The following is a 230,686-nucleotide window of genomic DNA, read 5'->3' on the forward strand; positions in this document are numbered from 1 at the left end:
TTAAAAAATAGTGATGAGACAATTTTGCAACTTTTTGGGATGATTTTGATAATCAAAATGTAATAAAAAAATGACTTTTGATATGACCAAACCTAATTTTAGCAACGAATCTATTTTTAACGAATTATTACTTAATCTGCTTTTTTTACACATTCTCAACATTTGCAAAACAGTAGTTTCAAACGAGCAATTGACTCTTAATTAAAACATGAAATTTTGATGTTTACAGCATAATAAACTTCATAAGAGAAATTAAAATCAATTGACCATTTTTAAACGAAAATTTTTTGAATAAAATGAAATGTGAAAAAAAAAAAAAAAAAATCACAAAAAAAATGTGACGTAATCGCACTGCCGGTGTCTTAATAGAAGAGATGGTTTCCTTTAAGAATTAATATGTATTTGGGGGTACTCTATGATTTTTTATAATCATCTCAGTAAATTTGGAAGAACGGTGCCTTGGAATAATAATCCAGGGCATCTTTTTTAAAATTGTTAACGATTACAATTAAGTGCATAATACTTTTAAAAATAATTTTATTGCTTATAAGGTTTTTAATTGTTTTAAATATTGACAAATATGCCAATTGATAAAAAAATATTGAAAATCTCTGATGAAGAGCTTGTTTTACAGATAGCGGAAAGCAATAATTCTGACCTATTTGAAATTATATACGATAGATATGCCAATCTGGTATATCATAAATGCCTGAGTTTTGTTAAATCAAAATCTGAAGCACAGGATTTAGCGCATGATATTTTCGTTAAACTATTTGTTAGTTTAAAAACGTTTAATGGGAATTCAAAATTCTCTACTTGGCTTTATTCTATTACGTACAATTATTGTACAAACTATGTAACTAGAGACAAACAAAGCAAAAATATCCAAAGAGATGCCGATTTTGAAATGTTGGTAGATACCATCGATGATGATATTCTAGATGAAGACATTTTAAGCATGAATGCAAATAAACTAAATGTTGCACTTGATAAAATCGACGTAAAAGAAAAAATGATTCTCCTTATGAAATACCAAGACGAACTATCTATAAAAGAAATAATGAAAGTTCTTTCGCTTGGTGAGAGTGCGGTAAAAATGAGAATTCAAAGAGCTAAATTCAGTTTAATTGAAGCTTATCGAAACTAATTTTATTGACTTGAATAAATTCTGAAAAACAAAAAGCTTTAAGAAATTTTCTTAAAGCTTTTGTTGAATTAATAACAACTATTGTTTTTTGTATAAGCTGATTGTTTTACAGAGAAGATGAAGTTTTTAGCACATAAAATTGCTTGTCTAACATTTCTCGTAAGCACCTTTTTTTTACTTACTTAAATTTTGATCAAGATTTACTTTTGAAGAATCAATTTCTTTGTTATCCACAATATCAGAAAAAATATCAGGATACTTTACAAGAAGCAAATCAGTAATATCAGTGGAATTCTTAAGACGGGCAATATCTGCCATAACCCTTTTTTTTATTTCATCGGGTAATTTTTCATCATTTAGTATTTCCTTGAAAGGATTATTCATATGCACAACAATAATAATATTTAAACATCTTAAAATTTAAGACATCTTGTTAAATCTATGGGCTAATATACTGTAGACCAAAATAATGTTTTTCTGTCTTGAATAAAAATATACTAGACGTATTGATAAAAAAATCAGGTCAAATACACTTTGATCTAATTATCAAAACTAATTTTCTCACAATTAAATTGAAGCTAGTTAAATTTAGACACAAAAAAATGTATTAGGTCACAATTAAATATCATTTTTTTTTCTAAACTAAAGGAGAATTTTTAAAATAGGAATAAGAAAGATTCCTTCTGGGTTTCTAGAAGCTGTAAAATTTTATAAAAAAATACAAGGTATTTACTGCTTCTTAAAGATTTCTACATCTTTAACAGCAAGTCTAACAGCAAGCCAATCTTTAAATTTCTTTTGATCACTTTCGTTAAAAGCTCCTTTTCCATCATAGATTACAGCAGTAATTGTATATGTGCTGTCACTTTCAGTAACAAAATCTGTTTTTGTGACAGATAACGAAGAAATAGTAGGAAACAAAGTTTTAGTCTCCTTTAAGATTTGTTGATTATCAAATTTATTTTTGGCAAGTTCCTTTTCAAGATGCAAAACTTTTAAATCTTTCGCATCCATTTCATTTTCACTGCTTTTAATTTTATTCAGAAGATCATTTTTTAAAGGATCTTGTTTATCATCGATGTCCTGTCTGATAAGAAGTTCAGTTCCCTTTAAGTATTTGTTTCTGTTAAGTTTAGTTTTGAGTTCCTTTATTTCTTGCGGATCAAATTTTTTAGAAAGAAAAGCCAATTCAATTTTTTTCTTCTGCGGATTAAATTCCGTTTTCTTATACACCACTGTATATCCCTTACTGCTAAATTCATCATCAAGAAAAAGATCTACATTTTTTTTAAACTGCTGTTCTACATATAATGAAAATGCAAGATAACTGCTTGGTATTAACATACTCGTAGTAACCACAACTATAATAAGTTTTACTCTTTTTTGCTGTTTTTCATCAATTTGTTTTACCGGCGGATAATTCAAGTATTTTATAATCAAGAAAGTAGCAATACCAATAAAAACGCAGTTTATGATATACAAATAAAAAGCTCCCAGAAAAAATGTCCACTGCCCAGTTGCCAATCCATAACCCGCGGTACACAAAGGAGGCATTAATGCTGTTGCGATTGCAACTCCTGGAACAGGATTTCCTTTTTCAGTTCTTGTAATTGCAATAACTCCCACAATACCGCCAAAAAAAGCAATAAGAATATCATAAATATTAGGAGAAGTTCGCGCTAACAATTCAGATTGAACATCTTTGAAAGGACTTAAGTAAAAATAAAGGGTTGAAACTGCTAAACTTACAAAAGTTGCATTTAGAAGATTTCGTAATGATTTTTTTAAAAGTGCAAAATCATAAATACCCAATGCAAAACCAGCTCCAACAATAGGTCCCATTAACGGAGAAATAAGCATGGCACCAATAATTACTGCGGTCGAATTTACATTTAACCCAACCGAAGCGACCATAATTGCACAAGCCAAAATCCATAAATTTGCCCCTTTAAATTCAATGTCTTTTTTTACATGTTCAAGAGTTAAAGCTCTGTCGTTTTCACCTTCACGTAAATTTAAAATGTCTATAATCTGCTTCATACTTTCCCCGAGATTTAATTGAACCTAAAGTCACTTTATTTACTAATTTAAAACAATTTAAGGGATATAGCACTAGAAAAAGTGTTATTTATTCTCGATTCTCTTTTTAATATTAAACAGTAAAGACACTAAAAACAATCTCAAATAAATCATAAAATTTCGTATTTATTTTTATTTATGTATTTAACTACGTAGTTTCGCATAATAAAATTTATACTATATGAAACTTGTTATTAAACCTGTCGATAATCAATATTCGAACGACATTGTAGATTTGATATTAAACATTCAGCAAAATGAGTTTAATGTTGCAATTACAATTGAAGATCAGCCTGATTTGCTAAACATAACTAATTTTTATCATGCAGGAGGCGGAAGCTTTTGGGGTTGTTTTATTAATGATGAATTAGTAGGAACCATTGCTTTAATTAAGTTTGAATCGAATACAGGAGCCATTAGAAAAATGTTTGTTAAGAAAGAATTTAGAGGAAAAGAATTTTCAATTGCTCAAAAATTATTAGAAACTTTAATTGAATATTGCCAGCAGAATAAAATTGATGATCTATATTTAGGAACTGTTTCGATATTAGAAGCTGCATTACGTTTTTATGAAAAGAATGATTTTGTACGAATCGAAAAAGGAGAGCTTCCAGAAACATTTCCATTAATGGCTCCAGACAATGTTTTCTGCCATTTAAATTTAAAGAAATAAAAGATGAATATTATAGACGAATCAGGGATTTTGGCTCTTTCAACACGATTGCAGCGGCTTAGCGAGCAATTGCGAAAAGACGGTGCATTGTTTTATAAAGCATATGGTATTGATTTTGAACCAAAATGGTTTCCAGTAATTTATACTTTATACCATAAAGGAGTTCTTAGTGTAGTGGAAGTGGCAAATGAAATTGGTTATACACATCCTTCAACTATAAGTTTGCTTAAAGAACTGGAAAAACAAAAACTGATTCGCTCTAAAAAAGATAAAATCGATGAGCGTAAAAGACTTATTCAGCTCACTTCAAAAGGGCAGGAGCTGATCGAGCAGATGAAACCTGTTTGGGAAATTATGAAAAACGTGCTTACAGAGATTGCAGATAATCAGAATAATTTATTTGAGGCGATTAATGAAGCTGAAAATAAGATATTGCACCAAAGTTTTATTCAAAGAGCGCTGCAGTTAAAAAGTGAAGGAGAAAAGTAATAAAAAAGCGATCTAAATAAAGATCGCTTTTTTGTTTAAAGTATTTAATTTGATAAACGATAATTTAAGAATGATAAAGCCAACATGCTCCAAAAACTACTTCATTTGAATTTACAGCATCCTCAAATGTCGTCTTTTAAATGTACGATAAAAATTACATATTGGTTTTTTGTTTTGTCATAAAATTTTGTAAAATTTTGCTTCTTAATAGCTTTTTAATCTTATCGAACAAAAAATCTTTACCGCTTACTAAAACACTTCTGTTATAAGAGCAAAAGCTAAAAAAAAGCTTCAGAATTACTGAAGCTTTTAAAGGTTTTATACTTTTAAGATTAACGCATTGCGATTCTTAATTTTAGACCATATGAAACTAAATTTACTTTATTGGTAAAACCAGAATCAAATACACTGTTGTATCGCAAAACTACCGGCTGTTCTGGACTATATTGAACAAGGTTTTTGTCACCTTTATGATCAAAAATGTTATTTAAACCATAATCAAAGTAAACGCCTAAGTACAAAGAGTTTCTTTTTCCTATTTGTTGTTTTAAACCCGTTTCAAAGGTTGCTGAATAAGAAACATCGGCATCAAGATCTTGTTTGTTTGAAGAAACATTATCTGTATCAACAAAACCCGCAAATGCCGGGCCAAATAATTCTAAGTTGTATTGTGGATAGTAACCACTTGTAGTAAGATTACTCATAGATGTTTTGTAAGCACCATTTGTTGCAAATCCTATTTTAGCACCTGCTGCAAGATACAAACTTGAAGTTCCTGGTGTTTCAAACTGAATATTAACGGGAATATTGATGTAAGATAGATTTTGTTCTTCTCTTAAATTGGATACTTTATATCTAAATTGAAAAGGTTCATTTTCGTCATCTTTTGCGGAATACTGCCCACTAACCGATGAAAGTTTTGAGTCTGAATTGTAGGTTTGATATTCAACTCCAATCCCAACGCTTAAACCTTCATTTAAATAGTAGGAATAACGAAGACCAGCATTAACGCCATTTCCACTAACAGTCAGCCCAGAAGAATTTAAAAATGAAAACGGTCCTCCCAATGAAATCGAAAATTCCTGTTTCTTGTTTTGACTATAACCGTTCGAATGCACTATTAAAAATGCTGTAATTAGGAAAAAGGATTTTATATAACTGTTTATATATTTTTTCATCTTAAGATACATTATGCCCGTACCGTTTGTAAACAGCACGGGCAGATTTTATTATTTTACAATTACTTTGAAAGATTTTTTGATATTAGCACCTTCAAGTAAAACCAGATACATATTGCCTTCCGTTGTAGGAGGTAATTGTATTTCTGTTTTAACTGAAGATGATTTTACAGTTTTAATTAATTGACCTGTTACAGAGAAGAGACTAATCTGCATATCTTTTAAATCTTTTTCAGGAAAATCAGCTTCAATGGTAATCATTTTTCCTGTTTCAATTGGATTAGGATAAAGTTTAGCCTGAAGTGAATTTGTAAATGTAATTTTTGCACCGCAAGTCTGCAGTACTTTTCCATCTTTTGTAGTCATTTTTACACTGTATTCTGCATTAGGATCTAAAGCTGAATTTAAATCATTTCCTGCTGAATAATATTGACCAGTTCCTATTAATTGTCCATTTTTGAACCATTGATAAGAAACAAACTCATAACCGCCGTTAGTTTGAGGATTGTTGTTTACAAGAAGTACATTATTAAATTTCTGGTGAACAATATCATAAAAACTAAAAGGTTTTTCAACTGTAATAGTATACGTTTCTGAAGCACTTCCATCTTCAGAAGTGATTTTCACATTTTGACTATAAATTCCAGGTTTTGGCGTTTGAATCGTAAAATTCGCTGAAGGACTTATAACAGCATTTGTTTCATTTACAATAGAAACATTTGGATTATTATCACCACAAGCCATAACATGGTTAATTGCTTTTACAGGATTTTCAAAAACCTTACCTCCTAAAGTAATTCGTTTAATATCAATGTTGTTATTTAAAATTACCAGTAATTGTGAAACATCTGATGCAGGAAGGTAATTGTCATTTCCAGTTTGGTGAGCTGTGATTAATACTTCACCAGATCTTATTAGATTAACAACACCAGTTTCTGAAACTGCTGCAGGAGGCAGCGCGGTATCATATGTAAAAGAGTAACTTATAGGTAACTTCGAATTAGAAGCTGCAGTTAAACTAAAACTGTTATTTGCTCCAAGTGTTTTTTCTGAGAGTGCACTAAATGTAATCTGCTGCGCTGCTTTTTTAATTATAAGGTTTGCAGTAAGAATTACAGGAGTACAATTTGGACTGCTCGCAGATGGAGTTATTGTTGCTTTAACAGAATAAGTTCCAGCATTTACAGCGCCATTGTCAGCAGAATAGGTAACAGTAGCTCCGGCTGGAACATTTAAAGCTTTAACACTATGAGCATTTCCATCATATGTAAATTCTGCATCATTAAATGTTATCTGATCAAGAGGTGAAGCAAGTACTTTTAGTGTTTGCAATTGTGTTGTACTATTACCATTTCCATCATCATATTTCCATGTAATTGTATAAGTACCAACTGTAGAATAGCTCAAAGGATCTAAAGTTGTTGCTTTTAAAATACCTGCGCAGTTATCTTGAGCAGTTGGAATACTAATATCTGATGATAAAATAGAACAATAGCCTACAATATCTGGCAGATTTGCAAGAGCAGGTTTTGGTGCCGTTACATCTTTTGTAAGACCTATAATTACTGTTTTAGTCAATGTACAGGCATTTGTATCTGTAATAGTTACGGTATAAGTATTTGGACTTAATCCTGATACGGCAGCTGTAGTTTTATTAGAAGGCGACCATACATAAGTATATGTTTCTGTTCCTCCTGTTACCACTGCCGAAGCGGTTCCATCATTAGCGCCATTACAAGAAACATCAGTTTGAGATATTACTGCAGAAAGAACAGTTGGTTCAGTTATTTTAACGCTTGCTGTAGTTTGACATGAATTAGCATCTGTAACTGTAACTGTATATGTTCCAGGAGCAAGGTTGGAAGCTTTCGCATCATTTCCGCCAGAAGGCAGCCATGAATAGGTATAAGCTCCAGTTCCTCCAATCACGTCTACTGTTGCTGTACCATTATTTGCGCCATTACAAGAAACATTGCTTTGAGATACAGCCGCAACAAGTTCTTCAGGTTCTTTTATTGTAAAAATTTGAGTTTCAACACATGATTTACCATCCTTAACTGTTACTGTATATGTTCCAGCGCTCAATCCTGCTGCGGCAGCCGAACTGCCTCCATAAGGAGCCCAATCATAAGTATAAGATCCAGAACCACCAGTAGCAGTTACCGCAGCCGATCCGTTTGTTCCGCCTTTACAGCTTACATTATTTTGTCCCGCAGGAGATACTTTAAGAGCAGAAGGCTCAGTAATTGTAAAATTCTTCACAGTAGAACATCCGTTAGAAGATGTGATTGTAACAGAATAATTACCCGCAGTTAAGTTATTTGCTGTATCAGAAGATCCACCGCTAGGAGACCAAACATAAGTGAAAGGTCCTGGCGCACCATTAGGCACTACAGCAGCAGATCCTGTTGCAGATCCGTTACACGATACATTAACTTGCGATGTAACTGCATTAAGTGTATTAATAGTAGTTATATTAAAAGTTTTAGTCAACGTACAGCCATTTTGATCTGTAATTAAAACCTCATGTGTTCCCTCGCTTAAGCCAGCAGCAGTGGCAGTAACAGCTCCAGAAGGAGACCAGTTATAAGTGTATACTCCAAAACCTCCGCTAACAGCCACTGAAGCTTCTCCAAGAGTAGTACAAGTGGCGTTTATTTGACTTTGGATAGCTATTAACTCATTAGGTTCTTCAATAGTAAATACTTTAGTTAATGTACAACCTCTGGCATCAGTAATTAAACAAGTATAATTTCCTGCGGCAAGATTAGAAGCTGTAGCGCCAGTACCTCCAGATGGAGACCATAAATAGGTATAGTTTGATGTTCCGCCAGTTACAACAACAGATGCTGATCCAGTTGAACTGCCCTTACAAAGGATATTTACTCTCGATTGTGCAGCTTCTAAAACAGCTGGCTCTACAATTGGAACAGTTACTGTACCAGTACATCCATTAGCATCTGTAATAGTTACAATATAATTTCCTGGTGCTAACCCTGAAACCTTAGCTGTTGTTAAACCAGAAGGAGACCATGAATAAGTATATGCTCCAGTTCCTCCAGAAGGCGTTATTTCAGCAGTACCATTACTATTTCCATTGCAAGAAACATCTGTTTTTGTAAACGTTCCAGATATTGCATTTGGAGTTTCAATTTCAACACTTACCAACGTGGTACAGCCTTTTGAATCAGTAACAGTACATTTATAAGTTCCGGCCGGTCTGTTAGATATTGAAGATCCAGTACCTCCCAAAGGCGTCCAAGAATAGCTGTAAGCTGGTGAACCGCCAAGAACAGTTACGCTTGCGCTTCCATTAGAAGCTCCAAAACAACTTACTTTTGTTGAAGTTCCTGTTGCAGTAAGAGCAGCTGCGGGTTGCGTTATAGTAAAAGTTTCACTGGTTGTACAAGATTTTTGATCGGTTATTGTAACAGTGTATGTTCCAGCCGCTAAACCTGATGCTGTAGCGGAAACTCCGCCAGACGGTGCCCATGAATAACTATAGCTACCTGTTCCTCCAGTTACGTTTACAGTTGCAGATCCAGAAGCTTCACCATGACAGTTTACATTTACAGTTGTTCCTTTAGAAGCTGTTAAAGCAAGAGGTTCAGTTATAATGAATTCTTTTTGAATTGAACAGTTTTTAGCGTCAGTAGCCGTAACAGTATAAGTTCCTGCAGTAAGGTTGGAAGCACTTGCACCAGATGTTCCTACTGGCGGGTTCCATGAATACGAATATGCGCCAGTTCCTCCGGTAACAACTATACTTGCAGATCCTGTGGCATAACCGTTACATACTATGTCAGTTTGAGAAGCTGTCAGAGAAAGTGCGTCTGGTTCCGTGATAGAAAAATTTTGTATAGCTTCACATAATTTGCTATCCGTTACAGTAACACTATAGTTTCCTTTTGTTAAACCAGTTACGTTTTGTGAAGTCGCACCGTTTGACCACAAATAAGTATAAGGAGAAGTTCCGCCTGCTGCATTTACAGCGGCAGTTCCATTTGAACCTCCATTGCAGCTAACATTATTAACCACTCCTTTTGATGTTGTTAAAACAGGAGGCTCTGTTATAGAGAAAATTTGTGTTTTAGTACAAGAACTTGCGTCTGTGACAGTAACAGTGTAATTTCCTCTTGCCAGATTGTTTATTGCAGCGGTAGTTTTTCCATTAGACCAAGAATAGGAGTAAGGAGAAGCACCGCTCGAAGCAACAACCGTTAAAGAGCCATTTGAACCTCCATTACAGCTTACATTAATTTGAGAACTGGCAGTTAGTTCTATATCGCATACATTAATTACATTTACAATGAACACTTTTTCTAAAAATGCCCCCGCCTGATCTGTTGTTCTAATACGTATCGAATAGAAATTCTTTGCTTCAAAATCAGGACTGAGCCTTATTAGTAAAGTATTGCCAAAAATAGAAAAATAAGCATTGTCAACATCTCCAGTTCCAGATACTAACGAATAGTTAAATGTATTTCCTACATCTGGATCTGTGCTGGTTAAAACGCCTACGATGCTGTTGGCAGGTACGTTTTCGTTTACGGATGGCATTGTTAATACGAGATCAGTTGGAGCACTATTTGGCGGCGTAACGACTACACTTCCTGTACAATCTAATAGTGATGCAATTTCATCAAATCGTGAATAAGTTGCACTGGGAGCTGTTGCTGCTGTCGAAATGGCATAGAAATAAGGCTGCCCACCTAAAAGAATTACCCATCTGTCTTCAGGTGTTCCTAGTTCTTCTTTTAATAAAAATGCCAAATATCCTTGTGCCTTTTCGGCACTGCCCTGAATATCTACATTTGCATTGTAATAAACTGGTTTTCCATTAAGAGTTGGAATACTTGAATCTCCACCCAAAACAAAAGTTTGTGTTCCTGCAAAACAAGAACCAGTTATGGTAATGTCTTGTGCATTTGCAAAATAAGTAAAGAGAAAGAACAGAAAAAACAGTATTAATTTATTATTATATTTTTTCATTTGTATAAAATTTTATATTAGTTATTGCCAGCCATATATAGGCTGTATCAACAAAATTTTAACTATTGTTTGTTTACACAGACAGCAGTTAAAAGAAACATTTTTAAACAAATAAGGCGTTTAAGGACGTGCTGGCCAAACGCCATTAAGGGATATAATATAATTAATACCTATGTAAGGCTGCACAATAGAAATAGGTACACCAGAACCAGTAACGCCAACTGCTGTAGGATGCATAGTTGTATTAGTAGTGTCAATATATTCTTTATCAAGAGAAGATGTATTTGCAAGATATTTACCTGTTGGGACACTGGTATTTCCAGCTAAAGTGCTCGCATTTAATGAGTGTGTATGAGGAGGTAAATTAGAAACTAGTACGTAAGTATTTTCAACACCACCCTTTTCTCCTACAATTCTAGTAGTCAATCCAGGTCCTTGACCTTGTCCTACAGGAACTCTGCTTCTTAAATCGGGTAACCCAAAAGTGTTTACTCCATCGCCGCCATAAGTAGTCCCTAAAATTGCAAATAAAGCTTGGTTTTGTTGAATTGAGATTTCTTGTCCGTTACAAAGAGCCCAACCTTGTGGTGCATAATTACCTCCGAACATTATAATTTGTCCAAGGAACACTTCTATCTGCTGTGCTGAAGCTTTATTTGTGCTAAAAAACGCAGTAAATACAAATAATAAAATAAAGTAATTTTTTTTCATAAGTGATTGATTTAATTAAAATTGTTTTTGGAAATATTGTTTGGTTTATTTATTTAAAAATGTGCAATCATAGACTAATTGATAAACAAAAAATGATAGAAAAGTACTCTTGAGCTATATTTTCTATTAAATGTGTTTATGTTAATTGTATGACTTCTAGAAAATGGTTTGTATCTATTTACGATCAAATTCATTATCACTACTGGTTTGTGTAAATGATTATATAATAGCTTTTTACAATCGATTTGTATAACAAGATGATTCTTATAAAATTATAAAAATCAAATGAAATAACAACCTAAGTAAAGTTATTAATGCATTAAGAATTCCAGTGTTTTAATTTCAGACTAAATTATATGCAAGTTTAGTAATAAATAAACTAGTAATAGAGCGTATTTATACGTCTTTTTAGAACAAATTGAATTAAAGTGTGATATTTAATTGTATCGATTTAGCGGCGGTTTATTTTCTAAATTTACTACATTTTTATACTTACAATAATAGTATCGGCTATCAGAAAAATACTAGAATTTTTACTAACTTTAGACTTAGTAAATATTGATAAAAATAATCGTACAATTTATATTATGCATATAAAACTATTTTCGAAACAAACTAGAATAATTGAGAACCAATTTCCTTCTGTTATACTTAAAGGTATTGGGCAGATTATGCTTCAAGAATCGGTATATACTGGATTACTTTTTTTGATAGGGATATTTTATGGTTCATTAGAAATGGGAATTGCTGTTTTGCTTGCTTCTTGCTGCGGCACAATCACAGCAAGAGTTTTAAAATATGATAAAATAGAAATTGCCCAAGGAATTTATGGTTTTAACGCAGCTTTAGTCGGGGCTGGATTAGCTTTTTATTTCAAACCAGTTTTAGTATTATGGCTTGCGGTTGTAATTGGGAGTATACTGGCAGTTGTTATACAGCATTGGTTTAATCGTAAACGTATTCCCGTTTATACATTACCATTTATTGTGGTCTGCTGGTTTTTTATCTATATTCTTGAAAATGTTTTTTTAGCACCCAGAACAGTATCTTTAAATACCGTTATAGACAGTAAACCATATGCAGTATTTGCACTGCGGGGATTTGGACAGGTGATATTTCAGGAAAGTCTTTTTGCAGGAGTGGTGTTTTTTATTGGAGTTTTTGTAAGTTCTCCAATTCGTGCCGTTTACGGATTATTTGGAGGTCTTGCCGCAGGTTTTATAGCAGCATTCTACAATGCTTCAACGCAAGAAATTATGATGGGATTATTCAGTTACAACGCCGTTTTGTGCGCTATTGTTTTCGCAGGAAATCGGGTGATAAACATTGTTTGGACTTTTATTGCAGTTGTTTTATCTGTTTTTATAGGTTTTACTATGAATAACTATCAGTTTATACCACTTACTTTTCCTTTTGTTGCAGCAACCTGTATTGTTTTAATAATGCAAAAACTGCTTAGTAAATACTTCAGCTTTAAGACTTATCCATAAAACTATAAAAACATAAAATCTTAAGCATTTAATTTTTAGAAAAAAGTTGAGATGTAAAGAAAACAATTACGAGTTGATTTTTATAGATTTGTATAATCTGATTATTCCTAAGAAATCAATTGGAAAACAATTACAAAATCTAAAAATGATAAAATCGGTTACTTCAATATATTTATTTTTAACATTAGTATGCTCAAATGTTTACTCTCAATTGAGTTCAGATAAAATATTCGAAAGTTTTAAACAAGGTGAACGTACCAATTGTTCCTCAATTGCATTTATCAAAGCTTCTTTAAATGTTTATGGATTAGATAATCTTTTTGTTAGCGAAAAGATAAACGACAGTTTATATAAAATCACTTTAAAGAATAATGCATCGTTTAATTTGAATAGTGACGAAATTAACAAAGCCAAAATTTCTGCGGGTTTTGTCTATATAAAAGACAATTGCGAAAGTGAAAAAATCACAGATTATGCTATACTTACTTATGCTGTAATGGCAAAATACAAACAAATCATCGACAAAGATGCTGTATTTGATAAGGCATTAGAGGATTTAGAAGACGGTACCATTTATACTCCAACGATTTATAAGTATTTAGGATTTACGGTTGGCAAACAAATACAAAAATTAAAGCGACAATCTGGAAGCGAATTTTGCGGAGTTGTTGCATGGTCAAAAGCGCATGCCGTTTTTGTTTGTGAAGAGTTTATGGACTATTATGGCACTAGAAAAAGCATTTGGATAAAGTATCCAGGACGTTTTAGAATAATCAAAACGTAGAAGTAATGAAATTCTAAACATAAAAAAGAAATTAATAAGTTGTAATTTAAGTTAATTTATATATTTTTGTTTTTAAGAACAACACCCAAATCCTATTATTAAAATGAAGAGTAAGATTATTTTACTAAGTTTCCTTTTCTTCTTGACAACCGGCGCTGTATCAGCTCAGGCAAAAAACGCTCCAAGAAGTATTATCAGTACAACAGCTATCATCCGTAAATACCACGATCAAAAAGAATTGAGCGGTATGCAAAAAGGAGAACTTTTAGAATTGTACATTGAGCGTATTAAAGTTTTAGTAAAAACGCTTCCTTATATTGCTTTGGTAACTAAACCAGGTGTTACAATGGCAGATTTAGGTATTCCAGACGATGGAGATCATAAAAAAATACTTGATGGTCAAGCAGTAGGAACTACAAACTTCTTAGACACTACAGTAGAGTTTCAAAGAAAAATGATGCCATACTCAGATAAAGGAAATCTTATCGCGGCAATCTTGTTTTATGAAGGCACATTAAAATCATTACATGAGTTCAATGATTTGAACTAAATGTAATTCATTAAATAAAATTTAAAAGCTCCAAAGTCATTTGACTTTGGAGCTTTTTTTTATAAAAAAACAAATAAGCTCTTGTAAACTTGAGCGATAATAGTGATTCTGTTGTTGCGATTACTTTAATTGTTTTTTGCAATGCTGTCATTTACGTTTTCAAGCCAAGTAGTTAGTAATTTCTTTTGCGTGGAATCCAGTATCGCATCTCTATGAATTAAAGTATAAGAACTTAAAGGCATTTTATTATCCTTTACTTGCTTGATCATTCGGTTCAATTTAGTTTCTTGTTTTCTTTTCGAATAATTTCCCCATTCACTAAAATTTAAATCATCTTTTCCTTCAGAAATGTGACCGTCCATAAAAAAACGCATGGGCTGTATGTTTGAATACCAAGGATAACGTGTGTTATTACTATGGCAGTCGTAACAGGAAGTTTGTAAAATTGCTTTGACATTTTGAGGAACAGGATAGACTTTAGAAAAATGAATGGGTAAAACCTGCCCGTAATCGGAATTACGAGCAGGCTGATAAAATTGAATAAGTACAAGAACAATTGCACCAACGAAAATTATCTTTTTAATAAAAGGTTTCATTTTTTACAGCGTTTTCTTAATCGATCCGCAGCTGCTCATTTTTGAACCGTAATAGGGATTTTTTATTTCTTTAGTTTCACTAATCCATATTGCGCCTTTACCATCGTTTGTCATTGGACAAAAATCTTGATACAACTTTTGATCTGTACCAAATTCCTCTATTAAATCGTTTACATCTTTACTTAGTAACACAAAATGCTCTCTTTGGTGTTCTATATTTCCGTCATTATCACCAATATGTTCAGCATGTTCTTTGGCAACATCAGCAATATCATTATACTTGATTTTTAATTTCTCATCGATCGCTGCTGAATTGATATTATTAAATGCAGTAAGTAATTCTTTCCCTGCATTGGCGGCATTTTTTGAGTCGTCATTAACTAATGCATTTTTCAGATGCAGATAATTAGTTGTAATCTCATTTATAGAAAAATTAGATTTACCTGCAGCTTCCTTTGCATTTGATTGATTTTGATTTTCTTTTAGATCTGGCGTTACAGCTTCTTTGTTTTTTTGATTACATGAAACCATTACAAATGCTGTTGCTATAGTTGATAGAATTAGATTTTTCATTTTTTCTAAGTTTTAGGTTGTTATTTTACTATTTAACTTTACCTCAATACTTTAGATTAGTATTAAGGAGATTTAGTTTTATTCTCTTGGTTTGGCTTGCTTTATTTTTCAACTTGCGTAATAATGCTGCTAATAAAAGTATTATCGTCTTTCTTTTTTAAGAATAGATTTTGTGCATTTTTTTAAACAAGAACAAAATAGAATACTGTAGAAATACAATATTTTTGTAATTGATTAGGTTGAAAATAAATAGCAGTAAGCAGTTATGCTTTAGAATTGACACACTTATGGCTGTCAATAAAGAATTTAGCTTATTTTAGGTATAAGCCAAAGAGAGTGGAAACCAGCGGAAGTGAAGGTTTCTGAATTATAAAATTTTTCTTTTTCCGAATTAAAACGGAAAAAATTAGTGTCGAATTGTGATTCATTAAAAAAAGTAATCCCTCCATTACAAGCAAAAGTACAGCTACACATCGAGTGTTTGCATTTTCCGCTGCAGCCGTCATCATTTTTATCTTTCGAATGACTCATTTTAGCACAACAGTTTTTCTTCTCAGTTTTAGAAGTATTTTTTGTACAAGAATGAGTTACAGATGGTTTTTTACATGCAAAAGTTACCGTTGGCACTAAGAATAGGCCAAGAACAGCGATCAATATGATGTAAAATTTAGTCACAATAGATTTATAATAATTTTAAAGTTAAAGATATTATTTTATTTTTAAAAGAATAAATCTAAAAAACCGCTTTTATCTAAATAAACAGAAAGAGATATAAAGAATAGAAATGAAAAAGTGACATTTTGTTTTTTTATAAAATAAAGCAGTGTTTCTCTTAGTTCTATTTCTTATTGAATTAAGTTATAGATTATTTTCCTTTCAATAAATTAATACTCACCGTTGCGATATCTGCTTCTGGAAATCGCTTAAAAGTAGATTGGTCGGGAAACAATCCAGCTTCTGCTGCAATAGCATTAAAAACATCGATCTCAACAATATATTGATCCGAAAATCCATGCGTAGCATCATAAGCTGTGGCAGGAGTTTTTCCTAAATTGGCCGCTGCAAGTTCTGGATTTATAGTATGTAATTCAATTAAAAGTAAACCAAACTTGCGAACATATGGTGACCATTTTTGTAAATGTTCCAAGAGATTGTCTTCTACCAAATTGTTGCTGATTCTTTTTCCTCTAAAAGCAAATGCTCCAGTTGAAGTGCTGACTCTGTCTTTATTAATATGTTTCGGATCTTTCCAGATTCGGTTATGGTCCAGAAAAGTTCTCACATTCAATAAATCTTTTAAGTCAATATTATAATTTTCTCTTAAATCATCCGAAAGTAAATCAGGTCGTCCAATATCTCCCCAAATTACTTTTGCCCAAATATCGGCCTTTATCAAATTTGCTCTGGTAACTTTCAAAGCAGCTTGATTATAATCTGCTCCAACCAGAAATAAAGGATATTCATCCAGCATTTTTCCTCGTAAAGTCTGTCTTTCAATTACTTCAAAAATGTGTTGTAAAAAAGCACCGTTGCCGCAGCCCATATCCAAAATCCCTTTTGGCTGCTCATTAATCGGCAGATTAAAAAGGTTAATAATAATCTCATCAACAACTTTAAAATACGTATCGTGCGCACCGCCGCTTCCCCAAACATTCATTACGCGATCAACATGAATTTCATTTTCTCCATCGGCAGCCATTCGTAAAACATCAGGATTACCAAAAATTAATTCTTCAATTTTAGCAAACGTTGGCAAATATGAAACCGTAACGCCATAAGCACTGGCTCTTTTGGCAAAAAACAAACCTTCTTCAGTAAATTGATAATTGCCGTTTTTTTCTAAAAACCATCCAAGATGGACAAAGAAATCTAGTATTTTTTTGAAGTTTTCAGGCGATTTATGAAATTCTTCTGGTTTGAAGGAAGTTTCCATAAAATATTTATGAAACATCCCGTTCATTGCCAAACGAACTATTGTAGGACCAATCAAATGCCCTTCAATGTGTTTTAAAATCTGATCCTGAATGCTGTTTGTCAAGGAATCCTCAGACGGTTTAATTCCGTATTTTGTTTTATACTTTTCAAAAATAGTATTGAGTTTCTCAAACGGAACATCTTCAAAAAGACGAGGATGAAACTGAACAGACAACTGAAGTAAATCGACAACATCTTGATAGAGATAAAACAATGAAAAAGCTATTTCTGTTTTTTCGTTTACAGAAATTGTAATTTCCTGCTTATGATTATCAACCCCATAATTCAGAAATCCTTGAGAAGCCAAAATTCTCAAACCTACATTCAGATAGCCTTCATTTGCTTTAAAAACAGCAGCAAGCTCTGATAATTGAACTTGTTTTTTGTTTAAGATAAATTCTAAAACAGCATTGTTTTTAAGCGCTATTGCTACTGGAGCAACAGCTAAACCATCTAGATGTCTAAAGATAGAACTGCGAAGCTGTGATTTATCAGTCATAATAAAAGAATGAAAGTTTACTAAAAATAGTGATTTTTTTTAACTTAAACGTATATCAGCTTTACAGTTTCTAAAGACAGATATTTATCTTTAAAAACTGTATTTGCTGCATAAGAAGATAGTTTGTAAGATTAAAAAGTTACTTTACTTCTTCTATATCGGTCATTTTCCATGATTTATCAAAGAAAGCTTTATCTGGGCCATACAATCTGAAAAATACAAACCATCGACCATCTTTTCCTGTAGCAACCCAATTATTTTCCTGTCCTTTTGGAGCATTTGGTGAAAAGTAAATATCAACCGAACCGTCTTGATTTTTCTTTGTTTTGTTATTATAAGAATCTAAACTAATAACTGGAGCTTCTTTGATAAAACAAGCATTACTATAATCATAAACTGTAACTGACCAGTATTGTTTAGCAGGAACATTTGCAGGAACATGCAGTTTATAGGTTTTTCCGCCAGCAAGAGGAGCACCAGATTTATCGTTGTAAGATAAAATGTAAATAGTTGGAGCACTTTTGTCAGCCTTTTTTGGAGGTGCCCAAGCAACAAAGTTTGCCAAAGCTCGAGCATCATAATCTAACATGTTTGTATCCTGAAATGAAAATTCAGTTTTGAAATTAGTAGAAGTAGGTATTGACCAATGTGTATTTTCCCAAAAGTAAGGAACTAAAGTTTCGTCAAGCAGTATATTAATATAATCATTGGTTTCTTTAATAGCCGATTTAAAGATGGCAGTTGTTGCTTCATCAGGTTTAAACTCTTTTCCTTTTTCGATGCCAATAGAGCGAAGAATATTCATCATCGCCATATCGCGTGGAATTATCGTTTCTTCATTGACCATCTTAGCAAGTATAGTGTAAAAAGTTTCATCCATTTTTGGATAACCTTCCCATAATTTACCCGATACATCAATAAAACGCTGTTCTGGTGGACTTACAGTTTTTGATAACGGATATAAGCGGATTTTTTTAAGCAGTGCTATTGCAAGATCCTGATCTGCTTTTGAGTTGCTTTTTGGGATAGTTCGCAGTAACCAAAAACCTCCATAAGTATTTTGACGTACAGGAAAATATCCAGCCGGAATAGTACCGGTATAGTCTGGCGGAAGAATTAAGTATTTACCGCCTTTACCTTTGTCATCGCCGCCTCCGCCAACAATTGCCAAAGGTACATCCCACATATCACAAAGCTGTCCATAGATTCCTGCATCAACAGCTGCGGGAACTTCAAGTACAATTGGACCGTCTTTTTTTGTGCTGTAAGCACTATAAATATAATGTGTAGATGCATTTGGCGTGGTAGTTTGAAATTTCCAGTCTGCCGGTTTTGAGAAATATACGATATCATTATATTGAGCACCTAAATTAAGATAGCCTTGTCTAATCGCATCACTAGCCACGATTGGCATTCCCCAAAGTGCAGCTTCAACAGCACGAGAATGTTTCAGCTTTTCTTTTAAGTTACTTGGGTTTGAAGATTCTGAAGATTTGTTTTCTAGGTTATCAGCTGTTTTATCTGCGGAGTTTTGATTGCAGGAAAAAAGTGTAATAATCAGGATAGCACCAATAATAATTTTATTCATAATGTTATACTTTATTAGAAAGGGTTTTACATTAGTTTAAATATTTCTTGATTTTGCCAATAAATAGGTTTTTGGTAACACTAATATAAGAAAAACGCTAAACATAAAATATTAATTTATTAAAAATAAGATAGATACAAATTATTGGAATTAATGTGAAAATTTGAGTATAAGATTTATTTAATGCTGAGTTTTGATTTGAAATAAACATTTGATTATCAGTAAAAAGTGAAGTTTTACCATTCTTTTACAATGAAATAAATCCGTCAAAGCCAACTAAAACCTTGATTTAATAATTTTTCAAAAGAGCATTTAGAAGCCTAAAAAACCTTGTTTCATATTATAACTTGAAACAAGGTTTCAGGTTTTATTGCGGCTATTAAGTTTAATTTAGTGAATGTGAATTAAAGTATAAATTAGAATAGATGAAAATCTGATTTTTAATTGTAAATGAGGATGAAATCTTTATTCAGTTTGTATTAAGATGTACATTATTTCATTCCTAAAATTTAATACATAGATCTTATGAAAAAAAATCTTCTATTATTGTTTTCTATACTAGTCTTGTTTACTGCGTGTAAAAAACAAGATGGTTCAACGAGTTCTGAATCATCAGATTCTGCAACAGCTATTGCAGATAGTTCTGCAGCAAAAAAACTGCCTGCAGCACCAGTTCCTAATACTATTATGACCGAAGCTTTTGTGAAAAATCTTGCGGCCAATATTTACGGCTGGGGCTGGCCAATGGTTAATATTCATAATAGAGTAGAAACATTTAGATCATTACCAGGTGCAATTTATGCTGGAGGAGTACTTCCTTTAGCGCCGCCGAATCATTTGTGTATGCTGAATGATTATGTAGAGCCGCAAGAAAGAGCTGTGGCTTGTCCAAATCAAGATGTAGTTTACGGCTTGTCACCACTAGATCTTTCATTAGGACCAGTTGTAGTACAGGTGCCAGATTTTGGTGATCGTTTTTGGGTATATCAGGTTTGTGATCAACGTACTGATGGTTTTGCAAGTTTTGGTAAAATGTATGGTACAAAACCTGGTTTTTATCTTCTTGCTCACAAAGATTGGAACGGAAAAGTACCTGACGGAATTACGGCTGTTTTTAAATCTTCAACAAGTCGCGGGATTGTAATTCCTCGTGTATTTCAAACAGATGATCCAGCTGATAAAAAAGCAATTCAGCCGTTAATTAACCAAATTGCCATATATCCTCTCGAAGATTTTGATGGAAAAATGAAAATTACAGACTGGAAAAAAACAAAAGTAACTCCGCCAGATGCAGGTGGAGAAAAGGGGGAAACCAAATGGGTAAAACCAGAAACTTTCTTTGATCAATTGGCTGATATTTTAAAAGAAGTTCCACCAATGCCGGGAGAAGAAGCTTTTTATGCTCAGGCACACGCACTTTTAGATGCATTAAATAAAAATCCGAAACTGAAAGAAGCAGCAATAAATGCAGCAATCGATGCTGATAAAAATCTGGTTACACCATTATTTCAGTTTGCAAATGTTGGTTATCCAGTAAAATACAATTGGACAACACAGCGTAACGGAGCGCAATTTGGATATGATTATTTGACTCGACTTTCTTGTGCTAAAGCCAATATTTTTGTAAATAAACCAAATGAGACCAGATATTTTTATCAAGATCGTGATGAAAACGGAACACGATTAAGCGGTTCAAACAAATACACCGTAACATTTGCAAGTGGAGAACTTCCGCCTGTAAAAGGATTTTGGTCACTTACACTGTACAACGCTGAACATTTTTTTGCACCAAATGATCTTAAGAGATATTCATTGGGAACAAAAAATAAAAACCTGAAAAAGAATGCTGACGGTTCATTAACTATTTATGTTCAAAATACGCCGCCATCTGAAGACAAAATCAGCAATTGGCTTCCTGCACCAAAAGAAGTTTTCTCTTTGTATGTAAGATGTTATTGGCCTGAAGAAAAGGTTTTAAACGATAGTTGGAATCCGCCTGCAGTGGTTAAAGTGAAATAAATATAGAGATAAACCAAAATTTAATTAACTATGAAAAGAATAATTGTAACAGCAATCTTGTCAGTTTTATTTCTCATTGCTTGTAAAGAATCTTCAAAAGATAGTGCGGTAAACAGCAGTAATTCATCTGATAAAGCAGATGGAGAGATTGTTGGAGGTTATCCAACAGCTGAATCTTCTGAAAAGTTAAATGATGATTTATATTTTCAAAGAGCTACTCAAGTTTATTTATGGGCATTACCTGCTGTGAATATGTATGCGATGAAAGAAGGTTTAGGCAAAATATCCGGCGAAGGATATAATGTGATTTCTGTTTTTGAAAAAAGACTGAAACCAAAAACCGTAATTACAACACCAAATTCTGATGTAATTTATGCCTTAGGATTTGCTGATCTTAGTAAAACAGGACCTTTAGTTTTAGAAGTTCCACCAATGCTTCAGGGAATATTAGATGATTATTGGCACAGACCGCTTGCAGGTCCTGCAAAACCAGACGGAACTACTTATTTAGGTGATATTGGTCTTCCTGGACCTGATAAAGGAAAAGGAGGGAAGTATTTAGTAATTCCATCAGATTATAAAGGTGCTGTTGACGAAAAAAACTATTTCGTTTTTAGATGTAAAACAAATGGACTTTTTATTTTTCAACGTGGTTTCTTTAAATCTGTAGATGATCTGTCGCCGGGAGTAAAATCTGTTGAAGGAATAAAAATTTATCCTCTCAGCGGAGAACGAAAGCCGATGAATTTTAAACACGTTTCTGATATTGCTTCAAATGCGTTATTTGCGCACGATTTTAGTTATTTTGAAATGCTGGACAGATTTATACAAAGTGATAAAGTAGATGATATAGATCCTTATATGCACGGTATGCTTGAAGCTATCGGAATCAAAAAAGGGGAAGAGTTTAAACCTACAGAAAAACAAAAAGAATTGCTTGGTAAAGCTGCACAAACAGCATGGAAAATGGCTAAAAATGTTGCAGGAAATTATGATAAAGAAAAAGATGCACTTTGGTGGGCTGACAGAAAATGGATTGCTCATGCTAAAACCAAACAAGATGATTTTATGCGCACTTTACTGGACGAAGAATATCGTAACAGAATAACAAAACATACAGATGTAAATGCAAAAATACAAATGTATATTAACCATTATTCTATCAGTACTGGAATGATGTCTTCTATTCCTGGTTTAGGAGCGAAATATGGAAATGCTTATAAAGATAAAGACGGTAATTTTTTGATGGGAGATAATACCTATAAAATTACTTTCCCAGCAAATCCGCCGGCAGGTTTATTCTGGTCGTTGACTTTATATGATGCAGAAACTGCTTCTGGAGTTGATGCAAAAGATCAAGTATATCCGTCATTAAACTCTATGAACAAGCTTATTTACAATGCAGATAAATCGGTAACTTTTATTGTAGGACCTGATAAACCTTCTGGCGAAGCAAACTGGTTGAAAACAGTTCCAGGTAAAGGATGGTTTGCTTTATTCCGTTTTTACGGACCAAAACAAGAATTTTTTGATCGAAAATATAAACCGGGTGATTTTGAAAAAGTAAAATAAAAGCGCTTTTTGATAAATATTAAAAGTAAACACAAATACTATGAATTTTAAATCCAGTGCTTTAAGTATTTTATTTTTCTGTATTTGTTTTCCGATTTTCGGTCAGTCAAATGAGAGTGAAAAGACTTCTATTGAAGAAATGAGCAAAAAAAGACAAGATCCTGTAAGTGGTCTGCGCAGTGTTTTTTTGCAGGAAGTTTTACTGCCAATTGCTGATGGTACAGGAAGTTCTTTTTCGATACAACCTGTCTATCCTTTTAAATTGGCAAATAATCTAAAACTGATAACCTATACTATTATTCCTTTTCAAACTGTACCACCGCTTTTTGACGGTGGTACACATGAAGGGGGAATGGGAAATATTCTATTTAATGGATATTTTTCAAGCATTCAAAAAAAAGGTAAACTGAGTTGGGGTATTGGACCGGCATTGCAGATTCCAACAAGAACAAATCCAGCATTAGGAAGTAATCGCCTAAGTTTAGGACCAACAGCTTTATTATATATTGCTGGAGATAAGTTTTCGGGCGGAATCGTATTGCAAAATTATTGGTCTCTTGGCGGCGATGATGTAAATAAAGTAAATTCAGGAAGCATTCAGTATATTGCTTATTACAATTTTCCAAAAGGATGGTTTGTTGAAAGTAACGCTACAATAGTAGTTAATTGGCTGGCCTTAAGTGGTAATCAATGGTTGGTTCCTATTGGCGGCGGACCAGGAAAAACATTTAAAATAGGGGAGAAAAGTAAACTTTTTTACTCCGCTGCTGCTCAGGGTTTTTATAATGTAGAAAGACCAGATTTAATTGGAAATTGGCAGGCGATACTTCAGTTTCAGGTTATTTTTTAATTCAAACAGCACTTAGAATACTTTATATAATAGAATTAAAAAGAGACAATTATAATTTTTAATTGTTCGTAAAAACGCAGAGCCTCCAAAATCATTTGACTTTGGAGGCTCTATTTGTTTTTAGAAAAATCTGTAAAAATCTATTTATGGAGATTTTTACTAGTTATGTTACTAGAAAGCTTGTGTAAAACTAACCGTCAAACGTGTGCCATTTTCTTTTACATAATTCATATTGTTTGACTGCCATTGAGAGATAACAGAGTAATAATCTTTATTGAATAGGTTTTCAACACCTAAACGAATAGTACTTTTTTCTCTGAAAGTATAACTTGAAGAAAGATTAAAAGCGGTGAAAGATTTAATAGGCCCAGTTCCATAAGTATAAGCGCCATTTACAGGTTCAAAACGATCTCTTCCCGGTGTATTTATCATTTGTAAATAGATTGACCAAGCTTCTAAAGGTCTGATAACAGTAAATGCAGTAATTTTTGGCGGATTTATACGATCGCCTCCTAAATATACTTTTTTGTCTGTAAGCTCTCTTTTTCCTTCAGTAAATGAATAATTGGCTCCAATATCAACTTTAGAGTGCAGACGATATTTTGCTGACAACTCAAAACCATAAATTTTTTCAGGTGAGCGCGAAATCTGCGGATTACCATCAATGTATACGTATGAAGCTCCTAATTTTGAAGTACTGTAATACACCGCAGCATCATAAGAAAGATTAGCCCAAGCTCCTGAGAAACCAAATTCGTAATTGTTTGCCGTAACCGCTTTTATCGAAGTATTGTTTACGGTATTCTCTTTGGCAGCGCGTAATACTAAACCTAAATCTGCAACACTAAAACTTTGAGAGAAACTTACAAAAGGCTTAAATAACCTCCATTTGGTATAACGAAGTCCCGCATTAAACATAAGTGCATTAAAATCTAATTCACCGCCATTTACAGCAATTCCGCCGCCTACATAAGTACCGTTTACATAATTACGAATACCGATAGTAGTATAATCCGGTACATCGATATTTACATTTTCAAGTCTTAGACCTGTTTTTAAAACCAAGTTTGGTCCAAACATATTTTTAAGCTGGAAATAAGGAGCTATGTTATTCATCTTCATTTCTGGAATTACCAATCGCCCATCAGTAAGATGAGTATCAGTTATATCAGATAGAATATCTAAACCATAAGTTAAATTACCCGATATAAGAGAACTGAATTCATAAGGTGTATTTAGATTTAAACGAAAACCGAGTTTTTTACTTTGAGTAGCAGGCTGTCCGTTGTTTTCAAAAAAATCACTGTAATTAATTAACGTAAGATAATCTTGAAAATAAAGAGAAGCATTAACATCCGTTTTTCCAATGAAGTTTTTTCCAATATAACTTAAACTGGCATTATGGTTATACGGAGTTCCTTCAGGCTCTCCCGGGCGTTGTCCTTTTACACCAGTTGTAGGCGAATCAAAATTGCCATAAACACCAGCTTTAGCAACATAATCAGTATGCTGTGTACTCTCAAAGTAATTATACATTAATTCTAAACGATTGTTTGCATTAAAATCATAGCCGACTTTCGCAAAAGCATTCCAATTTTTAAGATCATTCATTCCGTATTCAGGTGAAAGTACACGTCCTTTTGAATCACGATAAAGACCAGTTTCCTCATAACGTCCGCTCACCACATAATCGAACTTTTTTATTTTTCCAGTAAATAACTGTGACACAAAGAAACCAGCAGTTTCAGCAGGTTTAACCAAAGAAAAAGCCGTTCCAACTTCTGTTGATCCGCTTATTGCTTTGTCTGGATTTGATTTTTTGGTAATATAATTTATCAAACCACCATCGGCACCATTACCATAAATAGCAGTTGCACCTTTGATAACTTCTACGCGATCTAGAACTGTAGGATCCAGAGATCGCATATCTTTCGCGCCATCTCTAAGCGGCGTAGATTGCGGAATTCCATCAATCATTACCAAAACACGTCGGCCGCGTAAAGTCTGACCCAAATTTTGAGTTCTATTAGTCGAAAAACCCAAACCTGGAACTGTTGCACCTAATATGTCGCTTAGATTTGAGCTTATACTTAATTGTTGTTGAATTTGTTTTTTAGATAACAATGTTACCGATGAAGGAACCTCATCCAGAATTTCAGCCTTTCTAGACGCAGAAACTACAATTTCTTGCAATTCATTATCAGCTTTCGACTTATCGTTTAAGATACTGTCTTGACTTTTAGTGGTTTTGTCTTTTTGGTTGTTTGTATTTGTTTTAGAAACTTGTTGTGCAGAAAGTGTACTGATCGAAAAGAACACTAGGAGTAGAGTAGAAAATTTTATCATTATTTATTTAGACTTAATTAAAACAAGTACAAATATATGAAATGTAATAAAATATAAGGCTTAATATCAGTACTGTTTCTTAGTAAATTAGTGTGATTGACAGAAAAACTTTTGAAAAACTACTTATTAGACAGATCTAATTTTATTACGGTATAGACTGTTTTTATTTTTTCTAAAACCTGCTCTCTTTTCTAAACGTTTTATTTAAGATATTTTCTAAGTTGGGGTTTTAATGTTAATATGTTAGTAAATAATGATTTATATCTGTTTTTTTAACAGAACAAAAAATAAAAATTTTCTACATTTGATAGGAATTGAATCTTTATTAATTTAAAAATATTTACGATGGAAAAAGCTATAAAACTAAAAGTCCGCAAGGAGTTGAATAGTCAACAACAGTTGAATAGAATTAAATTAAAAGGAAGTTTAATTACTAAGGGCTACACAGAAATTATACATATTCTGGATCAAGATGATGAGTTTCATATCAACTCTTTTGAAACTCCTGTTGAAACAAATATGGAGGTGCAGGAATTTATTAATGCATTTATAATTAAAGAGAATCTTGCAGATACAATATCACTTTTTAGATAAAGGATATTGATATAGAATGCATAAAAAAATCTCTAAATAGTTACTTGAAAAAGAAACCTATTTAGAGATCAAATTATAAAATACACTACAATCTAGAATTTGTAACTATATCCAAAACGTATTACTTGTGTTTCGTAATAATCTTTACTGCTATAGCTGAAACCTTCGCCTTTTATTTCTTTTTGTATATTTAATGTATTAAAAATATCTGTGGCATTCAAGAATACTTCGCCTTTACCTTTCTGAACCGTTTTTTTAATTCCTAGATCGACAGAGAATCTTGAACCAATTTTTCCCTGCGGAATAATATCGGGTGCGAGATAAACAGCAGAAACCTGACCTTTTAAGGTTTTGTTGAATTGTAAGGTATTATTCCATTTTAAATTTCCTGAAACCATTTGCTGACGTTCGCCGTTATAAATACTTGGAACTGGATATAAATTTGTAACTGTAAAAGCATCTATGGTATTTTGATACAGGTTTCCGTTGATATTAAACGAATACCAAGATGAAATTTCTTTCGAGTAAACGGCTTCAATTCCTACCGAACTGCTTTTATCTGCGTTTTGAAACACATTATAAATCAAATTACTTCCAGGAACAGTAGTTGCAATACGTGCAATCGTTCCGTTTATGATTCGATAATAAACAGCTGAAGTAAAATACCCTTTTTCCATTGTGTTTTTATATCCCACTTCAAAGGCGCTGGTAAATTGCGGACGCAAGGCAGGATTTCCAACTTTTATTATTTCGGCATCATCGTATTTTGGAAAAATACGAATATCGACCTCAGCGGGTCTGTCTACTCTTCGGTTATAGAAAGCTGTGATCTTGTTTTTATCATTGATTTTATATCCAAAACGTACATTCGGAAAAGGTTCTGTATAATTATATCCGTCACTTTTATAAGTTGGATGATCTGGATTAACATCATATTGCAGTTTTACATATTCCAGACGCAGTCCAAGTTCAGCTTCAATTTTATCTGTTTCAAAAATATAATTAGAATAAAGAGCAGGAATAATTTCTTTATAATTTGCCCATCCTCCCGCATTGGCGTCAATAGGTGAGTTCTGTCCGGGAAAGAACTGCATATTGGTTGGAATTTCGCGGTTTCTGAATTTAAAACCCGTTTCAAATCGGCCGTATTTTAAGGGTTTGATGTAATCAAGATTAATATCAATTACTTTTTCATCAGATAAAAGTTTAAAAGAATCTTGTCCGGTAAAATCAGGCATTGTATTGGTGAAAAAGTATTTTTCGTCTTCACGATGATACGTGTAATTTATCCCCGCATTTAATTTATGTCCGGGCTGACTGAACTTATGTTCGTAAGAAGCACTTGCCATAACAGTTGTTTTAAGTTCATCTTCTAGAAATGACCAAAGTCGAAGCCTTTGAGAATAATCCTGATTAAAAAATGGTTCATCTCCGTTGTCTATAATTTTTTCACTTCCAAAAAGACCAGAAAAAGAAAAACTATTGTGTTCATTATAGTTCCAATCTATTCCTGATTTAAGAGTTGTAAAATGAGTATCGCGATTTCTCACCGTTTGTTGGTTGATAATTGTACCATCGTCATAAGTTCGTGTTACAAATTCATTTTTATTAAGTGTTTCAGTATAGAGATAATCTGCCTGAATGTAGGCGTTTATTTTCTCTTTGTGATAATTCAAGGAAAGAGAGGGATTTATTTTTGGCGTCACTTGATACTGCGGACGAACAGTCGGCAAATTGGCTTTACGTTCCCAAAGTGCTCCATATCCCGAACTTATTCCTACTTTACCATTAAATCCTTCCTGTTTGTTTTTTTTATAAATGATATTGATAATACCTGCATTTCCATTGGCATCAAATTTTGCAGAAGGATTGTTTATAATCTCAATTCTTTCAATGGCTGATGCAGGAATATTATCAAGTCCGGACTGGTTTCCAAAACCTGTTAGAGCAGTTTGTTTTCCATCAATAAGCACCATTACTTTATCATTACCGCGCAATTGTACTTTTCCGTCATGTAATGTTACGCCGGGAAGGCTTTGCATAGATTGCAGGACAGAACCTCCGCTTTGCGTAATATTATCGGCTACAGCGAATACTTTTTTATCCATTTTACTGCTTATCTCAGAAGGTTTTGAGGTTACAATTACTTCAGATAAAGCATTGATATCTTCTTCGATATCGATCGTATTGAGATCTAGAAAATCAGATAGTGTGCCTACGAAAACTTTCTGAGATTTAATTTTGTAACCTACAGTAGTAATTTCGAGTATATAATTTCCTGTTGGTACTGCGGGAATATTAAAACGGCCTTCTTCATTTGTAACTGTACCTGCGATCATTTTTTGGTCTTTTGCAGTTTTTAAAACTACATTCACATAAGGAAGCGCCGTCTTTGATGTTTTATCTTTAATTAATCCTGAGATTGTAGCTGAGTTGTTTTGTGCCGTTACAGTGCAAATTTTCATTACAAGAAACGATAATATCAATATAAACTTTAATTTCATTTGTATGGTTTTAATCTGCTATGCTTTTAATATAAGTTCCTTGCTTGTCAAAAATCAAGTCAATAGAAGTCACTTGAGCCTCAAAAGTCACAGTGCCGTGAGCATCCGTAATAATAGCTGCTTCTTTGATCTCTTTATTTTTGTAGTTCTTTTGAATGTAAGCCACGGCTTTGGCAGGCAGTTTTTTTATGCTGATTTCTTCTTCAGTTTCTATTATACTGCCATTAGAATCTAAAAGCATGGCGTGCGCAGTTTTTTCAATAGTAAAATTGGCTTCGTAATTCCCTTTTTCCTTTTCCCATTTTACATTTGTTTGGTTGGGATAAGATTTAAAAAAGGACGTTTTTACAATGTTAGGAATATCTTTTTCTTTCATTTTTTGCGCTGTGGCAAAAAAAGAAAAAAGCAGTACTAAACAGGTTAGCATTGAGTTTTTCATATGTACTTTCTTTTAATTGATTAAAATGATAGTACAAAGATCAAATGCGAATCTGTAGGAAGTCTGAATTTTTAGAATTTGACGCTGAAAATATGCAGATTATTATTAAAAGTATAGTTTATTTTCCAGCCATTAAGTGTGGTGATTTTTTTGATAATCGCTAAACCAAGACCATTTCCTTGAGATGAAGGATTGCTTTTTGAAAAACGATTAAAAAGTTTTTCGTTTTTTAGAGCGCTGCTCTGACCAGTATTTGAAAATAGTAACTCATTCTCTAAAGTTCTAATGATAATTTGACCGTCTTTTTTATTGTGACGTATGGCATTTAGAAATAGATTATTAATTAATACTTCTGTAAGTGCAGGATTTCCGCTTATAGTTAAAGTAGAAGTAAACTCGGTTATAATGCTCAGGTTTTTAGCATTAGCCTGTTCTGTAAAAAAGTCTAGATGTTTTTTAATATAGTCATTAAGGATGATGGTATTTTTTTCGAGATAACTTTCGTTGTCTATTTTAGAGAGCAGTAATAAATTTTTATTAAGTCTGTTAAGTCTTGCTACATCTGTATTTAAAGATGAAACTAGTTTAGATTGTTCTTTATCAAGATTGAGCTGCGCAAGCGTATCAATTTTAGTTTGAAATAAAGCTAAAGGAGTTTGAAGCTCATGAGCGGCATTTTCAATAAATTCTCTCTGACTTTTATAAATGGCTGTGTTTTTTTCGATAAGTCGATCTAAACTTTTATTAAGACGATCAAATTCATCGATATCAGTAGGGATAAAATGCGGTGGTTTATTTTTATCTATTTCAAAACTCTCAATCTGATTTAATGTATTATAAAAAGGATGCCAAATTTTTGCGGCTGTCATTTTTGAAATCCATATAATACCGCACAAAAGCATAATAATGATAAAAAGGAATATCAGAGCAATACTAAAAAACATTTCTTCCATTTCCAGGACATTCATTCTCTCTGTGTAGGTGTACTTTTTTCCATTTATAGTAACGGGAGCATAGAGCACTCGAAAAGGTTCTTTCTCCTTTGCTACAGAATCATACAGCATTTTTCCAACTATAGAATCCTTTTTTACCCCCATATCAGGTACAATCATAACTTCATGATTGTATTTGTTCCATAAATCAATATCGTTTTGAGTAAAATCTTCATGGATTTCGTTTATAAACGCACCTTTATGAAAATGCAGCACCTCATCGGTTTCATAAATATAAAGATATTGGCTTATGAAATAAAATAAGGGAGCAGCTATCAATAAAATGACGATAGAGTAGGCTAGAAAGCTGTTAGTTGTTTTGTTAAGTAGTTTTTTATTATTCATTTTCCCATTTATATCCAAGACCATAAACTGTTTTAATGTAATCGCCGCTTCCTGCTTGAGAGAGTTTTTTCTTTAGGTTTTTGATGTGTGCATAAATAAAATCATGATTATCCAGCATATCAGCCATGTCTCCAGAAAGATGTTCTGCAATAGCCGATTTGGATAATACTTTATTTTCATTCCCAATTAAAAAAAGAAGTAAATCCAGTTCTTTCTTGGTCAGATCTAATTTTGTGTTATTTACAGCTACAGATTTAGACAATATATCAATAACAATCTCATTGAAAGTTATACTATTATTTCCTTTAAAGTTTTTACGGCGTATAAGAGCCTGCATTCGAACAAGAAGTTCTGATAAATGAAAAGGTTTTGTTAGAAAATCATCTGCGCCAAGATTAAAACCTTCCAAACGTGTTTCAAGGGTTTCTTTGGCCGAAATTACAATTACACCATCAGTTTTGTTTTTGCGTTTTAATTCCCTTAATATGTCAAATCCGTCACCATCTGGAAGCATTAAATCTAGAAGTATGCAGTCGTAATCGTAAGAATCAATTTTGTTAAGCGCCAAATCATAGTTTTCGGCCATTTCGCATTGAATACCGTTGGTTTTAAAATAATTCTTGATGCTTTGAGCAATTTCCAGCTCATCTTCTATAATTAAAATTTTCATGCGACAAGTTTATGCTTAAATTTTGAAGAAAAGTTGAATATTATAAGAATCGGTGTTGTTTTTATGAAAATCTAAGGTAATGTTTTTAGATTAAATAGAAGCAAAAACCTAGTCTGTCAATCCGTTTCATGTAATTACAGGAAGTTTTTTTTTAAATTTTTATAAGCTGAAAATATAGAAATTTGGAAGAGGATAAATACTAAAAAATAGTATTCTGTTTGGATTATGTGATTTGTGATTTGCTGTATTTGTTTAATTAATAAAATAATTAGTGATAACTTGATTATCTTTTACTTAGCATTTACTAGCTTAGCTGTTACATTAGATAAAATTAGTACGCTTTATGTTTAAAAATAACTTAAGAATAACTCATTTTGTTTTACTGATGAGTTTTTTGAACTTTCTTTTTTTTCATTTACCATTTTATGTTTATGTCTTTAATAACGTTGATTATAAAAGCATGAATGGTATTATCATGATTGCAAGTTTAATAGTTTTAATGTTGGTTTTAAATGCGTTTGTTTTTTTCTTGCTATTTTCTATTTCGCATTATATTGGAAAATTTTTATCGGTTTTATTCTTCTTAATTAATTCTACAGCACTTTATTTTATTAATACTTATAATGTTATCATAGATGAAAGTATGATTGGTAATGTTCTCAATTCCAATTATGAAGAATCGAGCAGTTTTTTTTCGATTAAACTAGTTTTATACATTGTTTTCCTTGGGATAATTCCCAGTATTTGTATCATTAAAGTGAAAATAATAAATGAAACGTGGAAGAGATTTTTAACCATTTCTTCTCTTACGTTATTGTTTATTACTGTTTTAATATTTGCAAATGCAGGTAATTGGTTGTGGATTGATAAAAACTCGAAACAATTAGGAGGTCTTGCAATGCCTTGGTCATATTCTGTAAATACGTCACTTTTCTATATTCATAAATACAAAAAGAATCAAAAGGAAATTTTACTGCCAAATGCTGTAATAAAAGACAATCAGAAAGCGATTGTTGTTTTAGTAATAGGAGAATCAGCAAGAAGTGAGAATTTCTCTTTATATGGTTATGAGAAAAACACAAATCCGCTGCTTTCTAAAACACAGAATGTATCTCATTTTAATGCTCTTTCTTGTGCAACTTATACAACTGCTGGCGTAAAATGTATTTTGGAGCATACCAATAGTGATGATCTTTATGAGATATTGCCCAATTATTTATTCAGAAATAATGTTGAGGTTATCTGGAGAACTACCAATTGGGGAGAACCACCAGTACATATTGAAAAATATCAAAATAGAGATGTTTTAAGAAAGGATTGTATAGGAGCAGAGTGTAATTATGATGAGGTTCTTTTAACTGGATTAAAAGAACAGATATCGGCTATTAAGAAAAATAAAATTCTTATCGTATTACACACAAGTACAAGTCACGGACCTGCTTACAGCAAAAAATATCCGTCTCAATTTGAGGTTTTTAAACCAGTTTGTAATAGTGTAGAATTAGGAAAATGTTCTCAGAAGGAACTTATCAACGCTTATGACAATACTATAGTTTACACGGATTACATTTTACATCGTGTAATTGAAGATTTAAAACAATTGAAGGAATATAAAAGCACGATGATTTTTGTTTCGGATCATGGAGAATCTTTAGGAGAAAAAAATCTGTACATGCATGGAGTTCCTATAAGTTTTGCTCCTAAAGAGCAATATGAAATACCTTTTATTGTATGGGTTTCTGATAATTCACGAGAACTGAAGACGAATAAAACACTGACTCAAAACCATGTTTTTCACAGTGTTTTAAACTTTTTAAGTATTGAAAGTCCTGTTTATAATGAAGAAATGAATATTTATAAACGCAAGTAAAACTTTTAATTAGTAAAGTTTCAGTTTGTTTTGATTATAGCGCTTTTATAAAAAAGTAATTCCAAAACTTCCGCAAATATCCAAGACTTTCTTCATATCCGGCGGTCCGGCAGGCAGGAGATTTAGCTGCGTAAACATTTCTTCAATTCCCGAAGGTATTATTGTAACTATCGCTTTGGCATTTTGTTCTCCCACGACTTTAAAAGAATGTGGTATTTGCCTTGGCAGAAAAATAGTATCACCCGCTTTTAATACGCTTGTGCTGCCTTCTACAATAAATTCCATTTCTCCTTCAAGTATTCTAAAGACTTCATCTTCATTTGCATGAACGTGCAGTGGTATTCCAACTCCAGGCGGATTATCATTTTCAAATATGGTGAATCTGCCCGCAGTGTCTTTTCCCGAAAGCTTTATCTTTTGAATATCTCCCAAAATATTTTGATGTAAACCTTGTTGGGCAGTTATGATTTTTGCAGCTGTTGGGGCATTTTCGTCAATAAGATTATCTTTTGCCATGAGTTTTTTTTAGATTAATTTATAAAATTAATGTTGGATTATTTTTTCACAATTTCAGGTAAAGGCATTTTCCAAATGTTGTTAAGCACATCAGCTTCGGGGCCGTAAATTCTCATAACAAACATGAAGTTTTCATCTTTAGGAGTAGGGAGCCAGTTGCTTTCTTTGTCTTTTCCAGGTGTTGTGTTTTGCAAATAAATAATCAAATCTCCATTAGCTTCATACTTTAATCCTTTAGTTTTGTTACCAATCGAATACCTTTTGATTGAGTTTGGAACAAGAAAACGTTTTGGCAGATTATACATAGTTATACTCCAAAAGTATTTTGCTTTTGGAAGTTGATCCTTGCTGAATTTTATTATGTAATTATTTTTCCCTGTAAGCGGTTGATTGTTTTTATCATTAATGCTTCCAGTGTAAACCGCTTCTTCTTTTGTGTTTCCATAAATTCCTGCGGCGGCGGCAACTGCTCTGGTTAAGTAATTGTTTTTAAGTGCTGCACGAGTACCAAAAAGATTTGCAAAATCGGTAGCATTATTTAAGCTGGATTCCAGTTCTTGTTTTGCTTCTGCAATTCCTTTTTCTATTGCTTTAATAGTTTCTGGCGGATATTTAGAGCTGTCAAAAGGAGTTCCCGGAACAATTCCAATTTTTGCAAAACGGGCTCTAAGTTCTTTTTCACTGTTGTCTTCGCTTGTATATTGTAATAATGAATTTAATACACTGATAAACTGCGGAGAACTATAATCGCTTTCTTTCCAAACAGGAAGTGGTAAATTGTATTTTTTTACTTTTGGAGCTGCACTTTGCGTGAATTCATGAAGTGGAATTAACTTATATTGTGCTTGTATTTTTTTAAGATTAGATACATCCGATGGATCATGAAGCTGAGTGCGTCCAACAAGAAAAATTAAATTTGTTTCAGAGCGTAAAACCTTATTAATACCTTTTGGAGTTTCGCCTTTCCAATCTGGTCCAGCGATTAGATATTTTCCAGGATTATTTCCTGTAGTTCTTGATCCAATATATTCATAATTAAAAGTATATAAATCTACAAACTGCATTACATAATATCTGTCGTTTTCTATTTTTGGAACTTCCATAACAACAGGTTCATCTGAAACATTAATGGCAGCCATAGAATAAGGAGTGTCATTGTTTATCGTTATTACCAAAGTATCTGCAGGAGTTGCACTCATGGCAAAACTTTTAAATTTATTAAAACCTGCATATTCTTTCGCTTCTTTATTTATAGCGCTTGCATAAATAGTTTTATAGTTGTAAAAAATAGGATATCCATAAATCCATGCTTCTTTTGCAATAGCGGTTATAGAATCAGCAGATATTGCTGTATCAGTGCTTTCTTTTTGATCGCTTGATGAGTTTTTTTTACAAGCAGTAAATACTAAAAGTGAAATGATTAAAAAAGAAGTTAGATTTTTCATAATCAGGGAATTTGTTTGTAAATAGAATTATTTCCTGATTTTAAAAGTAGAATTTAAAAGAAAAACTTTAATTCTTTTATATACAAATATGGTTGCAACTTATAAGTTGCAACCATATTTGTAGTTTCTAGGATTGTTTTTATTAGACGGATTTAAAAAGACTGCATTTTTTAATACATAAATCTATAAATCAGTTATTTATGTTTTGAGCCCATTTAGTTAGGGTATCTTAGTTTGTAATTAACTTAAAAATTTAGTCCCAACAGTATTTAAAATATTGTTTATTACTTGTTTAGTCAGCAAATACAAGGCTGCAATTAGAATAGATCGAATGATGAGTTTATACTTTTTTAAATCAAAGACCGAAAAATATTGATAATAGAAAAATGCTATATACAAAAAGGTTAGTACAGACAATAAAATATTTACTCCAAGAAGAAACTCCTTGTTATCACTAAGAATCATACTAATTGGAAAAATAAGACTGATTGTCAATACTCCGCATAACAAATACAAATTCAGTACTAAGTTCTCTGTATAATTTTGTTTGCTTTTTTTGAAGAATAAGTAACTGACAAAAGCAATAATAGGAATGTGCAAAAAAGCGGTAATTTTTGAGTAGTCTTTTAGAACTTTAAAAAGTCCAGAGACTGCAGTTTTATTAAACAAAGTTGATATGTCAATTTTTGTCCATTTTTTCAGAAAATAATTGATTGTCAGTAAAAGAATTATTGTGGCAAAATAATTAAAGTGTTTTACCCTTTTTCCCTGTACATATTCTCTAATGCTGTGTCCTGGTCTTGAAAACAGTTCTTTTATCGTGTAGAAAAAACCTTTGTCAAAATGAAAGATTCCGTGTATAAAATCATGCTTAATAACGTGAGATAAAGAAAATCTGTGTGTTGATGTTGCTTGACTGCAATTGCTGCAAAATTTCGCTGTAATTTTTTCATTACAATTTAAACAGTTATTTGTCATTGGTTCGTTCTGGTGTTTTTGTCAATTAATGGTTGTTCTTTTATTACGCGTTTCTGGTGGTATTATTGCGAAGATTGTATTTTACGAAACAGCTCACTTTTATACTTCGTGAAAAGCCATTTAGGCTTATTTTGTAAAACTTATTCGCGAATTTAATTAAATTTTAATATTTGATAAATAAAATATTCATGAATAGCGAAATAAATTTAAAGGAATCTTATCTGTGATAATTTTGATCAAGTCAGCCTAAGAATTAATAAAAACTTATCTTGTAATACCTCTAAAACTACAGATCTGAAATAATAGAAAAACGCTTTGTTTTGCACGATTCCTTTTTTAACTTATCTTCGCGGTTTATACATTTGTGAGTACATTTAGCTCATTTAAAAATTTGGTTTGTGAAAAAACAACATGAAGACGTACAAGACAATCAGCTTAAACGCGGGCTGACTAATCGCCACATTCAATTAATTGCCTTAGGCGGATCAATAGGAACAGGTCTTTTTTTAGGTATTGGTCCAGCGGCCGTATTAGCAGGTCCATCTGTTATTTTAGGATATGCTGTTGCCGGAATTATCGCTTTTTTTATTATGAGACAACTTGGTGAAATGGTTGTTGAAGAGCCTGTATCAGGAAGCTTCAGTCACTTTGCTTATAAGTATTGTGGTTCTTTTGCGGGTTTTGCATCAGGTTGGAATTATTGGATTTTGTATATTTTAGTCAGCATGGCTGAACTTACAGCCATTGGTGTTTATGTGCAGTTTTGGTGGCCCGAAATTCCGCTGTGGGCATCCAGTTTATTTTTCTTCTTGGTTATTAATGCTTTGAATTTTGCTTCTGTAAAAGTTTACGGTGAAACGGAGTTTTGGTTTTCAATCATAAAAGTTGTCGCAATTATTGCAATGATTCTTTTTGGTACTTACTTGCTTATAAGCGGTACAGGAGGAGAAAACGCTTCAATTCATAATTTATATAACGATGGCGGCTTTTTTCCAAAAGGTTTCTTTGAAAAAAATACTGATGGGAGTTTTCAAGGTTTATTAGCTGCAATGGCTTTAATTATGTTCTCTTTTGGAGGTTTAGAACTAATTGGAATTACCGCTGCTGAAGCCGAAAATCCAGAAAAAAACATTCCAAAAGCTACCAATCAAGTTATTTATAGAATCCTGATATTTTATGTTGGTGCATTGGTTATTTTATTTGCTTTGTCACCGTGGAGACAAATTACAACAGACAGCAGTCCGTTTGTAATGGTTTTTCAAAACTTAAACGGAATGGAATTTGAGCTGTTTGGCAATAAAATATATTTTACAAAACTTATAGCCAATGTGCTTAATTTGATTGTATTAACCGCCGCTTTATCAGTATATAACAGCAGTGTATACAGTAATTCAAGAATGTTATTTGGTTTAGCAGATCAGGGCAGTGCACCTAAATTTTTAAAGAAGCTAAACAAACAATCGGTTCCAGTTAATGCCATTTTAATTTCTTCATGCTTTGCTGCAATCTGTATTTTAATAAACAAAATAATTCCAGAAGAAGCTTTTAGTATTTTAATGTCTTTAGTGGTTTCTTGCTTAGTTATTAACTGGGTTATGATTTCGTATACGCATTTGCAATTTAGACTTGCGAAAGACAAGGAGAAAACAAAAACTAAGTTTCCGTCAATATTTTATCCAGTAAGTAATTACATCTGTTTCGTGTTTTTATTGGGAATTTTATCCATCATGTGGATGACAAATATGAAATTGTCTGTAGAATTAATTCCTATTTGGCTGGGTATTCTTTTTGTATTCTACAAAGTTTTTAAAACAAAAAAATAAAGCAGCTTTTACTGCATTATTATAATGTATAGCAATATTATTTAAACACATAGAAACATGGAAAAAACGGTCAAATTGACCACGCTTTTTCAGCATAAAGTGACCACCGCTTTCGGATCAAACTGACCACCACTTTTCAATTTAAACTGACCACATAGTTTCGGTTCAAATTGACCACTAAAAACTACTTCTTTTTCATGTTGTTAAACCATGGATCTGTATAAAAAGTACAGGCTATGGCAAATAACAAACTAGACATGAATAAAATTAGAAAAGTTATTAAATTACATTGTAACGGCAAAAGCAAGCTGTTTATAAGCAAGTATTTATCGCTTTCCAGAAACACAGTAAAAAAATACATCTCTTTATTTGAAGTGCTTGGATTAAGCCTTGAGTCTGTCAACAAGAAAACCGATACTGAATTAGATGAACTGTTTTCCCCAGGCCCCGCAGAAGTTCTTTCCTCAAGAATCGAGGATCTCTATGCTTATTTTCCACAGATGGAACGGGAATTAAAAAAAACCGGCATTACCATACAAATCATGTGGGAGAGATATATCGCTTTAAATCCCGATGGCTTGAGAATTACCCAATTCAGAAACCGTTACAGGGACTGGGGTAATAAAGTAAATCCTGTGATGCATATGAACCACAAGGCTGGTGATAAAATGTATGTAGATTATGCTGGAAAGACACTCTCAATTTTAGACAAAAGCACATCAGAGATCAGAGAAGTGCAGTTTTTTGTAGCTATACTCGGAGCAAGCCAATATACTTATGCGGAAGCTTCCATGAGCCAGCAAAAGGAAGATTTTGTAGCTTCGGTAGAGAATGCAATGCGCTTTTTTGAAGGAACACCTGCTGCAATAGTACCAGACAATTTAAAATCTGCCGTAATCCGAACCAGCCGCTTCGAACCTACCATTAATGAAACTCTGGCAGATTTAGCAGAACATTATGAGACTACTATTCTCCCAGCAAGAGCATATAGACCAAGAGATAAATCTTTGGTCGAAGGTGCGGTTAAAATACTTTACAGAAGAATTTATGCAAACTTAAAAGACACTAAATACTTCAGTATAGACGAACTAAATCAGGAAATCTGGGCCCTGCTGGATGCTCATAACAATAAGAAGCTTACTGGAAGACCCTACTCTCGTTTTGAACTCTTCATTGAAGATGAAAGACATGAACTGCAGCCGCTTCCTCTGGAACGCTTTGAGATTAAATACCAGTCCCTGGCAACAGTTATGCAGAATGGACATGTTCAGTTAAGCCAGGATAAAAATTATTACAGTGTACCCTATCAATAGTTAAAGAAAAAAGTAAAACTGCTATACACAAACTCTACAGTAGAAATCTACTTCAAATACAATCGTATAGCTACTCACATCAGAAATCCCAAGCCTTACATCTACTCTACAAATCCTGAACATCTGGCAAGCACACATCAATTTGTATCCCAATGGAATGCCCTAAGATTTATTGATTGGGCCAACAGTATTGATCCGGCAGTAGGAGAATACATTATGCAGATAATCGAAAGCAGAAACCACCCGGAGCAGGCCTATAAAAGCTGTTTAGGGATATTATCTTTTGAAAAGAAAGTAGGTACAGAAAGATTAGTAAATGCCTGTAAACGCGCTCTGGACTTTAAGATTTATAATTTTAAAACTATACAGAACATCTTAGATAACAGTCTGGATAAAATATCTATTGAACACGAAATGGAACAGGAACAGGATCTTCCCGAACACAATAATATTAGAGGAAAAAATTATTATAACTAAAATCAATATACAATGAATGAATCTACCGTAACAAAAATGAAGCAGATGAAGCTTCATGGAATGCACAATGCCTTCATGACAGCTATCGAAAGTGGCAAAACTGATCATTATACCCTTGATCAGTTTATATCAATGATAATAGATGCCGAATGGGATGAAAGACACAACAGACGTATAGAACGGAGTATTGCCAATGCACGATTCCACTACAAATCAAATATTGAAAGCATCAATTTTGACCAGTCCCGAAACATCGACAGAAATCTTATACTCAGGCTTGCAGAGTGCAGTTTTGTAGAAAAGAATGAGAATATCTTAATTACAGGAAGCACGGGTGTTGGCAAAAGCTTTTTAGGAACAGCACTTGGCTATCAGGCCTGCATAGAAGGTTATAAGGTAAGTTATTTTAACTCCGCAAAATTGTTTGCAAAGCTCAAAATGGCAAAAGCAGACGGCACTTATCTAAGAGAACTCACGAAAATACAAAGACAGGATGTTATAATACTCGATGACTTTGGCCTGCAGTCTCTGGACAGTCACAACAGAATTGCACTTTTAGAGATCATTGAGGACAGACATAACAACGGCTCAATTATCGTAACCTCGCAAATCCCGGTTCAGGGATGGTATGATATAATTGGCGAGAAAACTATAGCAGATGCAATCTTAGACAGACTAATACATCAATCACATAGAGTTGAACTGCATGGGGAATCAATGAGGAAGAAAAAAAGCATAAACAAGGGATAATTATTTATCTATCTTTGAAATAATAACTAACACACGAAAAAAAGTAGTTTTTTGAAATAAATCCAGGTGCTCACTTTGCACCGGAATTAGATGGTCACTTTAAACCAAAACAAGGTGGTCACTTTAAATTGTAATCAGGTGGTCAATATCACTGAGTTTTACATGATGCGACAGAACCCTTTTCTGTACTTCAAATCTGTTCGTTTTTACAGGATGTTATTTGAATTTTTCTTAATCTAGTTTATTGGTACCTGTCTGATATCGCCTTAACTTAGCCTCACAGTAGTATTTCTTATTATTCAGGGCATTTTTAGATGCTTATTTAAAAAAACATTGTGATAACATTTGAAAAAAAGTTTGATCTGAGACCTTACAAGAAACAATAACATGGAAAAAGACAATATTACGGCCATAAAAAAAGTTCTTCTGGAAACTGCCGAATCTTTATTCTCAGATAGAGGTTACAGCGATACCTCCATTAGGGACATAGCAAAGGCAGCAGGTGTGAACCTGGCTTTGGTCAACTATCATTTTGGCTCGAAGGAGAATTTGTATCTTACTATTTTTAAGAGAAGGTTTTCGGCCTATGAACTGGCACTCACAAAAATGGACAACAGCAAACCTGCAGATAAAAAATTAGATGCTTTCCTCGAAATTTATGGCAGCTATATTGACAGCCATCACAGCTTCCATCGCCTGCTTAGCCGGGAGATAACCCTTTTACATCACGATTCGATTAAAGAAGTAATTACGCAGGCTACCCGCAAAAACTATGAACTGATTAAAACTATAATCCTTGAGGGTATGGCAGAGGGTCTTTTTAAAACGGTAAATGTCGATGTTGTAACACTCAATATAATAGCCTTTGTACCCAGGATTTTTTCGGGAAGCCCATTTATCACGGATCTGCTTGACTGGCAGGAATCAGAACTCCGCGATAAGCAGACAGTATATACAGAATTAAAGGACTATTTTTATACTATTCTGCGCAACGGATAATTATGAAAACTTTTGTGCGGCGTTTTTATCAGTCAGGAACAAAAGTTTTCCATCTACAGGTTTAATTAACTGCATTGGATATTTCTGCGGATTATATTCTCCGTGTAAAACCTCGTACAGTGCCTGTGATTTACTCTCCCCGAAAGTGAGTACCACAATCTCTCTGGCTTTATTAATTAAATGAGCTGTCAGGGTAATACGATTCATATTTTGAGATTTTAGATAATAGGCAGATACCCATTTCGTATTTTCTTTCAAAACCTCCTGATCTGGAAAAAGTGAAGCCGTATGTCCGTCGTCGCCCATTCCTAAAAATATAAAATCAAATTTTCCGTCCTCTCCCAAAACATTTCTAATGAATTGTTCGTATTGAAAGGCATAATCTTCAGCTGTCACACCAGAGCTGTACATTGGAAATATATTTGCTTTGGGTATGCTTACATGATTTAAAAGGTAATCAGAAGACATTTTTGCGTTGCTCATCTCATTATCCAGCGGCACCCATCGCTCGTCACCCCAAAATACAAAGACCTTATTCCAGTCTATTTTTTCCTTGTAGGATTTTGTCGCCAAAAGTTTGTAAATGGCTGCAGGAGATGTGCCGCCTGTAAGGGCAGTTACAAATCGGCCGCGCTGCTGTATTGAATTTTGTGCCGCAGCGATAAAAATTTCAGCTGCAGGTATCGTCATCTCTTCCTTATTGTTAAAAATACTGATCATCTGTTACTTTTTCTTTGACTTCATTACAGGTATTTGATATCCAGGCATGTCCCTGACGTGCAAGCAAAGCATCTGCCTGCTGCGGACCCCAGCTTCCGGCCTCATACTTATGCAGGTTTAAGAACTTATCATTTTCCCATGCTTGTTGAATTGTTGTCACTACGTCCCAAGCTTCTTCGACCTGATCTGAGCGCATAAATAAAGTAGGGTCTCCAAGCAGCGCATCAAGTATCAGCGTTTCATAAGCTTCCGGGGCTTTGGCCGAGCATGAGAAGTAGTCGAAGACCATCTCAGCCGGTTTAAGCGATAAGGAAAGCCCTGGCTTTTTAGTCATAAACTGCAGTCTTATATCCATTGCGGGCTGAATGTTTATAATTAAGCGGTTTGGCATTAATCCTTCTTTTCCAAAAGAAAAGGTAGAATGGGGAACAGGCCTGAACTGAATTACGACAGAGGATTGTTTTTCCTTCATTCTTTTACCGGTACGAACATAAAAAGGCACACCCTGCCATCTCCAGTTATCCAGGTAAAATTTCATGGCCACAAAAGTTTCGGTGGCAGAATTGTGCGCAACACCGTTTTCCTGAAGGTACCCCTTTACAGACTTTCCTTTAATAGCACCATTATCGTACTGGCCTCTGACAGTATAATGTTCGACTTCCTGAGGTGTAATCCGGCGGATCGATTTTAAAACATCAGCTTTACGGTTTCGTATTTCATCTGCCTGCAGTGATGTAGGGGCTTCCATGGCCACCATAGTCAAAATCTGCATCAGGTGGTTTTGTATCATATCTTTTAATGCACCGGCATCCTCATAAAAGCCGCCTCGATCTTCAACCCCGACTTCTTCTCCAACGGTGATTTGAACAGAATCAATGAAGTTGCGGTTCCACAGAGGCTCAAACATGGAATTGCCAAAGCGGAAAGCCAGGATATTCTGGACTGTTTCCTTACCCAGATAATGATCTATGCGGTATATCTGTTCTTCCTTGAAGGTCTGCGACAATAGCTTGTTTAACTGCACGGCTGAACTTTTATTGTAACCGAAAGGTTTTTCAACAATAATGCGGTCCTGGTCAGCATTGGAAGCCAGGTCTAATTTCTTGATGTTATTTGATATCGCCGCGATAAAAGATGGCGCAATGGACAGGTAAAAAAGCCTGTTGGCGCGCTTGCCAAATGCCTTGTCTGTCTGATCTATGTCTTGCTTTAAGGCCTGATAAGATTCCTGCTGATTAATATCATTCTGGAGATAGGTGATATGGGAAGCGAATTGCTGATAATTTTCCGGGGAATCTATTTTATTTCTGGAAAACGCTGTCAGGTTTTCATTGACATAGGCGCGGAACTGCTCATCGGAGCTTTCGGCCCTTCCCAATGCAATGATCTTAAATTCTTCCGGCATACGGCCATCAAGGTAAAGGTTGTAAAAAGCCGGGAAAAGCTTTCTTTTAGCCAGATCACCGGTTGCTCCAAAAACAATTATGATGGCTGGCTTTATAGTATTGACGTTATTCATTTTGCTGCGTTTAAAATTTAGTCATTCCACTGCGTGTGGAATATACCCGGACGATCAGTACGTTCGTACGTATGTGCCCCAAAGTAGTCGCGTTGTCCCTGTATAAGGTTTGTAGGCAGATACTCTGATCTGTAAGCATCGAAATAGGCCAATGAGTTCATGAGCCCGGCAATAGGAATGCCTTTTTGAACTGCTGATTGTATGGTATTTCGGATGCTGATCTGATTATCATTCAGTGATGAGGCTATATTGTCATCAAGGAGTATATTTTGAAGCTCCGGATTTCTCAAATAGGCCAGTCTGAAATCTTCCAGAACTGCGGCACGGATTATGCAGCCGCCACGCCAGATTTTTGTAACTGTTTCAAGGTTCAGCCCGTACTTGTATTCTTGTGAGGCCGTGGTCAGCAATGCCAGTCCCTGCGCATAGGTAATTAATATGGAAAAATGCAAAGCTCCCTTAAGTTCTTCAATCAACAAAGGCAGATCTGTAGTGCTTTTCGGTGTATTCCAAACCAATTTCTGGGCAGCAAGAATTCTTTCGGGTTTGTTTTTGGACATATCACGCATGGCCACGGCAGCATCTACCGTAGGCAGGGGCACCTGCAGGTCCATCGCATTTTGTGAGGTCCATTTTCCGGTTCCTTTAGATTTAGCCCAATCAGATATTACATTGATAAGCTTCTTTCCGTTGGTATCTGTTTTTTTAAGAATATCTGCTGTGATCTCAATAAGGTAGGATTGAAGTTCAGTGCCATTCCAGTCTTCAAATGTTTTTTGGATGGTATCGTCGTCCATGTTGCAGCCGCGTTTCATAAGATCGTATATCTCTGAAATAAGCTGCATGATGCCGTATTCAATACCATTATGAGCCATTTTTACATAGTTGCCTGCCGATCCGTTACCCAGATAAGCTACACATGGCTCGCCATCAACTTTTGCTGCTATGGCTTCAAAAACAGGACGAAGTCTTTCATAAGCCTTTCTGTCACCGCCGGGCATAAGGCTTGGACCAAATCGTGCCCCTTTTTCACCTCCTGAAATTCCCATCCCGAAAAAATGAATGCCTTTGGATGATAATTCTGTGAACCTGCGGTCCGTATCGGTGAAGTAAGTATTTCCCCCGTCGATAAGGATGTCGCCTTTATCAAGGTAGGGCAGCAGGTTTTCAATCGCATTATCTACAGGTTTTCCTGCGGGTACCAGCAGCATGATTGCCCTGGGCTGCTTGATGAGTGAAACAAATTCCTGCACTTCTGTTGTGGCTTTAATGAGCTGTTGTGCGTCTGCCTGTTTAGTAAGGGACAACACTTTTTCTGTATCTAAATCCAGGCCTGCAACAGCAAATTTCTGATCGGCCATATTTAGCAGCAGATTGCGGCCCATTACACCTAAGCCAACAATGCCAAAATCGAATGTATTGTTCATAATGGTTATAGTAATCTAAATTTATTATTGAAAAATTAAGGCTGGAAGCTATAGATATAGTCCAGCCTTAAAGGATAAAGTATTATACCGTTACACTGTTTATAGCATCTTTTAATGCTTTTGCGGCAGCAGCCGGGTCTTTAGCGCAATAAATTGCACCACCTGCTACAGCTACATCTGCACCTGCGGCTACAACATCTTTTATTGTATCGATGTTTACACCACCAGCAACAGAAAATGGAACTTTTGCTTCTCTTCCTTCACTGATCAGTGTTTGTACAGAGTACCCAGGCAGTGCCTGCTCGTCAAGACCTGCGTGTAATTCAACAAAAGCTACTCCAAAAGCAGTAACTTCTTTTGCTCTCTGCACTCTGTCTTTAACCCCGATCGTATCAACGACTACTTTTCTGCCGTATTTTTTTGCTGCTTCTACAGCTCCTTTGATGGTTGCATCATCGACAGCCCCCATAACTGTTACAAGGTCAGCCCCAGCTTTGAATGCCATTTCTGCTTCCAATGCACCGGTATCGGCAGTTTTCATGTCAGCAAAAACCAATTTGTCCGGAAATGCTGCTTTCATCGCTGTTACAACACTAAGGCCTTCAGCTTTAATAAGGGGAGTACCCAATTCGATAATATCTACGTAAGGTGCTACTTTTGCTGCTAGTTCTAATGCTGCTTCTGTAGTAAGTAAATCAATTGCGACTTGTAATTTTGTCATGTCTAAAAATGTTTAAAAAAATTAATTGTAAAAAAAAGTTATTCAAGGTTAGCGTGTTTCGGCCACAGGTCTTCTTTGGTTAAACCAGATTCCTGCCAAAGGGTCATAAAAACGCTTTCGAGTATAAATAATGTAAATTGTTCAAAAAGGCTTCCTGCATACTGGTTAGAAACCGATACGCCAAAGTCTGTTTTTGTGGCAGCATTAATCAGCAGAATATTTGTTGCTAATTTGGCCAGGGTGCTGTCTGCATCGGCGGTAATGGCTACAACGCCGGCTTTTTGTTTTACTGCTTTTTCTACCGCGGATAAAACTGTTGAAGTCGTACCGGATCCTGATGCTACAAGCAGCAGGTCCCCTTCAAGGATAGCAGGGGTAACAGTTTCACCAACTACATATACACTATAGCCTAAGTGCATAAAACGCATTGCAGCCATTTTTAAGGCAAGTCCGCTTCTGCCGGCTGCCATTACAAAGATTCGGTTGGCTGATTTAATATTGCTCACCAATGCATCAATCTGCTGAGGGTCGAGCTGGTCTGCTAATTTTAAGTTTTCCTCTAAAATTTTGTGCAGGTTTTCTTTTATCAAACTATTGAAATTCATATTTTATTATTTAAAAATAAGCGTATAAATGCCTGCTATCATTCAAATAGCTTACCCTTTGGAAAGGTTAGATGAATGATACTAGTGCGATTTTCTGATTATGGATACTGCCAGTTTTACAGGCAGGTTTGAATTATAATTTTAATTCCTGATCAGTAGAATTAAAGAAAATAATTAAGCTGCAGTGCCTGTAAGGCAATAAGAATTTGTACATCTTTGAAACAGTAGTATTTACTGATGCAAAGATAGGACAGGAGAAAAGGATGGATGTTATACAAACAGGACTATGCGGTATAAATTTGCGCCAGTTCGTTTTGAAGATCTGTTGGAGTTTCTTTTAGTTTTGCCTTTACAAATTTATTTAGGGCAGAGGGGGAGCTGAATCCCAGGTCAAATGCAATTTCTTTGTGTGAGAGGTGAGAAAATAGTAACTGTCTTTTGATTTCAGTAAGAATTCTGTTATGGATGGCGTTTATGGCAGTTTCACCGCAGTGCTTTTTGGTTATTGCATTGAGTTTTTTGGCGCTGACTGCAAGCTCCAGTGCATAATACTGAACGGTGCGCTGGGTTTTATACTTCTGGTTCAGTAATTTTTTGAAAGCGATATAAAGATGCTGGTTTGTCAAAGCAGACTCCTGATTGAGTACAGGGTGCTGGCCATGAACGGATTCAATAAGACCCAGAAGGAAAATTTTAATGTAAAAACGTGCCTGTTCTTTCCTGACAAGGCTTGGAATATTATATATATCGTGGATGTTCTGAACAATGGGAAGCACCTGTTCGAATTCGGGCTTTGAAAGTGCAGTGCAGTTAAGGTGTGCCGATAGGTTAACGTTGTAAGCGCTTAGTTCATTTTTAAGTATGTCCGAACAAAATAATACTTCTTCAAACAAAATGATCTTACCTGTAATATCATTGCTGTAATTGGAAAGAAAGTGTATCTGTTCAGGAAATGCAATTGAGATTTTCCCCGAGTTTAATGCATAAATTTTGTCTTCAATATGTATGCTGATATCTCCGGATTCGACTAAAATAATACAGAAATGATCCTTTTTATGGGGCTGCAGATATTGTTCAATATTGGCTTGGGTCAAGTCAAAAACCCGGAATGACAAATTTGTATCTTCCAATTTTTGAATATTTTTCTTAATTTCTAACCGCATTAAATCCATATGATATTTTTGTGTTATTGAACTGGCAACCCTCAAGGGGGTAAATCAAATTGTTACTTTTTAAAAATTAGGTTTGGCCATACTAATGAAGCATTGCTAATTCAATTAAAAAAAGCAAAGGACAAAAGTACGCTTTTCTGATTTTTACAGGAATGATCCAGTTTAAGAATTTATCTTAAACTACATTAAGAATATTTAAAAGACTGGCTTTGCGCAGACAGGCATAAAAATTAAAACCCGAAACAGAATTATTTCAGGTTTTAATTTCATTTGTTAAAATTGAGATATGGAAAATATCCTATTTTATAAAAGGAATCTATTCTGATCAGCCCTTAAAATTCTTCAACCGCGTCCAATTCAATATTCCAGAATTTTCCTGTCTGGGTGTTTTCAGTAATTGCTTTGTAGATGCCATTTACCGATTTCTCAAGAGTTACCGGAGCTGTATCGCCCCCCATTCTGGTTTGTACCCATCCTGGATGCAGCGGGGTAACACGTATATTTTTATCTGCAAGCCTTTGGCTTAACATAACTGCATAAATGTTTATTGCAGCTTTGGACATTCGGTAAGCAGGAGCATTTGGAGCCAGATTACGAAGAAGTGCCATTGCTGTTGATAAAAATACAATCTGGCCGCCATCTTGTATAAACTCTATAAATGCTTCAGTAAACAGCACAGTTCCGGTTGTATTTGTAGCAAATGTTGCATTCATTAGTTCCTCAGTAGGAATTTCATCTCCTAAATCCAGGCCAACTCCTGCATTGTTTACCACACAGTCCAATTTGATCCCAAGTTCTTTAACCTTTTCTGCCGCTTTTTTAATGCTTTGTTCAGAACTGATATCAGCTTTAATGACAGTCAGCTTTGGATGCGAAAAATCGGTAATTTCCCCTGAACGAGTAACAGCAATCACTGCTGCACCTTCCTGTAATAATTTTTTGGTAAGAGCAAGACCTATACCATTGCTTGCACCGGTAACCAGTACATTTGTAATCGGATTATTCATATGTAGTGTTTTTGTAGTTCCGCTGTAATATTTCAGAACGTATATTAATGTCTTCCATAAAAAAATGGAATATGGTTCAAATATATTTATTTTTCGAACTTTTAATGAAGTATAAAGGATAAAATGTACATTTGTTCGTTATACGCGAACTTATGAACCAATCGGTAAAAAAAACGTTTCAGATTTTAGAATATATAGCGTCAAACGGGAATTTTGTAAGGCTGAATGATGTCGCACAGGCATTAGCCCTAAAGAAGAATACTGCCCATGGTTTTTTGGACAGTCTTAAAGAGTTAGGGTATTTAGTGGAAAAAACGGTCAAATTGACCACGCTTTTTCAGCATAAAGTGACCACCGCTTTCGGATCAAACTGACCACCACTTTTCAATTTAAACTGACCACATAGTTTCGGTTCAAATTGACCACTAAAAACTACTTCTTTTTCATGTTGTTAAACCATGGATCTGTATAAAAAGTACAGGCTATGGCAAATAACAAACTAGACATGAATAAAATTAGAAAAGTTATTAAATTACATTGTAACGGCAAAAGCAAGCTGTTTATAAGCAAGTATTTATCGCTTTCCAGAAACACAGTAAAAAAATACATCTCTTTATTTGAAGTGCTTGGATTAAGCCTTGAGTCTGTCAACAAGAAAACCGATACTGAATTAGATGAACTGTTTTCCCCAGGCCCCGCAGAAGTTCTTTCCTCAAGAATCGAGGATCTCTATGCTTATTTTCCACAGATGGAACGGGAATTAAAAAAAACCGGCATTACCATACAAATCATGTGGGAGAGATATATCGCTTTAAATCCCGATGGCTTGAGAATTACCCAATTCAGAAACCGTTACAGGGACTGGGGTAATAAAGTAAATCCTGTGATGCATATGAACCACAAGGCTGGTGATAAAATGTATGTAGATTATGCTGGAAAGACACTCTCAATTTTAGACAAAAGCACATCAGAGATCAGAGAAGTGCAGTTTTTTGTAGCTATACTCGGAGCAAGCCAATATACTTATGCGGAAGCTTCCATGAGCCAGCAAAAGGAAGATTTTGTAGCTTCGGTAGAGAATGCAATGCGCTTTTTTGAAGGAACACCTGCTGCAATAGTACCAGACAATTTAAAATCTGCCGTAATCCGAACCAGCCGCTTCGAACCTACCATTAATGAAACTCTGGCAGATTTAGCAGAACATTATGAGACTACTATTCTCCCAGCAAGAGCATATAGACCAAGAGATAAATCTTTGGTCGAAGGTGCGGTTAAAATACTTTACAGAAGAATTTATGCAAACTTAAAAGACACTAAATACTTCAGTATAGACGAACTAAATCAGGAAATCTGGGCCCTGCTGGATGCTCATAACAATAAGAAGCTTACTGGAAGACCCTACTCTCGTTTTGAACTCTTCATTGAAGATGAAAGACATGAACTGCAGCCGCTTCCTCTGGAACGCTTTGAGATTAAATACCAGTCCCTGGCAACAGTTATGCAGAATGGACATGTTCAGTTAAGCCAGGATAAAAATTATTACAGTGTACCCTATCAATATTTAAAGAAAAAAGTAAAACTGCTATACACAAACTCTACAGTAGAAATCTACTTCAAATACAATCGTATAGCTACTCACATCAGAAATCCCAAGCCTTACATCTACTCTACAAATCCTGAACATCTGGCAAGCACACATCAATTTGTATCCCAATGGAATGCCCTAAGATTTATTGATTGGGCCAACAGTATTGATCCGGCAGTAGGAGAATACATTATGCAGATAATCGAAAGCAGAAACCACCCGGAGCAGGCCTATAAAAGCTGTTTAGGGATATTATCTTTTGAAAAGAAAGTAGGTACAGAAAGATTAGTAAATGCCTGTAAACGCGCTCTGGACTTTAAGATTTATAATTTTAAAACTATACAGAACATCTTAGATAACAGTCTGGATAAAATATCTATTGAACACGAAATGGAACAGGAACAGGATCTTCCCGAACACAATAATATTAGAGGAAAAAATTATTATAACTAAAATCAATATACAATGAATGAATCTACCGTAACAAAAATGAAGCAGATGAAGCTTCATGGAATGCACAATGCCTTCATGACAGCTATCGAAAGTGGCAAAACTGATCATTATACCCTTGATCAGTTTATATCAATGATAATAGATGCCGAATGGGATGAAAGACACAACAGACGTATAGAACGGAGTATTGCCAATGCACGATTCCACTACAAATCAAATATTGAAAGCATCAATTTTGACCAGTCCCGAAACATCGACAGAAATCTTATACTCCGGCTTGCAGAGTGCAGTTTTGTAGAAAAGAATGAGAATATCTTAATTACAGGAAGCACGGGTGTCGGCAAAAGCTTTTTAGGAACAGCACTTGGCTATCAGGCCTGCATAGAAGGTTATAAGGTAAGTTATTTTAACTCCGCAAAATTGTTTGCAAAGCTCAAAATGGCAAAAGCAGACGGCACTTATCTAAGAGAACTCACGAAAATACAAAGACAGGATGTTATCATACTCGATGACTTTGGCCTGCAGTCTCTTGACAGTCACAACAGAATTGCACTTTTAGAGATCATTGAGGACAGACATAACAACGGCTCAATTATCGTAACCTCGCAAATCCCGGTTCAGGGATGGTATGATATAATTGGCGAGAAAACTATAGCAGATGCAATCTTAGACAGACTAATACATCAATCACATAGAGTTGAACTGCATGGGGAATCAATGAGGAAGAAAAAAAGCATAAACAAAGGATAATTATTTATCTATCTTTGAAATAATAACTAACACACGAAAAAAAGTAGTTTTTTGAAATAAATCGAGGTGCTCACTTTGCACCGGAATTAGATGGTCACTTTAAACCAAAACAAGGTGGTCACTTTAAATTGTAATCAGGTGGTCAATATCACTGAGTTTTACAAGGGTGATTAAAATCGGAAATAATAAGTATTTTAACTTTTTCATCTTATTGTTTTTTCTTAACAAATCCCTGAGTAATTCGGTCCAGAATAATAGCTAAAATCACAACGGATAAGCCACTTTCAAATCCTAATCCGATATCTAGATTATTAATTCCTTCTAATACTTTTTCACCTAAACCGCCTGCAGCAATCATTCCTGCAATAACAACCATGGATAATGATAATAGTATCGTTTGATTGATCCCTGCCAAAATAGTTTTCATGGCTAAAGGAAGTTCTACTTTAAATAAAATCTGGCGATTGGTAGCTCCAAAAGCGCGGGCTGCCTCTACGATATCTTTCGGAACAGCCTCAATTCCCAACGTGGTCAATCGTACTGCGGGTGGCATCGCAAAAATAATAGTTGCAAAGGCACCGGGTACTTTACCGATACTGAAAAATAATACAGCAGGAATCAGGTATACAAATGCAGGCATTGTTTGCATTAAATCCAATAAAGGACGGATGATTTTTGCAGCCAATTTGCTTTTAGCAGCCCAAATTCCCAAGGGAACAGAAATAACAAGCGCAGTAATGGTTGAAACAAAAATAAGCGCCAGTGTTTCCATGGTTTCTATCCATAATCCCATTAAAAATATTAAAGTAAGCCCCCCTACGGTCATAATAGCGATGCCTTTTCCTGCTTTCCACCATGCTAATAACGTAAAAAGGAGAATGATAACATAAAACGGAGTGTTTACCAGAGTCCATTCAATCCCCATAATAGAGGAGTTTCCTATATATTTTATGACATCAAATAAAGGTTTTCCGTTTTCTGTAAGCCAATTAATTGCAGTTTCTACATATTGACCGATATCTATAGTTTTATTCATCTTATTGATTGTTTGCGATTTCTTTTAATTCAATGATTTCTTCTTCGTTAAACTTTGTAGCTTCTATAATGAGAGATAACTGGGTAACAAGACCTAAAAATTTGTTGTTTTGATCTATCACAGCAATAGCTGATTTGCTTCCGGAAATTAATGGTAACATTTCTTCGACCGTAGCCTCTTGATAGACTGAAGGGACGTTGCTGTCGATAACCGATTCTACTGTCGGTTCATTTTTCTTTGCAATTTGTACAATGCTATTGAGTGTTACAAAGCCGAGAAATTTATTTTGAAAATCTACCACAGGTAAGGTTTCTAAACCTGTTGCTCTCATTTTTCTTAGAGCACCTTCAGGACCGTCTTTCCTGAAACGCACCACGGTAGCTTTGTCGAACATCAAAGATTTGGCAGTGATAATTGTTTTGCGGTCTACTTTTTCTACAAAAGCTTTTACATAGTCGCTGGCAGGATTGGTTAAAATATCTTCAGCGGTTCCTATTTGTTCTATTACACCGTCTTTCATAATAACAATACGATCTCCAATTTTAATAGCTTCGTCCAAATCATGTGTAATGAAAACAATGGTTTTTTGTAGCGTATCTTGCAACTCAAGCAGCTGATCCTGCATCTCAGATTTGATTAAAGGATCGAGGGCGGAGAAAGCCTCGTCCATAAGTAATACCTCAGGATCGTTAGCCAAAGCTCGTGCTAATCCTACTCTCTGTTGCATTCCTCCTGAAAGTTGAGAAGGAAACTGATTCTCAAAACCATTCAATCCTACAATATCTAATGCTTTCTGTGCTTTTTCATCACGAGAAGCTTTCGTTTCTCCTCTTATTTCTAGTCCGAAACCTGCATTGTCTAAAACATTATGATGGGGTAGTAGTCCAAATTTTTGAAATACCATACTCATCTCCGTTCTTCTTACTTCCAGAAGTTCTTTGTTGTTTTTATCAGTAATATTATCGTCGTTGATGTATACTTTTCCTGAAGTTGGTTCATTTAGTCGGTTAAGGCAACGCAGTAAAGTAGATTTTCCACTTCCTGATAATCCCATGATCACAAAAAATTCACCCTCATAGATTTCAAAACTAGCTTTGTTGATTCCTACAGTACAGCCCGTTTTTTCGAGAATTTCCTTTTTGGAAAAGCCTTTATCTAAAAGTTCCTGTGCTTTTTCTTTATTTTTGCCAAAAATAATAGTCAGATCTTCAACTTTAAGTTTTACTTTTCTACCGTTTTCAATTTTTTCCATATTAGATTTTTTCAGTTAATATATAACATAAGAAATTGTACACATGTTAACGGTTAAACGTTTAACCAAAATTATTCTGCTGATGACCATAGTACAAAATACTATTTAAAAGTCTTTAATGATAAAAACTTTTTACAATAAAATAAGCGCATAAAAACTTATAGTCTTATGTTTATATTTTAAATATCTCAATAGATTATACTCTAGAAACAGAGTGTAGCAGATTCAAAAAAAAAATATTCTTTTGAAAATAGATTTAAAAATTAAATTACTGATGAAGTAATTAAGTATTTGTACTGAACAACTGGAATTTCTACATTTCATCAAAATGTAGATCAGCATAAAAAAGCTGTGCATCAATTTCTTATGATGGTGCAAATATACAACTTTTATATTAAATGGGTTTTATGAGGGTTAAGTGATTGGTTTTCAGTGTAAATATGAAGTAGGGGCATTCACACGCATATTGCTTTGGTAATAAAAGAAAAATGATCTTTAAGTAAATAAATTAAGTTTTATGACAAAACTATTATTTCTGAAATGTCAATATCATTGCAATTAAACTGTCGTTACATTTTGTCCTAAATGACCTCTTTAAATTAACCATTTTTAATTCCATTTTTTTCAGTGCAGAAGAATCATTAATCTTTAAGGGGAAATAATAGCAATTAAGCTTTGATTGCGGGCTTCAATATATTTGAACCGAAAGAGCTTAGAGAACTATTTTGCTGCGTTTTCGTTGCTATCAATACTTGTGTGCCACTATTTTATCACAAAACTAATAATGTCGAAAATGGAAATAATAAGCAGCTTGACTGCCTTAACTTTTTGCGGTAAAAAAGTCGCCCCTTTTATTAGATTTTGACCACATTAGTGTTTTATTTTTAATGTTAGCAGATTTAGTTACGATATCTTCCGCCACAAGATCAATACGCCTTCGCAGGCAATATATTCTAATTTAAAACTGTCTGGAATTTCTTCCCCGTTACTCCAATAGGTAACTAATCGCGTACCGATTGGTGTCTGCTCAAGTTGTTCTTTTACATATTTTGAGTAGGAATAAAAGAGTTCTCTCTCAGGAAGTATTGCTTTATCAATTGAGCAGGAAGAATCTATATTTTCATAAAAAGAGTTGTAAAAATAGAAGGCCTCATAGTCAGAGAATGAAATTTCATTGATGTTGGAATGAATAAATTCTACATTAGCCAGATCATATTTGTCAACAATTTTTTTTGATAGCTTAACAAGTGAAGCTCTTTGCTCCACCCCATAAAACATACCTGTTGTAGAAGCTGCTCCTACCAGACAAAATTTCCCTGCTCCAGAACCAATATCCAATACTTTCTTGTAAGGCTTATCTACTAAATACTCAGCTGCAAATTTGGCTACTGCAACTGGAGTCCAATGACGGGCTGCGAGTCTTTTTATTCTACTTGGATATAACTCATTGAAGGTGGTGTCCTCAACAGTTAAATTTAATTTAAGAGATTTAAAAATCATAGAATGAGTTCAATATATTCTTCACTACTTAAGAATGCACTAGGTGAGATAACCATTTCGACTGAGACTCTCAAAAGCCAATTCAGATAGGGATTATTATTAATACTTGAGGGGCTTTTATCCAAGGTAATATTAGTTGACATAATTTTACATTCAAAAGGAGAAACGAGAGTAAAAGTCTCATTATATCCGTAAATAGTACCCCATAATATTTCTTTTTTCATACAGTCGTCTTCTAATTTGAGCTCAATTAGGTTAATTCTACCTATTTCTTTCTGAGCAAAATCAGTGAGGCCAATAAAATAATCGTATACTCCAATTTTTCTTAACCATAAGTGATTTCTGGTATACTGCAGTCCTTTGGGAATAAACATGTTTTCAAAGTTTTAAACTGGATTAAAATTGTTCAGCCTGTTCCTAATTTTACGATCTATTTCGTAATTGGCGTAAAGTTACGTTAACTAGAAATACATTGGAATGATTATTATTGCAATTAAATTTGATTTAAATCAAGTATGGAAAGTGAAGCAGAAAAATAGTGTAACTTTGTTTTTGACTATGATTTCAAAATTTATCTTTAATAATCACTATCTTTTAAATGAGCTTCCGCAGTGTGATAAGGACTTGCTCGAAAAAGTAATGCAAAGTAAAAATTACCGTAAAAATGAGGCTGTTTTCACGGAAGGGAGCTCGCCCACTGGCATTTTTTTTGTACAATTTGGCAAAGTAAAAAAATATAAGGTTGATAATGATGGGAGAGAGCAGATTATATATATCTATAATTCAGGTGAGTTTTTTGGATATTCTGCTATTTTAAGTAATGAATCTTATGGAGATACAACACTGACTCTTGAGAATTCAATTATTTCTTTTATTTCAAATGAGGATTTTTTCAATATTCTTGATCGATCTGCAGTATTTTCCCGTTTACTTTTAAAATCTCTTAGTCATGAGTTTAGTGTTATGGCCAATTTGATGGCTGTCTTATCACAAAGAACAGTCAGGGAACGCGTAGCTCTTAGTTTACTTATTTTGCACGATAAATATAAAACAAGTGATAATGAAAAAGATGTTTTTATTACGCTTTCTCGTGCAGATTTAGCAAACATGGCGGGAACAGCAAATGAGACCCTGGCAAGGGTACTGCATGATTTTAAGGAAGAAAACCTGATTTGGATGGAAGGACGTAAAATACAGCTGATCAATTTGCAGCGCTTGGTTCATGTGGCAAATTTTTAAAACAAAACTAAAAAATCTAGTTAAGAAGAAATTTTAACAAAGAGAGGGTGTAAACTTAAATCAATATAATGTTCAAACATCAGGGCAATAAAAGAAATTTAAGACATAATCTTAAAATTGCTTCTTTATTATCGTTTGTAGCAGGGATGGTAAATGTGGCTGGCTTTTTAGCAGTTCAGAAGTTAACTACTAATGTAACGGGGCATTTTGCTTTTTTTGTAGATGAAATTTTCAAACTTAATTTCAAACAAGGAATTAGTTATTTTTTATACATTTTTTTCTTTTTTCTGGGGTCTTTTTTTTCTAGTTTGTTGGTAGAATTTTTTTTACACAAAAATGAAAAATATGTGTATGTTATTCCAACAGCTATTGAAAGTTTGATTCTTTTAGCAATAGGGATTTTTGGAGTGAATTTAAGATTAGAAACCCCAGATTTAATTGCCTATTGCCTTCTTTTTGCAATGGGATTACAAAATTCGCTGGTAACAAGAATCTCCAATGCAACCGTAAGAACTACTCATCTTACAGGACTTTTTACTGATCTTGGAATTGAACTGTCTCAGCTCTTTTTTTATCGTGAATCGATGGTTAGAAAAAAGTTGTTAGTTTCCATAAAATTACGAGCCACAATTATCGGATTTTTTTTTACCGGAGGTATTGTCGGAGGCATTTTTTACTCCAAGATCGGATTGCACGTTCTATTGATAGGAGTTATGGTTTTACTATTGGGTTTGATTTATGATAGCGCAAGGTTTAAGATGGTTATGATCAAGCGGAAGTACAGGCGGATTATATAATAAAAAGTATGGACCAATTTTCGTTTAAACATGATATTGATATAATTCCGGGTAGTTGTGGTAATATAAAAAAAGTTTTTATGTACTTTAAAATATCTTTTATCGATCTTGATTATCTTCTGCCTCTTGGACAAGGTGATATTAGTATTTCTTGTGCAAGTATAATTTTATTTTTGTTGTATTTTAGGTGTATATAAAAATGACATTGCCTCTTAAGAGGTAATGTCATTTTTTATTATTTATCTGCAGTTCGATTATTTACCCATTTAAATGAGCTCTTAGCATCCAAGCCATTTTTTCATGTATTTCAATGAAACCTGTAAGGTAATCGCTAGTACCTGGATCTTTGTATTTATCATCAATAGTATTTATACCGCCTCTGATAAATTCTACAATACTTTGGTGGTCTGCCAAAAGATCTTTGATAAAACCTTGACTATTATTTTTTCTCTCACTATACTCACTAAGATGAGTTAGTTCCAAAAATTCTTTCAATGTTCCTGGCGCATAATGACCTATGGTACGGATACGTTCAGCAACACCATCCATTAATTCTGCTAATTGATTATATTGAGCTTCAAAGAAAAGGTGCATAGAATGAAAATCGGGTCCCTCGACGTTCCAATGGGCGTTTCTTGTTTTGGTATACAATATAAATTCATCTGCCAATAACTTGGACAAGATTTCAGCTACAGCTAATCTATTTTCGTTTTTAATTCCAATATGAGTATCCATTTTTATATATTTTGTAATTAATTATTCTTGTATTTATTTGGGTTTACATAGTCATTCCACCATCAACAGCAATAGCCTGTCCGGTGATGTGTGGAGCTGAAGCGATGAACAAGACAGCAGCAGCGATATCTCCCGCACTTTGATCTACACCTTGCGGTATTAGCGTTTTTTTGTTTCTTTCCCATGATTGGGCTTCTGTTTCATTGGATTGTTTCCAACGATCTGCAATACCACCTTTCCCACGCCACATTCCTGTACCTATAATACCCGGACAAATTGCATTTACAGTTATACCGGTTTGGGCTACTTCTTTTGCAATGCTGTTTGTAAAACCGATTACGGCAAATTTGGAAGCAACATAATGTGACAGATGAGCCATTCCCATTTTACCAGCTATTGAGGCTGTATTGATTATCGCTCCACTGTTTTGGGGTTTCATTACCTCTAAAACGGCCTTAGTGCATATAAATACACCTTTTGCATTTACAGAAAGTACTCTATCCCATTCCTGCTCGTCTATTTCTTCTATACTTCCAATTCCAACCACACCTGCATTGTTTACCGCTACATCTAAAGTTCCGAAAGTACTTATAGTCTCACTTACGGCATTGCTGACTGACTGGTAATTTGTAACATCAACTTCTAATACCAGTGCTTTGCTCCCTAGTAAACGTAGTTCTTTAGCCACCGGTTCTATATAATCTTTTTTAACGTCCAGTAGAGCAATATTTGCTCCTTGTTCAGCAAATGCAAATGCTATGGCTTTTCCAATCCCACCACCAGCGCCGGTTATAAAGACAGTTTTGTTTCTGAATTTTTCCATTTTATTTAATTTTTAAAATATTATTGCTCAGTTTCTTTACAGTAAAATTACATCAAATCTATGGGGGCAATTTGTACAACGATGTCAAATAGATGTATAAAAAGTTTAAGTTTTTAGTGTATAAATCATTTCAACTTTTAATACATCTACCATAATATTCCAAAATTTGATCACTGGAAATCCGTGCAAAATTTTAATTTCAATAATCAGGTTGGTACATCCGGTATTTAGTTTAAAGGGTATACTCCATCAAGGCACTATCGAACTTTAGATAAATTTATAGGTTGTATATTGTCTTTAACTGCCAATTATAAGAGAAGTAAAAAGGCTGTTGATAGATACCCAAAAGGATAAAAAGCGAACATTTTTTTAAAGAACTAAAGTTGTAGGATCTTTGTTGTGAAGGAAGTTTTTTTTGATTGCGTACATAATATTTTTTTTCATAAAAAGATAAGTATCTCCCGGGTGCAAATAATTGCAATGCACAAATCCTAATTTATTAAAGGAAGTCAGGATGGGGGAAAAAAAACTAGTATTGATGACAAATTTACTTAAGATCTAAGCTATGTTTTTTGCATAAGGACAACTTTGATTTGTATATTTGTGGCATTTTAATCTTAACTAAACCCAGTTATGAGGCTAAAGATTTTTAAAGATAATCTCGATTCCAGTATTGTCATTAAAGCCATGCTACTTACAATTGTCATTTTTATTTCCTACTTTTTTGGTTTAGGCATCAATAAGCTCCTCAGACTTTCAGATGATTATCTCAGTGGGATATGGTGTGCGGTATCGGCAATTGTAGTATTTGATGATTTGCCAAAAAATGCCAGGAGTTTAATAAAAGATAGATTACTCGGTACCTTTGTTGGGGTTTTGTTGACCACCATAATTATCTATTTTACTAGTAACCTTTTTTTATCTCTTGGAATTTCTGTATTCTTTACCTGTATTTTGATTTCGTTATTTAAATGGACAGGTGCTTTAAAGATTGGATGTATCACTGTGATTATTGTAGGTTTAAGTACCCATGACAAGACATTTGATATTGTTTGGCATTCCGGATTAATGCGCTTTTTAGAATCCATTGCCGGGGGTGCGATATCTCTTATCGCAACTATGATTATTGAAAGCATAAAAAATAGAAATATCGAAAATACTTAGAAATGATTTCTAAAAAAACATGGTTAAACTAAAGCAATTTTACGCTCTGGAAATTTTGGACTTTGAAGAAAATGATTTTCACCTGAGCTCACACAGTCAGAATTATTATGAGATCGTATATATTTATTGCGGCAAAGGGGTACATCATGTAAACCAGAATGAGTTTTCTTATGCATCGGGAGATCTGTTTGTTATTTCACCAGAAGACCAACACAACTTTACAATGGAGAGTAGAACTCGGGTAATATGTATCAAGTTTACCGATGACTATTTTAGCAGTAAAGAACTTTGGAAGCTCCAGGACTATATGGCCAGCAGTCCTGAAAGCATTATGAATAATAAAGTACTGAAAGAAGTTAAATTGGAATTTGTTTTAGAGGTTAAAACGATTTTACGCCATACAATCGATAACATACTGCTTTATAATACATTTCAAAATGCCGCAACCTCACCTATAGTTTTTTATCAGATATTAGCCTTATTTGGTATTATAAAAGAGACAATAAGTAATATGTCTCTCAATGGCGAAGATCATTTACCCCAGAAAGAGCAACTCATCTCTTATATTCATCAGTATATATACAAACCAGATAAACTTAAAATAAAATCGATTGCCTTTCATTTTAATATTGCTCCGACGTATTTTAGCGTTTATTTCAAACGAAACTTTCAAATGGGGTATAGAGAATATATGAATCAATATAGAATAGCACTCATTGATAAAAGATTAGAGTCAGGGCAATTTACATTAAAGCAGATTGCCGATGAATTTGGATTTAATGATGAAAGTCATTTTTCACATTTCTATAAGAATAATATGGGGGTAAGCCCATCATTTTATTCTAACTTAAAGATGAAAGACTAACAAATGATTTAGAGAACTTTAAAAAGAGCATGATTCTATTGACAATATCTTGTCTTTATTCCTAAAAAAAAGTTTCAAGCGCCACGGATTTAGTGTTGGAAATCAAAATTTAATTCTATTTGAACTTAAGACTTGATGTCATTTTGATACTCCGTTTTATTAAAATCCTATTAAACACAAGAATACTATAAAATCAACTTTTGTATATTTGAGTTTTATATAAAAAAAAATAGAATATGGTGAATAAAAAAATAAATTCAGCTGGTTATTTAAATACAATAAATAACCAATTCTTTATCAAGAAAATTTATGAAAAAAATGAAAAAAAATGAAAAAAAAATAGTTGTTGTATTGATACTGCTTTTAGTACAAATGATTCATGCTCAAAAAGGCTTTAAACCACTTTTTGATGGAAAAACTACAAAAGGCTGGCATTGTTATGGTAAAAAATCCGTTGGAGCGGGATGGAAGGCAGAAAATGGTGTATTGCATTTTGATCCTGAAGCTGCTAAAGATGGACAAGGAGGAGATTTAGTCACTAATGCTGAATTTGACAATTTTCATTTAAAATTAGATTGGAAAATAGCTCCAAATGGCAACAGTGGTATTCTTTTTTATGTTAATGAAAATAAGGTAAAATATCAAAATACCTTTAGTACGGGGTTTGAAATGCAGGTTTTAGATAATGATGGTCATCCGGACGGTGAAATCACCAAACATCGTGCGGGAGATTTATATGATTTAGTTCAAAGCAAATCCGAAGCCGTAAAATCTGTTGGAGAATGGAATACAGCTGAAATTATAAGTAAAAGCGGAAAATTAACCTTGATTTTGAATGGAGTTGTCACAGTTGAAACGACACTTTGGGATGGCAATTTTAAAAAAATTATAGCCGGAAGTAAATTTGCGACCTGGGCAGATTTTGGAACATTTAAAAAAGGAAAAATAGCATTGCAAGACCACGGAAACAATGTATGGTTTCGCAACATTATGATAAAAGAGTAAAATGGAATTATGAAAATCAGTAGGTAAGGATCTTTATCAAATAAGATTATTATAGTGAGTTGACCAGATAACCATTTGTGTTGTTTGTATAAAAAGCTATATATCATAGATATGCATTGTCAACTCACTCGAATGTGGATTTATTGAGTTTTTGAAATAAAATTAGATGCTAAAAGGAAAAAATATTTTAATTAAACCAAAACTAGAATGTACCATGATTCAATATTTTTTCACGAAAAAATCTTTTCTATATTTTAGAGAGAGGATTTTCTTAAATACTATTTTGCCCTTCTTTTTTTTAATATGTTGGTCAAATATTTTTTATGCACAAGAAAATATCTTGCTTAAGAGATTAAACCAGGTTATTGATTCATCATCTCTTTACGATAGTAATAAAACAAGAATAATCAAAGGCCTAAAAAATGAGCTAAGGCAGATCAAAGATGATAGGTATAAAGAATTGGATTTAAATCAACAGCTTTTTGACCAATATGTAGTTTTTAAAAGAGATTCAGCATTTAACTACGCTTTGAAAATTAAAGCTTTATCAGAGCGGATTAATGATAAATCTTATTTAATGAAAGCTAACATTAATTTAGCCAATATCAGTGTTTCAGCTGGAATGTATAAAGAAGGTCTGGATTATTTAGATTTGATTAAGCCCGAGGAAATAAATAATGAAAATGGATCAATTTATTATGGATTATTAGGTCGGTGTTATGGCGATATGGCAGAATACAGCAGTATTCCGTTTTTTAATAAAAAGTACAATAAGCTCGCTAAAGAGTGTAGGATTAAGGCACTTAATTTAACAACGCCCGGTACATTTTTTAATTCATTTTTAAAGTTTTATAACGAGTACAAAGATGGCAATTTACTTACTGCAGAGAAGGGATTTAAATCGATGTTCAATTCTACTATAAGTAATCGCGATGAAGCATTGTTAAATTATATGCTAGGGGAGATTTGTAGAGAATCTGGTAAAGCAAATCAGGCAATTGATTATTACAGTAAAGCGACCATTGCAGATATACAAATATCCACTAAAGAATCTTTGGCTTTGATTAAGCTTTCGGAGCTGCTATTTAGGAAAAAGAATCTGCAGAGCGCTTCGGCACTGGTGAAAAAAGCGTATGATGATGCTTTATTTTACGGGGCGCAGCAGAGAAAATTGCAAGTTGGAGCAATTTTACCTCTTATTGAAGAAGAAATAATGCAGAATATTGAAAGAGAAAAAAAACGGCTTTATATCCAATATATTGGAGCTATTGTTTTTTCTGTAATTGTAATTTGCTTTTTAATCTTAACTTTTATTCAATTTAGAAAAATTCAAAAGGCAAAAAAAATTATTGCAAATGCCCATGGTGATCTGCAGAAAGTAAATAAACAGCTTGTGATTGTTAATGAAGAAATAAACGCTCGTAATAGCCAAATCGAATCAATTAATGATCGCCTCTTTGAAGCGAACAAAATTAATGAAGAATATATTGGTTTCTTTTTTACCGAATATGATGATATCTTTGAAAAGTTTAATGAATTCACCTCTTATATAGAAAAAGATATTGATTCTGGTGATTATGCTAAAGCCAAATATCGGTTATCGAGATATGATTTGAAGAAAGAAAAAGATAAGCTACTCAATAATTTTGATACTGCCTTTATTAATTTGTTTCCAAGTTTTATTGATGAATTTAATTCGTTAATGAAACCAGGGGAGCAAATCAAGATTAAGGACAATCAAATTCTTACTAAAGAATTAAGAATTTTTGCTTTGATTCGTTTAGGTATTAAACACAATGAGAAAATTGCTCAGATTCTAGGCTATTCTGTGAATTCTATTTACGCCTACAAAACAAAAGTCAGAAACAAATCAATAATCGAAAATGATGGTTTTGATAAAAAGCTAATGAAAATGACTTCAATTAAAAATTAATTCTATCTGCTGCATTTATTTAAAAAATCCTGCTATAATTTTTTAGTGGGATTTTTATTTGGATATAACTCTAATTTTAACGCGACTCAAAGGTGAGAATAATTGATTTTTTACAGTATAATATTATATAATATGTTTTTTTTAGCATAAATTATTGTCGTTTTAGGATTAAAAATCTATATAATTAATTGATCTGTTTTTTGTTTAAATCGCTGTAATGTAATTGTTTATGTTTTTTTTTAACGCTCTGTAAGTCTTGTTTTTTCTATACGATTTTAAGATCAACATTTTTCAGATATGATTTTTTGTTTCTTTGCTTTGATCCATATTTGAGTATTTTGGATTTCCAAGTTTTTAAAGGCCTTTAAAACGCGGGCGAGGTATTAATTTTAATATTATAAGATAAAAGTATTATCTGAGGAATTGTCCTCACTTCAAAAATAATAACTAACTAAATCACTAACCAAACAAAAAAGTAAATGAGATCATATCATGAAATCGATATTCAAAGGGCATATATAAAAGATTTTGTCCTGGTTCTTTTTATGCTTGTTTCACTATCTTATAGCAGTAATAGCTTTGCTATTGTTAAACAACAAGATGGAGCTGTATTAAAAAGTACCCAAAAGATTATTACAGGAACGGTTTATAATGAAAAGCATGAACCTTTGCCTGGAGCAACGGTAATAGTAAAAGGAGCATCAACCAGCACCACTACAGACTTTGATGGTAAGTTTTCTATTAAAGTAAACACTACCGATGCGACGCTGGTTGTATCCTATGTCGGATATGCTAATAAAGAAATTTCTGCAACAAGCTCAAATTTAGAAATTCAGTTGGCACCCGAAGCTGTCACACTAACAGATATTGTAGTCATTGGATATGGAAAAGCCAAAGCCAGAGATTTAACCGGATCTGTTTCCTTAATCGATATCGCTAAAACAAAAAATCAACCTGTTGCCAATATTGGAGAGGCTATGCAGGGAAGAGCAGCCGGAGTACAGGTTATTTCAAGTGGAGAACCAGGATCAAACGTTACTTTTAGAGTTAGAGGTACGGGAACCATTGCTAATAATAACCCTCTTATCGTAGTGGACGGAATGCCTTTAAATGGAGGGCTTAATCAGGTAAACATGAATGATGTAGAGTCGATCAGTGTACTCAAAGATGCCTCTTCTACGGCTATTTATGGTTCCAGAGGAGCAAATGGGGTTGTGATTGTAACGACCAAGAGAGGTGGAACAAAAGAAGGGTCTACTTTAACTTTTGACACTTTTACGGGAGTACAAAATGCTTCTAATATGGTAAGTGTTTTGAATGCTTCTCAATATGCTTCATTAAATAATGATATGCTCACTAACGGCGGACTTACTCCTAATCCGTTATGGTCAAATCCAGCATCATTAGGAACCGGAACTGATTGGGTAGGTACACTGTTTAATCCTGCATTAATGTCTAGTTATACTTTGTCTTATGGAAATAAAACAAAGAAATCAAATATCTATGTTTCGGCTAATTATTTCAAACAGAAAGGGATTGTTTTAAATACAGATTATGAAAGATTTATCGTTCAGTTTAATTCTGATACTAAAATTACCAGCAAAGTTAAGTTTGGTAATAGTATAAAAATTGCGCACGATATAAAAGAGAGTGGAGCATATGATATCCGTAGTACGTTACTCGCAAATCCTACTCAGCCTATTTATGATGCAAAAGGTAATTTTACGGGACCTACCGGAAATCCTCTTTACTCTGGAGATATTGAAAACCCAATTGGAAAAGCGACAACCATCGAAAGATCAACAAAAGGATATAATCTTCAAGGAAATCTTTTTACAGAAATTAATTTATTGAAAAATTTAGTTTTTAAATCTTTAGGAGGTGTGGAGGCCAACTTTTGGTTTGATAGAACCTGGTCACCAAAGCACTCATGGGGATCTAATGTACAACCCAATTCTTATCTTTCACAAGGAACCAATAGAAGTATTACAATTCTTTGGGATAATACACTAACCTATGATGCTCATTTTGGTGCTCACAATCTTAATGCGGTTGTGGGAAGCAGTTCTCAGTCTAATAAATATGATTTTTTAAATGGTTCTATTCAAAAATTTGCAAGCGATGGAACCCAACAGATTGATAATGGTACGCTGCAACCAACCGTTGGAGGTAACGCTTCTGAGTGGGCTATTATGTCTTATTTGGCAAGGGTGAATTATGACTATGATGGTAAGTACTATGTAACGGGAACAATAAGAAGAGATGGATCTTCTCGTTTTGGACAAGGCAATAAATGGGGATGGTTTCCATCAGGGGCTTTATCATGGAGAATTTCATCCGAGGAATTTATGAAAAAAGTAACCGCTATTAATGATTTAAAATTAAGAGTTGGTTACGGAATTACAGGTAATCAGGATATCGGTAACTACGCTTTTTCTTCTTCTTATAATACTGTTTTGTATAATTTCAACAACAGCTTTGTAAGCGCGGTTGTTCCAACTGTATTGCCAAATACAAATGTAAAATGGGAAGGACAGGAACAGTTTAATGCAGGTATAGATGCATCATTTTTTGACAGCAGAATTAATTTAACTTTTGATGCTTACGTGAAAAATACTAACGATATGTTAGTTCCAATGTCAGTGCCGGTAACCTCTGGTTATTCGGATATTTATGTTCCATCAATAAATGCCGGAAAAATTCAAAATAAAGGTATTGAATTGTCATTGTCAACAAAAAACTTGGTTCACGATTTTAAATGGTCTACAGATTTTGTTTTCTCTTATAATAAAAACAAAGTAGAGAGTATAAATGGAGATACTCCAATAATTACAGGAAGCACGGGGCTCAATAGCAGTATTTCACTTATTCAGGCTGGTTACCCGGTAAATGTTTTTTATGGGTATGCAACCGATGGTGTTTTTCAAACACAGGCAGATGTGAACAATCATGCCTTACAAATGGTTGGGGCAAATAGTGCCACTAGTACTGCCCCAGGAGATATAAGATTTAAGGATCTTAACAATGACGGAATTATCAATGATAAAGACAGAACTTTTTTAGGTAACCCAAATCCAAAATTTACGTACTCACTTAACAATACTTTTTCGTATAAGAATTTTGATCTAACGGTTTATTTTCAGGGAGTTTATGGAAATGATATTTATAATGCCAACCGCATGTACACAGAGTCTATGTCCGTTGCCAATAATCAAAGTACGGCAACTTTAGGCAGATGGACAGGCGTAGGAACCAGCAATAGTATGCCAAGAGCAGTTTATGGAGATCCTAACAATAATGCCAGGGTTTCTGACAGATTTATTGAAGACGGTTCATACTTGAGATTAAAAAATGTCAGTTTGAGCTATAATTTTCCTGAGAATGCCTTTAAGAATGTGTTTTCATCGGTTCGATTATATTTCTCAGCGCAGAATGTTTTGACTTTTACCAATTACAAAGGATTTGATCCTGAGGTTTCAGTAAATGGTATCGATAACAGTGTATATCCTGTTACAACAAATTACTCTATTGGACTTAATCTTGGATTTTAAAATTATGAAAATGAAATACATAAAAATAAGCTTAATGTTACTGTTGTCACTTGTAATGGTTCAGTGCAGCAATGATTTTTTAGACAAAACGCAGCCCGACACCATAAATACAGGAAACTATCCTACCAATGCAGAGGAATTAATTACCATGGTGAATGGTGCTTACCAACCACTACAATGGCCAAAACTGTATAATTTCAGAATGTGGACCACTGATATTTTTGCAGGTAACAGTATTGTTGGTGCAGGAGGTGGAGAAGACGGAATTGAAACTACTAACTTGTCTAATTTTGTAACGACATCTTCCAATGAAGGGGTATTGGATTTATGGCGTGGACCATGGCCGGGTATCTTAAGGTCAAATATAGTATTGTCTGTTGCACCGGGTCTAAGTATTGATCAGACTATTAAAAATAGATGTATGGGAGAGGCTTATTTTTTAAGAGCTCAGTATTATTTTATTTTAGTTCGTTTTTTTGGTGATGTTCCTTTGATTACTGAGCCACAAAATTCAAACAGTGATCTTTACCCATCACGTACCTCCAAAGATAAAGTGTATGCTCAAATAGTAAGCGATCTGTAAAATGCAGTTACATTACTTCCTACTAAGCAGGAAATGTCAGAGGGAGATAAAGGACGTGCCAGTAAGGGATCTGCAATGGGGCTTTTAGCCAAAGTAAATTTGACATTGGGTAAATGGCAGGAAGTTGTGAACCTTACAACAAAATTAGAAACAATGGGCTATAGTTTAAATATTGATTACAGTGATAACTTCAAGACTGAAACTGAAAACTCCAATGAATCTCTATTTGAAGTTCAATATGCAGCTAATGCAGGTAATGATTTTTGGAGCAATGAAAATCAAGCTTCATGGGCAAGTGCGTTTACCGGACCAAGAAGTTCAAATATGGTAGCCGGAGCATTTGGCTGGAGCCAGCCGACTCAGGAGTTTTTTAACAGTTATGAGAATGGGGATCTTCGTCGCGATAAAACCGTCTTGTATCAAGGATGTCCTGATTTTAGTGGAATCCCATATAGCGCTTCGTATTCGTTGACGGGATATAATTTACGAAAATTTTTGGTACCGCTTAGTATTTCAGCTTCTTATGATAATAGCCCTCTAAATTTTCCAGTATTGCGTTACGCTGATGTTCTTCTAATGAAAGCAGAAGCTCAAAATGAATTAGGAAATACTTCTTTGGCAGAAACCCCACTTAATTTGGTACGTAAACGTGCAGGCTTGGCCAATATCACAACAGGACTTGGTAAGATTGACTTTAGAGAAGCTGTTCTGCATGAAAGAAGAATGGAATTAGCATTTGAAGGACAAAGATGGTTTGATCTTATAAGAGTAGATAATGGTCAATACGCACTTAATTTTTTCCACTCTATAGGAAAATCAAATGCTGATCAGCATCATTTGCTATTACCTATACCGCAAATTGAGCGTGACAGAAATCCTAATTTATCTCAAAATCCAGGTTATTAAAATTGTAGTGATATGAAAAAAAATAAAAGTTATATCGTATGGACTAGATCCTTAATTGTCTTTTTATTGGTTTTTACTGCAGCTTTATCGAGCTGCAGTACTGATGATTTGAAGGCTAAATATTTTAGCGCTGATGAGTTAAAGCTGACTCTGAGCAGTACCGACATGGTTTTGGATCAAAGTATGTTTCAGCAAAAGTTTGCCTTTAAATGGACTACAGGCGATAACAAGGGAACAGGAGCTTCAATTTCTTATAAACTGGAAATTGACAAAAAAGAAAATAAGTTCGCCAATGCAATCGAATATGATTTTGGGAAAAATAAATTTGATTTTGATATTAATATAGCAACATTAAATTCGTTATTGCTTAGTACTTTTAATGGTGAACCCGGTAAAGCCATTGCTTTGCAGGCAAGAATTACAGCAACTTTTGCAGATAAAAGTGTAGCGCCTCAAACGGCAGTAGTTGACTTTAAATTAACGCCTTACAAGCCCTTATCAACTGAATTGTTTATGGTAGGTGACGCCACGCCAAATGGATGGGATATAACAAAGGCTTCGGCCTTGACTGCACAGGCAGCTAATCCTGTGGTTTTTGTGTACTCAGGTCAATTAAGCAAGGGTAAATTTAAGTTTGCAGTAAATACAGATTCTTGTTTTTGTCAGGACTTTTATACAAAAGATGCAGCAGATTCCGGGAAGATAATTCATAATACTGGCGGAAGCGGTTCTGATCTGCAATGGGAAATTACCAAAGCAGGTAAGTACAAAATTACAGTTAACTTATTAAAGTTAACTATAGCTATTGAAGAACAAGATACTCCTGCTTTTACACAATTATGGATTGTTGGTGACGCAAGCCCAAGCGGGTGGAATGTGGATACCCCTGAAGCTTTTACCGTGACAGATAATCCTTTTATATTCACATACGAAGCTAACTTAACACCTGGGAATTTTAAAATAATGGCCGGTACAAAAGGAGGCTGGTGTGGAGAATGGTTCAGACCACTGGTGGATAATCAAAGTATAACTGAAACAGGCGTAGCGCAAAATTCAGGCTGTGATACTGATAATAAATGGCAGGTAACAGCGCAAACTGCGGGCAGGTATAAAATTACACTTGACATAAGTTCAAATGTTATTAAGATTGTTCCTGTTGATGTTTATCTTATCGGAAGTGCTACACCAAATGGTTGGAATATGGGATCACTTTTACCAATGACTAAAAAAGGAAGCGTATATACCTATAGTGGGCCTTTGACTGCAGGTGAATTTAAGTTCACAAAATATAATACCAATTGGTGCGAGGGGACTGAACTTGTAGCAGTATCAGCAAATCAGGCTATAACCAATACAAAATTTACCAACAGAGATAAATGTGATATTGATGATAATAAATGGGTGGTAAGCTCAGCACAAGCAGGTAATCATACTATTACGTTAGATCTTTCAACAAATATTCTTACAATTAACTAAATATGAATCTTAAAAATAAAATAATAAAGCTGTTTTTTGTCAGCCTCTTTTTATGTTTCGCATCCTGTCAAAATGATGATGACAATGGAAAGATGGAGTATGCCGAAGATATTATTGCTGCAAAGATTACTCTTAGTACAGATAAAGCTAGTTATAAACCAGGTGAAATGGTAAGCTTTATTGCGGATAAAGTTTTTAGTAATTCTCTTATACGCTACACTTACCTTGGAAAAGTTATTAAGGAAGAAACCTTAAATGCAACTTCATGGAATTGGCTTCCACCTTCTACAGATTTTCAAGGTTACATGGTTTCCATTTACCAAACAAATACTGACGGTACCCAAACCATTTTAGGGACTGTAGGTATTGACGTATCATCAGACTGGACTAAATTTCCACGTTATGGATTCCTTTCAGAATTTGGCAATATTTCAGAGTCGGATAGGGCGACAGTTATAAATAATCTAAAGGATTATCATATTAACGGAATCCAATTCTATGACTGGCAGTACAGACAACATCAGCCTTTAGCTGGTACGGTCTCAAATCCATTACCGGTATGGAACGATATCATTAATCGGGAGGTATACGGAAAGACAGTGTCGGGCTATATTACGCAGGCTCACAGTAAAAATATGAAAGCAATGTTTTATAATCTTGCCTATGGGGTTTTGAATGATTATGATCCAAATCTTATTACACCGCAGCAGTTTGTTTATAAAGATGTTAACCATAATGTTAAAGACAAACATGAATTGGGATGGCCTTTCATTAGTAACATTTACATAACTGATCCTGCTAACACAGCATGGCAGAATTATCTTGCGCAAAAAAATGATGATGTGTATAAAGTGTATGATTTTGATGGTTTTCATATTGATCAACTCGGCGATAGAGGTAATGTTTTCAGGTATGATGGTACAAATGCTGATTTGAAAAATGCATTTCCTTCTTTTATATCGGCTATGAAATCGGCTAATTCCAATAAAAAATTGGTTATGAATGCAGTGAATCAATATGGACAGAAAGAAATGGCAGCAAAAGAACTGGACTTTTTATACACAGAGGTGTGGGCTCCCAATGAAGGTTTTAAAGATTTAACACAAGTTCTTACAGATAATGCCTCTTACAGTAATAACAGTAAAAATACCGTATTGGCTGCTTATATGAACTACAATAAAGCAAATAATCAGGGTGTATTTAATACCCCGGGCGTTCTTCTTACTGATGCCGTTATTTTTGCTTTTGGAGGCTCACATCTGGAATTAGGCGAACATATGCTGGCTAAGGAGTATTTCCCAAATAAAAACTTAAGTATGAGTGCAGAGCTAAAATCTTCACTGATGGAATATTATGATTTTATGACTGCTTATCAAAACCTTCTTCGTGATGGAGGAACTTTTACAAATCCAACGATCACTACAGGAGACGGTAAATTGAATTTGGGTAGTTGGCCACCCACTATGGGTAAAGTAGCCACAGTAGGAAAACAAGTTGGCAGTAGAGAAGTACTACATCTTTTGAATTTTACCAATGCTAATTCGCTGAATTGGAGAGATACCGAGGGATCACAAAAAGTTCCCGATATAATCAAACAAGCGATGCTTAATGTAAATCATAGCGCAGCCGTTACCAAAATTTGGTACGCTTCTCCTGATTATAATGGAGGTGCAGCGGTTGAACTTGCTTTTTCGCAAAATGGCAGTACTGTAAATTTTAAAGTACCAAGTCTTCAATATTGGGGAATGATCGTTATTGAGTAGGCTTTAATTAAACTATTAATTGCCCCATTTTAATGGGGCAATTATTCTATTTGAAATATTATGAAAAAATCTATTTTTTATTGTGGTATGCTTTTCTGTCTTTTAGCGTTTCAAGGATATTCGCAGAAGAAAGAGCAGTATTTAGGAAATTGTACTGCCTATGCCGTTACGGGCAATAAAGTTGTTTTTAGCTGTGCCAATAATTCAAAAGTCATGCTGCAATTATGCAGTGGAGCAGTAGTTAAAATATGGGTATCAGCCGATGGTAATTTTGTCAGAAATAATGAATCTTTTGCTGTCATTAAGGAAGATCTTGGCTGGAAAGGTGTTCTGAATGTAAAAGAAGAAACCTCTGCCTATGAAATTTTCACAGAGCAGTTAAGAATAAGAGTCAATAAAGCTCCATTTCAATTGCAAATATTTGATAAATATCAAAAACTCCTATTTAGTGATTATGCTGAAAAAGGGTTTGTTTATGATAACGGCAAAATCAGGACTAACAAAATTTTAAGAAACGATGAACAATTCTTTGGATTAGGTGAAAAATCAGGACCGCTGAATCGTCGTGGAGGTACTTATAAAATGTGGAATAGTGATCAGCCATGTTATGGCGTGAATGAAGATCCGCTTTACAAAAGTATTCCTTTTTTTATGAGTAGCTATCGCTATGGTATTTTCTTTGACAATACTTATAAAACAGAATTTAAGTTTGGGAGTGAGAGTACTGATTATTATTCATTTGAAGCACCGGCTGGCCAGATGATCTATTACTTTATGTTTGGGAATGACTACAAGCAAATAATACAGAATTATATAGCCCTAACAGGAAAGCCAATTATGCCGCCTAAATGGGCACTAGGGTTTTCGCAGTGCAGAGGAGATTATACCCGTGAGGATCAGGCAAGGGAAATTGCTTCAGAATTCCGTAAAAGAAAAATACCATGTGATATTATCTATCAGGACATTGGCTGGACAGAAGGACTACAGGATTTTGATTGGAGAAAAAACAATTATACCAATCCAAAAGCGATGGTAAAAGATCTTAGTGATATGGGCTTTAAAATGATTGTCTCTCAGGATCCTGTGATTTCGCAAGCCAATCAGAAACAATGGAAAGAGGCTGATGCGCTGGGGCATCTGGTAAAAGATATTCGTACTGGTAAATCATACGATATGCCTTGGCCTTGGGGTGGTAACTGTGGTGTTGTAGATTTTACAAAACCTGAAGTTGCGGATTGGTGGGGAAACTATCAACAAAAGCCTTTAAATGATGGACTACGAGGTTTTTGGACGGATATGGGAGAACCAGCCTGGAGTAATGAAGATGCTACCGATAGACTCAATATGAAACATCATCTTGGAATGCATAATGAGATTCATAATGTTTATGGCTTTACCTGGGATAAAGTGGTAACCGAACAATTTTACAAACATAATCCCAATAAGAGAATCTTTCAAATGACAAGAGCAGCTTATGCCGGCTTGCAGCGCTATACTTTTGGATGGAGCGGTGATTCAGGAAATGGCAGCAATGTATTAGATGGCTGGAAACAAATGGCCAATCAGATTCCTGTAGGCCTTTCGGCAGGTATGGGATTAATTCCATTTTGGACCTGTGATATTTCAGGTTATTGTGGAGATATAAAAGATTATGACGCCATGGCAGAATTATATATTCGATGGCTGCAGTTTGGTGTTTTTAATCCCCTTAGTCGTGCTCATCATGAAGGTGGAAACGCTGTTGAACCATGGAAATTTGGAACAGAAGCTGAAAATATCAGTCGAAAAAGTATAGAACTTAAGTATCAACTTTTCCCATACCTATATACATATGCTCGTGAAGCTCACGATACTGGTTTGCCAATCATGAGAGCATTATTTTTAGAATACCCAAATGATAAAGAAACCTTTAAATTAAATGGACAGTTTCTTTTTGGAAAAGAATTGTTAGTGGCGCCCGTTGTTGAACAAGGAGCTATTACAAAAGAGGTATATCTTCCAGAGGGAGAATGGGTTGATTTTAATAACGGTAAAACCAAATATAAAGGAGAACAGTGGATTACAGTTGACGCTCCCCTTAATACAATTCCCGTTTTTGTTAAGAAAGGCAGTATAATTCCAAAGATGCCTATCATGCAGTACATCGGAGAAAAGAAAACATTTCCAATTACGTTTGAAATTTTTCCAGCGAATTTAAATAAAGAAGCTTCTTTTACTTTGTACGAAGACGATGGGGAAAGTCGTGATTATGAAAGAGATGTTTTTTGTAAAACGAAAATAACCTCTAAAACGACCAGTGAAGAAATTCTCATTACCATTGCTGAGCATGAATCAAAAGGATTTATTCCTGCGGGTTCAAGGAATTTGGTTCTAAAAATTCATGCAGAAAGTAAACCCAAAGATATTTTTATGGGCACAGAAAAGCTTAAAAGTATTAAAGCTGATAGTATCGAGAAAAATATTGAAACTGACTTTGTAAAAATGAATTGGAGTTGGAATGAAGCTCAAAAGATTATCTCGATAAAGGTTCCGGATTCTGGTAAGAATGCAGTAATCACAATTAAAAATTAAAAATTTATTATACTCACAATGAAACACTTTTTTCTAGCAGCTATTTTATGGTTCGGTATTTTTACCGCCAAGGCACAAGAGTTAAAATCGCCCGATGGCAATTTTTCCATGAATTTTTCCCTTCAGACTGATGGAACTCCGGTTTATAAACTGACTTATAAAGGTAAAGAGGTTATAAAACCAAGTAAGCTGGGTCTGGCACTTAAAAACGATGATAAATCTCTGTTAAATGATTTTAAAGTAGAAGATACTAAAACAAGTGCTTTTGATGAAAACTGGAAACCTGTTTGGGGAGAAGTAGCCTTAATTCGTAATCATTATAATGAATTGGCTGTAACTTTAAACCAAAAACAAACGGATCGAAAAATGATTATTCGTTTTCGTTTGTTTGATGAAGGTCTGGGTTTTCGTTATGAATTTCCTACTCAAAAAAATCTTACCTATTTTGTAATTAAGGAAGAAAGAACACAATTTGCAATGACAGGTGATCATACAGCCTTTTGGATTCCGGGTGATTATGATACACAGGAATATGATTATACAAAATCAAAATTATCTGAGATAAGAGGTCTTTCTGAAAAGTCCCGTACGGAGAATTTGGCACAAACCGGTTTTTCTCCCACAGGTGTACAAACCGCTTTAATGATGAAGACCGCCGATGGGTTGTATATTAATTTACACGAAGCGGCACTTATCAATTACTCCTGTATGCACCTGAATCTAGATGATAAAAATTTGATTTTTGAATCCTGGCTGACACCTGATGTCAAAGGAGATAAGGGATACATGCAGGCACCCTGTACAACGCCTTGGCGTACTATAATGGTAAGTGATGATGCGCGCTCTATACTGGCATCCAAAATGACGCTTAATTTAAATGAGCCTTGTAAAATAGAGGACACCTCCTGGATAAAACCAGTGAAGTATGTTGGAGTTTGGTGGGAAATGATTACCGGGAAAAGTTCATGGTCGTATACAGATGAATTTCCGTCGGTTCAGCTTGGTGTTACCGATTTTTCAAAAGCAAAACCTAATGGCAAACACGGTGCAACTACTGCCAATGTAAAAAAATATATTGATTTTGCTGCAAAGAATGGTTTTGACGGTGTATTAGTTGAAGGCTGGAATGAAGGCTGGGAGGATTGGTTTGGACATTCTAAAGATTTTGTTTTTGATTTTGTTACGCCGTATCCTGATTTCGATGTTGTAGCCATACATGAATATGCTAAAGCCAAAGGTGTAAAAATGATTATGCATCATGAAACTTCAGGTTCTGTTCGCAACTATGAACGCCACATGGATAAAGCCTATCAATTTATGAAAGATAACGGATATGATGCCGTAAAAAGCGGCTATGTTGGGAATATTTTAAATGGAGAGAATCACTATAATCAATGGCTGGTAAATCACTATCAATACGCAGTTGAAAAAGCTGCGGATTACAAAATTATGGTTAATGCCCATGAAGCTGTCCGTCCAACGGGTATCTGCCGCACCTATCCTAACTTAATAGGGAATGAGGCAGCAAGAGGGACAGAATATCAGGCTTTTGGAGGTTCTAAAGCAAACCATGTTACGGTTCTGCCTTTTACCAGATTAATAGGTGGTCCAATGGACTATACTCCGGGTATTTTCGAGATGGACATTAGTAAATTTAATCCCGATAACAAATCGCATGTAAACAGCACGTTGGCAAATCAGCTTGCGTTATATGTCACGATGTACAGCCCATTGCAAATGGCGGCAGATTTTCCAGAGCATTATAATAAATTCTCTGATGCTTTTCAGTTTATTAAAGATGTTGCAATTGATTGGGATCAGAGTAAATATTTAGAAGCTGAACCAGGAGATTATATCACGGTTGCCCGAAAAGCAAAAGGAACAGACAATTGGTTTGTAGGTAATGTAAATGGAGAAACTCCTCGTGTATCGAATATTGACCTTAGTTTTCTTGAAAAAGGTAAAAAGTATACCGCTACAATTTATGCTGATACTAAAGATGCACATTATAAAACGAATCCGCAGGCTTACACTATTAGAAAAATTTCTGTAACAAGTAAATCTAAACTGACACAATATTCGGCTCCAGGCGGTGGATATGCTATAAGTTTTTATCCTGTCACTGAAAATACTCAAACAAAAGAACTGAAAAGCTCTAATAAATAAGAAACTTTAATCAATTAGTTCTTCTTATCAAAGATCGTTGTTGTTTCAATAAACAACAGCGATCTTTATGTTTTATATTAACTTTTGAATTATTAAACTTAGATAAAATGAAAAAATGCATACATATTTTTACTATTTCTTTTTTGATTTTATGCAGCACTAATTATTTGTATAGTCAGAATCCGTGGAAACTTTCGGTTGAGAAACCAGACCGGGGTAATTACTACGGAGCAACTGTAGCCAACGGTGTCATTGGAATAATCTCGTCACCTGAACCTTTGAAAGTAAAGGAAGTCGTATTGGCAGGAGTATATGATACTTATAAACGGGGAAGAGTCAGTAACTTTATTCCAAACTACAATTTGCTCAATATGAAATTAGCTTTTAATGGTGAAACGGTAGAGGCTCACAATATCAAGAATTTCAAACAAGAGTTGAACATGCAAAATGGAGCATTCAGCGGTTGGTTTGACTTTAAAGATGTTGCAGCTGTAACTTATTCCTATTATGCGCTGCGTCATCTTCCTCACTGTGTGGTGATGGTAATCAATATAAATGCACAAAAAGATGTCGATATTAACGTCGAGAATCTTTTGGAAACTCCTGCTTCGCTTAATAATCAGCAGAATTATTTTCAAAACATAACCAATGCTCATGTCAATATACCATTATTAACATCAGTAGGGTACACACCCACAGGAAAATCCAAGATAGCCGTTTCAAATACATTCCTTTTTGAAGAAGGAAAAAAAGAACAGCCTGAGATCCTGCACAGGATGAACGATACTGATATGCACGGTATGTCTTTCGATAAAAAACTAAAAGCAGGTCAGACTTATTCTTTTACCCTGATCGGTAGTTTAATATCATCAGATCACATTAAAGATCCTTATAATGAAGCTGAACGTTTGACTATCTATGCTGCACTGGAAGGTAAGACAAGATTATTAAATAAGGATATACAGCAGTGGAATAAACTATGGGAGAGTGATATACAAATAGAAGGAGATCCTCAGGCGCAGCAAGATGTACGAAGTATGCTGTATCATCTTTATTGCTTTACCCGAAAAAACACATCTCTTTCTCCATCTCCTATGGGACTCAGTGGACTGGGATATAATGGTCATGTGTTTTGGGATACCGAAATGTGGATGTTTCCTCCAATGCTCATATTGCATCCTGAAATCGCAAAAAGCATGATTGAGTATCGTTTTCAAAGGTTGGATGCTGCTCGTAAAAAAGCTGCTTTATATGGATACGAGGGTGCAATGTATCCCTGGGAAAGTGCGGACTCAGGATTTGAAGAAACTCCCGTTAATGCTCTAACAGGAGCATTTGAACATCATATCACCGGAGATGTGGCCATAGCTGCCTGGCAATATTATCTTGTTAGTTCAGACAAAGAATGGCTAAAAGAAAAAGGCTGGCCGATATTAAAAGCCACAGCTGAATTTTGGGCTAGTCGTGTAGAGAAGAATGATAAAGGAGCGTATGAAATAAAGAATGTAGTTGCTGCAGATGAGTGGGCCGAGAATATTGACAATAATACCTATACGAACGGGACTGCTATCCGAAATTTGCAGTATGCATCTAAATGTGCATCTGTACTGGGAATTACCGTTCCCAAGCAGTGGAATTTGATTGCGGATAAAATTCCAATTTCTACCATGAGCAATGGAGTAACCAGAGAGCATGATAGTTATACAGATCAGAACATTAAACAAGCTGATGTCAATCTTTTGGCATATCCATTGAAGATTATAACTGATAAAGAGCAGATCGTGAGAGATTTAAAATTCTATGAAACTAAAATTCCACATTCTGATACTCCAGCGATGACACAAGCTATATTTTCATTATTGTACAGTCGATTAGGAGATAGTGACAAGGCTTATCACTGGTTCAAGGATGCTTACCAACCTAATCTGAATCCTCCTTTCAGAGTCATTGCCGAATGCAAAGGGGGGACAAATCCTTATTTTGCCACAGGTGCAGGAGGTGTTCTGCAAGCCGTAATGATGGGATTTGGAGGTTTAGATATTGACACAGGTGGTGGAATCAAACAAGTAAAATCGACATTGCCTAAAAATTGGAAAAAATTAACAATTACGGGAGTCGGACTGGAAAAAAAAGTTTTCGTGCAAACCCAGTAAATTTTAGTCATAAATATTATATTGATTCCATAAACAGGATCACTGTGGATATGAAAAGAAAAAAAGACAAGTGGCTAAGGTAGATTTTGCTTAGCCACTTGTCTTTTTTGCAATAATTTCTTTGAATTCTTAAACTAGAAAATAGTTATATTGAAAATTAAAGTTTTGTGTTGCGAAGGTTTTGTTTCTCAGCAGTAAATCCCTTTTACAATTGACCAATATAAACGGACAGCTTCTAAAGCAAGTAGAAGTAATGGGGGAGTATATATGAGATCAATACCTCAAATCTTTATAAAGGTATTTACCTGATTACTTTAAAAGCAAAAGGGTTTAACATTGTGAAAAAACTTTTAATTAAGTAAAACAATAATATTGACTCACTGAAGAAATCTAAAAAATAGTTTAAAAAAAAAAGAATTTTGGAAAGAGACAACTTTTGAGTTGTCTCTTTTATATTACAAGGTATATTTGAAGTATTAACTTTGGATAAAGATCTGGTTAAAAAAACTTTAAGAGATAAATAAAAAAACCTATTTCATGATGAAATAGGTTTTTTATTGTAACTTATTTAGAAATCAACTAATTTCCAAATATGTATCTAAGTGTAAACTGCGCTTGCCAAACATCAGAAGTAGATGTGTTTTTTTGGAAAGTATCTTTGATTAAGTATTTATTTCCATTAGGATCTGTTTGTGTAGCAAGTGTATAAATAGGCTTGTTAGCACCTGATGTAGAAGAATACGCTAAAACACTTGCATTTGTTGCTCTTTGTGAAACGCCCCAGTCTTTGTTTATCATGTTTGTAAAGTTCAAGATGTCAGCCCTGAATTGCAAAGTATTTTTTTTACCTGCTATTTTAATATATATATCTTGAGAAATAGATAAATCTAATCTGTGTAGCATTGGTAAAACAGACTCATTTCTTTGAGCATATTGACCTCTTCTGGTACGAAGGTATTTATCCTGATCAATATAAGCGTCAAATGCAGTTCTTTGTTCAGCTTCTGTATAAGTTCTTGAAGTTGTAACACCGTTTACAGTACTTGATACTGGAAGAGCAGTAAAACTAAGTTCAGACGCATTTTTTGGTACATAAATTAAATCGTTACCATTAACTCTGTCACCATTCATATCACCGCTGTATGTATAAGAAAACGGACTAGCTTGTTCTCCAATATAACCTAAGTTGATAGAAGTTGCACCTCCAAGACCCTTACCATATTCAATTCTGTATCCAATAACCCCAACTAAACGATTTGGTGTATTGTTATTCGAATTAGAAACCACTAAATTATTATTTCCATTTACAGATCTTCCACTTGTCCATGAACCTGAAGCAACTGATCCTGGAGACATTAAGTCTGTAGCATTAGAGTGTGTATAGGCGAATGACCCCCAAAGACCTCTTTGGTAAGGATATTCTAATTTAAATGTTGTAGAATAAAAATATCCTTCATCGGAGTTTGTTAAAACAATCCCGTTTGAAACATTATCATTTACACGAGTTCCAGCATCATTACGGGAATATCTTGGTCTGTTGTCAGTACCAGTGAATATTCCAACCGGAGCGTCAAAGTTAGCATTGTAATAGCTAATAGCGTTAATGTTTTTTTGAAGTATACCTTCAACTGTACCTGTAAATCCAAAAAGGAGTTTTTGGTCAACAGCCATTGTAGTTTTCCAAACCTGAGGAGATTTGAATTTTTTATCATTAAAAGATAAATCATAAGAAGATGGAGCTGTAGGTGTCGCTGGAGTAAAGTAATCCGCTGGTTTTGGTGTAAAACCATATCCTCCCGCAGCTAAAGCAGGACCACTCACATCAACAAATCCTGTAAGTACACCATTGTTTCCAATTTGATTTGATAAATATACACCCGGAGATCTACCTGTAAATACCCCTGAACCTCCACGGATTATTGTGGAAGCGTTTCCATTTAAATCAAGGTTGAAACCAACTCTAGGCTCAAATAAGTATGCTGCATCAGGCATTATTCCAGTATTAAATTTTTCGCCATTAGCAAAAGTCATAGCAGTAACTGTAGGGTTTTCTAATGCTGTATCTCCATACCAAACTCTTGAAGCTCTTAAACCAACTGTTAATTTAAATCTGTCGCTCAATTTCATTTCGTCCTGCGCATATAAATCTAATTTGTTAGATTTTAAAATTTGCATTGGGTCTGCACCACCGGGCAATGCAGAGTATCTGTATTGAAAACGTGCAGGTGAAGTAGTAGTAGCACTTGATGGAGCACCACCATTTGCGGCAGACTCATTTGCTGCAGCATAAAAATCAGTTAAAGAGTTAAATACATAAACTCCGTTTGATCCTGAGAAGAATAAGTTACTAGATTTGAAATATTCAAAGTTTGCACCAAATACTAAAGAGTGTTTTCCAATAGTTTTAGTCAAATTATCTGTAAAGTGTAATGTCGAGTAAGTAAGTTTGTTTCCTTGAGTAAAAGGATCTAAACCAACTGAAATATAAGTAGCAGCACCTTGTTTAATATCAATTGTTGGGAATAAACCACCACCGATTAAACCTCTGTCTTCAATTTGTTTGTCATAACCTCCAATGAAGTTGTTGTGCCAAGAATTGCTTAATTGACTATTTAATTCCAATACAATAGATCTTGTATTATCTAAAATGGTGTATCCACTATTTTGGAAAGACATTGCTAATACACTATTAGTTCTGTTACCAAAACCTAATGAATTTGAATTAGAAGTTAACTGATCAGAAGAGGAATTATGAAATACATAACGAGCAGTAAGCTTATGATTATTATTGATATTCCAATCAATTCTGGCTAAGAATTTTTTTGATTCTTTTGAAGAATCGTAATTCTCCCATGGACCTGTAGTGTACCCAAATTTGTCTTTCATGAAGTTAGAAAGAGTCTGCATTTCAGTATAAGTTGGCAAAGAAATCTGGCCACTTGATTGTGGAGAACCTGTAGATGTAAAGTTTGTAGCAGGGCTTGTATTGTCAATAGTTTCAAAATTCCCAAAAAAGAATAATTTATCTTTAATAATTGGCGCTCCAATACGAGCTCCCCAAATTTTTTCTTCAAATCTACCCGGTTTGATTTTTACATCTCCGGCATGAGTTCCGATAAAATCTTTCTTGTTGCTTCTGGTAGAAGTATAAACAGATCCTTCGATTTGGTTTGTTCCACTTCTTGTTACTGCATTAATACCTGAACCCAAGAATCCGGATTGACGAACGTCATAAGGAGCAATATTTACTTGTAACTGCTCAATTGCATCTAATGAAATTGCAGTAGAACCAGTTCTACCTCCTGCTTGTGAGTCTGATCCAAGACCAAAACCATTATTGAATACAGAACCGTCAATTGTAAAATTGTTTAATCTTGAGTCCTGACCACCAAAAGTTCCGTTTGCACCCGCATTGGCATTATATTTTGTAACAGCGTTTATTGAGCGCGCTCCTAATACCGGAACTGCAGTGATTTCTCTATTTGAAAACTGTTGAGAAGCACCAGTTCTTCCTTTATTAAAATTTCCTTTAGATTTTGTGGAAATGACTACTTCCTCAAGGGCATTTTGTTCTTCATCAATTGTAACATTTACAGTTAGGTTATTACCCAGACCAACGTTAATTTCAGTAATTTCTGTTGTTTTGTAACCAATGAAAGTTACTTTAAGAGTGTAAGGACCTCCCGGTCTTAAACCTTGGGCAGCATATCCACCGTCAAAATTTGTAGTAGAGAAGTATTTTGTTCCAGTGGGTTTGTGAACAATTTCTACTGTTGCACCTGGTAGTGCCTCTCCCTTGTTTGATTTAACAGTTCCTGACATAGCGGAGCCCGTAACTTGAGCATGACTTAAGGCTGATAAAAAAATAATCAAAATAAAAATAATTTTCTTCATTCTAGTGTTATTTGGTTTAATTTGTGCGAATTTAGAACAATTAAAAAGCTAGAATATTAACGAATTATTAACAAAACGTAGTTATTAATGCTGAGGTCTTAAGGGGCTAAATTTAAGCTGTCTGAGCAGTGCAAAATAAGCCCTTTTCATTATCTATATTTAATTTATAATGAAGGGTTAATGATGGCTTTGTGGTATCTAAAGTTAAATATTGCCTTTTTTTAATTCTTAAATTAATGAATAAAAAAACATTGTTATCCGTTTAGAGAATAGATTATTTTAACAAACCAAAGAGCAAAATATAGATTAGATGTTAAGTGTATGTGACCATTATAAAAGTTTAATTAGTTTTTCTAAAAATAGATCAATTTTATGGAATCAAATTTTTGATTAATTGTTTAAATTGGCTGTTTTATCTTTAATAAATTCAAGACTTCCCAGGGCTAACTCTTCGGCATTATGTAAGGATGTCTGCCATAAGGAAACGGCCTGCTGCATGCCGGGGACAGTCGAGGAAAAATTCTCCAGAACAAGATTACCCTCAAAATCAATATCTTTAAGGGCTTTAAAGAGTGCATCCCAGTTAACAGTTCCTTCTCCGGGCATACCGCGGTTACTCTCGGTAATGTGCATATGTTTTAGCAATTTGCCTGATGCTATAACAGGATCATAAAAATTAGTTTCTTCAATGTTCATATGAAAAGTATCAAGATGAACGGTAAGATTAGGTGAATTTGTTTTTTGAATGAGTTCCAGAACATTTGCCGCAGTATTACAGAGATAACTTTCATAGCGGTTTATCGGTTCGATGCCAATTGTTATCCCAAGATTTTGTGCATAAAGTGCGGTCTCTTGCCAAACATCGACAATAATTTGTTTTTCATTATCAGTAATAGGATTTCCTGTAAACACCCCAATACCACCATGTAATACACCTCCTAAAAAAACAGCATCCAAAGCAGCTGTTTTATCAAGTGCTTTGCAAATGAGTGTTAAAGCTTCTTTAGGGTAAAATGGGATATGTGCTGCTGCGGGAAGATTGAGTGAGCAGGTAACATCGAGGTTATTTTCTCTGAGTTGTTTTTTTACTGTTTGCGCATCAAAGTCCATACTATCAGGCAATAGGATTTCGATCAGGTCGAAACCGGTTTGGGCTGTTTTTTTTATCGCGTAATGTCCAGCCTCAGCGCTCCACAAAGGTGTTATCCAGGAAAGGAGCGAAGCCCCGAATTTTATTTTCATCTTCTTTTTTTATTTAAATTAAAATACCCACCACTCTGTACGAACACCAAAATAAGTCCCGAATCTTTTTTGTCCGGCTTGTTGCAAAAATGGAGAGTACATGGCATTTTTGGCATAGTCATTATAACGCGATACTTCGGCGATAAATCTTATGTGTGGTCTGGCCCACGGACTACGCTCGGCAGTAGGGACAATAGTAGGGGCCAGGGCAAACTTGATCATTGAAGCTGTTGGGTTATCACTGTCTTTTCGTGCCGTATAATGCAGTTCAGAGACCAGATGAAACCAATTGGTCAGATAATAAATGACTCTGGTACCCAAGGCCAGATCCGTTTTATAATTGTAAATACTCCTGTTGTAAAAATCGAGCGCTTTACCGTTGGTATCAGCTCCGCCTTTGCTTTGTGTGTAAACCCCGTAAGGGTTAATACTTATCCTGTCTGAAAGATTGAGCATAAGATGTTCTACCATCGTAAAAGAGTAAGCACCCTTGTAGGTTTGGTCATCCGCATTTGGCGCTCCAAAAGTTCTCCAGGTTAGTGTGTTTCCATTATCCCCGCCATTAGCGATTCCTGTTCCATAACGAATAGCGAACTGATTAAAAGACCCGGTTTTCCTTGTCTCAAGTTCAGAATTTATTTTAATTCCCGCCACAAATCCATTGTCAGAAGCAAAGGCCGGATCTGCATTTTTTCGCACTGCCGGAACATGATGGTATTCTGCCAGTAATTTTATAATATGCTTTTTTGATACTATAACACTTTGCTCGGCTACCATAACCTCACGCTGACGGTAAGTAAGGTTTTTACTTCCCGAGATAATATTAGAATAGGAATAAGGAGGCGTAACACTTGTTGATGTTGTATCTATCGCTGCCGGGAAAAACATGGAGAAGGATGAGTTCTTATATTTTATACCAAATCCCTGTGAAGAATGATCATCAAAATAAAAATAATCGGCAATATGCACATCATCATAGCGCATGTATCTTGCTCCGGCCCATACAGTCCAGGGACTTCCTACAATATTTCGGGCTTCTACAAAAGCTTCGGGCAGACTCACAATCATACCATCTGTAGAGCCCGTGTTTACATTTCCTAAAAAGGTACCATTGGAGGAATAAAATGCCAATCTTACCTGAAAGTCAATTTCTGTAGCTTCATTATTGGCAGTGACAGGCGTAAAATGAAAGGAAGGCAGTAAATCGACATAATCCCCCTGATCCATTCTCCCCCCGAGAGAACCCTGGTTCAAAAGATTCAGCTGCCTCCCTGTATGGCCTTCAATGTCCCCAGAATAACCAAATCCTATTCTGCCGGTAGTTCCAAATGAGAAATTTTTGTTTTTGATGACAATCTGACTATGGGCAGAAAGGGTACACAATAGCAAAATAGCTGCCGTTATAAACTTGCAAAAAACATTGGATATCATATACTGATTTGCTTTAGAACTTTAGCTTGTATACCTAATGTTTTGGGTTTGTAATATTTTGTAGCAAATAAAAGGATCACTACATAACAAACGATAGGTAACAGGTAAGCATAAGCGATGTTGGTATTGGCTACAAAGCCCATAATAGGAGGGAACACCGCACCGCCAAACATAGCCATTACCAAGAAAGAAGAAGCCTGTTCGGTTTTATTTCCTAATTTTTTCAGGCCAAGACTAAAAATAGTCGGGTACATAACACTTAAAAAGAAATTCAACATAATTAGTGCAGCAAAGGAAACCCATCCAAAACTCTGAGAGATCACAATACAAAGAACCATGTTGCAAATGCTGTATAGGGCAAGGAGTTTATTAGGAGCTATATAGCGCATTAAAAAAGTTCCAATAAAACGCCCCACCATCATCATGGCCATACTCAGTGAAAAATAATAAGCAACCTGATTGTCTGCAAGACCCGTTTTTTCGACTCCATAATTAATAAAATAAGCCCATGTACCACCTTGGGCTCCGATGTTAAAAAACTGCGCCGCTACGGCCCACATAAAATGACGTTGACGGTACAAAGGAGCATTAGGTATTACATCTGTACCCTGCATATCAGCTGTATTTTCTGAATGCCCGCCATGTGGATCTTTTAGGGTTGGAACTTTTACAAACCAAAAAGCAAGTGCTATGATAAGTATGACGCCCCCAATGATCATGTATAATGTTTTAACGGATTCCAGACCTTCAGCCCCTTTGGTATTGAGTATAAAAAATCCACCTAAAAGAGGTCCGATTATAGCACCTAATCCGTTAAAGGACTGAGCAAAATTAATGCGCTGATCGCTGGTGCGTTCATCCCCCAGGGATGCTATAAAAGGATGAGCAACAGTTTCAAGAGTGGCAAGACCCGAGGCGAGTATAAATAAGGCTACCCTGAAATAAGTAAAGGATTCGTTTTGCGCCGCTGGTATGAATAAAAAGGCACCAAGAGCATAAAGAAGAAGCCCTAATAAAACGCCTTTTTTATAACCGTATCTTTTCATGAAAAGCCCCGCCGGGATTCCCATAACAGCGTATGCGCCAAAAATGGATAACTGAACTAATCCGGATTCTGATTTGCTAATATGCAATACATTTTGAAAATGTTTGTTAAGTACATCTCCCATTGTAATGGCAATAGCCCAAAACAGAAACAAGGAGGTTACAAATATGAAGGTAATAGTATATTTTTTTTCGGTAAATTTTGCTTGTGACATATTCTTTGAGGTTATTTGGTTGTTAGTTAGTTAAAGTAGATGGCACGCCATTTGATTCTCATGGCGAAATTCTTCAAAATCATGCAGGCTGTAAGAAGGGCAGGCTCCCTCTTTGGAAGTAATAAAACCACCTAATGCTGTAGCCTGTTTCATGATTTCCTCAGAATGTGAATTGGTTATTCGTCTGGAAAGGAATCCGGCTAAAAAAGCATCTCCACTTCCTACTGTGTCGGCTATTTTTACAGGTACGGCGGGAGCCAGATAATGATTCTCCCCATTATAATATATAGCACCTTTGCTGCCTTTACTAACCAGAACTTCTTTGATATCAAAAGTGTCTTGCATATATCGAATGCTATCATCCTCAGTCAAATAATCTTTAGATAAATAATCTAAAATAAGCCTGAGTTCGGCTTTGTTCATTTTTACAAGATCGGCCTTAAAAAGCAGTTCTTTAAGCACTGCAAGGGAATAGAAAGGAGGTCTTAGATTAACATCGAATACTTTAAATTTTGCGATCTCTAAAAGTTCAAAAAGGGTATTGCGTGAAACTTCACCTCTGGTGATAAGACTTCCAAAAACAAAAGCATCTGCATTACGCACTTTATCGGTATAGTCCTCTTTGAATTCAATAAAGTCCCAGGCAACAGGCTCGATAATATCGTAATGCGCCTCATTATACTGGTCTATATTAGCAATTACTGTTCCGGTAGGGTATAGGCGATCTATTTGTGTGTTTTGAGTTACTATATTCCAATTGTCCAGTTGCGCCATAAGATCTCTTCCGAGTTTGTCATCTCCAATGCGACTTATCATATGGGCATCAATTCCCATTCGCATTAAATTGTAAGCTACATTAAAGGGTGCCCCACCGGCGCGTGCTCCATCGGGAAATATATCCCACAATACTTCTCCATAACAATATATGGATGATTTAGTTGATGATTGTTGTTTCATAATCAGTAAAGGTTAAACGTTTAAGCAAAATGATAAATAAAAAAGTGTGGTTAATTTTTAGCTTGCGAAGAATCCTTAATATGCATTTGGGCACTTAATACAATACTTTGGAAAGGCAGTAAAGGATCTGTAATTTTATCGTGCAGCAACTCCACAGCAGCAATTCCAATATCAGATAATGGCTGGCTTACGTAAGATAATGGTACACTAAAGAGTTCATAAGCCTCGGTTTCATCAAAGGCCACAATAGCAAGGTCTTTTGGAATAGCAATGCCTAATTTCATAAGTTTTTTTAAACCTGATATAGCAAGTTTATTACTGGTAAAAAAAATAGCATCAGGTTTACTATCTGATTCAAACAGCGTACTGAAACCATTGTCAATATCCTGATCGATATGATCTTTATTGATACGAAGTATATTACTTTGGGTATAGTGTAAATTATGTTTTTTTAAAGCATCTTTAAATCCCTCTGTTCTTTGGATCAAATGATCCAGCATCGTTTGATAAGCCACAAGAAGTATGTTTTTGCGCTTCTGTTCTATAAGATGCTCGGTAACATTATAGCTGATTTGGTAATTATTGATCTGAATGTTATCAGCCTGCATTTTTGGGAGATAACGATCTATGAAAACAAAAGGTATATTTTGCTTTTGTAATTTTTGCAGACAGGCTTCTGAATTTTCGACAGGCGCAATAATCAAGCCTTCGGCCTGGCGATGGTAAAACATGTTAATAAGGCTTTCGAATTTCTCTTTATTCTCGTCCGAACTTCCAATAATGAGCGTGTAGCCTTTTTTATTGGCTTCGTTTTCAATTATTCGGGCTATTTGTGAAAAGTAAGGATTCGCAATATCGGCTACAATGAGTCCTATGATGTTGGTACGTTGTGTTTTTAGGTTTTTGGCCGCAGTGTTGGCACGATAGTTAAGCTCCTGGGCTGCTTTAATGACCTTGTCAGCTGTTTCTTTTCCGATGCGGCTGTCTGTTTTATTATTAAGCACATAAGAGACTGAGGCGATCGATACACCTGCTTTTAATGCTACATCTTTTATGGATACTTTTTTCACTATAACGTTTTCTTGAGGGCAAATATAATAAAGTTAAACGTTTAACCAAATTTTCAGATGTTTATTTTAAAGAATTTTTTTTGCATTAGACTTAGTGATGGAATTTTAAAATTTTATCCTTGCGGGCTTGATCTTATATTTGGCAGATGTTCAAACCATGTTAGCCTTCAGGATAAATATTAAAAGGTTGCCTTTAAATTTTCTTAGTAGCTTTTCATTAGGTATCATTTTTATTATGTCTTCTGCCTGATTTATCTAGGGTAATTGTTATATGATTAAGAGTTGAAAAACGTATAAAAAATAGTGAAAGATATAATGTAATGGTTCATCCTAGAAGAAAAACAAAATACCTTTATAAAAAAAAGGCTGTCTGGTAAAAGACAACCTTTAAAAGGACTAATGAAATAAAAATATATTTAATTGACTATTTTTGGTCTTCATTTTTCGAATTCACAATTACCTCAATGTACCCTGAACGATCCAAGATCCAAAAGGGCACACTTGTTAGTTCATAAAGTTCTGTATGAAAACCTTTAAGTTTATTTTGCTTCAGGTTGAAAAAGATCATCTGAATTTTCGGTAATAGGAATATAAAGGCGTTCCCAAACATCGGTGTCCACCATATCCCAGCTATGGCCTTTACCTTTAAGATCTTCAGCAAGCAACACAACACCAGGTTCTATGATAAAAGTACTACCATCAGATACTTTGAATCTGATTTTGCCTTTTACCGTCACTACATATTGCTTTCTTGGTGCCGGATGTGCATTTTTTTCCCAGGCCTCTGTTTTATTACTGTACCAGAACGAAGCCGTATTCATGTGTTTTAATGACGGAATAGTACCTTTTTCGAATGCGCTGGTTCCATCAGGATTATTGATAAGACGGTAGGCAGGAATTTCTGAGACTTCTTCCAGAGGTTTTACGCTAACGCTTTTGCTGGTTTGTGCATTATTGCTGTTTGCTGACATAAGAACTGCAATTAGGATAAATCCTTTTAAGAAATTTTTCATTTTGATATTAAATTTAAAGATAATAATTATTTTTTTTATTGATTGTAAACTGAATCGTGAACCATCATTTTGTTGAAAAATGGTTTGTATTTGGCCACCAGAGCAAGATGTCCGTCAAGTTTTCCGTAGGTTTCTAAATCTTCAAGAGAATCAAATTCCATAGAAGCATTGTAGGTAAAAGAATTGTCCATGACAGGTCTTGGAGTAGAATTTGCAGGACCTCCGTAACGTACATTTTTTACATAAGGAAGTTTTTTAAGGCCTTCAAAAAAGTTCTGAAAATCCTTAACCTGATCAGGCGTAAGTTCTGGTTTAAGCCAAAATAATAGGTAATGAAAATAAACTGTTTTGGGGTGAATTGCTGTTTCTGTTTTATTTTTAGTATTTGCTAACACATTTTCTCCTGTTAGCGCAAGTGCTCCGGCGCTTGCTGATGCGATAATAAAATTCCTTCTTTCCATATGTAAAGTTTTAATTAAAGTCTATTCTGTATTTTAAAACAAACTGCCATTTACGGTCTGATACATCGGCCTGGCCCACATTGTTTAAGGCGTAGATAGGACGATTCTGAGCATCAACAGTCAATCTTGATGACATACCGTTCATCAGTAGTGATACACCGGCATCATAAGTCAAAGCTTTATCGTGAAGTCCGTCAAGATCTGATAACATCACACTAGCGGCAGGCTGCAATTGTAAATTATTTTTGTCTTTGTTCAAGTAAGGAAGGGTACCGCCAATTTGCACATAGTAAGTATTACCGGTTCCTATAACAGGTGAATTATTACCCGGACCATTAAGACTGCTAACGGCTGTATTTACTCCACTTGCCGGATTACTCACACCGGAATAACGTACATAGTTAGGTCCGTAATTATTATTCATAGCCATCGCATAAGCACTAAATGAGGTACCGCGGTCTTTGTTTATTGGCGTATCATAGAAAAGGTCAACGGCAAAACTTTTTTCATCATCATTTATGGTAGTTTTGGCTTGGTCTAAATGCCACAGCGCATTGTGCATGTATTCAAAACCGGCACCTAATGCAAGTACTTTCTTTTTACCATTATAAGTTCCGGAATGAAATGGTGAAGAATTGTTTTCTGATTCAAAGAATTCATATTTAAAGTAACCCGAATAATCTTTGTTAGGATGTGTTTTGCTAAATGTTGCCGTATTGTATTTCGGATCAGAGCTGACATTTGTGTACGGATCTGCAATAACCAGACGATAATCCAGTTTGCCAATTTGTCCTTTTGCATAAACACTTAATTCTCTCACCGTTTCATCAGATATACCTGCATTTCCGGTGGCATAAGAAGGTAAATCGTATAGGAGAGTATTTAATGGTCCTGTAGTAAATCTGGATAATCCTCTCCAGGTAGACCGGCCCGCACCAGCAGCAATAAAATTGTTAAATTTATATTCAGCATAAGCATCTAAAAGTTCAAATGCAGGTGTTGTTTTAGAAGCGACATTTACATTAGTTAACCCACCTTGTAAGATAAAGGTAAATTTCTCTGTAGGCTGGTAGGCCATTTTTACACGTACTCTTCTTAAGGATAAGTCAGAAATACTATTAACCTGTTCGCCATTTACCAGACTTCCGGGATTAAGCTCTGCATAACGTGCCCATAATTCGGCATAACCACTAAAAGAGATCGAGCGCGTTTTTTCCTCGTTGAGATAATGCGTTAATGTAGGATTTCCAAAATCGTTTTTCTTTTGGGCATTTATTGTATTTACAGCTCCCGTTAGCAGCGCCATGCATATCCCAATTTTTAAATAATTTGTTTTCATGTATAGTTAAAATTTGCATTCTGTTTGGTAGTGATCACTACTTATTTTTGACAAGACAAAGGTAGATTCAGCTTGGCCTTAGAGTTATTAGAAAAGTATTAGAAAGGCTTTAGAATATTATTAGAGAATGAGTTGCTTTGGCTTTAAGTGGTTGATAATCAGGCATAATAAGAGGGTTCGCCAATTAGTGTAGAAAGAAGAGTCTTTTAGAAAAAGAAAATATTGTCGTAAATTTGATTCGGATTTAAAAAAGGAAGAGATAAAAATGAAGATGTTGATAGTGGAAGATAACAGCCGGGTTTCTGCGCTGCTCAAACGAGGATTAGAAAGCCAGGGATATCAGGTATATATTGCAGAAGAAGCAGAAGAAGGACTGGTGCTCTTAGAAAGAATTGATTTCGAACTGATTATCACCGATATCATGCTCGGAGCAATGGATGGAATTACATTCTGTAAAAAAATCCGCCATTCCGGAAAAAAAATCCCCATCATAATGTTGACAGCATTGGGAACTATTGATGAAAAAATTGAAGGTTTTGATGCCGGAGCAGATGATTATCTGGTAAAACCTTTTGAAATTCGAGAACTTTATGCCCGGGTTAAAGCTTTGCTTCAGCGTAAAAAGGATACAATTAGCACTTCTGAAGAAAGTTCTCAAATTACCTATAATGATCTTGTTATGGATAAGCGTACCAAAGTGATTTACAGAGAAGGATTAACCATTAACCTTACCCCAAAAGAATTTAATCTCCTGCATTTTATGATGCAAAATCCGGAAAGATTGCTCACACGAGATGAAATAGCAGATAATGTCTGGGGCAATAATTTTGATACCGGAACCAATTATATCGATGTCTATATCGCTTATCTGAGAAAAAAAGTAGATAAAGGTTTTGAGCAAAAGTTAATTCATACCAAAGTGGGTATGGGATTTATTTTAAGCAATAAGATATGAAATTAGTTACCCGTACTGCTCTTGCTTATGCTATTTTAACGGCTTTTATTCTATTTGTTTTTGCGTATACCGTGTATTTTGTTTCGGAAAAAAACAGAGAAGATGAATTTTTTGATCGTCTGGATTATAAAATAACCTGGCGCGCTGAGTTTATATTTGATGCCCAAATCAATAAAAACTTGGTTAAATTCCTTCATACAAAAAACAAAAAAGTACTCAACGAAGCTGATATCAGTATTTATGACAGTAACTACAATCTTTATTTCTCTGATAATACGCAGCCCCTTGGCAACAGAAAAATAGTAGAGTCTATAAAAAAGAACCGATCTGTAAACTGGGCAGATAAAAAATACCAATACCGCGGTATTTTGTACACAGACAATAACAAAGAATATTATATCGTAGGCAGGGCAATAGATGTGACCGGACTTAATCATATCAATGCTTTAAAAAAAAATGTCATTTATGTATATTTTATATCGATTATATTAGTATTTATAATTGGTTTTGGATTTTCCTATTATACATTAAAACCCTTAAAAGATATTATTTTTCAAATCAGGAATATATCTGAACATAATCTTCACAAAAGGGTAATTGTTCCAAAGGCAAAAGATGAACTTTACGAGCTCACGCAGACTTTTAATGATACCTTTAATCGATTAGAGAAATCCTTTAATAACCACCGAAATTTTGTCACTACAATATCGCATGAATTCCGAACACCGCTTTCTATTTTAATTGCTGAAATCGAACTTGGAAAAGAACTCAATCAGACCGTTGATGATTATAAAGTCTCATTAGACAATGCCTTAGAAGAAGCCAATCATGTATCGGAGCTTTCCACTGCACTACTCGATTTTGCACGTGCTAATTATGATGTTTCGCAAATAAAAATGTCGAATATTCGAATAGACGAGGTTCTGGTTGACGCCAAACTAAACCTTTTAAACAAGAAAGAGGCAAAATATAAAATAGGTATAAGTTATAAAAACTTAGACGATACAGATGCTAATTTCTATAATTACTATGGCAATCCGTATTTATTACAGATCGCTTTTTCCAATATTATGGAAAATGCCTGCAAGTACTCCTCAGATCATTCCTGCCATGTAGATATAAACGCTTCTGCCGATCGAATTATACTGACTTTTTCTGATAATGGAATTGGTATTCCACAAGAAGATTTACAGCAGATTTACAATTTATTCTACAGAGGTAAAAATAAAAATTACCAAAATGGTTATGGTATAGGATTGTCTGTTGTAAAACAAATAGTTAGTTTGCATAATGGTTCAATTGAAGTTCATTCTATAGTTGAAAAAGGAACCATATTTACAGTTAGACTTGCAATGCAATATAAAGAGTGAAGTAAGAACAGGGATACAAGTATTACCACACTTAAATATACTTAAGGTAAAAAAACTTATTTGGAAAAATCTGCAAACAAATCTGAAGTTGATATAAAAAAATCATAAAAGGTAAAGCAGGTATTAATTTAACATAAAGATAAATTGATTTCTTAGGTATTTTTTAATTGTTAGTTTTCATTTGTGATTTTAAATCTCTCATGGAAAATTATCTTTTGCAAATGTCGGACGAGGAACTCCAGAAATTAATCTTCCAAAAAAATGAAGATGCATTTGCTATTATTTTCAATCGTTATTGGAAAAAACTTTACCTGTATGCTTTTAAAATTTATAAAGAAGAAGCTGTTTGTGAGGATATTGTTCAGGAAATTTTTATTAGTCTCTGGAAAAATTCTGGACATACGGTCATTCTTAATTTGGAAGCTTATCTTTTCAGAGCTGTAAAATTTAAAATAGCCAATCAGGTCCGTAACCTAAAATTTGACAAGGAGCATCTTGAAGTCCTTGACAGTATTATTGCACCATATCATACTGTAAATGATATTGAATATATAGAGCTTGAAAAAAGTATTATGGATCAGATTAATAAGCTGACTCCCAAATGCAGGGAAGTATTTTTACTGAGCCGCATGGATCATTTTACTAATGCAGAAATTGCTCAAAGATTAAACCTCTCAATCCATACCGTAGAGAAACATATCAGCAATGCTCTTAAAGAGCTTCGTTTGAATGCAAAGACTTACAATTATTTTCTGTTTTACTGGACAGTTTTTTTCTATGTTAACTAAAACAACACTGTTTTAAGAAAACGTTAAGCCTGCATTTTTAACTACTTGCTTAATTCAAAAATGGGTACTTCTATATAAAAGCACTTATTTTGAAAAAAGAAACCTTTTTGCTGCTGGCAAAGAAATACACACAAGGTACCTGTACACCTGAAGAGAAAATAGCCGTCGAAGCCTTTTTTGATATGATGCAGGAATATCCATCAGATCATTTAAATGATTTATCTGATACTAAAGGCGATATCATCTTAGAGCGGATACTTCAAAAAATACCAACCAAAAAACCAAGAAATTTTAGACTTAAAAAAGTCTTAAGAATTGCGGCAATTTTAGTTCTGGCTCTTGGCGTTTGTTTTGCTACTGCAAAATTTGTGCTTGTTGAAAAAGAAATAACACAGACTGCTGCCAAGGGTGAAAAAAAAGAGATTCTGCTTGAAGACGGAAGTGTTGTTGTGCTGAACTCCAACAGCAGCATCACCTATGGCGAGAAATTTGGCACTTCACGAAACATTAAACTTATCGGAGAAGCTTACTTTAAAGTATTCCATGACCAGAAAAGACCTTTTACTGTGCAGACTCATGATGTAAAGGTCAGAGTACTGGGGACTTCCTTTGATATAAATTCGTATGACCAAAGCCCTACAAAAGTAAGTGTTATAACCGGAAAGGTGGAGGTAAGTTCACCTTTGGCAAGAAAGGTACATATTATCAAAAATCAGCAGACATATTTGACAGCAGACGCAAATTTTAATATTTCGCAAGTAGACAGTGAAGAGCGAATCGCCTGGACAAGCAACATTATAATACTTAAAAATACAACTCTTGCCCAGACTGCAAAAATCATTGAAAACTGGTACAATGTGGATATTACATTTGAAGATCAGAGATTAGAGAAACTTAATATTTCAGGAAAATTTAAAGATGAAAAGCTGGAGAATGTATTGGAGAGTATCGCTTTTTTAAAACAATTAAAGATAGATTATATAACCAAAAAACATATCGTTATAAGAAGAAACACACCATAAAAACCACCAAAAAAAGAAACCCGCTTTCGGTGCAACGGAAACGGGCAATTAAAAACAGACTACAAATTAAATTTACAGCCTAATAGTAATGAATACGAAACTACAATTTTTTTTCAATAAGTATATTAAGATGAAAAATCTTTACTTATCGATTCTATTATTTTTTTCCTTCCAGGGATTTGCCACGGGACAGTCCGCAAGAGAATCCCAAATCAGCCTTAATCTTAAAGATGCAAGTATTACTGAATTCTTTAAGGCTATTGAACAGAAAACAAATTTCACTTTTATTTTTGATGAAAAGGTGTCAGGAATTTCCCAACGTGTTTCCATTTATGCTGAAAAAGAAAGTATAGAGGGCATACTCTCAAAGATTGGACAGAAAACCGGATTATCTTTCAGAAAGCTCAACAATACAATTACCGTTACAAAAAACATACACATGCAGACTTCCTTAAGTGGGAGGGTATTTGATGAAAGTGGTATGCCAATGCCGGGAGTTACTATACTTGAGAAAGGAACCAAAAATAGTACCCTGAGCGATATGGAAGGAAACTTCAGAATCTCTGTATCGGGGCCTTCTTCTGTTCTTACGATTTCCTATCTGGGTTATCTTACCCAGGAAGTCATGGCAGATAATGTGGTATTGACCATCAAAATGAAATTGAGCAGCAGTGAACTTGATGAAGTTGTTGTAACGGCATTGGGAATAAAAAGAGAAGAAAAAAAACTTGGTTTCTCGCAGCAAACTGTAAAATCGGAAAGTTTATCCCAGGCCAGATCCAATAACTGGTCATCGGGACTTAAGGGAAAAGTTGCAGGACTGAGTATTATTTCTACAGGCTCAGGGCCTTTGAATTCACAGCAAATTACCCTTAGAGGGAACAGATCGCTAAGTCCAAAGGGAAATTATGCGCTTATTGTCGTAGATGGAGTTCCTGTAAATGCAGAGATGACCACATCGGGATCAAGCAGTGCATATATGGGACAAGATTCCCCTATTGATTATGGAAACGGAATTTCTGATCTTAATCTTGATGATATTGATGCTGTTACGGTATTAAAAGGTGCCGGTGCCACGGCACTTTATGGAAGCCGTGCTGCCAACGGAGCCCTTATTATTACCACAAAATCGGGTAAAAAAAATAAAGGCCTTGGTATTTCCTTTACCACAGGTGCTGCCTTTGATAAAATCCAGAGATGGCCGGATTATCAGTATAAGTACGGACAAGGAACAGGAAATTCGTCCAATGCGCAGGGCAATCAGTATTATTCATATGACAATTCCGCAGACGGGACTTCTACCAGCGGTACAAGCAGCGCGTGGGGACCGGCTTTTGCTGGGCAGAATTTTTATCAATATGACCCAACTCTTCAGGGACAATCTGCAGAGCGAGTACCATGGCAGCCCTACAGAGACAACCGTAAGGATTTTTGGAGAACAGGAATAACACTCAATAATAATGTTTCTATTCAGGGAGGAGATGAGAAAGGATCTATGCGCCTTTCACTAGGCAACCAAAAGAATGAATGGATTATGCCCAATACGGGATTTGACAGAACGACCGCTTCGGTAAATGCCAATTATCAGGTATCGAGTAAAATAAAATTGGGATCTACAATAAATTACAACACAAGAAACAGCGATAATCTTCCCTCTACAGGATATAATAATGGATCTATTGCTTATTTTATGATTTTCCAGCAGCCCAACATCGATCTTAACTGGTACCGCCCAATCTGGGAGAAAGGCAAGGAGCAGATCCAGCAGTTACACCCCTTTAGTTCTTTTATAGATAATCCGTATTTAATTGCTTATGAAGCCACCAATACACTAAACAGTGATCAGATTGTAGGTAACATTTTTGCCAACATCCGTTTAGCTCCAAATCTGGATCTGATGCTGCGTTCTGCTATGAATACCTATAATCAGACCAGAGAACAGAAAAGGCCCTACAGTATTAATCGTTACGCAAAGGGATTCTATGAAAGACAAGATGTATTTAAGCAGGAGATCAATACCGACTTTTTACTTTCTTATAAAAAAGATTTTGGACAACGGTTTTCTTTAGCAGCTTCGGCAGGAGGAAATTCGATGAATTATAAATACAGAAGAACAGAAGCAGAAGTGACAGGTCTTGTGGTACCCGGGGTATACAAACTATCAAATGGTGCAAGTGCTCCTATTTTGACTTTGGGAGATGCCTATAAAAAGATGAACAGTTTATATGGCTTGATCTCTCTCTCATTTAGTGATATGCTTTTTGTTGACATTACCGGGAGAAATGACTGGACCAGTACGCTTCCTGTAGCAAATAACTCTTTCTTTTATCCATCGGTCAATACAAGTTTAATTGTTTCTGAAATGGTTTCACTGCCTAAAACAATAGATTATCTGAAGTACAGACTTTCTTTTGCGCAGGTAGGAAATGATACGGACCCTTATAAAACACAGAAATATTATGGTCAGAGTGCTTTTCCTAGTTCAGCGCAGGCAGTAACTGTTTTATATAATGATCATTTTAAGCCTGAGATTACCACCAGTTTTGAAACAGGTTTTGAAATCAGAATGCTTCACAACCGTCTTACAGCTGATGCTACCGTTTATGAGAGTATGACCAAAAATCAGATTATTGATATACCAATGGATTTTTCAACTGGTTACAGCGGAGCGGTATTAAATGGCGGAAAAGTAAAGAATCGCGGTATTGAAGTATCACTTGGCGGGAAATTTATCGACAACTTAAATTTTAAATGGAATGCTAATGTTAACTGGTCACGCAATTGGAATAAAGTAATGGAACTTCCTGAAGGGATAGACGGACAACAGATCATAGGTACCGCAGGAACAGCATCTATTATTGCTAAAGTAGGAGGAACCACTAGTGCGCTCTATGGTTTTGGTTTTGTTAGATCACCTGAAGGCAAGATTGTTTACGATAATGGCGGTCTTCCGGCTTACCCTGATGAGATACAGTATATTGGAGATGCAAGCCCGAAATGGAAGGCGGGTCTGACCAATAGTTTTTCAATAGGTAACTTTACGATGAATGTGACAATTGACGGTCAGTATGGTGGTAAGATTTATTCGATGACGCACCATAAACTTGCCGAGCAGGGAAAATTAAATTCTAATGAAATGGGAAGAGCAGAGGGGTATATAATCGGAGACGGAGTAATCCAGAACCCTGACGGGAGTTATTCTCCAAATACAAAAAAAGTAGCAACGGCAGAGTATTATGGCCGCTATTACCGCAGGGCTAATATTGAATCAAATTCATTTGATGCCTCTTATGGTAAATTAAGAGAGGTAAGTCTTCAGTATAAAATGCCAAAAAAATGGCTTAAAAATACAGGGCTTCAGTCCGTTCAATTTTCAGTTTTCGGAAGAGATCTGGCAGTTATTTCAGATTTTCCAATCTATGACCCTGAAACGGCAGCTTTGAATGGAAATACTATTCTACCTGGTGTAGAAACAGGCCAAATGCCCTCACCGGCTACTTATGGTTTCAATTTAAGTTTGACTTTATAACAAGATAATGAAAAAAATAAAAATTGCAGCAATAATGATATTGCTCACCGGAATGTGTATTTCCTGTACAGAAGGTTTTGAAGAACTAAATGATAATCCTAATTTGATATCTGAGGTCAGTCCAGGTACATTGCTTAATCCTATTATATATGGGATTGCTTCACACAATGCCACCCAGAGCGCTGATGTAACTTTTAACCTAATGCAGGTTTCGCTTCCATTTCCAAGTATAACAGGCGGACTTCATCGTTATGATGTCAGCAACAATATTGGCAACTCGGCATGGAACAATTATTATAAATGGCTTTCCAATATCAGAGAAATGCGAATGGCCTCAGTTAAAGCCGGCGACGTTAACTATGAGGCCGTAGCACTCACACTCAATGCATTGGTTTATGCCAATCTTACGGATCTTTTCGGGCCGGTTCCTATGACAGAGGCCGTCAGGGGAGAAGATGGAATTCTATATCCGAAGTACGACACTCAGGAGTTTATCTATGAAACATTGCTGGCAGATCTGGAAAAAGCCAACATGCTTTATGATGTCAAAAAACCGATGATTTATGCCGAAGATATCTTATTTCAAAATAATGTTGCTAAGTGGAAAAAATTCACCAATTCATTAAAAATGAGACTTTTGTTAAGGATTTCAAATCGTAGTGAAACTAAAGCTTTTGAAAAACTGGCTTATATGTGCGGCCATCCCGAGATATATCCTGTTTTTACCAGTACGGCTGAAGGAGCAATTTTAAAAGTGACCGGTATTTCTCCCAACATGTCTCCCTGGGGAAGACCTCAGGATTTTAATCTGAGCACCAAAATGGCTTCTTTTTTTATTGATAACCTCAATACGCTGGAGGATCCCAGAAGAGCAATAATAGCCACAGGCGCTACAGCTCTGGTTACTAACGCGCCAATTGGATTTGTCGGAATTACAAGCGCATATGCCGGAGCAGATTCACAATTTAAATACAATGCCTCGACACTGGTGACCCTGCAGGTTCAGAATCCGATGCAGATCTTTATTATGACCTATGCTGAGGTCGAATTTATTAAAGCAGAATTAGCCCAAAGAGGTTACATTGCTGATGCAGCAGACCATTATACCAAAGGCGTAAAAGCGGCAATCGAACAAGTTAAGGCAACTACACCCGCGAATTATTTTGATAATCCACAGGCTCAGTACAATGGCACACTTCAGAGGATAATGCTGCAGAAATATTACGCCCTGTATTTCACCGATTATCAACAGTGGTTCGAATACCGCAGGACAGCACTACCTGTATTACCCACTACAACGGCGATGCTAAATGATGGAATTATGCCTTCACGATTTACCTATCCGGATAATCAGCAGATTAAAAATACACAAAACTACCAGCAGGCAGTTCAGATGATCGGAGCAGATAATATTAATACTAAAGTCTGGTGGGACAAATAAAATATAAAAAAATGAATAAGATAATTATATACAGTACAATGCTTTTCTGCAGTGTGTTAACGGCCCAGAATACAGTTAAAGGAAACGTCTTTGAAGATTTGAATCAAAATGGAAAAAAAGATAAAAAGGAAAAAGGCATTTCAAATGTTGCCCTAACCAATGGATGCGAAGTAGTTTTAACCGATAAAAAAGGAAACTATGAGCTTCCTCTGCAAAACGATGCCATTATTGCTTTAATAAAACCTTCGGGTTATAAAATTCAGACCAATGGCGATAACCTTGCGCAGTTTTTTTATATTTATAAACCTAATGGTTCCCCAAAATCAAAGTTTCAAGGAGTAGCTCCAACGGGAAAACTTCCAGCATCGGTGGATTTTGGACTTGTTGCCCAAAAAGAAACGGATAATTTTACGACCCTTGTCTTTGGTGATCCACAGCCTTATAATCTTGAAGAAGTAGATTTTTTTACAAGAGGAATTATTGCTGAGGTAGAAGGTATAAAAAATATTCCTTTTGGTTTGAGTATGGGAGACCTGGTAGGTAACGACCTTAATTTGTTTAATCCTTACATACAGGCAGTAAAAAAAGTTGGGATTCCATGGTACAATGTACTTGGAAACCATGATCTTAATTTTGACGCCAAGGCTGATAATTTATCTGATGAAACCTTTGAGGCACATTTTGGTCCGGCTAATTACGCTTTCAATTATGGAAAAGTTCACTTTATTGTTTTGGATGATATTCTCTATCCGGATCCAAGAGATCATCAGGGATATTGGGGAGGCTTTACCGAGCAACAGCTGAAATTTATAGAAAATGATCTTAAAGTTGTGCCAAAGGATCATCTTATTGTAATGGCCTTTCATATTCCGCTTAGCGAACTCGAGAGCAATGACGATTCATTTAGAGATGAAGACCGCCAAAAGCTTTTTGAACTCCTGAAGGATTTCCCCAATACGCTTTCGCTTTCTGCCCATACCCATATGCAGCGTCAGGATTTCTTTGATAAAAAAGAGGGATGGTTACAGGAAAAACCACATCATCATTATAATATCGGAACAACTTCAGGTGACTGGTATTCGGGAAAATTGGATCAAAAAGGAATTCCAATAGCTGTTATGAGAGACGGGACACCAAAAGGGTATGCCTTTATTCATTTTTCAGGCAATCAGTATAGTGTCGATTACAAGGTAGCCGGAGAGCCGGATAATTATCAGATGAAGGTTTTTGCGCCAAAGGTTGTAGCCAAAGGCAAACATACAGAGTCGGGTATATTTGCTAATTTTTTCATGGGCAGCAAAAATGATAAAGTAGTTTACCGTGTAGATCAGGGAGAATGGAAAGATATGGTTTATATGCAGGTACAGGATCCTTCTTATGTAGAGCTGGTATATGAGTGGGATCTCTCTGAGGTGCTTATGCCGGGGAAACGCTCATCAGATCCCGAGATAAGCATGCATGTGTGGAGAGGAGAAATTCCGTCGAATCTTGATCTTGGCACACATAGTATTGATATTAAAGCCACTGATATGTTCGGCAAGGTTCATACCGCTAAGAGCAGTTACAGAATTGACAAAGTAAAATAAGAATCATAATGATCAGAACAATAAAGGCAATCTGCATTTTAGCGGTATTCTTAGTGGGATATAATTGCGCAGGTATAAAAAATAATCAGCAAATACAGCCCATTGAAGTGCAGGGACATCGCGGTGACCGTGGGAGTTTCCCTGAAAATACGATTCCGGCTTTTTTAAGCGCTGTTAAAAAAGGTGCTGCTGTTATAGAGATGGATGTTGTGATTTCCAAAGATCAAAAAGTGGTAGTTTCGCATGAGACGTTTATGTCGGCACAATATATGAATGGTCTAGATGGCAAACCCATTAAAAAGGACAAAGAGAAGAGTTATAATCTTTTTGAAATGACTTACGACAGTATCAAAAGATTTGACAGCGGTTCGCGAGGAAATGCCGCTTTTGCCGGGCAGCAAAAAATGAAAACCTATAAGCCTTTGTTGTCCGAGGTAATTGACAGTGTTGAAAATTATATCAGCAAAAATAAGCTTAAACCCGTTAAGTACAATATTGAAATCAAATCAGAAAAAGAAGATTACAACATAAGACAGCCACAACCTGATTTGTTCTCTGCAATGGTGATCAAGATAATTAAAGACAAAGGTATCGAACAGAAAATAAATATTCAGTCTTTTGATCCGACAGTGTTAAATGGGATCCATAAAACATATCCTAAGATACAGATTGCTTTTCTTGTTGGGGAAGACACTTTTATAAAAAATCTGTCGATGCTTGATTTTGTACCCCAAATTTACAGTCCTTATCATAAACTGCTAAACAAAGAAGAAGTTGCCTTGATAAGGTCTCTGAAAATACGAGTAATTCCCTGGACGGTAAATGAAGATAAAGACATCGATTTTATGCTCAGGCTTAAAGTAGATGGAATTATAACGGATTACCCTGAAAAGGTATTGGGTAAATTATAATAACTTTTTAAAACAAAGTACGAATCAATATAAATTAAAATCACTTGAAATAAGTTCTGATAAAATGGGATATTTTCCTTTTATTGGATACGGAAGTAATGTATTATGCAAGGAATAAATTCTAGAGAGCATCGAATTTTGGCCGAAGCCTTTAACAGATTTGAATCGATGTCTAAAGCGGCCATAAATAAGCTCGATCAATCGGATTATAATGATACTGTAGAGGCTGTCAGGGGGCTGGATGTTTTATACGATCGATTTCAAAGCTTATATATTGAGATGGAAAACTGTATTAAAGAGTATGAAAGTAAAAAAAAAACAGTACGCAGTATGGTCAACAAAGGCAACCGAAAATTAATTGAGGACCTACGCAGGAGTAGAAAATAGATTATTGATTTAAATTGGTATTTTGATTCCCCACAAAACCTTCAGAGTCATTTGATTTTGAAGGTTTTCTTTAAATCTCAATACGTAAAATGCCACAATTGCTAGCATCCATATCAAACATAAAAAAAAATCCACTAATGAAAAATCACTTTAAGAGGCTTTTTAATCAATACAAGGTTCAGTCCAGTATGTACTCTAAAGTAAAACAACAGGAAGAATTGTACTGTTTTTTTCATAGGAGATAAAATAAAAAACTAAAGTTTTGATCTTATATTGGGATACTTTCACAAGTCTGAGGGTTTTGAATTAATACCCCTTAGATTAACAAAAAGTTATCTTTAAGGGGCTAGTGTCAGGGTGATTTTACTTTATTGATTATCTTTAAAAATATTTATAAATAACAACATAATGAACAGAAGAAAGTTCTTTAAAAATGGCTCTTTATTTACAATTGGAGCTGTAATGATGAATCCTTTTCAGGGTTCTGCCAATATTTTAGATTTAGAATCAGTTAATAAAAATAAGAAAGCAAAAAACATTATTTTACTCGTTAGTGACGGGATGAGTACCGGAACATTAAACATGACCGATTTGTTTCTGAGCAGAAAAACAGGCAAGGGCTCTAACTGGATACAATTGTATAAAGACAATAAGGTATCAAGAGCTTTAATGGATACCGCTTCAGCGAGTTCTATAGTTACAGATTCATCCGCGGCCAGCTCTTCCTGGGGAGGCGGTTTTAGAGTAAATAACGGAGTTCTTAATGTGAGTCCGCAGGGAGAACCGCATTTACCAATTTGGCAGAAGTTTAAGAAAGCCGGAAAAATGGCAGGTTGTGTCACTACAGTTCCTATAACTCATGCTACTCCGGCGGGTTTTTGCGTTAGCAGTAAAAGTAGAAATGCGCAGGATGATATTGCGCAGCAATATTTGGAGCTTGGTTTTGATGTTATGATGGGCGGAGGTTCAAACTATTTTAGTGCGGAATTAAGAAAAGATAAAAAAGATATGTTTGCTGCTTTTAAATCAAAAGGATATCAGGTGGTAAAAACGCGTTCTGATATGGATGCAGCTTCTAATGCTCAACCAATTTTAGGTGTCTTTGCAGAAGATGGTTTGCCGTATTATGTTGATCGAAATAGCGATGAAAATTTACAAAAAACAGTTCCTAGTTTAGCCGATATGGCGCAGAAAGCCATTGAGAGAATGAAAAGTCATAAAAATGGTTTTGTTTTGCAAATTGAAAGCGGGAAAGTAGATTGGGCAGCACATGGTAACGATATTGCCGGCTTGATTAATGATCAGATTGAATTTGACCAGGCGGTAAAAGTCGCTATAGATTTTGCAGAAAAAGATAAAGAAACATTAGTGATTATTACCACCGATCACGGAAATGCCAATCCTGGAATTATTTATGGCAAGGATGCCAATGATAATTTTGATAGTATCCAGAAATACACGCAGACAAATGAATGGATTTTGAACCAAATAAAAGCAGAATCTTCTGTATCACAAGTAAAGGAAATTATTGAAAAGGCAAATGGGCATTCGGTTTCAGATCAAGAGGCAAAAACGGTTTTAAGTTATTACGATGGCCTGCACAAAGAAGATGGTTTGTATAATTATAAAAAATTACCTTATAAAGCATTTGCAGAAATGCAGGGAAAAATAAATTCAGTGGGTTGGATCAGCATGGACCATTCTGCTGATTATGTGGAACTGGCAATGTATGGTCCGGGAAGCGAACTTTTAAAGCCTTTTGTGAAAAATACCGATTTGCATTATTTAATGCTACAGGCTGCGGAAGTTGAAAACAAGTTTTAGATAAAGAGTAAAAAAGCCTGTTGGAGTTCTAATTATTTCAAGAGCCTAGATACTTTTTTTAAAATAACTTTAAAATAAAAATATTTAAAACCCCACACCATTGGTGTGGGGTTTTAATATGGACATGGTCTAATTGTAGGTGATGCCAAATAGCATTAGCTGATAAAGGCAATCTTAATGGTCTGATTGAGTTAGCATTTAAAAAAGATTGTCAAGTAAAAAAAGGAACTATTGCACAATAACAAAAAAACGCATAAAAGAATATCATTTAATTTGTTTGCACTTTGATCGTACTTTAAATTAATGCTGCCCCATTACCAAGCTTAAAATTAGGAAACCTGGCAATAGGCAGATTGTTTTTTATTTGTATTTAATATTAATACTAATGATATCTGAAGTCATATTGGTTGTTCTGGTATAATGACCATAACGAATCTCTAATGTATTCCAGTGTTTAAGACCAAAAATGCCATTGAGCGGTGTGAATTTCATTCCCATTCCAAAGAAGCTGCTGTCAAATTTTGATAGATCATAGTTACTGGTGTAATAGTCATCAGCTGCAGTATGTGCACCATAAGGTTTAAAATACCTGGTTCCGCTTTGAGTGTAATATCGGTAAAAAGGACTCAATGATAATGCCTGGGTTAATTTGACAGGGATTTCGATATCAGCCGTATGTGCTTTTAAATTCCAGTCATCGGTATAATACCTGTAATACGCACGAATAATCATATTATCCCCTAAAAAATAGCTTGCCCTGATTCCCAGTGGAATTTTTAATCGGGTATCGGGCATTTTTTCCTGATGCACAGAACCATCTGCAAAATACACTCTGTGAAAAGGAAGGCTTAAATATCCGTTTTGACTAATAATATCCCCAAGAATCATTAGCTGTAGTCTCTGATTTACAACCTGAGTGTAACTTAGGGTTCCTGCAAAAGTATTTCTATTTGCACTATGGTAACCTTCACTTCCCGGGTCCCGAAGTTCAACGGGTTCAATGAGTTTCAACTGATCGATAAAGGTTTGAAATTTAGCCGTAAATTCCCCGTTTCTGTCTTTTGTTTTTTGAGAGAAGCTAATGTTTGCCCCAAAAGACTGGTAATCAAATTCGGTTGATGATGAAACTCCAATACCGATAGTTCTTCCTTTTTGTTCATTCTCTCTAAGATAAGTTAAAGAGGGATAAAAGCGATTGTCTGAAGACGAGGCCGAGGAATTTGCACTCAGATCAATCATATCCGAAGAGGCTGAGGTATAATGATCTATACCGGCTTCGATATCAAAAGTATGTTTGATTCCTGTTTGGCCGTATTTTATGAGTTTAACATCGATGGTATTTGCGATATCGGTAAGATGTTCAGAACCAATTCCGCCGGTAACAGCTGAGTTGTTGCCATTCTGATTGTAGTAACTCGAAACTAAATTTACTTCCTCGAGTTTTAATTTTTTGCTTTTATAACCCGTTGAATCTGCCGGAACATTTTGCGCTCTTAATTGAAACAATCCCAATAAGGCAAATCCTGTAATGAATATTCTTTTCATTTTTAAATCGTATGAAGATTAGTTACAACCACAGCCACCGCCGCTTTTCCCTGAATTTGCGCCGGAAGCTCCTTCTCGGTAGGATTGAAAACTAAGTTGGGTCTTTTCTATTTTCCTGTTTGAGAGCACCATTTCAGAATCGTTGATTTTTCCTTTCTGATATTCCTTTACCGAAGTACAAGAGGTAAGCAGCAGCGCTATAAAAATAGCGCTGTATAAGAGTATGATTTTTTTTTGTTTTGACTTTTTCATTTGAAATTAATATTTTTTGAAGTGTAAATTTTATTGTTGTCGTCGATAATAATACAATACAGATCCGGTATTTGATCTATTAGATATAAACCAGCCTTGATTCCCATAACCGCTATTGGAGTTGCCATAGCATCCGCAAATTCCGCATTTGAAGCAATTATAGTCACGCTTTTTATCCCGGTAATGGGCAATCCCGTTTTTGGATCAATGGTATGTGAATATTTTTTACCGTTGATCTTTACGAATTTTTCATAATTTCCCGAGGTGGCCACGGCTTTATTGGATATTTCCATAAAGGAAAAAGCAGCATTCGGAGCATCAGGATCAGCCACACCAATGGTCCATTTTTTACCATTTGGCTGTAATCCCCAGGCGCAGAGATCTCCGCTGGCATTAATAATGCCACTATGAACATTATTTTTGATCAATATTTGTTTGGCCATTTCAGCGGCATATCCTTTTCCAATTCCGCCAAAACCAATGCGCATTCCTTTTTCTTTTAGCAGCACAGTGGAGTTTTCCTTATGAAGAACGATATTTCTGTAATCAATAAGGTGGACCATCTTTAAAGCTGTTGCAGCATCAGGAAGTTTAGTCATTGTTTGATCAAAATTCCACAAGCTTTTATCGATGCTTCCATAAGAAATATCAAAAGCTCCCTGTGTGATTCTTGAAATTCCAATACATCTTTCAATGAGATTAAAAACTTCAAGGGCTACCTTTACAGGAGAAATTCCTGCATTTTCATTGATCAGATTGGTCTGGCTATCCTCTTTATAAGTGGTCAGAAGTCTTTCAATTCGTCTGATTTCTTCAATTGCCAGATTAATATTCTCATTTGCTGACTTCTCATTTTGGGTTACAACGGTAATGGTAAAGTTGTTGCCCATGAGTTTTAGAGATTTCGAATATTTTTGGTTTTTAGGTATGCTATTTTCGGCTATCACAGATGTTTTTTATTTCGGTTGTCCACTGCTCAGGAGAGATTTCAGGTTTTCCATGCCAGGTTTTAATGACCTTACCATCAGGGTCAAGAAGTAGCGTTAGAGGAAAACTTCCTTCTTTATTGTATATCTCGGCCAAATCTTCATTGCGTTTGACCTGCTCAGGTGTTGGGGTGTTTTTCTTTTTTCTCGGAAAATCAGCATTAACGAGTATTAAATTTTCATTTGCCATTTCTGTGAACACTGCACTCTCAAGATAGTCTTTGCGCAGGACAATACAGGGGCCGCACCAGTCCGAACCGGAAAAGTTCAACAGTATTAATTCGTGTTTTTCCTTTGCGATTTTTTTTGCAGTGTTAAAATCGGGCTCCCAATTTATTGGAAATACTGTAAATAAGAGCAGTAGTGTGATGAGTTTCATTTTGTAGTTTGTTTTTTAGATATTAACGAAATAATGAATTGTTAATTTTCTTTACTTGCTTAGGATTCCATTAATTTTGAGTCGAATAAAAAGATTTTTAAATGGTCTGCACGCCAAAAATGTATCCCACTAGTGCAGAGGTTCCCATGGCAAGAGTACCCCAGATACAGATGCGCAGAACAGCTTTTAAGATATTTGAGCCCCCTGCTTTTGCAGCCAATACTCCTGATAATGCTAAAAAGAGTATGGAAAATCCATACTGGTAAAATATCATTTGTTTTATAGGAGCAAAAATAGCCACCAGAAGCGGCAGCACACCGCCGACAGTAAAAGATACTGCCGAGGCAAAAGCTGCCGTTAAGGGATAGGCCTGGGTCGCTTCATTAATTCCTAGTTCATCTTTGGCATGAGCACCAAGCGCATCATGTTTAGTTAACTCAAGCGCGACCTGTTGGGCAAGTTCTTTATTTAATCCTCTTTGAAGATAAATGCGAGTTAATTCTTCAAGTTCTGATTCAGGAATATTTTTCAGTTCGAGTTTTTCACGCTCTAGGTCAGCAGTTTCAATATCAGCCTGAGAACTTACCGATACATACTCCCCTGCGGCCATAGAAAGAGCTCCGGCTACCAGTCCTGCAATGGCTGAGAGTAATATAGGCTCTCTGGTTATACTTGCAGCTGCAACGCCGATGGTTAAACTTGTTGTGGATAGAATTCCGTCGTTTGCTCCCAATACGGCTGCCCTGAGCCAGCCACTTCTATTAATGTAATGATTTTCGCTTTGCATGTTATATATTTTGTTTTTAATTTAATTCAGTTTGTATTTCTATCAATTTTCAACCCCCTAGCAGTAGTGTGAATGGTCTAATTAGTATTGATGTTTTGCTGTCTTTTGTATTTTTTAAGGACAAAAGAAGCAATAGCGGTTTATCTTATTTCAGAATGTCTGATTTCCCCCCCGGTATTGCCTGTTTGTTGAGCAAAATTTAAAATGACAAGACCATACACAAGTATTGCTAAAGCAATATAATTGGCATATGATTTCTTTTTCCAATTGCTCCATAAAGCAACCATTGAGAGTACCCCCAGTATATAAGATAAGAGGGTGAAAATCTCTGCTTTTTCTTCATGTTGGTGGATTAAGGTTTTTGAGATTCCATCAATATGTTTTACTACTTCCCCGGCGCTATCGCCTGTTGCTATTGCTGCAAATGCTCCGAGTGCTCCGAGTATAAAAATACAATAGGCTGCTCTTTTTAAAATTTCAGATTTTACCATAAATCCACCAATAATAAGCAGTAAACCTACAATAGGCATAATAATAGGGAAGTGGTTTACTAGCAAGTGATAATGTGCTGCGTTCATCATGTTTTCTTTTAAATTATTAAATTTTTTATTCTTCTTTATTTTTCATTTTCATCAACAAAGTATAAGCTCCGTTGCTTACTATTTTTTTATTTTTGAGTTTCTCGGGATCCAGAATCTCCAAATAGCCATTTTCTTTGACTCCCACGGCAATTGGTGTCATTTGATATTGCTGTTTTGCAGTTTGTATAAAAACATAGTCTTTACTCTCAAAGGTCACAATACTTAATTCAGGTAATGCATTGGCTAACCCCGATGATGTTTCTATTTCGGCATTCATATACATACCCGGCAAAAGATATTTGTCATACCTTACAAAGTGGCAATGTACCTGTGTATTTCCATTAGAGTTAATATCTCTGTTGATTAATATGATTTTACAATCATACTTTTTCTTAGGCGCTGCATTACTGTATGCAATTACTTTTTGACCAATGGCAAGCTGCGCAATATTAGTATCATAAACATTAAGATTTAAGTGTATGTCACTGGGGTCGATAAGCTCAAACATTACTTCACCCGGGGAGATGTATTTGCCTATATTAATATTAACCTTGCTGACAAAACCAGTTATAGAACTTACAATGGTTATGCTCTTGGAAATTTTATTGGCTGATAAATGACTGGTATTAATGTTAATGAGTTTGAGCTTTTCTGATAAGGCCTTTACTGTTATACGAAGGTTGCTTACCTCGGATTCTGCTAATTGCGTTGCTTTATCGCTACTGGCTTTAGTTTGATTAAGATCTTTTTGACGTACGAATTCCAGTTCTGCAAAATGCAGTTTGGATTTGGCCATGAGATAATCTTGCTGTAACTGCACATATTGCTGATCTTGCAAAGTAGCTATTACTTCGCCTTTTTTTACCAGCATACCCGGTAAGAGCTTACTCTTTATTAAATATCCTCCCAGGGGTGCATTGACAGATATTAAATTTTGTGGAGGTACATCAATTTTTCCATTTAATTTTATAACTGTAGCAATATCTTTTCGAGTTAATTCAACAGTTTCAATGCTTGCGTTTTTGAACTGCGCATCCGTAAGTATTACACTATTTTGGTCAACAGGTTTTTGTTTTATTTCCTGTTTTTCGGTAGTGTTTTTACATGCATTTACAATAAAGAGCATGCTTAAAAACAATGATATATTTTTCATTTAAGTTTAATTTGAAGTGATAAAGTTAAGTTCGATACTGTTTTGGTTCAGCGCTCTTACAGCTTCTAAATAATTACTTTGTATGTCAATTGCCTGATTGATTACCATAACAAAATCTAAGAAATTAATTTCACCGTTACTAAATTGTCTATTAGCTGTTTGTTTAATTAGAACAGCATTTTTTAAGCCTGAATCTTCGTAGTATTGTAGTATTGCAGTATTGCTTTTATAGTTAGTTAGCAATTGTTTATATTGTGTCTGCAGGATTTGTAATTGAATTTCATGCTGGTTTTCTGCAATACTTTCTCCAACCTTAGAGGCTTGTATTTTAGCGCTTTGACTTCCGGTAAAAAGGGGTATTGCCAGTCCTGCCTGTATAGAGGAAAAGCGGTCGCTTCGATCATAATAGTTATTATCAGGTCCCATTCCTTTAAAGCTATTGTTAAAGTAGCCTATAGTGAGATCAGGCAAGTATTTTGATTTTTCTAATTGAGTTTGGGCTATGGCATTGCTTTTTTGTTGCTGTGAAATTCTTAAAAGGATATTATTCTCAATTCCATCACTTGTTGCAATAAGAGGACATTTGAGGCTCTTATCAAAAGGAATAATGGTACTTTCTGAGTTCAAAAGCACTTGTAGCTCCAATATAATGATTTGAATCTCTTGTTGAAGCTGTGTTAATTGTATTGCAATGGCAGCACGTTGGTTTTCAGCAGTGGTTTTCTCCAAAATATTACTTTCTCCTTTTTGAAGCCGAAGACTTGCTTTAGCATAAAAATCATTGAATAGGGTATCGGCCTGTTGCAAAAGTTTTTCTTTTTCTTTAAAATATAAGAAGGTATAAAAAACCTGTGTTACTGCTTTTTTAATTTCGAGCTCCTTTAATGAAGTATTTAATGCAGCAGTTTTCCATTGCTGGGATAAAAGCTGTTTTTCTCTTTTATAGATCGTCGGAAATGCAATAGTTTGCGAAATACCAAATCGGGTATCAGTATAAGCTCCGTTTATTTGCCCGGCTTCTGCAAAGACGGTTGTCTTGGGGATGTCGGCTCCTGATTTAATGAGTGCCTGTGCGTAAGCAGTTCTTAGCTTTTCATTTTTTATACTGTTATTTTTCTCTGTAGCCATTTTTAATGCGGTCTGCAGACTAACTTTTTGCTGCGCATTTACACCGGAAAATATTGAAAGAAAAACGAAAGTAAAGGCTATTTTTTGGTTTAAACTTTTTATTTCAAAACCTTTTTCAAACACTATATAAAGCAGTGGTAATACAAATAAAGTTAAAAATGTAGCCACCAATAAACCACCTATAACTACTGTTGCTAAAGGACGTTGCACTTCGGCACCTGCACCATTACTTAATGCCATTGGTAAAAAGCCTAAAGAGGCTACAAAAGCTGTCATTAGCACAGGACGAAGTCTTGATGTTGTACCTGTTAAAACAATCTTGACAAGATTTTTCATTCCGTTATTTTTAAGTCGGTTAAATTCAGCTATCAATACAATCCCGTTTAAAACTGCTACTCCAAAAAGGGCAATAAAACCTATACCGGCACTAATGCTAAAAGGCATACCGCGCAGGGCCAGAAAGAATATTCCTCCAATGGCAGAGAGTGGAATTGCGGTGTAAATAAGCAGTCCGTGTTTAACGGAATTAAAGGCGAAGAAGAGTAAAATAAAAATAAGTATCAGAGAAACAGGCACGGCAATCATAAGACGGTCTTTGGCCTGATTTAAATTCTCAAATGCACCACCGTAAGTAACATAATAACCTGCCGGTAATTTTAGTTCTTTATCTACCTTGGCCTGTAATTCATTTACGATGCTTTGTACATCCCTGTCTTTTACATTAAAACCTACAACAATTCTGCGTTTGGTATCTTCTCGCTGAATCTGGTTAGGCCCGTTTTTAATTTCAACTGTCGCGAGTTGCGATAAAGCAACCGGGCTGCCATTTGGTACAGGGATAAGTAGATTTTGAATATCTTGGATGTCTTTTCTTTCATTAGCATTTAAACGCACCACTAAATCAAACCTTTTTTCCTGTTCAAACACGAGGCCTGTACTTTGTCCTGCAAAAGCGGTATTGATGACTTTATTGATATCTGCTATTGAGAGATGATATTGGGCAATTGCAGGGCGGTTATAGGCTATAATTACTTGTGGCATGCCTGAGACAGGTTCTATAAATAAATTGGCAGTTCCATCCACTGTACTGATAAGTTTACCCAGTTTGTTTGCCGTAACTGCCAGTGTATCGAGGTTCTCTCCAAATATTTTAAGTACGACATCTTGTCGGGCTCCGGTCATGAGTTCATTAAAGCGCATTTGTACCGGAAATTGAAACCCTGTCGTAATTCCGGGAACATCTTCCAAGGCTTTGCTCATCTTTGAAGATAACTCATTAAAGGTTTTGGCGGAAGTCCATTCTTTTTTGTCTTTTAAAATCACCATCATATCGCTGGCCTCCATGGGCATTGGATCAGTAGGAACTTCACCGCTTCCAATTTTGGTGACCACTTTTAGTACTTCGGGAAATTGGGTTTTTAATATATGTGCCGCTTTTTGAGTGCTCTCTATGGTTGTATTTAAGTTACTGCCGGTTAGCACACGTGTATCTACTGCAAAATCTCCCTCTTCTAAAGCGGGGATAAATTCCCCTCCCAAAGTAGTAAGAGTTATTACTGCCAGGATAAAAAGCAGCAGTACGGAGCCCAATACTACTTTAGGGAATCGCAGTACCTTGGTTAAGGTGCTGCGATACCTGTTTTCAAGGCGTTTCATGACTTTGTCAGACAGATTCTCTTTGTGGTTTGTTTTTTTACTTAAAAAAAGAGCGCTCATCATGGGAATATAAGTCAGAGACAAAATAAAAGCTCCCAGTAAAGCAAAAGCAACGGTTTGGGCCATAGGTTTAAACATTTTGCCCTCAATACCCTGGAGGGTAAAAATGGGTAAGTACACAATCAATATTATGATTTGCCCAAATACGGCACTGTTCATCATTTTGCTGGCGGAGCTTGTAACGGTCTTATTCATCTGATCAGCTGTAAGGCAAACACTTTCTTTGTATTTAGTATAACTAGAGAGTTGATGCATAATTACCTCTACAATTATTACCGCCCCATCGACTATTAATCCAAAATCCAAAGCCCCCAGACTCATTAAATTACCACTTACGCCAAAGAGATTCATCATGCAGATCGCAAATAACATTGCCAGTGGAATTACCGAGGCAACCAATAGACCTGCCCTGAAATTCCCCAGAAACAGCACCAGAACAAACACCACAATTAAAGCGCCTTCGAGCAAGTTTTTCTCCACTGTACCAATGGCATTATTGACCATTTTTGTTCTGTCAAGAAAAGGCTCAATTTCAACGCCATCGGGTAGTGTTTTCTGTATTTGGGCAATTCTTTCTTTTACGCTCTTAATTACCTCACTGCTATTGGCTCCTTTAAGCATCATCACTATTGCTCCTGAGACTTCACCCTGATCATTATAACACATGGCGCCGTAACGCGTAGCAAAGCCGGTTTTAACCTGGGCTACATCTCTTATAAACAATGGGAGGTCACTATTTTTATTTGGAATTGCAATATTTTCTATATCGGTAATATCCCCAATAAGGCCTTCGCTGCGGATATAAAGCACTGTTGGCCCTTTTTCTATATAAGAACCACCTGTATTTTGATTGTTGTTTTGTACCGCTGCAAATACATCATTTATAGTTAAACCATAAGCATTTAGTTTATCAGGGCTGATACTGATTTCATATTGCTTTAGTTTACCGCCAAAACTGCTCACCTCGGCAACTCCTTTAACACTCAGGAGCTGTCGTCTGACAATCCAGTCCTGTATGGTTCTTAATTCAGTTACACTGAATTTTTGTTCATACCCTTTTTTAGGTTTTACCACATATTGGTAAATCTCTCCAAGTCCTGTTGATATGGGACCTAATGTTGGTGTGCCAATACCTTGTGGGATCTGATTTTGCACCTGTTGGAGTCTTTCGGCAACCTGCTGTCTAGCCCAATAGATATCAACATCATCATCAAAAACGATCGTTACCAAAGACAATCCAAATCTGGAAAAACTTCGGATTTCTTTCATTCCCGATATATTGCTATTGGCCTGTTCTATAGGGAAAGTGACCAATCGTTCGATATCGGTGGCACCAAAGGAGGAAGCTATAGTAATAATTTGTACCTGGTTGTTGGTTATATCCGGAACTGCATCAATAGGCAGACGGGTGGCCTGGTAGGAACCATAGCCAATCAGGGCAATTATAAATAGCCCTACGATGAGTTTATTCCTCACGGAAAACTCAATTATTTTAGTAAGCATAATTTTTTATTAATCGTTGTTTATAAAAAAAATAAGGAATAGCAAAACACACGCAATTAGATGCGGGAATTAATTGGCTATAAAAAAACGATTAACAGTTTTTGGGCGGTTGCCAGATCGAAGAAAGAAAAATGGAAGAATATAAAAAAGAATAATTCTGTAAATTTTCTTTTTTATAGGTATAATTTATTTTTTGGATTGTTTGATATTCTTGTACTAACGGATAAAATACAACAGAGCAGATACTGGTATAGGATTTAAAAGGTAATTTCATGTCTTTTTCATGATCGGCATCAAATACTTCCTGTCCCTGGTAATGAATGCATAAAAACCCCCAAATAGTCAAATTACGATTTTGCTCTTTATGCTCTATATAATGTTCTACCATTAACGGTAGTTTTATAAGCTCGCCCAACTGAGTTATGGAGAGCAGATAAACCGATAAAAATAATATAGAAAGGTGTTTTTTCACATAACAAATATAATGAAAATTCAGCTGCTTTTTGATATAACTACTTGTTTAGAAATGGTGTAAATAATAATAGTAATACCTTACTATTTTTTGTATGGCAAGGAGTCAAGAAGATTTCTGACAGGATTAATAATTGAGTAAGAGCTTCGTTTTAAAATTGATAAATTTTACTTCCCTGTATTGTTGATTATTTGAAAAAAAGAATATATTTGAAAGCAGAATTTAATTTTTGTATGCAGGTTTTTATTTTAAAACAAAACAATAAAATCTGGTTTAGGGTTTAAAAATCAACATTTAGCGCACTAGTATGATAACTGAATTCTGGATTGAAAAAATAGGAGGAACTTCAATTGATAATGCAACAGTTCAAGATACTGAATCTGTTATTAGAGAAATAATTAAAACAGATCAAGGAATTGACACTTTCTGGGTTGGACACAAAGACAAGGAATATGTGCTTGAAATTCATAAAAGTTTAGATTTATTTTTGATTTTTGGAGAAAATCAAGATAAGCGTTTGCAAATTAAGCTGAAGAATTGGGAGCAGGTAAGAGACTTTATAAGGCATTACTTTAGGGGTGATTTTCTAAGGATAAAAGACGAAATAGAATTGCGATTATCCTCAAAGAGATTAATCTAAAACAGGTAAGACTCTGACTGTGTGAAATTAAAAAAATGTTGATAAATAGTCTGTTCTGTTTTATTTTTAGAGACCAACTACGTTTATAAAATTTTATATTTGGTCTTTGATCAGAGGCTATTAATTTAAAAATATTTACCATGGAAAAAGCTATAAAACTTAAAATCCGTAAGGAGTTAAGTGGTCAACAACAGTTGAATATTATTAAATTGAAAGGTAGTTTAATTTCCAAAGGCTATACAGAAATTATACATATTTTGGACCAGGATGATGAGTTTCATATCAATTCCTTTGAAACTCCAATAGAAAACACTGCTGAAGTTCAGAAGTTTATTACGGCTTTTATCAATAAAGAAAATTTGGGAGATACCATCACTTTTTTAAAATAGAATTTTATTTTAACATTAGAGCGCTTTGTAGAATACCACTAATAAATATTTTAAATTTTCTCTGGGATAAAAAATAATCAAACCGAGTTTAATTCCCCTCTTTTTCTTTAGGCCAGCATGGCTATGTTCAAAATACGAAGATTTATTTTCCCAGTATAAAACTTTAATTTCCGTCTTTCTTTTAAAGCAACTGGGTAGGTGCTATGCCATATTTTTTTTTAAAAGCAAAAGAAAAATGAGAAAGATCCTCAAAACCGACCTCGAGATAAACTTCTGTTGGTTTTTTCCTTTTCTCTGATAATTGATAATATGCCAGTTGCAATCTCTTATCAATTAGCCATTTTTGAGGGGCCTTGAGTATAAGTGCTCGATTATATTATCTTTTAGTTCTGGTGAATTTTTGAGCGTATCCTGAAAGTCTTTTTGGGTGATGGTTTGTATAACACAGGGCTCAATGCTTTCAATTGTGTACAGACTAGGTTTGCCGGTCATAAAACTTTCAATGGAAGACACACCGCCGCCCTCAAAAAAGAACTGTGTTGTGATGTCTTTACCGTTATTGTTTATCCAGGTTCTCAAACACCCTTTTTCAATGAAAAACATGGTTTTTGAAATACTGCCTTCTTCCAGCAGGATTGTCCTGGCAGGCACCTCTATTGAAGTAAAAAGTGGTTTGAAAATACTCCATCTATCGGGGATGGTTTCTGCTTTTTTTGACATGAATACATTCTTTATTTAACCCAAAAGATTATTTATACTACTGTTTGATTACTGCCCAAGTGGCGGTCAGAGGCACATTTTTAAGAATGCCTATAACTATTAGTCTATTTTGTCCGTATGATATCCCTTGAGCCACTGTTCCATTTTCTGGAGCAGCTGTACCTCTTTGGGATCGCCTGTAGGATCGGTGAGCCCGGTGATGGTCCTTTGGTAACTGAACCTCTTATTTTCAAAAAGACAGGTGAATTTTGGAGGCTCGTTGTGTGAGACCAGCCATTTGCCATCACTGGTGCCTTTAATCTCAAATTTCTTCATATCTCATGCTCCCTTAGAATCTGCTGTGGTAATTTTTCAAGCCCCCTAGGATAAACGGCAAAGTTAAGGGTTTATTTCTATTTCGGGCGTTTATGTTACCCGTCAGGTGCTCTTCCCGTTATACGTTGCACCCGAGCGCCAGCGAGCTGGCGAAGCAATCTCTTGTGCCCAGCCTTGGTACAAGAGGATTTTCCGCTTCTCGGGGCTATAGTAGGGTCATCACTGTTGTTTTGTTGTAATCCAGAGTATAAAACTTATAGGTTCTTTAAAATATACCACCTTTTGCCATAAAACGTAAAGTAATAGTATCAATCAATAAAGTTATCGCTAAACTATTTTACTTATTAAGTATTAATACCTATTATTGTAAAAGAAGAACTACGTATTTTTAACCAAACCATTTTTTTTTTAACCATCAGTATTCTTTATAAAACATACTGAAAACATCATGATTTTATGAAACTAAAATTCATACCTTTTATGATTTTGCCCCTGATTGGATTCTCACAGCAGAACAATACAATACCGGCAGACTCCATAAAAGCATCCAATGTTTTTATGCTCGGGGAAGTGATCATTACCGGTCACCAGAATAAGGATACCTTAAACAGGGTAAGTGCAAAAGCAATGCAATCGCAGCATAAAATGGATGTTTCCAGGGCCCTCAATATGCTTCCGGGTGTTACGCTAACCGCATCAGGTCCAAGAAACGAATCCATGGTTTCTATCAGGGGATTTGATTTAAGGCAGGTGCCGGTCTATATGGACGGGATTCCGGTGTATGTTCCCTATGACGGCTATGTTGACCTGGCCCGTTTTACCACTTATGATCTGGCGGCCATTGATGTTTCAAAAGGGTTTTCATCTGTGCTGTACGGTCCCAATTCACTGGGCGGGGCCATTAACCTAGTCTCCAGAAAGCCATCAAAGAAACTGGAATATGACGGCTCGCTCGGAATGATAAACAGCAATGGCTATAGGGCAAACATCAATGTGGGCTCAAATCTGGGAAAATTTTACCTTCAGGGAGGATTTTCTTATTTAGAGAGAAATTCAACCCGGATGCCATCGGGTTTTGCTGCGATGAAAAATGAGGATGGGGAAGAGAGGGACAATTCTTACCGCACCGATCAGAAAATAAGTTTCAAAATAGGGTGGACCCCAAATAAAAAAAGCGAGTATGCACTTGGCTATATCAACCAGCAGGGAGAAAAAGGAAACCCTGTTTATGCGGGCAGCGATACTAAAAACTCTCTTTTGCCAAACGCCTGTTGAACTAAACCTCCGGTAGCTTTCGCTGCGATGATTTAGTACCTTAGTATTTATTAACGTTTAAATAATTGATAATATGGTAACTAAAAAAAATCTCCGGAGGAATTAAGAACGAACAAATATTTGAATCGTGCTTGTAATGAAATTACAGGTTTTTCTGAACTTCTGCATCGTTTTGAGCGAAATATTTCTATTTTAGGACGAAGCAAACGCACTTTTGAAAATTATTCGCGCCATGTGGCCGCAATGGTACTTCATTTTGGTGCTTTACCAACCGAATTACATCCCGAACAAGTTAAAGATTATCTCTTTGAACTGCAACAACGTTCCAATTCACCTTCGCAATCGTATTTTAAACACACTGTTTACGGACTTCGATTTCTTTTAAAAACAGAGAATTTACCTTACGATTATCTTCATTTACCATCGATTCCTAAAGAAAAGAAACTTCCTGTAATTCTGAGTAGGGAAGAGATATGGAAGATGCTTCAACATGCCGATTTGCTCAAACATCGCATTTTAATTGGATTGATTTATAGTTGCGGACTACGTTGTATGGAAGTTCGAAATATTGAATTAAAGCATCTGGATTTTGATAGAAAACTACTTCATATTGTTCAAAGTAAATGCAAAAAAGATCGTTATGTTCCCTTATCAGATCATATCATTCGGGGTGTAAAAAGGTATATTTCAGCCGAACATCCTACCACATTTTTATTTACAGGCAACACCAAAGACGCCAAAGGTTTTGATTCTCGTTACAGTCAGCGTGGCGTACAATGGGCGATTCAATCGGTTTGTAAAAAAGCAGGCATTTTAAAAGATGTGCATACGCATACATTGCGCCACAGCTATGCTACGCATTTGCTCGAAGATGGTGTAAATATTCTTCAAGTTCAGAAACTGCTGGGTCATGAACGCGTGGAGACGACGATGGAATATTTGCATGTTTGCCAGCTCGAAAACCAAAAAGTACACAGTCCAATTGATACCGTTTTTGCTTTATGCAGCCGCAGTGGGAAGTAGCCGATGTGCTGAGAAAAGTCGATTTGTCCAACCAAAACTTTACCGTTCATCAAGAAAAAACGTTAAGAGCATTGACTTTGTGCCGAACTGCTGCTTTGGGCGGACATGTAGATGCTTGTGATGCTTGTGGCAACATTAGTATTAGTTACAACAGTTGTCGCAATAGGCATTGCCCGAAATGTCAAGGTCATAAACGTGAAGAATGGATTCAGGCACGTGAGCAGGATTTGTTGCCTTGTTCGTACTATCATTTGGTTTTTACCCTTCCAGATTCGCTTAATGGATTAGCGATTGCACATCCAAAAATCGTTTATAAAATCTTGTTTGATTCTGTTTGGTCGACATTAAATCAATTCGGAAAAACGGAAGGTTTGCAACTAGGAATGATTGCGATTTTACATACCTGGGGACAAAATTTAAGTTTACATCCACATTTACACTGTATTATTCCTGGTGGTGGAATTGATGCCAACGGTAAATGGAAACGCAAGATAAAAACCGATAAATACTTATTTGCAGTAAAAGCGTTAAGCAAGGTTTTTCGAGCAAAATTTGTTGCCTTGTTACGTAAAGAAAAGCTTGCCGATGCTCATGTTTTGCAAAGTTTATTTGATAAAAATTGGGTGGTTTATGCCAAACGCCCATTTGGAGGTCCCAAACAAGTAATCGAATATTTAGGAAGATACACCCATAAAGTTGCCATCAGCAATCATCGGATTAAAAATGTAACAAATCAAGAAGTTACCATTGCTTATAAAGATTATAAAGACGCAAGTAAAACTAAGCAACTCACCTTAAAAAACTAAGAGTTTACAAGGCGTTTTAGTCTTCATATTTTACCCAAACGTTTTGTAAGAATCAGGCATTACGGTATTTTAAGTAGCAGTTGGAAACGTGGCAAACTGCAACAATTACAACAAGATTTAAATATATCATTCGACCTGAAATCGAAACCAAAACGCAACTTAAAAAATGTTATTGTTGTAAAGTTGGAAATCTGGTTACGTTACATGTCTTTGGGCAACGAGGTCCGCCAAAAGCATATCTTATCGAGAATACACTTGCCTATGTGAATTAGTTTTTACGGGTAAGGGAACTTGTATTTAATTGCGTCGGTAAATCGAAAAATAACAATAAGACAGCACAAGTTCAACCATAAAAAAAGCAGTACTCGTAAAATTACTGCTCGTATATCTTAAAGCTACACTTCGAAAACTCCATAATACGTATTAAGCTTCCTGCGGTTCCGTTCAACGGGCTTTCATCTCGTGCCCTCCGGGCAAGACGAAAGCTTAGTTATTGTGGGCTGGGTTTCTTCGTCAGTCTAAGCTTAATTTATTATGAAGCTGTTTTGTAAACAAAGGCAACCTGTCCAAATTCATTTACAGAACTTTGACAGGCTGCCATTTTATAATAATTGTGGTATGTTTATTTAACCGCTAAAACGTCCAATTTCTCAATAGATGGTGCAGTAGCCAACAATTCAGGTGCATTTTCCATTAACGCCTTTGCAATCTTACCACCAAGATGTGCTTCTCTGCCTTCTTCATCTGAAAAAGTGTCAAAAATGCCAAATGTAGAAGCGTCAATACGAAACGCATACCACGTAACAGTACCTGCTTCTTCATTAGCGAGTGGCAATGCACTTGTGATAAAGGCTTCAACATCTTTTTCTTTTCCTGCTTTAGCTTCTAGTCGAACTAATAATCCTAATTTTTTCATGTCTTTTTATTTTTAAATTAAACCAATTTTGTTTTAACAAATGTAGCACCTTTAAACTTGTGGTGCTTTTTTATTTAGTTCAAAAACTTATGAAAAAAGGTCAAGTTTTCATCATGTTTTTTGGACTGTAACCAAATTCGTTTTTAAAGGCTGTGCTAAAATTTGATAAGCTGTCATAACCAAAGTCCATATAGATTTCTGATGGGGTTGCTTCATTATTAAGCAATAATTTTTTGGCTTTGTTGAGTCGTTTTAGTTGAAACCATTTTCCTGGAGACTCTTGATATAATTGTAAAAATTTCCGCTTAAAAGTAGACAGACTCATATTACATAGAAAAGCGACCTCGTCAATATTCAAACTCGTGTACAGATTTTTTTCAATGACCATTTTAAAAGATAATTCTCTTTCATTGATTAATAATGAATGTAGATAAACAAAAAAACTTTGCCCATACTTATCAGCCAGATACAGTATAATTTCTTCAAATTTCAATTCCAGAATCTTTTGAGAGATTGTTTGATTCAAACCATAAATTTGTTGAATAGAATTAATAAAATGGATAATAAAATTGTCTTTTTCCATAAGGAAATAGGGACTACTGGCCGCTGATTTATTTAAGTCATTTGGGTTAAATAAATGCCCATATTTCAATAAAAAATCATTAATGTTTTTTTGAGAAAAGAAAAAGAGTAGGCAACTATAACTATTTGCCCCTACAATTTCTGTTGTTAAAAAATTCCCCGATGCAAGAAGCAAGGATTGTGTATCATCGATCGAAACGATGTCATTAGAAAAGTGAATGTCCTTTTGTCCGTCCAACAAAAAACTGAATACATTTTTGTTTAGGTTAATCTTATTTTTGGAAACAAGTTTATACGCCTCGTAGTTAGCAATTTGCAGGTCTGAAGTGTCCGTGTAGTTATTTTCAAATAAATCTTCTGGCAAATTTGTAATGTCCATGATAGTGTTGTTTTAAAAAACATTTTGGCATTGTAAATATATTAAAATTCTATTTCAATAATTGTTTGCTCAAGTTTGGATGAATAGGTCGTTTACCCTTGCACACAACGTTCCGGCGCTTGGCGAGGTTGCGAACTTCGGAACTAATTATTTTCTATTAAAGATAAAATTTCTTGCGAAATGTAAACGTGAATTTACTACAAAATTCGCAATCTTGCCAAACGCCTGTTGAACTAAACCTCCGGTAGCTTTCGCTGCGATGATTTAGTACCTTAGTATTTATTAACGTTTAAATAATTGATAATATGGTAACTAAAAAAAATCTCCGGAGGAATTAAGAACGAACAAATATTTGAATCGTGCTTGTAATGAAATTACAGGTTTTTCTGAACTTCTGCATCGTTTTGAGCGAAATATTTCTATTTTAGGACGAAGCAAACGCACTTTTGAAAATTATTCGCGCCATGTGGCCGCAATGGTACTTCATTTTGGTGCTTTACCAACCGAATTACATCCCGAACAAGTTAAAGATTATCTCTTTGAACTGCAACAACGTTCCAATTCACCTTCGCAATCGTATTTTAAACACACTGTTTACGGACTTCGATTTCTTTTAAAAACAGAGAATTTACCTTACGATTATCTTCATTTACCATCGATTCCTAAAGAAAAGAAACTTCCTGTAATTCTGAGTAGGGAAGAGATATGGAAGATGCTTCAACATGCCGATTTGCTCAAACATCGCATTTTAATTGGATTGATTTATAGTTGCGGACTACGTTGTATGGAAGTTCGAAATATTGAATTAAAGCATCTGGATTTTGATAGAAAACTACTTCATATTGTTCAAAGTAAATGCAAAAAAGATCGTTATGTTCCCTTATCAGATCATATCATTCGGGGTGTAAAAAGGTATATTTCAGCCGAACATCCTACCACATTTTTATTTACAGGCAACACCAAAGACGCCAAAGGTTTTGATTCTCGTTACAGTCAGCGTGGCGTACAATGGGCGATTCAATCGGTTTGTAAAAAAGCAGGCATTTTAAAAGATGTGCATACGCATACATTGCGCCACAGCTATGCTACGCATTTGCTCGAAGATGGTGTAAATATTCTTCAAGTTCAGAAACTGCTGGGTCATGAACGCGTGGAGACGACGATGGAATATTTGCATGTTTGCCAGCTCGAAAACCAAAAAGTACACAGTCCAATTGATACCGTTTTTGCTTTATGCAGCCGCAGTGGGAAGTAGCCGATGTGCTGAGAAAAGTCGATTTGTCCAACCAAAACTTTACCGTTCATCAAGAAAAAACGTTAAGAGCATTGACTTTGTGCCGAACTGCTGCTTTGGGCGGACATGTAGATGCTTGTGATGCTTGTGGCAACATTAGTATTAGTTACAACAGTTGTCGCAATAGGCATTGCCCGAAATGTCAAGGTCATAAACGTGAAGAATGGATTCAGGCACGTGAGCAGGATTTGTTGCCTTGTTCGTACTATCATTTGGTTTTTACCCTTCCAGATTCGCTTAATGGATTAGCGATTGCACATCCAAAAATCGTTTATAAAATCTTGTTTGATTCTGTTTGGTCGACATTAAATCAATTCGGAAAAACGGAAGGTTTGCAACTAGGAATGATTGCGATTTTACATACCTGGGGACAAAATTTAAGTTTACATCCACATTTACACTGTATTATTCCTGGTGGTGGAATTGATGCCAACGGTAAATGGAAACGCAAGATAAAAACCGATAAATACTTATTTGCAGTAAAAGCGTTAAGCAAGGTTTTTCGAGCAAAATTTGTTGCCTTGTTACGTAAAGAAAAGCTTGCCGATGCTCATGTTTTGCAAAGTTTATTTGATAAAAATTGGGTGGTTTATGCCAAACGCCCATTTGGAGGTCCCAAACAAGTAATCGAATATTTAGGAAGATACACCCATAAAGTTGCCATCAGCAATCATCGGATTAAAAATGTAACAAATCAAGAAGTTACCATTGCTTATAAAGATTATAAAGACGCAAGTAAAACTAAGCAACTCACCTTAAAAAACGAAGAGTTTACAAGGCGTTTTAGTCTTCATATTTTACCCAAACGTTTTGTAAGAATCAGGCATTACGGTATTTTAAGTAGCAGTTGGAAACGTGGCAAACTGCAACAATTACAACAAGATTTAAATATATCATTCGACCTGAAATCGAAACCAAAACGCAACTTAAAAAATGTTATTGTTGTAAAGTTGGAAATCTGGTTACGTTACATGTCTTTGGGCAACGAGGTCCGCCAAAAGCGTATCTTATCGAGAATACACTTGCCTATGTGAATTAGTTTTTACGGGTAAGGGAACTTGTATTTAATTGCGTCGGTAAATCGAAAAATAACAATAAGACAGCACAAGTTCAACCATAAAAAAAGCAGTACTCGTAAAATTACTGCTCGTATATCTTAAAGCTACACTTCGAAAACTCCATAATACGTATTAAGCTTCCTGCGGTTCCGTTCAACGGGCTTTCATCTCGTGCCCTCCGGGCAAGACGAAAGCTTAGTTATTATAAGCTATTTCCTTGTTTGCTCAAAATATCGTTCACCGTAGTTAGGAATCGTTAAAACAAAACTTGGAGGATAATTACCGTTCGTCATATACATTCTACCTTGTAAAATTTTAAAGTCATCACTAATTGCGGTTCCTTGAATAGTTAATTGAAATATGTCATTTTCAATATTGTGTACTTCTAATTGCCCTTCTACAAACAATCCGTCTTTTGCAGTTCCTATTGAAAATCTTTCATAAGAATAAATTGTAATTTCAACATTATCTTCATAATTCCAATTAGGGAGTAAGTCTTTACTTTTCCATATTCCAATAAAATACCTTTGCTCCAAATTTTTCATATATTTTTGTTTTTTTTATTATTTACGCTTTCCTCGTTTATTTAGTCTCACTGCAATGTCCATCATACAATGAATTTCCTCTTCAAGTTCTTTTCTTCCTAATTTGACTTCTAAATAAGCAAGAGAAAGTTTTGTGCAAATATGGTCATTAACTAAAAATTCAATATTGTCAGGAAATTTAATTTTATTCGTTGCTTTTTGAAATCCTGGAATAGAACAGTAGAATCTTTCTCCAATAGTCCTCCTGACAGTATGGTGCCGGCTATCAAGTAAATCCTTCATTCTACCTCGCAAATTTCCTGTTTCACCAACATATACTATGTTTTCAACATCTTTGAAAACATAAACCCCTGCGGAACTTGGGATTTTAGATGCCCATTCTCTCGTCATTATAACTTTTTTAAAATTATTTTTTGACAATATAGTTTTTTTTAAATTCTCTAAATATTGTTCGGTTTCCATTTACGTTTTCTTTAGCTAGCTTATAACTAATTCATACCAGCAATAAAATGGCTCCAATTTGGTTCTTGAAGCTGGCTTTGTGTCATTAGTAAGATTTTTAAGCGAATATAAGAATAAATATCAAATCTTTCAGTACTGCAGCAATAGCGGTAGCTAAATAATTGTAGCTCGAAAATTATGCAATACTCTTAGGTTCAGGCGCTTTCTTTTAGAATTCACCCGAAGCTGGCTGCGTTTCTTTCTGACTACCGTTTATCCACAGTATCCCGATTGCTTCCCTTTTCTTTTTATCCAAGACCCTGTATGCTTTTGTTTTATTTCAGGAGCAAAGGTAGTCCGTGTCCTTACCCAAAAGCAAGGCCGGGCCTTTCAGGTCTGGCAAAAAATCTCCACCCATGCGGGTTGTATTTTTTGCCTGAGCCTTGCTTTTGGCGGACACTCACCTTTTTATGCTCATGAAACAAAACATAGCATACTGCGGCTCTTTAGACGAATAAAAAAAAATGTCAGAAATGGAAATTGAAATATTGAATAAAGCATGATGAAACAAAACAGCACCTGCTCTCATTGCCGAATAAAATTTCAAAAAAAAAAAGAAAAGTAAAAAAAGTAAAAAGTAAAAATGCGGTGCGGGAAAAAGAAAGTAACAATTTAAAAACTAGAAATCATGAACATCACAGGAAGAGTGACAAGAGATGCGCAGGTACGCACCTTGTCAGACAGCAGACAGGTAGTAAATTTTTCAGTAGCCATAAACGAGAGCTACAAAAACAAAAAAGGCGACAGGGTGGAGCAGACCACCTTTTTCGAGTGCGCCTACTGGATAAGCCCGAGGGTTGCCGAGTGGCTGACCAAAGGCACGGTGGTCGAGCTTACTGGCATGGTAAGCGCAAGGGCGTGGACAGGCAATGACGGGGAACCGCGCGCGGGGCTGAATTTCAATACCTCGAACATCAAACTGCACGGGGGCGGGAAAAAATCCGAAGGGGCGCAGGCAGTGAAAACGGGGCAGAATGCAGAGCAGGGAGAAAACAAAAAAGCCGCCTTAAAAGAGCCTGAGGATGACATCCCGTTTTAACGGTGGGCATTAAAGCGTTTTAAACAATTTTATTTCAAACTTTTAAAATCAAATATCATGGCACATAATATCAATTACAACAGTACAACAGGAAAGTATTCTTTTTTCAGCGTAAAGGAAAAAGCATGGCACGGGCTCGGGCAGATTGTGGAGCAGTACCCGACAAGCGCCGAAGCCATCAGACATGCAGGCCTTGACTATGAGGTGGCTAAAAGCCCTTTATACACAAAAGCATCGGGCATTATCCAAACTGCGGGCGGTATTGAAATGGGCAGTACCGAACTGGCAGTACCTGACAGCTTTGCCACTATCCGCACCGACAGCAATGCCGTTTTGGGTGTAGTAGGGAAAGACTACCAAATCGTGCAGAACCGTGAGGCGTTCAGCTTTTTTGATGCCATTGTAGGCGGGGGCGATGGTATACTGTACGAAACAGCAGGTGCGCTGGGACACGGCGAGCGTATTTTTATTACGGCAAAACTTCCTGATTATATCAGGGTCGGAAATGGGGATGATGTGACCGAAAAATATATTTTCCTGACCACATCCCACGACGGAAGCGGAAGCATCACGGCGGCTTTTACGCCCATCCGCATCGTATGTCAAAACACCCTTAACGCTTCACTCCGCTCTATGAGCAACGTAGTGCGCATCCGCCATACCTCGGGGGCAAAACAGCGCTTAGACGATGCTCATAAAGTAATGGGACTGGCGGATAAACTGAGCAGTCAGTTAGAGGGCATCTTTAATGAATGGTCTAAAGTAAAAGTAACAGACAGTGAAGTTAAAAAACTGATTCAGTTGGCATTATGTCCCAATACCGAAACGCTCGCTTTAATCAAAAAAGGGGGCTGATGATGAAGTGTCTACCGTGTTTAAAAATACCGTTGAGGATGCTTTTGTGTACGCAATGACTAGCGAATCACAGCAAATGGAAACCACTAAAGGCACGCTTTTCGGGGCTTACAATTGCGTGACGGGCTACTATCAGAATGTGCGAAAATACAAGGACAATGAAGCCAAACTGCAGTCCATTGTCATGGGAGGCACAGCTCAGGGAAAAGCCCAAAAGGCATTTGATTTATGCACGGCTTTTCAGGCAGATGGCGCAGAAATCCTAAACCTGAATTAGGAAGGCAGATAACCAAAGGCTGTTGCGAAACCGTGACAGCCTTTAAAATCAGGTTTTAGTGATGCGATAGCAGGGCTGAACATCTGGACAATTGACTAACATAAAAATGCAGGAATTATGGCAAGAAAGCACAGTAATAATTTTGAGTTTATACTGTATCTCTATAATGAATTTGTCAGCAAACACCGAAGTACAGGCAAGGAAGCCCGTGTGTATTGGCATATTTTGGACATGTATATAGAACTGGGGCTTTTAAAAAAAAGCCGGACAGCCGAAAAGAAGTATGCCCAAAAGCTTGTAGCCATCATCAGGGAAGCGGTAATGAACTGGAATACCCATCTGCTTATCTTAAAAGGGGAAGAGGGAGAAAAGGAATATCAGGAAAACATGAAAAGCTATATTGAACGCCTTTACAGGTTAGGGCATGATGAGCAGAGTGTTATGGAACTAGTCATTAAAAAATTAAAATTAAATTATGGAAACGACAACTAATTTTTTCAATCAGATAGCCCAGTTGCAGATCATTGGAGATTTGCACATTACCATTGCAAAAGGGGCGGAGGGCAGGCTTATCGTACTGGTTATGCTTCAAAACGAGGGGTGCGGGGACAATGCCAAACACAGCATACCGCCGTTAAACCTAAGAGGAACAGCCGAAGAACTTGACAGCGGGTTTTTTGAGAATATCACTACGCCAATTGAGTCTGCCTCGGGTCTTATGGTGGACATGGAAGGCTATATGAAACAGCTTGAAGATACCAAAAAGCAGTCGGCTATGGAAAAAGAGAAAGACGTCAAGCAGAAAAAAGAGCAGGAAGCCAAGGACAAAAAATTCAGCGAAGCCATGGCAAAGGCGGACGAACTGGAAAAAGAAGGGAAATTTCGTGAGGCATGGATAAAAGTTCCTGAAATACATGAGTTTCCACTAAAGGCGGAGCAGATACGCAAGAGAAAAGCCGAACTGTCGGCAAAATTTTCGCCCGACCTTTTCGGCAGTGCGACAGAGCCCGCAAAGAATGAACCGCCTCGGGAGGTACTTTTTCCTGAATATGCCAATGAGCAGGAGCATGAAACGGACGAGGAAGAAACAGAGGTAGAAGACATGGAAAACTGGGAAGACGAGAACGAAGAGCAAGGATATTAATTTAAAATAAAAAAGTCATGTTATTAGCTACACAATTACAGCGGGTTTTTATACTCAAAGACAAAGGGCAGGAAATCAGGCTTTCCGACCCCGAGCCAAGATGGAGCACCGAAGCGGTACTGAATTTTTATGCCCCGACTTATCCGATACTGACCACCGCCAAAATTTCTGCCCCTGTTATCAGGGACGATGCGGTGGAGTACCGATTTGAAACGGTAATGGGAACAAAGGGATAACCAAAAATTTTAAGCCATGAATTATGCAACAGACAATCATATCGGGAACAGTGCAACTGCCCGAGCGAAAAAGACAAAAACAGCTTCACGCACAGCTCGCAGGGTTTATGGGTTGGATGCAGAGACCCAAGGACGCAGGCGAGGTGCAGAAAGACAAGCAAAGGTCAGTGCCTGCGGGAATGCTACCGATGGTTTTCTAAAGGTTTCTTTTCTGCCTAAAATGCAACATAGCAAAGCCCTGCAGACTGGTCAGGAAACTGCAAAAATGCAGAGTGATTTTTATCTCTCTCTTGACTGTCTTGCCATGCATTACGGGATTGAACCAATGCAAACTGGGCAGTTTGAATATCCTTATAATATGGCACTCGGTCTGTGGGATATAGAGGAAAAATTAGGTAAGAGTGTTTTAAACTGCCCCGAAATACGTCTGCTACAGGACGTGGAGAAAACATATTTTATAAGCGAGGAAAAATTCAATACAGGCACAACCCTATATTATATCCCTATTCATCCCATTTACGAGATGCTAAAAGACCCGAAATACAAAAAAAATGCGCATCTGCTTTTATCGGTCTGCTCTTATCTCTATCATAGTGTAGAGATTCCCTACCATAGGGAGCAGGGCAGTTATTTGTACTGGCTCTATGAAATGCATAGGGAATGGACAGAGCAGGACGATGACAGGGAAGAAAACCAAAGGTATGTGCGGGAGTTTGACAAGGCGGAAATGATTGGCGACTGTATGGAACAGAAGATTTTTAACCGTATGAATTTAGAGGTCTTTGAAAAGCGTTTAAATAGTTTTAAAAGCCGTGATAAATTTGACGAGAAATGCATTCAAGTGGCACGAAAAGCCTTTGAATTGTACACCTGCTATCCCAATGAAAGCATTTTTAGAAATGCGCCCATACATGAATGTGAGGAAGATCAAGACATGCAAAGCGAGAGGATCGGGATTGAAAAGTACATTTCCTTTATCTCGGATACTACAGGCTGGCTTTATGAAAGCTTATCGGAGAGCATCAATAATGAGTTTAACGAATACGGTTCAATGGATGAGCCGACGATTTTTAAACGCTTTGACGGAACTGAAATCGAGAGCAATAGCCTTGATTTTGAAAGCCGTCTGTTTGCCCTTTTGGACGATTTCTGCGAATTATTGTATAACTATAAGCAACATGAAAATGAATAATGCAATTGATATAACAGAGGATTTCGGGACGCTCTACCATCCGAAATCCGCCCTTGTTTTCTATGAAAGTAAAGGTTTAGATAAAGAAGTATATGTAGAGCATTTTGATATGGATAGAAACGGCACGCCTATCAATGCTCATCCGCTCACAGAGCGTGAAGCAGGGGCACTCGCAAAAGCCCTTATGACCGAAAATCAGAAGCAGACCGCCTTTTTGAAGTCGGGCGGGATTCTGCCGACAAATATCCTGCATAGCAATCCAAGCAGGGACAAAGGCGCTGTGATATGGTACACCAAATCCCAAAAAAGACCGCTTTATTTTATAGAGGGTTTAGGGATTCCGAGCGGTCAGGGGTTTGTGCCTCCCATGATGTGGCAGGCAAGCAAAAACAGCCTGCGGGTATTTGCGCTTTTAAGTAACAGGAGACCTACGGAAAAAACACTACTGTACTATGCACCATTTTTTAATATTTATGAAGACGGCAGGGTATGTATGGGGTCTGTTAGTATTGAGATAAAAGAATCTGACTGCGTTGAGGAATTTACAAAGGCGTGGGAGGATTATTTCTTTAACAGCTATTTCAGCCACCTTATGGGAGAAAACAGCCCTGTAAAGGGCAACTGCGTGAGCCTGTGGAAAGACCTTGTTACATCGGACAGAACCTTTCCGACACCATTATTGAAAAGCAGTAACAAAACACTTAAAAATTTATTGTCATGAAAACAAGCAAAACCAAAATGCATTTTACAGACCCGTATCTGATTAGCCCGACCAATCCCATAACCATTAATCTTATCGGGGGAGGCGGTACAGGCTCAAAGGTATTGACCGCCCTTATGGAAATGAACCACAGCCTCACGGCTCTCGGGCATGCAGGGCTTTCGGTACGCCTTTGGGATGATGATATTATCACAAATGCCAACCTTGGCAGACAGCGTTTTGCGCCAAGTGAGGTCGGACTTAACAAATCCGTGGCACTTATCAACAGAGCCAACCGTTTTACGGGCACAAACTGGAAATCGGAAACCGTAAAATTTCAAAAGGACAGCTTTGGAAAACTGCCCGATAATGCGAAAGCCACTATTTACATAACCTGCACGGATAGCGTGAAGTTCCGTTTTGATATTGCAGAAATATTAAAATACAGCAACCAAAGATACCATAGGGACGACCCGAAATACTGGATGGATTTTGGCAACAGCCAGTATACGGGACAGGTCATCCTGTCCAGTATTGGGGAAATTCCACAGCCCAATTCCGAAAAATTTGAAACCGTGGAGCGCCTGCCTTTTGTGACCGAGGAATTTGGGGAGCTTTTACGTCAGTCTGAACAGCAGGACGACACCCCAAGCTGTTCGCTTGCCGAGGCGCTCGAGAAGCAGGATTTGTTTATTAATTCTGCTTTGGCGCAGATGGGATGCTCGCTGTTATGGAACCTGTTCCGTGAGGGCATGACAGCAAACAGGGGATTTTTTCTGAATCTGAAAGATTTTCGCTCTCAGCCCATTGGGGTGTGATAAGCCCGAGATCGGGCGGCAAAAAGACACTCCTTCCTCTCGGGCGGAGCATCTTTTTGCGTTTAAAACGGTGGAGCGCTTTTGCCAAAATGCAGTGCCCGCTATTTTACCAAACCCGCTGCTTTTTTTTTAAGGGATGTTTATCATCCCTTTTGCTGTTTTTGGACGGACTTCTTTTCTTTCGGGGGCGGCCAAAGATAAGAAGCAAAAGAAGAACGCTTTTTGTAGTGGCTTTCATTTTAATTGTTCAATAGGCTGTTTTTTCCAGCGCGAAAAGCCTTTGAAAAGATACGCGATGTTTTCAAACTCAATAAAGGCAACGAGCTCTTTTTTGCTCTGTATTTTAAAGCCCCTGTAGCACTGAAATTGTCGGAGCGGTATATCGGCCAGTTCTCCAAAGCTGCTAACATCCAAAACTCCAAACGTGCTGTTCATTCTTCTGCTGAAAGGAAAAAGGCTGTTAGAGATCAGTTTCTGACGGTCTTTTTCTTTTTTGTCTTTTTTATCTTTAGCGGGACTGGCATTTGCTTTTATCTCGCGTTTTAACTCCCGCAGTTTTACTATATACTGGTCAATTTCTAAAGTCAGTTCGGCCGCCCTCTTTTCCTTGTCGCAGCTGCTCTGGTTAAGTTCCTGTGCATATTGGGGCGGAGATCCAAACTGCTGTGCCGCCTGGCCGGGTGTCATTTGATCAATGAGCAGTTTATGAAGTACATCGTACTCCTTCTCTGAGAGCAGTTTTCTTGACATTTCAATATAAAATTAGATAAAAATATACCTGGGTGATTTGAAATTCTAACAGAAGATATATTTCGTTTGATTAAGGATATATATACCAAAACAAAAAAGAGCAAACGGAAATTTGCTCTTTTACGATTCTTTAAAATCAGCTAAAATCGTAGCCTGATATTCTGTCTGTTTTAAAGATTATTCTGTGTTAGTTTGCACAGGCTTATAATGTTAGGATGATTCTTGTCTTATTTTTTAATGCAAAGAACACACTCTCAAAGGTATGAAAAACAAAATAAATTTAAGCTATTAACTTACAAAATTATTGATTTTCGCTCTTGAAGTCCTTTTAGCGTAATAGTGCTTTCATCGGTATCTGAGTTTAATACTATCATACCAGCATTCTCTAAACTAATAAGTGCATCTAAAACCTGAGCCTGATATTCTCTTTCAAAAGAAATAGGATCACGTACGAGGTCATTCGGAAACAAAGCCATCGTTAATTCTTCTAAACTGGATGACCTACTGGGGTTTCGGGCCAGAATTTTGAGAATATTTTCCAATAATTCAGTCATGACTTTCATAAAAATAGTTTTACCCTAAGATAAGAAAAAGTTGTTGCTATGGCAACCTTTTCAATAATTTAATTACTTTGTACATATGCTCCTTAGGTCTCTAGTCAGCATTGTTAAACTGGAAACTCAGCTTTTTTTCATTTTCGAAATTATCAGAAATCCACACGTCAAAGGACTGGGAAACTAAGGACTGCGAGGTATAGTACAGCCTGAACTCTTTGGATTTCAGCGGGTATAAGTCATTAGGACTGTAAAAACCAGTGATATTGATCATCTAATTCCAATTTAAATTGACCACCAAGTTTTGGTTTAAATTGACCACCTAATTTCGGTGCAAAGTGAGCACCTCCATTTTATTTTAAAGAACTACTTTTTTCATTTGTTAATTTATATTCAAATATAGATAAATAATTATCCCTTATTTATGCTTTTTTTCTTTCTCATAGATTCTCCGTGTAATTCAACCCTGTGCGATTGATGTATTAACCGGTCTAAGATTGCATCTGCTATGGTTTTTTCGCCGATTATATCATACCATCCTTGTACGGGGATTTGCGAGGTTACAATGATAGAACCGTTATTATGTCTGTCTTCAATGATCTCTAATAGTGTAATTCTGTTATGATTGTCGAGAGCCTGCAGTCCAAAATCATCTAATATAATAACATCCTGCCTTTGTATTTTAGCAAGTTCTCTTAAGTAAGTGCCGTCTGCTTTTGCCATTTTTAATTTTGCGAACAGTTTTGAAGTATTAAAGTAACTTACTTTATATCCTTCTATGCAGGCTTGATAACCTAGAGCAGTTCCTAAAAAACTTTTGCCCACACCAGTACTTCCTGTTATTAAAACATTTTCGTTCTTTTCAACAAAATTACACTCTGCAAGACGAAGTATAAGATTTCTGTCAATATTGCGTGACTGGTCAAAATTAATACTCTCAATATTTGATTTGTAGTGGAAGCGTGCATTTGCAATACTTCGTTCGATACGCCTGTTATGTCTTTCATCCCATTCGGCATCTATCATCATTGATATAAATTGATCGAGTGTATAATGATCAGTTTTGCCACTTTCAATGGCTGTTTTAAAAGCGTTATGCATTCCATGAAGCTTCATTTGCTTCATTTTTGTTACGGTAGATTCATTCATGGTATATTGATTTTTAGTTAAAGTAATGTTTTCCTCTGATGTTATTGTGCTCAGGAAGATCCTGTTCTTTTTCCTGTTCAAATGGTATTTTATCTAGACTGTTCTCTAAGATGTTGTTTATAGTTTTAAAGTTGTAAATTTTAAAGTCCAGAGCACGTTTACAGGCATTTATTAATCTTTCCCTGCCTACCTTTTTTTCAAAAGATAATATGCCTAAACAGCTTTTATACGCCTGTTCAGGATGGCTTCTGCTGTCGATAATATGCATAATGTATTCTCCAACTGACGGATCAATGCTGTTTGCCCATTCAATAAATCTAAAGGCACTCCATTCCGATACAAATTGATGTGTACTTGCCAGATGTTCTGGGTTTGTAGTATAGATGTAAGGCTTGGGATTTCTACTGTGAGTAGCTATGCGATTGTATTTGAAGTAGATTTCAACGGTTGATTTTGTATACAATAGTTTGACTTTTTTCTTTAAATATTGATAAGGCACACTGTAGTAGTTTTTGTCCTGGCTTAATTGAACATGGCCATTTTGCATAACTGTTGCCATTGAATGATATTTAATTTCAAAACGTTCAAGAGGAAGCGGTTGTAATTCATGCTTCTCGTCTTCAATAAATAACTCAAAACGAGAGTATGGACGTCCTGTGAGCTTTCTGTTATTATGATCGTCAAGCAAGTACCATATAGTTTGATTTAACTCTTCTATGCTAAAGAATTCTATATCCTTTAAATTTGCATAAATTCTTCTATAAAGTATTTTAACCGCTCCTTCAACCAAAGATTTATCTCTTGGTTTGTATGCTCTTGCAGGCAGAATAGTGGTTTCATAGTGTTCCGCTAAATCTGCAAGAGTTTCATTAATGGTGGGCTCGAAGCGATTGCTTTTGATTACGGCAGATTTTAGATTGTCTGGCACAATTGCAGCAGGAGTGCCTTCAAAAAAGCGTATCGCATTTTCTACTGAAGCAACAAAATCTTCTTTTTGCTGGCTCATAGAAGCTTCTGCGTACGTATATTGGCTTGCTCCAAGAATGGCAACAAAAAACTGTACTTCCTTGATTTCAGAGGTTGATTTGTTGATAATTGAGAGTGTCTTTCCTGCGTAATCCACATACATTTTATCTCCAGCTTTATGAATCATATGCATTACTGGATTGACTTTATTGCTCCATTTGGAGTAGTGGAATCTAAATTGAGAGATTCTAAATCCATCTGGATTTAAAGAGATATAGCGCTCCCACATGCCATACATGGTTACGCCAGTTTTCTTTAATTCCCGCTCCATTTGTGGAAAGAACTCATAGACCTTCTGCATCCTTGGGGTGGTAATCTCTTCTGTGCTTTGGGAAAAAAGTATGTCTAATTCTGAATCTGCTTTTTGATTAATGGATTCAAGACTTAATCCAAGTACTTCAAATAAAGAGATGTATTTTTTTACGGTATTTCTGGAAAGAGATAAATACTTGCTAATAAACAATTTGCTCTTACCACCACAATGTAATTTAATTACTTTTCTAATTTTATTCATGTCTATTGTATTATTTGCCATAGTCTGTAGTTTTATACAGATCCATGATTAAACAACATGAAAAAGAAGTAGCTTTTTGATGGTCACTTTGCACCGAAAATAGGTGGTCAGTTTAAATTGAAATTAGGTGATCAGTTTGCTCCGAATCGAGTGATCATTTTAAACTGAAAATCTATGGTCAATTTGACCGTTTTTTCCAGACTGGTATTAATTGCATCAAATATTGATATTTAATTTACTATTTCATTACGGAAATCCATAATGACAATTTAAAGTCTTGTTTCAAAAATATCGATTAAATTATACTATACATCGAGTAAAAATACCTGTTTACTCTAAGTTGAAGTTTATTTTGAATTACAATAAGTCATTATTTATTAACATCTAATTTAAATGATATTTTGATATTTAAGTATTTTATTAGATCTTATGATACTTGTAAAGAACTCTGAAAGGAATAGTAGTAATACAAGTTAAGAAAGAATTTGATGTTTACTTAAGGCAATTATATTCAAATCTTTTACTCTTTGTTACGTTGTACTTGATAACACATGGATTATTTTTTTAATTAAGTATTTCATGTGCTTAAGAGTATTTAGTAGTAAATAAATCAAATACGTTAAGTAATATGAAGTCAGCCTATTTATACGTTCGTGTAAGTACGGACGAACAAAAAAGAAAAGGTTACTCCTTGCCAGAACAGGAGGACAGACTATTGAAGTATTGTAAATATTACGATATCGAAGTTAAAGGAATTTATCGTGAAGACATCTCTGCGAAGAATTTCAATAGGCCAGAATGGAACCAATTATTCTCAGAAATCAAAAAGAAATCATCAGGAGAAGATAAAAATATACTATTTATCAAATGGGATCGATTCAGTCGTAATATTGAATATGCGTACGAAATGATTGGAAAGCTTCGTAGATATAAAACAATAGCAAAGGCTATTGATCAGCCAATTGATTTCTCTGTGCCGGAAAGTACAGTTATGCTGGCTGTATATTTAGCTGTTCCGGAAGCAGAAAATACCCGGAGAGCTCAAAATACTGCGAACGGCATTCGTCGAGCAAAGTTGATGGGCAGATATCCTAGTAAGGCACCACTAGGATTTATCAATTTGACATCAATGGATGGTAAAAAAGGTATTGCTCCTAAGGAGCCTGAAGCCGAAATTATAAAATGGGCTTTTTATCAAGTTGCAAAGAATGATCATAAAATAACTGAAATCATGAAAATAGCTAATGATAAAGGTTTAATATGTTCAAGATCCCATTTTTTCAGGATTTTGCACAACCCAGTTTATTGCGGGCTTATACCAGTCAAAATTGACTCTAGTGAAGAGCAGATGGTAAAAGGATTACACGAACCTTTAATAGCAGAGTCTTTATTTAATCAGGTTCAGTCCGTTATTAATACAAAGAGAAGAACTACTGCTAAAAGAAATGATTTACAATCATTATTTTTTCTTAGAGGTTTTTTAACGTGTCCTGTTTGTGATCGAAAACTTAGCGGAAGTGTTTCAAAAGGAAGGTCAAAAAAATACCCATATTATCATTGTCATGATGGCTGTAAAACAAGAATAGATGCGGTCTTTCTTAATGATTGCTATCAAAATAAACTACAACAATTAATACTCTCAAATAAAACAATTGAATTATTTAAGAACATTTTAGAAGACCAAAATATAAAGACACAGAAAGCAAGTTATTTATACGCCCAAAAATTATTAGAGAGGAAAATAAAAGAGGAGAGAGTAATCCTTTCTCGAGGCAGGAAATTATTTATAGCCGGAATATTAAAAATTGATGACTACAATGAATTAAAAAAAGAGAACCAAGTCAGCTACAAATATCTTAAAAAGGAAGCACGTGATATTACTGCTAAATTAAAAGCCATTGATAAAAAAAACCAATTAGAAGAGAAAGCGTTAGTCGAAATCTTTCAAAGATTTTCTGAATTTGATGTCTCAGACAAAAGGCATCTTGTAAATCTTATTCCACCGATTGATATTGATTTTAAAACAGGGACACTTTCTTTAAATCTAAATCAAGCATTTTTAAAAATACTATCAAAAAAAAGTAACCGAAAAAAAAACAGAAAAAATGAATTTCATTGAGAAGAATGTTTCAGTAGAAAAAGCCGTTATTATTCTTGCTAAGAACGGTATTCAGGTAGATGAGAAGGAAGCAAAAATTATTTTGGAATTACTATATTTAGTATCAAAAAATTACGATAAACCAAAAGAGAAAAAAATCCTATATCCTTAATGGGACTTCAAACCATCGTTCAGCTTCGATTAAATCTCAGACAAAGCCACTTTTAGACTGTTTATTTCAAACAGACTAAGAATTCCTTGTGAAAAAATTCGAACCATAAAATATTAGGCCGTAAAGGCTTGAAAAATCTACAAATTTGTGCATAAAAAAAGAGACAACTATTATATAGTTGTCTCCTTAAGTGACCTCGACTGGATTCAAACCAGTAACCTTCTGAGCCGTAATCAGATGCGCTATTCAGTTGCGCCACGAGGCCTTTTTGTTATCAATTAGCTAATTTTTCGTAGCTTTGTTGATTGCTTATTGCGGGTGCAAAGATAGACATAAATGTGACATATACAAACATAAAATAACATAAAAATTAAAAAAAATGCAGATTAAAAATTATATACGTGATATTCAAGACTTTCCAAAAGAAGGAATTTTGTTTAAAGATATCACTCCGCTGCTAAATGACCCAATTGCAAGAAAAGAATGCCTTGAAATTTTAGTAAAATCATTAAAAGATCAAAAAATTGATAAAGTAGTAGGAGCAGAGAGTCGAGGGTTTTTCTTCGGAATGTTATTAGCGCAGGAATTAAACGCAGGCTTTATTCCTGTAAGAAAGCCAAATAAACTGCCATATGAGACGATTTCTGCTTCGTATGAACTCGAATATGGTTCTGATAATTTAGAGATGCATACAGACGCTATAAAGAAGGGAGAGCGTATTTTGATTCACGATGATGTTTTAGCAACAGGAGGAACCGCAAAAGCAGTTTGTGAACTTGTAGAAAAACTTGGCGGTGAAATTGTACAATGCAATTTTTTAATGGAGTTGTCTTTTCTAAACGGTCGTGAAAAAATTAAAGATTATCCAATCTTTTCTGCGATTACGTATTAGATTGTATAAATAGTAAAATAAAAAAAATCCCAATTCTAAAATTACTTCAGAATTGGGATTTATTATTTCTAGTGATTTTTTTATCTTAAACTTGCTCCAAGTTCAGTTTCAAAAGTCTGCTGTAATTTAGACATGATTTTATCAATCTGAGTGTCAGTAAGCGTTTTAGTATTGTCTTGAATTGTAAAACTCAAAGCATACGATTTTTTGCCTTCTGGAAGTTTTTCACCTTCATAAACATCAAATAAATTAATATCCTTTAAAAGTGTTTTTTCCGTTTGCTTAGCCAAGTTAAAAATGCTTTCGTACGATGTGTTTTTATCAATCAATAAAGCTAAATCTCTACGTACTTCAGGATATTTAGGAATCTCAGTATATTTAATTTTTCCAGTGATGATTTTTAAAATTAAATTCCAGTTAAAATCTGCATAGTACACATCTTGTTTTATTCCAAAATGCTTTAATATAGATTTTTTAATTACTCCAGCTTCTACTAATACATCATTATTGTAAGTAATCGCAGTTCCTTCAGAAAACACATCTGATTGTACTGGTGCATTCGAAATTTTTTCAACTCCTAAACGAGCCAAAATACCTTTTACATATCCTTTCAATAAGAAGAAGTCAGTACCTTTTTGCGGATTTGTCCAAGACTCTTTATTCCTGTTTCCAGAGATCAATAAAGTCAAATGTTTATGCTCTTCGTAACCGCTTAAAAACTTATGGTATGTTTTTCCGAATTCAAATAATTTTAAATCAGAATTACGTCTGTTAATATTGTATGAAACAGCTTCAAGTCCAGAAAACAATAAAGATTGACGTAACGCTGCCAAATCACTGCTCAATGGGTTTAACATTAAAACATTATGCTCTTCTTTTAAAGAAGCCGATAATTTTGCATACGAAGCCGTTGTCAAAGAGTTCGCCATCATTTCATGAAAACCTTGTGAATTCAATTGTGAAGCGATTGTATTTTGTACTTTATAATCTTCTGTTCTTGGCGAATTAGCAACTGTTGCATTGAATTTCTTAGAGAAATTAATATTGTTGTAACCGTAAACTCTCAGAATTTCTTCAATTACATCAATTTCACGCTGTACATCTACACGATAAGCAGGAATAGTAAGTCCTAAACCAGAATCAGAAACACTGTTTACTTTAATATCTAAAGAAACTAGTATTTTTTTGATGGTATCTTTTGGAATTTCCTGTCCAATAATTTTCGAAACATGGCTGAAATTCAACAAAACAGCAAAATCTTCTACTTTTTTAGGATAAACTTCTATAACATCCGAAGTTATTTTTCCACCTGCCACTTCTTGAATTAAAAGCGCAGCACGTTTCAAAGCATATTCAGTAATAGTTGGATCAATACCTCTTTCAAATCTAAAAGAAGCATCAGTGTTTAATTGATGTCTTTTTGCTGTTTTACGAACACTTACCGCATCAAAATAAGCACTTTCAAGGAATATAGTAGTTGTACTTTCAGAAACACCAGATTTTTTACCTCCAAAAACTCCCGCAATGCAAAGCGGTCCTTTTTCGTCGCAGATCATCAAATCCTCTTTGTGCAATGTTCTTTCAACATCGTCTAAAGTTGTGAATTTTGTTCCCTCAGGAAGTGTTTTTACAATAACTTTTCCGTTAATTTTTGCAGCATCAAAAGCATGCAGAGGTTGACCTAATTCATGTAATACATAATTAGTAACGTCAACAATATTATTTTTTGGAGTTAAACCAATGGCTTTTAAACGATCTTGTAACCAGCTTGGAGATTCTTGTACTGTAATTCCTGAAATGGTTACACCGCAATATCTTGGAGCCAAAAGAGGTTCCTCGACATTAACATCGATTTTAAGCGTACGCATATCCACTCTAAAGTTACTTACAGAAGGTGTAATTAACTCTATGTTTACACCACGCTGCAGCATTCCTGCTCTTAAATCACGTGCAGTACCATAATGACTCATCGCATCAGCACGATTTGGTGTTAATCCAATTTCAAAAACTTCATCATTTGTAATTTGAAAAACTTCGGCAGCTGGAGTTCCTGGAACTAGTTTATCGTCTAGAACCATAATTCCGTCATGACCAGTACCAAGACCTAACTCATCTTCGGCACAAATCATTCCGTGACTTTCCTGTCCGCGAATCTTACCTTTTTTAATAGTAAAATCACCGCCGTCTTTATCGTATAAAACAGTTCCAATAGTTGCAACCGGAACTTTTTGTCCTGCAGCAACATTTGCAGCACCGCAAACAATTTGTATAGGCGCTTCTAAACCAATATTTACAGTTGTAACTTTTAATCTGTCGGCATCAGGGTGTTTTTCGCAAGTCAGTACGTGTCCTACAACAACCCCTTCTAAACCGCCTTTAATAGATTGGTATTTTTCGACAACTTCAACCTCAAGACCTAAATCTGTCAGTAATTCTGAAGTTTCCGCAGATGTCCAATCTGTTTTAATGAATTGTTTTAACCAGTTGTAAGATATTTTCATGTTAGCTTTATTATTCTTGTATGAGGTTACAAATATAAGAATTGCGCATTGTAGTAAGAAACAATTTATTTGGTTTTTTCGAGTAAGACATTTTTTAAACTAAATCACTAACGATCAGTATATAATCATATTTAGTATTAATTTTTTAATAAAAATTCATTAAAAATTAGATAAAAAAACGAATGTGTAATTTTTGTGCTATTAGATGAATGAATAATGCTATTCTGTTTCTAATTATGAAACTAAATTTGATACAAATCAAAAATTTACTAATTATGAGCACAACCACACAAAGACCTGAATTTAAGGCAAAATATGACAATTATATAAACGGAAAATTTACAGCTCCAATTTCAGGAGAATATTTTGACGTAGTTTCTCCAATAGATGGAAAGGTGTTTACCAAGGCGGCTCACTCAGGCAAAGAAGATTTAGAAAAAGCTGTAGACGCAGCACATGAAGCATTTAAGACTTGGGGAAAAACATCGGTAACAGAACGAAGCATTTTACTAAATAAAATTGCACAAAAAATTGAAGATAATCTAGAGTACATAGCAACTGTTGAAACTATAGATAACGGAAAACCTATTCGTGAAACTCTTGCTGCCGATATTCCGCTGGCAATAGATCATTTTAGATATTTTGCAGGTGTAATACGTGCCGAAGAAAGCTCGATTGCCGAATTGGATTCGCAGACAGTTTCTATAGCTTTAAGCGAACCATTAGGTGTCGTTGCACAGATTATTCCGTGGAATTTTCCAATTTTAATGGCTGTTTGGAAAATAGCTCCAGCTCTAGCAGCAGGAAATACAATAGTTTTAAAACCAGCCGAAAGTACACCTATATCTATTATGGTGTTAATGGAACTTATTGGAGATATTCTTCCTCCGGGAGTCTTAAACATTGTGAATGGTTTTGGTGCTGAGCTTGGTCGTCCATTGGTTACCAATAAAAAAGTTTCAAAAGCAGCATTTACCGGATCTACAACAACAGGACGTTTAGTGATGCAATATGCAACGGAGAATATTATTCCAGTAACTTTAGAATTGGGAGGGAAATCTCCAAATATTTTCTTTCCATCGGTAGCAGATCATGATGATGATTTCTTTGATAAAGCCATTGAAGGTGCAGTTTTATTCGCTTTAAACCAAGGTGAAATTTGTACTTGTCCGTCAAGATTATTAGTTCATGAAGATATTTATGACAAGTTTATAGCCAAAGTAATTGAAAGAACTGAAGCTATAATCGCTGGAAATCCGTTAGATAAATCCACTATGATTGGAGCACAGACATCATTAGTTCAGAAAGAAAAAATCATGTCCTATATAAAATTAGGTAAAGAAGAAGGTGCAGAATTATTAACAGGAGGTGATGCGAATCATTTAGGCGGCGATCTTGAAGGTGGTTATTACATAAAACCAACACTATTTAAAGGTCATAACAAAATGAGAATTTTTCAAGAAGAGATTTTTGGGCCAGTCTTGGCAGTAACAACTTTTAAAACTACCGAAGAAGCTATCGAAATTGCAAACGATACAATGTACGGATTGGGAGCGGGAGTATGGACACGTGATGCTCATGAAATCTACCAAGTTCCAAGAGCAATTCAATCTGGACGTGTTTGGATTAATCAATATCATTCATATCCAGCAGGAGCGCCATTTGGAGGTTACAAACAATCTGGAATTGGGCGTGAGAATCATAAAATGATGCTCAGTCAATACCGTCAGACAAAAAACATGCTTATTTCTTATGATAAAAAGAAATTAGGTTTCTTCTAGAAAACATTATCCCTATTAATATAAACCTGAGCATAATAATTTAATTGTTATGCTCATTAAATCAATCTTTGTTATGTTACCAAAAACAATGAAAGCAGCAGTTATTAGAGAATTTGGTTCTCTTTTAAAAATTGAAGAAGTTGAAGTAAAACGACCGGGAAGAAATGAAATTCTTGTAAAAGTGATTGCAAGCGGTGTTTGTCACACAGATTTGCACGCCGTTGAAGGCGATTGGCCGGTAAAACCAAAAATGCCGTTAATTCCCGGACACGAAGCTGTAGGTTATGTTGCAGCAGTAGGTCAAGATGTGAAAAATGTTAAGGAAGGTGATGCTGTAGGAGTGCCTTGGCTTTACAGCGCTTGCGGAGGCTGTGACCAATGTATTACTGGATGGGAAACATTATGCGACAGTCAGCAAAATGGCGGTTATAGCGTAGACGGAGGTTTTGCCGAATTTGTAATTGCTGATGCAAGATATGTTGGAATTTTACCTTCAAATGTAAATTTTATGGAAATGGCTCCGATACTTTGTGCTGGAGTTACTGTTTATAAAGGTCTAAAAGAAACAGAAGTAAAACCTGGCGAATGGGTTGCAATTTCTGGAATTGGCGGATTAGGACACGTTGCTGTTCAATATGCTAAGGCAATGGGAATGCATGTTGCAGCAATTGATGTTGCAGATGATAAACTTAACCTAGCAAAAAAACTGGGTGCAGACTTAGTAGTTAATGCAAAAAATCAAAATCCTGGAGAATATTTAAAAAAGGAAGTCGGTGGAATGCATGGGGCATTGGTAACTGCAGTTTCTCCTATAGCTTTCAAGCAAGGTCTTGAAACCTTAAGGAGAAAAGGTACAATGGCACTCAACGGACTTCCGCCAGGTAATTTTGATTTATCAATTTTTGATACGGTTTTAAACCGAATTACAATTCGTGGCTCTATCGTTGGTACTCGTAAGGATATGAAAGAAGCAATAGAATTTGCCACCGAAGGAAAGGTGAAAGCTACTGTAACTGCCGAAAAACTAGAAAACATTAATACTGTTTTTGATAAAATGAAAAAAGGTCAGATTGAAGGACGAGTCGTTCTTGATATTGCAAATATTTAATTGGTAATGCAAAAAGCAGTAAATTTATAACAATAAGTTTACTGCTTTTTTTAAATAGTAAAAGTCATGGTTAAGAGAATTGAAGCCACACAAGAAGCTGTCGAATTAATTAAAATTCTAAAGGAAAAACATGGTGATTTAATGTTTTACCAAGCCGGAGGATGTTGTGAAGGCACGCAGCCGCAATGTTTTGAAAAAGGCGGTTACTATCAGCGAATAGGCGATGTTTGCATCGGAACTATTGAAGATACTGAATTCTGGGTTGATAACGATTTGTATGAATACTGGAAACATTCACATTTTACACTTAAAGTTATTGATGCTTTTGGTGTTGGCGGTTTTTCCTTGGAAACACCTCTAAAAAAAACATTCCAAATTGAATATCGAATTTTTACTGAAGAGGAAGAAAAAGATTTAGAACCAGTAAAGATTTTTGAGTAAGTTTTTTTTTAAGGGACAGAGGTTCAGAGAGGCAAAGAAACAAAGGTTTTGCAGGGTTTTGTCATTTCGACTGAAAGGAGACCCGAGCGATAGCGAACAGGCGAAGCAAATCACACTAGAAACTCCGCAAAATATGTCGCTAACCTTTATGGATAATCTTTGCCAGACTTCTAGTGCGATTTCTCGCTCCTCGAAATGACAAGGTTGCTTAAGAACTCAAAACCTTAGTATCTTAGCACCTTTAATTAACATAAAGTAATTGATATTGTTTCGGTGTAATTCCTTCGTGTTTTTTAAATAATCTGATGAAATAATTAGCATCTTCAAAACCCGACAAATAACAAACTTCATTTATTTGTATACTTGGGTTTCTAAGTAGTTTTTTTGCATATTTAATTTTTTCATTCAAAACATATTCTATAGGACTCATACCTAATTCTCTTTTGAAAAAACGATAGAATGATGCTGTGCTCATACAAGCTTTTTCGCTTAAGCTTTTTAGATTTATGTTTTCTTTTAAATTAAGCTTAATGAATTCTGTAACTTCAAAAATTGGATTGTTGGATTGCAGAACAGCTCCATCATCAAGAGATTTTGCTGTTTGAGTTTGAATAATTCGGATTAATAATTCCTGTAAAGTCAAATCGGCAATAACATCTTTTGTAATTGATGTGCTTGTACATTCTTTGATTAATTTACTGATTGTTGAAGCAAGATCAACATTGTTGTAAAAAAAGTAATTCTGATAGTTTAGCTGCCAATAATTATCGCTTCCTTTCTTTGGATAACGCTCATTTAAGAAATCAAGAGTTTCGGTAATTTTTGTTGTATCAATAGCTAAAGCAAGACATTGCGTTGGATTTTCTTTTGAAGCTTCTGGAAAATCAATTTTCATCTCAATATTCGAAGGAATAACGACTGTTTCTCCAGGAAGGTAATCAAATCCAGGTTCATCAAATAAATGCATTACTTTTTTTCCGCGAAGCATACTCGTAACTACAAAATCGTTGAATTTTAAAGGTACTAGTTTTGAAGATTCATAAGTCTCAAAAATATTTAATTCGCAGTGATTTAGAGTATAAACACTCCTGTTTTCAACAAGTGTTTTTAATGATTTTTCATTAGATAAATCTGGCGGAGTAATTAAAACACGTTGATTCTGCATTGCATTAAATTTAGAAGTGGAACTTTAAATTTAATAAAAATAAGTTTAACAATTTAAGATTTAACGTTTCATTAAATCAGTTCTTCAACATGTTTCTTAATGTTTTCAGCCATTTTTCTTGTTGGAAGATCATTTTCGTCATCACCAAAAGGGTCTTCAATTTCTTCTGCGATAAGCTCTAAACTCGCTAAAACATAAAAAATAAAAACAACTACAGGAATTACATAATAGCCTAATGTAAATACGTAACTAAAAGGGAGTGTGAGGACAAAAATAAATATAAATTTCTTGATGAAAGCGCTGTAAGAGTAGGGAATAGGAGTGTTTTTTATTCTCTCACAGGCTCCACAAATATCTGTAAACGCTGTTACTTCATTGTTTAAGGTAATGAGCTGTTCGCCTGAAATTTTATTAGTTACATAAAGATCGTGGATTTTTTTGAACATTATTTTAGCAACCTGATTCGGTCTGTGCTTGTGATGATCCAGTTCTAAATCTACATTATCAAACAATTGCATTCCAGTTTCTTCGTCCTTCAAATGTTTGTTTAAGATAGAAGCATATCCTGGAATCATCTTTCTAAAAAATGCTTTATCTTTTTCGTCCTCTAAAATAACCGAAAGTTTCATGGCAAAATTACGACTGTTATTTACCAGACTTCCCCACATCCTGCGTCCTTCCCACCAGCGATCATAGGCTGTATTGGTACGATATGCAAGTAATAATGAAATTACAAAACCCAACATGCTGTGCATTGTTGAGATGTTTTTAACCTTACTGTCTTCTGGTAAATCCCAATATTCAAGTTCAAGATAAGCAATTCCGCCGCAATATATTGCCATAAAAAACATTACGGGAATTAATTTACGGAAAGTATCGGCTTTGCTAAAATGAAAAATAAAACTAAACCAGTCTTTTGGATTATACGAAGTCATTACTTTTTTTTTGCAGTAAATTTACTTTAAAAATTAATATTTCCTGCTAATTCTTTTAAAGCAATTTCAGATAACTTTGCCTCATATTGTGCATTGCTGTATCGCACTTTTGCATTTACATAATTCAGCTGAGCTGTTCTAAAATCAAGAGTTGTAATCGTTCCAATTCTAAATTTATCTAAGGTAATGTCTAAATTTTGTTTTGCAATTGCTTCGTTATCTTCTTCTAAATCGATTAGTTCTAGATTGGTTAAATAAGTCTGAAAAGCAGTACTTAACTGTGTATTCAAAATCATATTTTGCTGTTCGATAGCAATTTGAGAATTTTCGATTTGAAGCTTGGCAACTTTTTCATTTCGATGCTGATTAAAACCGTCAAAAATATTTAAAGTAGCATTAAAGCCATAATTTAAACCGCGTGACGAAGCTTGACTCGTAAAACCTAAACTCGACTGACTTTCGTTAAAATTATAACCAGATGTTAAGTTTACAACAGGATATCGATCTGCTTTTACTTGTTTAAGCTGCAGTTCGGCTATACGTTTATTAATGATCTGCGCTTCTAAAGCTGGATTTTGTTTTTGAGCCAAATTCATAAGATCAGCCAAAATCAATTTATTATCAACAGTAACTAAATCTGTAACAGTAAAATTTATTTTAGGATCTCTAGCTAAATATTGATTCAATAAGATTTTAGCATTAGCATATGATTCTTTTTGTCTCAATAAAGCAACTTGATCTGAATTTAAATCAACTTGTGCGTTTAAAACTTCCAATTTTGAAGCTTTTCCGATGCTGAAACGGTTTTGAGCTAAAGTTAGTCTTTGCTTCGAAATTACAATTGTAGTATCTAAAGCAGCTAATTGATGCTGCTGTTGAACCAAATCATAATAAGCAGAGTTTACTTGACCAATTTTGATCAAAATGGTTCTCTTTAATTCGGCATCTCCTAATTTTTGAAGTTCTTTTAATTGATCTAGTTTAGCAAACATTTTCAAACCATCAAAAACAGTCCAGCCTAAACTCACTCCATAATTTAAGCTGTTATTTTTAGCGTTATCCAATGAAGTTGTTGTTCCGTCCTGACGCGTCTGCGAAGAATTTGTGACGCTGTTATTGTCTGTTATTGAAGCGCCTGCATTTGGAAGCATTCCTGCATTTCCTAAAGTAACATTCGTTTCGCTTATTTTTGAGTTATTCTTGGCTATTTTAATCTCAAAATTGTTCTCTAAAGCAATTTTCATAGCATCTTCAATAGTCAAAACTTCTTGCGCATTAGTTTTTGTAATGCTTAAAAAGAGTAATAACAAACTGCTAATTAAAATTTTAATATTCATATTGTTTTTTCTTTTGCCTTGAATTTCTGAATTAGTCAATTGTAATTCAGAAATTCAAGGCTAATAAATTATTTACTTACTTCTTTTTCGTATTCTTCGATATGATCAAATTCCGGATAATGTTTACGTGCTTTTGACCACATCATATAGATGGCAGGAATAACAAAAAGTGTTAATGCTAATGAAAATATAGTTCCACCAACAATTACAACTCCCATACCAATTCTACTAGTCGAAGCAGCTCCAAGTGACATCGCAATTGGCAACGCACCTAAAGCAATGGCTAAACTGGTCATTAAAATTGGACGTAAACGCGCTTCTGAAGCTTCAAGAATTGCTTCTAATTTTGGTTTTCCTTGTTCTCGTAATTGATTGGCAAATTCAACGATTAAAATACCATTTTTAGTTACCAGACCAATAAGCATTACAGTTCCAATCTGGCTGAAAATATTCCAAGTTTGATTGAATAGCCATAATGAAAATAAGGCTCCAGCAACCGCCATTGGTACAGTCAGAATAATAATAAATGGATCTATAAAACTTTCAAACTGAGCGGCAAGAATTAAAAATATTAATAATAAAGCTAATCCAAAAGCAAAAGAAGTATTCGAGCTGCTCTCGACAAAATCTCTCGATTCTCCACTCAAATCGGTTGTAAAACTATCATCTAATACTTTAGCTTTAATTCTATCCATTTCAGCAATTCCGTCGCTGATACTTTTGCCTGGAGCTAAACCTGCAGAAACAGTTGCCGACATATAACGGTTGTTGTGGTACAACTGTGGAGGATTACTTTGTTCTTCGACATTTACAACGTTATCCATCTGAATTAACTCTCCTTTTTTGTTCTTCACAAACATCGAAGTTAAATCTAATGGTTTTGATCTGTCTTTTTGATCAAATTGACCAATAACCTGATATTGCTTTCCGTTTTTGATAAAATAACCAAAACGCTGTCCGCTTAAAGAAAGCTGTAAAGTTTGTGCAATATCAATAATTGAGATTCCTAAACTTTCGGCTTTTTCACGATTAATACTAACGTTTATTTCAGGTTTGTTGAATTTTAAATTAACATCACTGATAGAAAAAACATCGCTTTTACCTACTTCATCCATAAAAACAGGAATTTTTTCTCTTAATTTTTCAAAATTCGGAGCCTGAATAATGTATTGAATTGGTAATCCGCCGCGTCTGTTTACAGCAATTGTAGGCTGTTGGATAACAGATGTTTTTGCATCAGGATATTGCTTTGTCCATTTTGTTAATTGGTCGGCAATTTCTTTTTGAGATCTCTTTCTTTCATGAGGTTCTTTTAATGAAAGTCGGATAAAACCAGTATTTGTAGCCGAAGCTCCAAAACCAGGTGCGGTAATCACTAAACTTACTTTTTTCTCCGGAATTGAATCATCAACCAATCTTGAGATTTCCTGCATAAAACGATCTGTATATTCGTATGATGATCCTTCTGGCGTTGTCATACGCATGGTTACAGAACTTCGATCATCATAAGGAGCTGTTTCTTTTGGTAATATGGTAAAAAACAAATAAATCAATCCAAAACAAGCAATTAGTATAGGAAAACTAATCCATTTTCTTTCCATGAATTTTGAAAGAGCTTCAGCATAACTGCTGTTCATCCTCTCGAAAAATGGCTCCGTTCTTATGTAGAACTTAGATTTTTTCTGTTCTCCGCCTTTCATTAAATAGGCATTTAACATTGGTGTTAAGGTAAGAGAAACAAATGCCGAAATTAATACTGCGGCACCAATTACAACCCCAAATTCCCTAAAGAGTCGGCCAACGAAACCTTCTAAGAAAATTACTGGCAGGAATACAGCCGCTAATGTTACCGAAATCGAAATTACAGCATAAAAAATCTCATTTGATCCTTTAATCGCAGCTTCAATAGGCGACATTCCTTCTTCGACTTTCTTAAAGATATTTTCAGTTACAACAATTCCGTCATCCACAACCAAACCTGTGGCTAAAACAATCGCTAATAAAGTCAGTACATTAATAGAAAAGCCAAAAAGCCACATTATAAAGAACGTTGCAATTAACGAAACTGGAATGTCTATTAAAGGTCTAAAGGCAATTGCCCAGTCTCTAAAAAACAGGTAAATAATAATAATTACAAGTATTACTGATATCCCAAGAGTTTCAGCAACTTCAAGTACCGATTTTTTTACAAATATGGTATTGTCAAGTGCTATATTAAGTTTGATATCTTTTGGAAGATCTTTTTTTAAAGCTTCGTATTTTTTATAAAATTCAGCCGAAATATCTAAGTAATTCGCTCCAGGCATTGGTACAATTGCCAGTCCAATCATTGGTAATCCAGACTGACTTAATTTAGTTTCGATATTCTCTGGACCTAATTCTGCACCGCCAACATCACTTAAGCGTACAATTTTATCTCCATCTGTACGAATAATGATATTATTGAATTCTTCTGGTTTCGAAAGATTTCCAACTGTTTTTACCGTTAATTCGGTGTTGTTTCCTGTTAGTTTACCAGAAGGTAATTCGACATTTTGAGCGTTAAGTGCGTTACGAACATCTGAAACAGTGCAGCCGTAAGCAGTTAACTTTACAGGATCAATCCATAAACGCATAGCGTAACGTTTTTGTCCCCAAATTTGAACACCGCTGACTCCCGGAATTGTTTCTAAACGCTGCGAAATAACGTTTTCGGCATAATCACTTAATTCTAATGAATTTCGACTGTCACTTTGTACCGTCATCGAAATAATAGCATCACTATCTGCATCAGCTTTTGATACAACAGGCGGCGCATCAATATCTTGGGGTAAACTTCTTATGGCTTGTGAAACTTTATCACGTACATCATTTGCAGCTTCTTCCAGATCCTTATCTAAGTTAAACTCGATAGTAATGTTACTGCTTCCTTGGTTACTTGATGAAGTTATATTTCGGATTCCGTCAATCGCATTTACAGCTTTTTCAAGCGGTTCCGTAATTTGCGATTCAATAATATCAGCATTAGCACCCGTATAATTGGTTCTAATCGAAACCTGCGCAGGATCTATTGAGGGAAATTCGCGGACACCCAAAAATGTATAACCAATGAAACCGAATAATATAATTAATAAATTCAGTACAATGGTTAAAACGGGTCTTTTTATACTTGTGGTTGATAAACTCATTATGGTTTTAGATTTTAGATTTTAGATTGCTGATTTTAGATTTATTGTTAAATCTTATTATCATCTTTAAATCTATGATTTAGGATTTCTAACATCTCTATTTAAGTCTTATGTCTTTCGACTTTAAGACTATTTTACTTTAACGATTATTGGTGCTTCATTTTTTAATGACATAACACCACTTGTAATTAAAGTATCTCCTGCTTTTAATCCTGATAAAATCAAAATCGAAGAATCTGTTCTTGTTGTTGCATCAACCATAACTTCTTTAGCTTTGCCCATATTGGCTACATACACTTTTTTACCACTTTGCACAGGAACTATAGCTTCTGACGGAACTACGATTGCATCTTTAATAATGTTTAACGGCAGTTTTATGTCGGCAAATGTTCCAGGGAAAAGTTTTCCATCTGTATTATCGGCAATGGCACGAATTTGCAGTGTACGAGTAGCAACAGCAACTTCTGGCTCTATAGCATAAATTTTTCCGTTATAAGTTTTATCTGAACCAGATACTGTAAAATCAATTATAGAACCTGTTTTTACTTGCGAAGCATATTTTTCTGGAATCGAAAAGGTAATTTTTAGTTTTCCTGTATTTACAAGTTTTGCTACTACAACTGTCGGTGTAATATAGGTGCCTGGAGAAATTGAACGTAAACCAATTTTTCCTGAAAAAGGTGCTTTTACAGAAGTTTTAGCAATTTGCGCTCTTATTAACTGACTTTGAGCTTGCGCCGATGCATGATCCGCTCTGGCAATATCTGCTTCTTCTTGGCTGATTGCTTCTTTTTGCAGCAGTAATTTTGCTCTTCTTTCATTCTCAGCAGCTAGACCTTCTCTTGTAACAGCTTGTCTTAATTGTGCTTTTAACTCAATATCATTAACTTTAAAAAGTACTTGACCTTTATTGACATAGCTCCCTTCGTTAAAATAAATTCCCTCTACAATTCCTGATACTTCGCTGTGAATCTCAATTTGCTCGTTGGCTTCGATAGAACCAGATAAAGACAAATTATTGTCAAACGTTGATGTTTGAACTACTATTCCGGTTACTGTCGTTGGTTTGTCTTTGTCGCCAAACTTCTTTGAGTCTTCATTTTTACTTTTGTTAGATACTATCCTATAAGTGATAAATCCTCCAAAAATAATGATAATCAAGGCGTAGATTAGGTGTTTAATTTTCATAAAATTTAGGTGAATGTGATTTTTTTGGTGTATGTTTTTTGCAACTCACAAATTTAACTTTTTGTACTGAAATCAAATGACGTTAGGTTTTATTTAACACTTGTATTACTATAAACCTGAAAGTACTGTTTCTAGGGAGTTAACGGCAAAACTTTGCACCTTAGATAGCCATTTTCGGAAAAGGTTTAATGACGCGAACTCATTTTGTTGGGTTATTTTTAACACAGGAGCATGATTTATGTGTATGTATTTGTAAATCAATTGGTTGTTTGGGTTTTGTTTTTGAATATTAATTAATTCTAAAACTTAAGAAAGGACTGAAAAAGCGAGCATTTAATGAGTTGTAAAAAAAATATGCAGTTTATCGAATTTATATTGTATTTCATCGATTTTATTTGTAACATTGATACGTTAGACAAAATAATTAGTGGTGCAGTATAATCAGCGTCTTTTTACAGAATTAAATGTTAAAAAATAGAAATTACAGCGGTTTTTTAGCTATTAAAGAGAAAATTAGTATTAATTGTTTTAACAAGTGTTTATGTTTTTATTCTTAATTATAAAAAATAATAGATGAAGAAAAAAATACTCCTAGCATTATGGTTTTCATTTTTACTTGCTGCAATTGGTTTTCTTTTTTGGCAGAATGAGTTTAAGTACAGTCTGCCAACGCCAATTCCGAAAAATTATCACAGCATTGCAATGGGATCCAAAATTGATTTATCTCAATGCTGTCCTTTTGATAGCAAACCTGTTTTTTTTCATTTCTTTAATCCCTATTGTCCCTGCTCACGATTCAATGTGCCGCATGTGGCTGGTTTGATAAAAAAGTACGGTGACAGGATTAATTTTAAAATTGTTGTTTTAAACAAACAGAAAACTTTTACAATCGAAGAAATACAGAAAAAGTTCGACGCACAGATTCCTGTTTATTTTGATCAAAATATTGCTAAAAAATGTGGTGTTATTTCGACTCCGCAAGCAGTTTTATTAGACTCATCGCATAATTTATATTTTCGAGGTAATTATAATAAAACAAGATATTGCACAGATGCCGACAGTAATTATGCTCAAATGGCTATTGACTCATTGTTAAAGCAGACTAATTCGCCCTCTTTTAATGCTTTGGCTCTTAGAGCTTATGGATGTTCGTTACCAAATTGCACTAAATAAATCTATCCCTAACTAAAATTTTTAACCTATGAAAAGAAAAGCCAGTTTGAATGAGCAAGATTACTTGCACAGTTTTATGTCTACAATGACACAAAAGTCTGATAGTATTATTAATTATGTTCTCGCGGTTTATTTCCTTCTCGGAATCGCATTGTCATTTAAGTATGACACTTTTGAAATTGGAGTAGGAGTAGGAACCTTGAATCTTCTATTGTATTATTCTGCAAAGTTTTTTATTAAAAATTCAAAATTCTATCAGTACGTTTTGTCTGTTGTTCTGGCTATATTTATGGCACAGTACATTTATCAAATGCATGGTATGTTCGAAATGCATTTTACTGTTTTTATTGCCAGCACAATTTTAATTATTTATCAAAACTGGAGACTTCAAATTCCACTTACCCTTTTAGTAGTGCTTCATCACGCTGGTTTGGCGTATTTGCAAAACTATATTTATAACGACGCAAATGGACTTCAGGTTTATTTTTCGCAGGTAAATTTTGATCTCGAGACTTTAATTATTCATACTGTTTTAGCGGCAGTTGTATTTTTTATGAATGGCTATTGGGCTTATTATTTTAAGGAACATAGTGAAAATCATATTTCTAAAATCTCTGACGAATATGAACTGGAAAACATGAAACTTGCATCGGCTAAATACAGTTCATTATCAGCAACTAAAGAATATAATGACTTTATTCACAGAACAACTTTAGATTTAAAACTACCTGTAACTTCTGTCTTAAAATTAATTGATGTTTCAAAAGGACATACAGACAATGATCAAATTTTGACTTATCTGGATATGATGAGAGAAAGTGCTAAAAAAATTGATGATCTCGTGAATGATATTCATGTAAAATCAACTAATACAAGAAAGTAAAAATTACAAAACAACTTCCAAAAATGAAAAAACTCTCGAAAGATGCTTTAAAAACAAGGTTTTAGAGAGTTTATTCTACAAGTAAAAACACTCATGCCAATTAATTTTTAATATAAAATTTTATGGAGACCAGAACTACACGTCCGACTCCTTCTGACAGAGAAGTCGATTGGAATAAAAGCAAAGTGCTGCTTAGTAAAACAGATAAAAACGGAACTATTTTGTATGCCAATGAAGATTTTATCGATGTTTCTGGCTATGATGAGTTTGAATTAATCGGACAGCCTCACAATATTGTGAGGCATCCTGATATGCCTAAGGTGATTTTTAAATTTTTGTGGGATAGTATTAAATCCAGTCAAAACATTCATGTTGTTTTGAAAAACATGGCAAAAACGGGTCGTTATTATTGGGTTGTCACCGAATTTAAAATCATTGCGGATACTGATGGCGAGATTGTTGGTTTTTTTGGAACAAGAAAATCGGTTCCCGAAAATATCATTGTAAAATTCATCGAACCATTGTATAAAAAACTTTTACAAATAGAAGAAGCAAGCGGTTTAACAGCCTCTGAGGAATATTTAGTTGGTTTTCTAGAAGAGCGTAAAAAAACGTATATGGAATATATCGATCATTTAATCGCTACAGGAAAAGATGATAAAAATAAAGTTAGTAAAGGTTTGTTCAGCGGTCTTTTTGAAAAGAAAACTCCAACAAAGAAATAATAAAAAAATCTGCTGAATCTGCGTGAAAAAAAAGGAACACGTAGAAACATAAGTTTTGTTACTGTTAAAATGCATTTTACCTGCATCAACAAACATGACTATGTCTCTATGTGTTTAATTTTTTTTCAACATTTATCCATATTTAGGTTGAAAGATTTATTGCATCAGATATGACGTAATTGAATCTAGTTTTAACTCAAGAAACCTCAGAATCTTTGCATCTCTGCATCTTTGAACCTAAAAAAAAACTAACTAATATAATTCCAGATACTTTTCTTTTTAGTAAGTTCAATAAAAACAGCTTTAAGAATTGCATGTTCTGGTTTGTTTAAAGGACCGTCTTCTTTCAGGATTTTCATTGCGTAATTTCGAGCTAATCCTAAAATATCTCTATCACGAACAATATCTGCAATTTGAAGATTTAAAACTCCGCTTTGCTGTGTCCCCATTAAATCACCTGGACCGCGAAGTTTTAAGTCAACTTCAGCGATTTCAAAACCATCATTTGTCTGAACCATCGTTTCCATTCGGGTTTTACTGTCCGTGCTTAATTTGTGTCCCGTCATCAAAATACAATAACTTTGTTCGGCTCCACGACCAACTCGGCCGCGCAATTGGTGCAATTGTGACAAGCCAAAACGTTCGGCACTTTCGATAATCATAACACTGGCATTTGGTACATTTACACCAACCTCAATTACCGTTGTCGCCACCATAATATTCGTTTTTCCTTCAGAGAAACGCTTCATTTCAGCATCTTTATCAGCGGGTTTCATTTTTCCGTGCAAAATCGAGATCGAATATTGAGGCAATGGAAAATCGCGAGAAATACTCTCGTAGCCATCCATTAAATCCTTGTAATCCATTTTTTCGGATTCTTGAATTAGCGGATATACAATATAAATTTGTCTTCCAAGTGCAATTTCATCACGGAGAAATTTCCAAACTTTTAATCGGTTACTATCAAAACGATGAACCGTTTGTATTGGTTTTCGTCCCGGCGGAAGTTCATCAATTACAGAAATATCAAGATCTCCATACAAACTCATTGCTAAAGTTCTCGGAATTGGTGTTGCCGTCATAACCAAAACGTGAGGCGGAATTTCATTTTTCTTCCACAATTTAGAGCGCTGCTCAACACCAAAACGATGCTGCTCGTCAATAACAGCCAATCCAAGATTTTGAAACTTCACTTTATCTTCCAGCAAAGCATGTGTGCCTATTAAAATCTGTAAAGTGCCATTTTCGAGTTCCTCGTGAATAACTTTTCGAGCTGCAGTTTTTGTTGAACCAGTTAATATTTTTATATTAATATTCAAAGTGTTAGCAAATTCTGATAAACCAATAAAATGCTGATTGGCAAGAATCTCCGTCGGTGCCATTAAGCAGGCCTGAAAACCATTATCCATTGCCAAAAGCATGCTCATAAAAGCCACAATTGTTTTTCCAGAACCAACATCTCCCTGTAATAATCGGTTCATTTGAGCATTGCTGCCCATGTCTGAACGAATTTCTTTAACCACTCTTTTTTGAGCATTAGTAAGTTCAAAAGGAAGGTGGTTTTGATAAAATTCAGTAAAAAAATCACCCACTTTGGTAAATGGATGCCCTTTTATTTTATGCTTTCTAATTAGATTTTTAGTAATTAACTGTAATTGAATAAAAAACAATTCTTCAAACTTCAATCTAAATTGGGCTTTCGCCAAAGCATCGGTACTTTTTGGGAAATGTATATTAAATAAAGCAGCTCTTTTTGAGATCAGCTTTAATTCTTCGATTAAGTACAATGGAAAAGTTTCAGTAAACAAAGCTTGAGTTTCGATAAACAATTGTTCCATTAATTTGTTAATCGTTCTATTTGAAATACCTCTGTTTGTTAATGTTTCCGTAGATGGATAAACGGGCTGCATGGCAGAACGCAGGCTTTTTTCATGTTCTTTCAGCAACTCAATTTCGGGATGTGCCATGCTGAATTGACTTCCGTACAAAGAACATTTTCCAAAAATAACACAAGGTTCGTTTAGTTTTAAACTTTCACGAATCCATTTATGACCTTGAAACCAATTAAGGTCTAGTTGTCCTGTATCATCTACAAATGTGGCAACTAAACGCTTTTTATTCTTAGCAAATTCAACTGTTTTTATATTGATTATTTTGCCAATAATCTGAACCTCAGAACCTGTATTTTGAAGTTCGTTTATTTTGTAATAACGAGTTCTGTCAATATATCTATTCGGAAAAAAGTTTACTAAATCTCCATATTTATGAATTCCTAATTCCTTGCGAAGTAGTTGACCGCGACTTGGGCCAACACCTTTTAAGTATTCGATTGGAGTTTCAAGCAGATTATTAGACATTCTTTTTTTTGACTTCTTAGATTATTAGACTGGCATAAATTTTAGAAAATAGAGTAAAGAAAATAAGGACAAGAGTAAAAAGTAAAAATGTATGTTCTTTACTCTTGTCGCTATTTTCTTTTGTCTTTCTTTTGGAAAAGCGAAGATAGATTTTAATTGGGAAATTTGGAAATGAATTAACTTCTTAAGATTTTGAATATTAAGTTATCGTTAAGCCGTAAAATTAGACGCAACCATTTTAAGAACGATTAATCTTAGTAATAACTAACCTTTAAAACTTAAAAAAAAATGAAGAAAATTGGACTTTTAATAGTTTTGTTTATTTCTCTTGTTTCTTGTTCTAATGACGACAATGACAATAAACCAACTGAAGACTATCATGGAAAATGGAAATTAACAGGCATGAGTAGAAATAAAAATCCAGCAGCAAATTCTATAGATGTTATGGAATGGGAGGAAAGCTATGTTTTTAGCTCTAATGGAAAGTTTTCTAAAACAAGAATAAAAGACAAGAAAACTTCTGGTGCATCAGGAACTTATTCTGTTGCAAAAACTTCAGAACAAACTCAGTTTAAATTAATTTATAGTACTCAAAGTGATATAATAGGAACTTGCAGCGGTGACTTAATAGAAAATCTATATATAATTCATGCTACTGGAAAAATGTATAGTACTTGGGGAACATGTGATGGGCCTTTACTTACATATGATAAATTAAAGTAATATTTTAAACAATGCTTACTAATTCAAATTGTTTGGCTCCGTCGGTTTTCTGGCGGAGTTTTTATTTTAATAAAGTGGCTTTTTTTAAATAAAGTTTGATACGGAGGAATTGTAATATAAAACTAAAATGAATTTTTATCTTTGAATAAAATTTTAAAGATGACAACACACTTAGCACTTTTACGAGGAATCAATGTTTCTGGGCATAATATGATGAAAATGGATGCTTTGAAAATAATGTTGGAAAATATTGGTTTTCAAAATATTCGAACTTATCTGCAAACAGGAAATGTTTTTGTAGACAGCGAAGAAGATGCTTCGAAAGTTGGTTTTATGATCAAACAGGAAATATTTAAAGTTTTTGGACATGAAGTTCCAACGATTGTAATTACAAAAGAAGATCTAGAATTATGCTTTAAGAATAATCCTTTTTTGAAGGAAAAAGATATCGATACCAAAAAATTATATGTGGCTTTTGTCTCAACTCAATTGAAAAAAGAAAATATAAACGATTTAAAAATCAGTCAATTTAAACCTGATGAAGCAAGTATTGATGGAAATAGGATTTTTATTAAATACGCCGTTGGTGCCGGAAAAACTAGATTCGACCAAAAATATATCGAGAAAAAACTAAATATTACAGCAACAATTAGAAACTGGAATACAGTTACTAATTTATTGGCAATGTATTCTGAAGAGTAAAAGAATCTAATCATGTTACACTGAGCGAAGTCGAAGTGTCGCCGCGAATTGCACAAATTAAATCAATTGGTGAAAATTCGTGAAATTCGTGGCAAACTTTTTTAGAAACTATTTAGGGATTAAATCACAATACCAAAATCCAAAATCGAAAGCATCAGAAGCACTGGTGTCGCAGGCAGTATCTGAGGAATCTTCTTTCTGAGGTTTTTCATATTTACGATAAACGATTTCTCCTATTTCAAAATCTATTGGCTGCGAGAAAATTGGACCGTCAAAAGCAAAAGTGTGAAACTCTCCATTTTCTCCGCAAACATCAACATTTTCAGGTAAATCGTTTATAAAATCCTGATCTATAATTCGGCCGACAAAACTTTTATCTAAATAACGTTCATTTACACAAACCACAATAGTTTTAAATCCTAATAAAATAAATTCTTGAATTAAATCTTTTGTTGGTATTTTCCAAAGTGGAAAAACGCCTTGAAAACTGATCTTAGCCAATTGATCTTCGCGATACTTTCGCAAATCCTCCAGAAAAATATCTCCAAAAATAGAATGTGTAATGCCGTTATCTTTTAATTCTGTTAAGGTTTTGGTCATTACATCTTCATAAGCTTCCATAGTCGGCATTTCTGGAATCTGCATAACTTTTAATGGCATTCCAATGCTTTTTGCCTGTGCATTCAACAATTCAACACGAACGCCATGCATTGAAATTCGTTGATGTTGCTGATTCACACTTGTCAACAAACAATCGATTTTATACTCAGAATTTTGAAGGATTTTGTATAATGCAAGAGCCGAATCTTTTCCACTGCTCCAGTTAAATAAGGCTTTTTTGGGTGTAAACACGTTTTGGGATTTTAGTGTGGTAAACTTACAAATTTCATTCGATTTGTTGATGAAACCTTTGTAACTTTGGGATTTTCGCTTTCAAATTTATTTCAATGAAATATATATTCTTATTATTTACCACTTTCCTTTTTGCGCAGCAAACTAAATTTGTCGATTTTAAATCGGTTAATGCACAATTGACTATCGATAATGCACAAAAAACAATTGCAGGAAAAGTAGTTTACGATTTTAGCGTTTTGCAATCTGTTGATACGATAAAAATGGATGCTAAGAATATGGAATTCTCTAATGTTCAAATAAATGGTGAAAATGCAATTTTTGTAAATACGGGTAAAGAATTACAAATTGTTAGTCATTTTGAAAAAGGAAACAAGCAGTTAACATTCAATTATACTGTAAAGCCAAAACAAGCATTGTATTTTGTTGAAATTGAAAATGATGATGTTCAAATCTGGACGCAAGGACAGGGAAGATACACCAGTAACTGGTTTCCGAGTTTTGATGATGTCAATGAGAAATTGATTTTTAATTTATGTATTACTTACAATAACCAGTATCAGGTAATTTCAAATGGTATTTTAAAAGAAAAAACAAGCAAAGACGATTTGTTTCACTGGCAATACGAAATGGAGAAACCAATGAGTTCTTATTTATTGATGCTTGCAATTGGCAAATATGATAAAACAGAAATGCTCTCAAAATCTAGAATTCCGTTAGAATATTATCTAGAACCAAAAGATAAAAAACGTTTTGAGCCAACGTATCGTTATTCTAAACGTATTTTTGATTTTTTAGAGAAAGAAATCGGAGTAAAATATCCTTGGAAAATTTACAGACAAATTCCTGTCCGCGATTTTTTATACGCTGGAATGGAGAATACAACTTCCACACTTTTGGCAACTCGTTATGTGGTAGATTCTATTGGTTTTGAAGATCGAAGTTATACAAATGTCGATGCACACGAGTTGGCACATCATTGGTTTGGAGATTTAATTACAGCCGAAAGCAGTAAGCATCATTGGCTTCAAGAAGGTTTCGCAACTTATTTTGCTGCTTTGGCAGAAAGAGAAATTTATGGAGACGATTTCTTTTACTCGAAATTATACAATACTGCGCAGCAAATAAAATTTGCCTCACGAACAGATTCTATTCCGGTTTTGAATGCAAAAGCAAGTTCGCTCACTTTTTATGAAAAAGGAGCTTGGGCACTGTTTGTACTGCATGAATCAATTGGAGACAAGGCTTTTAAAAAAGCAATAAAAAGCTACTTGAAAAAGTTTGCTTATCAAACCGTGACAACTCAAGATTTCTTTGACGAAATAAAAAAAGTATCTGATTTTGATCTTGATAAATTTCAAAAAACTTGGCTGGAATCGACAGTTTTTGATACGCCGACAGCAAATGCTTTACTGAGTAAAAATAAAGCAATTCAAACTCGTTTAGAAATTGACAAACTTAAAAAAACGCCATTATCTGAGAAAGAAGATGTCTTAAGAAAAACTTTAGAGTCTGATGTTTATGAATCTGTAAAAGAAGCAATTGTAGATCAATTAGAAATTGAAAAATACGAAGCAAAGAAAACTCTTTTACAAACTGCATTAAAAACAAATAATACTCAAGTCAGACAAGCCGTTGCAAGTTCATTGGCTAAAATTCCAGAAGATTTTAGAGCTGAATATGAAACTTTGCTTGATGATAAATCGTATCAAACACAAGAAATCGCACTGTTTTATTTGTGGAAAAACTTCCCAAATCATAGAGCAGATTACTTGAATAAATCTAAAGACTGGATTGGGTTTAATGACTTTAATCTTCGAACATTATGGCTTTCGCTGGCTTTATCAACACCTGATTACAGTACAAATCCCGAAGAATTAGTAAACGAACTTATTGCTTTTTCTTCAACTAAATATGAAGCTCCAACACGTCAGAATGCCCTTGAAAAACTGATTGCTTTTAAAATTATAAACGATCAGGTTTTAACTAATTTAGTAAGCGCAACAACTCATCATATGTGGCAGTTTTCAAAATTTGGAAGAGATTCTATTAGGATTTTATTAAAAAATTCAGAAATGCGTGCTTCGTTTAATAGAATTTTACCTAATTTAAACCCCGATGAACAATATCAATTGAATCGTTTGCTGAAAGAGTAGAATAGAAAATAGAAGCAATAAGAGAGATGCAAGAAACTAGCGATTAAAAGAAGTCTTTATTCTTGTTTCTTTTAAAAAAATCAAAAAACAAACCTACATTAAATTTTATGAAAGCATTAGTTATTTCTGGCGGTGGAAGTAAAGGCGCATTTGCCGGCGGAGTTGCACAATATTTGATTGAAGAAAAAAGAAATGAATATGATTTGTTTATCGGAACATCTACAGGAAGTCTTCTAATTCCGCATCTCGCACTTGGTCATATTAAAAAAATCCATTCCGTTTATACTAATGTCACCATGGCTAGTATTTTTAATATTTGCCCGTTTGTAGTTAAAGTAAAAGAAGGAATAGATATTGTTACCATCAATCACTTCAATGTATTACGTCAATTCTTTAAAGGAAAAAGAACTTTTGGTGAAAGTAAAGGTTTAAGAAAATATATTCAGAATAATTTCTCGCTGTCCGATTTTAATAAATTGAAAAAATTAGATACTGATGTTGTTATAACTGTAACCAATTTTACCAAAAACGAATCGGAGTATAAATCGGTTAAAGACTGCAGTTACGAAGAGTTTTGCGAATGGTCGTGGATTTCCAGTAATTATGTTCCGTTTATGAGTTTGGTTACTAAAAACAATTCAGAATATGGAGATGGAGGATTTTCAAGTTTAGTTCCTATTCGCGAAGCTATTAATCGCGGCGCAACCGAAATTGATGTTATAATCCTTGAAACCGAAGTTAATACAACAAAGACAGTAATTGGTAAAAATCCGTTTTCCTTGATGATTGATTTGTTTCGAATTGCCTTAGATCAAGTCGAAAAACACGATATCGCAATAGGAAAGCTTATGGCAAACAATAAAGATGTGAAGCTAAATTTGTATTACACACCAACCAAACTGACAGATAATGCCTTGATCTTTAATAAAGAGGTAATGAAGAAATGGTGGGAGCAAGGTTATGAATATGCACAGAACAAGTCTGAAGTGATGAGTGACAACAAAATAGCATAGTATGAATAAAATTGCTCTGTTTACTTGTTTATTTTTTTGTTTTAATTTGTGGAGTCAAAATTTGTGCAGAACAAAAATTCTAGAGGATGACGAAATATTTCAAAAGAATGAACTAAATAAATATATTAAATATGATTTTTTAGAAGTATGGAATCAAACTGATGCAAATTTGATTTATGGTATTATTGGAGATAATTATGAAAGAATATTGTTTAAGTTTATTTCGATAAAAAGAAGTGAAGAAAAAAGTAATGAATATATAATTTCTGGCAAATCAATGGTTAAGTCAAATCTTTGTGATTTTACAGGAAAAATTACAGTAATAAAGATTCAAGAAGTCAAGCAACCAAAATTTGGTCTTGATGATGAATACAAAAGCAAGGGTATAAAAAATCAAGGGATATTGACTGCAACTTATGAATTTGTAGAAAGTAAGGAGCAAAAAGGTTCAGGTAAATTTCAGGGAATAATGCAATCTCTCTGGTATTTAGATCAGAATGATTTGATGAAATATAATGATATCGAAATTAATTCTGATAAATATTTTAACAACGTTTTTATTGGCGTTTGGAAATCAAATAATACTGGAAAAGAAAAAGTATGTAATTGGGCAGATTATCGTGTACCAAATGTAAATTGTGATTTTGATATTGGAGTTGGTGAATTGAGTGTTTCAAATAAATATCAAAAAAACGGATGGTGGGTTAAACCAAAATTTAAATGGTGGTTAAAAAATATGTAGTCTATAATAAAAGGCAGGATTTACTTAGATATTATATGTAAAAGTAAAATCTTGCCTTTTAGTTTCTACCAAAGTTCAGCAACTTCATTTTTAATATATCCTAAAGCTGCGTTGCTTGGAGATTGTTTTTCTAGTAGGTCATTCAGGATTACTTCACGCAGTTTATCGGCATTTTCTACTTTATCGCTCATTGCAGCTTTACGAATCATTTGGATTGTAGCATTTTTGGCTGTAGTTATAATTGTCCAGCACTCGTCAGACATATAAATTTGCTGCGTTAAATTATGTTCAAACTCTTGTTCAATTTGATCGATTACGTAATTTTCATAATCATGCTTATCGTTTGAAATAGGAGAAATTCTAATTAATAATTTTGTTAAATTAATACGTTCCAAAAATAAAGTCATACGTTCGTACGCCTGTAAACGTATAGGTAAAGATTGCTTTTGATAATCTCTATTCAATAAAAAAGCACGCTTTTTGTCGTTGTTTTTAATGTGCAGTTCAAAAAAACTGTACGCAACAAATCCAGTCACAATTGCAGGTAAAGTATAACTGGCTAATTCTATAATTTTTGTAAAATCCATTTGGGTAATTTTTTAGCAAAAATATGCTTTTTGAGTAAAAATCAAGTTTAAATTTATCGCAATAAACAAAATGTAAGCTTTACTTTTGCATTCAGATTCTCAAAATCTACCAAAAATATACTTTTAATGGATTCATATGTAATACTTTTTCTTTGTTTGGCAGCGTTCGCAGCAGGATTTATCGATGCTATTGTGGGCGGCGGCGGATTAATTCAAACTCCAATGGGGTTAATTTTGTTGCCAAATCTTCCCGTTTCAACAGTTATTGGAAGTTTAAAAATTCCGGCTTTCACTGGAACCGCTTTTGCTGCATTTCAATATCTTAAAAAAGTAGTGATTCAATGGAAATTACTCTTGATTATGATGTGTTTAGCTGTTCCGTCGGCTTTTTTGGGATCTACAATATTAACTATGGTCAGCAATGATTTTATGAAGCCGCTTTTACTTGTTGTTTTATCATTGTTGTTTATATACACGTATGCTAAGAAAAACTTTGGTCAGCATGCTGCGAAAGACCATTCAGAAACCACTCAGATAATTTATGCAGTGGTAATTAGTGTAATTGTTGGTTTTTATGATGGTTTTATTGGTCCTGGAACAGGAAGTTTTTTTGTAGTAGCTTTTATTGCACTTTTGGGTTTTGACTTTTTACACGCTTCTGCAAATGCTAAAATGGTTAATCTGGCGACTAATTTTGGTTCGATTTGTTTATTTATTATTAAAGGAAAAATCATTTGGGCAATTGCAATTCCAATGGCAATTAGTAACGGACTTGGTGGATGGCTTGGTGCAAAATTGGCGATTAATAAAGGAAATGGTTTTATTAGAATTTTCTTTCTAGTTGTAGTTGTTGGAACATTGATTCGATTTGCTTACGACGTTTTCTTCAAATAGTTTATTTAAACCATATAAGTGATATAAGAAATTATAAGCTTTATTTTTAATATGTTTTTCAAAATTGCAGTCAATATAAGCATTTTCAGTGTTTTACTTACAATAGAATTAAATAAACTCATATCACTTATAGGGTTCAAAATATTTAAAGAAAGTCAATTGTTTGAGTTTAGCCCTGATAGAGGCGATATCCTCGTATCCCGATGGCTATCGGGAGGAGAGATAAAGCCGAAAGCAGGGAATCATATTTAATAAAATGCCTATTCTTCGGCTTCAAAAAAACTTAGAACCTTAGCGTCTTAGTATCTTAGGAACTTTCTCTTTAAATTCTTATTTTTGCATCATATGGAGAAAAATTTCATGCAAAAGTACATTGATCAACTCAATGAAGCGCAACGACAACCCGTTCTAAAAAAAGACGGGCCAATGATTATTATTGCTGGTGCAGGTTCGGGGAAAACCCGTGTTTTAACAATTAGAATTGCTTATTTGATGGCTCAAGGTATTGATGCCTTCAATATTTTATCGCTGACTTTTACCAATAAAGCGGCTCGTGAAATGAAACACAGGATTTCGGATATTGTGGGAGCATCTGAAGCAAAAAACCTTTGGATGGGAACTTTTCACTCCATTTTTGCTCGTATTCTGCGTTCAGAATCAGATCATTTAGGGTATCCATCGAATTTTACTATTTACGATTCTCAGGATTCTGCTAGATTAATTTCTTCGATTATTAAAGAAATGCAGCTGGATCGTGATGTTTATAAACCGAAACAGATTTTAGGACGTATTTCAAGTTATAAAAATAGTTTAATTACGGTAAAAGCATATTTCAACAATCCAGAATTAGTTGAGGCCGATGCAATGGCAAAAAGACCTAGATTAGGAGATATTTATCAGCAATATGTAGAGCGTTGTTTTAAAGCAGGTGCAATGGATTTTGATGATTTGTTATTGAAAACCAACGAGTTATTAACTCGTTTTCCTGAGGTTTTGGCTAAATATCAAAACCGTTTTCGTTATATTTTGGTTGATGAGTACCAAGATACGAATCACTCTCAGTATTTGATTGTAAGAGCTTTATCAGATAAATTCCAGAATATTTGTGTGGTTGGAGATGATGCTCAAAGTATCTATGCATTCCGTGGAGCAAATATTAATAACATTCTGAATTTCCAGAAGGATTACGAGGGTGTTATAATGTTCCGTTTAGAGCAAAATTACCGATCAACCCGTAATATTGTTGAAGCCGCAAATACGGTAATGGAGCATAACAAAACCAAACTTGATAAAGTAGTTTGGACAGCAAATGATTTTGGACCTAAAATTAAAGTTCACCGAAGTTTGACTGATGCTGAAGAAGGTCGTTTTGTAGCAAGTACTATCTTTGAACAAAAAATGCAGAATCAGCTTCATAATGGCTCTTTTGCGATTTTGTACCGTACCAATGCGCAGTCTCGTGCAATGGAAGATGCGTTAAGAAAACGTGATATTCCGTATAGAATTTACGGAGGATTATCGTTCTATCAACGTAAAGAAATAAAGGATGTTTTGTGTTATTTGCGTTTAGTAATTAATCCAAAAGATGAAGAAGCGTTGATTCGTGTTATCAATTATCCTGCTCGTGGAATTGGAGATACAACTGTAGAAAAACTTACTATTGCTGCCAATCATTACAAACGATCGATTTGGGAAGTAATGGTTAATATTGATAAAATTGACTTAAAGCTGAATGCTGGAACGAAGAATAAACTGAAGGATTTTGTAACAATGATTCAGAGTTTTCAGGTTATTGATCAAAATCAGGATGCTTTTTATATAACGGACCATGTTGCGAAAAAAACGGGTCTGGTTCAAGAATTGAAAAAAGATGCGACTCCTGAAGGAATGGCAAAAATTCAGAATATTGAAGAACTTTTAAACGGTATTAAAGATTTTACTGAAGGACAAAAAGAAATTGATGGTGCAAGAGGTGCTTTGGCTGAATTTATGGAAGATGTAGCTCTGGCAACAGATTTGGATAAAGATACTAATGATGATGATCGTGTAGCATTGATGACGATTCACTTAGCAAAAGGACTTGAGTTTCCTCATGTTTTTGTAGTTGGTATGGAGGAAGATTTGTTTCCGAGTGCGATGAGTATGAGTACTAGAAGTGAATTGGAAGAAGAACGTCGATTATTTTACGTAGCTTTAACACGTGCAGAACACCAAGCTTATTTAACGTATGCACAATCTCGTTATCGCTGGGGGAAATTGACTGATAGTGAACCTTCACGTTTTATTGAAGAAATCGATGGACAGTTTCTAGAATATTTGACTCCTGCGGAGACTAATTATCGTTATAAATCGCCTATTGACGGAGACATTTTTGGAGATGTTGATAAATCGAAATTGAGATTAGCAAAACCAGTAGGAGGAACGCCTCCAAAACATGTAACGGATAATAATCCGAAGCCAGATTTAAATATTCGAAAGTTAAAACCTGTTGCAGGAAATGCGCCTGTAAGTTCAGGTGCTAATTTGTTTGATAATAAGTTAACGGTTGGAAATGTTGTAATGCACGAACGTTTTGGAAAAGGCGAAGTGGTTAATCTTGAAGGTGTTGGAGCTGATAAAAAAGCAGAGATCAAATTTGAAGTAGGAGGTATTAAAAAGCTTTTGCTGAGATTTGCTAAATTAGATGTGGTGGGATAAATATATGTTTCAAGTTTCAGGTTTGAAGTTTCAGGTTTTGGAGCACAAACTTGAAACTTGACTCGAGGCAGAATGCCGAACAGGCGAAGCAAACAAAAGAAACTTGAAACAAAAATATTATGGCGGAATTTATAAAAATATACCCAGATAAACCTAGTGAAGCTGCGATTGCAAAGGTTGTAAAAGTGCTTCAAAATGGAGGTTTGGTAATTTATCCAACAGATACTGTTTACGGTTTAGGTTGTGATATTACTAATTCGCGTGCTTTAGAAAAAATCGCAAAAATTAAAGGAGTTAAACTAGAGAAAGCAAATTTTTCGTTTATTTGTCATGATTTAAGTAATTTATCAGATTATGTACGCCAGATTAATACATCAACTTTTAAAATACTAAAAAGAGCTTTACCAGGACCCTATACTTTTATTTTGCCAGGGAATAATAATTTGCCTAAAGAGTTTAAAAAGAAAACTACTGTGGGTATTCGTGTTCCTGATAATAATATTATTTTAGAAATTGTTCGCCAATTAGGGAATCCAGTTGTTTCAACTTCGATTCGAGATGAAGATGATGTAATTGAATACACAACAGATCCTGAATTAATTTTTGAAAAATGGCAAAATCTTGTAGATTTGGTAATTGATGGAGGTTATGGAGATAATGTAGGATCGACAATTATTGACTTGTCAGAACACGAGCCGGTTATTGTCAGAGAAGGAAAGGGAGATATAGGAATTTTGTAAAAAAAAACTTAAATCGTATAAAAGTTAAAAATAAATACCTAACTTTAATAAAGTTATAATTTAGTTAGTTAATTTAAAAATAATGCTATTCTTGATTTATATTTAATTGGTTATTAAAAAAATTAAGGATACATAAAAGCAGGTCAATTGACCTGCTTTTTCTGTATAATAAAGTATGTTACTTTAAATTATTTTGCTTGTTTTTTCATTTCTTTTTCAATCATGTCGTAGAACTGATCGATTTTTGGCATAACAACAATACGAGTTCTTCTGTTACGAGCTCTGTCATCTGGAGTATCATTAGCTACTAATGGTACATAAGAACTTCTACCAGCTGCGATTAATTTTGCAGGGTTAACACCAAGGTCATTTGTTAATACACGTACAATAGAAGTTGAACGTTTAACACTTAAATCCCAGTTGTCTAACAAGATTCCGTTGCTTTTGTATGGTACATTATCTGTGTGACCTTCAACCATACATTCAAAATCAGGTTTGTCGTTTACTACTTTTGCAACTTTAGCCAAAACACCTTTAGCTTTGTCAGTTACATCATAGCTACCACTTTTGAATAATAATTTGTCTGCGATAGAAATAAATACAACTCCTTTTTCTACGTTGATTTCGATATCTGGATCATTGATTCCAACAGCACCTTTCAAGCTTGTAACTAAAGCTAAAGTTACACTGTCTTTTTTAGTAAGTGCATCTTGAAGTCTAGAGATTTTTAAATCTTTTTCTTTCAAGCTTTCTAAAGATTTTTCAAGGTTTTCAGCTCCTTTAGTAGTTAAAACAGTTAAGTCTTTAGAAGTACTGATTAAGTCTTGATTGTGTTGTTTATAGCTTTCTGCTGTAGCGGCCAATGCAGCTTTTTCAGTTAAACAAGAATTTAACTTAACAGTACAAGAGTTTAGTAAGTCTTGAGTTTCTTTGTTCTTAGCTTCTAATGCTGCGTATTGCTTTTTCGATACACACGAAGTTAAGGCCATTAATACTGATAGTGCGATAACTATTTTTCTCATAGGTATTATATTTAATTAAACGTTGATTACAAATTTAGTTTTTAATATTTTGATTACTGTTAAAGATTTCTTTAAAAACCAGTAATTTCTTTATGTAATACAAGTAAACGATACTTTTTACGGTATAGTATTTTTGTATTTGAAAATCTTTGCGGTGTCTTAGATACTTTAAAGATATGCAATAAAATGAAAAATGTGCTTTTAGAATGGCAAAAGTATGTTTGAACTTACCTTGTGTAAGAAAACGGATACCAGCAATTCCGTCTAAAACCATTCTAAAGAAAATCACAAAAAATAATCCTTTTTTTGGAAGGTTTTTAACCAGCATTAATAGAGAATTTCTAAAATTCAAAAAAGTTTTCTTCGGATTTCCTTGTTGTAATGTAGCGCCGCCAACGTGATACACTACAGATTTCGAATTGTACTTTATTATATGCCCTTCATTTGCGGCACGCCAGCATAAATCAATTTCTTCTTGATGCGCAAAAAAGGTCTCATCAAAACCACCTAATTCATGGTATACTTTCTTTCTAATAAAAAAGCAAGCTCCCGAAGCCCAAAATAATTCGCAATTATCATCGTATTGACCATTGTCTTTTTCTATTGTATCAAAGATTCTTCCTCTGCAAAAGGGAAAACCATATTTATCAATAAAACCTCCAGCTGCTCCCGCATATTCAAAGTACTCTTTGTTTTTGAAATCAAGAATTTTAGGCTGAATAATGGCTGTTTGCTTTTCTTTCTCAAAAGTATCAACAATAGGCTGCAGCCAATTTTCGGTTACTTCAATATCAGAATTTACTAATGCATAAATTTCTGCATCTATATGCTGAAGCGCATCATTGTAACCTTTTGCAAAACCATGGTTGCCGGTATTTTGTACAATTTTTATAGTGGGAAAATTTCTCTTTACGAAATCAATAGAATCATCTGTTGAAGCATTATCTGCTACATATATAGAGGCCTCTTCTGAATACTGTAAAATAGACGGTAAAAATTGCTCTAACAATTTTACTCCGTTCCAGTTTAAAATGACAACAGCTATTTTATCCAAAAGTAATTTTTATTTATTTTAATATTATTTTATTCGCCGTAATTTGGCAGACCTCTTAAAAACTGATATTTTTCATTCTCAAAATCCATTTGACAGTAAAAATGACTCAGTCCGTTTGTTACATTCAAAAACCGTGCCTGCATTGTCATATTGTAACGTGCAATTTGATCAAAAGTTGTTTGTGATATTTTAACCTCTGGAGCTTTGCACTCTACCAATATGTGTATAGTACCGTCTGAATTAAAAACGACGACATCATATCTTTTTCGCAAACCATTGACTGTTAAAACTTTCTCTACGTTTATAAGCGATTTAGGATATTTTTTTTCGTTCATTAAATAATGAACTACATGCTGACGAACCCATTCTTCTGGAGTAAGAATGATAAATTTTTTCCTGATTTCATCAAAAATAGACACTTTATTTTCGCTATTTTTGAATCGGAAAGTATAAGAAGGGAAATTTAGCTTTAACATAAAGCAAAAATATAAAATAGTTTCAGGTTTCTCCCGAAGTCTTGGGATAAAGTTTCAAGTTATTGAGGCGGGAAATTTGAAGCTTGAAAGGTGAAACAAAAAAAATTGAATGGACGAAGTTATAAAAATTGTTAATGATATAAAGGCAGGGAATATAAAGCCTATTTACTTTTTAATGGGTGAAGAACCTTATTATATAGATAAGTTGTCTGAATATATAGAACAAAATGTACTGGCTGAAGAAGAGAGAGGTTTTAATCAAACTGTTTTATACGGAAGAGATGTTTCTGTAGAAGATATTGTTTCAACGGCCAAGCGCTATCCTATGATGGCTGATCGTCAGGTTGTTATTGTGAAAGAAGCGCAGGATTTATCAAGAACAATAGATAAAATAGAGTCGTACGTTAATAATCCGATGGAAACTACGGTTTTGGTTTTTTGCTATAAATACAAAACTCTTGATAAGCGAAAAAAAGTGACTAAACTTTTAGCTCAAAACGGAATTGTTTTCGAAAGTAAAAAATTATACGAAAATCAAGTTGGAGATTGGATAAAACGTATCCTTGCAGGAAAAAAATACACAATTGATCCAAAAGCAAATGCAATGCTGGTTGAGTTTTTAGGAACTGATTTGAGTAAAATCAATAATGAGTTAGAGAAATTACAAATCATTTTACCTCAAGGAACAATGATTACGCCTCAACATATTGAGGAAAATATTGGTTTTAGTAAAGATTATAATGTTTTTGAACTTCGTAAAGCTATTGGAGAACGCAATCAGTTAAAAGCCTATAAAATTGCTGAAAATTTTGCGCATAACCCAAAAGAATATCCATTAGTTATGACTACGGGATTAGTGTTTGGTTTTTTTATTCAGCTTTTAAAATACCACGGACTTAAAGATAAGAATCCTAAAAATGTTGCTGCCGCAATTGGTGTAAATCCTTATTTTTTAAAGGAATATGATTTAGCTGTGAAAAATTATCCAATGCGAAAAGTAAGTCAAATCGTTGGTGCATTACGTGATATTGATGTTAAAAGTAAAGGAGTTGGAGCGAATGCTTTACCACAGTCGGATTTGTTAAAAGAAATGCTGTATAAAATATTTAATTAAGCCGTTAAAATTCACGATATTTGCCTTTCTAAAAAATTTACTACTTAAAATAATAATTACACAATTATGGGAATGAATAAAAATACCGTTTTAGGATGGGCTACTTTTATAATGGTACTTATGGGATTGTTGCTTATAGGTCTTGGTGCTTTTAGATACAGAGATGTTTCTGGCTGGGGATTTGCGGCGGCAGGTGTTGGTTTTTTTGCCAACGCTTGGGTTTTTAATGCATTGAAAGGCAGAGTTTAGTTTAAGTTTGCCAAATTGAATTATGGCATAAAATCATAGAAAATAAATAATTAAAAATAAATAGAATGTCAGACGATAAGAAAGTAATTTTCTCAATGCAGAAATTGAGTAAAACCTATCAAGGAGCAGACAAACCGGTACTTAAAAACATTTATTTGAGTTTCTTTTACGGAGCTAAAATTGGTATTTTAGGACTTAACGGTTCTGGAAAATCTTCTCTTTTAAAAATTATTGCAGGAGTTGATAAAAATTATCAAGGAGATGTAGTTTTTCAACCAGGTTATACAGTAGGTTATTTAGAGCAAGAGCCAATTCTTGATGATTCTAAAACTGTTATCGAAATTGTACGTGAAGGAGCAGCTGAAACGATGGCTGTTTTAGAAGAATACAACCAAATTAATGATTTATTTGGTCTTGAAGAGAATTACTCAGATCCAGATAAAATGGATAAATTGATGGATCGTCAGGCAGCTTTACAAGACAAAATTGATGCTCTTGGTGCTTGGGAAATCGATACTAAATTAGAAATCGCAATGGATGCTTTGCGTACACCGGAAGGTGATACTCCAATTAAAAATCTTTCTGGAGGTGAGCGTCGTCGTGTAGCTTTATGTCGTTTGTTATTGCAGCAACCAGATGTATTATTATTAGATGAGCCTACCAACCACCTTGATGCTGAGTCTGTACTTTGGTTAGAGCAGCATTTAGCACAATATTCAGGAACTGTTATTGCAGTAACGCACGACCGTTATTTCCTTGATAATGTTGCTGGATGGATTCTGGAATTGGATAGAGGAGAAGGTATTCCATGGAAAGGGAATTATTCTTCTTGGTTAGATCAAAAATCAAACCGTATGGCTCAAGAAGAAAAAGTAGCTTCAAAACGAAGAAAAACTTTAGAACGTGAGTTAGAATGGGTTCGTCAAGGTGCAAAAGGACGTCAAACCAAACAAAAAGCACGTTTGCAGAATTACGATAAATTATTAAATGAAGACCAAAAACAATTGGATGAAAACTTGGAAATCTACATTCCAAATGGTCCTCGTTTAGGTACAAATGTTATCGAAGCGAAGAATGTTGCCAAAGCTTTTGGAGACAAATTATTATACGATAATTTGAACTTTACTTTGCCGCAAGCTGGTATTGTTGGAATTATTGGACCAAACGGTGCTGGTAAATCTACCATCTTCAAAATGATTATGGGTGAGGAAAAAACAGATAGTGGAGAATTTTCAGTTGGTGATACTGTAAAAATCGCTTATGTAGATCAATCTCACTCAAACATTGATCCTAATAAATCTATTTGGGAAAACTTTGCTGATGGTCAGGAGTTGATTATGATGGGAGGAAAGCAGGTTAATTCAAGAGCTTATCTATCTCGTTTCAATTTTGGCGGCGGTGAGCAAAATAAAAAAGTATCTATGTTATCAGGTGGTGAGCGTAACCGTTTACACTTAGCAATGACTTTGAAAGAAGAAGGAAACGTACTTTTACTGGATGAGCCAACGAATGACTTGGATGTGAATACACTTCGTGCTCTTGAAGAAGGTTTAGAGAATTTTGCTGGTTGTGCAGTAATTATTTCTCACGACAGATGGTTCTTAGATAGAATTTGTACACACATCTTAGCTTTTGAAGGAGATTCTGAAGTTTATTTCTTCGAAGGAAGTTTCTCTGATTACGAAGAAAACAAAAAGAAACGTCTTGGTGGTGATTTAACTCCAAAGCGTTTGAAATATAGAAAATTAATTAGATAATAATTGATTTCTAAAAATGTAAAAAGCCTCAAGTTCAATTGAATTTGAGGCTTTTTTTAATATCTTATTTATAAGAGTAAACTATCTGTCTAAATGACCAATCTGTGACGGCAGTTCAAATATTTCAAGATCAAAATATATAACCGATGCCATTATGTGATCGAAAATATCAGACATAATGTATTCGTAATTTGCCCAGCGTTTATCACTAGAAAAAGCATAAATTTCTAATGGTACGCCATGAGCACTAGATTGCAATTGTCGACACATAATATGCATATCCTTATTTAATCCTGGGTGTGTTACAAGATACTGCATGATGTATTTTCTAAACAATCCTAAGTTGGTCATATTGCGGCCATTAAGAGCAAGAGATTTATCAATTCCTCGAAGATCGTTATATTTCTCAATTTCAGCTTGTCTTGTTTCGATATAAGAACTTATCAGCTGCACTTTTTTCATATGATTAAGATCATCATTATTCAAAAAGCGAATACTGCTGCTTTTTATCAAAACGTGTCGTTTTATACGTCTTCCGTCAGATTTTTGCATTCCGCGCCAGTTCTGAAAAGAATCGGAACTCAAGGCATACGTTGGAATCGTTGTTATCGTATTATCAAAATTTCGAACTTTTACAGTTGTCAAGTTAATTTCGATAACATCACCATCTGCGCCAAATTTGTCCATTGTGATCCAGTCACCAATACGAACCATATCATTAATGGCAACTTGAACACTTGAAACAAATCCTAAAATTGTATCTCTAAAAATTAAAATAATAATTGCCGAAAGTGTTCCTAGAATAGTCAGCAATTCGCCTTTCTTAATTCCGAATAAAGTCGAAATAATCATGGCAACACCAAAAATCCAAAGCACGATCATAATAACCTGAACAAAACTGTCAATTGGTTTGTCGCTGTATTCTGGTTTTTGCTTTAAATAATCACGAAGCGCATTAAAAATAGTTCTGATGATCCATAAACTAATCAAAACAATATAAATTCCGACTATTTTTCCAAACATCAATTCCCAATACTCATACTTATCTAGAATGATTGGAACAGCTTTATAAATAAAGAAAAACGGAATTAAATAGGCAGTATATTTAGTTGTTTTATTATGAATTAAATAATCATCAAATTTTGTTTTTGTACGCTGTGCAAAAACAGCAGTTAAGGTAACCAGAACAAATTTTGCGGCATAATAAATGGCATAAGCCAAAGCTATCATAACGACAATATTAAAAATCAGGCTGATGTACGACGCAACATTGCGGTTCATTCCCCAATCTCTAAAAAGCGGATATAAAAAATTAAATATTTTATCCAAAAATTTATGCATTACTTTCTAAATACTTTTTCTCAATATAGAATGTTCCAAAAGGAATTAATGATGCAACAAGAATAATTAAAAACGTTTTAAAATCCCAGTTTTGAGATTTTCTCAATAATACCGCTAATATAATGTAACCAATAAATAAAACGCCATGTGTCATTCCTAATGGACGTAATAAAGTATGATATAGTTCTGGGTTGTTAGTTTTAATAAAAAGCATATTAGCAAATAATACTAAATAAGAGATTCCCTCTAAAATCGCAGTAACTTTAAAAATCTTGAGCATATATCTATTTTTTTGAAATTATAGCAGCAAAATTAAGGATTCTTGTTGGTTTTTGAGTTATGTATCAATAAAGTAATTTACTTTTACAATCTTAAACTTTGATAATGAGCAAGCGTGATTTAAAAAAATATTTGACCGAATTGAGTAAAGAACAACTCGAGGAGCAGCTTATGGAGTTGTATGAGAAATTCAGTCCCGTAAAAGTTTATTATGATTTTGTTTTTAATCCAAAAGAAGACAAACTTTTACAAGAATCTAAGGTTAAAATTTCGCAAGAATATTTTCCTGTAAAAAAAGCAGGTGCAAAACGGTATCCAAAAGCAAAAATGCGTCGCTCTGTAGCTCAGAAGATTATCAAACATTTTATTATGCTTGGAGTTGATTCGTTCATTACAGCTGATATAATGCTGTATAATATAGAAATTGCTCAAACTTATTCTTCTCAAAATTTTGTAAAACAGGAATTATTTTACAAAAGCATGTTAAATTCATTTGAACAAGCTGTTAACTTTATAGTTTCAAATGGAATTTTAGCTGAGTTTAAAACAAGAATTGAGGGAATAAATGAAATGGTTTTAGAACAAAAATGGAGAAATAAGTACGATTTTGAAGCTATTTTAGACAAATTAAGCCTCTAAAATGCATTCCCATAAAAAATCTTATTTATAAAAAAACATTTATTTTAGGTTAAAATAAGATGAATAACTGTTTTTTCGGTGTATTTTTGCAAAAATCCAAAAACAAACAATGTCTCAAAACACTTTAGAAATAGAAAGAGAAGAGAAAAAAGAACTTTATGCATACCAAAAAGGCGATATCGATGCCATTTTTGAACGTTTAGATAATGCTCCTTCAAAACATCATTTATTATATCAATTGCCTACAGGCGGTGGAAAAACTGTGATTTTTTCTGAAATCGTTCGTCGCTATTTATCTAATAATGATAAAAAAGTAGTGGTATTAACACACCGTATTGAACTTTGTAAACAAACCTCAAAAATGCTTAAGGGGTTTGGCGTAAGCAATAAAATCATTAACAGTAAAGTAAAAGAACTTCCTGACCAAAATGATTTTTCATGTTTTGTCGCAATGGTTGAAACTTTAAAAAACCGTATCAATGATGAAAAACTGCATCTTGATAATATTGGTTTGGTTATTATTGATGAAGCACATTACAATTCATTTAGAAAATTATTAAACTCATTTAAAAATGCTTTTATTCTTGGAGTAACTGCAACACCTTTGAGTTCGAATATAAAATTACCAATGCATCAAAGTTATGATGAACTTATTGTAGGTGATACAATTGGTTCATTGATTGATCAAGGATTTTTGGCTAGAGCAACTACATATAGTTATGATGTTGGTTTAACTTCGCTTAAAGTTGGTATAAATGGTGATTATACAGTAAAATCATCTGATGATTTATATACTAATACTTTAATGCAGGAGAAATTACTGCATGCCTATACTGAACGCTCTTTAGGTAAAAAAACGTTGATTTTTAATAACGGTATTCATACTTCTTTATATGTTTATGAAACTTTTAGAGAAGCAGGTTATGATATTAGACATTTAGACAACACGAGCAGTTCTGAGGAACGTAAAGATATTTTGCAGTGGTTCAAGAAAACTCCGGATGCGATTTTAACTTCAGTTGGAATTTTGACAACTGGATTTGATGAACCTACAGTTGAAACTATTATTTTAAACAGAGCGACAAAATCATTAACTTTATATTATCAGATGATTGGTCGTGGTTCTCGTAAATTGCCTGGCAAAGATGAGTTTACGGTTATTGATTTAGGTAACAATGCAGCTCGTTTTGGATTATGGAGTGAACCAGTAAACTGGCAGCACATTTTTAAATCTCCAGAATTTTATCTTGAAAATCTGAGAGATGATACTGAGATCGAAATGTTCTTTAAATACACTATGCCTCCTGAGTTAAGAGCAAAATTCAGTAAAACAGCTGAAGTTACTTTTGATGTAGATGAAGAGCATAAATTGGCAATAAAACAAAATTTACGTTCTAAAATTGTATTAGACAAATCGTTGGATCAACATGCTGCAATGTGTGTAGATAATACAGAAACGCTTCAGGAAGCAAAATCATTATCTAAAGAATTAGATGACGATATTGAGTGCCGTATTAAGCGTTATGCAAAATGTTTAAGTCAATGCAGTAAAAACTACCGCGAGTGGCTTCTAGATGATTACAAGCAAAGATTAACCTTATTAGTAGGTAAAAAATATCGTGAAAAAATCATGAACGAACCAGATTGATAATTTGAAGTTCTATTTGTTTCAGGTTTCATGTTTCAAGTTATTGAAATCTAAACAAAATAATGATCTTAAAAGGAGAAATCACATTTCAGAGTAATTCATTCTATTGTGATTTCTCCTTTTCGAATTAATAAAACTAATTTTTAAGTTTTGAAAGTAACTTAAAACTTGAAACAAATAAAAACAAAACAAACAAAGATAAAAGATGTCTAAACAATTCTCAACATTAGGTCTATCATCACCAATTTTAAAAGCTTTAGGCGAATTAAACATTGTTGAACCTACAGAAATCCAACAAAAAACAATTCCGCTTTTATTGACTGAAACCCATGATGTTGTAGGTTTAGCCAAAACAGGAACAGGAAAAACAGCTGCTTTCGGATTGCCTTTATTACAATTAATTGATACTGAACTGCCAGTTGTTCAAGCTGTTATTCTGGTACCAACAAGAGAGCTTGGTCATCAGATTTTTAGAAATTTAGAAGATTTCTCAAAGTATCTTCCAAATATTTCCAGTGCTGCAACTTGCGGAGGAATTCCAATAAAACCTCAAATCGAGCGTCTTACTTCGCCAACACATATTGTTGTGGCAACACCAGGACGTTTAATTGATTTGATTCACAGAAAAGCAGTTGATTTAAAACAAACGCAATATTTGGTTTTAGATGAAGCCGATGAAATGGTTTCGATTCTAAAAGAAAGCCTGGATCAAATCATTACTGAACTTCCTAAAAAACACCGTACTTTATTATTCTCAGCTACTTTGCCGGGAACAATTAAGCAATTGATTCAGAATTACTTAAATAAAAATGTAGTTCAGGTAAGTGCTAGTATGGAAGTGATTGGAAACCAAGGTATTGATCATGAATATATTGTAGTAGATCCAATTGAAAAATTAGATGTTTTAATGCATTTTCTTAATTCAAAAGATGGAGAACGTGGTATTATCTTCTGTAAAACTAAAGCTGCTGTAAATAAACTAGCTAAAAATCTGGCTATAAATCGTTTTTCTTCGGGAGCAATTCACGGAAGTTTAACTCAGGGAATTCGTGATAGAATTATGGAGCAGTTTCGTGAAGGACATATCAATATATTGGTAGCGACTGATTTAGCTGCGAGAGGAATTGACGTAAAAGAAATTTCTTATGTTGTAAATTATCATTTGCCAGATGCTTATGAAACTTATGTTCATAGAAGCGGAAGAACAGCAAGAGCGGGAGCAAAGGGACTTTCTTTAACCGTTTTACAGGAAGAAGAAGTTGCGGAAATTGCAGATTTCGAAAGAGAACTGGGATTAAAGTTTTCTGAGTTTAAAAAACCTTCGGCATTAAGTATTGAAGAAAATAATACGCTTTTGTGGGCGAAACAAATCTTCAAAACGAAACCAAATCATGATATTTCAAATGATTTAAAAACAAAAGTTAAAACAGTTTTTCATCATCTTACAAAAGAAGAATTGATAGAAAAATTATTAGCCAATTATGTCCTTCAGAACAAAATCGATGTAGTTGAAAAACCTGTTAAAAAATTCAAAAAGTAACAAGCATGACATTTATCATTGCATATTAAAGTTGTATATTTATAAGGTATTATTCTATAATCCTACTTAATAACAACATATAATATGAAGATAGTCATCATAGGAGGTGGTTTTGCAGGAATCAATCTAGCAAAGGAACTTGTAAACCACCCTCAAATACAGGTTACTCTTGTAGATAAAAACAATTATAACTTTTTTCCACCGCTTATATATCAAGTTGCTACAGCTTTTTTAGAACCTTCAAGCATTAGCTATCCTTTTAGAAAATTTTTTGCAGGAAAGAAAAACCTGCAGTTCCGTTTAGGCGAATTACTTTCAGTAGTTCCTGCTGAGAATAAAATTATCCTTAATAACGGCGAATTGACCTACGATCACTTGGTTTTTGCAACTGGAGCTGAAACTAGTTACTTTGGAATGGAAAATGTAATGAAAAACGCTATTCCGATGAAAACCTTAAATGATGCCATCGAAATGCGTAATACACTGCTTAAAAACCTTGAAAAAGCAGCAATCACAAAAGATATCCGTAAACGTCGTAAATTATTAACTATTGTTGTTGCAGGTGGCGGACCAACAGGAGTAGAGGTTTCAGGGATGTTTGCTGAAATGCGAAAAAACATTCTGCTAAAAGAATATCCTGAACTAGAAACATCTGCCAGCAATGTTTATTTAGTCGATGGGGGAGACGCTCTCCTTTCGCCAATGAGTAAAGCTTCGCAAAAAGATACTTTAGAAGCACTTACAAATTTAGGAGTTGTTGTAAAATTACACACAAGAGTAACGGATTATGTTGATGATACAGTCTTTTTTGAAAATGGAGAAAAAATTCAAACCAAAAACTTAATTTGGGCTGCTGGAGTTTCTGCTAAACTTTTTGACGGAATTCCACAAGAGAGTTACGGACGCGGCAGACGCATGGCGACAAATGAGTACAATAAAGTAAACGGTTTTGAAAATATTTATGCAATTGGTGATACCGCAATTTTAGCTGGAGATAAAAATTTTCCTGACGGACATCCGCAAGTTGCACAAGTTGCGATACAACAAGGGTTAAATCTAGCTAAAAATTTTAAAGCAATAGCACAGAATAAACCTTTAAAAGCATTTGCTTATATAGACAAAGGATCAATGGCAATTATTGGAAAAAATAAAGCTGTAGTAGATTTACCAAGTCCTAAATGGCATTTTAAAGGATTCTTTGCCTGGGTAATTTGGTTATTTATTCACTTAATTTCCTTAATTACATACAGAAACAGGTTAAATACTTTTTGGAATTGGATGGTTGCTTATTTCGCAAGAGATCAATCACTTAGAATGATCATTAGACCAGATAAGAGATCTTAGAGCGGTAAATCTCAATATTAAAAATTCCAAAACTGGAACAAGCGTAAAAAAAACAGAATCTAAAAAGATTCTGTTTTTTTTATAAGTATACGGAATTTTTGGAACTTAAAAATCTAATGCCCAATAACAACATCGTCATTTTCTAATAGTTCTACTTTATGTTTAATAAAACGTTTTCCAATATTTAGAACAATAAAAGCTGTTATTGTTGTTGTAGTCATAATAGCAACCATTGGCGCAATAGAATCTTTTACAAAAATACCAATCGCAAATGATGCAAAAGCACCAATTCCTAATTGAATTGCACCCATTAGTGCAGAAGCACTTCCAGTATTTTTTGCAAACGGAGCCAAAGTTAATCCAGCAGTATTTGGATTTGAAATTCCTAAACAAGCCAAGAATAAAAACAACATTCCAATAGTTTCATATAATCCCAAAAGATTATTTAAAGATAAAATTAGAAAAACAATACTTACCACAGATTGCGAAATCAAAGCGCCATATATCATTTGCTCACTAGAAAATCGCTTCAATAAAATAGAATTTAATTGACTGGAACCAATAAAACTTACAGACATAAAAGCAAAAATCCAACCATAAGTTTTGGCATCAACATGATAAATATCCATAAAAATGATAGGAGAGGCCGCTACATACGAAAATAATCCAGAAAAAGCGATTGCTCCAGTAAAAGCATAAGTGTAAAACTGAGGTTCTTTTAATACTTTTAGAAAATTGGTAATAATGGGTTTTGGTTTTAAAGATATTGACGGATCTGGTTTATAGGTGTTTGGCAGACCAATTTGTGAAGCTGCCAGAATAAAAATTCCCATAAACATTAAAATTAAAAATACAGTATGCCAGCCAAAATCCTCAGTAACATATCCGCCAACTGTTGGTGCCAGCATTGGCGAAAGCCCAACGACAAGCATTAATAACGAAAAAACCTTAGGAATATCTTTAACAGGAAATAAATCTCTAACCATTGCAACTGATGCAACTGTAGCAGCACAACTTCCAATGGCTTGAACAAAACGTAAAAATATAAACGAATCAATATTAGTAACATATATACAGCCTAATGAAGCTAAAATATAGACTAATAAACCAATAAATAATGGTTTTTTTCGTCCAAATCTGTCCAATAAAGGACCATAAAGTAACTGTCCAGCTGAAATTCCTACAAAATAACTAGACAAACTCATAGAGACCTTTGCAACAGTTGTGTTCAAATCTTTTGCAATATCTGAAAAACCAGGTAAATACATATCGATTGAAAAAGGACCAAGCGCAGTCAAAGAACCTAAAATAAGTATGAGTTTAATATATTTTTTTGTAGTCATTTTTTGAAATAAAAGGCGTTTAATTTTTTGCAAAGGTAAAGATTTCATATCTTGTATTAGAATTAAACACATTTATATCTAAAACAAAGCATTATTAATCTTAAAAATTAAGAAATTATGAAGAAGTATATTTTGTTGTTATCGCTAGTTTTTACAGCTGTTTCATTTGCACAGACAATTACATCAAAAAAAGAAGATGTCAGCACTGAACAGTACGAATTATTAAAAAAAGTAAATCAGTATTATCCTGATATCACATTAAACAAGACAATTACAAATTTTTACGCTGACGGAAATATAATCGATTCTCAGCAAGAATTTGACGTAAGTTCTTCAAAATTTTCCAGCTATAAAATTGGCATTGAACCGGGAAATAAAAAATTATCATTTGAATATGTTTCTGATGAAACTGGAAAAGTTTACGGTGATGTTTCAATTTTTAAAGGAAATGCTTTAAGAACAACTTTTTCTGAAAAAAATAACGAAATAAACGTTTCCTTAAATGGTAAGTCGGTTTATTTGAAGAAATTAAAATAATAGAGAATTTTTATAAAAAGCACCGCAATTGTGGTGCTTTTTAGATTTTCAGCCGTTCTTATCGCTGACTAAATAAATGTATACAATTTGAACTATAATTTATATTATGTAAAATAGAAAATTAAAGCCGCGAGAATCTCATAAATACACTTCCATATTAAAATTTTGGAAATATTGAAATCTCAGCGATATCTTATGAAGTACATTCTTTAGAAAGTCTATTGCGTAAAAGTTTTATTTGAAATGACAAAATGCATTTTAAAGCCTTGAATTTGCTAAATCTTAACATTTCTTTAAAATAATCACTTTCTAATCAAGATGCGTTCAAAGTGAAACTAAATTTTATTATTTTTACATTAGATACTTTAAAAAAAATATCAACTCTATGAATACAATTGCTGAGCATATTGCAGATTTTTTAAAAGAATACCCGCCGTTTGATAATTTAACTTTTCAGGAATTATCAGAGATTGCTACTAATATTCGTGTTATCAATTTAGAAAAACATGCTGTATTGTTTCAAAATAATGATTTATTGCATGACAGTTTTTATGTTGTAGCATCTGGTGTTATTAATTTGACAACAATTGCCGATGCTGAGGAAACGATTATAAATAAATGTCATGAAGGTGATATTTTTGGTTTACGTCCGTTTTTTGCCAAAAACAACTACATGATGACTGCAAAAGCGCGTGAAGAAAGTATAATTTATGCTATTCCAATTGCTGTTTTTAGACCATTTGTGGCTAATAATCCTGACGTTTTAAATTTTTTATTGGAAAGTTTTGCAATAAATTCAAGACATACTAAAGATAATGTGCGTTCTAATGGAAAATTAGATGCTGACAACAGCTATATAGATCAGCAGTCTGAAATGCAATACATACAATCTTTAGCCTATAATAATTCTCCGTTAACAACTGAGGCGCATCATATTGTAAAAGATGTTGCGATTTTAATGACGGAATCTATGGTAGATAATATTGTGGTTACTGAGAAAACAAAACCAATTGGTATTGTTACAAATGCCGATTTGTCTTCAAAAATTGCGACTGGTCGTTATCCAATATCTGAAACTATAGACAAAATTATGTCCTCGCCTGTCGTTACAGTAATCGAGAACGTTTCTTTGGCCGAAGCGCAATTATTAATGCTGAAACACAATGTTTCGCATTTATGCGTAACAAAAGACGGTACAAGTAAATCTGCGGTAAAAGGAATTATTTCTGAGCACGATTTAATTGTAGCTCAAGCAAGTAACCCTGGTGTTTTAATTAAAGAAATTAAACGTTCGCAGTTACCAAAAGATTTAAAACAGATACGCGATCGATTATCAGATTTAATTCAGAATTCAATTCAAAAAAACATACCAATTTCTCATATCAGCAATATTGCTAGTGAGATTAATTTGGCAATTATTAAACGTGCTGTCGAGTTATCAATTTTAGATTTAGGCTCTCCTCCTGCTCGTTTTGCATGGTTAAGTATAGGAAGTCAAGGTCGTAAGGAACAGCTTTTATTAACAGATCAAGACAGTATTTTGATCTTTGAAGATGTAGCTCCTGAAAAATACAGAGAAGTAAAAGATTATTTTTTAAGACTGGCAAAAAGAACTACTTCTATTCTTGAAAAAGTAGGTTACGAATATTGTCCAAATGGACATATGGGAAGTAATATGCTTTGGTGTAAGTCGTTGACAGACTGGACGAAACAGTACAACAGCTGGATGAATACTCCAGGTGAAAACAGTAACGATTTAAGTTCTATTTTCTTTGATTATGAGATTGTTTTTGGTGAGCCAAAAATTGAAGAAGTTATCGAAAATGTGATTTTTAAAAATGCTGTAAACAATACCTTATTCTTCGACTTTTTAGGAAACGACGCCTTAAAGAGAAATTCTCCTTTAAGCTTTTTCAAAAAATTCATTGTAGAAGAAGACGGTCCGCATAAAACTAAATTTGATATTAAAACCCGTGCTCTAATGCCGTTGATTGATGGCGCACGTTTGTTAATTTTGAATGCTAATATAAAAGGAATTAAAAATACCTATTTAAGATTCAAACAATTAGCAATTACCGATTCTAAGAATGCCGAAATATATTTAAGTTGTGCTGAAGCTTTTCTAACACTTTCAAAATTTAGAACTGTTGAAGGTTTGAAAAATGATGATTCAGGGCAATACATTAATTTAAGAGAAATGTCTAAAACAGACAAAGAAAAGTTAAAAAATGCTTTAACCCCGATGAAAGACCTTGAGGAACTTATTAAGAGTAAATTTCAACTTACACAATTCTCGTAAATATGCTAGACTGGCTTAAAAATATTAATAAAGAATATCCAGATTTTTGGAAGGATTATTTGACTAAATTAGAAACGAAACCTTCCAAGTTTGTGGTGTTGTCGACTGAAACATCCGGTTTAAATCCAAACAAAGACGTCATTCTGTCTTTGGGAGCATTTTCTGTTGTGGAAGACAGTATTTTAATTAAAGAAAATTTTGAAGCCGTTTTACTTCAGTACAAATTTCTACAGGATAACGGACTCTCAAATGAGTTTATCATTGAAAGTAAAATGATGAAAATGCCTGAACCTGATGCGGTTGAAGCTTTTGTTAACTTTATTGGAAATGCAATTCTAGTGGGTCATCATATAAATTTTGATATAGAAATGCTTAATGCAGCTTTGGAACGATTAAATTGCGGCAGACTTAAAAATGAAGCTTTAGATGTTGATGTTATGTATCGTAAATTAACGGACATTAACGACAAGCAGTTTTCATTAAATGATCTATGTGAAATTTATAAAATCCCAAAAAGCGATCGAAACTCATCAGCTGAAGATGCTTATAAAATCGGACTTTTATTTCTGAAATTGAAATCTCGATTAGGAATTAAATAGTTTTAAAAAACAGCATAAAAAAAGCCTCTTAAATTTAAGAGGCTTTTTTTGTTCTTAAGGGAAGATTATTTTCCTTTTCTACGTTTGCGTTCCGCTTTTATCATTGATAATTCGCGGCTTGTTTGTCCTGCAACCGAAGTGTTTTCTTCAGCACGACGAATTAAGTACGGCATAACATCTTTTACAGGTCCAAAAGGAAGATATTTAGCAACATTATAACCGTTTTCGGCTAAGTTGTAACTAATATTATCGCTCATTCCGTATAACTGTCCAAACCAAATTTTGTTATCATTTTTTGCAATACCTCTTTGAGCCATCATTTCCATAAGCTTATAAGAGCTTAATTCGTTATGAGTACCTGCAAATATTGACATCGTTTCTAAATGGTCTAACATATAATGTACAGCGCTGTCATAGTTTACATCTGTAGCTTCTTTAGAAACACAAATTGGCGAAACATAACCTTTTTCTTCTGCACGTTTGTTTTCTTTTTCCATGTAAGCACCACGAACCAATTTCATTCCAATAAAAAAGCCTTCTTTTTTAGCGATTTCATGTAGTTTTTTTAAATAGTCCAAACGATCCCAACGATACATTTGCAATGTATTGAATACAATTGCTTTTTCTTTATTGTATTTGCGCATCATTTCGGTCACTAAATCATCGGCTGCATCTTGCATCCAGCTTTCTTCACCATCAATTAATAATGCAACGTCTTTTTTATGTGCTTCACTGCAAACTTGGTCAAAACGAGCTGCTACTCTATCCCATTCTGCTTGTTCTGCAGGAGATAATGTCTGTTTTTCTCCTAGTTTTTCATACAATTCAAAACGTCCTAAACCAGTTGGTTTAAAAACTGCAAAAGGAATAGCTAAACGCTCTTTTGCAAATTCAATAGTTTTTAAGGTCATTTGTAAAGCAGCATCAAACTGCTCTTCCTCTTCTTTTCCTTCAACAGAGTAATCTAGTACAGATGAAACTCCTTTTGTAAACATTTTATCTACTACTGTAATACAATCGTCTTCATTTACACCACCACAAAAATGGTCAAAAACTGTAGCACGAATCAATCCTTCAACAGGAAGATGTGCTTTGATTGCAAAATTAGTAACAGCAGTTCCAATTCTTACTAAAGGCTCACTGTCAATCATTTTAAAAAGAAAATAAGCCCTATCAAGTTCCGTATCACTTTTTAGTGAAAATGCAACTTGTGTGTTATCGAATATTTTTTCCATTAAGTTTAGTTTTTATGCAAATATAAAGAGTGTTTTGAATATTATTTACTAAACAGGGGCAAATTTTTCGGTATCGTTAATAACATTCTTAGAAATATCAAATTATTTAGGTAAAACTTTACTTTTAAGGAAATATACATTTGTAAAAGTATCGATTAGCAGCTCTGAAAACAGTTGTACTGCTTGATTTTAAAACAAAATTGCATCAAAAATTGAATAATTATTGCTTAAAAATGCCTTATTTTGCGCTTTCAATTAACCTAAGAATTTATGAAGTCAATTCAAGCCAATAATTATCTGGTGCATTTTAACCAAAATGCATACGAAGCTTTAAATAAACATTTAAAAGAGAATAAATATTCAAACCTTTTTATAATTGTTGATGATAAAACAAATGAGTTTTGTCTGCCTAAGCTTTTGCCGGTAATTGAAACAGATCTTAATATAGAAATTATTGAGTTTGAGGCTGGAGAAGCTAACAAAAATATAGAAACATGTATTCAAATCTGGAATGTACTTACAGAACTTGGTGCAGACCGAAAATCACTTGTAATTAATCTTGGCGGTGGCGTTGTTACTGATTTGGGCGGTTTTGTGGCTTCTACTTTTAAAAGAGGGGTTGATTTTATTAATATTCCAACTACTCTATTATCTATGGTTGATGCTTCTGTTGGAGGAAAAACAGGAGTAGATTTAGGAAATCTTAAAAACCAAATAGGTGTTATTAATGTACCGCAAATGGTTTTAATCGATACAGATTATCTTCAAACTCTGCCACAAAGTGAAATGCGTTCTGGTTTAGCCGAAATGCTGAAACACGGTTTAATATACGATGCAGCATATTGGAAACAATTTTTAGACTTAAAAGAAATTGATTACGATACTCTGGATGAATTAATATATCGTTCTGTAGAGATTAAAAATGAAATCGTAATTCAGGATCCAACAGAAAAAAACATACGTAAAGCATTGAATTTTGGTCATACTTTAGGTCATGCGATAGAAAGTTACTTTTTAGAAAGTGAAAACAAAACTACTTTATTACACGGTGAAGCAATTGCGATCGGTATGATACTAGAAAGCTATATTTCTTTGCATAAAAATTTAATTTCTGAAGCCGAATACAACGAGATTAAAACTGCAATTAAGAGTATTTATGATGATGTAAAAGTGGAAGAAAATGACATAGATCCTATCCTTGAATTGCTCGTTCACGACAAAAAAAATGAATACGGTTTAATTCAATTTGCCTTGATTGAAGGAATCGGTAAAATAAAAATTAATCAATCCGTTGAAAATAAATTGATTCTAGAGGCGTTTCAAGATTATAAATCTTAAACTTTTTTTAATAAAAAGCATTGCTTTAGGTATATATTATTTTTTACATTTGCCACGATGAAAACAAACAATAAACAAAGACAATTCAGCTCTTACAGAAACCGTCTCAACAGTTCTTTACTAAGAATGTTGAACCGTTTTTATAATAGTAAAAGTCCGTTTTGTTTTGATGTTTTCCAATGTTCAAAGGCCGAACACGAAAAACTGCAAATTATATTTGCCAATATTAGAGTTTGAATTTTAGATTTAGCACAGTACCTAAATTTAAAAATTACAACTTAAAATATTGAAAAATAAATGAATACAAAATATTCTGATCTAATAAATCAAACATACTACTTTCCACAAACGGAGTTTAAATTAAACAAAGACAACCTTCAGTTTCACAACATCGATTTGATGAAATTGGTTGAACAATATGGTACGCCATTAAAGTTTACTTATCTTCCTCAGATTTCTGAAAACATCAATAAAGCAAAAGCTTGGTTCAGAAAATCAATGGAAAAAAATAAATACGAAGCAAAATATTACTATTGTTATTGTACAAAAAGCTCTCATTTTGAATATATTATGAATGAAGCTTTCAAAAACAATATTCATATCGAAACATCTTCTGCTTTTGATGTTAACATTGTTGAGAACTTATTAGAGAACGGAAAAATCAACAAAAGTACTTATGTAATTTGTAATGGTTTTAAAAGAGACGAGTACATTACTAATATCGCTAGATTAATCAACAACGGACATAAAAATACTATTCCGATTATTGATAACTATGAAGAACTTGATTTGCTTCAGGGTGAAATCAAAGGAAAATTCAAAATTGGAATTCGTATCGCTGCTGAGGAAGAGCCGAAATTTGAGTTTTATACTTCTAGATTAGGAATTGGATATAAGAATATCGTTTCATTCTACAAAAAACAGATTCAGGAAAATGACAAATTAGAGCTTAAAATGCTTCACTTTTTCATTAATACTGGAATTAATGATACATCATATTACTGGAATGAGCTTGTAAAATGTATTAAAGTATACATTGCACTTAAAAAGGAATGCCCTACTCTTGATGGTTTGAACATTGGAGGTGGTTTCCCAATTAAAAATTCACTTGCATTCGAATATGATTATCAATATATGATTGATGAAATTATCAATCAAATTAAAATTGCTTGTGATGAAGCTGAAGTTGATGTGCCAAATATTTTTACTGAATTTGGTTCATTTACAGTAGGCGAAAGCGGCGGAGCTATCTATCAAATCTTGTATCAAAAACAACAAAATGATAGAGAAAAATGGAATATGATCGACTCATCATTCATTACAACTTTGCCAGATACTTGGGCTATAAACAAACGTTTTATTATGCTGGCAATTAACCGCTGGAATGATACTTACGAACGGGTTTTATTAGGTGGTTTGACTTGTGATAGTGACGATTATTACAATTCAGAACAGAATATGAACGCGATTTATCTGCCTAAATACAACAAAGAAAAACCGCTTTATATTGGTTTCTTTAATACAGGTGCGTATCAAGAAACTATCGGAGGTTACGGAGGTTTACACCACTGTTTGATTCCACAGCCTAAGCATATTTTAATTGATCGTGATGAAAATGGTATACTGGCTACAGAGGTTTTCTCTGAACAGCAGACTTCAGACGATGTATTGAAGATTTTAGGGTACAAGAAAAAATTGTAAAAAAAAAGAATGCAAATTAAAAGTTCATACTTAAAAAATTATTAATTTGCATAACATCGTAAAAAGGTTAAAAGCTTTTAATTCAAAAAAAAAAATAAAAAACAAAAAGAAATGAAAGGACCAATCAGTCAGTTTATTGAAAAACATTATTTACACTTTAATTCTGCTTCACTAGTAGATGCAGCCAAAGAGTATGAGCAACAATTAGCAAATGGATCTAAGATGTTGGTGAGTATGGCTGGAGCAATGAGTACCGCAGAAATTGGTAAAATTTTTGCTGAAATAATTAGACAAGATAAAGTACAAATTATTTCATGTACTGGAGCCAATCTAGAAGAGGATATTATGAATTTAGTAGCTCATTCTCATTACGAAAGAGTTCCTAATTACCGTGACTTGACACCAGAAGACGAATGGGCTTTACTTGAAAAAGGTTTGAATCGTGTTACAGATACTTGTATTCCTGAGCATGAAGCTTTTAGACGTTTACAAAAGCACATCTACAAAATCTGGAAAGACGCTGATGATAATGGAGAACGTTATTTTCCACATGAATTCATGTACAAAATGTTATTATCAGGTGTTCTTGAAGAATACTATGAAATTGACTTAAAAGACAGCTGGATGTATGCAGCTGCCGAAAAAAATCTTCCAATTATCGTTCCTGGATGGGAAGATAGTACAATGGGAAATATTTTCGCATCATATGTTATTAAAGGAGAATTAAAAGCCTCAACAATGAAATCAGGTATTGAGTACATGACTTTCCTAGCGGACTGGTACTCAAAAAACAGCCAAAACGGTATCGGGTTTTTCCAAATTGGTGGTGGTATTGCAGGAGATTTCCCTATCTGCGTTGTACCAATGCTTTACCAAGATATGGAAATGCATGACGTTCCATTCTGGAGTTATTTCTGTCAAATATCAGATTCTACAACAAGTTATGGTTCTTATTCTGGAGCTGTTCCAAATGAAAAAATTACTTGGGGTAAATTAGATATTAAAACTCCAAAATTTATTATTGAGTCGGATGCTACAATTGTTGCTCCATTAATTTTTGCATATTTATTAGATTTATAGGATATTTTTATGAAGAGAGTTATAGTAGACTACGCTAAACTTACCAATGAAATTTTAAACCTTTTAGTAGAAAAATTTCCTGATGGTTATGATGATTCGGATGTTATCCGTTTTAGAAACGCTAAAAACGAATTAGTAGAAGCTGTTGAAGTTCGTACTGAAGACACTATTTATTTAGTAAAAATTAGTACTAAGCTTGCAGATAGAATCGAAAATTACGACGAAGATGATGATATCGATCTTGATGTAGATACAATCGAGCCAGTAAAAGGAATCGATCTTGATAATGACGACGACGATGACGATGAAGAGGATGATAATCAAGACAAGCCTGATACAGATGGCGGTGATGATGAGGATGATGAAGATAAAGATGATATAGCTGACGACGACGAAGACGAGGATGATGAAGATTAGTCATTTTCTTTTTAAATAAAATAAGGGAACTCTTTTAGAGTTCCTTTTTTTATTAATTACAACAGTTTAAAAAGATAAGAAAATTACTATATTTATTGTTTTGAAATATTCTCAAAACATAAATTATCTACCCTATGACATCAGAATTACTACACGCCAAATTAAAAGAGAATTTTGGTTTCGAAAAATTCAGACCAAACCAAGAAACTATTATTAATACAGTACTTTCTGGTCAGGATACATTGGCTATTATGCCAACTGGCGGCGGAAAGTCAATTTGTTTTCAATTGCCGGCTTTAGTTTTGCCAGGAATTACAATTGTGATTTCGCCATTGATCGCCTTAATGAAAGATCAAGTTGACAGTTTGAAAACCAACGGAATTTCGGCATGTTATATCAACAGCAGTCAATCAAGTGAAGAGCAGCAATTTTATATAGACAACCTAAGATCCAATACTTTTAAGCTGGTTTATATTGCGCCAGAAAGTTTATCTTACTTAGATTCAGTTTTCAATGAATTGACAATAAGTCTAATAGCGATTGATGAAGCGCACTGTATTTCTTCTTGGGGTCATGACTTTCGTCCTGCATATACTAATTTGGGTTATTTAAAAAGCCGCTTCCCTTCTACTCCAGTTTTAGCATTAACAGCAACAGCAGATAAAGCAACTCGTACCGATATTACAAAACAGCTTAATCTTAAAAATCCAAAAACATTTGTAGCTTCTTTTGATAGAAAAAATTTAAGTTTAGAAGTACGTCCAGCTTTGGATCGTGTTAAACAAATTATTGATTTTGTCGAAAGAAAACCAAATGAATCTGGAATAATTTATTGCTTAAGCCGAAAAACTACTGAAGAACTGGCAGAAAAACTTCAGAAAAACGGAATTACAGCGAAAGCGTATCATGCTGGTTTGGATAATAAGCTTCGTGCAAAAACACAAGATGAATTTATAAATGATGATTGTTCGGTGGTTTGTGCAACAATTGCTTTCGGGATGGGAATCGATAAATCGAATGTCCGCTGGGTAATTCATTATAATCTTCCAAAAAATATAGAAGGTTATTATCAGGAAATTGGTCGCGCCGGTCGTGACGGACTTCCAGCTGAAACTGTTCTCTTTGAAAGTTATGCAGATGTAATACAACTTCAGAAATTTGCATCTGATGGATTAAATTCTGATGTACAGCTTGCAAAGTTAGAAAGAATGAAGCAATATGCAGATGCTGTAAGCTGCAGACGAAAAATTCTTCTTTCGTATTTTGGAGAATTAGTAACCGAAAATTGCGGTAATTGTGATATATGCAAAAATCCTCCAACATTTTTTGACGGAACGGTTTTAGCTCAAAAAGCACTGTCAGCTATTACTCGTTTGCAAGAAGCAGAATCTTTGGCAGTAATTGTTGATTTTTTAAGAGGCTCGAAAAATGCGTATATCTACGAAAAAAATTATCAAACGCTAAAAACGTACGGAATTGGCGCTGACATTTCGTGGTACGATTGGAATCAATATTTAATTCAGTTAATTAATCTTGGTTATTGTGAAATTGCCTTTCATCAGCACAATAAAATTTTATTGACTTCTTTTGCGAAGAAAGTTTTGTTCGAAGGTGAAAAAGTAAAATTAACAACAGTTGTCAAAAAAGTAATCGATAAAAATGAAATTAAAGAAGCAAAAGCAAAACCAGTAAAAAATTCTCTTTTTGAAACACTTCGAAAATTGCGTTACGAAATTGCACAAGAAGAAGAAGTTCCTGCTTATGTAATTTTTAGTGACGCTGCTTTAAGACAAATGGAAATTTTAAGACCAATGACTGATGATGATTTTCTCGCTGTTGATGGTGTTGGAAAAGTTAAGCTTGAAAAATACGGCTCAGAGTTTATAAACGCCATTATTGAGTTTCATAAAAATAAATCGGTAAAGAAAGAAAAAAAAGAAAGTACCTATGCTAAAACTTTAGAGCTTTTTTTAAGCGGACTTTCCGTTGAAGAAATTGCTGAACGAAGAAGCGTAAGTAAAACAACAATAGTTTCGCATTTGGCAAAACTCTATGTAGATGGGCAAGATTTCGATTTAAGTCAATTTGTTTCTGGAGATGAAATTACAGCAATTGAAAAAGCTCAAATTGAATTAGAAAAGCCAAGTGCTTTAAAATCATACTTTGATTATTTTGAAGAAAAAATGTCTTATGACAAAATAAGATTTGGTTTGGCTTTTATTGAGAAAAAACAATCCGTGTAATTTAGTAAAAGACTTTTTTTGTCATTTCGATCCCGAAGCCTCGGGAGAGAAATCTTAGCGAGAAGATCGACAAAGATTGGATTTTATTTGAGTAGCTGTTTGTGGAGATTTCTCCTTCGTCAAAATGACAAACTGTGGTTAGAAATTTCAATTAAACAAAAAATCCTGTGAAATACTTCACAGGATTTTTTGTTTAAAATTATTTCAAGCTTTTACAAATATCTTTCTTCAAAAACTTTTTGATGATGTTTTTGATGTCCAATTATTACAAAACCTAAAGCACGAACAGAAATCTGATTGTTTGAAGCTGTTCCAATATTTTTAAGCTGTTCTTCAGATAAACTTTTGTAAAACAACAATGTTGAATGTCTCAATGCAGACAATTCTGTCAATAAATCTTGAATACTTCTGTTGTTTGAATTTGCGTTATCAGCGTAATCATTTTCTTCAAAACTCGATAAAGGTGTTTTATCATTTCTTGAAAACCTCAAAGCGCGATATGCAAAAACACGTTCAGAATCTATAATGTGCTGAATAATATCTTTGATTGTCCACTTGCCTTCTGCATATCGGTAATCAAATTTATCGAGCGGAATATTTTGAACAAATCTTATAAATTCATGTAATGAAATCTCTAATTCCTCTATTAATTTTCCGTCACCAGCTTGTTTGATATACGTGCCAAAATGCCCTGAATATTCATTTTCTACTAATTGATTGCTGTACATTTTTATAAAAATTAAAGGTCTAAATTTAATTTATGCTGAATTTCTGCTTGCGTTTGTATTTCCGAAAAGTGATCTAGTTACAATTTTTTCGTAAACTTTAATCAACTCTTCATTTTTAGCAGTATCCTTATTTAATTCATTAATTCTTAATAAAGCATATTGTTGTATTGTCAACAAAGGCAACACGATACGTTCTCTTATTTGAATCGATGCTATACCATCAGGATAATTTTCCATAAGGGTTTTATGACCGGCAATTTTCAATAACATACGTTTTGTTTCTGAAAATTCGTCGTAAATAATCTGCCAAAATTCACCAAATTCCGGATCATTTCTCATGTAAGCTGTTAATGGTAAAAATGATTTTGCCAACGACATCATACTATTTTCTAACAGCGTTTTGAAGAATAAAGAATTATGATACAAATCACTTACTTTATCCCATTGGTTAGTATCTTCAAAATGTTTTAAAGCAGTACCAACTCCAAAAAATCCAGGTACATTTTGTTTTAGCTGACTCCAAGAACCTACAAATGGAATTGCTCTAAGATCAGCAAAATCTAATGATTCTGATTTACTTCTTTTTGAAGGACGACTTCCGATATTTGTTTTTGAGTAATATTTCAAAGTACTCATCTTTTCTAAATACGGTATAAACTTTGGATGATTTTTAAAGTTTAAATATTTCTCATATCCTAAATCAGCTAATTGAGTTAAAACTTGAGTTTCTTCAGTAGTAAGTTCGTTCTTTTCTTTACTAAATACTTGATTTGTAACACCAGCACTTAATAAGTTTTCGATATTATAACGACAAGAATCTAAAGTTCCAAAATTAGAACTAATGGTTTGACCTTGAACCGTAATTTGAATTTCGTTGTTTTCAATTTTAGGACCTAAAGAAGCATAAAACTTATGCGTTTTTCCACCACCACGAGCTGGAGGCCCACCGCGGCCATCAAAGAAAATAGCTTTAATTCCGTATTTTCTAGAAATTTCAGTAAGTGAGATTTTAGCTTGATAAATACTCCAGTTCGCCATTAAATATCCGCCGTCTTTTGTTCCGTCAGAGAAACCAAGCATTATAGTCTGCTTATTTCCTCTAGCTTGTAAGTGCTTAGAATATTCTGGATTAGTATACAACTGCTCCATAATCGAATGTGCATTTTGTAAATCATCAACTGACTCAAAAAGCGGAATAATATCTACTGTAGGATCTTCCCAATTATTCAAACGAATCATTGCAAAAGTTTCCATTACATTTAATGCACTTTCATTGTTGCTGATAATATAACGATTAGCTCCCTCTTCACCATTATTTTCTTGAATCGTTTTTATTGCCTGCACAGATTCTAAAGTCGATCTTGTAATTTCATCTTCGAAATTACTTGGGTTTAAATCTCCTTTTACCTTAGATAAGATACTAATTTTTTCGTTTTCCGTTAATTCAAAATAATTTTTTGGAAATACATTTGAATCAGAGTTTAGGTAAAAATTGACAACATCTTTGAAAACGACGTTATGAATTTTACTGTTCTGACGAATATCTAATGTTGCAAAATGGAATCCGAATAAATTGATTTTTACTAAAAGAGCTTCCAATTCATCTAGATATAATGATTGATGTTTCTCAATGATTATACTTCTAATTTTGTTTAACTGGCTTAATAGTTCTTCTAACGTAATATAAATTTCGCCTTTTGAGTAAAAAACAGAACGATAAAGTTTATGTTCAAGTTCAGATACTAAAGTATCTACACCTGAGAATGTTAACTTACGTTTAAGGTTTCTCATTTCGACATAATAACACTTTAAAATAGAAGTACGCAAACGTTCTGCTACTTTAAGGGTTATTTCGGTAGTTACAAAAGGATTTCCATCTCTGTCTCCGCCCGGCCAAAATCCTAATTTGATTAATTGATTTTGAATTGCGTTTCCGTTAAGTATATTTTTTTGAAGATAATGTACAATTTCTCCAGATGTAGCGTAGAATACATTTTCAAGATACCAAATCAAACTTACGGCTTCGTCGTAAGGATTTGGTTTTTCATTTTGAATAAAAGGAGTTTTACCAAGTTGAGCCAGTAATTGCTTTATCTGTAATAAATCATTCTGACGAATTGCTTCGGTTAAATCGTTGATAATTCCTAGAACTGGTCCTGGGTAAAATTGAGTTGGATGCGCTGTTAAAACGGTTCTTACATTGAAATCTTCTAGAAACTGAATTAATTCGTCGTCTTTCTCCTTAGCATCTGATTTTTCTTTGATATCTCTCAAAGAACCTCTTCCTTCCATATTGTTTACTTCTGGAAAAGCAGCATCTTCAATTGCATCAAACAATACAATTTGACGCTCTATATATTGAATAAATCGAAACATTAAGTCGATTTTTTCAGTCTCAGAAGCGTTGTTTAGGAATTTATTTGAAAAGAAATCAAAGATTTCTTTTGGTGTTTCTTGTTTTTTAAAACCTGTTTCGCATGTTTCTGTAAATAATGGCAGTAAAACACCTGTATTATCTATAGAATCAAAAGGTAATGTTATAAAAACACTGTTGTAAATGTGATATTTAGAAAGAACATCTCGATTAAAGCGTTCAATTTTTGGCAACGTGTACATAATTGTGTTGTAGTTGGTTGGTTAATTAGTCATAAAAAAACCCCAAGAATAAACTTGAGGTTATATTTTTAATATAGCATTCAAGAGGAATTCTTACATATTTTTAAAAATAGTATGCATCAAACGCTTCTTGTCGTTAATACTTTCTTCTAATGAAATCATTGTTTCAGTTCTGTAAACACCTTCGATGTCATCAATCATGAAAATAACTTCTTTTGCATGTTTTGTATCTTTTGCTCTAATTTTACAAAAGATATTAAATTTTCCTGTCGTTACAGATGCAACTGTTACGAACGGAATTTGGTTGATTCGCTCTAATACAAATTTAGTTTGAGATGTATTATTAAGAAATACCCCAACGTAAGCAATAAATGAATACCCTAATTTATCGTAATCTAAGGCTAATGAAGATCCCATGATTATTCCTGCATCCTCCATTTTTTTTACTCTAACATGTACTGTACCAGCAGATATCAATAATTTTTTTGCAATGTCAGTAAACGGAACTCTCGTATTGTCTATTAACATATCTAAAATCTGGTGATCTACTTCATCTAAACGAAATTTACTCATAATTCTTTAATTAATATTACTAATTGCTATTACAAAGTATAAAAATATATATAAAAAACAACAAATTCACATAAAAATTAACTTTTTATCAACCCGTTAACAAATTTAATATTTTTATTTAAATAAAAATCTGCTTTTTGATTCAATTTCGGAAAACCACTATAGTCATCAGAATAAACAGCACCATTTCCATCATATTCGTAATGTCCAAAATAATTTTCCAAATCGCCTGCTTCAACTATGTAGGCATTAAAATGAATCTTATTTTCAATCAATTCTTCTTTGTATTGTGCGACAAAATTCGTAATAATTTCGATACCATCATAATTTATTTTGATGTTTTTATACATAAAATCATAAAAAACAGGTTTATTTTGTGAAATATTCAAATAATCATTAATTCTGTTGTAAACTAAATCGTTTTCGCTAAGCAGTTTAAAACTTTGAATAAGTGAGAAAAATATGAACTTTCTCGTGATCTCACGCTCATAATCTCCCGCAAAATGTCCTGCCTCAAATAAAATAGTCGGCACTCCTAAAAACTGAAAAGTATCACCAATACAATTTATATTAAACGAATCATCAAATCGGCCTATTTGACCCGGAATGTGTTTTTGTAATTCATCATTGATGCCGGCAATTAGGTTAATTGCTTTTAATCTATTATCGTTTATTTCGCGCTCTTCATTATAAGAAGGTGCTAAAAAAGAGACTGTTGCAGGTTTTCCTGTATCGGCTACACCAAAGATAGTACGCTGATCGTGCAGGTTAAAGCAATAATGTGGTTTGAAAGCTTCAAAAACTTCTCGTAAAACGTTACTTTCTGGCTGTGTTAGATTTTGTGAGTCTCTATTTAGATCTACTTTATTGGCGTTTTCACGTGTATAGAGACGCGCTCCGTCAGGATTTAGAATTGGAATACTATAGAATGTGAAAGTATCAAGCAATTTTGCAGCAAACTCAGATTTGCTGTTTAGGACATTTATAAAATCAAAAAGTGCTTTGGTCGTTGTGCTTTCGTTGCCGTGCATTTGTGACCATAAGTAAATACGAGTTTCTCCTGTTCCTATTTCATAACTATATATAGGTTCTCCTAAAACAGATTTGCCAATAATTTTAACTTGATTATCGGTGTTTAGTTTGTTTAAAATTGGCTTGATATGATCTAGTGTCAGGTAACGTCCTGAAATAGATTCTTCTTTATTTTGGTTAAATAATTCTTCTAAATTCATTGTCTTTCGATTAGTTTACAAAAGTAAACATCTTTATTTTTACAATTGTAAATTCATAAAAAGAAATAAAATTCAGAATTGTAAACAGATATTTCAAAGCTTTATAGTCTTTTAAAGTTGAATATTGGATTAAAAATTACAAAAGTTAATTTTCGATATAAAAATACTTATTTTCAACAAGTTATATTGCCTTGTTTAAAGTGTTAATACTGACTTAAAGTTGTTTATTTAGGTATTTACAGTTGTAAAATTGCTAAATTAAATCAATTTAATTACATTTGTAAACAAGTTAATTTTAAACTGCAATTTACAATGGTAAACATAGATGATTTTGTAAAACGACTGGAGAGTATACTGGATTATTATGGTTTGAATGCTTCTTCTTTTGCAGATAAAATTGGTGTACAGCGATCAAGTATGTCTCACCTGCTCTCTGGAAGAAACAAACCAAGTTTGGATTTTGTAATGAAAATTTTGGACGTTTTTCCTGATGTAGATTTATACTGGATTTTAAATGGAAAGGGAAATTTTCCAAAATCAGATCATGAAAGCACAATTTCGAAAGCAGATAATTTTGGAGAAAACAGAAATATAAACTCCCCTTCTCCATCAAATGATAATTTTTCGGGTGAAGATTTATTTTCTCAAATTGAATATGAAACTGAAAATCCTCAGACAAAAAAAATAGAGTTAAAGAAAAACTCTAATTTAGCTGTTGAGGAAGATGAAATAGAAAAAATAGTCTTTTTCTATAAAAACGGTACTTTTAAAGTGTACACACCTTAATTTGAAATTTTCGCATATTTGAAAAATTTCAAAATTATTTTTGATTTAAGCGATTCTCACGCAATTAAAAAAAATATTGAAAATTTAGATTTGAATTCCGTTTTCAGGAATTTTACCTAGAACACCTTTATAGTGTTGTTTTAAAATTTCGAGATCAGCTTCATAATTTCCTGTTGGAAAAAAAGCTTTCCCTAGATTAACTATTTTCTTTCCCCAATCAAAAGCGACTGGAACAATTGGAACATTTGCTTTAAGAGCGATGTAATAAAAACCGCTTCTAATTTCGGTAACGCCTTTTCGGGTTCCTTCTGGAGCTACAGCCAAGCGAAAGATCTCTTTACGGTCAAAAATCGCAGCAATAGAATCTACTTTATTCAATCCGCCTGTGCGATCAATAGGTTCTCCGCCAACGTTTTTGAAGTAATATCCGAAAGGAAATCTAAATAATTCCTTCTTTCCTACCCAATTCATTTGTAAACCAGAGATTCCTCGGGTAAAAAGCCCAATATAAAAATCGTGATTACTAGTATGAGGCATAACCATCAATATACATTTTTTTACTTCGGCGTTCTCCAACCCTGTTATTTTCCAGCCCATTAGCTTGCAAAAGATAAAATTGTATAATTGTTTCTTCATTAAAATTTAATTTTTGCTACAAAATAAAAGATTTAAAATGGTATTTTTGAGTAAAACCATTATAAAATGATTCAAAAACTGTTCAGTTATCTTATACCTATAAATATATTCAAAAAAAAGTCAGCAAGAAGTAAAATAATCGAAGTTACTTGGACAAATGGAGAATTGGTAATCGATTCTGAAAACACAAATTATTCTTATGGAAGTTTACAGCGAATACTAAGGTACGGTCTTAGAAATATTGGATATGATAAAGTTTTAAAAATGGATCATATTCTAGTTCTTGGAGTTGCCGGCGGAAGCGTAATCAAAACTCTTGTTGACGAAATAGAATACAAAGGAAAAATTACAGGTGTCGAAATCGATTCAGACATGATTCAGATTGCAAATGAATATTTTAATCTCAATAAAATTAAGCAGCTTGAAATTGTAATAGATGATGCGTTTGAGTTTGTTTTGAAAACAAAAGACAAGTATGATTTAATTATAATCGATATTTTTGAAGATACAAATATGCCTAACTTCTTGTTTGAAAAGTTCTTCAGTGAAAGAGTCTGTTTCCTATTGAAAAACGAAGGCTTTATTTTGTTTAACACAATGATTCTTGACGAAGCGCATAACATTCGCAATAGAAAATACAAAGCGGAAATAAACGCTGAGTTGTTTACTGCAAAAATGCTGCCTCGTATAGAAGTGCATAATGAAATAATAATAATTGAGAAATTGTCCTAAATCTAATATTCATGAAGTCCCTTATTTCTATTTTAAAATCCTTGCCGCCTGCTAAAGTAATTGATGATGCTATTGATTATTCCAAATATCTTCCGCTTGATTTATCGTCAACGAATATCGAATTGGTAGAAAGTAAACCAGAAAGTGCAGCTGATTTTGAACGTTTTATTACTGATTATTTGAAAGCTAATAATTCTGAAGTAGCTTATGGCGGATATATTGAAGGGCGCTCTTTGTACAAACGCAGTTCGATTTTTAGAAATGATTCAATTCCGGAACGAAATATTCATATTGGACTGGATTTATGGACAAAAGAGGGAACTGCGGTTTTAGCACCTCTTGATGGAAAGGTTCACAGTTTTAAAAACAATGCTGGTTTAGGTGATTATGGTCCGACTATTATTTTAGAGCATGAAATTGAAAGTGAAATATTTTATACTTTATACGGACATTTATCGTTAGAAAGTATAGAAAACCTTACTGTTGGGGCTGTTTTTATAAAAGGCGAACAAATTGCATCTTTGGGAAATTCATTTATTAACGGAGATTATGCTCCTCATGTCCACTTTCAAATTATAAGAAATTTGGGAAATTACTGGGGCGATTATCCAGGAGTCTGCAATACAAATGATTTGAATTTTTATATTGAAAACTGCCCTGACCCTAACTTATTATTAAAAATTACTTAAATGATTATGAAGAAAGCAGGATTGATTATATGTTTGTTATTATTAATTGGATGTAAAACGAAAACGATAAGTCGAGATACAGAAGATTTAAAGATAAAAAAAGTTCCAAGTGCCGAGATTAATTCTCAACAACAAAGAAAAGCTTATGAATTAGGTAAAAGGGTATTAGAAACTTGTAATACATCAAAATTCAAGCCTTTTAATGAAACCGAAGTAACGCAGTCTGTGAGAGAAAACACAACTGAAGAACGACTAACTAAAACTTGTACAAGATTTAGACAGTATTACGGAAGTTTTATCGACTTGAAATTAGATGGTGTTTATAAAACTAAGCAAGAAGTAATTTACCGTTATCGTGCTTTGTATACTAAAAAGGTTGCAAACAAAGAACTTCGTGTATTTGTGAACAATGAAAATTTAGTTTCAGCAATAAAGTCAATGGATTGGGATGAGAAGTTTGACTCAAAATTAACCGAACAATAAAATAAAATTATGAATTTAAAAATGCCCCTATTTTTATTACTGTTATTCTCAACTATTGTAAACGCTCAGCAAACTATGAGCATTAAAGGTGCTTCTCCTCTTTCCGCAACAAAAACGTATACGTTTATCTGCGAGAAATATGCTTTTACAGGTGAAGCAGATATTCAAGTTGCGAAAACGGATAAAGGCGGCGTTTTAAAAATTACAATTACACCTTCAAATGATAAAGCACGAATTTCGGGCGGTTTATATGTAGATTTGGCAAATGCCGATGTTATTGCTTGTGTCGATAAAAACGTTAAAGAAACTACAGACGGAAAAATATCATCCTATTATTATTTTACTCCATCAGAATTTGCAAAATTGAAAAAAAACGATATTTATGCTGTTCGTTTTATTATAACCGGAGGTTCTAATGCCTTTGGTAACGAAAATGGGTATTTTACTGCGCATAACAAAATGAACTATTTTTCAACAGCTTATGATAAATCTAAGAAGAGTTATGATACAGCAAAAGAAATAAGTGCCTTATAAATATAAAATTTATTAGAATAAATCTTATATTTATAATCTAATAACAATTTAATATGACTCCTAACGAAGCAGTAATAACAAAGTTCTATACCGCATTTGCTAATTCAGATGCTAAAACGATGTCAGAATGCTATCATCCAAAAGTACATTTTATAGATCCCGCATTTGGTTTATTGAAAGATGAGCAAGTATCAAAAATGTGGAAAATGTTACTGCTAAAAAGCAAAGGAAACATCAAAATTGAATTTTCAGATGTAAATGCTGATGATTTTTCAGGTTCTGCAAAATGGATTGCAACTTACAATTTTAGCAAAACAAATCGTAAGGTAGTCAATAAAATTAGTGCAGAATTTGTATTTCAAGATGGTTTGATTATTAAACATGTTGACGATTTTGATGTTTGGAAATGGTCAAAACAAGCTTTCGGACTTACTGGTTACTTACTTGGATGGACTGGTTTTTTTCAGAAAAAAATTCAGCAGCAAGCTTTACTGTCGCTGAATAAATTTGAGGAATCCAAATAATTTTACTAACTTAATTTTTTCTTTTGTACCAAAACTGATGTAGTTCTCTGCATTTATACGCCTCTTGCAAAAGTCTAATACTTTGCCCTTCATTATTTTTTAAGTCAATTGTTTTCAATTCAATTAAAAATGAAAGAAATTATACACAAGAGATTAAATCAATTACAAGCTACGGCAATATGTGGAAACGATATTAGTTCTTCCTGCTTGTATGTATCAGCATTAACCATTTTATACGCAGGACAATACGCATGGATTTCATTGCTGATTGTGGCGGTAGTTTTATATCTATTTAGAAAGATTTATGGCGAAGTTGTTGGTGCAATTCCTTTAAATGGCGGCGCTTACAATGTATTACTAAATACATCTACCAAAAAGCTCGCATCGCTGGCTGCCACCCTTACTGTTCTTTCCTATATGGCAACTGCTGTAATTTCAGCTTCAGAAGGAATGCACTACTTACACGGAATCTTTGATGGTGTTAATGTTACAATTGCTACTGTTGTAGTTTTAATTCTTTTTACTTTTCTCGCCATTTTAGGAATTGGAGAATCTGCTTTTGTGGCAGTAATTATATTCGTAACCCATTTAACAACTTTAAGTTTACTCGTTTTAGCTTCACTTTTATATATCGCCATGAACGGTTTAGATGTTTTTCATCTTAATTGGCAGGCTCCTATTGCATTTGGAAATTTAAAAACGGCTCTATTTTTAGGCTTTTCGGCCGCAATGCTCGGAATTTCAGGATTTGAAAGTTCTGCTAACTTTGTTGAAGAGCAGGAAGCTGGAGTATTTCCTAAAACACTCCGCAATATGTGGGCGATTGTCAGCTTTTTCAATCCTGTTATTGCAATTCTAATTATTGGAGTAATTCCGTTAGCGCAAGTTGGTGAAAATAAAGAATCGCTATTGGCTTTTTTAGGGCAAACAACTGGTGGTTCTTGGCTTGCATGGCTGATTTCTATTGACGCAGTTTTAGTACTTTGTGGAGCAGTCTTGACTTCATTTGTTGGTGTTTCTGGACTTTTAAACCGAATGACTTTAGATCGAATTCTACCGAATTATTTTTTAAAACAGAATAAAAGAGGATCACATTATCGTATTGCAATAAGTTTTTTAATTCTTTGTATATCAGTTCTTTTTGCTACAAACGGACATTTAGAATCTCTTGCAGGAGTTTATACATTCTCATTTTTGGCTGTAATGGCGTTATTTGGAATAGGAAATCTGCTTCTTAAATTTAAACGCAGTAAACTTCCAAGACCTATGCGGGCACGTGGTATAGCTGTTGTGACCGCGATAATTTTTGTTATTATTGCTTTTATAGGTAATATGGAGCTCAACATCAACGCATTCTATACTTTTTTGAAATACATGGTTCCGTCATTATTGTTTATCGGAATAATGCTGAATCGAGTTATACTTATTAAACTTTTAATTGAAGCTTTAGAATATTTTTATCAGCCATTACGAAAAATGGTGATTTTGAGTAATCGATATTTACAAAAAATGAGTGTCCAAATCAATTCTCAAGAGTTTGTGTTTTTTACCAAAGGTGATGATATTGCAATATTAAATAAAGTCTTGCAATATGTTCAAGGCAATGAAACGACCAAAAAGCTAAAAATCGTTCATGTTAAAAGTGATTCTGTAAACAATGAAGCTTTAATAAAAGATCTTGAAGTTCTAGATCGTGCTTATGATGATATTGATATCGAATATCTTGAAATTCAGGGCGTTTTTGGTCCAGAAATTATAGACGAATTATCTCAAAAATGGAAAATTCCTAAGAATTTCATGTTTATTGGTTCGCCTGGAAATAAGTTTTCTTATAGAGTTTCTGATCTTGGCGGCGTACGTTTGATTATGTAGTTCTGCAAATAGTTTAAATAAGAAACCCGATAGATTTTTAAAGTCTATCGGGTTTTTAATATCTCAAAGTTCTTCGTACTAAAATTTAAAGAAACTTGCAGTAAATTAATTCTTAAGATTTAAACCAGCCTTCTACCAATTCATCTTCAAAAGAAGTTGCATTTTTATGAACAAACTCGTTTGTATCTTTATTATAAGAATAGTCTAAAGCCCATTCTTTATGGTTTTTAGCTAACTCTTTAATACTTTCACAAACAAAAGCAATTTCTTCATCAGTCGTAGTTGGGTGAATTGACATTCTAATCCATCCTGGTTTTTTAATTAAATCTCCAATTGTAATTTCGTTTACCAGCTTATTTGAAGTTTCCTGATCAACATGCAGTAAAAAATGCCCGTAAGTTCCTGCACAGCTGCATCCTCCTCTAGTTTGGATTCCAAATCGATCATTTAATATTTTTACACCTAAATTAAAATGAAGATTTTCAATAAAAAAGGAAACAACGCCTAATCTATTTTTATGCTGTCCTGCTAAAATCTTTATATTATCAACAGGCTCTAATTGACTGAAAACAAAATCAACAATTTCATGTTCGCGTTGTAAAATGTTTTCAATTCCCATTTCTTCCTTCAACTCAATTGCTAAAGCTGTTTTAATAACCTGAAGAAATCCTGGAGTTCCACCATCTTCGCGATCCTCGATATTATCAATATATTTATGTTCTCCCCAAGGATTTGTCCAGCTCACAGTTCCACCGCCCGGACAATCGGGAATCATATTGTTGTATAATTTTTTATTAAAAATAAGAACACCAGAAGTACCAGGTCCTCCTAGGAATTTATGCGGAGAAAAGAAAATAGCATCTAAATAAGCTTCTTCATCTGCCGGATGCATATCAATTTCTACATAAGGGCCTGAACACGCAAAATCGACAAAACAAACACCGTTGTACTGGTGCATTAATTTGGCAGCTTCATGAAAAGGTGTTTTTAAACCTGTAACATTCGAGCACGAAGTAATCGATGCGATCTTTATTGTTCTATCGCTGTATTTTTGTAGCAACAGTTCTAAATTATCCAAACTAAAAAGTCCTTTTTCGCAAGACGGAATAATTTCGACGTCAGCAATAGTTTCTAACCAAGAAGTTTGATTAGAATGATGCTCCATATGCGAAATAAAAACAATAGGTTTTTTCTCGGCAGGAACAGTCGTAAAGCTTTTTAGATTCTCAGGAATTTTTAAACCTAAAATACGCTGAAACTTATTAATAACTCCCGTCATACCGGTTCCGTCAGTAATTAAAACATCATCGTTATTAGCGTTTGTATGACGTTTAATTATATTTCTTGCGTGATGGTAAGCTTTAGTCATCGCCGTACCAGACACAGTTGTTTCAGTATGTGTATTGGCAACAAAAGGGCCAAATTGATTTAAAAGTTTTTCTTCAATTGGTCTGTAAAGCCTTCCGCTGGCAGTCCAATCTGTATAAACAATATTTTTTTTGCCAAAAGGTGACATAAATTCCTGATCTATGCCAACGATATGCTGTCTAAAGTCTTGAAAATAGGTTTCTAGACTGATGGTATTATTTTTGGTATTCATTATTTGTGCCTGTGTTTGACTGCAAATATATTGCTTTTTTATAGAATTGAGAATTTATCAATTATAAACTTCAAATAGTGAGTAAACTTTTAATATCTTTAGTTAAAAAGCTATTTTTTAGATAAATTATCATAATATTCTATCGGATTAATAGGGCATGTAAACTTTAAACTATTTACATTTATGGAAAATTTATCAACAGCCACTTTTGGTGGTGGATGTTTTTGGTGTGTAGAAGCTGTAATTCAGCGTTTAAAAGGAGTTGAAACAATAAAATCGGGATATTCAGATGGTTTTATAAAAAATCCTGCATATCGTGAAGTATGTACAGGACGAACTGGTCATGCAGAAGTGATTCAGGTAACTTTTAATCCTGACATAATTTCATATCATGATTTGATAACTGTGTTTATGACAAGTCATGATCCAACAACCTTAAATCGCCAAGGCGGTGACAGCGGTACACAATATCGTTCGATTGTTTTATATCACAATGACGAACAAAAAGAAATTGCTGAGAAAGTTTTTCAAGAAGTACAATCTGTTTATGTAGATCCAATTGTAACAGAATTAAAACCTTTTGAAGTGTTTTATGAGGCCGAAGATTATCATCAAAACTATTATAACAACAATCAAGAAGCTGGTTATTGCCAGTTTGTAATCGATCCGAAAGTTCAAAAACTTAAAAAAATGTATGCAGATAAATTAATTGGCTGATATTTTTTTGACCACAATTTACAGACTAGAAAAATCATTAAAAGTTGTGGCGAACCTATAAAACTCAAATGAAAAATTTAAAAATAAATAATCGATTTACTGCGGAATTGCCTGCAGATCCTGAGGCTACAAATGAAGTGCGTCAGGTTAAGAATACTGTATTCTCGTATGTAGATCCTACAAAAACATCGGATCCAAAATTAATTCATGCTTCTGAAGAAGTTGCAGAATTGGTTGGTATCTCAAAAGACGAAATTCATTCTGAAACCTTTTTGAATGTTTTTTCAGGAAAAGAAATTCTTCCAGGAACGCGTCCGTTTGCAATGAGTTATGCTGGACATCAGTTTGGAAATTGGGCAGGACAATTAGGTGACGGCCGTGCTATTAATTTAACAGAAGTTGAAAACAACGGTAAGTCTTTTATGCTTCAGTTAAAAGGAGCAGGAAAAACACCTTATTCTAGAACCGCTGATGGTTTGGCGGTTTTGCGTTCTTCTATTAGGGAGTATTTATGCGCCGAAGCGATGCATTATCTAGGCGTGCCAACTACTCGATCACTTTCTTTAATGCTTTCTGGTGATCAAGTGTTGAGAGATGTTTTGTATAATGGAAATCCAGCTTACGAAAAAGGCGCAATTGTTTGTCGCGTTGCTCCTTCTTTTATACGTTTTGGGAGTTTTGAAATGCTTACAGCCAGAAATGAGCTTAAAAACTTAAAACAGTTTATTGAGTACAATATCAAATATTACTTTCCTGAAATTACCGGCGAGCCAAAAGAACAGTATTTAGCATTCTTTAAAAAAGTGGCTGATTCGACTCGTGAAATGATTTTGCATTGGCAGCGTGTGGGTTTTGTGCATGGCGTAATGAATACAGATAATATGTCGATTCATGGAATTACGATCGATTATGGTCCATATGGCTGGTTAGAAAACTACGATCCAAACTGGACGCCAAATACTACAGACAGTCAATATAGAAGATACAGATTTGGAAATCAACCTCAAATTGCACAGTGGAATTTGTACCAATTGGCTAATGCGATTTATCCTTTAATAAATGAAACAGAGCAATTAGAAAAAATCTTAGAATCATTTATGGATGATTTTATTAAAGATTATAAATCTATGTTTTTAAGTAAATTAGGTTTATTTACTTTAAGTGAAACTGATAATGATTTAATTGATGAATTAGAAGCTGATTTACAATTAACAGAAACTGATATGACTATCTTTTTTAGAAATTTAAGTGCTGTTGAAAAATCTGATTCCGTTGAAAAAGCAATTGAAAAAATTGAATTTTCATTTTATAAAATAGAAGAAGTTTCAGGAGAAATTCTAGAAGCTTGGAAAAAATGGTTTTCACAATATCTAGAAAGATTAAAAGCTGAAAATTTATCAGATCAGGAACGTTCTCAAAAAATGAACTCCATTAATCCCAAGTATGTGCTTCGCAATTATATGGCGCAATTAGCAATCGATGCAGCAGACAAAGATGATTATTCGTTGGTAAATGAGTTTTATACGCTTTTGCAGAAACCTTACGACGAGCAGCCTGATTATCAAAAATGGTTTGCAAAACGACCAGATTGGGCAAGATCAAAAGTTGGTTGTTCAATGCTTTCTTGCAGCTCTTAAGTTTTATTTAGTTTGCCACGACCCGAGCGATAGCGAACAGGCGAAGTAATTTCACGAATTTATTTTCGAACTGTCACATCGAGCGAAGTCAAGATGCTAACGCGTTCCCGACTTCGTTCGATGTAATAAAAATCTAATTCGTGGCAAACCTTTATTTAGTACTAATATAATCCATAATCATAGTAGCATGGATTCTTGAGTTCTCGATAAACCATTTGTGTGTCTGCATTCCGCCGCAGACAACACCAGCCAGGAATAAACCTTTTACATTTGTTTCCATTGTTTCGTCGTTGTAAACAGGAATCTTTAATTCATCATTCGAAAGTTCAATGCCCATTTTTTCTAGAAAAGTTAAATCTGGTTTATAGCCTGTTAAAGCCAGAACAAAATCATTTTCGATCGTAACTTTTCCGTTTGGCGTCTCAATTTCAACTTCGTTATCTTTTATTTTAGTAATGTTAGATTCAAAATAAGCCTTAATACTGCCTTCAGCAATTCGGTTTTCAATATCAGGTTTTACCCAATATTTTACTCTATTATTTATCTCGTTTTTACGAATAACCATTGTAACATCAGCGCCTTTTCGCCAGCATTCTAAAGCGGCATCGACAGATGAATTATTGGCACCAACGACTAAAACTTTGCGAAAAGCATATTCGTGCGCTTCTTTGTAATAATGACGTACTTTAGACAATTCCTCTCCTATTACATTCATTTGAATTGGAATATCATAAAAGCCAGTAGCAATAATCACATTCTTTGCTTTGTATAATTTTTTATCTGTAGAAACTATAAAAGTAGAATTTTCGATTTTCTTGACTTCGGTAACTCTCTCAAATAAATTGATATTGAATTTAAAATAGCGATGAATATTTCGATAGTATTCTAAAGCTTCTTGCCTGCCAGGCTTTGGAGCAAGACAATTAAACGGAATGTCGCCAATTTCTAGTCTTTCGGCAGTAGAGAAAAAGGTCATGTACAGCGGATAATTGAAGATACTGTTTACAATAGCGCCTTTTTCTATAATTAAATATTCTAAATTGTTCTTTTGAGCTTCAATTGCACAGGCAAGTCCAATTGGTCCGCCTCCAACAATAATTACATCATATTGATCCGTCATAAATTATTCTTTTTCCCAGCTTTTAAAAGGGTTTTTACTCAAATAAGCATTGTAATATCTTTTGTCATTTGTAACTTCTTCACCTAACCATTCTGGTTTTTCAAAAGTTTCTGTTTCAGATTTTAACTCAACTTCGGCCATAACTAAACCTTCATTTTCGCCATAAAATTCATCAACTTCAAAAATATGATTTCCAAGTTTTACCTCGTAACGTGTTTTTTCTATTTTGCCTTTTTCGCATAATTTTAAAAGTTCTATCGCTTCGTCGATCGGAATTTCATTCTCCCATTCAAAACGCGACATACCGCCCTGCTGTCCAATTCCTTTAATCGTCAAAAAGGCTTTTTCGCCTTTAATTCTAACTCTAACAGTTCTTTCTGGAATAGAGCTTAAATAGCCTTGGGCAATTTTATTATGAGTAAAAGCTTGTTCTTTAAAATCATTTGATTTCACAAGAAACTTTCTTTCTATTTCGAGCATTTTGTTTTTAAATTAAATTTACTCAAAGTTACTTAATTAAATTAAGTTTGAGAATTTGCATTTTAGAAAAGCTCTTTTATTTGTTTGGCAATTAAATTTTGAAAAAAGTGGAAAATGCAACCATGTTGATTGATTGTTAGTAGGTTACGTGTTTGTATTTTTCCTAAATTTGATAAAACCTTAACTTCATTACTATGTCTAAAAAAGCACTTTATCTATTGGGCATTGCAATAACAATCATTTTGGGGACTTTTTTATACCTGAAATTCTGTTGCAATTGTTGTACGAAAACAGCTGACGTTACTACTGAAACAGTAAGCGTTGTTGTGGCTCAGGACACTAATTTTGTTCCTTTTGTTTTAAACGGGTCTGGAATTGATTATCGCACACACGGCAATCTTAAATTCCTTAAAAACAATGCTGCAGTGATCATGCCTGTTCATGATTCGGTAGCTATAGGAATTGAAAATCTAAAAGGGTTTTTAGTTAAAAATCCACAGCAAAAAATTACGATTACCGGTTACGCCACATCTGATGAAAAGAACACGACAACTTTTGAGAATCTTGGTTTAGCAAGAGCAAATGAAGTTAAGAATTATTTTGTGTCTAAAGGATTAACGGCTTCTCAGTTTGATACAAAAGGCAAAATTATCGATCAGTGGAAAATGAGTTCTGATACGCTTCTTGGTCCTGTTGAGTATAATTTTGAGAGTGCTGATACCGCAACGGTGTCGACTGATGAATGGGTTATCTTAAAGGACAAAATTAATGGTGATGCATTAGTTCTTCATTTCAGCACTAATAAATCTCGCGAAGATTTGAGTGCTGCAGAGAAGCAAAAAGTTGCAGATATTGCCAAATACATGGATCATGTTAAAGAAGCCGTTGTATTGGTTGTTGGGCACAGCGACAATGTAGGAAATCGTGATTCGAATATTGTACTTGGACAAAAACGAGCTGATTTCTCTAAAAACTATTTGGTTAAAAAAGGTATTGAGACTTCCCGAATTGAAACACAATCAAAAGGACCAGATGAACCAATTGGAGAAAATACTACTGCAGAAGGTAAAGCAAATAATAGAAGAACTGTAATTACAATTAAATAACTAATTAAAATATACGATTATGAATATACCATGTATCTTAATACCGATTTTAGTGGGGTTAATCTGTGGAATTTTAGGTTACTTACTAGGAAAAATGAATTCTAAAGGAGATGATTCTCTTGCTGTATCTCTACAAGCTGATTTGGATGCCTGCAAAGCAAATACGAAAAGCTTAAATGCTAAAATTGCTGCATTAGAAACAGATTTGGCTGCAAAAGTAAAAAACTCTTCGTCTACAGCGCAGTCATTTGTGTCTCCAGCCGCAGTAATTGCATTTGATGCAGCTCTTGCTGCCACAGTTTTTGGTAAAAAAATAAAAGAGAATGATCTGAAAGTTGTGGAAGGAATAGGACCTAAAATTGAAGCATTATATCATGCGGCGGGAATATCAACTTGGCATCAATTATCAGAAACATCTACAGAAAAATCACAATCTATTCTAGATGCCGGCGGAGAAAATTACGCGATTCATAATCCAAGTACTTGGGCCAAACAAGCTTTATTGGCATATCAAGGAAAATGGCAGGAACTGAAAGACTGGCAGGATAATTTACGTGGAGGAAAAGAGTAAAAAAAAGTTGTAAAGATTCAGAGTTGCAAAGGTTCAAAGGTGCAAAGTAAAAACCTCTGAGCCTTTGCAACTCTGAACCTTTAAACCTAAAAACTGGCTTCTTGCCAGTTTTTTTCTGTATTATACCATAACTGTCCTTGTTTTACTTCAAGCGGACAATCAAAATTGTTGGTGTAAAGTGCTCCAGTTCCTAATCCTTGCGGCATTTTTGAGTTTAAAAGAAAAGTCCATTGGGCAATTGCATTTAAACCAATATTACTTTCTAATGCCGAAGTAATCCACCAGCCAATATTATATTTTTCGGCTAAAGTGATCCATTCTTGAGTTCCTCTAAAACCACCAACAAAACTTGGTTTTAAAATGATGTATTGCGGTTTAATTTTTTGCAGTAATTCTTCTTTTTCTTGTAATGAAAATACACCTATCAATTCTTCATCCAAAGCAATTGGAAAAGGTGTTACATTACATAAATCTGCCATTGCGGTAATGTTTCCTTTTTTTATAGGTTGTTCAATGCTATGAAGCTGAAATGTATTAAGTTGATTAAGTTTATCTAAAGCTTCATTTAAGGCAAAAGCACCATTTGCATCGACTCTAATTTCGATTTGTTCTGCTGAAAAATGGCTTCTGATAAACTCAAGTAATTCTAGTTCTTTTTGAAAATCAATAGCACCGATTTTAAGTTTGATACAATTAAAACCATCTGCTAATTTCTCCTCAATTTGTTGTTTCATAAACGAAGCTTCACCCATCCAAACTAAGCCATTTATAGGTGTTGATTCAGAATGCGACGTAAAGTTTGAAGGAAAAAGTAAATACGGATTTTCACTTTTTAATGATAAAAAAGCCATTTCGACACCAAACTGTATCGAAGGAAACTCTAATAAAGCTTCCCAAAGAGTGGTTTCACCCAAATGAATATTTTCACATGTCCATTTAAGTTTTTCCTCATAATCATCACGATCATCAGCGCTTAAACCTCGAAGAATACCACATTCTCCTATTCCTTTTCTGCCATTATCCTCCAGAACAATAAACCAGGTTTCTTTTTCGGTCATAATGCCGCGAGATGTCCCAGATGGGCGTTTAAACTCGAGCATATATTTATGGTAAGTCGCTTTCATTTTTTTTAAACATATAAAATATAAAAGATCATTAAAAAAAGACCAGGCTCAGTTAGTAAACTTAAATACTCTATATTACTTATATGGTGAAATTTTAATTGTATAGTTTTAAAACTTTTTCGAAATCTTTTGATGGTAAACCAGCTTTTTGAAAAACAGTAAAATCTTGTTTTGTTTTCTCTTTCCAGCTTACACTATCCGTTACATTTTGATTTTGGTATTTCTTGTAAATTGCTTTGGCTTCACTATAATCATCGCTTATCAAGTAAACATGAGCCAGATTAAGTTTAACTAACAATTCAGTATCATCAAGCTTTTCACCTTCTTTTAAAAATTTCAGCGCTTTTCCATATTGCTTAGTTAAAATAAAACAATAACCAATAGAGCTGTAATCTAAAGCAGTAGCTTTTCCGTCGTTTATAATCGAATTTAGCTTAGGAATAGCTTCGTTGTATTTTTGTTGTTTTATAAATAAAGAAGCTTGATTTCGTAAATCGCTGTAAACATTTTTAGAAATTTCTTCATCTTTATAACAAGCACTTCCAAAATCTTTGTAAGCTTTGGTTTTTTCGACTGCTAATAACTTCTGAAACTCAGTATAGCGGTATTGTTTGATGATTTTGTTTAGAATACAAACGCAAAAATCATCAGAATTGGCCATTTTTTGTGCTAATGTAGATGTTTTACATAAGCTGATAATTTCATTTTTATTGTCTTTATCCCAACCACGACTAAGAACGGTATTTACCCATGGAACAACTTCTAATACTACTTTTTGATTCAAAAACCAGTTTTTACTTTGAAATGCAAACCAAATAGCATTTGAATTTTGCTTCAAACAAGAAGATTTATCTATAGATAAACGTTTAGCGTCTTTGCTTAAAGGTTCCGTTTGTGCGTAGCAAGCTTTATCGGTCTTGCCGTCTATAATATACCTTTTTGCATCGTCATTTGAAGTAAACAAGGCATATGTACAAGTATCATCTCCTGAAATTTTTGACATCAAAAAAACGGCTCCTGCAGATCCTTGACCAATTCCATATGGATCTGGAATTGCTTTTAGTACCGAAACTAAACTATTGGCCATTTGCTGATTTTCGTCTAAAAGAGTGATTCTGTATACAATTTCGGTCGTGCCAAGCGGCAGATCTTCTATTTTAAAAGTAACTCTGTCTCCGGCAGAAACAATAAGTTCTTTAGTAGTAGCTCGTTCTTTATCCCAATAACCGTCTTTTTGTGCAAAAACACTGCAAGATACAATCATTAAAAAAAGAGATAATATTGGTCGTAGATTCATGATCTGACTTTTAAACTTAGTTAACATTTAATCTTTCTTCTGTGAAATTAGTCCATTGATAATCAGGGATATTTCTATCAATATAAAAATCTGGCTGAATACCTTTGCCGTCAATTTGCATATCTGGAATTCTAAAACTTTTGGTTAATGAATAACCTAATTTGAAATTTTTAGAGGGAGAATCAACAAAATACATATTAGAAATATCAAGTACACCTTCAGTAGTTCTGCCGAAGAGTTTAACCTTTTTACTTTGTTTTGCTACTAATAAAAATTGCTCTGTTGTACTCGCATTATTTTCGTTTATAATAATGGCTATATTTTTTGGGTTTTTATAAAACACATCTAGTTTGGTTTCTGTTACCAATTGTTCGTTAAGATTTACAAATTTCCCAATATTAGCATTTAGTTTTTCAAAACCCTTCTTAGCCCATTCTTTATCTTCTGCAGACCAATCAGGGTTACTCATGAATTCCAGCATTCGTTTGTTGTTTTGTACTGTTGACAAATATTCAACTCCTACGTTTCTAATTGGATTTGTGTATAAGTAAGGGATGATTTTTTGAAAAGTGGCATCAGATCCGCCTCCATTATTTCTGACATCAATTATTAAATTGTCTTTTGAGGTTATAAGATTATGATTTGCTGTCAAAAGACTGTCAATTATTTTTTTATTTGAATAATCGAATGAAGGTATACGTAATACTAATGTTTGTTTTGAAATTTCCTTTAAGAAAGGTTTTTGAGCGGTATATAATTCGATGTAATCCTTTATTTCTTGACTGTCACTCAAATTATCAGGAAAACTTCTTTTTAAAGCAATAAATCCAATTTTTAAAATGTTATTTCCAATGAATTGTACATTATTGAATCTCTGAGCAGAGTAATCGCCCATATAATAAACAGCATCGTATGTTTTATCTGGTTTTTCGGTAATTTTAAACTTTACCTGATATTGTTTCCATTTGCTGTTTTTTACATCTAAAACAAATCCAATATATTGATTTTCCCTTTTTACAACACCAATAGTATAAGGCGGTGAAAGCCATATTCCTTCAAAAGTAGGATGTTTTATTTTAGAAGTGATTTCTTTTAATTCGGTTTCCGTTATTTCAATTTTCTCCCAATTATTTTCAGCTGCTGTTTTATTCCCCGTTTCTGTTTTATTAATTGGCTTAGAATTTACTGCTATAGATAAATGCGAAGGTCTAAAAAAAAGCATCCAATCAAAAAGTATGTTTCGACATTCGTTCAACTCTGTTACTTTTTTTACTTTATCTGCAAATAGTTTATTGTGATTTTGATAGGCAGTTTCCCCTTTTTTATCAATAACATACTTAAAACCTGCGTCGTTGGTTTCAAAAGTTTCCTTTAGCCAATCAAACTCTTCTTTGCAGTTGCATTTTTGTGCAGCGATATTTATAGAAACACTAAATAAAGTAAATAAAAATATTTTTTTAAAATTCATTTTAGAAAATTTAGTTAAAGATTTCATGCAAATTTCGAGCCTATTTTTTAAGTATTGCGTTTATTCTCTTTTCAGCCTCAGCTTTTGTGATTCCTTCATAATAATCTTTTACAAAAGGATGATCAAAATCTTTATGAGGAAATATTTCTGGTCTTTCGTTTCCAGTTTTTGTTACAACTGTTGTTGGGATACTGTTTGAAAATTCATATTGCGGAATATAATTTGAAAGCCAGCCAAAATACTGGTTTTCTTCCTTTTGATCATCAAAATTTTCTAAGTAGTTTTCAAAACTTTTTTCGCTCAACGAAACCCAGAAACCATATTCTAAATCTTCGCAGTGATCATTAACTTTTTGAACTAAAACGCATCTAATAAATCTATCTACTTGATCTGAATGTTTTATAACGCAAAAATCTTCGTCGATTACGGCAATATCTTCCTTTTCCTGAGCGGACAGATTGCTGTAACTATTTGGAGAATTATAAGTAATTGCCGGCCAGCTTTCATGTTCTTCGCCGCAACAATCACAAGTAAATTTAATATCACTCATATTTTAATAAATGCTATACAATATTTTAGAGGTTAATTTATTGAATTATAGATAATAAACACATAGAAACATAGATTTTATACCTGAAAAAGACTGCAAAAAGAAACACGTTTCTTTCGCATAGCTATTTAGTGTGTATTTTTAGATAAGTGAGATAACTTATAACTAATTCACAAATCTGTCTCGATTCCTATCGTAACTATGTGCAAAAAAATAAAAGAAGTATAAATTATTATAATTCAATTGATGCACCAATTTCTAAAAGCATTAGATCTTTTCCTTTATCAAAGAATTTACGAATTGATTCTTCGTGGTTAATTTCGATATAACCGAAAGTATCAAAATGGTAGCCAAGAATTTTATCGCATTCTACAAAGTCAGAAGCAATAATTGCATCTTCAACATCCATTGTAAAATTATTTCCAATTGGAAGAATGGCAAGATCAAGTTTAGTTCTCAACGGAATCAATTTCATGTCGTAAGTCAGTGCAGTATCTCCAGCAATGTAAATATTCTTGTGTTCGCCTTCAATTACAAATCCGCCAGGATTTCCTCCGTAAGTGCCGTCAGGAAAAGAACTTGAGTGAATTGCATTGACATATTTTACTTTTCCAAAATCAAAATTCCAGCTTCCACCGTGATTCATTGGATGTGAATTAAGACCATTTTTTGCATAATAACCTGCAATCTCAGCATTTGAAACAATGATTGCATTAGTTCGTTTTGCAATGCTTTCGACATCAAGAACATGATCGCCGTGAGCGTGGGTTAATAAAATATAGTCTGCTTTTAAGCTGTTGATATCGATGTGTGAAGCTTGCGGATTTCCTGTAATAAATGGATCAACAATAATGTGCTTTCCTCCAACTTCAATTCCTAAAGAAGCATGTCCGTAAAAAGTGATTTTCATTTTATGAGTGTTTTATAGTTGAACTTGATTTTATCTTCCGCCTAAAAATAGGTTAACAATTATATCTGAAATCAATGAAATCATACATACTGTTAGTAATATAGAAAGTAAAAATGTGCTTAGTGCTAATTTTTTTAATTCAGGATCTAAAAGCTTAGGGTTTTGATTTTTATAAACGGTAATTAAATGTTTAGTTAAAGGAATATACGCCAATAAAAATAAATATTGATCGAAATTATAATCGCTTAAAATGGCAAAAACGACAACTAAAACCATTGCTGTAATGATCAATGAGAAATGATATATTTTTGCTTTTGCGCCGCCAATTTGTACTACGATAGTGTTTTTTCCTGATTTTCGATCTGATTCTTCATCACGCATATTATTCAAGTTTAAAACGCCCACGCTTAATAATCCAATCGAAATTGCTGGAAGAATTAAAAGCGGATCAACTTCTTTTGAATATAAAAAGTTAACGCCCAATGTACTTACAAGTCCAAAAAAGATGAAAACAAATACATCACCAAATCCTTTATAACCGTAAGCAGAATTACCAACTGTATAACGAATTGCTGAAACAATTGCTGCAACACCTAAAAGCAGAAAGAATATTGAATAGCCAAAGTTTGATTCTCCAAAAGCAAAATAAATTAAGATAATGGCAGATAATAATGTTAAAAGTGAAGTGATTATTATCGCTTTTTTCATCGCTTGAGGCGTAATAACACCACTCTGTATAGCACGCTGCGGCCCTACTCGATCAGCATTATCGGTACCTTTTACTCCATCTCCATAATCATTTGCAAAATTGGACAAAACCTGTAAACCAAGAGTTGTTAAAAGTGCAAAACCAAAGATTTTCCAACTAAAAACTTCTGTTGGTGTATTGATTGTTTCTGTAGGGTTTGAAAGCGCATAAATACTTCCAACTATAATTCCAGAAACGGATAAAGGTAATGTGCGCAGTCTAGCCGCTTCAATCCAATGTTTCATTATTTATTTTGTTTATTTTTAGTTTCAAGTTTTACGTTTCGCGTTTCAGGTTTGTAACTTGAAACGTGAAACTATTTTATAACTTCTTTATGGCAGCCATTTATTTTCGCCGAAGTTTGGTTTTCTTTTTTCTAAGAAAGCATTTCTTCCCTCTTTTGCTTCTTCAGTCATATAAGCTAAACGAGTTGCTTCACCAGCAAAAACTTGCTGACCTACCATTCCGTCATCTGTCAAGTTCATCGCAAATTTCAGCATTTTGATAGATGTTGGTGATTTTTGCAAAATTTCCTGAGCCCATTCATATGCCGTAGCTTCAAGTTCATCGTGAGGAATTACAGCATTTACCATTCCCATATCCATAGCTTCTTGAGCAGAATAGTTTCTTCCTAAAAAGAAAATTTCTCTAGCTTTTTTCTGTCCAACCATTTTAGCCAAATAAGCAGATCCGTAACCACCATCAAAACTGGTAACATCAGCATCAGTTTGTTTAAAAATAGCGTGTTCTTTACTAGCCAAAGTCATGTCGCAAACCACATGTAAACTGTGTCCGCCACCAACTGCCCAACCTGGAACAACTGCAATAACCACTTTTGGCATAAAACGAATTAAACGCTGTACTTCTAGGATATTTAAACGGTGCTGACCATCTTCGCCAACATAACCTTGATGTCCGCGTGCATTTTGATCACCGCCGCTGCAAAATGAATAAACTCCGTCTTTTGTCGACGGTCCTTCAGCAGAAAGTAATACTACTCCAATCGAAGTGTCTTCCTGTGCATCGTAAAAAGCTTGGTATAATTCTGAAGTTGTTTTAGGTCTGAATGCATTTCTAACATTTGGTCTGTTAAAAGCAATTCTAGCAACTCCATTACATTTTTTATAAGTTATATCTTCAAATTCTCTGGCAGTAATCCAATCCATTTCTGTTTGTTTTATTTTAAAAATTTATAGTGTAAAAATAAGCCATTTTTTAGATTTTCACCCACTGATTTTGGTTTATATAGTGGTTAACAATTTGAAGTAATGTTAAGAATTAAGAGTTCCGTTCAAAAAATAACATTTTTTAACATTAGTTATAAAAAATAATAAGTAATTTTACATCCTAGAAATCAACGAGATACGATTTATTTTGTTGATGTAAGATTGATTTTCTTTCACTGATTTATTAACCTAAAAAATGATTTTTTTGAGAAAATTTAAAAAATTTGTCGCTCATTTTTTTATGGTTTTTATTAGTAAACCCTTGAATAATGAGCAAATGATTTATTCATTTGTCAAGACTTCGAAAAGAAGATAGTAACACCTAAGGTTAAACACTAGAATTGTTTAAGTAATTAGTATGAAATTGATTACGAAAAGAGGAAAAGATACTAACTAAAACTTTCTATAAATTATTTTCTAAAACCAATGGATTAGCCGTGAAATTAACGTTTCGCTCTTAAGATGGATGTATTGATTGTTTAAAGACATACCTTTTCAAGAAGTAACTTCAAAAATTTTTAAAGCTGTTATTTTTTGATCAGATTCGAATTTATTTTATTTCTGTTTTTTTTTAATTACAATTTTTTTTAAAACGAGAATAAAAAGGGAAAGGCTGCTTGTAATGAGCAGCCTTTCCTGTTATAATCAGTTTGTTAAACTCTAAAAAATAGAAATTCCAAATTCCAATTGAGCATTGAATGCCATTGGAATTTGGAATTTTTTTATTGGAAATTTAAAAAATCTAATTCTCTTTTACCAAATAGATTCCATCTTCTTTAATCTCGATAAGTTTTTCTTTGTATAAAGCTCCAATTGCTTTCTTAAAAGTTTTTTTACTCATTTTTAAGACCGTTTTAATGTCTTCAGGGTGCGAATTGTCGTTTAAACGTAAAAAACCTCGATTAGCTCTTAATTCATCTAGAACTTTTTCTGCATTTGGCTCAATACTTTGATATCCTTGCACTTGCAATGCAACGTCAATTTTATTATCAGGACGAATATTTTTAATATATCCGCGCATTCTGTCACCAGTTCTTATTGAATCGTCGTAAACTTCATCTTTATACAACAAACCTTTGTGTTGTTCATTGATAATTACATTTATTCCCAATTCAGTAATATGCGAAACTATTAAATCGACTTCTTCTCCTTTTTCAACTGTAAGCTGATCGTTGTTTAAAAATTGGTTTAATTTACTTGATGCTACTAAACGATTTGTTTTTTCGTCTTTATAAAGGTAAACCAAATAACGTTTTCCTTTTTCCATAGGACGCGCTTGCTCTTTAAACGGAACAAGAATGTCTTTTTCCATTCCCCAATCCATAAAAGCACCAACATTATTAATATAATTTACCCTTAAAAGAGCAAATTCATTCAATAAAATATAAGGTTCTAATGTTGTAGCAACTGGACGCTGTTCGTGATCTAAATAAACAAAGACAACAAGCTCCTCGCCTATTTCAAATTCATTTGGAACATATTTATTAGGTAATAAGATGTCGTGAATTCCTTCAGGATCTTTTTCAGGATTTCCTAAAAAAAGTCCCACCTTGGTATCACGTAATATAGTTAGTGTATTGTATTTTCCTATTTCAATCATATTCATAAAGTTCTAAGGTGCAAATGTACGAAGTTTGAAAATGGTAATTCGAAAAATATACGGGATAAAAAAAGAAGCAGCCATTTTATTGTAGTTTGCTGCTTTTGGTTAAATTTGAAAACATGTAATTAATCCCAAATCAATGAAAAAGAATTTTATTTGTACTGCTTTTGCATTTCTTCTTTTCACGCAGGTCTCAATCTCGCAAGTTTCTGAAGACTTAGAAATTAAAAAAATGATAAGCGAAATTAAAGCCGAAAATCTTGAAGCTGTCGTTCATAAATTAGTTTCATTTGGAACTAGACACACTTTGAGCGATGCAAAAAACAAAACAAAAGGAATTGGGGCTGCGCAGCAATGGGTGAAATCTGAGTTTGATAAATTTGCACTGGAATCTAACGGACGATTAACTTCTGAAATTGATTATTTTACTGTTAAAGCAGATGGTAAGCGAATTAACGTCGACAGTCAGATTGGGAATGTAATGGCGACTTTAAAAGGAACTGATCCTAAAGACAATCGTGTACTGATTATTAGCGGGCATCTTGATTCGCGCGTCACAGATGTTATGAATACAAAAGCTAATGCGCCTGGAGCAAATGATGATGGTTCTGGCGTTGCAGCAGTTATTGAGTTGGCAAAAGTAATGAGCAAAAGATCATTTCCTGCTACTATTATATTTGTTGCTGTAACTGGTGAAGAACAAGGTTTGATTGGAGCTCGACATCTTGCAGAAAAAGCAAAAGCACAAAACTGGAATATAGTCGCAATGCTTAATAATGATATGATTGGAAACAGCTTATCAAGCGGTACTAATTTGAGAGACAATACCCAAATTCGTGTTTTCAGTGAAACAATTCCGTACTTGGAAACTGAAGAAGAAGCAAAAATGCGAAAAGCTGTAAGCCGAGATAATGATAGTCCGTCAAGACTTTTGGCACGATATATTAAAACCGTTACAGAACAGTACGTAGATCAGCTGAAAGTAAAATTAGTATACCGAAATGATCGTTTTTTACGCGGCGGTGATCATACTCCTTTTAGCCAGAATGGTTTTACCGCTGTTCGTTTTTGCGAAATGAATGAAAATTTTGATCATCAGCATCAAGATTTAAGAACCGAAAATAATATTAAATATGGTGATTTGCCAGAATTTATGGATTTTGAATATTTAAGAAAAAATACCTGTTCAAATTTAGCGACTTTAGCTAATCTAGCTTCATCGCCAAAAGCACCAGAAAATGTTGGAATTGAAGTTAAAAAACTTTCTAATTCATCTACTTTAGTTTGGTCAGCACCAGCAGGAAAAGAACAATACGGTTATCAGATTTTGATGCGAGAAACTTCTTCTTCGCATTGGGAAAAAACTTTTTTTGTAAAAGATACTAGGGCTGAAATTCCTTATTCTAAAGATAATTATTTTTTTGCTGTGCAAACCGTTGATGCTTTAGGACATGCAAGTTTACCTGTTTTTCCAATTCCAATTAAATAAAACTAAATCATATAAAAGAAAAAAGCGCCAAGAAGGCGCTTTTTTTATAGTTCTATTTATAAACACTTTCTTTTTTAAAGTGAAGCGTTAATAAGTAATAAACAACAACTCTGTATTTGTGCTTGTTAGACTTACCATACTTTTCTAAAACAGTATTTATAGCTTCATCTAAAGCCGGCGTATCAGCTAAGCCAAGCTTTTTGATTAAAAAGTTATTTTTTACGGTATCTAATTCTGACTGCTGACTTCCTGCTACTGTTGCAGCGTCATCGTTGTATATAGATGGACCGCAGCCTATTGTTACTTTGGTTAATAAATCCATGTTTGGAGTTACTCCGCATTTTTCTTTTAAATCTGCTGCATACTTTGCAATTAATTCTTCTCTTTTGTTCATTGTTATAGTTTTAAAATTGGTAATAAATCCAAATTTAAACTAAAAAACTGATATAAAAATTAATTTTAATAAAATTTAACCTACATACTAAATTAACTCCTTAAAGTATTGTTTTAAAACAATATCATTCTCTACTGTTGGTGTAAAGATTTCTAATATTCCAGGAGTATCATTTGCATCATAAAGCAATTTAAGATTTTGCTCTAATGAAGCTAAATCATCTGCTTTGAAATAATTACATTTATACATAACAGCTAAATGTTCTGCAGTTAAATGATGTGAGGTTTCAAAATAGGTGTTAAACACAGGTTTTTCTTCGTGTCCAGGTAAAATCCTAAATATTCCGCCTCCTCCATTGTTGATTAAAATGATTTTAAAATTCTTAGGAATATATGAGTTCCATAAAGCGTTACTGTCATATAAAAAACTAATATCACCTGTAATAAATACGTTTTGTTTCCTGTTTCCAACAGCGGCACCAATTGCCGTTGAAGTACTTCCGTCAATACCGCTTGTACCACGGTTGCAGAATACTTCGATGCTTGAATCAATATCAATTAATTGTGCATATCGAATTGCAGAACTGTTACTGATTTGCAATTGGCTGTTTTTAGGAAGCGATTCAATAACCTTTTCAAAAACTTTAAAATCAGAAAAAGCAATTTTCCTTAAATATTCTTGTTTTCGAATTTTCCTTAAATTATATATATCCGTAATCTTCGAAGAATAATCACTAATTGTATACTCGGTTTTTGGCAATAATGACTTGAAAAAATCATTTGGCTCCATAACAAAGTGATTTGTTAAAGCACTAAAAGTATCGTAAGCTCGCAGTGTATCTATATGCCAATGATTTTGTGGCTTATACTTACGTAAAAAACCTTTAATTCGTTTAGATACAATCATTCCTCCAAAAGTCACTAAAACATCTGGTTGAAAAGCTTGAAAATCAGAATCATCAAACGGAGTAATTAAAGTATCAATACTATTGATAAAACTTGAATGATGTAAGTTTGAAGTAGTTTCTGTAAGAACAACAACTGAAGGATCAGCGGCTAAATTCTCAAGAATTTCAGTACCAATCGAATTGGCATCATTTACTCCAACAAGAACTAATTTTCGCTTAGCTGAATTCCAAATCGAAACAAATTCTGCCTCCTTTTCGATACTTTTTACATTTGGAACTTCTTCTATATTTGTAATTTTTGGCTGTACAGAAAGCGTTTCAACGGTTTCGTATAAAGGTTCTTCAAAGGGAGCGTTAATATGAACTGGTCCTTTTTTATGAATTGCAGTTTCTATGGCCTTGTTTATTTTCAAATCATTTTCAACAGAAGCTTCTTCCGTTAAATTAGCATTAAAAACAGAATGATTTTTAAAAACATTTTCCTGACGAATAGTTTGTCCGTCACCAATATCGATTTTGCTTTGCGGACGATCTGCAGAGATAATAATTAATGGAATCTGACTGTAAAAAGCTTCAGCAACAGCTGGATAATAATTAAGCAATGCTGAACCAGATGTGCAAATAACCGCTGTGGGCTTTTTAGTTTGCTGCGCAATTCCCAATGCAAAAAATGCAGCACAACGCTCATCGGCAATGCTGTAACATTTGAAGTTAGAATTTTGGGCAAATCCGATAGTTAATGGAGCGTTTCGTGAACCGGGAGAAATTATAATATTGTGAATTCCTTTTGCTGAACAAATTTCGATAATGCTTTGTGCAAGCTCTATTTTGGGGTAAATCATTCTAAATAGTGTATTACTTTTTAAAGAAAACCTATCACTGAGAGTTTCTTTTACAATTACAAAGTTACAAACTTCATGCATGATTTAACTTATATTAGGAAGATATTATGACCCATTTTTAGAAAAAGGGAATATATTTGTAAATAGAACATTTTTTATTAAAACAGATCGTTTATGCGTTTCTTATATTTACTTTTTATTCTCATTTCAGTTCAGTCTATACAATCACAAAATCAGTTTACTGTTGATGAAACGCCGTACAAAACAGCGTTAGAAAGTGCTAAAACACAAAATAAGCCACTGTTTGTTATGCTTTTTGCAGATTGGTGTCCACATTGCAATAAAATGAAAAAAGAAGTTTTCACTGATCCAAATGTGATGGTTTTTTTAAATAAAAATTATATCTGTGTTTGGAAAAACGTGGATAAAGAAGAGGGAACTGCGCTAAAGAATAAATTTAGAACGACTTCACTTCCTGCTTTTCTATTTTTAGATTCAAATGAAAATCTTTTATATGCTTTAAAAGGAGAGATGAAAACAGCCGAATTTTTAACTGAAGCTGCTAATGCTTTGAATCCAAAATTGCAATTACCTTATTTAGAAAAGCAGTTTCTTGCTGACCCAAGTAATTCTAATGCTTTTTTTGCTTATTTGAATAGCTTGAAAAAAGGAAGAGATAGAAATGAAATCGCAATTCCTACACACATTTATCTTAACACACAATCAGATGCGCAATTAGTTAGTGAAACCAATTGGCGAATAATTGCAAATGGAGTTACTGATATTAATTCGAGAGAATTTCAATACGTTTTAAAACATCAAAATGAGTTTGCCGCTGTTGCTTCTCAAAAACGTGTTGATCGTAAAGTTGAAAGTATTGTAAGCGAATTACTTCGTCCTTTAGTTGATAATTTAGACACTGTAAACTACTATAAACAAAGAGAAGTTGCAAAATCGATTCGATTGCAAAAAACAGATTCTCTTGTGTTTAAGTTTGATTTAACGCTGGCTGAACGTACTGAAAAATGGAAGTTTTACAAAAAAGTAACGTTGGAAGATACTCAAAAGTTAGTGTGGAATGATGCAAGTTTTTTGAAAGATATCGGACAAACTTATTTGAAACATATTTCTGATGCCGAAAGTTTAAAAAAATCTATTCTTTGGGTAAAACATTCTATAGAATTAAACGATTCTTATGATGGTAATTTGCTTCTCGCAAGACTTTATAATAAGATAAAAGATAAAAAAACAGCACTGAAATATGCCAAGGATGCAAAAGTAATTTGTACCGAAATGACTTGGAGTACCAAAGATGTTGATACTTTACTGGCTGAATTAAACTCAAAATAAATTAAAAAATAAAAGCAAATTGGTTTAGTCTGTTTGCTATCGATTAGATCACGTACTGCTTTTTTTGTGATTTAACTTTCAAAAAATAACCAAAACATGGCACTTATTCTTAGACCTGCAACAACAAATGATTTAGACAAAATTCTTGAAATTGTAAATCATTCTATCCTGCATACAACAGCAAATTATAGTTATGATATTCAAACTATTGAAGTACAAACAAAATGGTTTGAAGATAAAAAATCTAAAAACCTTCCAATTGTAGTGGCTGAGTTAGACAATGAAGTGGTTGGTTTTGGGAGCTACGGACAATTTCGCGAGAAAATTGGTTATCAATATACAGTTGAACATTCTGTATATGTAGTCGATAATGTGATTGGGAAAGGTGTAGGTTCAAAATTACTGACAGAAATTATTCGATTGGCAAAAGAGCAAGGATATCATGTAATGATTGGTGCGATTGACGCAGATAATGCTGGAAGTATTTCTTTTCATGAAAAATTTGGCTTTGTGGCAACCGGTACAATTCGCGAAGTTGGATATAAATTTGATCACTGGCTTGATTTGGTTTTTATGCAATTAATCTTAAAATAATTTTAGAATGAATTCACACCCTGAAATACAAAAAGGATATCTTCAAGTTAATAATTTACATGAAATCTATTATGAAGTTTGTGGTAACGGAGAGCCCTATTTGTTTGTTCATGGAGGTCCAGGTGCTGGTTTTTTAGAAAAAGATAAACGTTTTTTTGATTTTAAAAAGCATAAAGTTGTTTTCTTTGATCAAAGAGGAGCTTCAAAAAGTAAACCATTTGCGAGTATAGAAGATAATACAACTCAAGATTTGGTTAATGATATAAATGCCCTTTTATCTCATCTTAATATTGAAAAAATAAACATTTTTGGTGGTTCATGGGGAACAGCGTTAAGTCTTGTATTTGCAATTCAGAATCCTGAGAAAGTAAAAAGTCTTTTGCTAAGAGGTGTTTTTCTAGCAGACCAAAAAACAATTAACCACTTTTTAGGAGGAGCTCTTAATAAGCAATATCCTGTAGAATGGCAAAGATTTAAAAAAAATGTTCCTGCTGATACTTCATTAAGTATTTCAGAATATTACTTAGATCAGATGCTAAACGGGACTCTCGAAAATAGAGATTTTTATTGTTATGAATGGGCTTATTATGAAATTTCAATTTTTATAAAAGGAATTAAAGCAAATGAAATCGATGCTATTATTCAACAATTTCCATATCAGTCTTTAAGTATTATGGAGGCACATTATATGAGTAATAAATGTTTCTTAGTAGATGATTACATAGTTGACAACATAAGAATTATTGAAGATATTCCAATTACTATAATACATGGAGAACATGATGCAATTTGTCCCGTTGAGTATGCGCAGGAAATTCACAGTAACTTAAAAAAATCTGTTTTATATATTGAAAATGCTGGTCATTCAGATTCTGAACCTGCTATTGAAAAAAGAATCATAAGTGTCCTAAATCAATAATTTTTAAAGAAAAAACAAAGAGAACTCTGCTCCTATACATCTTTGTCTCTTTATACCTTAAAAAAAAGCACCAAATCTGAAGAATTCAAATTTGGTGCTTTTTTTATTTATACAGTTATCCTTAACTCTTAATCCATTTAATAATTTCAGGATCTGTTGGAAGTGTTTTTGGTTTAATAACCTTTACCAATTCTCCTTTTTCGTTAATTAAATACTTTTGAAAATTCCATTCTACTTCAGAATCCTGCAAACCATTTTTAGATTTCTGAGTCAGGAATTTATAAATTTCGCACATATCATCTCCTTTAACCGAAACTTTATTCATCATCGGAAAAGTTACGCCATAATTTTGCTGACAAAAAGTTTCGATTTCTTTATTTGTTCCTGGTTCTTGTGATGCAAAATTGTTTGCTGGAAAACCAACAATTACGAATCCTTTATCTTTATATTCTTTGTAGATTGCTTCAAGATCTTTGTACTGAGGCGTTAATCCACATTTTGAAGCGGTGTTTACAATCATGACTTTTTTGCCTTTTAATGACGCAAAATCAAAGGTATCACCTGATAAATCTTCTACTTTAAATTGATAAATGTTTCCTTTTGCCATGACTTCTGTTTTAGGTTTATGGCTCGTTTGAGCCTGAATTTGCGAAGCGATCATAAATAAAGCGCTGCAAACTAAAATTGCTATATTTTTCATTGTTTAATTTTTTATAAAATTAGTTAAAATCTGTTTTGCAGTATATTTTTAAAGTCTTTATTTTTCATTAAACATACGTTAAATAAAAAATTGAAGCCTAGCGTTAATCAGACGCTAGGCTTCCCCCCATACAAACAAATCAAACCATGAATTTATTTTTAAATGCTTTTATATGTTTCTAAAATTATAGTTGATGCTTCGGTTATGGTAAAAATTATTTTTTCAATTATAATCACTAAATTTTCTATTCTATGGCGTTTATATGTAGATTGTTTTGTTTAATATTTTGTGATTACTTTTTTGTTTTAATAATTTTTGGTTGGAAGTCCAAAGACATCAACTATTTTATTTCTTTATATTATCTCTTTAGTTTCTTTGTTCCAATTTTTTTCAATTTCTTTTCTAAAATCACTCTGACCGTAATTCTGTAAAGCCAACACTGTTGTTAAACCCACAATTAATATTTTAAATCTATTTATACTTAACATAGAATTTTCTTTTTGTAAGATTTACATTCGGTTTATTTCACTGCGATAAATATTTATTTTGAACATTTAGACTTAAAAATTACTCCTAAGTACCTTAACAACAATTCAAAACAAATAAGGCTGCTATTTCACTTGAAATTTTTTACATGTTATAATAGCATTTACGTAATTGGTTCA

At 34.2% G+C, this 230,686-nt stretch carries 197 protein-coding genes, 1 tRNA gene and 5 pseudogenes (1 of these 203 running past the window's edge); 106 read left to right on the forward strand and 97 right to left on the reverse strand.

Annotated features, from left to right (window positions below):
- Positions 1-11: the 3' portion of a hybrid sensor histidine kinase/response regulator transcription factor gene (locus NLG42_RS15885; protein ID WP_257681535.1), read on the forward strand. The gene continues 3,868 nt to the left of window position 1, outside the view; only the last 11 of its 3,879 coding nucleotides appear in the window; its start codon lies beyond the left edge, outside the window; it ends in the stop codon at positions 9-11.
- A 569-nt stretch (positions 12-580) separates the two neighbouring features.
- Positions 581-1,147, forward strand: a complete 567-nt coding sequence (locus NLG42_RS15890) for an RNA polymerase sigma factor (RefSeq protein WP_089057910.1) — start codon at positions 581-583, stop codon at positions 1,145-1,147.
- Between the two features lie 174 nt (positions 1,148-1,321).
- Here the strand turns inward: NLG42_RS15890 and NLG42_RS15895 are convergent, their stop codons facing one another.
- Together NLG42_RS15895 and NLG42_RS15900 are read right to left on the reverse strand one after the other, a co-directional pair.
- Positions 1,322-1,531 carry a hypothetical protein gene (locus tag NLG42_RS15895; protein WP_089057909.1) on the reverse strand — a complete coding sequence of 70 codons (210 nt, stop codon included), beginning with the start codon at positions 1,529-1,531 and terminating at the stop codon, positions 1,322-1,324.
- A 345-nt stretch (positions 1,532-1,876) separates the two neighbouring features.
- Positions 1,877-3,187: a DUF389 domain-containing protein gene (locus NLG42_RS15900; protein ID WP_199170224.1), complete on the reverse strand. Its 1,311-nt coding sequence runs from the start codon at positions 3,185-3,187 to the stop codon at positions 1,877-1,879.
- 220 nt (positions 3,188-3,407) lie between these two features.
- Here NLG42_RS15900 and NLG42_RS15905 point away from each other — a divergent pair, with 220 nt between their 5' ends.
- Positions 3,408-3,899, forward strand: coding sequence for a GNAT family N-acetyltransferase (locus NLG42_RS15905; RefSeq protein ID WP_257681536.1), 492 nt, complete (start codon positions 3,408-3,410; stop codon positions 3,897-3,899).
- Between the two features lie 3 nt (positions 3,900-3,902).
- Complete coding sequence (locus NLG42_RS15910) at positions 3,903-4,388, forward strand: MarR family winged helix-turn-helix transcriptional regulator (protein ID WP_099718216.1); 486 nt, start codon at positions 3,903-3,905, stop codon at positions 4,386-4,388.
- A gap of 332 nt (positions 4,389-4,720) precedes the next feature.
- Here NLG42_RS15910 and NLG42_RS15915 read toward each other — a convergent pair whose 3' ends face one another.
- The 3 genes from NLG42_RS15915 to NLG42_RS15925 all read right to left on the reverse strand — a co-directional run bounded on the left by NLG42_RS15915 (position 4,721) and on the right by NLG42_RS15925 (position 11,269).
- Positions 4,721-5,566 (reverse strand): outer membrane beta-barrel protein, encoded by an 846-nt coding sequence (locus tag NLG42_RS15915; RefSeq protein WP_089057906.1) that lies wholly within the window; start codon positions 5,564-5,566, stop codon positions 4,721-4,723.
- 51 nt (positions 5,567-5,617) lie between these two features.
- On the reverse strand, positions 5,618-10,558 hold the full coding sequence (locus NLG42_RS15920) for a T9SS type A sorting domain-containing protein (RefSeq protein ID WP_257681537.1): 4,941 nt from the start codon (positions 10,556-10,558) through the stop codon (positions 5,618-5,620).
- A gap of 120 nt (positions 10,559-10,678) precedes the next feature.
- Positions 10,679-11,269 (reverse strand): phage tail protein, encoded by a 591-nt coding sequence (locus tag NLG42_RS15925; RefSeq protein ID WP_257681538.1) that lies wholly within the window; start codon positions 11,267-11,269, stop codon positions 10,679-10,681.
- Between the two features lie 587 nt (positions 11,270-11,856).
- On the opposite strand from NLG42_RS15925, the gene NLG42_RS15930 reads away from it, so the two are divergent.
- The 3 genes from NLG42_RS15930 to NLG42_RS15940 all read left to right on the forward strand — a co-directional run bounded on the left by NLG42_RS15930 (position 11,857) and on the right by NLG42_RS15940 (position 14,093).
- Complete coding sequence (locus tag NLG42_RS15930; protein ID WP_257681539.1) at positions 11,857-12,759, forward strand: urea transporter; 903 nt, start codon at positions 11,857-11,859, stop codon at positions 12,757-12,759.
- Positions 12,760-12,805: 46 nt separating this feature from the next.
- Complete coding sequence (locus NLG42_RS15935) at positions 12,806-13,543, forward strand: hypothetical protein (protein ID WP_257681540.1); 738 nt, start codon at positions 12,806-12,808, stop codon at positions 13,541-13,543.
- A 103-nt stretch (positions 13,544-13,646) separates the two neighbouring features.
- Entirely contained in the window at positions 13,647-14,093 is a 447-nt protein-coding gene (locus NLG42_RS15940; RefSeq protein ID WP_089057903.1) for a hypothetical protein, read from the forward strand.
- Positions 14,094-14,218: 125 nt separating this feature from the next.
- On the opposite strand, the gene NLG42_RS15945 is transcribed toward NLG42_RS15940, so the two are convergent.
- From NLG42_RS15945 to NLG42_RS15960, 4 genes are all read right to left on the reverse strand, one after another.
- The gene (locus tag NLG42_RS15945; RefSeq protein WP_257681541.1) at positions 14,219-14,689 is read right to left on the reverse strand and encodes a heme-binding domain-containing protein; all 471 of its coding nucleotides are present in this window, start codon (positions 14,687-14,689) and stop codon (positions 14,219-14,221) included.
- A gap of 3 nt (positions 14,690-14,692) precedes the next feature.
- A complete protein-coding gene (locus NLG42_RS15950) occupies positions 14,693-15,262 on the reverse strand; it encodes a DUF3347 domain-containing protein (RefSeq protein WP_257681542.1) in 570 nt (189 codons plus the stop codon).
- Between the two features lie 865 nt (positions 15,263-16,127).
- Positions 16,128-17,735: a class I SAM-dependent methyltransferase gene (locus NLG42_RS15955; RefSeq protein ID WP_257681543.1), complete on the reverse strand. Its 1,608-nt coding sequence runs from the start codon at positions 17,733-17,735 to the stop codon at positions 16,128-16,130.
- Positions 17,736-17,874: 139 nt separating this feature from the next.
- Positions 17,875-19,323 carry a DUF1254 domain-containing protein gene (locus NLG42_RS15960; protein WP_257681544.1) on the reverse strand — a complete coding sequence of 483 codons (1,449 nt, stop codon included), beginning with the start codon at positions 19,321-19,323 and terminating at the stop codon, positions 17,875-17,877.
- Positions 19,324-19,848: 525 nt separating this feature from the next.
- Here NLG42_RS15960 and NLG42_RS15965 point away from each other — a divergent pair.
- Genes NLG42_RS15965 through NLG42_RS15975 form a run of 3 tightly spaced genes read left to right on the forward strand, consistent with a single transcriptional unit; the run spans position 19,849 to position 23,764 of the window.
- A complete protein-coding gene (locus NLG42_RS15965) occupies positions 19,849-21,342 on the forward strand; it encodes a DUF1254 domain-containing protein (protein ID WP_257681545.1) in 1,494 nt (497 codons plus the stop codon).
- A gap of 30 nt (positions 21,343-21,372) precedes the next feature.
- Entirely contained in the window at positions 21,373-22,914 is a 1,542-nt protein-coding gene (locus NLG42_RS15970; protein ID WP_257681546.1) for a DUF1254 domain-containing protein, read from the forward strand.
- 40 nt (positions 22,915-22,954) lie between these two features.
- Positions 22,955-23,764 (forward strand): hypothetical protein, encoded by an 810-nt coding sequence (locus NLG42_RS15975; RefSeq protein ID WP_257681547.1) that lies wholly within the window; start codon positions 22,955-22,957, stop codon positions 23,762-23,764.
- Positions 23,765-23,935: 171 nt separating this feature from the next.
- Here NLG42_RS15975 and NLG42_RS15980 read toward each other — a convergent pair whose 3' ends face one another.
- The gene (locus tag NLG42_RS15980) at positions 23,936-26,110 is read right to left on the reverse strand and encodes a TonB-dependent receptor (RefSeq protein WP_257681548.1); all 2,175 of its coding nucleotides are present in this window, start codon (positions 26,108-26,110) and stop codon (positions 23,936-23,938) included.
- A gap of 345 nt (positions 26,111-26,455) precedes the next feature.
- Here NLG42_RS15980 and NLG42_RS15985 point away from each other — a divergent pair, with 345 nt between their 5' ends.
- A complete protein-coding gene (locus NLG42_RS15985) occupies positions 26,456-26,704 on the forward strand; it encodes a hypothetical protein (protein ID WP_257681549.1) in 249 nt (82 codons plus the stop codon).
- Positions 26,705-26,796: 92 nt separating this feature from the next.
- Here NLG42_RS15985 and NLG42_RS15990 read toward each other — a convergent pair whose 3' ends face one another.
- The 4 genes from NLG42_RS15990 to NLG42_RS16005 form a co-directional block, all read right to left on the reverse strand.
- Positions 26,797-29,208, reverse strand: coding sequence for a TonB-dependent receptor (locus NLG42_RS15990; RefSeq protein WP_257681550.1), 2,412 nt, complete (start codon positions 29,206-29,208; stop codon positions 26,797-26,799).
- A 10-nt stretch (positions 29,209-29,218) separates the two neighbouring features.
- On the reverse strand, positions 29,219-29,584 hold the full coding sequence (locus tag NLG42_RS15995) for a PepSY-like domain-containing protein (RefSeq protein ID WP_257681551.1): 366 nt from the start codon (positions 29,582-29,584) through the stop codon (positions 29,219-29,221).
- A 134-nt stretch (positions 29,585-29,718) separates the two neighbouring features.
- Positions 29,719-30,984, reverse strand: coding sequence for a sensor histidine kinase (locus NLG42_RS16000; RefSeq protein WP_257681552.1), 1,266 nt, complete (start codon positions 30,982-30,984; stop codon positions 29,719-29,721).
- Positions 30,977-31,654, reverse strand: coding sequence for a response regulator transcription factor (locus NLG42_RS16005; protein ID WP_257681553.1), 678 nt, complete (start codon positions 31,652-31,654; stop codon positions 30,977-30,979). The genes NLG42_RS16000 and NLG42_RS16005 overlap by 8 nt, the downstream gene beginning before the upstream one ends.
- Positions 31,655-31,997: 343 nt before the next feature.
- Here NLG42_RS16005 and eptA point away from each other — a divergent pair, with 343 nt between their 5' ends.
- On the forward strand, positions 31,998-33,524 hold the full coding sequence (gene eptA / locus NLG42_RS16010) for a phosphoethanolamine--lipid A transferase EptA (protein WP_257681554.1): 1,527 nt from the start codon (positions 31,998-32,000) through the stop codon (positions 33,522-33,524).
- Positions 33,525-33,569: 45 nt separating this feature from the next.
- Here eptA and NLG42_RS16015 read toward each other — a convergent pair whose 3' ends face one another.
- The 3 genes from NLG42_RS16015 to NLG42_RS16025 form a co-directional block, all read right to left on the reverse strand.
- On the reverse strand, positions 33,570-34,040 hold the full coding sequence (locus NLG42_RS16015) for a cupin domain-containing protein (RefSeq protein ID WP_257681555.1): 471 nt from the start codon (positions 34,038-34,040) through the stop codon (positions 33,570-33,572).
- A gap of 38 nt (positions 34,041-34,078) precedes the next feature.
- A complete protein-coding gene (locus NLG42_RS16020; RefSeq protein WP_257681556.1) occupies positions 34,079-35,485 on the reverse strand; it encodes a DUF1254 domain-containing protein in 1,407 nt (468 codons plus the stop codon).
- Positions 35,486-35,725: 240 nt separating this feature from the next.
- Entirely contained in the window at positions 35,726-36,463 is a 738-nt protein-coding gene (locus tag NLG42_RS16025; RefSeq protein WP_257681557.1) for a DUF3667 domain-containing protein, read from the reverse strand.
- A 398-nt stretch (positions 36,464-36,861) separates the two neighbouring features.
- Here NLG42_RS16025 and NLG42_RS16030 point away from each other — a divergent pair, with 398 nt between their 5' ends.
- From NLG42_RS16030 to NLG42_RS16050, 5 genes are all read left to right on the forward strand, one after another.
- Positions 36,862-38,286 carry an amino acid permease gene (locus NLG42_RS16030; protein WP_257681558.1) on the forward strand — a complete coding sequence of 475 codons (1,425 nt, stop codon included), beginning with the start codon at positions 36,862-36,864 and terminating at the stop codon, positions 38,284-38,286.
- Positions 38,287-38,543: 257 nt separating this feature from the next.
- Entirely contained in the window at positions 38,544-39,599 is a 1,056-nt protein-coding gene (gene istA / locus NLG42_RS16035) for an IS21 family transposase (protein ID WP_257683991.1), read from the forward strand.
- A gap of 216 nt (positions 39,600-39,815) precedes the next feature.
- On the forward strand, positions 39,816-40,076 hold the full coding sequence (locus NLG42_RS16040; RefSeq protein ID WP_257681559.1) for a hypothetical protein: 261 nt from the start codon (positions 39,816-39,818) through the stop codon (positions 40,074-40,076).
- A 12-nt stretch (positions 40,077-40,088) separates the two neighbouring features.
- Complete coding sequence (gene istB, locus NLG42_RS16045; protein ID WP_111376075.1) at positions 40,089-40,826, forward strand: IS21-like element helper ATPase IstB; 738 nt, start codon at positions 40,089-40,091, stop codon at positions 40,824-40,826.
- 387 nt (positions 40,827-41,213) lie between these two features.
- On the forward strand, positions 41,214-41,825 hold the full coding sequence (locus NLG42_RS16050; RefSeq protein WP_257681560.1) for a TetR/AcrR family transcriptional regulator: 612 nt from the start codon (positions 41,214-41,216) through the stop codon (positions 41,823-41,825).
- Here NLG42_RS16050 and pgl read toward each other — a convergent pair whose 3' ends face one another.
- The 7 genes from pgl to NLG42_RS16085 form a co-directional block, all read right to left on the reverse strand.
- Positions 41,826-42,545: a 6-phosphogluconolactonase gene (gene pgl / locus NLG42_RS16055; RefSeq protein WP_179003766.1), complete on the reverse strand. Its 720-nt coding sequence runs from the start codon at positions 42,543-42,545 to the stop codon at positions 41,826-41,828.
- Complete coding sequence (gene zwf / locus NLG42_RS16060; RefSeq protein ID WP_257681561.1) at positions 42,529-44,064, reverse strand: glucose-6-phosphate dehydrogenase; 1,536 nt, start codon at positions 44,062-44,064, stop codon at positions 42,529-42,531. The genes pgl and zwf overlap by 17 nt, the downstream gene beginning before the upstream one ends.
- A 17-nt stretch (positions 44,065-44,081) precedes the next feature.
- Positions 44,082-45,491: an NADP-dependent phosphogluconate dehydrogenase gene (gene gndA / locus NLG42_RS16065; protein WP_179003768.1), complete on the reverse strand. Its 1,410-nt coding sequence runs from the start codon at positions 45,489-45,491 to the stop codon at positions 44,082-44,084.
- An 82-nt stretch (positions 45,492-45,573) separates the two neighbouring features.
- The gene (hxlA, locus tag NLG42_RS16070) at positions 45,574-46,212 is read right to left on the reverse strand and encodes a 3-hexulose-6-phosphate synthase (RefSeq protein WP_257681562.1); all 639 of its coding nucleotides are present in this window, start codon (positions 46,210-46,212) and stop codon (positions 45,574-45,576) included.
- 38 nt (positions 46,213-46,250) lie between these two features.
- Entirely contained in the window at positions 46,251-46,817 is a 567-nt protein-coding gene (hxlB, locus tag NLG42_RS16075; protein WP_179003770.1) for a 6-phospho-3-hexuloisomerase, read from the reverse strand.
- Positions 46,818-47,101: 284 nt separating this feature from the next.
- Positions 47,102-47,989, reverse strand: coding sequence for an AraC family transcriptional regulator (locus NLG42_RS16080; protein ID WP_179003771.1), 888 nt, complete (start codon positions 47,987-47,989; stop codon positions 47,102-47,104).
- 332 nt (positions 47,990-48,321) lie between these two features.
- Positions 48,322-48,996, reverse strand: coding sequence for an SDR family NAD(P)-dependent oxidoreductase (locus NLG42_RS16085; protein ID WP_179003772.1), 675 nt, complete (start codon positions 48,994-48,996; stop codon positions 48,322-48,324).
- A gap of 152 nt (positions 48,997-49,148) precedes the next feature.
- On the opposite strand from NLG42_RS16085, the gene NLG42_RS24515 reads away from it, so the two are divergent.
- From NLG42_RS24515 to istB (NLG42_RS16095), 3 genes are all read left to right on the forward strand, one after another.
- Positions 49,149-49,370, forward strand: a complete 222-nt coding sequence (locus NLG42_RS24515; RefSeq protein WP_413614441.1) for a helix-turn-helix domain-containing protein — start codon at positions 49,149-49,151, stop codon at positions 49,368-49,370.
- Positions 49,371-49,501: 131 nt separating this feature from the next.
- Complete coding sequence (istA, locus tag NLG42_RS16090) at positions 49,502-51,034, forward strand: IS21 family transposase (RefSeq protein ID WP_257683992.1); 1,533 nt, start codon at positions 49,502-49,504, stop codon at positions 51,032-51,034.
- A 12-nt stretch (positions 51,035-51,046) separates the two neighbouring features.
- Positions 51,047-51,784, forward strand: coding sequence for an IS21-like element helper ATPase IstB (istB, locus tag NLG42_RS16095; RefSeq protein WP_111376075.1), 738 nt, complete (start codon positions 51,047-51,049; stop codon positions 51,782-51,784).
- A 208-nt stretch (positions 51,785-51,992) separates the two neighbouring features.
- On the opposite strand, the gene NLG42_RS16100 is transcribed toward istB (NLG42_RS16095), so the two are convergent.
- From NLG42_RS16100 to NLG42_RS16115, 4 genes are all read right to left on the reverse strand, one after another.
- Positions 51,993-52,820 carry an ABC transporter permease gene (locus tag NLG42_RS16100; RefSeq protein WP_257681563.1) on the reverse strand — a complete coding sequence of 276 codons (828 nt, stop codon included), beginning with the start codon at positions 52,818-52,820 and terminating at the stop codon, positions 51,993-51,995.
- Position 52,821: 1 nt separating this feature from the next.
- Positions 52,822-54,072, reverse strand: coding sequence for a quaternary amine ABC transporter ATP-binding protein (locus NLG42_RS16105; RefSeq protein WP_257681564.1), 1,251 nt, complete (start codon positions 54,070-54,072; stop codon positions 52,822-52,824).
- A 903-nt stretch (positions 54,073-54,975) separates the two neighbouring features.
- Complete coding sequence (locus NLG42_RS16110) at positions 54,976-55,572, reverse strand: class I SAM-dependent methyltransferase (RefSeq protein WP_257681565.1); 597 nt, start codon at positions 55,570-55,572, stop codon at positions 54,976-54,978.
- A complete protein-coding gene (locus NLG42_RS16115) occupies positions 55,569-55,946 on the reverse strand; it encodes a glycine cleavage system protein H (protein WP_257681566.1) in 378 nt (125 codons plus the stop codon). Before NLG42_RS16115 ends, NLG42_RS16110 begins: the two co-directional genes overlap by 4 nt.
- A gap of 103 nt (positions 55,947-56,049) precedes the next feature.
- Between NLG42_RS16115 and NLG42_RS16120 the strand changes: the two genes are divergently transcribed.
- Both NLG42_RS16120 and NLG42_RS16125 read left to right on the forward strand, forming a co-directional pair.
- Positions 56,050-56,811 carry a Crp/Fnr family transcriptional regulator gene (locus NLG42_RS16120; protein ID WP_257681567.1) on the forward strand — a complete coding sequence of 254 codons (762 nt, stop codon included), beginning with the start codon at positions 56,050-56,052 and terminating at the stop codon, positions 56,809-56,811.
- A gap of 68 nt (positions 56,812-56,879) precedes the next feature.
- On the forward strand, positions 56,880-57,608 hold the full coding sequence (locus tag NLG42_RS16125; protein WP_257681568.1) for a YoaK family protein: 729 nt from the start codon (positions 56,880-56,882) through the stop codon (positions 57,606-57,608).
- Positions 57,609-57,866: 258 nt separating this feature from the next.
- On the opposite strand, the gene NLG42_RS16130 is transcribed toward NLG42_RS16125, so the two are convergent.
- Positions 57,867-58,343 carry a Dps family protein gene (locus NLG42_RS16130; protein ID WP_257681569.1) on the reverse strand — a complete coding sequence of 159 codons (477 nt, stop codon included), beginning with the start codon at positions 58,341-58,343 and terminating at the stop codon, positions 57,867-57,869.
- A gap of 43 nt (positions 58,344-58,386) precedes the next feature.
- Positions 58,387-59,166: an SDR family NAD(P)-dependent oxidoreductase gene (locus NLG42_RS16135; RefSeq protein ID WP_257681570.1), complete on the reverse strand. Its 780-nt coding sequence runs from the start codon at positions 59,164-59,166 to the stop codon at positions 58,387-58,389.
- Positions 59,167-59,799: 633 nt separating this feature from the next.
- Here NLG42_RS16135 and NLG42_RS16140 point away from each other — a divergent pair.
- The 13 genes from NLG42_RS16140 (at position 59,800) to NLG42_RS24520 (ending at position 79,664) form a co-directional block, all read left to right on the forward strand.
- Positions 59,800-60,330 (forward strand): FUSC family protein, encoded by a 531-nt coding sequence (locus tag NLG42_RS16140; protein WP_257681571.1) that lies wholly within the window; start codon positions 59,800-59,802, stop codon positions 60,328-60,330.
- Between the two features lie 19 nt (positions 60,331-60,349).
- Positions 60,350-61,195 (forward strand): AraC family transcriptional regulator, encoded by an 846-nt coding sequence (locus NLG42_RS16145; protein ID WP_257681572.1) that lies wholly within the window; start codon positions 60,350-60,352, stop codon positions 61,193-61,195.
- Positions 61,196-61,513: 318 nt separating this feature from the next.
- Positions 61,514-62,200 (forward strand): 3-keto-disaccharide hydrolase, encoded by a 687-nt coding sequence (locus NLG42_RS16150; RefSeq protein ID WP_257681573.1) that lies wholly within the window; start codon positions 61,514-61,516, stop codon positions 62,198-62,200.
- Positions 62,201-62,366: 166 nt separating this feature from the next.
- On the forward strand, positions 62,367-64,133 hold the full coding sequence (locus tag NLG42_RS16155; protein ID WP_257681574.1) for a DUF6377 domain-containing protein: 1,767 nt from the start codon (positions 62,367-62,369) through the stop codon (positions 64,131-64,133).
- 479 nt (positions 64,134-64,612) lie between these two features.
- On the forward strand, positions 64,613-67,684 hold the full coding sequence (locus tag NLG42_RS16160) for a SusC/RagA family TonB-linked outer membrane protein (RefSeq protein ID WP_257681575.1): 3,072 nt from the start codon (positions 64,613-64,615) through the stop codon (positions 67,682-67,684).
- A gap of 10 nt (positions 67,685-67,694) precedes the next feature.
- A complete protein-coding gene (locus tag NLG42_RS16165; protein ID WP_257681576.1) occupies positions 67,695-68,267 on the forward strand; it encodes a RagB/SusD family nutrient uptake outer membrane protein in 573 nt (190 codons plus the stop codon).
- A gap of 33 nt (positions 68,268-68,300) precedes the next feature.
- Positions 68,301-69,173: a RagB/SusD family nutrient uptake outer membrane protein gene (locus tag NLG42_RS16170; RefSeq protein ID WP_257681577.1), complete on the forward strand. Its 873-nt coding sequence runs from the start codon at positions 68,301-68,303 to the stop codon at positions 69,171-69,173.
- A 12-nt stretch (positions 69,174-69,185) separates the two neighbouring features.
- On the forward strand, positions 69,186-70,649 hold the full coding sequence (locus tag NLG42_RS16175) for a SusE domain-containing protein (RefSeq protein ID WP_257681578.1): 1,464 nt from the start codon (positions 69,186-69,188) through the stop codon (positions 70,647-70,649).
- 2 nt (positions 70,650-70,651) lie between these two features.
- Positions 70,652-72,412, forward strand: coding sequence for an endo-dextranase (locus tag NLG42_RS16180; RefSeq protein ID WP_131423898.1), 1,761 nt, complete (start codon positions 70,652-70,654; stop codon positions 72,410-72,412).
- A 60-nt stretch (positions 72,413-72,472) separates the two neighbouring features.
- Positions 72,473-74,983, forward strand: a complete 2,511-nt coding sequence (locus tag NLG42_RS16185; protein ID WP_257681579.1) for a glycoside hydrolase family 31 protein — start codon at positions 72,473-72,475, stop codon at positions 74,981-74,983.
- A gap of 18 nt (positions 74,984-75,001) precedes the next feature.
- Positions 75,002-77,149: a glycoside hydrolase family 97 protein gene (locus NLG42_RS16190; protein WP_131423894.1), complete on the forward strand. Its 2,148-nt coding sequence runs from the start codon at positions 75,002-75,004 to the stop codon at positions 77,147-77,149.
- Positions 77,150-77,256: 107 nt separating this feature from the next.
- Positions 77,257-79,302: a glycoside hydrolase family 65 protein gene (locus tag NLG42_RS16195; protein ID WP_257681580.1), complete on the forward strand. Its 2,046-nt coding sequence runs from the start codon at positions 77,257-77,259 to the stop codon at positions 79,300-79,302.
- Between the two features lie 272 nt (positions 79,303-79,574).
- Complete coding sequence (locus NLG42_RS24520; protein ID WP_413614446.1) at positions 79,575-79,664, forward strand: hypothetical protein; 90 nt, start codon at positions 79,575-79,577, stop codon at positions 79,662-79,664.
- A gap of 217 nt (positions 79,665-79,881) precedes the next feature.
- Here the strand turns inward: NLG42_RS24520 and NLG42_RS16200 are convergent, their stop codons facing one another.
- From NLG42_RS16200 to NLG42_RS16240, 9 genes are all read right to left on the reverse strand, one after another.
- Positions 79,882-83,196 (reverse strand): TonB-dependent receptor, encoded by a 3,315-nt coding sequence (locus tag NLG42_RS16200; protein ID WP_257681581.1) that lies wholly within the window; start codon positions 83,194-83,196, stop codon positions 79,882-79,884.
- 390 nt (positions 83,197-83,586) lie between these two features.
- Positions 83,587-84,438 carry a sugar phosphate isomerase/epimerase family protein gene (locus tag NLG42_RS16205; protein ID WP_131423888.1) on the reverse strand — a complete coding sequence of 284 codons (852 nt, stop codon included), beginning with the start codon at positions 84,436-84,438 and terminating at the stop codon, positions 83,587-83,589.
- Between the two features lie 18 nt (positions 84,439-84,456).
- Positions 84,457-85,869, reverse strand: a complete 1,413-nt coding sequence (locus NLG42_RS16210; protein WP_257681582.1) for a carbohydrate porin — start codon at positions 85,867-85,869, stop codon at positions 84,457-84,459.
- Positions 85,866-87,128 (reverse strand): sugar MFS transporter, encoded by a 1,263-nt coding sequence (locus NLG42_RS16215; protein ID WP_131423884.1) that lies wholly within the window; start codon positions 87,126-87,128, stop codon positions 85,866-85,868. The genes NLG42_RS16210 and NLG42_RS16215 overlap by 4 nt, the downstream gene beginning before the upstream one ends.
- Before the next feature lie 30 nt (positions 87,129-87,158).
- Complete coding sequence (locus NLG42_RS16220) at positions 87,159-88,085, reverse strand: carbohydrate kinase family protein (RefSeq protein WP_131423881.1); 927 nt, start codon at positions 88,083-88,085, stop codon at positions 87,159-87,161.
- 50 nt (positions 88,086-88,135) lie between these two features.
- The gene (locus tag NLG42_RS16225) at positions 88,136-89,155 is read right to left on the reverse strand and encodes a LacI family DNA-binding transcriptional regulator (RefSeq protein WP_131423879.1); all 1,020 of its coding nucleotides are present in this window, start codon (positions 89,153-89,155) and stop codon (positions 88,136-88,138) included.
- 539 nt (positions 89,156-89,694) lie between these two features.
- Positions 89,695-90,168, reverse strand: a complete 474-nt coding sequence (locus tag NLG42_RS16230; protein WP_257681583.1) for a cupin domain-containing protein — start codon at positions 90,166-90,168, stop codon at positions 89,695-89,697.
- Positions 90,169-90,203: 35 nt separating this feature from the next.
- Positions 90,204-90,629 (reverse strand): Dabb family protein, encoded by a 426-nt coding sequence (locus tag NLG42_RS16235; protein WP_131423877.1) that lies wholly within the window; start codon positions 90,627-90,629, stop codon positions 90,204-90,206.
- Positions 90,630-90,639: 10 nt separating this feature from the next.
- Positions 90,640-91,968 carry a hypothetical protein gene (locus NLG42_RS16240; protein WP_131423875.1) on the reverse strand — a complete coding sequence of 443 codons (1,329 nt, stop codon included), beginning with the start codon at positions 91,966-91,968 and terminating at the stop codon, positions 90,640-90,642.
- A 265-nt stretch (positions 91,969-92,233) separates the two neighbouring features.
- Here NLG42_RS16240 and NLG42_RS16245 point away from each other — a divergent pair, with 265 nt between their 5' ends.
- The 9 genes from NLG42_RS16245 (at position 92,234) to NLG42_RS16285 (ending at position 105,781) form a co-directional block, all read left to right on the forward strand.
- Entirely contained in the window at positions 92,234-92,923 is a 690-nt protein-coding gene (locus tag NLG42_RS16245; RefSeq protein ID WP_131423873.1) for a response regulator transcription factor, read from the forward strand.
- Positions 92,920-94,293 (forward strand): HAMP domain-containing sensor histidine kinase, encoded by a 1,374-nt coding sequence (locus tag NLG42_RS16250; RefSeq protein WP_131423871.1) that lies wholly within the window; start codon positions 92,920-92,922, stop codon positions 94,291-94,293. Before NLG42_RS16245 ends, NLG42_RS16250 begins: the two co-directional genes overlap by 4 nt.
- Before the next feature lie 200 nt (positions 94,294-94,493).
- Positions 94,494-95,081, forward strand: a complete 588-nt coding sequence (locus NLG42_RS16255) for an RNA polymerase sigma factor (protein ID WP_131423869.1) — start codon at positions 94,494-94,496, stop codon at positions 95,079-95,081.
- Between the two features lie 89 nt (positions 95,082-95,170).
- The gene (locus NLG42_RS16260; protein WP_131423866.1) at positions 95,171-96,103 is read left to right on the forward strand and encodes a FecR family protein; all 933 of its coding nucleotides are present in this window, start codon (positions 95,171-95,173) and stop codon (positions 96,101-96,103) included.
- 130 nt (positions 96,104-96,233) lie between these two features.
- Entirely contained in the window at positions 96,234-99,632 is a 3,399-nt protein-coding gene (locus NLG42_RS16265; RefSeq protein ID WP_257681584.1) for a SusC/RagA family TonB-linked outer membrane protein, read from the forward strand.
- A 7-nt stretch (positions 99,633-99,639) separates the two neighbouring features.
- Positions 99,640-101,073: a SusD/RagB family nutrient-binding outer membrane lipoprotein gene (locus tag NLG42_RS16270; RefSeq protein ID WP_131423861.1), complete on the forward strand. Its 1,434-nt coding sequence runs from the start codon at positions 99,640-99,642 to the stop codon at positions 101,071-101,073.
- Positions 101,074-101,084: 11 nt separating this feature from the next.
- Entirely contained in the window at positions 101,085-102,659 is a 1,575-nt protein-coding gene (locus NLG42_RS16275) for a calcineurin-like phosphoesterase C-terminal domain-containing protein (RefSeq protein WP_131423859.1), read from the forward strand.
- 8 nt (positions 102,660-102,667) lie between these two features.
- The gene (locus NLG42_RS16280; protein ID WP_257681585.1) at positions 102,668-103,570 is read left to right on the forward strand and encodes a glycerophosphodiester phosphodiesterase family protein; all 903 of its coding nucleotides are present in this window, start codon (positions 102,668-102,670) and stop codon (positions 103,568-103,570) included.
- Between the two features lie 795 nt (positions 103,571-104,365).
- Positions 104,366-105,781, forward strand: coding sequence for an alkaline phosphatase (locus NLG42_RS16285; RefSeq protein WP_257681586.1), 1,416 nt, complete (start codon positions 104,366-104,368; stop codon positions 105,779-105,781).
- Positions 105,782-106,141: 360 nt separating this feature from the next.
- Here the strand turns inward: NLG42_RS16285 and NLG42_RS16290 are convergent, their stop codons facing one another.
- The 9 genes from NLG42_RS16290 to NLG42_RS16330 all read right to left on the reverse strand — a co-directional run bounded on the left by NLG42_RS16290 (position 106,142) and on the right by NLG42_RS16330 (position 116,199).
- Positions 106,142-107,326: a DUF3570 domain-containing protein gene (locus tag NLG42_RS16290; protein WP_131423855.1), complete on the reverse strand. Its 1,185-nt coding sequence runs from the start codon at positions 107,324-107,326 to the stop codon at positions 106,142-106,144.
- Between the two features lie 18 nt (positions 107,327-107,344).
- On the reverse strand, positions 107,345-107,578 hold the full coding sequence (locus NLG42_RS16295; protein ID WP_131423852.1) for a DUF4266 domain-containing protein: 234 nt from the start codon (positions 107,576-107,578) through the stop codon (positions 107,345-107,347).
- Complete coding sequence (locus NLG42_RS16300; RefSeq protein ID WP_131423849.1) at positions 107,575-108,468, reverse strand: FAD:protein FMN transferase; 894 nt, start codon at positions 108,466-108,468, stop codon at positions 107,575-107,577. The genes NLG42_RS16295 and NLG42_RS16300 overlap by 4 nt, the downstream gene beginning before the upstream one ends.
- Before the next feature lie 40 nt (positions 108,469-108,508).
- Positions 108,509-108,943 (reverse strand): thioredoxin family protein, encoded by a 435-nt coding sequence (locus NLG42_RS16305; RefSeq protein WP_131423847.1) that lies wholly within the window; start codon positions 108,941-108,943, stop codon positions 108,509-108,511.
- Between the two features lie 97 nt (positions 108,944-109,040).
- Entirely contained in the window at positions 109,041-109,730 is a 690-nt protein-coding gene (locus NLG42_RS16310; protein WP_131423845.1) for a VIT1/CCC1 transporter family protein, read from the reverse strand.
- Between the two features lie 140 nt (positions 109,731-109,870).
- Positions 109,871-110,308 (reverse strand): DUF2231 domain-containing protein, encoded by a 438-nt coding sequence (locus NLG42_RS16315; protein WP_131424343.1) that lies wholly within the window; start codon positions 110,306-110,308, stop codon positions 109,871-109,873.
- 28 nt (positions 110,309-110,336) lie between these two features.
- On the reverse strand, positions 110,337-111,464 hold the full coding sequence (locus NLG42_RS16320; RefSeq protein ID WP_131423842.1) for an efflux RND transporter periplasmic adaptor subunit: 1,128 nt from the start codon (positions 111,462-111,464) through the stop codon (positions 110,337-110,339).
- 6 nt (positions 111,465-111,470) lie between these two features.
- Entirely contained in the window at positions 111,471-115,811 is a 4,341-nt protein-coding gene (locus tag NLG42_RS16325; protein WP_131423840.1) for a CusA/CzcA family heavy metal efflux RND transporter, read from the reverse strand.
- Between the two features lie 91 nt (positions 115,812-115,902).
- Positions 115,903-116,199 (reverse strand): hypothetical protein, encoded by a 297-nt coding sequence (locus NLG42_RS16330; RefSeq protein WP_131423838.1) that lies wholly within the window; start codon positions 116,197-116,199, stop codon positions 115,903-115,905.
- 391 nt (positions 116,200-116,590) lie between these two features.
- On the opposite strand from NLG42_RS16330, the gene NLG42_RS16335 reads away from it, so the two are divergent.
- Together NLG42_RS16335 and NLG42_RS16340 are read left to right on the forward strand one after the other, a co-directional pair.
- Positions 116,591-116,923: a hypothetical protein gene (locus tag NLG42_RS16335; protein ID WP_131423835.1), complete on the forward strand. Its 333-nt coding sequence runs from the start codon at positions 116,591-116,593 to the stop codon at positions 116,921-116,923.
- 140 nt (positions 116,924-117,063) lie between these two features.
- Positions 117,064-117,312, forward strand: coding sequence for a hypothetical protein (locus NLG42_RS16340; protein ID WP_131423833.1), 249 nt, complete (start codon positions 117,064-117,066; stop codon positions 117,310-117,312).
- 181 nt (positions 117,313-117,493) lie between these two features.
- Here NLG42_RS16340 and NLG42_RS16345 read toward each other — a convergent pair.
- The 3 genes and pseudogenes from NLG42_RS16345 to NLG42_RS16355 all read right to left on the reverse strand — a co-directional run.
- A pseudogene (locus tag NLG42_RS16345) lies at positions 117,494-117,661 on the reverse strand (helix-turn-helix domain-containing protein); the annotation flags it as partial.
- On the reverse strand, positions 117,646-118,032 hold the full coding sequence (locus tag NLG42_RS16350) for a Crp/Fnr family transcriptional regulator (RefSeq protein WP_257681587.1): 387 nt from the start codon (positions 118,030-118,032) through the stop codon (positions 117,646-117,648). The pseudogene NLG42_RS16345 and the gene NLG42_RS16350, both read right to left, overlap by 16 nt.
- A gap of 99 nt (positions 118,033-118,131) precedes the next feature.
- Positions 118,132-118,347 carry a hypothetical protein gene (locus NLG42_RS16355; RefSeq protein ID WP_131423827.1) on the reverse strand — a complete coding sequence of 72 codons (216 nt, stop codon included), beginning with the start codon at positions 118,345-118,347 and terminating at the stop codon, positions 118,132-118,134.
- Positions 118,348-118,803: 456 nt separating this feature from the next.
- On the opposite strand from NLG42_RS16355, the gene NLG42_RS16360 reads away from it, so the two are divergent.
- The 3 genes and pseudogenes from NLG42_RS16360 to NLG42_RS16370 all read left to right on the forward strand — a co-directional run bounded on the left by NLG42_RS16360 (position 118,804) and on the right by NLG42_RS16370 (position 121,723).
- Positions 118,804-119,622, forward strand: coding sequence for a TonB-dependent receptor plug domain-containing protein (locus NLG42_RS16360; protein WP_131423824.1), 819 nt, complete (start codon positions 118,804-118,806; stop codon positions 119,620-119,622).
- A 120-nt stretch (positions 119,623-119,742) separates the two neighbouring features.
- On the forward strand, positions 119,743-120,645 hold the full coding sequence (locus NLG42_RS16365; protein ID WP_071637773.1) for a tyrosine-type recombinase/integrase: 903 nt from the start codon (positions 119,743-119,745) through the stop codon (positions 120,643-120,645).
- Positions 120,624-121,723: pseudogene (locus NLG42_RS16370) on the forward strand (IS91 family transposase). The gene NLG42_RS16365 and the pseudogene NLG42_RS16370 overlap by 22 nt, the downstream one beginning before the upstream one ends.
- Before the next feature lie 350 nt (positions 121,724-122,073).
- Here NLG42_RS16370 and NLG42_RS16375 read toward each other — a convergent pair.
- Entirely contained in the window at positions 122,074-122,367 is a 294-nt protein-coding gene (locus tag NLG42_RS16375; RefSeq protein ID WP_021190094.1) for a putative quinol monooxygenase, read from the reverse strand.
- A 100-nt stretch (positions 122,368-122,467) separates the two neighbouring features.
- Positions 122,468-123,328 carry a helix-turn-helix domain-containing protein gene (locus NLG42_RS16380; protein ID WP_257681588.1) on the reverse strand — a complete coding sequence of 287 codons (861 nt, stop codon included), beginning with the start codon at positions 123,326-123,328 and terminating at the stop codon, positions 122,468-122,470.
- Between the two features lie 352 nt (positions 123,329-123,680).
- Here NLG42_RS16380 and NLG42_RS16385 point away from each other — a divergent pair, with 352 nt between their 5' ends.
- Together NLG42_RS16385 and NLG42_RS16390 are read left to right on the forward strand one after the other, a co-directional pair.
- A complete protein-coding gene (locus tag NLG42_RS16385; protein WP_071637773.1) occupies positions 123,681-124,583 on the forward strand; it encodes a tyrosine-type recombinase/integrase in 903 nt (300 codons plus the stop codon).
- Positions 124,562-125,661 (forward strand): annotated as a pseudogene (locus NLG42_RS16390) (IS91 family transposase). Before NLG42_RS16385 ends, NLG42_RS16390 begins: the two are co-directional and overlap by 22 nt.
- Before the next feature lie 228 nt (positions 125,662-125,889).
- On the opposite strand, the gene NLG42_RS16395 reads toward NLG42_RS16390, so the two are convergent.
- Together NLG42_RS16395 and NLG42_RS16400 are read right to left on the reverse strand one after the other, a co-directional pair.
- Positions 125,890-126,216 (reverse strand): hypothetical protein, encoded by a 327-nt coding sequence (locus NLG42_RS16395; protein ID WP_257681589.1) that lies wholly within the window; start codon positions 126,214-126,216, stop codon positions 125,890-125,892.
- Between the two features lie 27 nt (positions 126,217-126,243).
- Complete coding sequence (locus NLG42_RS16400; protein WP_257681590.1) at positions 126,244-126,687, reverse strand: GIY-YIG nuclease family protein; 444 nt, start codon at positions 126,685-126,687, stop codon at positions 126,244-126,246.
- Positions 126,688-127,354: 667 nt separating this feature from the next.
- Here NLG42_RS16400 and NLG42_RS16405 point away from each other — a divergent pair.
- The 8 genes and pseudogenes from NLG42_RS16405 to NLG42_RS16440 all read left to right on the forward strand — a co-directional run bounded on the left by NLG42_RS16405 (position 127,355) and on the right by NLG42_RS16440 (position 132,987).
- Positions 127,355-127,765, forward strand: a complete 411-nt coding sequence (locus NLG42_RS16405) for a single-stranded DNA-binding protein (protein WP_257681591.1) — start codon at positions 127,355-127,357, stop codon at positions 127,763-127,765.
- 57 nt (positions 127,766-127,822) lie between these two features.
- Positions 127,823-128,897: pseudogene (locus NLG42_RS16410) on the forward strand (DUF932 domain-containing protein).
- A 117-nt stretch (positions 128,898-129,014) separates the two neighbouring features.
- Entirely contained in the window at positions 129,015-129,389 is a 375-nt protein-coding gene (locus tag NLG42_RS16415) for a hypothetical protein (RefSeq protein ID WP_257681592.1), read from the forward strand.
- Entirely contained in the window at positions 129,373-130,041 is a 669-nt protein-coding gene (locus NLG42_RS16420; protein ID WP_257681593.1) for a PRTRC system protein E, read from the forward strand. The genes NLG42_RS16415 and NLG42_RS16420 overlap by 17 nt, the downstream gene beginning before the upstream one ends.
- 17 nt (positions 130,042-130,058) lie before the next feature.
- Positions 130,059-130,277 (forward strand): PRTRC system protein C, encoded by a 219-nt coding sequence (locus tag NLG42_RS16425; protein ID WP_108422201.1) that lies wholly within the window; start codon positions 130,059-130,061, stop codon positions 130,275-130,277.
- Positions 130,278-130,293: 16 nt separating this feature from the next.
- Positions 130,294-131,469 carry a hypothetical protein gene (locus tag NLG42_RS16430; RefSeq protein ID WP_257681594.1) on the forward strand — a complete coding sequence of 392 codons (1,176 nt, stop codon included), beginning with the start codon at positions 130,294-130,296 and terminating at the stop codon, positions 131,467-131,469.
- A complete protein-coding gene (locus NLG42_RS16435; RefSeq protein WP_257683993.1) occupies positions 131,462-132,190 on the forward strand; it encodes a PRTRC system protein B in 729 nt (242 codons plus the stop codon). Before NLG42_RS16430 ends, NLG42_RS16435 begins: the two co-directional genes overlap by 8 nt.
- Positions 132,187-132,987, forward strand: a complete 801-nt coding sequence (locus NLG42_RS16440; protein ID WP_257681595.1) for a PRTRC system ThiF family protein — start codon at positions 132,187-132,189, stop codon at positions 132,985-132,987. The genes NLG42_RS16435 and NLG42_RS16440 overlap by 4 nt, the downstream gene beginning before the upstream one ends.
- 234 nt (positions 132,988-133,221) lie before the next feature.
- Here the strand turns inward: NLG42_RS16440 and NLG42_RS16445 are convergent, their stop codons facing one another.
- From NLG42_RS16445 to istA (NLG42_RS16465), 5 genes and pseudogenes are all read right to left on the reverse strand, one after another.
- The gene (locus tag NLG42_RS16445) at positions 133,222-133,737 is read right to left on the reverse strand and encodes a hypothetical protein (protein WP_257681596.1); all 516 of its coding nucleotides are present in this window, start codon (positions 133,735-133,737) and stop codon (positions 133,222-133,224) included.
- A gap of 293 nt (positions 133,738-134,030) precedes the next feature.
- Entirely contained in the window at positions 134,031-134,300 is a 270-nt protein-coding gene (locus NLG42_RS16450; protein WP_257681597.1) for a hypothetical protein, read from the reverse strand.
- Between the two features lie 91 nt (positions 134,301-134,391).
- Positions 134,392-134,544, reverse strand: a pseudogene (locus tag NLG42_RS16455) (TraQ conjugal transfer family protein); the annotation flags it as partial.
- A gap of 158 nt (positions 134,545-134,702) precedes the next feature.
- Positions 134,703-135,440, reverse strand: coding sequence for an IS21-like element helper ATPase IstB (gene istB / locus NLG42_RS16460; protein WP_154785760.1), 738 nt, complete (start codon positions 135,438-135,440; stop codon positions 134,703-134,705).
- 13 nt (positions 135,441-135,453) lie between these two features.
- A complete protein-coding gene (gene istA / locus NLG42_RS16465; protein WP_257681598.1) occupies positions 135,454-137,001 on the reverse strand; it encodes an IS21 family transposase in 1,548 nt (515 codons plus the stop codon).
- Positions 137,002-137,608: 607 nt separating this feature from the next.
- Between istA (NLG42_RS16465) and NLG42_RS16470 the strand changes: the two genes are divergently transcribed.
- Together NLG42_RS16470 and NLG42_RS16475 are read left to right on the forward strand one after the other, a co-directional pair.
- A complete protein-coding gene (locus NLG42_RS16470) occupies positions 137,609-139,099 on the forward strand; it encodes a recombinase family protein (RefSeq protein ID WP_257681599.1) in 1,491 nt (496 codons plus the stop codon).
- Positions 139,086-139,250, forward strand: a complete 165-nt coding sequence (locus NLG42_RS16475; protein WP_257681600.1) for a PTS sugar transporter subunit IIBC — start codon at positions 139,086-139,088, stop codon at positions 139,248-139,250. Before NLG42_RS16470 ends, NLG42_RS16475 begins: the two co-directional genes overlap by 14 nt.
- Before the next feature lie 191 nt (positions 139,251-139,441).
- On the opposite strand, the gene NLG42_RS16480 is transcribed toward NLG42_RS16475, so the two are convergent.
- Positions 139,442-139,515 (reverse strand) — tRNA-Arg (locus NLG42_RS16480).
- Between the two features lie 114 nt (positions 139,516-139,629).
- Here NLG42_RS16480 and NLG42_RS16485 point away from each other — a divergent pair.
- The gene (locus tag NLG42_RS16485) at positions 139,630-140,142 is read left to right on the forward strand and encodes an adenine phosphoribosyltransferase (RefSeq protein WP_257681601.1); all 513 of its coding nucleotides are present in this window, start codon (positions 139,630-139,632) and stop codon (positions 140,140-140,142) included.
- Between the two features lie 80 nt (positions 140,143-140,222).
- Here the strand turns inward: NLG42_RS16485 and pheT are convergent, their stop codons facing one another.
- On the reverse strand, positions 140,223-142,643 hold the full coding sequence (gene pheT / locus NLG42_RS16490; protein WP_257681602.1) for a phenylalanine--tRNA ligase subunit beta: 2,421 nt from the start codon (positions 142,641-142,643) through the stop codon (positions 140,223-140,225).
- Positions 142,644-142,918: 275 nt separating this feature from the next.
- On the opposite strand from pheT, the gene NLG42_RS16495 reads away from it, so the two are divergent.
- From NLG42_RS16495 to NLG42_RS16505, 3 genes are all read left to right on the forward strand, one after another.
- The gene (locus NLG42_RS16495) at positions 142,919-144,424 is read left to right on the forward strand and encodes an aldehyde dehydrogenase family protein (protein ID WP_099719585.1); all 1,506 of its coding nucleotides are present in this window, start codon (positions 142,919-142,921) and stop codon (positions 144,422-144,424) included.
- A gap of 73 nt (positions 144,425-144,497) precedes the next feature.
- Positions 144,498-145,532 (forward strand): alcohol dehydrogenase AdhP, encoded by a 1,035-nt coding sequence (adhP, locus tag NLG42_RS16500; protein ID WP_089055647.1) that lies wholly within the window; start codon positions 144,498-144,500, stop codon positions 145,530-145,532.
- A 66-nt stretch (positions 145,533-145,598) separates the two neighbouring features.
- On the forward strand, positions 145,599-145,973 hold the full coding sequence (locus tag NLG42_RS16505) for a DUF779 domain-containing protein (RefSeq protein ID WP_089055648.1): 375 nt from the start codon (positions 145,599-145,601) through the stop codon (positions 145,971-145,973).
- Positions 145,974-146,214: 241 nt separating this feature from the next.
- Here the strand turns inward: NLG42_RS16505 and NLG42_RS16510 are convergent, their stop codons facing one another.
- The 5 genes from NLG42_RS16510 to NLG42_RS16530 form a co-directional block, all read right to left on the reverse strand.
- Positions 146,215-147,138, reverse strand: coding sequence for an AraC family transcriptional regulator (locus NLG42_RS16510; protein ID WP_089057855.1), 924 nt, complete (start codon positions 147,136-147,138; stop codon positions 146,215-146,217).
- 71 nt (positions 147,139-147,209) lie between these two features.
- Positions 147,210-148,073, reverse strand: a complete 864-nt coding sequence (locus NLG42_RS16515; RefSeq protein ID WP_089057854.1) for a bestrophin family protein — start codon at positions 148,071-148,073, stop codon at positions 147,210-147,212.
- Between the two features lie 26 nt (positions 148,074-148,099).
- Positions 148,100-149,410, reverse strand: a complete 1,311-nt coding sequence (locus NLG42_RS16520) for a TolC family protein (RefSeq protein WP_099719586.1) — start codon at positions 149,408-149,410, stop codon at positions 148,100-148,102.
- A 68-nt stretch (positions 149,411-149,478) separates the two neighbouring features.
- Positions 149,479-152,577, reverse strand: coding sequence for an efflux RND transporter permease subunit (locus NLG42_RS16525; RefSeq protein WP_257681603.1), 3,099 nt, complete (start codon positions 152,575-152,577; stop codon positions 149,479-149,481).
- 129 nt (positions 152,578-152,706) lie between these two features.
- Complete coding sequence (locus NLG42_RS16530; protein WP_257681604.1) at positions 152,707-153,765, reverse strand: efflux RND transporter periplasmic adaptor subunit; 1,059 nt, start codon at positions 153,763-153,765, stop codon at positions 152,707-152,709.
- A 573-nt stretch (positions 153,766-154,338) separates the two neighbouring features.
- On the opposite strand from NLG42_RS16530, the gene NLG42_RS16535 reads away from it, so the two are divergent.
- From NLG42_RS16535 to NLG42_RS16545, 3 genes are all read left to right on the forward strand, one after another.
- Positions 154,339-154,938, forward strand: coding sequence for a DUF6436 domain-containing protein (locus NLG42_RS16535; RefSeq protein WP_257681605.1), 600 nt, complete (start codon positions 154,339-154,341; stop codon positions 154,936-154,938).
- 28 nt (positions 154,939-154,966) lie between these two features.
- A complete protein-coding gene (locus NLG42_RS16540) occupies positions 154,967-155,821 on the forward strand; it encodes a hypothetical protein (protein ID WP_089057850.1) in 855 nt (284 codons plus the stop codon).
- 122 nt (positions 155,822-155,943) lie between these two features.
- Positions 155,944-156,546: a PAS domain-containing protein gene (locus tag NLG42_RS16545; RefSeq protein ID WP_089057849.1), complete on the forward strand. Its 603-nt coding sequence runs from the start codon at positions 155,944-155,946 to the stop codon at positions 156,544-156,546.
- A 248-nt stretch (positions 156,547-156,794) separates the two neighbouring features.
- Here the strand turns inward: NLG42_RS16545 and recG are convergent, their stop codons facing one another.
- Positions 156,795-158,903, reverse strand: coding sequence for an ATP-dependent DNA helicase RecG (gene recG / locus NLG42_RS16550; RefSeq protein WP_089057848.1), 2,109 nt, complete (start codon positions 158,901-158,903; stop codon positions 156,795-156,797).
- Positions 158,904-159,191: 288 nt separating this feature from the next.
- Here recG and NLG42_RS16555 point away from each other — a divergent pair, with 288 nt between their 5' ends.
- Positions 159,192-159,626 (forward strand): hypothetical protein, encoded by a 435-nt coding sequence (locus NLG42_RS16555; RefSeq protein ID WP_257681606.1) that lies wholly within the window; start codon positions 159,192-159,194, stop codon positions 159,624-159,626.
- 159 nt (positions 159,627-159,785) lie between these two features.
- The gene (locus NLG42_RS16560; protein WP_257681607.1) at positions 159,786-160,328 is read left to right on the forward strand and encodes a DUF1697 domain-containing protein; all 543 of its coding nucleotides are present in this window, start codon (positions 159,786-159,788) and stop codon (positions 160,326-160,328) included.
- A 108-nt stretch (positions 160,329-160,436) separates the two neighbouring features.
- Here NLG42_RS16560 and NLG42_RS16565 read toward each other — a convergent pair whose 3' ends face one another.
- Positions 160,437-161,180, reverse strand: a complete 744-nt coding sequence (locus NLG42_RS16565) for a Dph6-related ATP pyrophosphatase (protein ID WP_257681608.1) — start codon at positions 161,178-161,180, stop codon at positions 160,437-160,439.
- Positions 161,181-161,275: 95 nt separating this feature from the next.
- Between NLG42_RS16565 and NLG42_RS16570 the strand changes: the two genes are divergently transcribed.
- The 3 genes from NLG42_RS16570 (at position 161,276) to NLG42_RS16580 (ending at position 165,091) form a co-directional block, all read left to right on the forward strand.
- Positions 161,276-163,336, forward strand: a complete 2,061-nt coding sequence (locus tag NLG42_RS16570) for a M1 family metallopeptidase (RefSeq protein ID WP_257681609.1) — start codon at positions 161,276-161,278, stop codon at positions 163,334-163,336.
- 107 nt (positions 163,337-163,443) lie between these two features.
- Positions 163,444-164,349 (forward strand): patatin-like phospholipase family protein, encoded by a 906-nt coding sequence (locus NLG42_RS16575; protein WP_257681610.1) that lies wholly within the window; start codon positions 163,444-163,446, stop codon positions 164,347-164,349.
- A gap of 1 nt (position 164,350) precedes the next feature.
- Positions 164,351-165,091 carry a hypothetical protein gene (locus tag NLG42_RS16580; protein WP_257681611.1) on the forward strand — a complete coding sequence of 247 codons (741 nt, stop codon included), beginning with the start codon at positions 164,351-164,353 and terminating at the stop codon, positions 165,089-165,091.
- 65 nt (positions 165,092-165,156) lie between these two features.
- Here the strand turns inward: NLG42_RS16580 and NLG42_RS16585 are convergent, their stop codons facing one another.
- Entirely contained in the window at positions 165,157-165,678 is a 522-nt protein-coding gene (locus tag NLG42_RS16585; protein ID WP_257681612.1) for a DUF7935 family protein, read from the reverse strand.
- Positions 165,679-165,804: 126 nt separating this feature from the next.
- Between NLG42_RS16585 and NLG42_RS16590 the strand changes: the two genes are divergently transcribed.
- From NLG42_RS16590 to NLG42_RS16600, 3 genes are all read left to right on the forward strand, one after another.
- The gene (locus tag NLG42_RS16590; RefSeq protein ID WP_257681613.1) at positions 165,805-166,572 is read left to right on the forward strand and encodes a sulfite exporter TauE/SafE family protein; all 768 of its coding nucleotides are present in this window, start codon (positions 165,805-165,807) and stop codon (positions 166,570-166,572) included.
- A gap of 360 nt (positions 166,573-166,932) precedes the next feature.
- Complete coding sequence (locus tag NLG42_RS16595; RefSeq protein ID WP_099718275.1) at positions 166,933-169,269, forward strand: ATP-dependent helicase; 2,337 nt, start codon at positions 166,933-166,935, stop codon at positions 169,267-169,269.
- Positions 169,270-169,388: 119 nt separating this feature from the next.
- Positions 169,389-170,009 (forward strand): L-threonylcarbamoyladenylate synthase, encoded by a 621-nt coding sequence (locus NLG42_RS16600; protein ID WP_089057838.1) that lies wholly within the window; start codon positions 169,389-169,391, stop codon positions 170,007-170,009.
- 188 nt (positions 170,010-170,197) lie between these two features.
- On the opposite strand, the gene NLG42_RS16605 is transcribed toward NLG42_RS16600, so the two are convergent.
- From NLG42_RS16605 to NLG42_RS16615, 3 genes are read right to left on the reverse strand one after another with little or no spacing between them, the layout of a single operon-like run.
- A complete protein-coding gene (locus NLG42_RS16605) occupies positions 170,198-171,031 on the reverse strand; it encodes an OmpA/MotB family protein (protein WP_089057837.1) in 834 nt (277 codons plus the stop codon).
- Positions 171,032-171,065: 34 nt separating this feature from the next.
- Positions 171,066-172,085, reverse strand: a complete 1,020-nt coding sequence (locus NLG42_RS16610) for a glycosyltransferase family 2 protein (protein ID WP_257681614.1) — start codon at positions 172,083-172,085, stop codon at positions 171,066-171,068.
- Positions 172,086-172,114: 29 nt separating this feature from the next.
- On the reverse strand, positions 172,115-172,561 hold the full coding sequence (locus tag NLG42_RS16615; protein ID WP_089055670.1) for a type I restriction enzyme HsdR N-terminal domain-containing protein: 447 nt from the start codon (positions 172,559-172,561) through the stop codon (positions 172,115-172,117).
- 109 nt (positions 172,562-172,670) lie between these two features.
- On the opposite strand from NLG42_RS16615, the gene holA reads away from it, so the two are divergent.
- The 3 genes from holA (at position 172,671) to ettA (ending at position 175,681) form a co-directional block, all read left to right on the forward strand.
- Positions 172,671-173,675 carry a DNA polymerase III subunit delta gene (gene holA, locus NLG42_RS16620; protein WP_089057835.1) on the forward strand — a complete coding sequence of 335 codons (1,005 nt, stop codon included), beginning with the start codon at positions 172,671-172,673 and terminating at the stop codon, positions 173,673-173,675.
- A gap of 66 nt (positions 173,676-173,741) precedes the next feature.
- Positions 173,742-173,924 carry a CAL67264 family membrane protein gene (locus NLG42_RS16625; protein ID WP_071637907.1) on the forward strand — a complete coding sequence of 61 codons (183 nt, stop codon included), beginning with the start codon at positions 173,742-173,744 and terminating at the stop codon, positions 173,922-173,924.
- Positions 173,925-173,989: 65 nt separating this feature from the next.
- On the forward strand, positions 173,990-175,681 hold the full coding sequence (ettA, locus tag NLG42_RS16630; RefSeq protein ID WP_089057834.1) for an energy-dependent translational throttle protein EttA: 1,692 nt from the start codon (positions 173,990-173,992) through the stop codon (positions 175,679-175,681).
- A gap of 81 nt (positions 175,682-175,762) precedes the next feature.
- Here ettA and NLG42_RS16635 read toward each other — a convergent pair whose 3' ends face one another.
- Both NLG42_RS16635 and NLG42_RS16640 read right to left on the reverse strand, forming a co-directional pair.
- Positions 175,763-177,022, reverse strand: a complete 1,260-nt coding sequence (locus NLG42_RS16635; RefSeq protein WP_099718277.1) for a mechanosensitive ion channel family protein — start codon at positions 177,020-177,022, stop codon at positions 175,763-175,765.
- Entirely contained in the window at positions 177,015-177,302 is a 288-nt protein-coding gene (locus NLG42_RS16640) for a DUF3817 domain-containing protein (RefSeq protein WP_089055674.1), read from the reverse strand. Before NLG42_RS16640 ends, NLG42_RS16635 begins: the two co-directional genes overlap by 8 nt.
- 104 nt (positions 177,303-177,406) lie before the next feature.
- Between NLG42_RS16640 and NLG42_RS16645 the strand changes: the two genes are divergently transcribed.
- The 4 genes from NLG42_RS16645 to NLG42_RS16660 all read left to right on the forward strand — a co-directional run bounded on the left by NLG42_RS16645 (position 177,407) and on the right by NLG42_RS16660 (position 182,472).
- A complete protein-coding gene (locus tag NLG42_RS16645; protein WP_089057832.1) occupies positions 177,407-177,940 on the forward strand; it encodes a DUF6155 family protein in 534 nt (177 codons plus the stop codon).
- Positions 177,941-178,049: 109 nt separating this feature from the next.
- Positions 178,050-179,588 (forward strand): DEAD/DEAH box helicase, encoded by a 1,539-nt coding sequence (locus NLG42_RS16650; RefSeq protein WP_089055676.1) that lies wholly within the window; start codon positions 178,050-178,052, stop codon positions 179,586-179,588.
- Positions 179,589-179,793: 205 nt separating this feature from the next.
- Positions 179,794-181,128, forward strand: coding sequence for a DEAD/DEAH box helicase (locus tag NLG42_RS16655; protein ID WP_257681615.1), 1,335 nt, complete (start codon positions 179,794-179,796; stop codon positions 181,126-181,128).
- An 84-nt stretch (positions 181,129-181,212) separates the two neighbouring features.
- Positions 181,213-182,472: an NAD(P)/FAD-dependent oxidoreductase gene (locus NLG42_RS16660; RefSeq protein ID WP_089055678.1), complete on the forward strand. Its 1,260-nt coding sequence runs from the start codon at positions 181,213-181,215 to the stop codon at positions 182,470-182,472.
- 113 nt (positions 182,473-182,585) lie between these two features.
- Here the strand turns inward: NLG42_RS16660 and NLG42_RS16665 are convergent, their stop codons facing one another.
- Positions 182,586-183,815 carry a multidrug effflux MFS transporter gene (locus NLG42_RS16665; RefSeq protein WP_089057925.1) on the reverse strand — a complete coding sequence of 410 codons (1,230 nt, stop codon included), beginning with the start codon at positions 183,813-183,815 and terminating at the stop codon, positions 182,586-182,588.
- Positions 183,816-183,932: 117 nt separating this feature from the next.
- On the opposite strand from NLG42_RS16665, the gene NLG42_RS16670 reads away from it, so the two are divergent.
- The 3 genes from NLG42_RS16670 (at position 183,933) to NLG42_RS16680 (ending at position 187,250) form a co-directional block, all read left to right on the forward strand.
- Entirely contained in the window at positions 183,933-184,352 is a 420-nt protein-coding gene (locus NLG42_RS16670) for a hypothetical protein (protein ID WP_099718279.1), read from the forward strand.
- A gap of 385 nt (positions 184,353-184,737) precedes the next feature.
- The gene (locus NLG42_RS16675) at positions 184,738-186,651 is read left to right on the forward strand and encodes a DUF294 nucleotidyltransferase-like domain-containing protein (protein ID WP_089057816.1); all 1,914 of its coding nucleotides are present in this window, start codon (positions 184,738-184,740) and stop codon (positions 186,649-186,651) included.
- A 2-nt stretch (positions 186,652-186,653) separates the two neighbouring features.
- Positions 186,654-187,250: a 3'-5' exonuclease gene (locus NLG42_RS16680; protein ID WP_089055690.1), complete on the forward strand. Its 597-nt coding sequence runs from the start codon at positions 186,654-186,656 to the stop codon at positions 187,248-187,250.
- A gap of 65 nt (positions 187,251-187,315) precedes the next feature.
- On the opposite strand, the gene NLG42_RS16685 is transcribed toward NLG42_RS16680, so the two are convergent.
- Positions 187,316-188,485, reverse strand: coding sequence for a proline dehydrogenase family protein (locus tag NLG42_RS16685; RefSeq protein ID WP_257681616.1), 1,170 nt, complete (start codon positions 188,483-188,485; stop codon positions 187,316-187,318).
- 270 nt (positions 188,486-188,755) lie between these two features.
- On the opposite strand from NLG42_RS16685, the gene aroB reads away from it, so the two are divergent.
- The 5 genes from aroB (at position 188,756) to recQ (ending at position 195,264) form a co-directional block, all read left to right on the forward strand.
- Positions 188,756-189,823 carry a 3-dehydroquinate synthase gene (gene aroB / locus NLG42_RS16690; RefSeq protein ID WP_089057814.1) on the forward strand — a complete coding sequence of 356 codons (1,068 nt, stop codon included), beginning with the start codon at positions 188,756-188,758 and terminating at the stop codon, positions 189,821-189,823.
- Between the two features lie 297 nt (positions 189,824-190,120).
- A complete protein-coding gene (locus NLG42_RS16695; protein ID WP_089057813.1) occupies positions 190,121-191,524 on the forward strand; it encodes a type III PLP-dependent enzyme domain-containing protein in 1,404 nt (467 codons plus the stop codon).
- Positions 191,525-191,635: 111 nt separating this feature from the next.
- A complete protein-coding gene (locus NLG42_RS16700; protein ID WP_089055694.1) occupies positions 191,636-192,604 on the forward strand; it encodes a deoxyhypusine synthase family protein in 969 nt (322 codons plus the stop codon).
- A gap of 9 nt (positions 192,605-192,613) precedes the next feature.
- Positions 192,614-193,021 carry a DNA primase gene (locus tag NLG42_RS16705; protein WP_089057812.1) on the forward strand — a complete coding sequence of 136 codons (408 nt, stop codon included), beginning with the start codon at positions 192,614-192,616 and terminating at the stop codon, positions 193,019-193,021.
- 134 nt (positions 193,022-193,155) lie between these two features.
- Positions 193,156-195,264 carry a DNA helicase RecQ gene (gene recQ, locus NLG42_RS16710; RefSeq protein ID WP_257681617.1) on the forward strand — a complete coding sequence of 703 codons (2,109 nt, stop codon included), beginning with the start codon at positions 193,156-193,158 and terminating at the stop codon, positions 195,262-195,264.
- A gap of 212 nt (positions 195,265-195,476) precedes the next feature.
- Here recQ and NLG42_RS16715 read toward each other — a convergent pair whose 3' ends face one another.
- From NLG42_RS16715 to NLG42_RS16730, 4 genes are all read right to left on the reverse strand, one after another.
- Complete coding sequence (locus tag NLG42_RS16715) at positions 195,477-195,992, reverse strand: DinB family protein (RefSeq protein ID WP_257681618.1); 516 nt, start codon at positions 195,990-195,992, stop codon at positions 195,477-195,479.
- 30 nt (positions 195,993-196,022) lie between these two features.
- Complete coding sequence (locus NLG42_RS16720) at positions 196,023-198,608, reverse strand: phosphoenolpyruvate carboxylase (protein ID WP_257681619.1); 2,586 nt, start codon at positions 198,606-198,608, stop codon at positions 196,023-196,025.
- 93 nt (positions 198,609-198,701) lie between these two features.
- Complete coding sequence (locus NLG42_RS16725) at positions 198,702-199,181, reverse strand: Lrp/AsnC family transcriptional regulator (protein WP_007805990.1); 480 nt, start codon at positions 199,179-199,181, stop codon at positions 198,702-198,704.
- Between the two features lie 77 nt (positions 199,182-199,258).
- Complete coding sequence (locus NLG42_RS16730) at positions 199,259-200,413, reverse strand: M14 family metallopeptidase (RefSeq protein ID WP_257681620.1); 1,155 nt, start codon at positions 200,411-200,413, stop codon at positions 199,259-199,261.
- 312 nt (positions 200,414-200,725) lie between these two features.
- On the opposite strand from NLG42_RS16730, the gene NLG42_RS16735 reads away from it, so the two are divergent.
- On the forward strand, positions 200,726-201,199 hold the full coding sequence (locus NLG42_RS16735) for a helix-turn-helix domain-containing protein (protein ID WP_257681621.1): 474 nt from the start codon (positions 200,726-200,728) through the stop codon (positions 201,197-201,199).
- Positions 201,200-201,283: 84 nt separating this feature from the next.
- On the opposite strand, the gene NLG42_RS16740 is transcribed toward NLG42_RS16735, so the two are convergent.
- On the reverse strand, positions 201,284-201,835 hold the full coding sequence (locus NLG42_RS16740) for a 1-acyl-sn-glycerol-3-phosphate acyltransferase (protein ID WP_257681622.1): 552 nt from the start codon (positions 201,833-201,835) through the stop codon (positions 201,284-201,286).
- Positions 201,836-201,901: 66 nt separating this feature from the next.
- Between NLG42_RS16740 and NLG42_RS16745 the strand changes: the two genes are divergently transcribed.
- The 6 genes from NLG42_RS16745 to NLG42_RS16770 all read left to right on the forward strand — a co-directional run bounded on the left by NLG42_RS16745 (position 201,902) and on the right by NLG42_RS16770 (position 206,669).
- Positions 201,902-202,567 (forward strand): spermidine synthase, encoded by a 666-nt coding sequence (locus NLG42_RS16745; protein WP_257681623.1) that lies wholly within the window; start codon positions 201,902-201,904, stop codon positions 202,565-202,567.
- Between the two features lie 11 nt (positions 202,568-202,578).
- Positions 202,579-203,256, forward strand: a complete 678-nt coding sequence (locus NLG42_RS16750) for a peptidoglycan DD-metalloendopeptidase family protein (RefSeq protein ID WP_257681624.1) — start codon at positions 202,579-202,581, stop codon at positions 203,254-203,256.
- Positions 203,257-203,262: 6 nt separating this feature from the next.
- Positions 203,263-203,739 carry a hypothetical protein gene (locus NLG42_RS16755; RefSeq protein ID WP_099719588.1) on the forward strand — a complete coding sequence of 159 codons (477 nt, stop codon included), beginning with the start codon at positions 203,263-203,265 and terminating at the stop codon, positions 203,737-203,739.
- A gap of 21 nt (positions 203,740-203,760) precedes the next feature.
- Entirely contained in the window at positions 203,761-204,273 is a 513-nt protein-coding gene (locus tag NLG42_RS16760) for a hypothetical protein (protein WP_257681625.1), read from the forward strand.
- A gap of 53 nt (positions 204,274-204,326) precedes the next feature.
- The gene (locus NLG42_RS16765; RefSeq protein ID WP_099718290.1) at positions 204,327-204,797 is read left to right on the forward strand and encodes a nuclear transport factor 2 family protein; all 471 of its coding nucleotides are present in this window, start codon (positions 204,327-204,329) and stop codon (positions 204,795-204,797) included.
- Between the two features lie 129 nt (positions 204,798-204,926).
- Complete coding sequence (locus tag NLG42_RS16770; RefSeq protein WP_257681626.1) at positions 204,927-206,669, forward strand: APC family permease; 1,743 nt, start codon at positions 204,927-204,929, stop codon at positions 206,667-206,669.
- Between the two features lie 112 nt (positions 206,670-206,781).
- On the opposite strand, the gene NLG42_RS16775 is transcribed toward NLG42_RS16770, so the two are convergent.
- The gene (locus tag NLG42_RS16775; RefSeq protein ID WP_089057800.1) at positions 206,782-208,269 is read right to left on the reverse strand and encodes an aminotransferase class V-fold PLP-dependent enzyme; all 1,488 of its coding nucleotides are present in this window, start codon (positions 208,267-208,269) and stop codon (positions 206,782-206,784) included.
- A 183-nt stretch (positions 208,270-208,452) separates the two neighbouring features.
- Here NLG42_RS16775 and msrA point away from each other — a divergent pair, with 183 nt between their 5' ends.
- Positions 208,453-208,986 carry a peptide-methionine (S)-S-oxide reductase MsrA gene (gene msrA, locus NLG42_RS16780; protein ID WP_257681627.1) on the forward strand — a complete coding sequence of 178 codons (534 nt, stop codon included), beginning with the start codon at positions 208,453-208,455 and terminating at the stop codon, positions 208,984-208,986.
- A gap of 68 nt (positions 208,987-209,054) precedes the next feature.
- Positions 209,055-210,623 (forward strand): protein adenylyltransferase SelO, encoded by a 1,569-nt coding sequence (locus NLG42_RS16785; protein ID WP_257681628.1) that lies wholly within the window; start codon positions 209,055-209,057, stop codon positions 210,621-210,623.
- Positions 210,624-210,774: 151 nt separating this feature from the next.
- On the opposite strand, the gene NLG42_RS16790 is transcribed toward NLG42_RS16785, so the two are convergent.
- Together NLG42_RS16790 and NLG42_RS16795 are read right to left on the reverse strand one after the other, a co-directional pair.
- Positions 210,775-211,743: a YpdA family putative bacillithiol disulfide reductase gene (locus NLG42_RS16790; RefSeq protein ID WP_257681629.1), complete on the reverse strand. Its 969-nt coding sequence runs from the start codon at positions 211,741-211,743 to the stop codon at positions 210,775-210,777.
- Positions 211,744-211,746: 3 nt separating this feature from the next.
- On the reverse strand, positions 211,747-212,223 hold the full coding sequence (locus NLG42_RS16795) for a CYTH domain-containing protein (protein ID WP_089057796.1): 477 nt from the start codon (positions 212,221-212,223) through the stop codon (positions 211,747-211,749).
- Positions 212,224-212,417: 194 nt separating this feature from the next.
- On the opposite strand from NLG42_RS16795, the gene NLG42_RS16800 reads away from it, so the two are divergent.
- Positions 212,418-213,329 (forward strand): OmpA family protein, encoded by a 912-nt coding sequence (locus NLG42_RS16800; protein ID WP_257681630.1) that lies wholly within the window; start codon positions 212,418-212,420, stop codon positions 213,327-213,329.
- 19 nt (positions 213,330-213,348) lie between these two features.
- Positions 213,349-213,900, forward strand: a complete 552-nt coding sequence (locus NLG42_RS16805; protein WP_089057794.1) for a hypothetical protein — start codon at positions 213,349-213,351, stop codon at positions 213,898-213,900.
- Between the two features lie 86 nt (positions 213,901-213,986).
- On the opposite strand, the gene NLG42_RS16810 is transcribed toward NLG42_RS16805, so the two are convergent.
- The 8 genes from NLG42_RS16810 to NLG42_RS16845 form a co-directional block, all read right to left on the reverse strand.
- A complete protein-coding gene (locus NLG42_RS16810; protein ID WP_257681631.1) occupies positions 213,987-215,024 on the reverse strand; it encodes an o-succinylbenzoate synthase in 1,038 nt (345 codons plus the stop codon).
- A gap of 94 nt (positions 215,025-215,118) precedes the next feature.
- Positions 215,119-216,321 carry a tetratricopeptide repeat protein gene (locus NLG42_RS16815; protein WP_257681632.1) on the reverse strand — a complete coding sequence of 401 codons (1,203 nt, stop codon included), beginning with the start codon at positions 216,319-216,321 and terminating at the stop codon, positions 215,119-215,121.
- 16 nt (positions 216,322-216,337) lie between these two features.
- Positions 216,338-217,789, reverse strand: coding sequence for a S41 family peptidase (locus NLG42_RS16820; RefSeq protein WP_257681633.1), 1,452 nt, complete (start codon positions 217,787-217,789; stop codon positions 216,338-216,340).
- A 40-nt stretch (positions 217,790-217,829) separates the two neighbouring features.
- Complete coding sequence (locus tag NLG42_RS16825) at positions 217,830-218,339, reverse strand: DUF2199 domain-containing protein (RefSeq protein WP_257681634.1); 510 nt, start codon at positions 218,337-218,339, stop codon at positions 217,830-217,832.
- Positions 218,340-218,571: 232 nt separating this feature from the next.
- A complete protein-coding gene (locus tag NLG42_RS16830) occupies positions 218,572-219,249 on the reverse strand; it encodes a metal-dependent hydrolase (protein WP_257681635.1) in 678 nt (225 codons plus the stop codon).
- A gap of 30 nt (positions 219,250-219,279) precedes the next feature.
- Positions 219,280-220,242: a 1,4-dihydroxy-2-naphthoate octaprenyltransferase gene (gene menA / locus NLG42_RS16835; RefSeq protein ID WP_257681636.1), complete on the reverse strand. Its 963-nt coding sequence runs from the start codon at positions 220,240-220,242 to the stop codon at positions 219,280-219,282.
- Between the two features lie 87 nt (positions 220,243-220,329).
- Positions 220,330-221,163, reverse strand: coding sequence for a 1,4-dihydroxy-2-naphthoyl-CoA synthase (locus NLG42_RS16840; RefSeq protein WP_017498510.1), 834 nt, complete (start codon positions 221,161-221,163; stop codon positions 220,330-220,332).
- A gap of 802 nt (positions 221,164-221,965) precedes the next feature.
- A complete protein-coding gene (locus NLG42_RS16845) occupies positions 221,966-222,823 on the reverse strand; it encodes a CvfB family protein (RefSeq protein ID WP_089057789.1) in 858 nt (285 codons plus the stop codon).
- Positions 222,824-222,965: 142 nt separating this feature from the next.
- Between NLG42_RS16845 and NLG42_RS16850 the strand changes: the two genes are divergently transcribed.
- A complete protein-coding gene (locus tag NLG42_RS16850) occupies positions 222,966-224,315 on the forward strand; it encodes a M28 family metallopeptidase (RefSeq protein WP_257681637.1) in 1,350 nt (449 codons plus the stop codon).
- Between the two features lie 52 nt (positions 224,316-224,367).
- On the opposite strand, the gene NLG42_RS16855 is transcribed toward NLG42_RS16850, so the two are convergent.
- Together NLG42_RS16855 and menD are read right to left on the reverse strand one after the other, a co-directional pair.
- Complete coding sequence (locus NLG42_RS16855; protein WP_099718303.1) at positions 224,368-224,709, reverse strand: DUF2853 family protein; 342 nt, start codon at positions 224,707-224,709, stop codon at positions 224,368-224,370.
- 87 nt (positions 224,710-224,796) lie between these two features.
- Positions 224,797-226,458 (reverse strand): 2-succinyl-5-enolpyruvyl-6-hydroxy-3-cyclohexene-1-carboxylic-acid synthase, encoded by a 1,662-nt coding sequence (gene menD / locus NLG42_RS16860; protein WP_257681638.1) that lies wholly within the window; start codon positions 226,456-226,458, stop codon positions 224,797-224,799.
- Positions 226,459-226,632: 174 nt separating this feature from the next.
- Between menD and NLG42_RS16865 the strand changes: the two genes are divergently transcribed.
- From NLG42_RS16865 to pip, 3 genes are all read left to right on the forward strand, one after another.
- Positions 226,633-227,808: a thioredoxin family protein gene (locus NLG42_RS16865; protein WP_257681639.1), complete on the forward strand. Its 1,176-nt coding sequence runs from the start codon at positions 226,633-226,635 to the stop codon at positions 227,806-227,808.
- A gap of 96 nt (positions 227,809-227,904) precedes the next feature.
- Complete coding sequence (locus tag NLG42_RS16870) at positions 227,905-228,402, forward strand: GNAT family N-acetyltransferase (protein WP_099718306.1); 498 nt, start codon at positions 227,905-227,907, stop codon at positions 228,400-228,402.
- 7 nt (positions 228,403-228,409) lie between these two features.
- Positions 228,410-229,321, forward strand: a complete 912-nt coding sequence (gene pip, locus NLG42_RS16875; RefSeq protein WP_257681640.1) for a prolyl aminopeptidase — start codon at positions 228,410-228,412, stop codon at positions 229,319-229,321.
- 121 nt (positions 229,322-229,442) lie between these two features.
- On the opposite strand, the gene NLG42_RS16880 is transcribed toward pip, so the two are convergent.
- Together NLG42_RS16880 and NLG42_RS16885 are read right to left on the reverse strand one after the other, a co-directional pair.
- Positions 229,443-230,021: a glutathione peroxidase gene (locus NLG42_RS16880; RefSeq protein WP_089057782.1), complete on the reverse strand. Its 579-nt coding sequence runs from the start codon at positions 230,019-230,021 to the stop codon at positions 229,443-229,445.
- A gap of 353 nt (positions 230,022-230,374) precedes the next feature.
- Positions 230,375-230,509, reverse strand: coding sequence for a hypothetical protein (locus NLG42_RS16885; protein WP_257681641.1), 135 nt, complete (start codon positions 230,507-230,509; stop codon positions 230,375-230,377).
- Between the last annotated feature and the right edge of the window lie 177 nt (positions 230,510-230,686).

Source organism: Flavobacterium plurextorum, from assembly GCF_024638035.1.
Lineage (GTDB): Bacteria > Bacteroidota > Bacteroidia > Flavobacteriales > Flavobacteriaceae > Flavobacterium > Flavobacterium plurextorum.

What these genes read in the sequence shown, in the direction of transcription:
- NLG42_RS16415 (WP_257681592.1), top strand. Translation starts at nt 129,015, where the DNA reads ATGGCAAGAAAGCACAGTAATAATTTTGAGTTTATACTGTATCTCTAT.
- NLG42_RS16475 (WP_257681600.1), top strand. Translation starts at nt 139,086, where the DNA reads ATGAATTTCATTGAGAAGAATGTTTCAGTAGAAAAAGCCGTTATTATT.
- NLG42_RS16420 (WP_257681593.1), top strand. Translation starts at nt 129,373, where the DNA reads ATGGAAACGACAACTAATTTTTTCAATCAGATAGCCCAGTTGCAGATC.
- NLG42_RS16240 (WP_131423875.1), bottom strand. Translation starts at nt 91,968, where the DNA reads ATGAAAACAAATTATTTAAAAATTGGGATATGCATGGCGCTGCTAACG.
- NLG42_RS16515 (WP_089057854.1), bottom strand. Translation starts at nt 148,073, where the DNA reads ATGACTTCGTATAATCCAAAAGACTGGTTTAGTTTTATTTTTCATTTT.
- NLG42_RS16640 (WP_089055674.1), bottom strand. Translation starts at nt 177,302, where the DNA reads ATGCTCAAGATTTTTAAAGTTACTGCGATTTTAGAGGGAATCTCTTAT.
- NLG42_RS16755 (WP_099719588.1), top strand. Translation starts at nt 203,263, where the DNA reads ATGAAGAAAGCAGGATTGATTATATGTTTGTTATTATTAATTGGATGT.
- NLG42_RS16525 (WP_257681603.1), bottom strand. Translation starts at nt 152,577, where the DNA reads ATGAGTTTATCAACCACAAGTATAAAAAGACCCGTTTTAACCATTGTA.
- NLG42_RS16840 (WP_017498510.1), bottom strand. Translation starts at nt 221,163, where the DNA reads ATGGATTGGATTACTGCCAGAGAATTTGAAGATATAACTTATAAAAAA.
- NLG42_RS16430 (WP_257681594.1), top strand. Translation starts at nt 130,294, where the DNA reads ATGAATTATGCAACAGACAATCATATCGGGAACAGTGCAACTGCCCGA.
- NLG42_RS16580 (WP_257681611.1), top strand. Translation starts at nt 164,351, where the DNA reads ATGAATAAAATTGCTCTGTTTACTTGTTTATTTTTTTGTTTTAATTTG.
- NLG42_RS16330 (WP_131423838.1), bottom strand. Translation starts at nt 116,199, where the DNA reads ATGGTAGAACATTATATAGAGCATAAAGAGCAAAATCGTAATTTGACT.
- NLG42_RS16175 (WP_257681578.1), top strand. Translation starts at nt 69,186, where the DNA reads ATGAAAAAAAATAAAAGTTATATCGTATGGACTAGATCCTTAATTGTC.
- NLG42_RS15980 (WP_257681548.1), bottom strand. Translation starts at nt 26,110, where the DNA reads ATGATAAAATTTTCTACTCTACTCCTAGTGTTCTTTTCGATCAGTACA.
- NLG42_RS16655 (WP_257681615.1), top strand. Translation starts at nt 179,794, where the DNA reads ATGTCTAAACAATTCTCAACATTAGGTCTATCATCACCAATTTTAAAA.
- NLG42_RS16325 (WP_131423840.1), bottom strand. Translation starts at nt 115,811, where the DNA reads ATGCTTACTAAAATAATTGAGTTTTCCGTGAGGAATAAACTCATCGTA.
- NLG42_RS16720 (WP_257681619.1), bottom strand. Translation starts at nt 198,608, where the DNA reads ATGTACACGTTGCCAAAAATTGAACGCTTTAATCGAGATGTTCTTTCT.
- NLG42_RS16340 (WP_131423833.1), top strand. Translation starts at nt 117,064, where the DNA reads ATGGAAAAAGCTATAAAACTTAAAATCCGTAAGGAGTTAAGTGGTCAA.
- NLG42_RS16555 (WP_257681606.1), top strand. Translation starts at nt 159,192, where the DNA reads ATGAAGAAAATTGGACTTTTAATAGTTTTGTTTATTTCTCTTGTTTCT.
- NLG42_RS16585 (WP_257681612.1), bottom strand. Translation starts at nt 165,678, where the DNA reads ATGGATTTTACAAAAATTATAGAATTAGCCAGTTATACTTTACCTGCA.
- NLG42_RS15970 (WP_257681546.1), top strand. Translation starts at nt 21,373, where the DNA reads ATGAAAAGAATAATTGTAACAGCAATCTTGTCAGTTTTATTTCTCATT.
- NLG42_RS16275 (WP_131423859.1), top strand. Translation starts at nt 101,085, where the DNA reads ATGAATAAGATAATTATATACAGTACAATGCTTTTCTGCAGTGTGTTA.
- NLG42_RS16760 (WP_257681625.1), top strand. Translation starts at nt 203,761, where the DNA reads ATGCCCCTATTTTTATTACTGTTATTCTCAACTATTGTAAACGCTCAG.
- gndA (WP_179003768.1), bottom strand. Translation starts at nt 45,491, where the DNA reads ATGAACAATACATTCGATTTTGGCATTGTTGGCTTAGGTGTAATGGGC.
- pip (WP_257681640.1), top strand. Translation starts at nt 228,410, where the DNA reads ATGAATTCACACCCTGAAATACAAAAAGGATATCTTCAAGTTAATAAT.
- NLG42_RS16315 (WP_131424343.1), bottom strand. Translation starts at nt 110,308, where the DNA reads ATGAACGCAGCACATTATCACTTGCTAGTAAACCACTTCCCTATTATT.
- NLG42_RS24515 (WP_413614441.1), top strand. Translation starts at nt 49,149, where the DNA reads ATGAACCAATCGGTAAAAAAAACGTTTCAGATTTTAGAATATATAGCG.
- NLG42_RS16160 (WP_257681575.1), top strand. Translation starts at nt 64,613, where the DNA reads ATGAGATCATATCATGAAATCGATATTCAAAGGGCATATATAAAAGAT.
- NLG42_RS16190 (WP_131423894.1), top strand. Translation starts at nt 75,002, where the DNA reads ATGAAACACTTTTTTCTAGCAGCTATTTTATGGTTCGGTATTTTTACC.
- NLG42_RS16815 (WP_257681632.1), bottom strand. Translation starts at nt 216,321, where the DNA reads ATGAATCTACGACCAATATTATCTCTTTTTTTAATGATTGTATCTTGC.
- NLG42_RS16105 (WP_257681564.1), bottom strand. Translation starts at nt 54,072, where the DNA reads ATGGAAAAAATTGAAAACGGTAGAAAAGTAAAACTTAAAGTTGAAGAT.
- NLG42_RS16765 (WP_099718290.1), top strand. Translation starts at nt 204,327, where the DNA reads ATGACTCCTAACGAAGCAGTAATAACAAAGTTCTATACCGCATTTGCT.
- recG (WP_089057848.1), bottom strand. Translation starts at nt 158,903, where the DNA reads ATGTCTAATAATCTGCTTGAAACTCCAATCGAATACTTAAAAGGTGTT.
- NLG42_RS16605 (WP_089057837.1), bottom strand. Translation starts at nt 171,031, where the DNA reads ATGAGAAAAATAGTTATCGCACTATCAGTATTAATGGCCTTAACTTCG.
- NLG42_RS15915 (WP_089057906.1), bottom strand. Translation starts at nt 5,566, where the DNA reads ATGAAAAAATATATAAACAGTTATATAAAATCCTTTTTCCTAATTACA.
- NLG42_RS16575 (WP_257681610.1), top strand. Translation starts at nt 163,444, where the DNA reads ATGAAAGCATTAGTTATTTCTGGCGGTGGAAGTAAAGGCGCATTTGCC.
- NLG42_RS16320 (WP_131423842.1), bottom strand. Translation starts at nt 111,464, where the DNA reads ATGAAAAATATATCATTGTTTTTAAGCATGCTCTTTATTGTAAATGCA.
- NLG42_RS16750 (WP_257681624.1), top strand. Translation starts at nt 202,579, where the DNA reads ATGAAGTCCCTTATTTCTATTTTAAAATCCTTGCCGCCTGCTAAAGTA.
- NLG42_RS15905 (WP_257681536.1), top strand. Translation starts at nt 3,408, where the DNA reads ATGAAACTTGTTATTAAACCTGTCGATAATCAATATTCGAACGACATT.
- NLG42_RS16705 (WP_089057812.1), top strand. Translation starts at nt 192,614, where the DNA reads ATGAAGAGAGTTATAGTAGACTACGCTAAACTTACCAATGAAATTTTA.
- NLG42_RS15920 (WP_257681537.1), bottom strand. Translation starts at nt 10,558, where the DNA reads ATGAAAAAATATAATAATAAATTAATACTGTTTTTTCTGTTCTTTCTC.
- NLG42_RS16590 (WP_257681613.1), top strand. Translation starts at nt 165,805, where the DNA reads ATGGATTCATATGTAATACTTTTTCTTTGTTTGGCAGCGTTCGCAGCA.
- NLG42_RS15965 (WP_257681545.1), top strand. Translation starts at nt 19,849, where the DNA reads ATGAAAAAAAATCTTCTATTATTGTTTTCTATACTAGTCTTGTTTACT.
- NLG42_RS16350 (WP_257681587.1), bottom strand. Translation starts at nt 118,032, where the DNA reads ATGTCAAAAAAAGCAGAAACCATCCCCGATAGATGGAGTATTTTCAAA.
- NLG42_RS16300 (WP_131423849.1), bottom strand. Translation starts at nt 108,468, where the DNA reads ATGGGCAACAACTTTACCATTACCGTTGTAACCCAAAATGAGAAGTCA.
- NLG42_RS16870 (WP_099718306.1), top strand. Translation starts at nt 227,905, where the DNA reads ATGGCACTTATTCTTAGACCTGCAACAACAAATGATTTAGACAAAATT.
- NLG42_RS16280 (WP_257681585.1), top strand. Translation starts at nt 102,668, where the DNA reads ATGATCAGAACAATAAAGGCAATCTGCATTTTAGCGGTATTCTTAGTG.
- adhP (WP_089055647.1), top strand. Translation starts at nt 144,498, where the DNA reads ATGTTACCAAAAACAATGAAAGCAGCAGTTATTAGAGAATTTGGTTCT.
- NLG42_RS16245 (WP_131423873.1), top strand. Translation starts at nt 92,234, where the DNA reads ATGAAGATGTTGATAGTGGAAGATAACAGCCGGGTTTCTGCGCTGCTC.
- NLG42_RS16310 (WP_131423845.1), bottom strand. Translation starts at nt 109,730, where the DNA reads ATGCAAAGCGAAAATCATTACATTAATAGAAGTGGCTGGCTCAGGGCA.
- NLG42_RS16135 (WP_257681570.1), bottom strand. Translation starts at nt 59,166, where the DNA reads ATGGAAAAATTCAGAAACAAAACTGTCTTTATAACCGGCGCTGGTGGT.
- NLG42_RS16790 (WP_257681629.1), bottom strand. Translation starts at nt 211,743, where the DNA reads ATGACGGATCAATATGATGTAATTATTGTTGGAGGCGGACCAATTGGA.
- NLG42_RS16375 (WP_021190094.1), bottom strand. Translation starts at nt 122,367, where the DNA reads ATGAAAAAATTAGGATTATTAGTTCGACTAGAAGCTAAAGCAGGAAAA.
- istB (WP_154785760.1), bottom strand. Translation starts at nt 135,440, where the DNA reads ATGAATGAATCTACCGTAACAAAAATGAAGCAAATGAAGCTTCATGGA.
- NLG42_RS15925 (WP_257681538.1), bottom strand. Translation starts at nt 11,269, where the DNA reads ATGAAAAAAAATTACTTTATTTTATTATTTGTATTTACTGCGTTTTTT.
- NLG42_RS16335 (WP_131423835.1), top strand. Translation starts at nt 116,591, where the DNA reads ATGATAACTGAATTCTGGATTGAAAAAATAGGAGGAACTTCAATTGAT.
- NLG42_RS16200 (WP_257681581.1), bottom strand. Translation starts at nt 83,196, where the DNA reads ATGAAGAAAATTATTTTTATTTTGATTATTTTTTTATCAGCCTTAAGT.
- NLG42_RS16855 (WP_099718303.1), bottom strand. Translation starts at nt 224,709, where the DNA reads ATGAACAAAAGAGAAGAATTAATTGCAAAGTATGCAGCAGATTTAAAA.
- NLG42_RS16140 (WP_257681571.1), top strand. Translation starts at nt 59,800, where the DNA reads ATGAGGCTAAAGATTTTTAAAGATAATCTCGATTCCAGTATTGTCATT.
- NLG42_RS16775 (WP_089057800.1), bottom strand. Translation starts at nt 208,269, where the DNA reads ATGAATACCAAAAATAATACCATCAGTCTAGAAACCTATTTTCAAGAC.
- NLG42_RS16285 (WP_257681586.1), top strand. Translation starts at nt 104,366, where the DNA reads ATGAACAGAAGAAAGTTCTTTAAAAATGGCTCTTTATTTACAATTGGA.
- menA (WP_257681636.1), bottom strand. Translation starts at nt 220,242, where the DNA reads ATGAAACATTGGATTGAAGCGGCTAGACTGCGCACATTACCTTTATCC.
- NLG42_RS16435 (WP_257683993.1), top strand. Translation starts at nt 131,462, where the DNA reads ATGAATAATGCAATTGATATAACAGAGGATTTCGGGACGCTCTACCAT.
- NLG42_RS16000 (WP_257681552.1), bottom strand. Translation starts at nt 30,984, where the DNA reads ATGAATAATAAAAAACTACTTAACAAAACAACTAACAGCTTTCTAGCC.
- NLG42_RS16110 (WP_257681565.1), bottom strand. Translation starts at nt 55,572, where the DNA reads ATGATTTTTAAATCTCTTAAATTAAATTTAACTGTTGAGGACACCACC.
- NLG42_RS15895 (WP_089057909.1), bottom strand. Translation starts at nt 1,531, where the DNA reads ATGAATAATCCTTTCAAGGAAATACTAAATGATGAAAAATTACCCGAT.
- NLG42_RS16660 (WP_089055678.1), top strand. Translation starts at nt 181,213, where the DNA reads ATGAAGATAGTCATCATAGGAGGTGGTTTTGCAGGAATCAATCTAGCA.
- aroB (WP_089057814.1), top strand. Translation starts at nt 188,756, where the DNA reads ATGAAGTCAATTCAAGCCAATAATTATCTGGTGCATTTTAACCAAAAT.
- NLG42_RS16560 (WP_257681607.1), top strand. Translation starts at nt 159,786, where the DNA reads ATGACAACACACTTAGCACTTTTACGAGGAATCAATGTTTCTGGGCAT.
- NLG42_RS16540 (WP_089057850.1), top strand. Translation starts at nt 154,967, where the DNA reads ATGAAAAGAAAAGCCAGTTTGAATGAGCAAGATTACTTGCACAGTTTT.
- holA (WP_089057835.1), top strand. Translation starts at nt 172,671, where the DNA reads ATGGACGAAGTTATAAAAATTGTTAATGATATAAAGGCAGGGAATATA.
- NLG42_RS16360 (WP_131423824.1), top strand. Translation starts at nt 118,804, where the DNA reads ATGAAACTAAAATTCATACCTTTTATGATTTTGCCCCTGATTGGATTC.
- NLG42_RS15990 (WP_257681550.1), bottom strand. Translation starts at nt 29,208, where the DNA reads ATGAAATTAAAGTTTATATTGATATTATCGTTTCTTGTAATGAAAATT.
- NLG42_RS16845 (WP_089057789.1), bottom strand. Translation starts at nt 222,823, where the DNA reads ATGATTGAAATAGGAAAATACAATACACTAACTATATTACGTGATACC.
- NLG42_RS16740 (WP_257681622.1), bottom strand. Translation starts at nt 201,835, where the DNA reads ATGAAGAAACAATTATACAATTTTATCTTTTGCAAGCTAATGGGCTGG.
- NLG42_RS16180 (WP_131423898.1), top strand. Translation starts at nt 70,652, where the DNA reads ATGAATCTTAAAAATAAAATAATAAAGCTGTTTTTTGTCAGCCTCTTT.
- NLG42_RS16745 (WP_257681623.1), top strand. Translation starts at nt 201,902, where the DNA reads ATGATTCAAAAACTGTTCAGTTATCTTATACCTATAAATATATTCAAA.
- NLG42_RS16255 (WP_131423869.1), top strand. Translation starts at nt 94,494, where the DNA reads ATGGAAAATTATCTTTTGCAAATGTCGGACGAGGAACTCCAGAAATTA.
- NLG42_RS16865 (WP_257681639.1), top strand. Translation starts at nt 226,633, where the DNA reads ATGCGTTTCTTATATTTACTTTTTATTCTCATTTCAGTTCAGTCTATA.
- NLG42_RS16115 (WP_257681566.1), bottom strand. Translation starts at nt 55,946, where the DNA reads ATGTTTATTCCCAAAGGACTGCAGTATACCAGAAATCACTTATGGTTA.
- NLG42_RS16295 (WP_131423852.1), bottom strand. Translation starts at nt 107,578, where the DNA reads ATGAAAAAGTCAAAACAAAAAAAAATCATACTCTTATACAGCGCTATT.
- NLG42_RS16355 (WP_131423827.1), bottom strand. Translation starts at nt 118,347, where the DNA reads ATGAAGAAATTTGAGATTAAAGGCACCAGTGATGGCAAATGGCTGGTC.
- NLG42_RS16220 (WP_131423881.1), bottom strand. Translation starts at nt 88,085, where the DNA reads ATGAAACAACAATCATCAACTAAATCATCCATATATTGTTATGGAGAA.
- NLG42_RS16825 (WP_257681634.1), bottom strand. Translation starts at nt 218,339, where the DNA reads ATGAGTGATATTAAATTTACTTGTGATTGTTGCGGCGAAGAACATGAA.
- NLG42_RS16570 (WP_257681609.1), top strand. Translation starts at nt 161,276, where the DNA reads ATGAAATATATATTCTTATTATTTACCACTTTCCTTTTTGCGCAGCAA.
- NLG42_RS15950 (WP_257681542.1), bottom strand. Translation starts at nt 15,262, where the DNA reads ATGAAAAATCTAATTCTATCAACTATAGCAACAGCATTTGTAATGGTT.
- NLG42_RS16015 (WP_257681555.1), bottom strand. Translation starts at nt 34,040, where the DNA reads ATGGCAAAAGATAATCTTATTGACGAAAATGCCCCAACAGCTGCAAAA.
- NLG42_RS16040 (WP_257681559.1), top strand. Translation starts at nt 39,816, where the DNA reads ATGCAGATAATCGAAAGCAGAAACCACCCGGAGCAGGCCTATAAAAGC.
- NLG42_RS15940 (WP_089057903.1), top strand. Translation starts at nt 13,647, where the DNA reads ATGAAGAGTAAGATTATTTTACTAAGTTTCCTTTTCTTCTTGACAACC.
- NLG42_RS16025 (WP_257681557.1), bottom strand. Translation starts at nt 36,463, where the DNA reads ATGACAAATAACTGTTTAAATTGTAATGAAAAAATTACAGCGAAATTT.
- pgl (WP_179003766.1), bottom strand. Translation starts at nt 42,545, where the DNA reads ATGATCAGTATTTTTAACAATAAGGAAGAGATGACGATACCTGCAGCT.
- NLG42_RS16195 (WP_257681580.1), top strand. Translation starts at nt 77,257, where the DNA reads ATGAAAAAATGCATACATATTTTTACTATTTCTTTTTTGATTTTATGC.
- NLG42_RS16545 (WP_089057849.1), top strand. Translation starts at nt 155,944, where the DNA reads ATGGAGACCAGAACTACACGTCCGACTCCTTCTGACAGAGAAGTCGAT.
- NLG42_RS16170 (WP_257681577.1), top strand. Translation starts at nt 68,301, where the DNA reads ATGTCAGAGGGAGATAAAGGACGTGCCAGTAAGGGATCTGCAATGGGG.
- NLG42_RS16125 (WP_257681568.1), top strand. Translation starts at nt 56,880, where the DNA reads ATGTTCAAACATCAGGGCAATAAAAGAAATTTAAGACATAATCTTAAA.
- NLG42_RS16675 (WP_089057816.1), top strand. Translation starts at nt 184,738, where the DNA reads ATGAATACAATTGCTGAGCATATTGCAGATTTTTTAAAAGAATACCCG.
- NLG42_RS16600 (WP_089057838.1), top strand. Translation starts at nt 169,389, where the DNA reads ATGGCGGAATTTATAAAAATATACCCAGATAAACCTAGTGAAGCTGCG.
- istA (WP_257683991.1), top strand. Translation starts at nt 38,544, where the DNA reads ATGAATAAAATTAGAAAAGTTATTAAATTACATTGTAACGGCAAAAGC.
- NLG42_RS15900 (WP_199170224.1), bottom strand. Translation starts at nt 3,187, where the DNA reads ATGAAGCAGATTATAGACATTTTAAATTTACGTGAAGGTGAAAACGAC.
- NLG42_RS16635 (WP_099718277.1), bottom strand. Translation starts at nt 177,022, where the DNA reads ATGCATAAATTTTTGGATAAAATATTTAATTTTTTATATCCGCTTTTT.
- NLG42_RS16830 (WP_257681635.1), bottom strand. Translation starts at nt 219,249, where the DNA reads ATGAAAATCACTTTTTACGGACATGCTTCTTTAGGAATTGAAGTTGGA.
- NLG42_RS16145 (WP_257681572.1), top strand. Translation starts at nt 60,350, where the DNA reads ATGGTTAAACTAAAGCAATTTTACGCTCTGGAAATTTTGGACTTTGAA.
- NLG42_RS16290 (WP_131423855.1), bottom strand. Translation starts at nt 107,326, where the DNA reads ATGAAAAGAATATTCATTACAGGATTTGCCTTATTGGGATTGTTTCAA.
- NLG42_RS16850 (WP_257681637.1), top strand. Translation starts at nt 222,966, where the DNA reads ATGAAAAAGAATTTTATTTGTACTGCTTTTGCATTTCTTCTTTTCACG.
- recQ (WP_257681617.1), top strand. Translation starts at nt 193,156, where the DNA reads ATGACATCAGAATTACTACACGCCAAATTAAAAGAGAATTTTGGTTTC.
- NLG42_RS15910 (WP_099718216.1), top strand. Translation starts at nt 3,903, where the DNA reads ATGAATATTATAGACGAATCAGGGATTTTGGCTCTTTCAACACGATTG.
- istA (WP_257683992.1), top strand. Translation starts at nt 49,502, where the DNA reads ATGAATAAAATTAGAAAAGTTATTAAATTACATTGTAACGGCAAAAGC.
- NLG42_RS16805 (WP_089057794.1), top strand. Translation starts at nt 213,349, where the DNA reads ATGAATATACCATGTATCTTAATACCGATTTTAGTGGGGTTAATCTGT.
- NLG42_RS16700 (WP_089055694.1), top strand. Translation starts at nt 191,636, where the DNA reads ATGAAAGGACCAATCAGTCAGTTTATTGAAAAACATTATTTACACTTT.
- NLG42_RS16510 (WP_089057855.1), bottom strand. Translation starts at nt 147,138, where the DNA reads ATGCAGAATCAACGTGTTTTAATTACTCCGCCAGATTTATCTAATGAA.
- NLG42_RS16520 (WP_099719586.1), bottom strand. Translation starts at nt 149,410, where the DNA reads ATGAATATTAAAATTTTAATTAGCAGTTTGTTATTACTCTTTTTAAGC.
- ettA (WP_089057834.1), top strand. Translation starts at nt 173,990, where the DNA reads ATGTCAGACGATAAGAAAGTAATTTTCTCAATGCAGAAATTGAGTAAA.
- NLG42_RS16695 (WP_089057813.1), top strand. Translation starts at nt 190,121, where the DNA reads ATGAATACAAAATATTCTGATCTAATAAATCAAACATACTACTTTCCA.
- NLG42_RS16485 (WP_257681601.1), top strand. Translation starts at nt 139,630, where the DNA reads ATGCAGATTAAAAATTATATACGTGATATTCAAGACTTTCCAAAAGAA.
- pheT (WP_257681602.1), bottom strand. Translation starts at nt 142,643, where the DNA reads ATGAAAATATCTTACAACTGGTTAAAACAATTCATTAAAACAGATTGG.
- NLG42_RS15890 (WP_089057910.1), top strand. Translation starts at nt 581, where the DNA reads ATGCCAATTGATAAAAAAATATTGAAAATCTCTGATGAAGAGCTTGTT.
- NLG42_RS16100 (WP_257681563.1), bottom strand. Translation starts at nt 52,820, where the DNA reads ATGAATAAAACTATAGATATCGGTCAATATGTAGAAACTGCAATTAAT.
- NLG42_RS16250 (WP_131423871.1), top strand. Translation starts at nt 92,920, where the DNA reads ATGAAATTAGTTACCCGTACTGCTCTTGCTTATGCTATTTTAACGGCT.
- NLG42_RS16820 (WP_257681633.1), bottom strand. Translation starts at nt 217,789, where the DNA reads ATGAATTTTAAAAAAATATTTTTATTTACTTTATTTAGTGTTTCTATA.
- NLG42_RS16715 (WP_257681618.1), bottom strand. Translation starts at nt 195,992, where the DNA reads ATGTACAGCAATCAATTAGTAGAAAATGAATATTCAGGGCATTTTGGC.
- NLG42_RS15985 (WP_257681549.1), top strand. Translation starts at nt 26,456, where the DNA reads ATGGAAAAAGCTATAAAACTAAAAGTCCGCAAGGAGTTGAATAGTCAA.
- NLG42_RS15955 (WP_257681543.1), bottom strand. Translation starts at nt 17,735, where the DNA reads ATGACTGATAAATCACAGCTTCGCAGTTCTATCTTTAGACATCTAGAT.
- NLG42_RS16165 (WP_257681576.1), top strand. Translation starts at nt 67,695, where the DNA reads ATGAAATACATAAAAATAAGCTTAATGTTACTGTTGTCACTTGTAATG.
- NLG42_RS16050 (WP_257681560.1), top strand. Translation starts at nt 41,214, where the DNA reads ATGGAAAAAGACAATATTACGGCCATAAAAAAAGTTCTTCTGGAAACT.
- NLG42_RS16665 (WP_089057925.1), bottom strand. Translation starts at nt 183,815, where the DNA reads ATGACTACAAAAAAATATATTAAACTCATACTTATTTTAGGTTCTTTG.
- NLG42_RS16885 (WP_257681641.1), bottom strand. Translation starts at nt 230,509, where the DNA reads ATGTTAAGTATAAATAGATTTAAAATATTAATTGTGGGTTTAACAACA.
- NLG42_RS16005 (WP_257681553.1), bottom strand. Translation starts at nt 31,654, where the DNA reads ATGAAAATTTTAATTATAGAAGATGAGCTGGAAATTGCTCAAAGCATC.
- NLG42_RS16685 (WP_257681616.1), bottom strand. Translation starts at nt 188,485, where the DNA reads ATGGAAAAAATATTCGATAACACACAAGTTGCATTTTCACTAAAAAGT.
- NLG42_RS16205 (WP_131423888.1), bottom strand. Translation starts at nt 84,438, where the DNA reads ATGAAAATAAAATTCGGGGCTTCGCTCCTTTCCTGGATAACACCTTTG.
- NLG42_RS15975 (WP_257681547.1), top strand. Translation starts at nt 22,955, where the DNA reads ATGAATTTTAAATCCAGTGCTTTAAGTATTTTATTTTTCTGTATTTGT.
- NLG42_RS16535 (WP_257681605.1), top strand. Translation starts at nt 154,339, where the DNA reads ATGAAGAAAAAAATACTCCTAGCATTATGGTTTTCATTTTTACTTGCT.
- NLG42_RS16470 (WP_257681599.1), top strand. Translation starts at nt 137,609, where the DNA reads ATGAAGTCAGCCTATTTATACGTTCGTGTAAGTACGGACGAACAAAAA.
- NLG42_RS15960 (WP_257681544.1), bottom strand. Translation starts at nt 19,323, where the DNA reads ATGAATAAAATTATTATTGGTGCTATCCTGATTATTACACTTTTTTCC.
- eptA (WP_257681554.1), top strand. Translation starts at nt 31,998, where the DNA reads ATGTTTAAAAATAACTTAAGAATAACTCATTTTGTTTTACTGATGAGT.
- NLG42_RS16670 (WP_099718279.1), top strand. Translation starts at nt 183,933, where the DNA reads ATGAAGAAGTATATTTTGTTGTTATCGCTAGTTTTTACAGCTGTTTCA.
- NLG42_RS16120 (WP_257681567.1), top strand. Translation starts at nt 56,050, where the DNA reads ATGATTATTATTGCAATTAAATTTGATTTAAATCAAGTATGGAAAGTG.
- NLG42_RS16130 (WP_257681569.1), bottom strand. Translation starts at nt 58,343, where the DNA reads ATGGATACTCATATTGGAATTAAAAACGAAAATAGATTAGCTGTAGCT.
- NLG42_RS16235 (WP_131423877.1), bottom strand. Translation starts at nt 90,629, where the DNA reads ATGGAAAGAAGGAATTTTATTATCGCATCAGCAAGCGCCGGAGCACTT.
- NLG42_RS16650 (WP_089055676.1), top strand. Translation starts at nt 178,050, where the DNA reads ATGTCTCAAAACACTTTAGAAATAGAAAGAGAAGAGAAAAAAGAACTT.
- NLG42_RS16595 (WP_099718275.1), top strand. Translation starts at nt 166,933, where the DNA reads ATGCAAAAGTACATTGATCAACTCAATGAAGCGCAACGACAACCCGTT.
- NLG42_RS16445 (WP_257681596.1), bottom strand. Translation starts at nt 133,737, where the DNA reads ATGTCAAGAAAACTGCTCTCAGAGAAGGAGTACGATGTACTTCATAAA.
- menD (WP_257681638.1), bottom strand. Translation starts at nt 226,458, where the DNA reads ATGATTTACCCCAAAATAGAGCTTGCACAAAGCATTATCGAAATTTGT.
- NLG42_RS16530 (WP_257681604.1), bottom strand. Translation starts at nt 153,765, where the DNA reads ATGAAAATTAAACACCTAATCTACGCCTTGATTATCATTATTTTTGGA.
- NLG42_RS16880 (WP_089057782.1), bottom strand. Translation starts at nt 230,021, where the DNA reads ATGAAAAATATAGCAATTTTAGTTTGCAGCGCTTTATTTATGATCGCT.
- NLG42_RS16450 (WP_257681597.1), bottom strand. Translation starts at nt 134,300, where the DNA reads ATGAAAGTCATGACTGAATTATTGGAAAATATTCTCAAAATTCTGGCC.
- NLG42_RS16645 (WP_089057832.1), top strand. Translation starts at nt 177,407, where the DNA reads ATGAGCAAGCGTGATTTAAAAAAATATTTGACCGAATTGAGTAAAGAA.
- NLG42_RS16305 (WP_131423847.1), bottom strand. Translation starts at nt 108,943, where the DNA reads ATGAAACTCATCACACTACTGCTCTTATTTACAGTATTTCCAATAAAT.
- NLG42_RS16185 (WP_257681579.1), top strand. Translation starts at nt 72,473, where the DNA reads ATGAAAAAATCTATTTTTTATTGTGGTATGCTTTTCTGTCTTTTAGCG.
- NLG42_RS16215 (WP_131423884.1), bottom strand. Translation starts at nt 87,128, where the DNA reads ATGTCACAAGCAAAATTTACCGAAAAAAAATATACTATTACCTTCATA.
- zwf (WP_257681561.1), bottom strand. Translation starts at nt 44,064, where the DNA reads ATGAATAACGTCAATACTATAAAGCCAGCCATCATAATTGTTTTTGGA.
- NLG42_RS15995 (WP_257681551.1), bottom strand. Translation starts at nt 29,584, where the DNA reads ATGAAAGAAAAAGATATTCCTAACATTGTAAAAACGTCCTTTTTTAAA.
- NLG42_RS15930 (WP_257681539.1), top strand. Translation starts at nt 11,857, where the DNA reads ATGCATATAAAACTATTTTCGAAACAAACTAGAATAATTGAGAACCAA.
- NLG42_RS16405 (WP_257681591.1), top strand. Translation starts at nt 127,355, where the DNA reads ATGAACATCACAGGAAGAGTGACAAGAGATGCGCAGGTACGCACCTTG.
- NLG42_RS16795 (WP_089057796.1), bottom strand. Translation starts at nt 212,223, where the DNA reads ATGCTCGAAATAGAAAGAAAGTTTCTTGTGAAATCAAATGATTTTAAA.
- NLG42_RS16440 (WP_257681595.1), top strand. Translation starts at nt 132,187, where the DNA reads ATGAAAACAAGCAAAACCAAAATGCATTTTACAGACCCGTATCTGATT.
- NLG42_RS16270 (WP_131423861.1), top strand. Translation starts at nt 99,640, where the DNA reads ATGAAAAAAATAAAAATTGCAGCAATAATGATATTGCTCACCGGAATG.
- NLG42_RS16770 (WP_257681626.1), top strand. Translation starts at nt 204,927, where the DNA reads ATGAAAGAAATTATACACAAGAGATTAAATCAATTACAAGCTACGGCA.
- NLG42_RS16380 (WP_257681588.1), bottom strand. Translation starts at nt 123,328, where the DNA reads ATGGACATTACAAATTTGCCAGAAGATTTATTTGAAAATAACTACACG.
- NLG42_RS16735 (WP_257681621.1), top strand. Translation starts at nt 200,726, where the DNA reads ATGGTAAACATAGATGATTTTGTAAAACGACTGGAGAGTATACTGGAT.
- NLG42_RS16020 (WP_257681556.1), bottom strand. Translation starts at nt 35,485, where the DNA reads ATGAAAAATCTAACTTCTTTTTTAATCATTTCACTTTTAGTATTTACT.
- NLG42_RS16730 (WP_257681620.1), bottom strand. Translation starts at nt 200,413, where the DNA reads ATGAATTTAGAAGAATTATTTAACCAAAATAAAGAAGAATCTATTTCA.
- istB (WP_111376075.1), top strand. Translation starts at nt 40,089, where the DNA reads ATGAATGAATCTACCGTAACAAAAATGAAGCAGATGAAGCTTCATGGA.
- NLG42_RS16155 (WP_257681574.1), top strand. Translation starts at nt 62,367, where the DNA reads ATGCTAAAAGGAAAAAATATTTTAATTAAACCAAAACTAGAATGTACC.
- NLG42_RS16495 (WP_099719585.1), top strand. Translation starts at nt 142,919, where the DNA reads ATGAGCACAACCACACAAAGACCTGAATTTAAGGCAAAATATGACAAT.
- NLG42_RS16150 (WP_257681573.1), top strand. Translation starts at nt 61,514, where the DNA reads ATGAAAAAAAATGAAAAAAAAATAGTTGTTGTATTGATACTGCTTTTA.
- NLG42_RS16080 (WP_179003771.1), bottom strand. Translation starts at nt 47,989, where the DNA reads ATGGATTTAATGCGGTTAGAAATTAAGAAAAATATTCAAAAATTGGAA.
- NLG42_RS15945 (WP_257681541.1), bottom strand. Translation starts at nt 14,689, where the DNA reads ATGAAACCTTTTATTAAAAAGATAATTTTCGTTGGTGCAATTGTTCTT.
- istB (WP_111376075.1), top strand. Translation starts at nt 51,047, where the DNA reads ATGAATGAATCTACCGTAACAAAAATGAAGCAGATGAAGCTTCATGGA.
- hxlA (WP_257681562.1), bottom strand. Translation starts at nt 46,212, where the DNA reads ATGACAAAATTACAAGTCGCAATTGATTTACTTACTACAGAAGCAGCA.
- NLG42_RS16265 (WP_257681584.1), top strand. Translation starts at nt 96,234, where the DNA reads ATGAAAAATCTTTACTTATCGATTCTATTATTTTTTTCCTTCCAGGGA.
- NLG42_RS16785 (WP_257681628.1), top strand. Translation starts at nt 209,055, where the DNA reads ATGAAAAATTTAAAAATAAATAATCGATTTACTGCGGAATTGCCTGCA.
- NLG42_RS16680 (WP_089055690.1), top strand. Translation starts at nt 186,654, where the DNA reads ATGCTAGACTGGCTTAAAAATATTAATAAAGAATATCCAGATTTTTGG.
- istA (WP_257681598.1), bottom strand. Translation starts at nt 137,001, where the DNA reads ATGGCAAATAATACAATAGACATGAATAAAATTAGAAAAGTAATTAAA.
- NLG42_RS16800 (WP_257681630.1), top strand. Translation starts at nt 212,418, where the DNA reads ATGTCTAAAAAAGCACTTTATCTATTGGGCATTGCAATAACAATCATT.
- NLG42_RS16085 (WP_179003772.1), bottom strand. Translation starts at nt 48,996, where the DNA reads ATGAATAATCCGATTACAAATGTACTGGTTACCGGTGCAAGCAATGGT.
- NLG42_RS16810 (WP_257681631.1), bottom strand. Translation starts at nt 215,024, where the DNA reads ATGAAAGCGACTTACCATAAATATATGCTCGAGTTTAAACGCCCATCT.
- NLG42_RS16615 (WP_089055670.1), bottom strand. Translation starts at nt 172,561, where the DNA reads ATGTTAAAGCTAAATTTCCCTTCTTATACTTTCCGATTCAAAAATAGC.
- NLG42_RS16210 (WP_257681582.1), bottom strand. Translation starts at nt 85,869, where the DNA reads ATGATATCCAATGTTTTTTGCAAGTTTATAACGGCAGCTATTTTGCTA.
- NLG42_RS16505 (WP_089055648.1), top strand. Translation starts at nt 145,599, where the DNA reads ATGGTTAAGAGAATTGAAGCCACACAAGAAGCTGTCGAATTAATTAAA.
- NLG42_RS16725 (WP_007805990.1), bottom strand. Translation starts at nt 199,181, where the DNA reads ATGAGTAAATTTCGTTTAGATGAAGTAGATCACCAGATTTTAGATATG.
- NLG42_RS16400 (WP_257681590.1), bottom strand. Translation starts at nt 126,687, where the DNA reads ATGGAAACCGAACAATATTTAGAGAATTTAAAAAAAACTATATTGTCA.
- NLG42_RS16625 (WP_071637907.1), top strand. Translation starts at nt 173,742, where the DNA reads ATGGGAATGAATAAAAATACCGTTTTAGGATGGGCTACTTTTATAATG.
- msrA (WP_257681627.1), top strand. Translation starts at nt 208,453, where the DNA reads ATGGAAAATTTATCAACAGCCACTTTTGGTGGTGGATGTTTTTGGTGT.
- hxlB (WP_179003770.1), bottom strand. Translation starts at nt 46,817, where the DNA reads ATGAATTTCAATAGTTTGATAAAAGAAAACCTGCACAAAATTTTAGAG.
- NLG42_RS16425 (WP_108422201.1), top strand. Translation starts at nt 130,059, where the DNA reads ATGTTATTAGCTACACAATTACAGCGGGTTTTTATACTCAAAGACAAA.
- NLG42_RS16230 (WP_257681583.1), bottom strand. Translation starts at nt 90,168, where the DNA reads ATGAAAAATTTCTTAAAAGGATTTATCCTAATTGCAGTTCTTATGTCA.